The following is a 230,686-nucleotide window of genomic DNA, read 5'->3' as shown; positions in this document are numbered from 1 at the left end:
ATCATTGTCGGATCGTTCTTCTTCCCACCATTCGGGCTTATTATCATACCGTTCTTATCTGTATTTATTACGGAACTAATGCATAAAAAGGCGCCAAAAGACGCCCTTTTAGTCGGAATTGCAACTGTTGTCGGTTTTTTAAGTAGTACAGTAGCGAAAGCAATTCTCCAAATCATTATGATTATCATCTTTGTATGCTATATCATTTTTTAGCCATCCCTATTTTGGGATGGTTTTTTAATATGAAATACCTACTCGGCTTTTCTCGTATAAGCTTTTATTACGTAAACTCCATGTAAACTGAGCTGTATCACCAACTGTGATTTTCGATCCATCTGTTGGCAACATATCTTTTTCAGTTCGATATACACCTGTTACATCACCATCTACTAAATGCGTCGGACAAACAACAGTCCAACATAGTTTACTATTATTCAGCACTTCATAAGCAGCTAAATGATCTTCCGCAGCTGTTGTCATTTTTCTTTTCGATTCTTTTGATTGGAAACGATATATACTTGGGTTTGTTCGCGCTTGTAAAATACCAGCAGTTCCTATTGTAACAATTTTCTTTATGCCCTCTTCTTCCATTTGCTTTATAATAATCGGTACACTCTTCTCTAACGTCCCATTCCGATCGGTTCCAAGAGCACTAATTACAATATCACATCCTTTAATCGCTTCCTTTATATCATCTCCGCTTAATACATTTCCCTTAATAACTTGCAACCTTTCATGCTCTGTTTCCACTCTACTCAAATCACGAACTAATATCGTTACTTCATATGAATCTTGTAATGCCAATTTCATAATGTGTGATCCTACTCTACCTGTCGCTCCTAATATGCATACTTTCATATATTATCCCCTCTTCCATTCTTTCTCTCTATTTTTCCGCAAAACTTACAAATATACAACAAAAAAGCTCCCTCGTATATGTGAGGAAGCTCTGTTATCCATTTATCCCGCTATTTGCGGGCAGTAAATTCGGCGAATGCGAGGAAATTAGGTGGGAGATAACTGCCCGTAAATGCCCGATTGGTGTGGGCTAATAATCAGTGGGGATGGACAAAATCCCCACTGATTAAAGTTTCACTTTATTTCTTTTCTTTCGAATCAGAAGATTTTTCTGTTCCACTTGTTTCTTTATCTTTCTTTTCATCTTGCTGCGAAGTTGTGTCATCCTCTTTCTTTTTATCCTCATCTTTACTACAACCTACCATTAATAAAGAACTTGCAAGTGCCATAGCAGTTAATGACTTAACCCATTTGTTCATTTGCGTTTCCTCCCTTTGATAGAATATGTACAATCCCATATTACTCTTTTTTTTTAAAGGGAAGATTTAAAAACAGTAAAGATATTGTAAACTTTTGTAAATACTCTGATAACACAACTGGTTTTTCTCAATTCTTCTAATTGAGCCTTTCATTAGACATAAAAAAACTAAGACGCCTTTCATTCCGTCTTAGTTTTTCACGCAAACTTCTCACTTTCATTTTCATATAAATGTTTAATTTTATATTCCTTCTTCACAACATATTGCCAAACACTATAAGCATAACGATTCATTTTCACAAAACAATTTTCCAAGAAAGAACGAAACTCTGGGTTCGCAACTTCTACTGCCACTTGAGCAAACTTTAATGCTAATCGTTTCAAATGTGAAATATAACAAATAGCAATCCCAATATCCCCTGTATACTCATTATCTGTTTCCCTATCCATTTCAGTAAATTCCGGCCACATTTGTTTACAAGTTATATGTTGTATATTTTCTCCTTCTTGAAAATTCACTTGTTCATTATATGCTTGTAACATATACGGCAAATGATGCTGTAATATATCCTTTAATTCTTCATCTCGAACCTTGCTCGTGTATTCTCCAACTTTATATATAAGTGTGTAACTATATGTCATCAATTCTTTCATACAATCCATTAAAGCGCCTCCCTTCCTATTTCATCTCTATACTATAAATATGATGCGATAACATTTGATATTCTTGCTAGAAACCAATCCCATCTACTAATTTTCTCAAAATCTTCTTCAGAAAATCGTTTTGATTTATGAAAGTCTTCTTTTAATCGACTCCATACGTCAGCAACGACTGTCTTATCATATATGAAACAGTTAGATTCGTTATTTAAGTAAAAACTTCTATTATCAAAATTTGCTGTACCAATATCAACCATTTCCTCATCGATGATTGTTACTTTCCCATGAAAAAATCCATTTCGATATTGATAAATCTCCGCTCCAGCATCTAACATGTCTTTCAAATAAGGATAGGCAGCCTGTTTTAGCAATACTGCATCACTTTTAAATGGGACGAGGATTTTTACATGGACACCACGATTTAATGCATCTTTCAGCCCCTTCACCATTTCTTTACTCGGTACAAAATATGGTGTAGCGATAATTAAAGAATGTTTTGCCTTCTTTAAAAACGCTCCATACTCCTTCCATAAACCTTTTCCATTCGAAAATACGTATTGATATTTTACATTTCCTTGCACAGGTAACTCTTGGTGTATAGGAAACTTTTCTCCCGTATCTTCTTGCCAATCTTCCGCAAACTTCCGTTCCATATCAGTAGCTCCATTCCCTTCGATGCGTACATGATAATCACGCCACGGACCAAATTTAGGATCCTGTCCAAGATATTCCTTTCCAATATTGAAGCCACCAATGTACGAAACTTTCCCATCTATAGTAACAATGCGTCTATGATTACGTTGATGCAAAGAATAAAATAAGTTTTTTAATTTAGGTTTTTTACTAAATGTAAACTTCACGCCTTTTTCTTTTAATTGATTAATTATCTTTTTCTTAAGCTTATATCCGCCAATGCGGTCTACTGACAATTTCACATCTACTCCGCTAGATGCTTTTTTCTCTAATAACTGTAAGAACTTTTGGCTTACTTCATCTTTTCCTACAATATAAAAATGAATATACACATTCTTTTCTGCACGATTTATATCCTCAAATAAACTTTTATATAACTCATCACCGTTCGTATATACTTGAAAATCCCCTGATCGGATTTTTTCTAATTCATATCCACTAGCCATTTTCTTCCCCATTTCCACATCAACGTTCATCCATATGAATACACCTATAAAACAAATTATTACAATTAAAAAGCGCTTCATGGATACGTTCCTTTCTCTAACTACTGTTATTCCTATATCTTTCCTTTTTTAAAACATTATCATACAAAAAATATGTCATTGCATGATATACGTCCATATCAAACAGGAGCTCATCTGCATATTGTATGTTGTATCTTAAAATAAAAGGAGGAAATAACAATGGGCTTCGCACATGGTAATGGATTTGCGCTACTAGTCGTATTATTTATCCTCTTAATTATCGTCGGTGCTGCTTGCTTCTGCTAAGCAGTTATTGTAGTACGATATGGGGATGAAAAAACTATAAAAGCGGACACCTATTTTTAGGTGTCCGCTTTTCATTTCAAAAATCTCCTAACCTATTACAAAATAGTACCACTAGGAAAATATTTTACATCAAAAAGTTAGCAGTGTAGCTACCTTCTTACTCTCTGCCTTACGAATATGGCGCTGTTCTGCACGTAACACAGCAATTCGATGCAATTCTTTCTCCTCTTCTGTCTCAGGGATAACACGCGGTACAGGGACTGGATTATTCTCCTTGCTAAGCGCAACAAAAGTAACGAATGAAGTTGCTGCTACACGTTTTTTACCTGAAATTAAATCTTCTGCTACTACTTTCACAAATATCTCCATAGAAGTTCTTCCCGTCCAAATTACGAAAGATTCATAACTAACACAATCTGAAGAACGTACTGGATGTAAGAAATCTACCCAATCCATAGACGCTGTGACACATTCCATTCTCGAGTGTCTCGTTGCTGAAATTGAAGCAACCATATCCATCTCCGCCAATATCTTTCCACCAAATAGCGTGTTATGATCATTTAAATCCGTTGGAAATACTCGACTCGTTTTAAACACCCTTGATTCATTAGCTGTTTTACCCTTTACTTCAGTCATTGTTATCACCCCTTTAATTATTTATCCCTAATATCCCAATATACACTACACCTCATGAACTACACGTTTAATATTAACAATTTTTAGAACTTTTAGTCCACAAAAAAGAACCGATTTTATCAATCGGCTCCTCTAAATACATATTGTTCTTTCGGCTGTTCAACTTTATTCCATTTCGTTACCTCTAAAACAGGAATATTTGCATGGAACGGCTGATAAAATTCAGTTGAAATTTCTCCCTCTACCTGAATCCAATCATCATTTTTCCACTCTACACCTTCCGGTTTTTTAACTAACATACCATATACACCCGAATCCGCTACACAATGTATAATACCGAAACGGAATAAGAAATATTGTTCCTTTTTAGAAGAATCATCTCGGAAAACAAATCCTTTATAAGACAGAGTTTTACCAGTAAATTCACCAGGATAATTATAAATTGTCTCCATACCCTTTAAGAAATCTTCATCTTTTAAAGTGATATTATCTTTCGTAACAAACTCTTTCTTCCCTTTTTCCATTACACCACGATATCCTTCTTTCCCGTAATAAATACTCGTATCCGGTCTTAAGAATTGTCTTGTCATAAATGGATCTTTACTTTCTGCTTGCGCTACTGGAAAATGGAATCCCTTCGCCTTAACAATATCGGAATCTAATGTTGCAATTGGGAAAAACAATCCTGTAATGATTGGAAAACAGAATAACGTGTAAGAAAACACCTTTTTCCACCATGTATTCTCATCTTTCGAATGATCATGCCCACAATGACTATGATCACAACTACAATCATGTTTCTCTTTTTCCTTTTGGTGCTCTTTTTGGAAAACGATAATAATTTGTACAATCGTTAAGAAACCTAAAATAATAGCAGCAGTTTTTGATAAATAGGCGTACTTCATATTTATATACTTCGTAATGTTACCGGAAATATGAAGCTGTCCAATTAAAATTGTAAAGCCTAATAATATATATGCTCGAAACATAACCTACCACCCCATCGCATAAATGAGTAGTGAGCTTGCATAAACAACAAGTGTAACTGTAACCGTCACAACAATTACAAATTTTGTTTTAAATGTCGCAAGCATCATAAACATATTTTTAATATCCACCATCGGTCCATATACGAGAAACGCGACAAGTGACGCTGTTGAAAATGTACTTTGGAACGAAGAAGCAATAAATGCATCTGCCTCTGAACAAAGTGATAAAATGAAAGCAAGTCCCATCATTACAGCTGATGAAGAAAACGGACCTTGTCCAATAGCAAGCAATGTTGAAGTTTGTACAAACGTTTGAACTGCAGCAGCAATTAACGCTCCTAACACTAAATATTTCCCCATTGAGAAAAATTCCTCAACAGCATGTGTACATACATCCCACATTTTTGTACGTAACGGACGCTTATGGTTCACTTCTGGGAAGTGATCATCTCTTAATTGATGTTCTTTAAACATAAATGATAATATAATTCCAACGATAATTGCTACGATAATCGCTACAATAGAACGATACCATACCATGTGCATACTACTTCCAAAAGCAACATATGTTGCAAATAATACAACTGGATTAATAATCGGTCCAGTTAACATAAATGCAATTCCTGCATAGGGTGGAACCCCTTTTCCGATTAATCGTCTTACAATCGGAACAATTCCACATTCACATCCAGGAAACATCATCCCTAAAAAAGTAGCTAATAAAACAGACAGAAATCGGTTTTTAGGCATCCATTTTGCCACCATATCTTCTGTCACAAACATTTGAATGAATCCTGAAATAAATACACCAATTAGCACAAAAGGAAGTGCTTCGATTAATATTGAGATAAAGATTGTATTCATTTGCAGGAATGCTTTCGGTAATTGAAACAATTCCATGATGTATTTCCTCCAACTTTTCATTAACAATATGTAATTTTAACCCCATTTCATTATTTGAACAAGAGTTATATGGAATTCATAACCTTCATACACATTACATTTCACAAGTTATATTCTGTTCCAAAATTGAGATTTCATAGCAAAAAAAGCTGCGCTAGCACAGTTTTATAACTATGCTAGCGCAGCTTTCCTATCATTAAAAGTAACGTTTCTTCCAAAAAACAAATGCTAAAGTGAAAGATAATGTTACACATATTATAAGTACAATTACAAAACCATGTGCTTCCCCTTCAAACGGAACCTTTACATTCATTCCAAAGAAACTAGAAACCATCGTTGGTAATGATAAAATGATTGTAATAGAAGTCAACAGTTTCATAACACTATTTAAATTGTTAGAAATAACCGAACTAAATGTATTCATCATTCCACTTAAAATGTGACTATATATTTCCGCCATTTCAATAGCCTGCTTATTTTCAATTAATACATCTTCTAGTAAATCTTGATCGTCTTCATACATTTTCAAAAATGTACTGTTTCGCATTAATTTTTGAATTACAATTTTATTTGCCTTTAATGATGTTGTAAAATAAACTAAACTTTTTTCAAGGCCGAGCAATGTGAAAATTTCTTTATTTTTCATCGACTTATTTAATTGGTGCTCTAAATCGATTGTTTTTCGATTAATTTGCTTTAAGTATCTTAAATAATAAGTAGAAATCGTATATAAGAGCTGAAGTGCAAAGCGTGTCTTTTTAAACGTATAAAATTCTTTAATACGTTGATTAATAAAACGTTCAAAAATTGGGTTTTCTTCTAAACAAATTGTCACAAAGCAATCTGGCATTACAATCATACCTATTGGAATCGTGTCATAAATCGAATTTCCTTCTTCATCATGTCTAACTGTTGGAATATCCACGATTATTAAAGTATTATTGTCTTCCTTTTCAATACGAGAGCGTTCTTCATCATCTAAAGGGTCTTTAATGAAATCTAAGTCTACATTTAAAGTTTGTACTAGATATTGAATTTCTTCTTCCGTTGGATGAAGTACATTAATCCAGCAACCCTTTTGCATTTCCTCAACCTCTTGTAGTTTTCCGTTTCGGTCTGTTAAATAAATATTTAACATACTATCACCCCGATTCTTTTTACATGTAGGAATCTACCTCTCTTACATAACAGTTTTTGAACCGCCATTCTCAGCATATGAAACATACGTTTAAATTTCAATAGAAAAATTATTTTGAAAACGTTTTTATAAGAAAAATATTCTAAATAAAGAAAAAGACAGAGTGCTCTCTGCCTTAAAAAGCTTATGTTGCCTTTATAACATATTTAGAAAGCATCCACAAGTTAAAGCCAACTGAAATCGTATAGCCAGCGTATGTTGAAATAATAAAACTTACATAATCAAAATACGGTAGCAATACAATATTTAAAACTATCTTCACAGTTATTCCAATTACTAATCCTAGCACTGTTTTCTGTTGTTGATTAATTCCTTGTAACATGGCAGCGGTTACTGTTAATAGTGAGAATAGTATACAAGCAGGAGCATAGTACTGCAAAATAATACTGCCCATCTCCGGATCATTTCCAGCACCAAATAAAAGAGTATACACTGGTTTTGCTAAAATCATCATTCCAATCGCCGCCGGTACAGTAATTCCTACCACTAATAAATTTGTCCTTGTAAAGTGTTTATACAGTAGCTTCTCATTTCCCGCTGTATAAGCTTTCGTCATCTCAGGTACAAGGGACATACTAAAAGCTGTTGCAACAGAAACCGGGATAAGTACAACCATCTGAACAAGGCCAATAATCGCATTAATCTTTTCTGCTTCTCCTTGCATATATCCTACTTGTATAAGTAGCTTATTAATTGTAAATGTATCAATCGTCTGATATAACGGAATCGCTAATCCAACTACAACGAAAGGAATAGAATATGTAAACAGTTCTCTATACAACGAAAAAAAAGTTTTCGTCGTTTGTGGTATACTGGCAATCTCTTTTTTCTTTAAATGTTTTCTCCTTCTTATATAATACGCACTTAAAACACTTAATCCACCTAGTGCTCCCATAAATGCTCCAAACGTTGAAATACCAACTGCCAACGAAACAGAAGCTTTTATAACATATAAAACGACAAAGCTTCCTATCAAAATAGTTAAGACCCGAAAAAATTGCTCTACAACTACACTGAGCGCAGAAGGTCCCATAGATTGAAAACCTTGAAAGAAACCACGTAACAAGCTCATTACAGGAACGAGTATTAACGCAAAACTTACAATTTGAATATTGTGTGTGACAGCTACCACACTATTACCCGACTGATCATTTCCATCAATCACAAGTTTAGCTAAATGTGGTGCTAACATATATAATGCTAAACAAGAAATAACGCCCATAATGACCATAAAAACGATACCACTCTTTAGCACTCTCTTAACAGTGTGATAATCATTGAGTTGATCATATTTTGAAACCATTTTTGAAACGGCAAGTGGCAATCCCATCGTTGCAATACTAAGCATAATTGTATAAGGACGGTATGCATACGTATATAATACGTACCCACTCGTACCCACCATTGCTGTAAATGGTATAACATATATAAACCCTAACATTTTAGATATCATCGTTGCCATCGTTAAAAATATCGTTCCACGTAAAAACGGTGATCCTTTCATCACATTCCCCCGCTACGCTTTATTATTACACATTATGGACAACTCCTTTTTTTTAGAACTGAAACAAATAAAAAAAGCCAATGAAAAATCATTGACTTTAACGCGCTGCTTTTTTCTTTTTTAAATACTTTAAACCGAAGTATAGAGCAACAAAGAGAACAGCTCCTATAATTATGTAATGTGTGTAATCAGATGCATACTCTTTAATGTGTCGCCAATTTCCACCAAGCTTTTCACCTAAGTAGATAAATAGTATTGACCATGGAATAATCGCAACTACTGTATATAGTGTAAATAGTTTTAACGGCATTTTAGCTAATCCTGCTGGAATAGAGATTGCATGACGTACTACTGGGATAAAGCGTGCAGAAAAGATTACTCCTGCTCCGTAACGCTTAAACCAACCTTCCGCTATGTCTAAATGGTGTTTATTAATAAGTAGATATTTCCCATATTTCTCTACAACCGGACGCCCTCCGTAATATCCAAGCCAGTATAAAAAGATTTGCGCTAAAGTACCACCAATAGTTCCGGCGATAACTGCACCGACAAAACTAATTTTACCATCCGCTACTAAAAATCCAGCATACGAAAGTACAATTTCACTCGGGATAATTTCAATCATTAAAGCTAGCGCTACTCCAAAGTAACCTAGGCTTGCAAAAAATTGCAATAACTGATCTATTATGCTTGCTAACATTTTATTTTCTATCTCCTTTTTTCTTCACATACCATCCCATTATTACATAAAGGTCGCATTCTGCCAATATCTTCATTTCAACAATATCATCGGCATAAGCATTATTAATCTATTAATGTTTCTTTTTGAGGTTCTTTCATGTAGGCAAACATTTCTTTAATTTGCTCTTCTGTATTTCTAGCAATCGATAAATTAGGTAATTCATTCTCATCAAAAAACTCCACATCTTCTGTTTCAATACTAGTTTTCTTTTCGCCACCAATAATCTTACAGCCAATAAAAATTTTATATACATGTGTTGCTGAAGGCGATGGTTGATGTTTTTCTTTATCAAATATAGCGAGTAGCTTAAAATCATCTACTTCATAGCCCGTCTCCTCTAAAACTTCTTTTGCTGCTACTTCTGTTGGCGTATAACCAACATCAGCCCATCCACCTGGCAATGCCCATTTCCTATCACTTTTTTCTTTCACAAATAATAACTTTTCATTTTGAAAAACGACTGCTCTTATATCAACTTTAGGTGTTTGATAGCCTGTCTCACTTGCAAATAACTTCTCTACTACTTCCCAATCTGTCTTTGTGTAATGTGACATCATCGAGATGGAAATATCCCGTAATTGTTGGAAACGCTCTATATCATACACATCCTTAGAATACGTTAAACCCGCTTGAGCTATAGATTGTATTTGTTTTACCCAATCAATCCACTTGACCGTCATGTTTCCACATCTCCATTCTTTATTAAGTAAATATTACGTCAATTCAATTGATACATCTTTATTATACAAAAAAAGAGATTGATAATGTTCCAATCTCTTTCAAAATTAATCCAATTCATGTAAGTGGTCTTGTATATACTTCCTTCTTTTATTTATATATTCATCAATCATATCAGCTTCTTGATCAAATGTTTCTAATTTTTCTTTCATATATGGATCTTGTAGTAAATATGGACGAATCGATTCACACAAACCTTCTACTTTCGGCATCATAAACGAAATGGTAAATTGTTCTTCTAATATTTCTTCCAAAATACTTCGGTATTGTTTTCTAAATACAGGTATATCTAACAATCTTGCACTTAACGTATTATAACCTTGAATACGAATATATTCATGATTAAGTGGTCTCCCTTGTACATCTCGCCCCCAAGTCGCATCATAATCCCACGGTATCACTTCAAATAAATTTGTCTCATCGTTATGATATAGTGCATAGTTATGAACGAAACCATCAAAGTTTTGCGTAAAAATAACTCCAGCTAACCATCGTAAATATTTATCTACATGTAGAAACTTCCCGATTTCTTTTTCATAATCTGCCCTCGACAAAGTATTCGCTTGAAATACAAATTCACTCAGTTGTTCTTCACTATTTTTATTCGAATATTTAAATTCATAACCCGCAAAGAGCTCTGTCTTAACATCTTTATCTCGCTCACTCATTAACGAAAAATTCGCATCATCATCTATCGCATAATAAATAGAACCACTCGGTAACCCTCTATTTTTCAAAAAGTTTTCATCAACTGATTCTAACTGTAAATACACACCTTGAATTTGACCATTAATTTTTATAAATACATGTTGTGATTTTGGCGAAAGTACACCAATATCATGAAAAAAATCTAAAGATAATTTATTTCGTATGAGAGACGGATCCATAAACTCAGAATTCAAATGAAACTCTTTCGCGCCTTGAAATTTTTTCGGTTTATAAAACATAACATGATAAGATTTTTTCTCAAATTCACGAATATGAGCACCACGGTAGACAATATCAATGTCATACTTCTTTTTTCCATATGTTAACTTTGCTGGTACTGGACTATCTGACCAAATGTCTTTTTTCAATTCCACTAAGTACATTGGATGAACAAAAAAATCATATGAAGGCAGCATGTTTTCTCATCCCTTCTCAGTTCTCTTCATTCAATGTATGCACCACGCCTTGTCCATACATCCGCTACCATCCATTTATATAAAATTACACTCCTGTCCTGTTCAGAAAGACACCGTATCTCATATCATGTTAAGGAAAAAGAATACCTTTTCAATTTAATACACGATAAGGAGGATTTCTATGAAACGTGATATTAGAAAAGCTGTTGAAGAAATCAAAAGTGCAGGGATGGAGGATTTCTTACACCAAGATCCAAGTACTTTTGAGTGCGATGATGATAAATTCTCTCATCATAGATGTACAACAGGGTGTAAATGTACAACAGGACGTAAATGTACAACAGGGCGTAAATGTCCAAGAACAAGATGTACTCGCGTAAAACATTGTACTTTCGTTACAAAATGTACGCATGTAAAAAAATGGACTTTCGTTACAAAATGTACTCGTGTACGCGTTCAAAAATGGACTTTCGTTACAAAAGTTACTCGTAAAAAAGAATGCGTTTTAGTTACAAAACGTACTCGCAGAAAACATTGTACTTTCGTTACAAAATGCATACGCTTTGAAAAGAAATTTTTCTGGACAAAACGAAGTTTCTGTAAAAAATGCGAATTCTTCCCTCACGGACACGGTCGCTCTTGCGATGATGACTGTGATCATGGTAAAGACTGTCACGATGACGGGCACAAATGGAATGATTGCAAAGGTAGCAGACACAAGTCTTCTTCTTGCAAGAATAAAAAATTCGATCACTTCTGGTATAAAAAACGTAATTGCTAGTTTTTTATGTCCACCAAAAAAAGGTCGCTTTGCGACCTTTTTTACGTTTACTGAAAATGACTTATATCTGCAAATTGTTTTACTTTACCACGGTTTTCATCAAATTCAATCACACTAAGACTCGCGCTATGCATAAATGGCTCTTCCCATACATGTTCGATTTCAAAACCTGCAAAATGCCCTACGAGTAATTTCGCTGCTGCAGCATGAGTAACTATTAAAATGTTTTCTCCTTTATGCTTTTCTAAAAGAAAGTGTATCCCTTCAATTACTCTTTTATGAACGGCCGCAAAGTTTTCCCCTGATGTTGACTGAAAAAGATGTGGTTCATTCCAAAATAAATGTACTTCTTCTGGATATTGCATTTCCAAATCAGCAATTGTTTGCCCTTCCCATATCCCCATATTTATTTCATAGAAACGTTCATCTTCTATAATTGGAAGATCCCGTTCCCCTTTAATCAATTCAGCAGTATGAAGCGTTCTTTCGCTTGGACTACTATATATGGCATGGAGTGGTAAATCCTTCATACGCTCCCCTAATTGTTTCGCTTGTATCATACCATTCTCTGTTAATGCTGAATTTTTCCGTCCTTGCATCCGCCCTGCTACATTCCATTCTGTCTCACCGTGCCTTGTTACATATACCGTTGTCTTCATTTCACATGCCCCCTTACCATTTTGGCCGCGATTCCCACGGCTCTACTCTCCCTACAATCCATTCTGTGCATTTACTTTCAATTCCTTTTATAACTCCGTCAGCAATCTCTTCATGAGTAAGCCATCTTGCATATGTATCTTCTAAAATAAACCCTAATATAATTCTATAATAGCTACATAATGCCCCACCTATTTTTTGCGACTTCGTACGCGATGCACTACTACCTAATATATGAAATAAACTGTACTTTTTCGATGACAATTCAACCTCATTACAAATGAGTCGTAATGCATGCTTAGCACTCGAATGTACCCATGCAACAACTAATGTAATTGGACCATTCTGTTCAATTGTATTTGTAATAGATCGCTTTAGATCATCGTCATTTTGATAATCTAAAGAAAGGCACGTAATATTTCCCGGCACAGAACTCCCTTGCTTAACATTTTCCAATTTCGTACTATCTCGTCCAATAATAGAAACATGAAACCCTTGATTACAAAGCCACAAAGAAACTTTCTTTAGCATTCCTGTTCCACCAATTACAAGTGCATGCAACTTCTTCCCCCCTTAGTAAAATGTCATATGAGGTTTCTCATCTCTATAATAATTTAGACGGTCTTGTAACGTCCCTGAATGAAACTCAAATTTATGACCATCAGGATCAACAAAATATATAGACTCACAATCTCTCACATCACGCTCTCTTCCTTGTAAAATATGAACTTTATTTTCTTCTAATCGCTGCAGTAAGCGTTCAAAGTCTTCTTGTTCAACAGAAAATGCGAGGTGCGTATAAGATTGATGAATCTCCTTTCTTGGAATATGTGCCTCTTCATTAAGCGCTATCCATACTCCACATATATTAAAATATGCAAGTTTTCTCCCCTTGACTAATAATTCTCCTTCCAATACTTTCTCGTAAAATGTAATAGAGTTTTCTAAATTGGACACTGAAAAACAAAGATGATTGATTCCCTTTAACAACTCTAATTCCTCCTATACAAATAAAAGATGAGCGAAAATTCGCTCATCTTTTATTATACTATTTCTTTGTAATATATGCCCATTTATAACTGAAGTCTCCACCAAACGTATGGTTAGCAATACCATTTACATACGTCTTCTCTAAGTAAGCTGTACTTTGTTGGTACGTAGGAGAGATTGCAGCATCTTGACCAATTAAGATTTTTTCAGCTTCTGCAAGTGCTTTCCAGCGTGCTGCGTCATCTTTTAGTAGTTCTCCTTTTGATTTTGCTACTAAATCATCGTACTTCGGATTTGAATAATCCATTTCATTAAATGAGCTTCCAGTAACGAACATATCAATATATGTCATTGGGTCTGGATAATCTGGACTCCATGCAGATAATGAGAATTCATATTCAAATTTCTTTTCTAAATCTAACTTCTGCTTATATGGTTGTTGCTTCAAATTCACTTTAATACCAGGTAAGTTTTTCTCTAATTCTTCTTTAATAAAGTCGCCCACTTTTTTACGACTACCGTTATCATCATTTAGTAATTCTACTGTAATTGTATCTTGACCAAGTTCTTTCTTCGCTTCTTCCCACAGTTTTTTTGCTTTCGCAGCATTATCTTTACTGTCACGGAAATTTTTATTTACAGTACGGAAGTCTTTTCCATCTGGTCCTGTCGTAAACTTTTCAGGTACTAAGAAATACGCTGGCAATGATCCATCATTCAAAATTACATCCGCAATTCCTTTTTTATCGTACGCTAAATCAATCGCCTCACGAACCTTTTGATTTTTAAACGTTGCATTTTTTTGATTAAAACGTAGGAAATACATACGTGGGTCTAGCTTCGTTTTAAATTCATCTGGTTTATTCTTTTTATATTTGTCTACAAACTCAGAACTTAAAATGACACGGTCTGCTTGATCACTATCATATAAATTTACCCCAGTACTTGTCTCTTTTACTATACCCACATTAATTTCTTGTAATTTTACAGCATCTTTATCCCAATAATTTGGGTTTTTCTTTAACTGGTAACTTTGTTCATGTTTCCATTCACTCATTGTAAATGGTCCATTGTACAATAATTTATCTGCTTCTAATCCGTATTTATCCCCTTGTCCTTTTACATACTTTTCATTTAATGGGAAGAATGTAGGGAACGAAGTAAGCTCAAGGAAATAAGGTGCTGGTTGCTCTAATTCTACTACCAACGTTTTATCATCCTTCGCTTTAACACCTAATTGATCCGACGGTACTTCTCCTTTATTTACTTTCTGTGCATTTTTCACATCAAATAAAATAAATGCATATTCTGCTGCTATTGCTTTATCTAATGTACGTTGCCATGCATATACAAAATCTTGTGCTCGAACTGGATCACCATTTGACCATTTTGCATCACGTAATTCAAATGTATATGTCTTTTTATCTTCACTAATCTTCACGTCTTTGGCCATACCTGGAGTTGGTTTATTATCTTTATCTAGACGATATAATCCTTCCATTGCATTTACAAATACACGGAAAGATACAGAATCTGTTGATTTAGATGTATCCATTGAAGGAATTTCAGCTGTTTCTAGCAAATTTAAAACTTGTTTATCTGCCATTCCCTTACTTGATTCTTTCTTCGTTGTCGAAGCCTTCTCCCCATTCCCACATCCCGCAACCAGTACACTAGTCGATAACGCAAGTGCAGCAATTGTTATTGTCTTTCTCTTCATTCTTCCTTCCCCCAATCTATATGTATAAGTTAAAACTTGTATAATATATTTTATTATACAAAAAATTCTGATTATTTTAAATATTTATTTTCATAAAAAGAAAAAAAGCGGTCAGAAATTGCTTTCCCTCCGCTTTGTTGAATAGCATTTACTTGTAAGCCATCCTCTATATCAAATGGATTTTGAACTTTAAATATTTCCTCCATTATCTTCAAAAACTCTTCTTCATTTTTAGATTCACCGTTAATCGTAAGTGAATATGGTTCCACTTCTCCCAATTTATAATCAACAATAAATTGAATTGTAACTTTTTGTTTTGGCATCCCTGGGCTGTATCCTTGAAATTCTACTAATTCCATACCTTCCGAACCACGATAATATATCCACCCTGAATTTTGAAAATAGCTTTCAAACGATTCACCAATCGAAAAGAACGGATATTCATAAAGCGAACTTGTACGTACTTTTTGTATAATATCTCGATCAGTCGGAAAAAAGAAATGACTGAAAAAAATACTAGCAACTGCTAAAATAGTAACGATTGTTGCTCCCATTTTACTCGTTCCACCACTATCACGGATGAGATAATTTTCAACCGATTCATCTTTAATTCCCCGTGCTTTTATTCGATATATACGCCTTTCTGCAAATTGATAAAATAATCCATTTGCAAAAATCCCCATCCCAAATAGAATGAAAACGAGTAATAAAAACGTGAGAGGTACCATATTAATAATTGGCAATGCTACGTTGAACCCCATATAATAAGAAAATGCATCACATGCTACTAATAACAGTATGAATAAAGCAGCAGGTAAGTAATACTTACGATATCCAAGCCAACCTACATTGAAAATAGCAGCCAGACCATTCCAGCTCCACCTAGCAATTCGCTTATTCTCAAGCTCCCATTTTCTTTTGTAATATGGATATTGTCTCCCTACATATACTTCTAATTCTTTGTCTATTAGCGAGCTTTCTTCACCTTGTTCATTATGCAAGTTTCGTTGACAATTTGCACAATTCAGCTGATCATTAATACAAGGTCGCCCACAATTTATACATTTCAAAACAATCCCTCTTTCCATCCATACTTCATTGTGAACTACCCACCACTTAGTATCTCTTACGAGCTTACCCCGAAGTGGGGGCTTCTCGGTTCATCGTTACTTTTGATAGCTAACGCATTTGTCTTAGGACAGCCGAGCTAACTCCCTCGTTCCAAAGGTTGTTTCTTACGATTTATTTAAAATACCTTCATGTTTCAATAACCACTCTTTCCTCCATAAACCACCCGCATACCCAACAAGTTTTCCACTCTTTCCTATTACACGATGGCATGGAACGATAATTGAAATTGGATTCCGGCTATTTGCCCCTCCTATCGCTCGTACAGCTTTCGTATTCCCAACCTTCTCCGCAATATCTAAATATGAAGCACTTACGCCATACGGAACAGTGTAAAGTGCATCCCATACATTCTTTTGGAATGGTGTTCCTTCAGCAGACAATGGAACTGTAAACTCTTTTCTTTTTCCTTCAAAGTATTCATCCAATTCATTTATACATTGTTCAACAAATTCATTTTTATGTTCTTCTTTTCTTTCTTCAACAAATATAACAGACGTAATTCCTTCTTCGTTCGCTGTAATTTCTAACAAACCTAATTCACTATCATAATAAGCCTGGTACATATGTCATCCTCCAATTCATTACATATTATTTATTGTAACACGAATAGACGAAATTTTTCGTATAAGCGTTTTATTAGGGAAACAAAAAAGAGGATGATACAATGTAAGAAAATTCAATCAAGGGGGATATTTGATGGAGTTTCAACTCTTTTCACCTTATACAATTAAGGACGTTACGCTAAAAAACCGTATCATTATGTCACCTATGTGCATGTATTCATCAGAAAATGAGGATGGCCAAGTAACTAATTTTCATCTCGTCCATTATGGAACCAGGGCTGCTGGCCAAGTAGGTTTAGTTATGATTGAAGCAACAGCTGTGTTACCTGAAGGACGAATTTCTAACAAAGACTTAGGCATTTGGGATGATACTCTAATTGAAGGCTTACATAAAACGACAACATTTATACATAATAACGGTGCAAAAGCAGCCATTCAACTCGCTCACGCCGGAAGAAAGGCTGAATTAGAAACAGATGCTTTCGCTCCCTCAGCAATTCCGTTTAACGATAGAATGAAAATACCAGTAGAAATGAATAAACAGCAAATTAAAGAAACTGTTTCTGCTTTTCAAAAAGCAGCTTTACGCTCTAAACGGGCGGGGGTTGACGTTATTGAATTACATGGTGCTCACGGTTATCTTATTAATGAATTTCTTTCTCCGCTTTCCAATAAGCGGACTGATGAATACGGGGGCTCACCTGAAAATCGCTATCGTTTCTTACGCGAAATCATCGATGCTGTAAATGAAGTTTGGAACGGACCGTTATTTGTTCGTATTTCAGCAAATGATTATCATCCTGACGGGTTAACGGTTCAAGATTATGTGCAGTATACAGGATGGATGAAAGAACAAGGGGTAGATTTAATCGATTGTAGTTCTGGTGCTATTGTACCCGCACATATTGATGTGTATCCTGGTTACCAAGTACAATATGCTAAACATATTAAGGAGCATGTTGACATCGCGACTGGTGCGGTAGGATTAATTACAACCGGATCACAAGCAGAGCAAATTTTAAATAATAACGAAGCAGATTTAATTTTTATCGGACGCGAGTTACTTCGTAATCCATACTTCCCAAGAATAGCTGCCAATGAACTTGGCTTTGAATTAAAAGAACCATATCAGTACCGACGAGCACCCGGGAAAATTAAAACTAATAAATAAAACCGAGAAATTATTCTTCTCGGTTTTACTTATTTTATTTCTATAATATCGTTTGAACTATAAATATGAATACCAGATTCTTCACGTAGCGCTGTTATATACATTCCTTTCGCCACATCTTTAGCTGAAATTGGTTTATATTTTTTAAAAGCCCCTTTAAATATAAACGGAAGAATACGAGATAATTTCTCAGCCATTCTTTCCCCAAAACGATATTCTTGTCGATTTCCAACTAATAATGACGGCCTGAAAATATGTATGCCACCAATAACTAGCTTTTTCAGCTCCTCTTCCATTTTCCCCTTCACTTGCGAGTAAAAGAAAAATGATTTAGGTTTTGCTCCCATTGATGAAATAACAAGAAAATTTTGCACGCCTTGTTTTTCAGCTAAGCAGGCAGCTCGTAATGTATATTCATAATCTACTTTTTTAAAATTCGACTTCGACTTCGCTTTTTTTATCGTTGTTCCTAAGCAACTAAAAACATCATCTACTGCAAAAAATTCTTTGTATTCCTCTAATACTGAAAAATCCACCTGTTTCTGTTGCAATTTCTCGTGCTGTAATTGTAATGGTTCCCTTACAAAAATAGTAACCGAATCGTAGTAATCTGAGTCAAGTAATAGTCGCGTTATTTCTTGTCCAACTAACCCACTTGCGCCAAGTACTAACGCTGTTCGCTTATTCATATATGTGTATACCTCTTTATTTACTATTCTCTCCTATAGCTAATCGTCGCTAACAGGAGTTTCCGTTCTCCCATTTTACCATAAGTAAAGCACTATGCGTACGCATAGTGCTTTACTTACTCTTTTTTCTCTTCTTTTTCTTCCGCTGGCAATTTTGTAATTGTTGTAGCATCCCCTAAATTACTTATTAGTCTTCTTAAAAAAATTAAAACAAAAGATAATGGCAAAACAACCGCAAGTATTAATAAGATAGCTTCCATGAAGTAACCCAAGCGCTCATCCCCTTTTTTCTGCTCCCTCCCAATATATGAAAGTAACATTGTCACATATGCACTAATCATAAAAATTAATACCTTTCTTTTTGACAGATTTATTACAAAATCAAATCGTAATGATTATTATTTATTGCAACTTTCATAAAGATGTATTATACTAGGTTCGCAAACTAAAACGTAATTATTCCGTTTTGTATTAAAACGATATTTTCTTCTTATATTTGGAGAAAATATAATTGTAAAAAAGAAAAGAGGAGAATTATATGCCTAAAAAATTAGCTCTATTTTCATTTATACTTATTTTCACACTCATCTTTGCTGGATGTTCTAACAACAAAGATAGTGCAGCGAAAAAAGATGGGAAACTTTCTGTTTATACAACCATTTTCCCACTCGCTGACTTTGCAAAAAAAATCGGTGGTGATTATGTAAATGTAGAAACAATTTACCCACCTGGTGCGGATTCTCATACATTTGAACCAAGTCAAAAGCAGACTGTACAAGTGGCGAAAGCCGATTTATTTGTTTATAACGGCGCAGAATTAGAACCATTTGCCGAAAAAATGGAAAAATCATTAAAAAAAGAAAACGTAAAAATTGTAAATGCATCTAAAGATATCGAACTTCGTGCTTCATCTGAAGAAGAGCAGCACGATCATGGAGACGGTCATAAAGAAGATGAACATCATCACGATAAAGACCCACACGTTTGGATAGACCCTACTCTTGCGATGAAACAAGCAGAAAAAGTTAAAAATGCACTTGTAGAATTACAGCCTGAACATAAAAAAGAGTTCGAAAAAAACTTTGCAGCACTACAAACAAAATTTACTGATTTGGATGATCAATTTAAAGCAGTTGTTGCAAATGCAAAAACGAAAGAAATATTAGTTTCACACGCAGCTTACGGCTACTGGGAACAACGATACGGTTTGAAACAAATTCCAATCGCTGGAATTTCAGCATCTGAGGAACCATCTCAAAAACAGCTTGCTGACATTACAAAAACAGTAAAAGAGCACGGTCTACAATATATTTTATTTGAAACATTCTCTACTCCAAAAGTAGCATCAGTTATTCAAAAAGAAACAGGTACAAAAATTTTACGCTTAAATCACCTTGCTACTATTTCTGAGGATGATGCAAAGAACAATAAAGATTACTTCACATTAATGGAAGAAAACGTAAATACTTTAAAAGAAGCAACAAACTAATCAACTATATTTTCTAGGCAGCTGAATATGTCATTCAGCTGCCTTTTTATGTATTTATCCTTGACTTGATCGAAATAACAAGTAGAATTATCCATATTAGCTTGTAAGCTATACTAATTTAGAAGGTGAGTTGGAACTATGAATCTTCACATTTGTGAAGTAACAGCAAATAATTGGCGTTCAGTTGCTGCTTTAGACGTAGCAAAAGACCAGCAGCAGTTTATTGAAAGCAATGCGTTTTCTTTAGCGGAATCATTATATGAAGAAAACGGAACGTCAGTAGCCTTATATGACAAAGAAACACTCGTTGGATACGCAATGTACGGTTGGTATTCCCAAAAACATGAAAGCGTATGGTTAGATCGTTTTATGATTGACCAACAATTTCAAGGAAAAGGATACGCAAAACGTTTCCTTCGCTTACTAATTCAATTCTTGCAAGAAAAATTCGAATGTAAAATAATTTATTTAAGTTTACATCCTGACAACAAACACGCAATGGGACTATATGAGTCATTTGGCTTCCGTTTAAATGGGGATATTGATGACGAAGGTCCAGTTGTAGGTGTTGTAATGGAATTACTTATAGATGAAAATACAAGCCTGTGAAAACAGGCTTTTTATTATGCATTTATCAATGTTATGTTTTCTATTTTTAGTTTCTTTCCCTTATATACTTCATTTTTGTAATCTAGTATTATCTCATTAAAATGCTCATAAAAAATAAGCCTGCGATTTACGCAGACTTATTTCACACATTCTTCAAAATGTTCTTGGAACCATTCTTTATTAATATCTCTTCCGATGAAAACTACTTCGCTTACTCGCTCTTCGCCCTCTTGCCACTCTCTATCGTACGAAGCAGCAAATAACGTATGCACACCTTGGAAAACAATACGTTTATCTACTCCATCAATAGATAAAATTCCTTTGTAGCGATATAAATGCTCCCCTAGTTCCTGAACGACAGCTGACATCCACTCATTCAATTTTTGTAAATCTAACGGACGTTCTTCACGTAGTACAAACGACTTTACACCTTCTAGATGTTTATGTTCTGTATGAGGGTAAATTTGCAGCGTATCTTTCGTTTTAAACGTTTGAATTTGTAATAACGATGGAATATCTACCTCACAGTTAGTCGCCTCGATTAACTTTGCAGTCGGGTTAATTCCTTGAAGTTCATGCAAGAGATTTTCTTTCTCATTTTCTTCAATTAAATCTAATTTATTAACTAACACAACATCAGCAAAGGCAATTTGTTCTTTTGCTTCTAGTCCCTTTTCAAAATGTTTATGTATATGATAGCTATCTACAACTGTTACAACACCGTTAATTTGATATGCAGATTGAATAACTGGATCTAAAAAGAAAGTTTGAATAATCGGACCTGGATTTGCAAGACCTGTTGTTTCAATTACTAATCCATCAAAGTCCATTTTCCCTTCTGCTTTCACATCCAGTAATTGTTTTAAGGCAACAAGTAAATCTTCACGCACAGTACAGCATAAACAACCGTTTGTCATTTCCATAATTTCTTCTTCAACATTCATAATTAATTGATTATCGATACCAATTTGCCCTATTTCATTTACAATCACTGCTAATTTCTTGCCGTGATCCTCTGATAAAATTCGATTTAATAATGTCGTTTTCCCTGATCCAAGAAAACCAGTTAATATTGTTACTGGAATCATCCCTTACATCTCCTTATAGCTCTATGTTTCTACATTATAGCATATAGAAAAAATCGTTTTTGTAGCAAAACATATTTATTGTATGTACGACCCTGTAACTATATAATAATACGTAGTAAGAAAGCCTTTTCAAAAATATTATTCATTCATATAGGGGGTACTTATAGTGGAACGAGTTCAAATGGCCGAAACGCTAGAATTTTCTCGTATTATTCAAGGTTTTTGGCGTTTAGCAGAATGGAATATGCCAAAGCAAGAGTTACTTTCTTTTATTGAAGACTGTATGGATTTGGGGATTACTACTTTCGATCACGCTGATATTTATGGCGGATATACGTGTGAAGGATTGTTTGGAGAAGCGTTACAATTAAAGCCTTCCTTACGCGAAAATATGCAAATCATCACTAAATGTGGAATCGCTCCCCCATCACCTAAATTTCCAGAGCGATATGTTGCTCACTACAATACGAGTGCTGAACATATCATAAAGAGCGCGGAGGATTCATTACAAAACTTACATACAGATTATATTGATGTATTGCTCATCCATCGTCCAGATCCATTTATGGATCCAACTGAAGTGGCAGAAGCGTTCTCACGCTTAAAGCAAGAAGGCAAAGTTCGCCACTTCGGTGTATCTAACTTTTTACCTTCACAATTTAATATGTTAAGCTCATATTTAGATTTCCCGCTCATTACAAATCAAATTGAAGTATCTGCGATGCAAATGGAGCATTTTGAAAAAGGTACGATTGATTTATGCCAAGAAAAACGAATCAATCCAATGATTTGGTCACCTCTTGCTGGTGGTGAAATCTTTACTGGCCAATCAGAACGTGCCATACGTGTACGTGAAACTTTACAAAAAGTTGCTACTGAACTAGGTGTTACTAGCATCGATACTGTTATGTATGCATGGTTACTTGCTCATCCAGCTAACATGATGCCAATTGTTGGCTCTGGTAAATTAGATCGTGTGAAAACAGCCGCTCTTGCTACAAAAGTTAACTTAGACCGCCAACAATGGTTTACAATTTTCGAAAGCTCTAATGGACATCCTGTACCATAATAAACAAAAAGAAGAGCTGTTTCTTTACAGCTCTTCTTTTTCATATATATTTCTCGTCATTGCAAATACACACATATCCCTTAATCCATTTCCATCCACCGCAACACTCGCGCTTTCTAAAGTACCCTCTAATTTAAATCCTAATTTCTCAGGTATCGCTCTACTCTTCTTATTTAGAGAATCACAACGAATTTCTACGCGGTTTGCTTTCAATTCAGTGAAAGCATAATCTGTTATACCTTTTGCAGCCTCTACCATATAGCCCTTTCCACTAAACCTTGAATCAATCCAATACCCGATTTCAAATTGAGGTATATCCCAATTAATACGATGTAATCCGGCAGATGCAATAAATTCACCTGTTTCGTTCGAAAAAACTAGTAGTCTCAAATCTTCACGCTGCAAAAATTGAATATGCGATTTTCTAATACTCTCTTCTATTTCTTCCTCTGTTTTCTCTTTTTGTGCAAAGACCATCCAAGGTTTTAATTCTTGTATTGAAGCTTGAATTGCGTCATATACAACTTTACCATCACCTGGTTTTGGCATTCGAATAAAAAGCCTGTCAGTATAAAATTCAGAAGGAAAATCGAATAATAACGGATTCACTGTAAACACTCCCTATAATTCTTTTATATATAATAATATCCATCTCAAGTTATACAGTAAAGAAATTTCTGAATTTTAAACTTTTTAATCGTTCACTTCCATCGCCACACGCACTCCAGATTCAATCGCACCTTGAATCCATCCGTGATACAGCGTTGTATGATCACCAGCAAAATATATTCTCCCCTCAGGTTTTACAATGACTGGCTGTAATTCAGATTCTTGACCAGCTTGAAATAGTGCAAACCCTCCAAGCGCATATGGATCTAATGTCCAACTTTTTGATATTCCAGACATGAACTCATCATATACTTGACCGCCTAATATTGTTGCTAAATTTTGTAGTGTGTAATAGATACGATCCCCCTTTGATACCCCATCCCATAACAACGCATCATAAGACCATGTATAGCTTCCTAACATCATAGCAGGCCCTTTCTCTCCGATTCCATGGCTTGGATAATACGCATAACGTATAGGAAGATCTGTTATAATTCTCCCACCTAATTGCCCTTGTTCCTCCCAAAAACGACTTTTAAATTGAATTCCTATTTTTGTAGCTGGCATATAATGCAATTCGCGAATTGTTTTCCACTTCGCATGAGATATCGAATCAAATGGATCTACTTCTACAAATCGCATTGTTGAAAAAGGAATTGTAACAATAACTAAATCCCCTGTAATACTACTATATTCAAAAGTTTCCTCGTTCCGGTAATAGGCTGTTACACCATTGGCTTGTTGATGAAGCTTCATTAATTTTTGATTATATATAATATTTTCTTCTAATTGTGGTAAAAAAGACTTTGGTAATTTATCATTCCCACCTATTATTTCACAAAATCCACTTTCCTCTTGCATAATGTATAAAAATCGTAACGTCTCAACGAATGACCTTTCTAAAAAACCTTCTAAATCTAATAGAACACCTATCATCTCAATCGTTACTGGCGAAAAATACGTATTATATTGATAAGGATGATATTTTAAAAATTGACCTGTAGAATATTTCCCAAAGTCCTTTACTACAATATCCCAATTTTTCTCTGGGTTCTTTTTTATAAAATTTATAATGGGCTGTACCGCTAACATTAATAGTTCCTCAGACGTTTTCCCAACTTCATTCATTTCCACAGGATATCTTAAAATACTTGGATCTTTTTCGTATTGTTTTAATGTCGTTTTCTGACCATTTACGTAGATAATATCTGTCTCATTCCTATTAATAAAAGGGCTCACCTGTAGCCCAAACTTTCTTATATACGCCATCGTTAATGCATGCGAATACGGAATTCTCATCGCTCCAACATCTAAATATAATCCGGTATCTTCCATCCTAACTGTCTCTATGCGGCCACCTACACGGTTGTTCGCTTCAAAAACCTTCACTTCATGCCCTGCTGCTTTTAATAAAGATGCCGAAACTAATCCAGCCATACCAGCCCCTACTACAATGATTTGTTTCGGACGTGTCGTCTTCTTCAATCCCTTATTTATAACTTTTAACGTTTCATCCATCTCATTGTTAAACATTATATCTTTCTGCACAATCCCACCCCTTACTTCATGAAATACGAATTAGTGGTTTAGTGCATTTTATTCATAAATTCACTTAAACATAACACCACCACAATTTGAAAATTCACTAAAAATACATAAGGTGCAGCTCTCCCCCTTCCACATGCTTCATATGATAAACATACAGATAGTAACTGTATGGAAAGGGTGGATACACATGAAACGTACTTACGATTATCAGGCTACAAAAAAACATTTAGAATTAAAAAAACAGCAGTTATGTAAAAAACTCACTAGCGTTAAACTAACTGAAGAAGAACGCAAGCAAATACATTTAGAAATTGATAACTACGAATATATATTAAACTTAGTCGAAATGAATCATTATGAACGAGGGTTTTCTCATTAAAAGCGGATAAAAAATTATTCACTTTTCCTTTTGAGCATTTCATTACGCATTTTTCGTAAGTAAATATATAATAGGATGTACATTAAGATTGAGAGGTATATTCTATGATCAAATTAAGTGTATTAGACCAATCACCTATTTCAGATGGTAGCACAGCAGCCAAAGCTATTTCGCATACAGTTACGCTTGCACAAGAAGTTGAGAAACTCGGATTCACACGTTTTTGGGTATCCGAGCACCATAATTCAGTTAGCTTAGCTGGTTCAAGTCCAGAAATACTCATTTCACATATTGCCGCGAAAACTGACCGTATTAGAGTTGGTTCTGGTGGTGTTATGCTGCCACATTATAGTCCATATAAAGTTGCCGAGAATTTCCGCGTTTTAGAAGCACTTTATAAGGGCCGCATCGACCTTGGTGTCGGGAGAGCGCCTGGTGGTATGCCGATAGCAACTCGCGCACTTCAAGAAGGTAAAATGGTCTCACTTGATCAATATCCAGAACAAATTGCAGATGTTGCTATGTACTTACATGATCAAGTACCAGAAAACCATCATTATGCAAACTTAAAGGCTACTCCAGTTATCCCAACATCTCCTGAAATGTGGATGCTCGGTTCTAGCGGAGAAAGTGCAATGATTGCCGCAAAGCAAGGCGCTTCTTTTGCATTTGCACAGTTCATTAACGGATACGGTGGCCCTGAAGTAATGAAGGCTTACCAAGAACAATTCCAACCTTCCTATTTAGGTGATAAACCAAAATCAATCGTATCTATTTTTGTTATTTGCGGAGAAACAAATGAAGAAGCGGAGAAGATTGCATCAAGCCTTGATTTATCGATTTTACTATTAGAACAAGGAAAACGGACTACTGGTACTCCTTCTATTGAAACTGCTCAAAATTATTCGTATAGTGCTTATGATCTATTCCGCATAAAAGAAAATCGTCAACGTATGATTGTCGGTGATCCGTCTTCTGTGAAAGAAAAAATATTAAACTTAAGCAAAGCGTATAATACTGACGAATTTATGATTGTCACGATTACTCATCAATTTGAACATAAATTAAACTCTTATCGCCTATTGGCAGATGCTTTTAATTTATAATAACGAAAAGGAGATGCATCACATATGATGCATCTCCTTTTCTTACTACCAATCAATTGTTTTTGCTTCCTATATATTCAATAGCTTCTTTTAATAACTCATCAAAATTATGAGGATAATCATGATTTAAGTTAGGCACAACTTTATACTTATGTTCTATATTTTTATCCTTTAATAACGTTACAAATTGCTGTGTACCTTCAAAACAATCTTCATCTTGATCCCCACATATTATATATCCTTTTATGCTTTTATCATGCAATATTCCAATCATCTCTTCCCATTCTTCCATTTCCGGAAGCCACGGTGCCACAAAAATAAAACCGTTCACTTCTATTTCACCTTGTAACATGGAATGTAACGCTACTCTTGCCCCAGCAGAAAAGCCACCAATAATAATATTCCCAAATGTTTTATTCACTTTAATCTTATTGTAATGTCCTTTTAACTCTTCTCTGCCTCTTTCGATATTATCCCACACATATCCATCTGAAAATTGAATTTGGGAAGATTGAGGCAATGCTAGCATAAAACCTTGTTCCATTACAGAGTTCCAATATGGTTCTATTATTTGTATATTTTCTTGATCCCCATGCAGTGTTATTAGTAGATTTTCATTTTGTTTGCTGTATTTATATTTCACGTCTGCTTGTTCCGATTTCTTTGCTAATTCTTCTCTTTCTTTACATAATTGAACCATTCTATGAAACTCTTCAAATTTATGTAGTGGTTTTAAATCATCATCGGAAATTAAATACTCACTTCCGTACCAAAATCCATTTTCTATAATTGCTTTCTTCATTAAATGCAACGCTTCTTCTTCAAGTCCTGCTGCACTTGCTAATGCATATTTAAAATTATATATTTGTGCTTCATTACCCATTACATCTTTAGCATTATTCATTATATAAGAATACGCTTCAAAACTTCCTTTATTTGCATAACAATGTAACGTTTCATTTAATAACTTAATATAAGTCATATTATTTTCCATATAGGAATTCCCCCGTAACCTTTTATAATAATTGCTTCTCCAATCTTCCTATCATTCTAGGGTCACGGTATAAGTAGTTAAATTCTACAATTCAACTTAACAATACCTGATTCTCAAAATGATATTTAATAGTTAATGTATGTATACGCATAATACACCACTCCTTCCTATCCACTAGTTGTAGTATAAAGTTAAATAAACTGAAAAATCAATATTTTAATAAAAAAAGACAACAATAATATTATTGTTGTTGTTCTCATAACATCTGCCCACTATTCTTTTTTTTCTTATCTGGTTTACTTGAAACTAAATAATGCTTTTCTGAAATATATAAGTTTCTTTTTAATATACGATTTAAATATGGTCCTAGCTTCACTCCGCATATGAGGCGATCTTCGCTATCTTCAACAATTGGGAACATTTCTTTTTCTGTTACATATTGATCTACAGCCTTTTGTACGATATCAATTTCTTTAACTAGGTTTAAATTTTCTTCTGTATGTTCAAATACTTCAAGCGTTTCCTTCGTTATCAGAAAAAAATTTGTTGGAAATGCAGGTAAATAGGGCTTTAACAAATCATAATTTACTGTGTAATCATCATTTACTAAAACTGTATAAACGATATTAGCATTCGTTTCTAGAAACTTCGCCATCGCTTGTTCTAATTCATCTTTCGTAATTTCCCTATCTTCTTTTCCAGTTCTGAAAAAGCGAAACATTGTATCGCCTCCTTTTTACTATATTATAGCATAAAAGAAAACTGAAAAATTATAAAAAACTCTATTGAAAGAATTTTTCAATAGAGTTTTTCTTTAATCCATTTATGTTTATTTTAAGAATGCACTTAACATCCATACATGTTGTTCTAATGTCGTATGAATTGCTAATAGCATATCAGCCGATGTTTCATCATCAGCTTCATCAGCTACTTCCATACCTTCTTTTAATTCTTGAATAAGTGCAGAAAAATCGTTTACTAAAATTTGCACCATTTCTTCTGCAGACTCTTTGCTTGTCCCTTCGATTACAGTTGAAGTTGCTAAATACTCTTTCATTGTCGCTAACGGTTTTCCTTCTAACGCTAAAATACGCTCTGCTAACTCATCAATGTATGTTCCTGCTTCATTATAAAACTCTTCAAATTTCTCATGTAATGTAAAGAAGTGCGGTCCTGTCACATACCAATGATAATTATGCAGTTTGACATATAATACATTCCAGTTTGCTACCTGTTTGTTTAATACTTCAACAACATTCGTTTTCGTACTCATACAATCCACTCCTCTTATTATGTTACTATCTTTTAATGACCTAACTTCATTTTACCATACATTCCCTATTCTTTTGAATGAACAGCTTATATGTAACAAAGTTTTAACAACCTTAATATTTCCCTAATATCATATAATTCATGTATCCTTTCAACTACTTCATATGTCTAATTGTCCAAGCTCACACATATGCATAATAGTAAGTCAAGCTCATCATAGAAGAAAGAGGGATAACATGGACAATCAACAATGGCAAGTAGCAAAGAAAGTCGCTGCTACTTATATCGGAACTGTCGTTGGAGCTGGATTTGCTACTGGGCGAGAAATTGTTGAATTTTTCACAGTGAACGGATTGTACGGGACCATTGGCATATGTATAAGTGGATTTTTTTTTATTTGGCTCGGTACAAAGATGATGTTGCTCTCCTCACAAATCGGGGCATTTTCAGCGCAAGATTTCAACAAATATTTATTTGGAGATGTATTTGGAAATGTTATAAACACATTATTATTACTCGTATTATTTGGTGTAACGAGCGTTATGTTATCAGGAGCCGGGGCAGTATTTGAAGAACAACTTCGCCTCCCGAGACAACTTGGTATTTTTATCACAGTCATCGCCTGTCTCATTATTGGGAGCCGGGGATTACAAGGTGTCTTTGAAGTAAATACACTTGTCGTACCTATTATGATGATCTTTATTATCGGACTTGCTATTACAACCTTTATTCATGGTACAACTCCTATTATGGACACCGTTCCTACAGAAAGTTGGAATATGAAATGGATCACTAGTCCTATTACATATGTCGCATTAAATCTTTCTCTCGCCCAAAGTGTTCTCGTCCCATTGGCCGGTGAAGTAAAAGATCGAAAAGCTATTTTATGGGGGGGGATTTTAGGAGGTGCGGGGCTTTGCTTTATTTTATTATGTAGCCATTTAGCAATATTATCAGTTGAACAATTTTATCAATATAACATCCCAATGGCTGAAGTTGTAAGAAGGTTTAATGCAACTTTCCATTTTTTCTTTGTTCTTATCATTTTTGGTGAAGTATTCACAACATTAGTTGGGAATATATTCGGAATGACAAAACAAATGCAATCCATTACCGGATGGAAAAGTAATAACATTATTTACTTCATATTACTAATTAGTTATTGCTTTAGTTTCATTGGATATAGTGAATTACTTCATATTCTATACCCTATTATCGGTTGGGTGAGCATCATTTTACTACCGATTATTGCCTTTAAACAACTTCAAAAAACATAAAAAAACATCCGTGTATACGGATGTTTTTCATCTTCATTCACAGTCTTCACATACTTCCCAGTACGGCCCCATTTCTACTGCAAGATATGGCTTTAATTGCAAACGAATCATTCGACTTGGCATGCGTTCCAATACGAATTGAATGCCGTCTTCCTCTTCATCCAACTCAACTTTTGAAATAGCAATTCTTTGCATAGTAGTAATAGGGCTTCCATCTTTATATAAAGTGATTTTCACCTCATCATACTCATTAAAATACAATTCAACATTCATTTGCTTTTTTAACATTTCATCAACAATTTCATAATTATCATTTTGTTCCTGGATTATATATTTCCAGCCGCCTCTATCTAATTCTATCGGAGCAGCTTGGAATAATGTCATCAAATCCTCGTATAGCATAAGATAACCCCTCTCTTACTAAAAAACGATGAGTATTTTATATACCCTTTATCTCTATCACTATCCATGTTTATTGTACCATATATCACAAATCTTACCGCATTCATTTGCTTTATAAACACATACAAAACATATAGTATTTTCAGTTCACTCTCTATTCACTAGTATGTTCCCTTACTGATAACTTATCACTTTCCTTATTTCCTACACACTACTTATAACTCTTAAAAAACCACAAAAAAGAAGAGTAATTTATATCACTCTCCTCATAAGATTTTTCCTGTAGCTGCTAATGCTAACACTATAATTAAACTTGCAAATAATAGTGATACAATTAAACTAAAAATCGGTAATATTTTCTTTTCATTCTTCTTAAATAATAACCTTAAACTAAGAATGATATTTAATGGAACAAATATAAAATAAAAGTATTTAACGATTTGTAATGAGCTATTTGAAAGTGTTTTAAATACAAACACTTCAATTAAAAAAGCAACAAAGAATAAAATGCTTAACCAAAACGAGACATAGCTAAGCCAAGAATGTCTTTTCGTTCCCCAATACACTCCCATACTGATCTCCTTTAAACGTAGTCTATATTATATTAATTATACACCCGCTTAACAAATTCCTCTATTTTTCGACAAACATTAAATACATTGAACCTCTAATCCGTTTATCAGCTAAAAGACTGTCTCTAATAGCACTAATGCTATTTTGAGACAGCCTCCCCTTTTTATACTTTAAATCTTTCAATTAATACTTGTAACTCTTCAGCCATTTGAGATAGTGTACCAGCTGCAGAACCAATTTCTTCCATAGAAGCTAACTGCTCCTCAGCTGACGCTGCAACACTTTGTGTACTCGTCGCATTATTTTGTGCCGTCATAGCAATTTGACCAACCGAAATAGATACTTCATTTGCACCTTTTGACATCCCATTAGCTGTTTCAACCATCGTTTTAATTTGGTTAGCAATTTCATTTGTAGATTGTAAAATTTCAGTGAAATTTTGTTTTGTTTCATTTGCAATAACAAGTCCAGATTGCACTTCTTCATTTACATTATTCATAGATTTTACTGTCTTACTCATATCATCTTGTATTTCACAAATTAATTTACTAATTTCACTTGATGATACACTAGATTGTTCTGCTAATTTTCGTACTTCATCAGCAACAATTGCAAAGCCTCTTCCATGCTCACCAGCTCTTGCAGCCTCAATTGCTGCATTTAAAGCTAGAAGATTTGTCTGATCTGCAATATTTTGAATAACTTCTAAAATATCACCAATTTGCTTTGATTTGTTATTCAACAACTGAATAACAGCATCTGACTGTGAAACAGATTCCGCAATAGATTGCATTTGATTTACTGTTTTTCCAACTAGCTTTCCACCATCTTCTGCTTTTTCACGAGTGTGAGCAGAAGCAGTATTAATAGATGATGAGCTATTTGCTACATGCTGAATCCCTTCTGTTACATCAAACAGTAACATAGCACCATTTTCTACGCTTGCTGTTTGCGTCGTTGCCCCACTTGATATTTCATCCATTGCCATTGTAATTTGTTCCGTTGCTTCACTCGCTTGTCTTACACTCGCAGTTAGCTCTTCTGATGCCGCTGCTACATGCCCGGCCGAATCATTAATTCTTCCAATTAACGTTCTTAGTGAATCTGTCATTTCATTAAAACCTTTTGCAAGTTGACCGATTTCATCGTTTGAATGAATTTCAATTGTTTGCGTTAAATCTCCTTCACTTATTTCTTTAGAAGTGGCAACTAATCTCTTTAAAGGTTTTGTAATAGAAAGAGTTACGAAATAAATAAGTGCCCCTCCTACAACTAATGAAATAAGCATAACAATTAACATATTATAAAATACAGGCTGAACAGCTTCAATTACTTCATTTGAGTACATCGTTCCACCGATTTTCCAACCTGTTTTTAAGTTTGTAGCAAATACCATTTTCTTTTCACTACCATCATACGTGTATGAAAAAGTGCCTTGATTATCTTCGTAAATTCTCTTTGCCCAAGAATCAGCTGCTTTATCTCCTGGTTTTTCTTGAGGATGCGCAATTATTTTTTGTTTTCCATCTAAAATGAAAGTATATCCTTTTTTACCAATATTGATTAACTTTGTTGTTTTCAATAAATTCTCTAAACTTAAATCTACCGCAACAACACCATTTTTATCTTCTGTTTGTTTCGCAATCGTTACGACAATATGTCCATTTCCTTTCGCCTTATACGGTTCAGTGACCACGATTCCACCTTGTTTACTCACTGCATCTTTATACCAAGAACGAGTTGTTGGATCATAATCTGCTGCCATTTGTATATTTGGTTCTTGCACAAACTTCTTATCATTGCCGGCAACATATACTTGTTCAATATCTTTATTTAAATTAATATATTGAGATAACACCTTTCTTAATTCATCTTGATTATCTCCTTGATACATATCACTATGAATCACTCGTGCAAAGTTATTTACTTCGTTAAATTTCGCCTCAATCATTTGATTGATTAAATTATCTAATATTTTTATATTATCGTGAGCACTACTCGTAATTTGTGATTCAAAATTCTTTTTAGCCGTTTGATAAGACATTCCTCCAATAATAGAGACAGCTGCAATTAAAATTATCAAAAATGAAATTAATAGCTTTTTTGCTACTTTTATATCTCGAAACCACCTTAACAGTTTACTCATTATAAACCTCCTACATTTAAATATTAAGTTTTAAAGATAAATTACCAATTATAAATATATCCCATTCCCTATCCTCTATTTTTACAATTCGTTTTTGATAAACACCTTGTAAAGTTTAAACAAATATTTCCCCTTTGTCTATATATATGAATAATATTATTATAAAATTTACAAATACAAAAAACCAAAGGAATAGTCCTTTGGTTTTTTACATTTTTTTATGTTGTTTAGAAATCTTCTTCCACTTATCACGCTCAGCTCTTGCGAGAATAGCATCTTGTTTTCTCATAAAATACGCTAATTCTCTTTGCAACTTTTTATAGCTTTGCAAACGATTTATCGTCATTAGCCCGTTATCAATTGCTTTATGCACTGCGCATCCTGGTTCATTCTCATGTTTACAATCTCGAAAGCGGCAAGTATTTGCAAGATCTTCAATATCGGAAAATGTAGTTTGAATTGCCGTGCTTCCTTCCCAAAGCTGAAGTTCCCTCATACCAGGCGTATCAATTACTAAACCGCCACTCGGTAATTGGAACAATTCACGGTGAGTTGTCGTATGTCTTCCTTTACTATCTTCTTCACGTATATCTCCAGTTTTTGCTACATCTGTTCCTATTAATGCATTTAATAAAGTAGATTTCCCTGCACCTGAAGATCCAACTAAAGCAATTGTTTTTCCTGGTGAAACAAATTGTTGCAATAATTCTATTCCGACGTACACTAAGCTATCAACAACAAATATAGGAACACCGATTGCTACCGCTTCAGTTTCTGCAATTTTCTGTTCCACATCTTCACATAAACTACTCTTCGTTAAAACAATAACAGGCATTGCACCGCTCTCATAAGCCACCAGCAAATAACGTTCCATCCTTCTTACGTTGAAATCATGGTTAAGTGCATTCACTAAAAATAGATAATCTACATTTGTTGCGATAATTTGTTCTTCAGTTCTGTTACCAGCTTCTTGTCTTGAAAAAGAACTTCTTCTCGGAAAAATACGGTGAATAATTGCCTTTTTCTCATTTTCTATTTTCTTTATATACACCCAATCCCCAACTGCCGGATAATCTCCCTTCGTTAACGCTTCATGACGAAACTTCCCAGACAGTTCCGCTACATATTCACCATCATTACAAATAATCCGATATATATGCTTATGCTCAAGTAAAATACGCCCTACTTCATAGTTCTCTACAGCTTGTTCTTCAAAAAAAGAATCCCATCCGAAAGATTCTAAAATATTTTGATCCAAATTGATATCCTCCCTAGTTTGAACTTAGTGGAAGGATTGTGCGCTCACTTATAGAGTATCGCCCTTTCCGTCCACCTTTGTATTTAATTTATTATTCATTACAGTCATATTCGCCATAATACATCACTCCGATCTTATTTTAATTACTCTCATTATATGGAATATTGATTTAAAAAGCTACCTCATTTGACGTAATTTTCAAATAACTTTCTTTTTAACATTCTAATTTGTCCACGATGACTAATTTCATCTTCTATCACATGAAACCAAAGATAGTGCTGGTTATACGCTACACCGTTAGGCCACTTTCTTTCTGACATTAGCCATGTATCATCTACTTCACTCAAATACTTTAGCGACTCTTCTCGAACACTTTGCAAAAGTTGTACATAATACTGTATTTCATGACCATGAATCGTTCTCCCAACTTCCCCTAAATACAGTGCATCTTCCCATATTTCTAATTCTTCTTTTGTAAAGTCATGATTTTGAAATGAAATAAGCTGATGGGCTTTTTCTATAGCCGCTATATGCTTTAGTAACGCTCCGATGGAATTCCCTCCACTCGGCATAATTAAATCTAATTACTCAACTGATAGATCGTTTATTTCCTGTAATGTTACAGCCCTCGTATGTTCCAGCATGCTTACTAATTCCCCTATATTTTTTGTATAACCATCTACACTTCTTATTCGATAATCTATATTCATATCACGCACCCCTTTCTACATTCATATTAACGAATAACCGCTTCATACAATAGACTGAAATATATCAGATTTTTCTGTTATAATTAAATTGAATACGGAATAAACCTAAACAAACTTTCTCAATATGCTTATATGAAATATTAAAAGGAATCAATATCAAATTATCGAATCTTATTCACTAAAAGGAGTGGATTCGATGGAAATGTATCAATGGCTAACTGCTGTTCTAGTTGGTGGCGTTACTGGCTTCGTTTCCCATCTGATCAATAACCAAGGTAAGTTATTGCTTCCACGCCGTTTAAAAACGTTTTTCCACTTTGGGTTTTTAACCGATATATTTACAGGTAGCCTAGCTGCACTTCTTGGACTTGTTTTATTCGATGTCACCTTAATTAAAGAAATAATAAAAGTATCTATTGTAACCGCTATTTCAGGCCAAACCTTTTTACTTCATCAAGCTCTAGGTGGTGAACAGGCTAAAAATACGCAAATTGGGAAAGCTGACGAGAAAATTCAAGAAATTGACAAATTATTACGACGTTAATCTATACTTTCTTTAAAAATTATTGTTATAATGAAAAATAAATATTTTCTATCGCGTCGTTTGTCAGAAGAAAGGGTGTTTCGTATGACAAAAAAGAAAATAGAAGATTTCTTAACAAACACCGAAAAAGAGGAACTGCTAGAAAACTATAAATGTTTACGAGAAGCCCGCACAAAAAGCGAAGCTAACTATTTTGGTGAAGCAGTAGACCATCTATTAAATAAAGCTAAAAAACGAATTATTGATGATGCAGGAATACATGATGAAAATGCGGCAACTGTTCAATCAAAGAGAAAAGCACTGTTTTAGCTAAAACAGTGCTTTTTATTACGGCATTTTTCACATTACTTTCACATCTATTTCACAAATATAAGTATTCCTATATGTTAAACTAAGTATATCCTTTTCCAAGGAACTATATGCCGATATATAAATCCCTATCTCTTTAGGGATTTTTTGTTTTTTGGATTTCCCCGATTTATTTTTAAAGGCTTTATGATGCAATTCCTTTTTCACTATCTTCACTAAGCTTTTCACTTTTTCTAAACAAAAATAAAGCTCCTATATATAGTAACGCAGTAAAACTACCTACAAGTATAAAATTGTGAGATGCTGCAAATAACATTCCTGCTATTGCCGCTCCAATCATTTGGCCAATATACATAGAAGCATTAGCAAGAGCGGCTCCTGTTCCTCTTGCTATACTAGACATATTTTGTAAGCGCCCCATCATCAATACAAACAAAATTCCTGTCACAAAAAATAAAACAAAGAATAATAACTCCACAAATATAATGTTCTTTACATGAGGAAGTAATACATATAGCACAGCTGTAAATACAATTCCACCATAGAAAGAAAGGTTATAACCAATTTTATTTACGATTCTTGGGCCAAAAATATTCCCTGTTAAATTTCCTAACCCTAATACGAGCATAGCTGTTCCTATTTCATGGACTTGTAAGCCAAATTGAATGGAAAGCCATACACCAAAAAATGAAAATGCAGCAAAATTACCAGTTTGAAAAACAAAATATGCAAAATAAGAAAGTGAAACCTTTGAATCTGTAAGTAATTGTTTATAGCGCTTTAAGATGTTTGTTTTACTTCCACCTATATGAACCGGTTGTATTTCTGGTAATACTACATAAATAAGAACGACAAGTAGTGCTGATAATATACCAATGACGAAGAATGGTGTTGTATAATGTATCGTTGCTAAATATGCTCCAATTGGCAGGCCTAAGATTTGGGAGATTGATAACCCTGCTGTTGCAATTCCAATTGCTTTTACAATTTGCTTCTTCTCTATAAGGAGCGGAATAGATGCCCATACTTGTGGAGATACAAAAGCTGCACTTACACCTGCTAAAAATCTAAATGTTAGCATCCATAAAAAACTCGGTGCCATTCCACACAAAAATGTACTTAATGCAAAAAAACTCATTCCTAATACCATCACTTTTTTTCTGTTTAAGCCATCTGATATAGGACCAGCGATAAGCGCAAATCCAGCGTATCCTAAAGCATATGAACTCACCATCCATCCTGATAATTCAGTTGATACATGATACACCTGTTGTAATGTCGGCAAAAGTGGTGAAATTAAGAAAGTATCTGTACCAATCATAAACATTATCGTAAAGAATACAGCTAGCACTCTTTTCATTTAAACCTTCTCCTTTTATATAAAAAGAGGGCCCTATCCCTCTTTTCAACTAATCTTCTAAAATAGATTCAATCTCTTTCATAACTTTTTCATTCAATGAAACATCCACTGCTCTTACACTTTCTCTTATTTGCTCTGCCCGCTTCCCGCCAGGAATAACAGTATCAATTCCTTTTTTGTTTAATAACCACGCTAAAGCTAAATGCGATACTTCGAGATTCTTTTCTTTAGATAAGCCTTTTAACTTCTCAACTTTCTTAAAGTTACTCTTATATGTATTTTCTTCAAATAGATTTACACTTTGACGCCAATCCCCTTCATCCAATTTGAAATCTTCTGTATATTTCCCGCCTAGTATCCCAAAGGCAAGAGGCCCGTACGGAATAAATGAAATACCTGATTCTATACAATATGGCAAAAGTTCTTCCCCAGCAGCACGATCCAACATATTATACGGTGATTGTACAACATCTATATGTCCGTGCTGATTCGCTTCTTTTAGTTGCCCTACATTTACGTTAGATATTCCAATTGAACGAATTTTCCCTTCTTCTTTTAGGCGAGTAAGCTCTCCAATTGAATCTATGTAACTTGTTTCAGGATTTGTAAAATGTAAATAATATAAATCAATATAATCAGTTTGTAATCTTCTTAAGCTATTTTCCACAGCATTTCTTAAATAGCTTCGTTCATTATTAATATGAACCTCTCCATTTAATAACGGCTGAATTCCACCTTTTGTAGCAAGTACAAACTCGTGGCGTTTTCCTTTTAATACTTCTCCTACCAATTCCTCTGATCTACCGAAACCGTATGAATCTGCTGTATCAAAAAATGTAATCCCTTGCTGAATTGCTTCTTCTATTAATCTTTTTCCTTCTTCCTCATTCACATCAGCATATAAATTATGTCCTCCAACAGCGTTTGTTCCTAACCCCAACTTCGAAATATTTAGTCCTGCCTTTTGCAATTTTGTATACTTCATTTTTTATCCCCCTATATTTCTATTGTTCGATTATATTCGAACAATAGAAATATACCACTTTATATGTTATAGTGCAAATATATTAACTTATACAAGCAGGTGAAAAAATGCGTACTCTCTATCATCCAAATCGAGAAGAAATTCAATTCTCTTCTGTCTTATATGCACTTAGCGATCAAATTCGTTTACAAATTGTAACTATGCTACTAGAGAAAAATGAACAATCTTGTGGTGCGTTAAACATTCCAATTGCGAAATCAACTTTATCTCATCATTTCAAAGTTTTACGTGAATCTGGTGTTATGTTTACACGACTTGAGGGAACGCAACGTTTCATTTCAATTCGTGAAGAAGATTTAAATACTAGATTCCCTGGTTTATTAGATGTTGTAGTACATGCAACAGAACCGTACTAAAAAACATCTCATATGAATATGAGATGTTTTTTAGTTTTTGCTATTCTTTTAATAAATCTATTAATCCATTCCCTTCAGATGTACGTTCATACCCTAAAGGTACAGTCCTTTTTATAAGTTGCGCATATATTTCCGGCTCTGATAATTTTCTACCATACTCTCTCTCACACTGCTTTATGAGAAGCGCTAGCGCCCCAGCGACATGCGGCGTCGCCATTGAAGTACCACTTAATACCGCATATTTCCCCTCTGGATACGTAGACAGTATTTCATCACCCGGCGCTACTAAATCAATTTCTTGATTTGAATTACTAAAGCATGAAATTTTCTGCTCTAAATTAACAGCACCTACTTCAATTACTTCAGAATAAGCACCTGGAAAATCTAATTCTTCAGTATCATCGTTACAATCTCCATCATTTCCTGCAGCGCACACGACAAGTACGTCTTGTTTTACCGCGTTTTGAATAGCTTCATGTAACTCTGGTACATCTTGCGGACCACCAAGTGACATTGAAATAATTCTCACTTTCTCTTTATTCGGTCCTCTCCAATTTACAGCATAATGAATGGCCTCAATAATTTGCTCATAACTTCCAGAACCATCTCCAGCTAATACTTTTAAAACTAACATTTTAGAAAGTGGTGCGACTCCTAGTACACCCACTCCATTTTCAGTCGCTGCAATTGTCCCCGCTACATGAGTACCATGCCCATTATTATCAAGATAAATATTGGGATTTCCTTCATAATCTTTTGTGAAATTTCTCCCACCAATAATACGATCTTTTAAATCTACATGATTTACATCACAGCCTGTATCTAAAACAGCAACGACAATGTCTTTTCCTTTCGCGCTCTTTTCCCATACTTGCGGAGCATGAATCAATTGTACACCTGGTGGAATTTCATTTACTTGTTCAACCACTTTATTTACAGTAAACGGAATTAATTTAATGCCTTTTTGTTTATTCGCTGTACTACTATTCATCGTAATCCCTCCTGAAAATATATTATTTTCATTTCAGACCACTATTGAATGCGTTTAGATTTAACATTCGTTTTATTCGTTCCATTTCCCTTCCTCTCAAATGTTTCTCAATAAACAAAAGAAAAGGACCATTAATGGTCCTTTTCTTTTTCAGTTTTTCAATAGAATAATATAAAGTGAAACTATAATCAGTGGGTGGTGTTCATCCCCCACTGATTATTAGCCCTCACCAATCGGGCTTTTACGGGCAGTTGATCTCCCACCTAACTTCTTTGCTTCAGCCGAGTTTTGAGGTGGGAGTTTTACTGCCCACAAATAGCGGGATAAATTAAGACTAAATCTTACTCTTGTTCAAAAACTGCTCAATTTCTTTTATTACATGTTTTGCGCCTTCTATACTAACAGTAATGTTTCCATTTGCTAATGAAATATTTTGATCTGAAACATCACCTGTTATTTGACAAGCATTGTATGGTTGATATTTTTGTAAAATGACTTTGTCTTCTTCTACAAAAATTTCAAGTGGTGATTTGATTTGTATTCCTAATACATCCCGTAATTCTTTAGGAATAACTATCCGTCCCAATTCATCTACTTTTCGAATAATTCCTGTTGCTTTCATGTTACTCCCCCCTTACTCTCTATTATTTTTTTCACCTCGCTATTTTCATTTTATCACTATATATTTGGTAATGCCTTACTCTTTTTAGAAAATATAGTACAAAAGTTAAAAAAACACATTTAACGAATATTCAATCTTTCTTTCAATTGTTTTAAATAACGCGATCGTATAATTAAGAAGTATACAACTTGAATACCTACGAAAATACTTAATACAATTGTATTTTCTTTAAACAGTGAGTATTCAAACATTTGTCCTAACGCAGTTAATGCTACTGCCCCGTGTAATGTTGCAACTCCAACTGGAACGAAGAATAAAAGCGCTAAGCGGATTGTGACTACTTTCGATAATTCCCCTCTCGTCAATCCAACTTTTCGAATCATTTCAAATAAACGAGTATCGTCCTCCAAATCTGAAAATAAACGGAAGTAAAGGAAGCTTCCTGCACAAACGAAAAATACAATACCAATAAAGAAACCTACAAATAAAATGGGTCCTGCGATTTGTAGACTTTGATTTTGATCGTACTCTTCTGCACTAAACGTTGAATGTTCTTGATAAGGCTTAATCTGATTCGTAAGCTCTTTACCAACCTCAATTTCATCTTTCGCGGATTGTGTTTTATACATATAATCTTTTTCTTCTTTAAATCCATCTTGTAATGAATCATATTGATTTTTAGAGATTACATACACATTACCTCTTAGTATTTTACTTAATGAAGAAGTATTAACTTTTTTCACATTTAAAGGTTCATTCATATTTGGTAAAGTAATTTCTTTTCTTTCTTTCATCGGTGGTCCGGGTATTTCGACTGACAAAAATAAAGCCTCTTTATTTGATACAGTATTAAATGGTTCTCCTGTTAACTTTGCATATTCTTTATAATCTGATTCTTTTATAAAAATGGCGCTTCTTAACGACTGCTCCTCCGTTTTCTTCGATGAAATATTTATTTTTGAAGCTGCTATATTATGTTTCTTTAATCCTTCGTCAATGATTTTCAGATGCTGTGGCTCATTGCTATTACCTTGCTTAGACTGATAGTGAAACGCAATTGGTCTGTCCATAATTTCTTTCGTCATCGAAGCAAACCCAACCAATGTACCTATTGCTGAAAATGCTACTGTTGAAATAATCGTTACAATAAAGAACATTCTTGCGTTATCTCTCATACGGTATGCTAAATCTGACAAAGTAATAATATTTGTCTGTGTCCAATAGAAGCGTTTACTTTTTTTACATAGTCTAATAATAAAGACGCTCAACTGCTTGTACAGCAAATACGTACCAATAATGACTACCGTTGTAACAGGAATCATCATTATAAATACCATTGCACCATGTGACATAAGAGCTCCTGCATAACCAGCACTAAGCAATACTACTGCTAATATAGAAGAAATTATAGATGCCTTCGGTTCTGGCTTCGCCTCTGCTGATCCTCTAAACAATTTCATAATTTTATTTTTACGAACCATTCCTGCACTAAACAATGAAATGATCATAAATAATACGAAAAACATAATACTCGTTACAACAATCGCTTTCATCGGTATGTAATAGGATAAAGAGATATCTAGTTTTAATATCATCGGAGCTACAAATATTAATATTCCTGAAAACAACATACCTGAAAGAATCCCAAAAATTATTGCCCCTATTCCAATCATTATATTTTCAAAGAAGATAAGACGCTTTAATTGATATTTCGTCATACCTAACATCATTAAAATTCCTAGTTCACGCTTTCTCGTTTTTAAAAACATTCCCATTGAATATAAAATAAAGAAGAATGTAAATAAGTAAATAATAGACTGCGCAAAAGACATACTTACGAATACGTACTGTCCTAATTCTCCAGCACTTAATGCCGGATGAAACGCAAAAAATGAATACACAAAAAAGGCCATAATTGCAAATGCACTACTCAAAAAATAAGCTGAGTATGTTCGTCTATTTCGCGTTACATTTCGAAATGCGAGTTCTCTAATGTTCATACTACTTCTCCGCCCTTCTACTAACTATACTTTTATATTAGTAAAGTTCGGCAATACCTTCCATCGATTCAAATGACAAAAACCTTACATTATTGAAAGGTTTTAAACAATTGCTTATATAAAACAGTTTCATTATAATGACTACATTCATATTCATACACGCATCCTATTGTATATTCGTTAGTTTTGCGAAATAATAAAGGATAGAAGTATGTACCAATATACATATAAACTTATTTACCGCTTTAATATGAATAGGAGGAAAACATAATGACATTACAAGAACAAATTATGAAAGCATTACATGTTCAGCCTGTAATTGATCCGAAAGTAGAAATTCGTAAACGAATTGATTTCTTAAAAGCTTATTTAAAAACTACAGGTGCAAAAGGATTTGTACTTGGAATTAGCGGCGGACAAGACTCTACACTGGCAGGACGTTTAGCACAGCTTGCAGTCGAAGAAGTTCGTAATGAAGGTGGTAACGCAACATTTATCTCCGTACGTCTTCCGTACAAAGTACAAAAAGATGAAGATGATGCACAATTAGCATTACAATTTATTCAAGCTGATCAGTCTGTTGCTTTTGATATCGCTTCAACAGTTGATGCCTTCTCAAATCAATACGAAAACTTATTAGGTGAATCATTAACAGATTTCAATAAAGGAAACGTAAAAGCACGCATTCGCATGGTTACACAATACGCAATCGGCGGACAACAAGGGCTACTCGTTATCGGAACTGATCATGCTGCTGAAGCTGTAACAGGATTCTTTACAAAATTCGGAGATGGTGGTGCAGACCTATTACCATTAACAGGATTAACGAAACGCCAAGGACGTGCTCTATTACAAGAATTAGGTGCGGACGAGCGACTTTACTTAAAAATGCCAACAGCTGATTTATTAGATGAAAAACCAGGTCAAGCTGATGAAACAGAGCTAGGCATTACTTACGATCAATTAGATGACTATTTAGAAGGTAAATCCGTTCCAGCTGACGTTGCTGAAAAGATCGAGAAGCGTTACAAAGTGAGTGAACATAAAAGACAAGTACCAGCGTCAATGTTTGATGATTGGTGGAAATAGAACATAAAAAAGAAGCTAATCTCATTTAGCTTCTTTTTTATACGTTAACGATATACCCCTACTCTTTTCTCTAATAAATCTTGCAAGCAATCTTCATGTTGTTTACAAAATAACGGTGGCATTTTATCTAACGGGAAAAACTTCAACTCCAACGTTTCATCACCGTCTACTTTTTTGTTCCCTCCAATGATTGAAAACTTAAAGAATATTACAATTGCCTGTGCCTGATCTCCATTCGGATATGCTTGAAAATATTTCGTATACACACCAATGAGCTCATCAATTTCCACATCATATCCTGTTTCTTCTTTTATTTCTCGAATCGCAGTTTCTGCCGCAGATTCCCCGATTTCCATTGCACCGCCTGGAAATCCCCAAGCATTAAAGTCTCCTCTTTTTTGCAGAAGCACTTCACCAAATTCATTAAATACACAACCTCCTGCAAAATTCAAAATAACATAATCATGCCCTATTTTTTCACGTAATTCCTTTATATAATTCGCCATCTGCTTCTCCTTTTTATCCATCTTCCATTATTCTTTTTTATCTTTTTCAAGCAATTCAATAATCCGATCTAACTTCTGATTCATATTAATCACATGTTGTTTTTTCATAGTGTTGTTTTGCAATAATCTTTTAATGAACAGAGTAAATGATACAAAAAACAAAACGATAAGTCCGATTACTAGACAAAAATATATCAATGCAAATATATTATTTTCGAACAAATTCATTCAGCTATCACATCCTCTATTTCCAATTATTTTATCACATAATTCTAAATAGTTACTAAGATTATAACCAAACGCAAAAAGAGCACCTTTTAAAGATGCTCTTTTTCATTAATACGTAAATGTAATTGTCGCTAATGAATAACCTGTCATTGCACTATATGGCGCAACTTGATAAGATACACGCTTTGCACCTTTTGGCCAAGTTATTTCATTTAATACTTTCTTTATATCTTGCATCGTTCCATCCATTGACTGCTTATATCGTACTTCTACTTTTTCTGGCTTGGAAGCAAATTGTTGCTGTAATTTTTTCTTAAACTCATTGTAATTTTCCGCTCCGTATTGTGCAGATAAATACTTTAAATTTGTTTCTTTTAACATTTGTTCATATACAGCAGTTTTTGAACTACCGGCTTTTATTTTGCTTGTTAATTCGTTGAAGTAGCTTGTAGTTGCCGCTGGATATTCACTACGATCCCATTCATGGTCTTTGCTTAATTGTTCATCAGACATATTAAAATATGAATATGTTACGCGCCCAGCTTTATCAGGAACTGGATCATCGAATGTAGTATCAAGGTGGTACCACTTGTTATCAATGTTCACTAAATTCCATGCGTGAGCTTGTCCATTCCCTGTACCTGTTACAATATGATTTTGAATACCTGCTTCTTTTAGTAATTGATATGTTAACAATGTATATCCTTGGCAAACGGCAGAACGATTCGCTAACGCTTCATACGCTGTATATGCTTGATAAGACGTATCATATGATACTTGTTTCACAACATAATCATGAATAGCTTTCACTTTTTCATGTTCATCCATGCCTTGTTTAATGATAGAATTTACAATTGCTTTCGCCTGAGACTTTACATACTGTGTTTGCTCTTTTGATTCACGATACTTCACTTGTAATGTAAATGTATAATTCCCAGGCATCCCTTTTATAGAATATTTAGTAGACGCTACATTATATTTTACATACTCATCAGCATCTACAATTTTATTAAACTCGCCATACAATTGGTCCATAATATTTCTAGCATTTCTATCTTTTGTTTTATATGTGATTGTAATATTTTCTTCTCTATTATCAATCTGTTTTTTTAATTCTTTTCTGAAATCATTTAACAACTTTGCATCTGATTGTGTTGTCACTGTAGTCGGATTCGTAGCCGCATAAGATACAGCTGACGCCTGTAAGCCTCCCATTACTATAGTTGAACAAAGTGCGGCAGCTGTCACATACTTACTTGTCTTTCCCATCTTGTCACTCCTTACATTCTATAACTATACAAAAAGTATCGTATAGTTTCAGAGTATACAATACTTTTCAAAATAGGTCATATGAGATTATGCATATTTAACATTTTTAAAAGGGTTGTTCTTTTAGAAAAAGAACAACCCTTTTTTTAGCAAGTTTGCAACACACAGCATGTATTTTCAAAATGGCGATTTTTCAAGTCTTCATTTCCAATACAGAAATAAAGCATCCCTAAATCTCCCCACATCATATTACAATTTTTAGTATCTGAATCAATTTGGAATAAGAGCGTCATATGCTGTGGATCTATCCCCATATATTGTCCAGTCTCGTACAATACCTCACCTTGTACAGAGAATGGTTCTCCAAACATTTGATGATTATCATAGTTGTCTGGGATTAGCTCTTCAAGTAATTGCAAGAAACGATCTGAATCCGCCTCATCTTCAATGAAAAGCTCCGGTAATTTATACGTCAGTTCAAAAGTAATTGCACACTGGTTATATTTCGCTTGTATTTCATCTGCTCTACGTAATTGCTCTACAGGGATATCATAATAAAGTACACGTCCAGCTTCGGTTGGATTCACATCTTCTTCAAAGTAATTTTCAATACTAAAGAAATATAACATCCCTTTCTTAGGAAGATTATGATCCATACCAACGTTTTGTAAATCACTTAAATTAAATTGTGCGATAAAACGTAACGGATTCTCTTTGTATGTTGGATATTCAAATGTATTTGGCAAATCAGGAACTCCGCCCATTTTCGAACTGCCTATCGCAATTATTTCCTGTTGTTTTGGCACAACTTTTATACAAGGAAATACAGTATTAATAAGTTCCTGTTTCAAATGTGTTAGTTCATATTTATCAATTAATATTTCAATTTTCTGTTCCATAAATTCTCCTTACATTTACATACTTATTTGTATCATAGCACAAAGATTATACTTCATTCATTGTAAATTCAACAAGCCCTCCAAAAAACGGGCTTATCCCTCGTACGCGAACAAGTTTAAAAAAGCATAGTATACATTGTTCCTACAAACACGATAGTTCTTTATTTCTTCCAGTACATTTTCCCCTCGTTCATTTTTATTTTTAATTTAAGGAGGAATTCCACATGGGTTACGGATATAGTTGCGGCGGTTACGGCGGTGGTTACGGTTACGGCGGTAGTTGTGGTGGCGGTTGTGGTTATGGAGGTTTCGCTTTATTAATCGTTTTATTTATCCTTCTAATCATCATCGGAGCTAGCTGTTGGGGCGGCTTTGTAGGCTGCTAGTAAACTTAAAAACTATTGTAAAAAAGCACGTACAATACGTGCTTTTTTTCCATTTTCATTTTTTAGAAAGGAAGTATGTTCAATGAAAATTGATGGTGTTTTTGAAGGAGGCGGTGTACGCGGAATTGCTCATGTAGGGGCAATTTGCGCGTTAGCCGAAAAAGGATATGAATGGGAACGTTTAGCTGGAACATCAGCCGGCGCTATTATTGCAGCTCTTCTAGCAGCAGGATATTCTTGTTCCGAATTAAAGACGATTGTAACAGACATTGATTATGAAAAATTCACTAAAAAAACTTTTCTTGATAAAATCCCCTTTATTGGTAAAGGATTAAGCGCTTGGTCTACTCTAGGTATTTATTCAAATGTATTTCTCGAAGAATGGCTAGAAGACCTGCTTAGAAAAAAAGGAATTCATTTGTTTACAGACTTACCCGATTTGAATAAACTCAAAATTATTGCTTCAGATATAAGCAATGGTAAAATGGTTATTTTTCCCGATGACTTACCAAACTACGGATTTTTAAATTACCGCTTCTCTATCGCTAGAGCAGTAAGAATGAGTGGAACCATTCCTTTCTTCTTCGAACCAGTGAAATGGAGAACACCAAAATGGAAGCAGCCTTGTTATATGGTTGACGGCGGTATTTTAAGTAATTACCCAATTTGGATTTTCGATTCACCGACTTCTCCTCGCTGGCCTACCTTTGGATTTCATTTTGTAAAAGATGAGATTCAAGCTGATCCCGCCCACTATGACGAACCTATTTCCATGTTCAAAGGATTATTTAAAACGATGATGCAAGCTCATGATTTACGTCATTTAGATAAAGAATCAAAGGCTAGAACTATTACAATTCCGACAGGAAGCATTACCAGTACTAATTTTCAACTAACTAAAGAAGAGAAAGAATGGCTCTATAACTCTGGTTATAATGCAGCTAATAAGTTTTTACAATCCTGGAACTTCAGACAATATGTTGATGAATATAGAGACGGAAATCAGGATCGAAAAACAAATCGGTATTTCCGTCAACTTGACTCATAATTATATTATTTTCCCTGTCACACTTTAATAGTAAATAAGCCTAATAATATAGTACATTATTAGGCTTATTTACTTCTTATGTACTCTCCCATTATTTAAGGATAAGTTAACCCTTCTGCTTCTTTTGCGGTAATTACTATGTAACGATTTCCAGTTCTTAAACCTAGCAATTCTGCTTTTTCAATTGCATCCTGTTTTGTCTCCGCATAAGCAGCTAAATATTTATCTCCATCAATCATTTTGCAAATCACATATTGTTTCATGGTTTTCTCCTTTTACATTTTAATTAATTGCGCGATCTTTTTTATTCCAACTTCAATTTCTTCTACAGTTGCATAGGAATAAGAAAGACGTAAAAATTGGTTAGCACTTCTATCATACAAAGTGCCTGGGTTTAACAACACCTTTTCTTGTAAAGCTTTTTCAAATAAACTACGATTCGAAATTGGTAGATTTATATGTAGCCAAATGTAAAAGCTTCCTACTGGCTCATGCCAAGTTGCAATGCCACTACAATACTTTTCTAACATACTTATCATAAAATCTCTACGTTTTTTCAATTCACTTCTTACAAACTGTAAATGTTCATCATACAATCCATTTTCAAACCACTCCGCTGCAATCTGCTGGGATATAGAACTTGAACCATAATCAGTTTGCATTTTTATATCTGCTAATCTTTGAATAACTGATTCTGATCCAACAACCCACCCAATTCTTAAACCAGGACTAATGACTTTGGACATACTTCCAATATGTAGCACGATACCATTTTTATCATATGCCTTTAAAGGCTTTGAAACTGGTGCATCGAACCATAAATCTTGATATACCGCGTCCTCAATAATAGGTAATCCAATTTCATTACATATCTCCATCACTTCTTCCCTCTTCTTAGCGTTCATACTAAAATTGGTCGGATTATGAAAAGATGGGATTGTATATAAAATAGATGCGTTAAATTGTTTCTTATATTTTGTAATATAGGAAGTATTTATACCACTCTCATTCATTGGTATTCCAATCAAGCGCATTCCTGCTGATTGAAATACATTAAGCGAATATAAATATGATGGTTTTTCTAATAAAATTGACGCTCCTTTCGGAAGAAGCCCCATAGAAATAAGTTGCAGTGCTTGGATTGCTCCCGAAACAATTAAAATAGAGTCAGGAGATACATATACCCCATGCCCTTTTAAATATTCCGCAATTTTTTCTCTTAAATGGAGATTTCCTTTCGGTTCCTCATACCCAAGTGTAACATTTGATTGTAGAATTTTATTAATAATACCCTTCATCTTTTTCTCAGGCAAGAGACTCGGTGAAAGTTCACCTGTTCCTAATCGAATTACATTGGGAGTAAATTCAGCTTGATTAATCTCTTGTACAGCAGGAAGATTCGGATAATGAAGTCCTGTTTCTACATAAGACTGCCAGTTTGGAGGAGGGGCATATGTAGAAGTACTCTCACTATTATTTATAACAATTGTTCCCTTCCGGCCATTTCCCTCAACATACCCTTTTGCTACTAATTCATCGAAAGCCATTACAATTGTACTTCGATTCACTTCAAACGTATGCGCCAAATCTCTTTGTGAAGGTAATTTAGTTCCAATTGTCCATTCCCCATTAACAATTCTCTCTTTTATATAAGATTCTATTTGTTTATACAAAGGAACAGATGAAGACATATTAGGTTTCCAAACGAGCCTTTCCATTATCTCACCTCACATACTTTATGGTTGGTAACCTATCCAACCATATGGATGGATACAAATTTTCATTTCTTCTATACAATATAGACTATCATAATTAATCAAATTAAGTAGGAGGTAATATGATGAGTGAAGCAATTATTCACGGTATCATCCTTGCATTTGGTCTTATCATTCCATTAGGTGTCCAAAATGTTTTCGTCTTTAACCAAGGCGCTAGTCAACCAAATATTTGGCGAGCTGCTCCTGTAGTCTTGACTGCATCTATATGTGATACATTATTAATATTAATTGCTGTACAAGGTGTCTCCCTTGTCCTCTTAACTTTCTCTTGGTTAACAACCACCTTGTATATGATTGGATTTTTCTTTCTTATGTATATGGGCTGGGTTATTTGGAGAAGCGATCCTTCAAATGATGTAAAACAAGAAAAAAGCATGCCTTTAAAAAATCAAATTATTTTCGCCGCATCAGTTTCATTACTAAATCCACACGCAATTTTAGACACAATTGGTGTAATCGGAACAAACTCTATACAGTACATAGGAAGTGAGAAATGGGCTTTCACTTTTGCAACAATTATAGTTTCTTGGATCTGGTTTATTAGTTTAGCTTTTGCTGGAAAATTTCTAAAAGGATTTGACTCGACAGGAAAAACGATTATAGTATTAAATAAAATTTCAGGGCTAATCATATGGGGAGTCGCACTTTATATGTTAAAACAAGTTGTTTTTCCTAACTAATTAAAGAGAATTGCATGTTATGTAATTGGCATGCAATTCTCTTTCGCATTATGAAGTTGGTTCCGGTTTCTGTTTTAACATCATTTTATCTTTTGCTGGTTTAATCCAAATAATTGCTATGACAGCACCAATAGCAGCGAAGATGCTTGTTAAATAAAACACTTCATGGTCTGCCCCTTTCATAAAAAAAGAATACAGGGGTGGGCCAGCTGCTACACCGATAAATCGCATTGAACTATAAAATGACGTAACTGTCCCCCTCTGCTCTTTTTCAATCCCTTGTGTAATAAGAGCATCTAGACATGGTAACGCCATACCAATTCCTCCCCCCATAATAACGAGACAAAGAAGTAGCAAATAGATTCCTTTTAGAAATAAAGGTAAGAAGACAGATGCAGCAGCCAGTAAAAATCCAATATAGATACACTTTTTCATAATATCTTGTTTATCTCCGATTTTTTTACCAGCCATATATGAGCTAAGTGATAGTACAAGTAAAGGAATAGCGAGTACACACCCTTTCCATATACCATGAATATCGTACTTCGACTCCAGTATAGTTGACAGATAAAAAAGTATTCCGAATAAAATAAGCATAATAATTGCACCTAGTATAAAAATGGCAATTAACCATCTTCCCTTTTCTCGAAACGTAGAGATAATAGATTGAATAAATTCTTTAAGTGGCGGGACTTCTTCTTCTTGTTTCTTCGCCTTTACTAGTACCAGTAGTAAAACAATCGATATTACACATAAAACTGGAATCGCCCAAAATGGTAAGAACCATACAATAGCTGCAAGAGCTGATCCTAATATGGGACTCAATACTTTTCCAAATGTATTTGACGTCTCAATGATTCCTAAACCGGCACTAACCTGTTTTTCATCTTTGTATAAATCACCGACACATGGTATGACAACTGGCATAGCCCCAGCAGCACCTATCCCTTGAATTGCTCTTCCGATAAGAATCCAAACATAAGGGTTATCAACTTTCCATGATACCCATCCCGTTATCGCTCCTCCAATAGCTGCAATTAATAAACTTGGAACCATTACCATCTTTCGTCCCCATCTATCTGATAAATAACCAGCAATCGGTATAAGTATAATTGCAATGATAGAATAAATTGTAATTATCATGGATACTTGGAAAGATGAAATATGTAATTTCTTTTCAATGGTTGGCAGGATTGGAATAAGCATTGAATTACCTAGCGTCATAACAAGTGGAACTGATGCAAGTGCAATTAAACAACAGTTTTCTTTTTTTAACATGTTGATTTCGGAACCTTTCATCATATATTTCTTACCATATAATAGCCCTGCTGGAAATTATGTTTACATTCCACCAGGGCTATTTCATCTTTACTACTTTCCATTTACAACAAAAGAAATTGGGTAAAATATAGCATTACTCCTATTCTTTGAATCCTGTTCACAATATATCCATACCAATTAATTGAAAATAAAAAAGAAAGGAAGAATCCTTCCTTTCTCCTATAACCTTCTACATTTAGCGAGTATATCCGCCACCAAGCTGTTGTTCTGCCATCGCTACAAGGCGTTTTGTAATTTCACCGCCTACAGAACCGTTTGCACGTGAAGAAGTATCAGCCCCAAGCTGTACACCAAACTCTTGTGCAATTTCATATTTCATTTGATCTAGAGCTGCTTGTGCTCCATGTGATGCTAATTGATTAGCGTTACGATTTCTAGCCATTACCGATCACCTCCTTATATATATTAAACTGTATCAAATCCGAAATTAAATACATGGTAATTTTTGGTTATTGATAAAATAAAAAAAGAGTCTCCTAAACGAGACTCTTTCATCATTTCACCTTATGAACTTACTACTTCTAATTTTCTATTCGTTAATGCTTTCATTTCTTCTTTCAATATATCTTTCGCATTATGCCCAAACCATTCAAGCGAAGCAAAATGATCAGTATCTCTCACTTCCCGGATGATTTCATCATAGTTTACAATACCTTCAAATAATGGAACCATTCCTATACGACTTCCAGCAGCGGCATATACATTATTTGGTTCAAACACGTGTAAATACTCCGCTGATGATATATTCTTAAAATGGTAATGTTGTATCCACGGCTTTAATCGATGAAAACTATCTACAGGGTCTGCACCAGACTCCCATATATGAAGAAAATCAAGGTTTATTTTTAAATATGGATGATTTACTTCTTCTAACAATTTCAAAGTAGACGGCAAAGTATCCGTTAACGTATTTGGATGTGTTTCTAATAGTATATACATATTATGCGGAGCAAATAGATCACAAATCATGCGAATTCGCTCCACATACTCTTTTCTCTCTTGTTCCGAGAAATCCTCACTACCTTTTTGCCCGGCAAACGTACGAATTTTATTTGTATTGAACCAATTAGCTAGTGTTACCAGCTGTTCACATTTTTCCATCGTTTTTTGAAAATCCGCTAATAATGATATGTCCAAGTAATCACTTATCATCGTAACTTCTAAATTTTTATCCTTTAAATAATCTATTTCTCGTTCTGTCGTTTCACGCTCTTGCATATATAAATTTTGTGCATGGGTCCCCCACAACTCAATTCCTTCAAAACCGTTTTCGTATGCAAATTGAACAATATCAGTAAATGAAATTAGTTGATGGCGAAATGAAATTGTACATAGCGAATATTTCATTGGTTTGAACTCCCTTATCTTAAATTCAATGAACTTGTATTAGTTAAGAAAGACTGATTTGTTATCATTTCTTTCCATAACAGAAACTGTTTCTCTAGTTCATCCTTAATCTGCAGTTCAATTGTATTCATTTCATCAAGTTTTTCAACAATTGTTAATAACATATCTTTATTATTTGTCATTGCCATTTTAATAGCACGGTACTGTACATTTGTAAATCCTTGTACAATGTCTTCCACTCGATCACACCAATAATCAAATTCTTGCTCCGAATATTGTAAAGTTTCACGGAAGTATGCAAAGGCATGTTCATAGCTATATTTACGTATTGCCAATACGGGTATTTGCTTTACTGCCGTTACGAGCCCGGAAAGTGAATACCCATCCTCTTCATTTACCATTTTTATTATTAATTTTTTTAATTCCATTGTTAGTTCATTATCATCTTTTTTGAATGTTTCCATGAAATAACTTTCTACCATCTCTTGTGTTGGCTCCTGAATTCCTTCTATATCAATGAAATAGCCTCCACCAAATGGGTTGTCTTTAACAGAATGGAGCACTTTTTCTCTTTCCATATTCCCTTCCCAGCGAAAATCAGGATCAAGCATGAACCATTCCTCTTCTTTCTCTGTCTTCGATATCATTAAGTAATGCGGAAACGGTTTTTGATGAAACTTATTTTCTCTCTCAGGCAATAAAGACATATCAACCATTACAATTACGTAACGATTTTCCGGCTTATTTTCTACTAATTCTAAAAATGTTTCTACATTGCTACTTTTATCTTTTGAATGATCGTACCATTCGTTCACTTTAATGCCATACAATTTTTCATACCAAAGTAAGTAGTTATCATGATTAATGTTTTCGGAATGATAAGAAATAATCCCGCCTTCTGTTATATCAAAATCTCCATCCCATAATCCGAAATAAAATGGACGGAAATCTATATCGCTACGCCTTTTTATAATTTCACAAAAACAACTCACTAAACAGTGAACTTTAATTGAAGTCATACTCTCATCCACTTTCCTAAAAGGTTAGTTATTCACATTTATTTCGTGTAACGGCTGTAACTCTTCCATAAAGTCAAGCAAAGATCCTACAGTAAGAAACGCCTTTGGGTCTATCTCATCCTCTGGAACGCATAGCTTTAAATCCATTTCTATGTATACTATAAGCTGTAACATCATTACCGAATCTATATATAAATCTTGATTTAAACGCATCGTTTCTTCTAAATGCGTTACATTGTTCAGTTCCATTTTTTCTCTCATAATACTTAAAACTGCTTCTTTTAACATTTCACGACTCATGTTGTTATCTCTCCCATCTCTAATAACTTCCGACTTACTTTCCCTGTTTTATTTTTCGGAATCTCTGCTACATTTTCAATTTCATGTGGCACTTTATAAGACGGTAAATGCTGTATGCACCATTCTCGTATTTGTACTGGTTCAATACGAGCGACTACTTTCGCTTTTACTATTTCTCCCATCACAGGATGCTTGCCCCGGTATACAATCGCCTCCTGAATACCTTCTAATCGAAGTATCGTTTCTTCCACTTCTATAGGAAATACCTTTAGACCGGACACATTAATAACATCATCTATTCGCCCCTTGAAATGAAGGCCTTGCTCAGATCTATAACCTAAATCTTTTGTATAAATCTCCTTTTCAGCAATTTTCACTACGATTTCTTCTGGTTTATCTTCATTTGAACCTATGTTAATACTTACATGAGGAAGTGGTTTTCCTAAATCCAAATGTGTTTCCATAGCATGACATATACTAATGCAACCAGCTTCAGAACAGCCGTACTGCTGCATCATGTATTTCGTCATGCCCTTTAACTTATAAAATAGCGTTTCTGGCAAAGGTGATCCTGATGTCATAATTTTATGAAACTGAAAAGTCCCTTGTGGAAAACTCCCCATAATATGTAACAGAAGTGGTACTGCGTATATGATATGTTTTTCGGTATTACGAACTATATTTAATGCGAATTTAGGGTTTTTATTTGTAATGATTATAGGCTTACTACCTCTCGTAATTGCTGATAACGTGCCACAAATTAATCCGTATGAATGTGAAACTGGAGCCATTACAATTGGCACTTCGTCTTCTTCACATTTTAAAGCTTCATTGTAAGCAGCAATTTCTGTTTCAATTTCCGTCCATGCTCTACGAATCAGTTTTGGCTCTCCTGTTGTACCTGAACTATACTGCAATAAAGACGGTTCTTCTTGTAATAGATTTGGAACTTCTAATTTTGTAAAGTCGTTACTTTCTCCGTATAAAAGTGCAGTACACTTTGCGCGCTTTGCCATTTCAATAGCTGTATCCTTTGGCGTATCTTCATGAATAAGTAGTACAGATGCTCTTTTTTCTTTTAGGAAAAACACAAGCGTAATAATATCGAATGGATTTTTCAGACAAAGTGCAAATCTATTTCCTTCTGCTTCTTGAAATTGTTCCACTCCCTCGTAACCTTGTAATCTCAATTCAAAATCATATTTGCTAAATTCTTGTTTATTAACGATTAGCATGATTTCCCCCTGTAACAACTGATTTTTGTATTGTAAGTTGCTTTGCTCTATACAATGGATTTGGAACTTCATGAACAAGCGATTCCACATCCATATATAAACGACGCTTCGTTAATTGCTCTGCATGAAATGTAGGTGCATATAATTGTAATGCTTCAAAACGTTCTTTCAAATGCGAAAATCTTTCAAAATGATCTTCTATTTCTTCAACAAGAATGATCCAAAATTGTTCCTCTTTCAACTGATACTCATCTGCCAGCACGAAAGCCAGTTCACCTAGATTGAATAGGAAAAGCGCATCTAAAACCATTTCTTGTAAACATTCAATACGGTCCATTTCAAAGAAATCATTCATTTGACCATTCGCATATGTTTTATGCATTTTAGTAAAGTCTGGACATTTTTCGAGTTCTTTCAAAAATGGACGATAAAACTCCAGTCCTTCATGAAAATCTTTTAGTGCAATACGGACTGGTATTCCCTCTTCATGAACTAAAATCATGTTTTGTCCATGTGATTCTAATGCGACTCCATGCTCTACAACGAGGTGTACAACTGGGATAATTGCTTTTTGAATAAGCAATTGTAACCAGCTTTCTACTCCATATCTCTTTAACCACAAATCAATAGTTGGTGTCCCATTTTTTCCCTTGGCATATAAACCGTTAAATGGGATTGCCTCTTCTTTCTTATCTAAATATTTGTGAACGCTTTCGCGCCAAATACATCCTAATGAGCCATACGTAGCTTTTTTATTCGCATCGTAAGTAACACTCGAAAATTCATTTAACAAAATTAAACGCGATTCATCCCTTAAATAAGGGTCATGATTTACTATATCTTTTAACCAATTCGATATAGCAGGTGCACTCACAACCGAATGTGGTTTTAATGTACGGATAGTTGAAGTATTGAGTAAATTCATTGATAACTTTACATATGGTTTCTCTCGATTCGTAACATTTCTTAATGTCCGCATCGACTGCTGCGCGCAATAATCATCTTCTGATTTCCCTAAATAAATAATATATTTACCCTGTATATGGTCAGTATAATTCGGAATAATAAAGTTCTCCCACTGCCAAGGATGAACAGGTATAAACATGTACTTCTTCGAATCACAGTCCATTGTTCGAATACGATCCATATACTCTTCGATTTTCTTTTCACCAATTTCTTCTTTAAAGGTACAGTTATAACTCTCTTCACTTTCATATCCTACAGTCGTATATTTCTCATGAACTGCAATCCATATAATTTTCATTGGTTGCATAAATTCAAATCCATATTGAAAATTATCACGATATTGAAACCCGATGCGTGCTTTATAACTAGGATGATACGGGTGTCCATCTATTAAATGACTTTCAAGCTCATCATAAGATTTCGCAAGATAGTCTTCTTCACAACTTCGCTCATATTGTGCAATCGTATCTTTAAAGATTGTTTGTTCTAATTCTTGAATAAAAGAATCCAATTTCGTTCGATCCACTTGAACAATCCGAAAAATCTCCTGTAAAAATTGTGAAACTGATTGTATTTCTTCTTCCTCATCTTGAACTCTCATTATTAATGAGTCATGTAAACAAATACGCCCAAATGTCATACGTTCTTGCCCATAGCATTGGTACATTACATTTTGATCCTTTTCATCAAGACCTTGTATAATAAAAAGTATTTGCTCTCCCTTTTGTATACGAATCGGCGTAATGATTTCTTCATAAATTAACGATTCTACTAATTGCCGGAATACTCTTCTTCTTACTGAAATGTACTCTTTTGATTGGAGTGCCTTCAATATTTTTATGTGATAAACTTCTTCTTTCATAAATCCCTCCGCTATAATACGGAATATCAAATTCCATTATTTGTATTACGTGAAATTTTAGCACTACTTATGAACGAACAGCCACTTCTCTAACGAGTGGATTATCTACTTGTACATAAATTGCTTGCTCTAAAGGATTTGTCAGTTCATCAACATCGAAAAATCTCGTTAGCAAATTTGCTTTACATGCCAATTTATTTTCTTCCAACAATTCACTTAAAAATGTAGAAGGTTCGCGGTTATATGGAAGGAAAGCTTCAAGTACAGACCTTAATTCCGAAAGAAGAATTTCCTCCTTTATTAATCCTGCTGTACCAAAACCGTTAATTAGTCCAAACATATGGTTAAAAATTAAATAGTAACGAAATCTTTCATCTACAATGTAATCGTCATATAAATTCCCAGTACGTTCGCCAATACCCGCTAGTTCATTATCTAGCACTGACTTCATTGAATTGCAGAAATAAAAACCTTGATTATCACGGAAGTAAAACTTAACTGGATAACCATCTTTCAATTGAACAACACTATTTTGTTGATGCGCTTCTAATGCAACGCCATAACGTAAATACATCCATACCATCGGCTTTAAAGAGATATTCATATATCGTCTAAACCACTCTAAACTTACTTCTTCACAGCTTCTACCTTCTAAATCCGCTAAGCGATGGATAATATTTGCTAAACGAGTTCTTTCACCCGGAATTGCATCTTGTACTAATCCAGCGATAAGCGTTGCATCATTTTCATTTTCACTATAAAATGTGTTTTCTCGAATAATCACTTCAAATCCAGACTCTTGTGCCCCGTATTTTAAAGTAATAAATGCCGGATCACATATAAAATCAAATCCCGGAAACTTTTCTAGCACCTCTCCAATTTTAGTATTCAATATTTCCTTACCTTCAAGTCCACTCTCAAGTTCCTTCAATTTATTAATACGCATTGAATTCGTGACCTTTACAGGGAATGAAAACTTGAACATATACTTCGAATGAGGATGATATAGAGTTCTAAGTGATGATGTCGCCATATAACACTTACCTACTGGACCGATATATTCAAGTACACCTTGATTCATCCAATTTTGCACATAAGATTGATGTAATAGCCATTCTGCTTGTAGCGGATGGATTGGAATTAATGAATATTCATCTTCTTGACAGTACTCCTCAATAAATTCTTGCCCTACCTTTTCATCGTTCTTTAATTCCTTTTTTATCATCGCCGTTGTAGAATCTTGTAACAATGACTTTTCACTTACTATACTTTTATGTGCCCGAAAATAGTGAAGTTGGCACTCCCCTTTTAATTCAGGAGAATACATTGAACTTTTCCAATCCAATATACCTTGTCTACTCTTTGGTGTAGGATGAGTTAAATGTCCAAATAATAAAGATTGCTCCGCCTCTATAAAAGTCGTATGGAAACCATATAATTCAGCTGTATCCTGCTCCCTTCCTTGTATAAACTTCTCAATATTTTGACAACTACAGATAACTCGAAGCATAAGTTCATCAGGATTCGTACCTTCTCCATAGTTAATAGACATTTCCTTTATTAAAAACATAATAACCGTAATATAATCTGCTTTAATAACATTTTTATTTTCGCCAATTTGGTAATAAAATTGTTCTCCAAATAGATGACGGTCCGTTGACGATCTATATATAACTTCCCCATACAAAGTAACGTTTTGTGCCGATAAAGGGCAGCATAAATAAGTGGGGGTAGCGTCTCTTTGAAATGAATGGCAGAAAATATTTTCTATCCTTTTATCCTCCGTAATCCATTCTCCACTTCCTGTTTCTCTTAAATAACAATTTAAAAAGCTTTGTATTGTTGCATGTTCCGCGATTTGTTTCGCATGCTGCATACTGCTCCTCCTCTTTTAGACGAACACTATCATTTTTTTGTGAAACTTCTGACAGTTGAATTTTATTATCAACTATGATTTTAATTGATAATGATAATCATTTCAAGGTATATTTCAGAATTTTTTTATCTAGCTAAACTTTTCACCTTTTCAAAACATTCAATCCGTCAACAAAAAAATACACCAATATAATAATTGATGTATTTTTTCATTCTCGTAAATTAAGTTTACATAATAACATTATCGTTTTCTAGATTGATAGTGATTTGTATAAACAATCCATATCTCGCCAAGCATATGCTATTTCTTCTACATTTAGTCTTTCTAAAAGTTTCGTGTCAATTTTTTCCGGATTATATTTTTCATAAAACTTTTTAGAAGGGTTATTAGCAACAACCCAAACTAAAAGAGATTGCATATTATCTTTTTTACATTCCGATAGCAATGCTTGAAATAATCTTTGTCCTATCTTCATTCCTTGATATTTTTGTAAAATGTATATTGCATATAATTCCCCATCACAATTATATGTACCTGTTCTTTCAACTCCCCCATCGATAAATCCAATTATTTTACCATTTAACGTTTCTGCTACAAACCTAAATTGATGCCCGTCTTCTTTTTGAAATATACTTTCCCATAGCTTTTCTCGTTGGTCATACGTTATATTGTCTAAAATTCCATTAGAGAATATCCCCTTATACGTTGTTTTCCAACTATCCACATGCACTTTTGCAATTGCCGAAATATCATCTTTTATTGCCCTTCTAATATGTATCTCCACCATACTCATCCCCCTTAGAAAATAATTATAGCAAAATGTTTTGTATGCATTAAAAAAAGAGTGAATTTTCATCACTCTTTTTATCTACTTTCAACTTCTACTGAAACAACATGATCGATTTCTTTTAAAGAACTATATAATTCAGTTGTATATAAATCTTCTGGAGCTAAAATGACCATTTCCAATTGCTGAGATGCCCCATTATCAATATCTTTAATTTTCACTCGTTTCACTTGCATATTTAAATTTTTAATTTGCTTAAAAATCCCGTCTAACTCTCGATGTTTGTTTACGGTAATTTTTATAGATAAGTCCTTTTGTCTTAATGAATAAGGGCCTGCAATTTTCACAATTTGCGGAAGTACGTTAATCGCTAATATAATTAAAATCATAGCAACCGTCGCTTGTATATAAAACCCTGCACCAATCGCAATACCTAGTGCTGAAGCGGCCCATACCATAGAAGCTGTCGTTAATCCTGAAATAACGTCATTATTTCTTCGTAAAATTACCCCTGCTCCAAGAAAACCAATCCCACTAACAATTTGAGCGGCGAGACGCATTGGATCCATGTTTGTATGACCCGGTACAGAATAAACATTCACTGATTCAATTGAAACCATTGTAATTAAACAACTCGCTACGGAAATAACCATACTTGTTTTCACACCAAGCGGTTTATTCTTTAGCTGCCTATCTATTCCGATGAATAATCCTAAAAAGAGTGCTAAACCTAATTTGAATAAAAATTCATATGACATAATTCCTTCTGCTACTAAGAATATAGACAAATGTACATTCTTAGAGTATTCCTGCTTCTGCGTGTCCTGTCTCGCCACTAACTCGCTACTACAGTTTGCTGTAACACTCCACAGGCGTAAATTCCGATGTAGCCCACCGTACATATATACAATCTATTTACGTTAGTATTGTATATTTTTTTGCTTGTAAAAGGTTGATTGACGCGTTCAAATCTCTACCTATTACATTTCCACAGTCACATTCATATACTCGTTCGGATAGTTTTAAGTCTACTTTCTTTTGACCACAACATGAGCATAACTTCGACGAGGGATAGAACCTGTCTACTTGACGTAGTTCAATTCCATATTCCTCACATTTCGCCAATAACCATGTTTGAAATGTATAAAAGCATTGCTTCGCAACTGCTTTAGATAGATGTTTGTTCTTCATCATACCTTTCACATTCAAATCTTCTACTGTAATAAATGTTGGCTTGGTTTTCACCACATCATTTACAATAGACTTTACATACGCTAATCGAATATTTGTTAGCCTGGCATGTAGTTTTTGCACTCTAAGAATATTTTTATCTATATTCGCTCTTTTGTTAGTAACAGATTTTTCACCTCTCTTTTTTATATTTTCAAATTTACGCGATAAAGAACGTTGCTCACGTCTTAACCGTTTTTCTATCTTTTTTACTCTTATTGTTTTGTTGATGTTTTCATGAACGATACCGTCGCTACGTATAGCGAAATCCTTCACCCCTAAATCAATACCTAAACCTGTTTGCTTGAAAGTTGGCTTCGTTTCTGTTTCTTCCAATTCGCAAAGCACAGATACAAAATATCTTCCTGCTCTTTTACCTATCGTTCCACTTTTTACAATCGCATTTTTGGGAATATACCCATATTCTTTTAACCTTACCCAACCAATTGTGGGGATTTTTACTCTATGCCTTTCTACTGTCCAATCTGTTTTGTTGTTTTTAGGAAAATAGCACTTCACATCTTGCTTCTTCTTTTTCTTATATCGTGGAAATTTAGATAAACCCTTAAAAAATCGCTTAAAAGCTTTATCCCCGTTCATAATCGCTTGTTTTACAGCTTTACTTGATACTTCTTTTATCCACTGGTCACATTCTTTTGTATAGACATTGTTCAACCATTTTGAAAAGTCATACCCACTTAAAAACTTTCCTTCGGCTTCATACAACTCTTTGTTTTTAGAGATATACAGGTTGTAAACATATCTGCACACACCAATAGTCTGATTTATTCGAGGTATTTGTTCTTTTGTCGGATGGATTTCTATTAGATATGCTCTTTTCATAAATCTTTATCCTCCGGTATTTTCTTCTTGAATCCCCATATAGTCTTTATACTGTTTATCTGTATAAAATCTTCTTCCTTTAGGGTTTCGGTAAGCAGTCAATACACCCTCGTTATCCTTCTCTGTAAAGTTCTTACAGACACATTAATTATTTCAGCGAATTCTTTTGATTTATATTGTTTCATAGGTAGAATGTAACATATTTATCTGCATTTGCGCATGTTTTATACAACTGTATTGATCTCCTTACTTCCTAATGTTTCCCTTCGAATATTTCACTATAACTCTTTTATGATATCAATTCCAGTCTTTTCTATTCATTTAACGACAAAAGCCGAAAAAACATTTTTTATTATAATGTTTTTTCGGCTTTTTCTATAGATTTTTTATCGTGATTAAGATGCTTCTTTATTTTTGTTCTTTAATTTTAATTTGTGCATCTTTATAAAATGCTAATTTATTATCATTATACTCTTTTGTATGTTTATTAAATTGTTCTTTCGCCTTTTGCGCTTCCACATTTAACTCATTAACAGTTTTAACGTTTTCACCAATTTCTTTTAACTTCGTTTCTTTTACTTTTAATTTTTCATACAGTTCTTTTTCAGTCGCTAACGCCTTCGTGTAATTCTCATTCATCTTTTGGAAGGCATCATAACGATTTTTATACGATTCTTCTACTACTTTTGCTTGTTTTTGCAATTTCTTATCTTCAAGCTTCTCTATATTGCTTTGAACCGATTTCGTTTCCTTCTGAGCTTTTTCTAACAGTTCTCTCTCGTTTTTCAATACTTTTTCACGCTCATCTACATTTGTAGTAGCTTGCTCAATCTTCTTCGTAACTGCTTCATTATGTTCTTTACCTTCTTGTAAAATTTGAGAATATAGTTCTTGCCCTTGCTTTTCTAATTGCTCTAATTTTTTCGTATCCTCAACTAAAGATTTTTCTTGTGTCGCTGCTGCTTCAAAAGCCGTATGTAAATTTTCTTCTGGCTTTTCACCGAAACAACCTGATAATAATCCTACTGATAATGCTCCAACAACTGCTACTTTTCCATACTTCAACTTCAATTCCTCCAATTACATACGGTTATCATGCCAGAAGTTCACTGGGAAGTGACTCTCTTCATGATATGCTTCAAATTCATAACCTTTTTCTTTTAGACCCTTTAAAATTGCTGGCACAGCAGCAACTGATTGCGGGTGAATGTCATGCATTAAAATGACTTCTTGCGGTTTTGTTGCACCAGCTAATACATTTTGAGCGATTTGCGCTGCTGCTGCATCAACTGGTACTTTATTATATTTCCAGTCTAAAGAATCAATTGTCCAGTCCCACACTTTTAAACCATCCTCAACTACTTTATTTCGGAGACCTTCATTTAAACCAGGCATCGATCCGTATGGAGGACGTGTTAATTTAGGGGCTTTCCCAATAATGTTTGCGATTAAGCCTTGATCTTCTTTCATTTCATTAACATATTCGCCATTTTTATATAACTTCGCAAAATTGTGTGTCATACTATGCATTCCAACATAATGACCCTCTGCATTTTCACGTTTTACTAAATCAGGAAACGCTTTTACATTCGCTCCTATTAAAAAGAATGTCGCCTTCGCATCATGCTGTTTTAACATATTTAATAATTCAGCCGTATATTTCCCTGGCCCATCATCAAATGTAAGATAAGCAACTTTTCTTTCCATTCCGTTAAAACGACTTGGCGCCGTTTTATTCATTTCAACTTTCGATTGTTCACTTGCAAGCTGCACTATATTTTCTTGCTTCGCAACAGCTTTTGCTGGTGAAGTAATAGATTGAAACATGAAATACCCAATAGCTACTATTGCAATCGCTATTAAAACAACTGCAACTCGTTTAATTTTAAAAGCCTTTTCCATTCTATCGAATTCCTCTCCCTATTAATCTCATATATAAATCACCCAATATAATTATACATCTATTTATTTTTATTACACTATATAAACTTTATATAAATTATAGTGGGAGTTTTATCAAAATTGTTGTTCCTACACTTTCTCTACTTGTAATACTAAGCGTACCACCATGAAGCTCCACCATTTTTTTTACAATAGCTAATCCAATGCCTGCGCCTTCAATATGGTTATTAATCTGATAAAATGACTGCTCTATAAATGGTAGATGCTCTTTAGCAATTCCAATACCTTGATCTGTCACCTTAATCACGGCTTGTCCTTCACTTTTGGTCGCTTCAATGTAAACTGTACTTTTTTCATTTGAATATTTAATAGCATTATGAATAATATTTAGAAAAACTTGTTTTAGTCTATTTCGATCTCCTACTAGTTCTACTCGTTCTAAATTAGCAACTAGATGAATCTGTTTCTCTTCTGATTTAGGAGTCAATTGCCAAATCGTCTCTTCTAGTATATCGTACAATTGCACTTTTTGTTTATATAAATTAAAATGATTTGACTGCAATCTTGAAAAATCTAGTAACTCTTCTACTAAATGAATCAATCGGTCTGTTTCACCTGAAATAATTCCCATACCTACCTTTACTTCTTCATCTGTTAAATGATCTACTGTTTTTAACGTCTCACTCCACCCTTTAATTCCTGTTAAAGGTGTTCGTATTTCATGAGAAATAGAGGCAATAAATTCATTTTTCATTTGCTCAGCCTTTTCTATTTTATCGGCCATATAATTTAAACTATGCGCTAACTCACCTAATTCACCAGGATAATCCTCTTTAATTTGCTCCTTTAATGTACCTTCCGCAATTTGCGAAGAAGCATGAATAATAGATTCGATAGGTTTCACAAACGAATTCGCCAATCGTCTACTGATTAAGAATACGATACCTGAAATGACAATTCCAACTGAAATAGTAAACAAAATAATTTCAATAATCTTTGCATTTACATGTGTTAAAACAGTCGTATATTTTAAAACACCGATAGTTTGCCCTTGATGAATAAGTGGACTAAATACTTCTAATTGTTTCACGTTATCTTTCGTAGTAATAACTTGGTGATACATTTCCCCCTCTAGTAAAGAATAAGGAATACTCACTTTACCTTCAACCTTTTGCCCACTTGACGATTGTATAATTGTACCGTGACGATCAATCAATTGTAATTCCGTTCCTTCTAATTGGAAACTCTCAATTATTTCTCCGCTATATTCTTGCAAACGAATAAAATATAGTGAATTGTATTCCGAGAAAAAACGTGTACTGGTCTTTGCATGAGATTCAACATATTGCACAATGCCGTTATAATAATATCGATAAATAGAAACTGAAAATGCTACTTCAAATAATACAAGCATTAGTGTAATGACCGTCATAAAATATAAAGTCACTTTCCGTCTCATCTTATAGTTTCCTTCCACACATATCCTTTTCCCCACACAGTATGGATAAACTCTGGTTCTGACGGATTACATTCTATCTTTTGACGTAATCGTCTCATATTTACATCGACTACTTTCGTCTCGCCTACGTAATTGGTTCCCCAAATCATATTTAGAATTTCATCACGCGAGACTGGCTTTGAAGCCTGATTCATTAAATACTGTAATATCATGTACTCTGTAGGGGTTAAATCAACTAATTGTCCACCTTTATATAATCTTTCTTCTATAATATTTAACGAAAACGGACCAGACGTGATTGTATTCGTTTTTTCTGCATGTACTTCTATTCTTCTTAATAAAGATTGTATACGTGCAGTTAACTCTACTGGACTAAACGGCTTTGCGATATAATCATCTGCACCAATTCCTAACCCTTGTACTTTATCTTCATCTTGTACACGTGCGGTTAACATAAGAATACCCATTTTTTTATTTTCTTCTCGGATAGCTTTACAAACTTGAAAACCATCAATCCCTGGTAACATAACATCAAGTAACGCTACATCAACAATATGTTCACTTAAAATCTGTAACGCTTCTTCTCCATTACTAGCTTCTAATACATAAAATCCAGCACGTTTCAAATTTAAGACAATAAAGCTACGGATTGGTATTTCATCTTCTAAAACTAAAATTGTTGACATAATTCCCACCTCCCTACTCTTGTTGATAATCCGCTAGCGGTTTTATATATGCTTTTACCTTTTCAAATTTTGATTGCTTCGGTACTGCATATACATGAGAAGCCGTTTTAACTGCTGCCTCGTATCCTTTTATTTTGAACCATTCTTTCCGCTTAAAAATATGGACTTCAAGCCATGTTTCATTTGTAGTTGCATCTATAAATTTTTGAACATCCGGTGCTTCTTGCTGAACTGGGACAGTTATTTTTCCAATTAGCGCTTGAGGGATTTTGACAAAATAACCTTTCTCTATATTGACATATCTTTCTTCTATCAGTTTAATTCCCTCTTCACTCCACTGTATATAACGCTCAAACATCGTGCTCTCTCCGTACGATACCTCCTCCCAACCTTTTGGACGCACAGTACGAACAAATTCAATAATGCCGTCTTCATTAACGTCTTTACTTTCCACAACATAATCATTGAATAAATCTTCTTTCCCGTCTATAGGTAGCCCCTCATAATGATCCTTATCAAATTTTGCTACATATGTTATACCTGAATGAGCCCCAACTCCTGCATCAATTACAACTGCCTTTGACTTGTTAGAAATACGTCCCATTTGTATTCGTTGAATACTATTTATATATGGATCAAATGTAACTTCAGACATAGTGTTAAACTGTTCAATGAACTCAACTTTCAATTGCTCATCTTTTTTATAAGTAACAAGGCTTATATCATTAAGGCCATTTTTATTTAAATCCTCTATAAATAACTTCGTATATTGCCGATTATAAATCTCCTTCATATCATCATTTTCTTCCGAAAAGACATACATTACATGTTCTAAAGATTCACGACTTACAGAGATTCCAATTAATAACTCTCGCTTCCCGTTCCCTGTAAAATCACCGACTTTAACGATATCTATATTCTCACCATCAAATGTATGAGTGGACTTTAATTTCCAGCCATTGCTGCTTTCCGCATAAATCGCTAAATATATACTCCGATCTTCATTCGGTACTTTATAAAATACGATCGCTTCTTTCTTATTATCTTGTTTAAAATCCATTGACCAAATCATCTGTTTATCTTTATTAGACATTGGAGTAAGCAACCGATAATTAAGTGGCAAATCTTTATCTATTTGCTCTTTTAATTCATTAATCCACTTTTCATTTGCAGGAGCTCCCATTAAACTTGTTGGAGCTTCAGACATTTTACATCCAGTCAATATAAAAATGATTCCCAAAATGCTTATCCATTTCTGCATATGATATCTTTCCTTACTACAAATTTTAAGTATTTTTTATACTATGTGCCTCTCCAATATTCTCATACATATGAGTATAGTTTTTCTAATATAAAAAATCGTTACAGAAAAGTTACAACTATATTTCCATAAAAAAAGATTGGCAAAGGCCAATCTTTTTTACTATTCATTTCGAGTTGGTTTTGGTGTAACACCTAAATGCTCATTTAACTTAGTCGAAATATCTTTCACATTTTTTTCGTTTGGAATGTAATAATAAATACCACCAATACGTTTATCCGTTCCTTCTATTTGCATCTTTTCCATTTGCAAATCTGATCCTGCCATATTTTTCGTAATAGCAAGCATATCATCAAACGTTAAGTTTGTTTTCATGTTGTTATCCACTGCATCAAGTAAAGAGCCCATTTTACTAATTGATTGAACAGACATTGCTTTTTTCGCAATTGCTTCAATTACAAGTTGTTGCCTTTGACCACGCATTGCGTCACTGTCAATTTTACGCGTTCTAGCAAGTGCAAGGGCTTGTTCACCATTTAAATGTTGGTAACCTTTTTCTAAATGGATCATACCTGCTTGGTCTTTACTATCTTGTTCTGTGAAAGTAACCGGTACATCAATATCAATACCACCAATTGAATCTACAATTTGTACAAATGACTCAAAGTTAAACTTCACATAATAATCAACTGGAACATTTAAAAATCTTTCCACTGTATCTCTTGTACTTTCAACACCGCCAAATACGTGTGCGTGTGTAATTTTATCTAATTTCTTTCTAGATGGAATATAAACGCGTGAATCACGCGGAATACTTACTAATTTAACGGATTTATCATCTTTATTAATTGTCGCTAATAAAAGTGCATCTGTCCGAACTGCTTCGCCGTATTGGCTTTTTCTCATTTCACTTCCGTCTACACCCATGATTAAAATCGAAATATTATCCTTTAAAGGTTCCACTTCTTTGTCCCTTTTTGATGACTTATCAATTTTTGCATATGCATCACTTACAACCGCTTTTGCTTTGTTATATATAAACGATCCATATCCTACTCCTCCAAAAATAAGTAGGAAAAATGGAATTAAAATGAACCATTTTATTGACTTTCGTTTAGAACGTTTTTTATTGCTTCTCGTATTTTGTTCTAATTCAGAGCTCATACCCATTCGCCTCTCTTTCTCTTTCCCTAGTATAATGTAAGTCTATTAATCTTCATATTGAATTTCCTTTCAATTACCTTACATTTTTGTAAGGTTACTTCATGAATCCAACATGTATTCCATTTCACATTATACTCTTGTGCTTATTTTTGGCAAGTCACTATTTATCAACTTAAAAAATCCAACACTTCGGAATATTCGAATTTACATATTTATTATTCTGTTATTTGCAGGTAGTAAGATTTTCACCTCACAATTTAGCAAGAATAAAGAGTCAAGTTTGTGCCGTACCATCTTGATTGGTGATGACTAATAATCAGTGAGGGATAAATCCCCCACTGATTAAAGTTTCACTTTATTATTTCTCATTTGGTGTGTATATCATTTGCTTCCCATTATTATTAATTAAAGCTGACTTTGCTTTTATTTTCGTTTTTTCTATTTCTACATCTTTATTTGAGAAATTCACAATGATTTTAATATCTTTTCCATATGAAGTAGATTGTACTAGCTTATCTTCTGACAAATATGCAAAGTTCGTCATTTCTTCTTTTACTGCCTTTTCATGAACTTCATTCCAAACTTTCAGATGCTGCGTAATTTCTTGTTTATGCTTATTCCACTCTACTTCATCTAAATGGTACAACGGAGGCACATTATACAATAACTCATATAACATTCGGTTTCCTACCTCATCTTTTACTTTCAAACTTCCCCATTCCCAGTGGTGCGTTGTAATAACCGAATCATTGTATACTAGTTTATATAATGGCACCGAATATACTGGATTTAAATATACTTGCTTATATTCTTCTTTTAACGGTACTTGTTTTGCATATTTTTCTGGAACATTTTGATTTGGTGACCAATATCCACCGACATAATACGGGCTTGTTTTATTTTTTCTCATATCTTCATCGTCCCACTTAATAACTGGTGTTTCAATTCCATGAGCAAATGCAATCGTACTACTTGCAAAATCATTTCCGCCCTCAGAGCCAACTACCATACCTTTTTCTTGTGCAATATAATCCATTCGTTTTAATCTTGCTTGTAAATCTTGTTCTTGTGTCGTTAAATGTTTTGTTGAATAATCATCATAAATTTCGCCCGTCGCGTCACAATCAATAAACCATGAATTATATTTAGGGCCATTTTGTAATATATCGTTCATTCGTTCTTTTACACTAGGAAGTGATAATGTCGGATTTAATTTTCGGCCTCTCCCTAAAAACCCTTGCACTTTCTCACCATTTTTCTTCGTTACAGTGGCTTCTTCATATAACGATGGGTCATTAAAAGAAGCTGTGTTCCAATTTTTATCACCTTTTTCGTGAATAGAATGGTAAGAATCATACGGACCAACTAAATATCCTATTTTCTTAGCTTCTGTCACGAAATTAGGCTGCATAAATCCTTGTTCCCAGTTCGGTAGACCAATCCACGCTTTGTCTATCCCTACTTTTTTCATTTCCTTTATTATATCCGTTCCATCTGCTTTACCCCATTTACTTACTTCTTCAACTGCATCACCGAGTACTGACTTTAATAAATGTTTATTTAAGCTATACAGCTCTGTCTTCGATAAGTGATCTACACCTTTCTTTAATAACACACTAGCTTCCTGATTAACTTTCGGGAAAATATCCTCTTTATACAATTCCTTCATAGATAATACTTCGTTTGTATAGCGTAAAATAACATTTTTTTGGTACTTATCAATGAAATCTTGTTTACTTACTTGCTCAAACACACTCAGTTCTCCAGGCTCCGAACTATTCTTTTGAATAAGCCCTTTTATATGACTAAACACCGGGCTATTTATTTGCTCTCTTAGCTTCGGCCAATTCACGTTACTTTCTGATAAACCATTTTGATTCCAAAAGTAAAAATGAGCTGCCCCGTAAAGTTTTTCGATTTCTTTATTTTTTCTTGCCTTTTCTTGTAATGTTTTAAATTCACCTTTTTGAGCAATATTATCCTTATACAGTTTAGCGATACTTACTGCATCATTATTTGTCACATATAATTGAAATCCATATGTTTTATTTTTATTTATACTCGGGAATTCATGTGTAAAATCAAACCCTATTTTCGGATCTGAATGAAATTTCAATTCATTATTAAACATATTGTTCGCAATATATACGATCGAATATTTAGAACCATTTAATGCAAAAAACTTCATAGAAAATGATTCAGCAAATGAATATGCATCATCCTTTAAAAACTTCTTCCAATTCTCATCATTACTCGGAATTTGCTTACCTTCCCATAACGGAAGTGTATAATTTTCAGCTTGCACTTTTGGCCATGTAAAACTTTCTGCACCAGTCGATTCCACTTCAATATTTAAGTGGTCTTTTTTCTTTTCTAAATTTACTTTTACTTTTTGATCCGGATATTCCCATGATGTATGATCCTTGTCTTTTTTCAAATTAGATACCTTCATTTTTGGTAACGGTTGTGATGCCTGTTCTTTTACACCATCATGTTCTACAGTTAACGTAAAAGTCTCAGGATTTACATCGTAAGTAAAATCTTTATACGTCGCTTTCTTTATTTTAGACTCTTGTAAAGCATCATTACCTTTTACATCACACCCGACTAAAGTCGAAAGTGACAATGTTGTAAGAAGACATATCGCTATCATTTTTTTCATCTTCTGCACCTCCACCAATGAATATACAGGAGGTTTGTTACAGGAATATGGCAAAAAAATAATAGAGCTAGCATAATGCTAGCTCTATTATGAGCAAAAAAAATTTACGTATTACTGTAATCTGTTTAAAGAAAATATGTAATACAGTGGGACTTTAATCCTTGTTTTTTTATTCTCACTAATAATTAGATCAAGCAAATCTAAATTCCATCAAGCTTTCCTTAACTGAAAAAGTAACTATATATAATATATCCTAAAACTAGCACTAAAATTAATATCCCTGTACCTTTCCAATTCATACCACCTGTCATATCAGCGGGGCTACCTGATTCCGCCCTGTTGAGTCCATCATTCAAAGAACCGGTAGGATTATTTTTCAATTCACTTTGTCTCATGCGTTCTCTTTTTTCTTCTGGTGACTCTTTTGAACTCATATAATCACCTCTAAAATTAATGTTCATTCCGAAAAATCCCCTTTAAAATAGATTCTCCATAACTTAAAGAAAGCTAGCGATGCTAGCTTTCTTTATAATCCAATATGTTCTTCCTTATTTACAGTAATCCCTTTATGATCAATTTCAAGCTCACATACTTTCATAGCTGCAAATACTCTCGCTAATTGGTCAGCTATTTCTTTACGCTTCTCGTACGGAGTTAAAATAAAAATGGATGGTCCCGCACCACTAAGCGCTGTGCCATATGCTCCGAATTCTTTTGCACATTTACGAATTGATGGTAATAACGGTACAAGTTCTAAACGATATGGCTCGTGGAAATGATCTCTTTCCATCATTTCACCTACAACTTCCCACTTCTTTTGACATAACGCAGCTACTAATACGTTACTTATCGCACTAGCCTTAACCGCTTCATGAAACGGAAACATCTCTGGTAATACAGATCGACTTTCATCCGTATTTAGCTCTTCATTCGGAATAAGAGAAATTACGCCTAATTCCTTACTTTCAATCCTTACAACCGAAACATTTTTTCCATCAAGTGCTCCGATTACAGTTCCACCTAAAATAGAAGCAGCGACATTATCTGGATGTCCTTCAAAGTTTGTAGCAATTTGAACCTTTTGATCAGTTGTTAAATATAAATTTCCAAGTTGATTCGCAAGCTCTATTCCTGCTACAATCGCTGATGCGCTACTTCCTAGCCCTCTTGTCAGCGGAATATTACTAGTAACTTCTATTATATGGGGTGATAAAGAAGGACATACTTTACATGCCGTGCTAACAATTAAATTTTTATCGTCTTTTGGAATTGAATCGTCAAAAGAATGTATCACTTGCCACTTATCAGCTTCTTCCTTTACACTTACTTCTAAATATAATGACAAAGCTATTCCAACAGAATCAAATCCTGGTCCAACATTCGCTGTACTAGCAGGAACACGAACTCTTAATGGTATCACGACATAATCACCCCTTTAATATGATCTTTAATTTGTTCTATATCATTTGACACACTTGCAATATCAAATTTATTAGAAGAAATTGCGATATCAGGATCTTTTAAACCATTTCCAGTTAAAACTGCAACAACTGTTTCGCCTTTTTTGATTTTTCCAGATTGAACATGTTTAATTACACCCGCTAATGAAGCATTTGATCCTGGCTCTGCGAAAACTCCTTCAGTTTTTGCTAACAATCTATACGCATGTAAAATCTCCTCATCTGACACCATATCTATTTCACCATTAGACTGTTCGGCAGCCTCTACTGCATACGACCAACTTGCCGGATTACCGATGCGAATCGCTGTTGCAATCGTTTCAGGTGCCTCAATGACATGTCCTTTTACAATTGCCGCCGCTCCTTCCGCTTCAAAGCCGTGAATTCTGGGCTTCTTATAGCCTTTTTCTTTCTCGTATTCACAGAACCCTTTCCAATATGCTGTAATATTCCCAGCATTTCCAACAGGGATAGCTAGAACATCTGGTGCGTTTTGCAACTGGTCACAAATTTCAAATGCCGCTGTTTTTTGCCCTTCAATTCGGTAAGGATTTACTGAGTTTACTAATGTAATCGGCTCTTCTGCAGCAATATTTCTTACAGCCTTAAGTGCATCATCGAAATTCCCTTCTATTGAAATGATCTCCGCTCCATAAGCAACTGCTTGCGCTAATTTCCCATGCGCAATCTTTCCTTCTGGTATTACGATAATACATTTCATTCCGAGGCGTGCCGCATATGCGGCAGCTGATGCCGATGTATTACCTGTAGATGCACAAATAATTGCCTCTGCCCCTTCTTCTTTCGCCTTTGCAACTGCCATTACCATGCCACGGTCTTTAAAAGAACCTGTTGGATTCGCTCCTTCATATTTCCCGTATAACTGAATTCCTAATTGCTTTGATATATTTAATAATGGAATCAGAGGTGTATTCCCTTCCATTAAGCTGACATCAGGTGTGTTTTCATTCACTGGTAAATAAGAAGCATACTGTTTTAATAGTCCTTTATACATATTGTTTTTCCTCCTCAATAATGTAGTAACTGTTTATTTCACTTGCGACATCTTCTATCGCCCCTAAAACTTGTTCGAATTGATATTTTGAAGTTCGATGCGTCACAACAACGACTTCTGCAAGTTCGCGATTTAAAGGTAATTGAATAACTTCTTTTAAACTTACAGAATAATTAACGAAACATTCCGTTACTTCTCGCAACATCCCTGGCTCATCTCGTAATGAAATACGTAAGAAATATTTCGAAACTACTTCTTCATCTCCTTGTAATTCGTAAGGCTCTGGTTCTTTTAACGCACTTTTATTTTTCGGAACTTGATTCATATTTTTAACGATTGAAATAATATCACTTACTACAGCAGAACCAGTTGGTAACTTCCCAGCTCCAGGTCCGTAAAACATCACTTCCCCTACTGCTTGACCGTGAACATACACCGCATTGAATTCATTATTTACATTCGATAACGGATGATGCCTTGGTAATAAAGTCGGTTCTACACTTAAATGAATGGCTGATCCTTGTTTCTCTGCTTTACCAATTAATTTCATTGTAAATCCTAATTTTTCGGCCATCTCTAAATCTTCTTTTTCAACCTTTCGAATACCTCTAACTTGAACATCATCTAAAGAAACATTCATCGAAAAACCTAAGTTTGCAAGAATTGCTACCTTTCTCGCAGCGTCTAGTCCATCTACATCCGCTGTCGGATCTGATTCTGCAAACCCTAATTTTTGCGCTTCCTGTAAAGCCTCTTCATACGACCATCCATTTTGACTCATCTTTGTTAACATATAATTTGTTGTTCCATTTACGATTCCCATTATTTTTTCAATTCGATCTGAAGCTAGCCCGTCTGATAATCCTCTTAATATTGGAATCCCACCGGCTACACTCGCTTCGTAACATAGGTCACATTCATTTTTATTTGCCAGTTGCAAAAGCTCCGCACCGTATACGGCCATTAAATCTTTATTTGCTGTTACAACATGTTTTTTATTTTGTAAAGCCGTAACAATATGCTGTTTTGCTTCTTCAATTCCGCCCATTACCTCTACTACAATATCAATATTTGAATCATTTAGAACTTCATCTACATTACTTGTTACTACGATTCCATCAATGCAAACATCACGTTCCTTTTCCAAATCACGTACAACGACTGTCTTTACCTTTACTTCATATCCTGTATCAAGAGCGATCTTTCGATAATGTTCTTTCAAAATATGGACAACACCACTTCCGACAGTACCTAATCCTAATACCCCAACATTAATAACGTTATTCATTTTCTAATCTCCTCCTAAATAGTTTAATTGTTACACCTGTGAATCACCTTACTCTGCTTTTTAATCATGCAGGTGGTGGTTATTTCCGTACGTACTAATCGTTTCATGTTACCGCACCTCCTTTCAAAGTAATAAAGTGAAACTTTAATCAGTGGGGATTTTGTCCATTCCTCACTGATTATTAGTTGAACCAATCGGGCTTTTACGGACAGTTGATCTCCCGTCTTACTCCCTCGCATCCGCCAAATTTTGAGATGGGAATCTTACTGACCGTTAATGCGGGATAAAAAAACACACTCATCCCTAGGAAAGGGACGAATGTGTTTTCGTGGTTCCACCCTTGTTCCAACCTAGACTTACTTTCTTCTAGATTGCTCAAGTTCAGATAACGGCTGATACCGTCAATAATTACTAGATTACTCGTTCACTATTGAAGTTCAAAGGTGGTAAGATCATTTCTCGTGTTAGGAAGCTCACAGCCTTGGCCTCCCTCTCTGTAAACCGTAAAAATGTTCTCATGTCCTTATCGTTACTTTTTCGCTCATGTTTATTTGTTAACTCATTATACTCGCATAAAAAACAAAATCAATGCTATTTTTTTAATTATTTTAAATTTTCAATCTTAAAAACTATAAAAAACACACTCATCCCTAGGAAAGGGACGAATGTGTTTTCGTGGTTCCACCCTTGTTCCAACCTAGACTTACTTTCCTCTAGATTGCTCAAGTTCAGATAACGGCTGATACCGTCAATAATTACTAGATTACTCGTTCACTATTGAAGTTCAAAGGTGGTAAGATCATTTCTCGTGTTAGGAAGCTCACAGCCTTGTCTTCCCTCTCTGTAAACCGTAAAAATCATCTCATGTCCTTATCGTTACTTTTTCGTTCATGTCTATTTGTTAACTCATTATAGTTATCAACTTTTTAAAAAGCAAGCCTATTTTTCTTCACAATTTTTAAGAATATGAATAATTATATTTTAAAATAATAAATTATCTAATACAGATGTATTCTCTTGCACATATATTCATCACATACAAATTAACAATATTCATAGTTAAAGTCTCACTCTAAAACGTTTAGAGTTTCATACTTCAACACTATATTTAAAAAATAATTTTTAATATAATCTTTCCCTATAACTTTCTTCTAAAGAACGTGCAACTTCCTCTTCTGAAGCATTCACTTTCGCATGCTCCATTAACATTTTCGGTGCTGAAGGTAGCTCTGTTTTATTTAACCATGACTCTGGATCCCACATTTTTGAACGAATAAAAGCTTTTGCACAATGAATATAGCATTCTTCTATTTCAACAACAATTCCAAGTAACGGATTGCGTCCATTCGCCTGCATTTCTTTCAAAATTTCTTCATCGTTCGTAATATATGCTTTACCGTTTATTCGGAGTGTTTCCCCAAGACCCGGAATAAAAAAGATTAACCCTACGTGCGAATTTGAAATTATATTTAAAATAGAGTCTATACGACGATTACCCGGTCTTTCTGGGATGATAATTTTATTTTCATTTAATACATATACAAATCCAGGTGCGTCTCCCCTCGGCGAAGCATCACACTCTCCGAATTTATTTGCAGTAGATAATACTAGAAAAGGCGATTTAGACAGGAAATCTACACAATGGTGATCAAGTGATGAAATAACTTTTTTCAAAGCCCGTTCACTTGGTTGCCCCAATATTTGTCGTAATTCTTCCTCAGTTGAAATTATTGATTTTATTTCCTTATTCTCTATCTTCACTAATAATCACTCCTTTTTCTTTATTTTCCCAAAATTCGATACAAATATTGTATAATAAAATTTGCAGAAAGGGGAATTAAAATGACAGAGTGGTTAACAATATTTGATCCTGAAAGAAATACACTTGGAAAGAAATTACGTGATGACGTGCATCGTGACGGTGATTGGCACGAAACATTTCATTGCTGGTTTGTAGAAAAAGATGCTGAGGATATGTTCTTATATTTCCAATTACGCTCTAATAATAAAAAAGAAGCTCCGGGTATATGGGATATTACATCCGCCGGACATATTATGCATGATGAAGATGTACTAATTGGCGGTCTACGTGAAATTGAGGAAGAACTGGGTCTTTCCTTCCAAACGAATGATTTAACATACAAAGGAATCTATAAAATAGATTATGAAATTTCAAGCCTTACTGATCGTGAGTTTTGTCATATGTATTTCCACAATGTAATAAAACCACTTCCATTTGCACCAGGTGAAGAAGTAGACGATGTGATGAAAGTACATGCGACTTCTTTTCTAGAACTATTAAGAAGAGAGATTTCATCTTTAACGACTAATTCTGTTTTAAACAATAATCCGATAACGATAACATTTGAAGATATTTATCCTTATGATCTTGAATACTATGAATTTGTTGTAGTGCAAGGACAAGAATCGCTAAACAAAAATAGTTTATAAAAAAATAGGACTCCCAGCTTACTTTATTCGGGAGTCTTATTTTTTTATTGCTCAAGTATCTTTAATTTTTTCTCTACTCGTATAAATAATCGTATAATTAATAACAGCATAACAATCATAATCGCAATCATTGTATGTGGATATCTAAACAGTATACTAATCACACTTCCAATTAATATCATGATGAATCCATTTTGTTTCATCACTTCTGCACTATACTTGTTACCTGCATCCCATAATTTCTTATTTTTCATAGATCGTTTCGTACGGTAACCATATGCTGCGTTAATATCCGTCGGTGGATTTTTTTGAAGAATAAGTGCCGCAAGTATAAATATAATACCAATCAATATGCTCATTCCTACGTTTACTAGTGCATCCATCAATTATATCCCCCCCTAACTTACACCTTCATTATACTATACAACTCTTAAAATTCCAATTATTAACATTTTTATTTTCTCTCTTTAGATGTCTGGAACATACTTGGAAGTGTTACAAAACGTGCCCCTTTCGTTTTTAACTGCGGAATGATTTTGTCTAGTGCATCGACAGATTCTTGCAAATGTCCACCTGGAGTCGAATGTTGAAGTATGACACTTCCTGGAAATGAATTCCCTAGCACATTATTTGTAATCGTATCAGCACTTACCCCTTTCCAATCAACTGTATCAACACTCCACTGTACAATCATAAAATTTTGCTCTGTCGCCCACTTCAATTGATTTTCAAGTATTTCACCGTATGGTGGACGTATAAACTTCGGTGCATAACCAGCTAAATGATTTAATATTTCTTCCGTTTTTATAATTTGATTACGGTATTCAGCCTCATTTACTTTCGCTAAATTCGGATGACTATACGTATGGTTACCAATTACATGCCCTTCATTCGCGATACGCTTTACTACATTCGGAAACTTTTCTGCATTTTCACCAAGTAAGAAAAAAGTAGCTTTTACATTATATTGTTTTAACTTATCTAAAATTTTTGGCGTAAATACTAAATCTGGTCCATCATCAAATGTAAGAGCTACTTCCGCTTTATTGTATGGTCCTGAAAATGCATACGCATATTTTTCAACCCATGAAAAAGGTGTCCATGACCCCCGATTCTCTTCCTTCACTTTGACTTGATCATTTTGCGGAACATTTAATACATACGGCACTGCGTCTATATAGTTTCCATAATAAAATGAATGATATGGCATATAAGCATACGAAACATTTCGTTCTAGTCCCCAATGAAATGGAACGAACATTTCTGGTGCGTAAAAATAATACATGATAAAAAACCTCCCTAAAATTTCATATGTGATTCATCTGTACTTTGTTAGAGAAATTCTTATTCATGAACAAAAATAAGACTGTCCGTAATTAGGACAGTCTTACTGCTTTATACAATTAATAAAGTGAAACTTTAATCAGTGGGGGTTTTACTGCCCGTTTATGCGGGATAAATCGATGTACTATCTTTCGGCAAAACTTTCACATGTTTTAAATAGCTTGTCACTTTGTCATCATCATCTTGCGGGTATTGATATCCATATGTGTTAGCAATTTCGTTCGCAACTTCCCTAAATAAATCACCCATTACAAAGAATGACTCCCATATATTTTCATATTCTGCATTTGAAAATGTCTTTCTAAATTGCTCCCACGTATCTTTTTCAAAATATTGCTCGAAATGCTTACCAAACTTTCCGGTATTCACTGTAAAATTTGTTTTCATGCCAATATGCCATTCTATCATTACGATTAACATATCTCGCATTGGGCCTTCAAGCATTCCTTTCGCATAAGAAAGTTCCTCGCGCCACAATCCTTTTCCTACATTTGTACTGCACCACCAAAATTCATTACAGCAATCCAAAAACTCTTTTTCTGTAGGATTTTTTATAACGTAATCTTTATCACTTGCTGGCGGAAATTCTCCAATACAATTGTCTTTATCCAGTAGTAATTTACTTAAACTATCCTGTCCAATAAATTTATTTATTAAATCAACTGGAACTAGCATTAAATCAATTCGATTCCCATCCATGAACTGCATTAAATACGGAAATTTCCCGTCTTTATCAGCTGGAAGTAACGACATTTCTTCCGGCATTTGCACAATCATTATTTCTCCAAATCTATTAATCCAACTATGATTACACGTAAAAGATTGTATATCTTTTACAACATAAATAATATCATAGTCTTGAAAACAATCTTTTTTCACATTTGGATTCACACGTGACCCATTCATGATGACAGCTCGAATTCTTTCATCCTCTTTTGCTGTATTTATAATTAAGTCTAACATTTCTTTTTCAGTTCTCATCTTCTTATAGCCTCCAATTTTTTAATATATAATATAAAGCTATGTAAATTGGAGGTCCACGAGCTAAATTCGTTGTACAAGATACACGTTATAATTTTTGAAACTTCTTTTTCATCCCTTTTTCCTCCTTACATTACTCTGTTACGACTGCCATTACAAACCCATCGTACCCTTTACTTCCTACAGTTTGAAGCGCAGTAGCACTTACACGTGGCTCAGTAGCTATTAATTCATAGAATCGGCGTATCCCTTGCACACGAGGGTCGCTGCTAGTATTGTCAATAACTTCTCCTTCACGTACTACATTATCCCCAATAATTACAGTACCCGGTCGTGATAGTTTCAGTGCCCATTCAAAATAAGCAGGGTTATTTTGTTTATCAGCATCTATGAAAATAAAATCAAATGGTTCATACTTCTCATTTTCTATTTGTCTTAAAGAATCTAACGCTAATCCTAATCGTATTTCAATTTTATCATTCAAATTGGCACGCTCAATATTGCTACGTGCAATTTCAGCATGCTTTTCACTTGCTTCTAATGTAACAATTCGCCCTCCAGATGGCAATGCTCTTGCAAGCCATATAGTGCTATATCCGCCTAGAGTGCCAATCTCTAAAATGTTACGCGCTCCTTGAATTTGTACTAATAGTTGTAAAAACTTCCCTTGAGTTGGCGATACATCATGTGCCGGCAAATTAGCTGAAGCATTTGCTTGAAGAACTTCTTCTAATGTAGAGTCTTTCGGTATTAATACATCACTCATATATTGATCAACAGCCGTCCATTTCTCAATCGTACTCATGGAAATACCATCCCCTTCAAGTTTTTCATGCTTTTCTACCATTCACTTCACATTATACCGACAATTCTGCTTTACATACAAAAAAATAAAAAGGGACACCCATTCCATTACAGAATAGATGTCCCTTCTTTGTTTATAAATTTATCCCTTACGGATTAGTAGACCAAAGTCCTGCTGATTTAATAAATGTACGTTTATTTAATTTCAGCTGCGCTACGATAAACTCTGCAATATCTTCTGCTTGCATTACTTTATCAGGATTTCCATCAGTTAATCCTAAATCTACAGCCATGTCAGTTGCTACTGTACTTGGTGTTAAAGCTGTTACACGAATGTTATGTTTACGAACTTCCATCGCTAACGATTCTGTTAAGCCAAGAACACCAAATTTAGAAGCACTATATGCACTTGTTACTGGTGCACCTTTTTGTCCTGCTGTAGATGAAATATTAATAATATCACCAGATTGTTGTTCAATCATACTTGGTAAAGCTGCACGAGTTGCATAGTATACACCCATTAAGTTTACTTGAATGATTTTTTCCCAATCAGCAACGTCTAATTCTAAAAACTTACCGAATTTAGAAATACCCGCGTTATTAATTAAAATATCGATAGATCCTAAACCATTTTTTAATGTTTCAATTGCAGTAGTTACCTCTTCATATGAAGATACGTCAGCAGTCGCAATAACAGCTTTTACGCCTTCTGCTTCTACTTCTTTCGCAACTGCTTTTAAGTTTTCTTCTGAACGAGCTAAAAGACCAACATTTACGCCTTCTTTCGCTAATGCGATCGCTACAGCGCGACCAATCCCTCTACCTGCTCCTGTAATTAAAGCATTTTTTCCTTGTAATAATTCTGCCAAGTGTAACACTCCTTAATCTTCTCAGTTGTTTATTATATTAAAAGTGTATCTATGTTTATGTAAAAAGGCAATGATGCACTTTTATGTGCGTAGGTTACTTATAGGTAACTATAGTAATGGTAAATGCATTTTTCTTCATGATTTGGAATACGCACAATAAATTCTGTACCATTTCCCTCTACACTCTCAACTTTTATTTTTCCTTGATGAAGGTCGAGTACTTTTTTTACAATTGCTAGACCTAATCCACTTCCTCCATAAGCACGGTTTCGTGAAGAATCCGCTTTATAAAAACGTTCAAAAATATGTTGTTTCTGTTCTTCGGATATACCAATTCCCGTATCATGAATACTTACTTCCAGGAATTCCTTATGTTCTTTTAAATGAATTGTAATCGTGCCACCATTTGGTGTGAATTTAATACTGTTATGAATTAAATTAATCCATACTTGGCTCATACTTTCTTTGTCTGCAGTAACACACACTTTATCCATATCAAGATCTAGCTCAAGTCCTTTTTCATCCCAAAGAGGCTCACTATTTAACACAATTTGTTTCAACTGTTGATCTAATCGATAAGTAGCTCTTTCTGGTGAATACTCCTCTGACTCTAAAAGTGTTAGCTTCAATAAATTTTGACTCAATTTAGATAATCGCGTTGTTTCAGTTTCAATAATAGTAAGATAATGTTTTCTTTTTTCAACTGGTAGATTATCATCTTGTAGCGCTCGAGCAAATCCCTTAATAGATGTTAATGGCGACTGTATTTCATGAGAAACATTCGATACAAATTCTTGTCTCATTTTCTCCATTGCATTAAGTTCATCCGTCATATCGTTAATACTTTTTACAAGCACACCAATTTCGCCATCATACTTTTCTTCATTCCGTATTTTTACAGAGAAGTCCCCTTTTGCAATTTTTTGTATCGGTTCAATGATCGTCCAAATCATCGCCTCTCGCTTCGGTCTCATTAAAATTCCGATTAATGTCCAAATAAGAACGATAAAAACAAAGCCGACCATATCACTAATTAGAAAAGTAATAAAAGGCGATACGTTTATTTCAAAAGCTTTCATTACACTAGACGATACAAAAAAGGCTATTGACCAAATTATAGTAAGAAAAGTAAAGAGCGCTACTATCGCCCCCATTACTTTTAACATCTTCATCTTACTCATTCTTTCTCTTTTTCTCATTTACTTACCTCTAAGCGATACCCTAAGCCCCTTATCGTCCTTATACTAAACTTCGATAACTCTTCTTGAAACTTTTCACGCAACCGATTAATATGAACGTCTAGCGTGCGTTCATTCCCTTCAAAATCATATCCCCATACGTCTTCTATTAATTGCTCTCTTGAACAAGTTCTCCCCGCTTTAGATCCTAATGTAAAGAGCAACTCAAATTCTTTTAGCGGCAGCGTCACCGTTTGTTCTCCAACGTTAACTTCAAATGTTTTACGATTTAACAGTACATTCCCAACTTGAATAGATTGCGATACTGTAATTTGGTAACGTTTCAATAATGCCTTCACTCTCACAACTAATTCTAAAGGATCAAATGGTTTTACAAGATAATCATCTGTTCCGAGGTGAAATCCTTTTACTTTTTGAGATGTTTCACCTTTAGCAGTCAGCATAAGAATTGGGATATCATAGTATTTTCTTAATTCATAACATAAATCAAACCCATCCATATTTGGCATCATAATATCAATAATCGACATATCAACTTTCACTTCTTCTATTTTTCGAAGAGCATCTAATCCATCAACGGCCTCATATGTTTGAAAACCTTCTCGTTCCAAAAATACAGAAACAAGTTCTCTAATGTGCGGATCATCATCTACAATTAAAATTTTGGGTATCAAGGAATCATATCCTTTCTGCTTAACATACTTTTTAGCACTCTAAAATCAACAATCAGTGAAGTGCCCCTTCACTGATTGTTTTCATTCTATAATGCTCCTTCTTTAATTTTCAATTGTTGCATTGCAAATTCACGGTACATGTCATGTGTCCGTAATAACTCATCATGTGAGCCACTTCCTGTAAGATTCCCTTTTTCAATAAAGATAATTTTATCTGCATCTACAACAGTAGAAAGTCTATGCGCAATAACTAAAGTTGTTCTACCTTTCATTAAGTTATTTAACGCCTTCTGAACAACCGATTCCGATTTACTATCAAGACTTGACGTCGCTTCATCTAACATAAGGATTTGCGGGTTTCGTAGTAACGCTCGAGCAATCGCAATTCGTTGTCTTTGCCCTCCAGAAAGCTTCACACCACGCTCTCCAACTTCTGTTGCGTATCCACTTGGTAAATCATGAATAAACGCATCAACATACGCCATCGCTGCTACTTTTTCAATTTCTTCATCCGTCACTTCACCCTCAACACCGTAGCAAATATTATCACGAATCGTTCCATCAATTAACGGACTATCTTGTGAAACGTAACCAATTTGACGTCGCCATGATTGTAATGAATATGCTGTAATTGGTTCTTTCCCTAATTTTATGAAACCACTAGTCGGCTCATAAAAACGTTCTAACAGCGAGAATAAAGTTGTTTTTCCACTACCACTTGGTCCTACAATCGCTGTTACTTTTCCAGATTCAATCGTGAAGTCGATATTTTTCAACACTTTCTCTTCTTCGTTATACTCAAAATGTACATTTTCAATAACGATCGACTGCTTCGCATTTGTAACATTCATACCTGTCTCATGATCTTCTACTTCATATTCTAAAATCGTATTAATTCTTTCGGTTGCACCAATTGCTTTTTGGAACTGAGTAAAGAACATTGATAACTGACTCATTGGCATAATAATTTGAACCAAATACAAAATAAATGCTACAAGTTCACCTGTTGTTAATGCACCACTAGAAACTCGCATTCCACCATACCCTACGATAATAACAAGCAATGCCATTAAAACAAACGACATAACAGGTGAAATTAATGCTTGCACTTTTCCTTCTTTCAAACCAAATTGCAATAATTTTTGGATACCTGTATTACCTGTTTCATATTCTTTTTTTTCCGTATTTGAAGATTTTACTAAACGAATTTCTGATAGTACTTGTGTTAATACACTAGTAAAAGAAGCCGTTTCATCTTGAAGTGCTTTTGAAATCTTATACATTTTCCGTCCAAGTGGAACTAAAATTAGTACCGATAATGGAATAACCGTTAAAAGTAAAATTGTCATTTTCCAGTCTAAAACAAATAATACAATTAATGACCCAATAATTGAGATACCGCCTGTTAATAAGTTTGACAAATGCTCAGAAATTAATGTTTTAACAACACCTGTATCATTTGTCATACGACTAATTGTATCTCCCGTTCTGTTTTGATCATAATAAGACACTGGTAAAATAAGTACCTTTTTCCACAATCGTTCCCTAAGTCCAGCCACAATTTTTTGTCCAATATAATTCAGTAAATAAATAGACAATCCCGCAGCAATTGTTTGAATAATAAAGAATGCAATTAATCCAACAATTTGTCCCATACTAATTGAAGAAAGTGAAAAATTATCAACTAAACCTTTTGTCAGCATTGGAATAAACAAACTCGCTCCAGTAGAAAGTAAGCTCATTATTAATGCAAAAATAAGAATGCCTTTCGGTGGATTTGTATCTTGAATGAGACGTAAAAACTGCCTCCAATTCCCTTTTTTCTTTTCTGTATTCCTAACTTCCATTGTCGTTCATCTCCTCGTTATAAACAAAACTATTCTTTCTAAAACTAGAATACGCTATAAATGTAAACTGAATGTAAACACACTTTTTTCTAATTTTACAAAATATACATATAAACTCATCTTTACAACAAGTATAAATATCTGATATTATTACCTGGTACTTATTATTATTCTATGTAAATTATAGACTACGCATAGAAAATATATAACTAATTTTATCAATTAGCTAATTTAAAACACTATATAAATCTCCAGCATTGAAAGGAGTATCCTTTTTGCAAACAAATACACATTCCGAAAAGGAAACAATCATTTTTATTCATGGATTAGTTGGAAATCGCCGCGCCTTCAAAAAAGAGCATAAACGATTTTCTGCCTCCTACAACATTATAACTTATGATTTATTAGGTCACGGCGACGATAAAGGAGAAGCTATCGACTTTTCAATACAGCGCCTCGTAGATCAATTATTGAACTTGTATGAAAAAGAGGGAATTAAAAAGGCTCATATTTGTGCTCTAAGCTATGGCTGTTATATCTCTACGACATTTGCACAAATGCATCCAGGAAAAGTATTGAGTATTTGTCATATTGGTGGACATTATAATAACCCTTCCCGTTTATATAATGTTTTTCAGAAATTTTGGGAAAAACGTGGTGATGAATATTCATCTTGGCTTTCTCAGTATGCTAGTACTATTTTTCCAAGTGGAATACTAAGGGCAAATCCGTTCGCTGTTATTTCACGAAATATTTATTACCGTTTCGGATTACAATTACACTCGTCCATTATTGCTGAGTCATTACGACACCGCTTAGAATTCGACTTAAAATCTAAATTAAAAGCACTTCCCCATCCTATATTATGGGTGATGGGAGAACATGATCATCTCTATAAATCTTGTCTCTTTGATTTGAAGTCCATTCTTCCGAACGTTTTATATAAAGAAATTCCATTAGCAGGTCATGCAGCAAACTTATTCCGTCCAAACTATTTTCATGATTTATATGCTAAGTTTTTGCATGGAAAATTGACATAAAGTGAAACTTTAATCAGCGGGGATTTGTCCATCCCCGCTGATTATTATCCCGCAAATAGCAGGATAAATACTACTATACTGTTAGTTTATCCAACTATGAAAAAGGCTTCCCAAGTTTCCCTGGAAAGCCTTTTCTCTATACGAAAAGTATATAAAATACTTTTTCTTAGTATGCTTTTGTGTAACCTAATAGGTGCTTACTCCAGTAAGAGTTGCTTACAGAGCTAATGCGTACACCAGTTGCGTCAGTTTCTGCACTGATGAACTGTCCATTACCTAAGTAAACGCCCATGTGAGAAGGACCTGATTTATAAGTATTTTGGAAGTATACTAAATCACCTGGTTGTGGACTGTTAGTCTTTGTTTTAGAGCTCCAGTATCCAGCAACTGTTTGACGAGCGCCTTTATGACCAGTTTGATTTAATACGTAGTGAATGAATCCACTGCAGTCAAAACCAGCAGGTGTTGTACCAGCAGTTCTGTATGGTGAACCATTTAAAGATCTAGCGAATCCAGCGATTGAAGATGTATCTCCACCTGTTGGTGCTGTTGGTTTTTGTACTTGGTTCGTACCTTGGTTCGTACCTTGGTTACCACCAGTAACTACATTGTTCACTCCGCCTTTTACAAACTTAACAAAGTCTGCACTTACGTAACCAGTGCGGCCATTATGGTTAATTTTATACCAACCATTTTCAGCGCCAGTAACGTTTAATACTGTACCGTTTGTTACCCCACCAATTACAGGGTTATATGTAGCTGGACCTGTACGTACTTTTAAAGCACCTGTGTTAACAACATATGATCCACCAGTTTGAACTGTAGTAGTATTGTTGTTGTTGTTTGTAGTTGGTTGCTGAGTTTCGTTAGATACAGCTGAACCACCTTTTGTTACGAAGTCTTTACTTACGTATCCAGTTCCACCATTGAAGTTAATTTTAAACCAATCTTGAACTTCACCTACAACTTGAACTGTTTTTCCTTTATTTACAGAACCTAAAACAGTATGAGATGCACTTGGGCCTGTACGTACGTTTAATGAAGAAACGTTTACTGTGTAAGTACCTGTTCCTTGCTGAACAGTAGTAGTAGTTCCTTTGTTGCCACCAGTTGTTACGAAGTCCCCACTTACATAACCTGTTTGACCGTTTACACTAACTTTGAACCAACCGTTTTCTTGTCCAATTACTTGAAGTACTTGACCTGATTTCACTTTAGAAATAACGTTATGTCCTGTACCAGCACCTGAACGTACATTTAATACATCAGCTGTTACTGTGTATTTTAATTCAGAAGTTGTTTCTACCGTTTTTGTTTCAGTTACAGTCGTTTGAGTTTGAGTTTGTCCATTGATTTCTTTTAGCGCATCATTTGAAACTTGTGCATGAGCAGAATCCATTCCAGGAACTGCTACACCTACTACAGATGCTGCTGCTAAACCTGCGATTACTTTTTTCATAAGTTGTCTTTACTTCCTTTCCCTACTATCCTCTTGAGAAAACTATAAACTTAGTACTTTACAATATTATCAAAGTAAAATATTCATCCAGTTCCATTTTTTAGCAAGAGTTTTATTTTTCACACATCATTTATTTTAAACGATTGAAGTGAATTTAGTGTGAACTTCATGTGAACTTTATCATTAAACAGTGTGTTTTTGCAATGCTTTTTTCAAATTTCTTATGTATTTCATTGAAAATTCGACATTCCATTCATTATCTTAATATATATTTTTCTTTTGCTATCCACTTTAAAAAACTCTATTAATCTAATACAATGCAAAGAATGTATTTTCTAGTAAAGTCCCTTCCATGAAGCATACTCTTATCATGACAAAAAAATGCTTTTTTTATCAATAGTATAATATTTTCAGAAAACTATTTTTGATATTATCCATCGTTTTTAAAAGATTTGACGATTTGTAAGATTTAACTCCAAAAATTCTGTTCTAATTTGACGAAAATACACATTCCACTATCTATTTTTCACTATCTATGGAATTTTCAGGATATTTGTATTATCATATATAAAGTAGGATTTTAATCCATATAAATTTTATTCACCCCACACTGAAACCAATCTAACTTTTACAGGTCGGTCATTGAATTTTGATATGGAAGCCTTACTGCCCGCAAATAGTGAGATAAAAAAAGGAGATATATTTATGAAAAACATAATAGATGATCCTATAAATAAAAATATAGAACTGTACTATGCTTTTTTTCAATTCGTTTCAATTATAACATTACAAAAAGTATCAACTATTGAAACACGTAAAAACAAATTAAAAAATCAGATGAAAAATTCCTACAAAAAAAATCCTTACTACTTATAAAAGGTGAACAGATTATATCTCTGTTCACCTTTTATTTTTTATTTTATTTGTAAATTTTCACACGAGTTTCTAATGGCTGATATTCTTTATCTCCTGCCGAAACTACCGGTTTACCAAATGGCATTTGCGCAGTTAACTTCCAGTTTTCAGGTACATCCCATTCTTTTTTTACTTCCTCATCAATCAACGGATTATAATGCTGTAGTGTAGCACCAAAACCTTCAATCTCTAATGCTGTCCAAATGGCAAATTGCAACATTCCAGAAGATTGCTGAGACCATGTAGGAAAATTATCTTTATATAGTGCAAAGTTCTCTTGCAAACTTTCTACTACTTTACTATCTTCGAAATACAAAACTGTTCCATAGCCACTTTTAAATGCATTCATTTTCTCTTCAGTAGGTGCAAAATTATTTTCAGGCACAATTTTTCGTAACGTTTCTTTCGTAACATTCCATAATTTGTCGTGTTGTTCACCTAGTAATACAACAACTCTTGCACTTTGAGAATTAAAAGCCGAAGGTGTATGTTTCACAGCATGATAAATCACTTCTTGAATTCTTTCATCAGAAACTACTTGCTCTTTACTAATCGCGTAAATAGATCTTCTGTCTTCAATTGCTGAGTAAAAATCTTTTGCCATTACAATTCCCTCCAATTTTCATTTGAGGCAGTATCATATGTACGAAGCATATAATGCCTCTCGAACTTATTATTAATAAGTTCTTAACTTAATAATATCAACAAACAAAAACAAACTCAAATGATATCACTTGAGTTTTCACTTCCTATACGTCAAAGAATAAAAAAACAGTTTATTGTCACCAAAATCAAGGTTCAATAAACTGTCTGTCTTATTTTTATAACAATCTAAATTACTTCTTTCTTCACCTAATTAAGCAATTGAAATGCATAGGACATTAATTTATTTGTTTCTGTAAAACGTTTTGTTTTACTTTTTGTCCCCATAACAACTGTAATAATGCGATTATCACCTTGTTTTGCAGTACCTGTAAAACAATACCCTGCGCTATCTGTAAATCCTGTTTTTAATCCGTCTATTCCTTCTATATATAAAGCTTTATTATTTTTGTTTAACATCTCATTTGTGCTTGTAACATTAACATTATTAAATGCTAACTGACTTTGACGTAAGTGAGTCACTTCTAATATCTCTGGATAGTCTTTTATAAGATGATACGCTAATTTTGCTACGTCAGCTGCTGTCATTTTTGTTTCACTTCCGTCGGGCTCCTGCAATCCGGAAGCATTCGCGAATTTAGCTTTATCTGACATTTCTAACTGCTTTGCTTTTTCATTCATAAGTTGAACAAAGTTTTTTTCTGTCTTAGCTACATGTTCCGCTAAAGCGACAGCCGAATTATTAGCCGATTCAATCATTAACGCATGATATAAGTCCTTAACAGTTAATGTATCATTTGCTTGCATCGGGATTTTTGCACCCTCTGTTTGTGCCGACTTTGCACTTATTTTCACTGGATCTTCCCAGTGGACTTTCCCATTATGTATACTCTCTAAAACGAGATATGCTGTCATCATTTTTGACATACTAGCAGGGGCAACAGCTTCATTTTCATTATTTTGATAAATAACTTCTCCATTACTCGCATCGATAATAATAGCTGCTTTTGCATCAATTTCTGGTGGTATATATTTTGGTGGAACTACTTTTTCAGATAGCCCTGTTTTAGGTAGCTCTGCCACTTGTAAAGGCTGAGTATCTACATTTGTTTCACTCTTTTGAACTCCTTGGAAAAAGAACCAACATATACCCAGAATTACTACTAACAGGATTGTTAATCTTCCCCATTTTAACCGCTTCATTCTAAAACTCCTTTAACAAACCTTTTATACACTCATGTTTAACCATAACAACAATTACTTTATATCGTCAAGGTAAAAAGCATATTTATTCATCTATAACAATTATAATTTCAACCTCGTTCTCTTTTTCATATGTGTTACACTAAAAACAACGAAATATAAGAATATTCAATTACTTTTAAACACAAAAACACTATATAATAGAAAGGATTTATACAAATGATACTTCCAAAAGCATTAAAATATGGCGATACAATTGGCATCTACTCTCCCTCTTCACCAGTAACCTATACTTCTCCAAAGAGATTTGAGCGCGCAAAATTATACTTAGAACAGAAAGGTTTTCATATATTAGAAGGTTCACTAACAGGTCAATATGATTATTATCGCTCCGGGAGCATTAAAGAGCGTGCTGAGGAATTAAATGACTTGATTAGAAACCCTAACGTCTCTTGTATCATGTCGACAATTGGGGGACTGAATTCAAATTCATTATTACCTTATATTGATTATGAGACTTTTCAAAAGAATCCTAAATTAATGATTGGCTATTCAGACACAATAGCATTATTACTAGGTATTTATGCAAAAACAGGAATTCCTACATTTTATGGTCCAGCACTTGTTCCTTCTTTTGGTGAATTTGAGCCTTTCGTAGATTGCACGTACAAATATTTTGCGGATACTTTATTAACTGATCAACACCTTCCTTACAACATAAACCAGCCGTTATTTTGGTCAGATGAATTTATTAATTGGGAAGAAAAAACGAAAGAAAAAGATCTTCGACCGAACAATTGGATTTCAGTAATGGGCGGAAAAACTACTGGACGTATTATTGGTGGGAATTTAAATACTATACAAGGTATTTGGGGTAGCCCCTATATGCCACTTATTCAAGATGGTGACATTCTCTTTATTGAAGATAGCTCAAAAGATGCAGCTACTATCGAAAGAAGTTTTTCATTACTTAAAATTAACGGCGTTTTTGATAAAGTTTCAGGTATCATCCTTGGAAAACATGAGCAATTTGATGATTGTGGTACAAATAGAAAACCTTACGAAATATTATTAGAAGTATTACAAAATCAAAAACTTCCTTTTCTAGCCGATTTTGACTGTTGTCATACTCATCCAATGATTACTTTGCCAATAGGTATTCAAGTAGAGATGGATGCAACAAATAAAACGATACAAATTATAGAACAGTGGAAAATCTAACTCTACTAGCTCTATTATTTTCAGCTCTAAAGCTACGCATTGCCTTCTATTGTTTTACATTAGAAGACATGATACTATATATTTTGGAATGTGAAGAAATAAACAAAAATCATTTCAATATGCCTTTTATATATAATAAGAAGCTATTGATTATATACATCGAGTTTACATACGTGTATATAAAGTAAAAGAGAGTGAATATATGAAACCAACTATTAAAAACTATGTATTTTTACATGTGGCCTTCTTGATATATTCTATCATTATGGTTTACATGAAATGGGCATCTCAATTCCCTGTTGCATCAATTTCATTTTTTATTGCTTACTTCGGACTTGTTGTACTTTTATTCGGATATGCAATTCTATGGCAACAAGTCATTAAGAACTTTGAAATTTCTAGAGCATATTCACACCGTGGGATTATCATACTATGGTCAATGCTTTGGTCAGTATTCCTGTTTGGAGATACGATACAGTGGAATCACATACTTGGCGCAGCTATTATTATCGTCGGAATTGTGGTGGTGACAAAAGATGAATAGTTATATGTTATTATTGATATTTGGGATAATTTTAGCCAATTACTCACAAATATTATTAAAAAAGGCTACTTTACAACAATACGATTCTAGAATAAAAGAATATGTGAATCCTTATGTTATCATCGGCTACTTTTTATTTGTAATTAATGCCGGATTAAATGTGATCGCCTTAAAGGGCATGGCATTAAAGCAAGCATCTGCATTAGAATCATTAAGTTATATCATCATTTTAATTTTCAGTTGGTACTTCCTAGGGGAGAAAATCACGAAACGAAAAATCATTGGCAACATTATTATTGTCATTGGTGTAATCATCTATTGTATTCAATAACAAAAAGATCCGTTTATGATAAACGGATCTTTTTGTTATTGCCCTAAATTTTGAACCTTATCTTTCAAATCACGAACTTGTTCTATCGTCTGCATAAGCTCAGAGTTTTTAAACTGCTCTACATTCATTTTTCCTTCCTCTATCTTTGTCATAGATGTATCAATTAATGTATTTAACTTTTCATTATAACCGACGATTTGCTGGTGAAGATCCTTCGCTACATCTGGTGGTGTTAATTCATTAAAAGCTGGTATATCTTGTTTAATTTCAGTAAGTTTCGTTTCTAGTTCTTTCCGGGCTTCCCCATCATTAACGGCCTTTTCTGCTAATGCTGGCGCTTCATTTGCAAATGCACTTATTTCATTTACATAGTCTGTCGCTTTTTGAGCGTAATCTATGGAGTTCTTCCCTTCCTCTACTAGCGAACATCCCATCAAACCAATTGAAACTACAATTGAAAGTAACATTGTTTTTGTAAACTTCATTTTTACCTCCTAAATAATTTCCATACTTTTATTCATTTATAAACACTTTATTTTCTTCTTATACACTTTATCACATCATATCTTATTTTTTTAATCTTCCTCTTATACATTCTAGAAAAATCATTATTATCCTGTTCAACATGTACCTCGAAACTATCTTCATTTAAATATAAAAACAGACATACTTATTTTAAGTACGTCTGTTTTCCAGGTACGTATAGCTCTCACTAATTAAAGTTTCTCTTTATCCTCTCACATGCCCTATTACTGTTATAATATCTATGTCTATATGTACACTAATAATATCTTCTATAATGTCCGTATATCCTTGACCTAAAGGTGTTCCGTAATGTAATAAAATTTCTTTTTTTTCATAAACTGACTTCGGTACTGTAAAAATAAATTTCCTCATATTCCGCTCATCAGCAGGCTCCAGTATTAAAACAATGCCATCCTCTTCAAACATATAATCACGCCTTCCAACAATCCATTCACTATGGCTCAAGTATTGCCTTGAAAGGATAGGTTTTAAACACCCTTTCTAACAATATATAACCATTTCATGATCAAATAGCTTATACGGCTTATATGATTTCACCACAAATACAAAAAAACACAAACCTTGAACTACCAAGAATTTGTGTTTTTTTGCATTTCATTCCTATATACCTTTATCAAGCTCATATAACCTACGATATTTCTCATTTTCTTTCAGTAGCTGTTCGTGACTACCTTGCATAGCGATTTGGCCACTATCAAGGAAAATAACTTCATCTACATGTTCAATTCCTACAAGATGATGTGTAATCCAAATAACAGTCTTTTCTTCTGTTGCAGAAAACATTGTTTCTATTAAGGCTAATTCCGTTTTAGGGTCTAAACCGATAGTTGGTTCATCAAGCACAATAATCGATGCTTCTTGCATAAGAGTTCTTGCAAATGCTACCCTTTGCCTTTCTCCGCCAGAAAACCTCTTTCCCATTTCATGCATTTTTGTTTGTAATCCATCAGGAAGAGAAGCAATGTGCGGCGCTAGCTGTGCTTTCTCTAAAGCTTTCCATATCTCTTCATCATTAGCCTCTGGTTTACCGATCCGCACATTATTTCCAATTGTCGTATCGAATAAATGTGGTTTTTGGTTTAATACAGAAATATATTTTGACAAAAAATCCGTATGAGCTTGTTCACCATTCAATATAACTTGCCCACTCACCGGACGTAGCGCACCAGTTAACAGTTTTAGTAAAGTAGATTTTCCTGTTCCACTTCTACCTAAAATAGCAATTTTCTTTCCTGCCTTTATTTGCAATGATACATCTTTTAATACAGGTTCATTACTATCCGGGTAATTATACGACACATTACTCAGTTCAATATCTACATGTTTTGATACAACGTATTCCTTATTTACAGGTAACTCCTTACCACCATCCAAAGTGCTCTCACTTTCTACGCCATTAAGCCGATGAGCAGATTCTACATAAGATGGAATTCGATCGATAGCATCTGATATAGGGATAAGCGCATTTGTCACAGATAATGTCATTAATACGAAAGCTGCGATAACTGTAGGTGCAATCTGTTCACTTGCCGCTGCATTTCCAGTCCATATAATCATTGAAATGACTACAATACCTACTGTTAAGTGAATGAGACTGTCTCGAATATGGTACCAGCGTTTCACTCTCTTTTCTGTCTTTAACAACTGGACATTTTGCGCTACATACTCATTAATAAATTCATCTTTTCTACCACTCGCCTGCCAATCAGATAACCCAAATACAGCATCTGTCAATTGTTGATACAAACGATTTCTTCCTCGCTTCAAAGCAACATGATGTCGTTTCATCAAAAGTAGTGATACGAATGGGAGAAGAAAAACAATAACAGCTAACATACAAGCTGCGATAAGTGCAAATACTAAGTCAAATGCACCTATAACAATTACGAAAATGCTATATACAACTAACGCTAATATACTAGGGAATATTGTACGTAAATATAGATTCTGTAAATGTTCTATATCATCAGACAATACACCTAGTACATCACCAGTTTGAAATCGAGAGCGTAAAAATAACGCCTGTGGTTCTACAATTCTATATAGTTTTGTTCTCATTTTTTCTAAAATTCGTAGAACGACGTCATGCCCTACTAAACGCTCTAAATAATGAAAGACAGCTTGCCCTATACTAAACGCACGCGTTGCAACTATAGGAACATATACAGCCATTACATTTTCTGGTCTGAGAGCAGATTTAGAAATTAAATAACCTGAAATGAAAAGTAGCATCGCACCTGAACTAACTCCAAGAAGCCCGAGGAAAATAGTCAACGTCATTCTACCTTTATTTTGCTGTATATAAGGTTTAATCCAATTACTCATCGCTCTCCCCTCTCTTCCCTATGAAAATGTAATGTCTCATTCTTTAAAAGTTCTTCATATGTTCCACTTTCTTTAGTTTCCCCTTTATTTAAAATAAGAATATGATCCATTTGCTTCATCCAATGCAGACGATGCGTTGCAAGAAATACTAACTTACCTTCAAACAGACGTAACATCGATTGCTTTATTTCAAATTCAGTTTCAATATCAAGATGTGCTGTAGGTTCATCTAATAAAATGATTGGCTTTTTACTTAAAAGTGCACGTGCCATAGCGACACGTTGTTCTTGTCCGCCACTAAGCATACGTCCACCTTCTCCAATTCTTTCGTACATCCCATGTGGTAATGATGCAACGAGCGAACGAAGACCAACTTCATTAATAACTCTCTCAACTTCTTCATCAATTGTATTCTTTTCATAGAAACAAATATTATCTTTTAATGAAAGCGGAAAAATATAAGGTTGCTGCGGAATATAAGCAATATTTTTTTGCCAATCTTCTCGAGTAGATTCACCAATTTCCACACCATTTACTAACATCTTCCCACCCGAAGGCGGTAGAAATCCTGCTAACACATCGATTAACGTTGATTTCCCTGCCCCACTTTCACCAATAATGCCTATAGCACCGTTACCTTGCCAAGTAAAATCAATTCCCTCTAATATAGCCTTTTCAGATTCATCATTATTTACTTTTACATCTTGTAATTTCAAACTACTAGAAGAATTCCATACTATATCTACATTTGAATCTTTCTTTTCTATTTCTTTTTGTTTCTGTAAAATTTCTTCTATTTGCTCCATTGCAAGTTGTCCATCTAATGTAGCATGATAATTCGCTCCAACTTGCTTAATCGGCAGAAAATATTCCGGCGCTAAAATTAAAATCGTAAGAGCTGGCAACAGTATAATTGTCCCATCTATTAACCGTATCCCTAATCCAACTGCTACAAATGCAATTGATAAACTCGTAAAGAAATCTAATGCAAAAGAAGAAAGAAAAGCAACTCGCAAAGTACGCATCGTTGCTTTTCTATATCGTTTACTTACTTTTTCAATCTTTCCTTCGTGCTGTTTACTTTTCCCTAAATACTTTAATGTTTCTAATCCTTTTAACGTATCTACAAAATGATTAGAAAGTACACGATATGTCTCATATTGGCTATCCGCCATTTTCTGCGCTGCTAATCCTAGAAGGATCATAAATATGATCACAATTGGAATCGTTACAACTAAAATGATTCCAGACTTAATGTCCAGTGTAAAAACATATAGAACAATTAGCCCTGGAACGATACTACTTCTAATCATTTTAGGAATTGTCAATTCAATATATGTTTTAAATTTCTCAATACCTTCTATCGATAAAGTAACCAGATGACCAGTCCCATTCGTTTGGACAAATCTCGGCCCTAACGTAAAATATGCTTCTATTAACTGTTTACGTAATGCAAATCCTGTTTTTTCAGCGAAACGCTCAACCAATATTTGCGATGTTCGCACTAACATTTGGCGTGCTGCAAACGTGATCCCAAAATAAACAGTTTCATTTAGCACAGCTTGCACTGTTTCTCCATGAAATAAAAATGTGATTGCTCGTGCTAAAAATACTGTCTGCGCAATGATACTACACGCCTCTAAAATGCTAATAAGACTTAAAGTTACATATAAAACTCGGCTACCAGGATACGACGGAAGTCCTCTTTTTCTTTTCATTAGTACTCCAAATCTTTGTCTGACTTAACAGGTTGTCTAAATACATAGAAACTCCATATTTGACTACCGATAACAAACGGTAAAATAGCAAGAGAAAAATAGCTCATCAATTTTAATGCATAAGGTCCTGATGCCGCATTATAAATTGTCAAATCATTTACCGCTCCTAATGAGCTAATCATGACACGCGGGAACATACCGATGAACACACTTGCACTTAACAAAATGATTGTTAAACTCGTCATAAAGAAAGCCCAACCATCTCTTCTTCTTTTATTTAATAAAGTAGAAACAAATAGCGCTACAAAAGCTCCAATTGGAACCATTAGCCACTCTGAACCATGTGCGGTGAAAATATCTGTTTTCCATAACCCTACAGCTGCAAAAACAAGAAGTGTTATTAATGCAAAAGGTGCAATCTTTGTCGCGGCAATACGTGCGCGTTCTCGTAATTTTCCTGTTGTACGTATAGTAAGGAATTGCAAACCATGAACAATACATAGAAGAAGAAACATAACTCCCCCAAGTAACGCAAATGGGTGAAGTAATTTCATAAATCCGCCTACCATATTTTTACTTCCATCAATTGGTACACCTGTCATAAAGTTTGCGATTGCAACTCCCCAAAGTATAGGAGGTAGCAAACTTCCAATAAACATGCCCCAATCCCAGAAACTCTTCCATTTATGATTTTCTATTTTCGCACGGAATTTAAAGGAAACACCTCTTATAATTAATGCAAGAAGCATAAACACAAATGGAATATAAAACCCACTAAATAAAGTTGCATACCAGTGCGGGAATGCCGCAAACATAGCGCCACCAGCACAAACAAGCCATACTTCATTTGCGTGCCAAAACGGCCCAATTGTATTTAAATATATACGTTTTTCCAAATCGTTTTCCCCTAAAAACCTTGAAACGATTCCTACACCAAAATCGAAACCTTCAAGTACAAAGAAGCCAACGAATAAGGTTGAGATAATTAGAAACCACAACTCATTAAGAGATAACATACTCTTCCTCCTTATCAAATGGATCATGGCTTTGATAATCCTTTTTCGTTTTCTTATTCGCATGTCCTTTAATGATACGAACGAATAAGTAAACAGTAATTCCTCCAACAATTAAATATAGTGATGTGAATGAAACAAGAGAGAATAATACTTCTCCAAATGAAACGTTTGGAGATACAGCATCTTCTGTTTTCATAACACCGAAGACAACCCAAGGCTGACGTCCCATTTCAGTCATAATCCAACCTACTGTATTACCGATAAACGGTAGTGCAATTGCATATACCATTATTTTTAAATACCAAGGGTTTTCAGTTAAGCGATCTTTTCTTGATAAGAACCAGCCGTACATTCCTAAAAGAAGCATGAATGTTCCACTCATTACCATCGCTCTAAAACTCCAGAACATAGTATGTACTGGCGGAATATAATCTCCAGGTCCATATTTTTCTTCATATTGTTTTTGAATTTGATTCATCCCTTCAACTTGACCGCTAAATTTATCGTATGACAATAGACTTAGCATATAAGGGATTTGAATTTCAAACGAATTTTCTTTCTTCTCTGTATCAATTTTTGCAAATACTGTAAATGGAGCTGGATCCTCACTCGTATTCCATAATGCTTCAGCTGCTGCCATTTTCATCGGATGTGTCTTAATTAAATTTTGTGCTTGTGCATGACCGAAAAATAATACCAATGCAGTTGTAATTGTTCCAACAACGATAGAAACTCGGAACGATTTTTTAAACACCGCAGTTTCTTGACCTTTTGATATTTTCCATGCACTTACACCTGCAATAAAGAATGCACCAGTTGCAATTGCCGCTGTGATTGTATGTGGGAATTGCACCCATAATTGTGGATTTTGAATAATCGCCCAAAAATCATTCATCTGTGCACGTCCATCTGCTGCCATTTCATATCCTACTGGGGCATGCATAAATGCACTTGCAGTTAAAATCCAAAATGCTGATAACATTGTTCCTATTGAGAGGAGCCAAATACATAAAAGGTGAACTCGCTTCGGAAGTTTATCCTCACCGAATACCCATAAACCTAGGAATGTAGACTCAATGAAAAATGCTAATAAACCTTCAATTGCAAGTGATGGTCCGAAAACATCACCAACAAAACGTGAATACGTTGACCAGTTCATACCAAACTGAAATTCTTGTAAAATACCTGTTACAACACCTACCGCGAAGTTAACAAGGAATATTTGTGTCCAAAACTTTGTCATCTTCTTATAAATTTCTTGTCCCTTTACCACATACAACGTTTGCATTAACGCAATGATAAAAGCTAAACCTATAGACAGCGGAACGAAAAAGTAATGAAAAATCGTTGTTGATGCAAATTGTATTCGTGCCAATTCGAGCGTTTCCATGCTTAAATCACTTCCTTCATAATTTTTTATCGATTGAATTGAATGAACAATTCAATCATTTGGAAATACAAAAAGATAAATTCGTTTATGTACTTTCTGAAAATATAGATTGTCAGTTTTTTAGATAATTACAAAAGAACTTTCTTCATACGATTTACCTTTTCACTATTTCAGTAGTGTTTTATTCGTTAATCGAATTGTATAATATACTTACATAATAAATTCAGGTGATTTTTGACGTATTATTGACAGGATTTTGTCTGAAATATGTCTTTTGTAATTTTTTTGAATTAGATTTCTCACATTTTAAAAACGTACTTTTCAAACATACAACACACTCTTATATCAATTGTTATTATGTTTTTCTCTTCATACGCTTGACTTTCCCTTTGAAAAATGTCCTCGAACCAAACCTAAAAACACGTTAGATTTTTGTCAAGAGAAAAATGTATTTCCAAAATTCAAATCAACAATATTGTTATTCACAAATAGAAAAAAACTCCCCTTTCTCTAGACATAAAATTCGTTTTTTTGTCATTTTTCAAACTGACTAAATAAAAAAGTACCGAGAATAGATTATACTCCCGGTACTTTTTTCATTATTTCGTTGTATATTTTCTAACAGCCGGCATAATTTCAGTAGCAATTAATTCAATATTTTTCTCAATCTTATCAAATGGTACACCGCCAAAATCAATCTGTGCCATAAAACGTTGCTGTCCAAATAATTCATATTGATAAAGCATTTTTTCAATAATTTGTTGCGGGCTACCAATCATTAACGCATCACGGTAATCTACTGCGTTAGTAAATTGTTGTTTTGGATACCCACCACCGCGTAGCGCAAGCATACCAGCATTAATATGAGGATAATATTCACTAAGTGCATCTTGTGAATTTTCTGCTGTATAAAATAAACTTGTTGTCGCAATTGGTAATGTTGCTGGATCAAAACCACTTTGCTCAGCTGCTTCACGATATGCATCAACCGAAACTTTAAAATTAACAGCTGGGCCACCAAGTGTCGTAAGCATCATTGGTACACCTGCGCGTCCTGCCTTAATTGCACTAGCAGGTGGCCCTCCAACAGCACGCCAAATTGGCATATTGTTATTTTTAGCTCTCGGTATAATTGCCGCATGTTCAAGTGGCGTTCTAAACTGCCCTTTCCATGTTACACTTTCTTCTTTATTTATTTTTAATAAAAGATCCATCTTCTCTTCAAATAGTTCTTCATAATAATTTACATCGTAACCAAGTAAACTATATCCCCCAATACGAGATCCACGACCAGCAACGATTTCAGCACGACCATTAGAAATTAAATCAATTGTGGCAAAATCCTCATATACACGAACCGGATCTGACGTGCTTAATACTGTTGCAGAACTCGCGATTTTAATGTTTTTCGTAGCTTGTGCAATAGCTCCTAAAATAACTGTATGAGCTTGCGTTGTAAAATGCGCTTGATGACTTTCACCGACAGCAAACACATCAATTCCAGCTTCATCTGCTAACTTAGCTGTTTCAATTAGTTCATGAATTCTTTTTTCTGCACTTATTTTCGAACCATCATGCGGATTTAAAATATGATCTCCAATTGAATATAATCCAAATTCAATTCCCTTACTTGTATCAATACGGTATTTTTCCATAGTTGCTCTCTCCCTTTTAATAAAGCGGTATTAATTTCTCTTCAATCTCTTTTCTTCTCTCTTCTAAAAATGGTGGTAAATCCAGCTCTTTTCCTAATTCTTCAACTGTTGAATCTACTGTAAATCCTGGGCCATCCGTCGCAATCTCAAATAAAATGCCATTTGACTCACGGAAATATAAACTTTTAAAATAAAAGCGATCGATAATCCCTGTTGATTGGAACCCTTTATCTTTCACCGCTTCATTCCAATAACTCAGCTCTTCATCATTTTTCACACGAATAGCTAAATGATGAATACTTCCTTTTCCTGGTCTTTCACTCTCTCCATCTTGCTGTTTCACCAAAATTTCTCCAAAAGATTGACCATCAATAGATTGATAAATCCCCTCATCGTCTGAACAAGATACTTCTTTATAACTAAACAAACCTGTTAATGTTTTTGATAATTTATTTAAACTGCGCACTGTCATTTCAACTGTTCCCATGCCTAAAATACGATGATTCTGCTCTACAGAAGATTCATCCCATGCAGTCCAATATTCAGGCACCTCTTCATCTTTATTATTTAACAGCACTAACCGTAGACCATCTGGATCTTCAAGGTGCAGTGCGTCTCTTCCGGCGTAAGTTGTAATTTCCCCATGCGCCACCTGGAGTGACTCAAAACGTCTCTTCCAAAATGTAAGACTTTCTATTGAAGGTACGAGCAAGCCTATTTGTGTTATTGCATTTGTACCACGGATTGTTCTACCTACATTCGGCATTTCAAAAAATGATAATTCAGTTCCGGCACTCCCTGTTAAATCACCATAAAACAAATGATACATAAATGGATTATCTTGATTGACTGTCTTTTTCACCCGGCGTAATCCTAAAACATCTCGATAAAAATTATTATTCGTTTTCGCATTTTTAGTCACCATAGAAATGTGGTGATGTCCTGGAATTGTATACATAAAACTTCCTCCTCTTTATCACTTGATTAGTCAATTGATTAAGTAAAAAAAATTACTCATTCGGTAATTCTTTTTTTTCACTATGCTTATGAACTTTTGACATCAACTCGTATAGTATTTTCTGCTCTTCTTCATTTAATACATCATCAAAAAATGATGATTGAAATGCAAGTTGCTCTGGCAATGCTCTTTCTAAAGCCGCTTCCCCTTGCTCTGTAAGACTAATTGTTTTCGTTTTCCAATCTTGTTTTCGTATAATATATCCTTCTTTTTCAAGACGTGTTAACATTCGAGAAATACCGCCTTGTGTAACGGTAACCTTTTCTGCTAACTCCATTTGTGTTAATGGCTGATAAGTCCGTATTTGCAAAAGCACATCAAATTGGGCTGTTGTTAAATCAAAACGTTTTAAAAACTCATTTGACATTTGATTACTTTGGTTCGTAAATCGTATTAAACGTAGCCATATTAACGATCCTATCGTATTTTCACGCATGTTTCATCACTTCCTAGCGTTGATCTTACTATCACTTTACCACTCAAGTGATAGTAATGCAAGTAGAAATATGTTAAAAATACCTCCCAAAATCATTATTCTTAACTTTCCATTTCATTCATTGCTATATTTAAAGCTGCCACAGCTTTTGGCCAACCAACGTAAAAAGCCATATGTGTTATTAATGCAACTAATTCATTCTCCATTATCCCATTTTGTTTAGCTAGCTTCAGATGAAATGGTAATTGTTCTGTATTACCAAGACTGACTAGTGCCGACAATGTACATAAGCTTCTTTCTCTTAATGTTAAAGCGGCATCCCGCCACACTTCCTCAAATAATATCTCTTCACTATAATGAGAAAATACAGGTGCTACTTCTCTCATTTTCTTTGGAATATAGAATTCAATTGGTTCATTCATCATTTTGCTCCCTTCATTTTTACCAATTGTGCCATCCCTTGACCAAATGACCAGTTTTCAGCAGCTATCTCATGTAATGTAATAAAAATGTCAGTAACTTTCACATTAGAACATGCTGAAATTTCAAAGGATATAGATTGATACAAACCTTTTTTCTGTTGCACTGTTCTTCCAGGTCCACATGTAATAGAAACATGAATCATATTCTCAGTTCTCATTTCTCCTCTTTCCAACAAATAATATGGATTATACAAAAATTGATTTCGTTGATAAGGTATAAATATTTGAAAATAATCATTTTCAGGGATGTTAAAATGTTCAATTAATGAAAGATGGATACATTCACCTATCTTTTTCAACTCTTCTTTATTTAATATATCTTCATGATAATAAACGTTCACAAAAGGCATACATTTTCATTCCTTTTTCTTAATTTAGCATTCAACAACATATCCTCGTGAAATATGTAAAATCTCATAAATAGTAACATCGTCCATTACATCTATTTCAGGCTTTTCCTTATAAAAACTGAATTGACTATATCCCCACTTATCCGGATTATAAACTATTACATTTCCTAAACATTTTTCTATGTTTTGCACATTTTTATTTAATTGCGTCCCAATCAGCGATTTACTTTGAGAAATACTCCCTGCATATTCAACAGCATATCTACTTTTTCTAAAATCATTACTTAAATTAACAACTAATGGAACACCTATATTTATTTGTTGCCACCCAAACGATTGCAAAATATTATCGTAATACCCTTCAAAGATAAATTTATTCATCCCTTCATGACCATTCCAAATATATAAAGGTGCATAACAATTATGGAAATCCCCATCCTTACCTGCCTCAGCAATTAAATAAGCCTTAAAATTTAACCCTTGAAAACCATCCGTTTTATAACCATTCTTTTTCACCCTTGCTCTAATAGTCCCCATATCATAATCTTTTGGCAAAATGACCTTATATTGCATACCAATCATGTTCATCACTCCCTTTCGATCTTATATACATAATGATAAACCGTCGATCGGCTGACGTAAAATAGGTATAAATTATGTTTGATATCATTTATAATGATACCGTATAAGGGGCTGAAATGAATGGAAATAAATGATCTTATCATATTTAAAACTGTAGCTAACGAAGGTTCTATTAGTAAAGCTGCTAAAGAGCTAGGCTATGTACAACCAAATGTAACTGAGCGAATCAAAAAATTAGAACAAGAATTAGAAACACCTTTACTACATAGAGATAACAAAGGTGTTTCCCTGTTACCTTCTGGTGACATTTTATTAGACTACACGAATAAAATATTAGCTCTTTTAGAAGAAGCGAAAGATGAAATTAAAACAAGTGCGTCTTCTTATGTAATAGCGACGTCACAATCTATTTTGACTAATTATTTAAGTATGCGTATTAAAGAAAATTTCAGGAATTATCAAATATATATAGAAAGTAGTAGCCATTTACAAAAACTACTACAGCAACAAAAAGTTGATATGGTCATAGCTTATGAGGATTATCCCGATGCAGCGTTTAAAAAAGTATTCACCACTTCAATTTCTGTAGGCTTATTAAAAGCGAAAAAACAGTGTAACATTGACTTTTCAAAAGAACTTTTCTTTGTTAGTAACGATAAAAAGTGCCCTTTTAGAAATATGACAATACAATTTCTAAAAGAAAACAATCTATCTCAGCATCAACTTCAACAGTTAGATTCTTATTCGCTTATTGAAGAGTTTATTGTTGAGGGAAATGGGATAGCTTTTTTACCGATTAGAAATGATAAATTAGTTCCAGTTGAAAATGTCGCGGTTGAAAAACTACCCATTAACTTCTTTACAACTCGAGACTTAGATAAAGTGATTCCAGGTGAACTATTTAATTAATAAAGAGGCTACACTTGTCTTATTTTACGGGTAAATAGATATCCCTTTTCGAATCGCTAATATAACTTCATATACTATCGTACGGCTTAATAAAATAAAAAGGGATGTTACCTAGTTAATATGTTTAACTACTAGGACATCCCTTTTTATCTTGAAGACTTATTTTACACGTTCTGTTCCACCCCTGTACTCTTCTCCTTCTTACTTCTTTTAAAATCCTTCAACTTCTTAACCGTTCCAACTAATCCTTTTGGAAAAACTAATAACACTATAATGTATAATAAACCTAGAATAATCGTCCATCTTTCAAAAATCGGATATTCTGTGGCTAGTTCTGATAAATAATATTTTAGTGATTCAATAATACCGGCTCCCGCGATTGCTCCAATTAACGTTCCAACGCCACCAATCATTGTCATCAATAATGCATTTAATGTCATTTCAATTGAAAATACAGTTGTATTAACAAAGCGTAAAGTGATAACAAATAAACCACCGCTAATCGTAGCAACTACCCCCGCAACAATACTAGCAATAATTTTATAATGAAGAACTTTATATCCAAGTGCTTCAACGCGTTGTTCATTTTGTGAAATGGCCTTTAATACTTTTCCAATTGAAGACTTTGTGAAAAGACGTAACAAGATGAAAATGACGATTAGACATATAAATGTTATATAATAAAATGTAAAACGATCACGGAATATATCTGGTACACGAAATGTAAATCCATCTCCTCCATGAGTCAGTGAACGCCATTTTTCAGCAAGTACAAAAAACAGCTGGGAAATAGCGAGCGTTAACATTGCATAAAAATGACTTTTCAAACGTAATGAAAGCATACCAATTATATAACTAACGATGGCTGATACAATAATTGCGGCTGCTATTCCTATAAAAAAGTTCATTATAGACACCCCTTGCCGATCAAATAAGAGTGCCACACCATACGCCCCTATTCCAAAGAACATACAATGACCGAATGAAACAATACCCGTATATCCAAGGAGAACATCAAAACTCATAGCGAAAATAGCAAAGATGAAGATTTGAGTGAACAAAATTAACAAGCTCCGTGAATCATTTACGAATGGAAATACACTTAAACAAATGAGCATAAAAACTCCGAAGTATACTTTAATTCGACCCGATATGCTGTTCACCATGTCACCCCTTTTCACCAACAAGTCCCGTTGGCTTCACTATTAAGAAAAATAGTAACATTAACATATTAATTGCAAGTGATAGATCTGGTATAAAATAAGCTGTAAAAGCACCGGCTAATCCGACGATTAAAGAAGCGAGCGCTGAACCTTGTACGCTACCTAATCCTCCAATGATAACTACTATAAAGGCTAAAATTGCATACTGCATACCCATCTCAGCGAAAATAACTCCTGAATATGGTGCTAGTAGAAAACCACCTAACGCCGCCATCCCTGCTCCTAATAAAAAAACAAACGAGAATATCGCTTTTACGTTAATTCCGAGAGCTTGAACCATCTCTTTATCCATTACACCAGCGCGAATCATAAGTCCTATCGTTGTTTTTTTCAGCAGCAATAGTAAAGCGATGTAAATTAGTATCCCAACTAAAATAACGAATAGGCGATATTTTATTAAGATAACTCCTCCAAATGTAAAACTGCCTTGAAGCCATAACGGTAATTTTGCAGCGATTGGATTAGGACCCCAAAATATTTTGATGCACTCGCTAAGAACGAGCATTCCTCCGAGTGTAACGAGAAGCTGCCGAACATGGTTTCCATACACTGGTCTAATAAGAAATCTTTCTAAAATGAAACCAAGAAACATACCCATAGCGACTGCGCCAATTAGCGCTAATAAATAACTATCTGTCATATTAAATAACCAAACGCCTGTAAATGCTCCCCATGCAAATAAACCGCCATGCGCAAAATTTAGCACGCTCATTAAACCGAAAATAAGTGATAGACCAGACGCTAATAAAAAAATAAGCATCCCTGTCGAAACGCCGTTTACAAATAAGTTAATTAGCACATCCACGTTCTATCCCCCCGTATCAATGTTAAGAAATACCTAAATATTTATGACATGTTTCCTTATCCTCTCGCAGTTCCTCCATGAAACCGTTATGCACAATGCGCCCATTATCCATAATGTAAAAATAATCACCGATTTGACTAGCCATCATAAAATTTTGTTCAACAAGTAAAACAGTCGTTTTTTCCTTCATTTTCAAAATAGCTACCATTAATTTTTCTATCATAATTGGAGACAGCCCTTTACTCGGCTCATCAATAAGCAATAGTCCATCACTATTAATAAATGCTCTTGAAATAGCCAACATCTGCTTTTGTCCCCCGCTTAAGAGCCCACTTTTCTTATTCCAAAACTGCTTTAAATCGGGAAATAGTTCGAGCATCCAATCTATTTTCTCTTCAGATTCTTCCCCATTTTTTCCCCTAGCAAGTGAGAATGTCTCTTCTACTGTTAAATCATGAAAAATACCTTGATTTTCTGGTACATAACCTATACCTTTTCTTGAAATTAAATGTGTAGATAACCCATTTACTTTTGTGTTATCATAATAAACTTCTCCATTTGCTATCCGGTGAAACCCCATAACCGAGCGTAATGTTGTTGTTTTTCCAGCTCCATTTCTTCCAAACAATACTGTAATCGTTCCCTTCTCAACCGAAAGGGACACCCCTTGTAAAATATGAAACTGATCTAAATACGTCTCTATATTATTCACTTGTAGTAGTGCCACTATATAATCCCCCTAAATAAGCACTTTGTACTCGCTCGTCTTTCATCATTTCTTCCGGCAATCCTTCAGCCAATAACTCCCCATGAAATAAAACGATAAGATGATCTGATAAATCTAGCACCATATCCATTTTGTGTTCGATAAGTACGATTGTGCTCTCTGGATTCTTTTTAATATTTTCGATTACTTGTAATATAGCCGGAACTTCCTCAACAGAAATACCTGCTGTCGGCTCATCTAGTAGTAATACATCCGTTTTTAATGCTAATAACATAGCAAGCTCTAACTTTCTTTTTTCTCCGTGAGCTAAATCCTTAGCTAATACGTCCCCTTTCTCGTGAAGGAGTACTGTCTTCAAAAGACGTCTCGCTTCTCCAGTTTGCTGCTTTAACTTGGCTGCATTCGGAAAGAAACTGTAATAATCCTGAACAAACGATTGAACACTTAGACTCACATTTTCAAGTACTGTTAGCTCTGGAAAAATATTTGTCAGCTGAAAAGAACGACCAATCCCCAAGCGCGTTCGATCTGAAATTGATAATTTTGTAATATCCTGTCCTTTAAAATAAACTTCACCTTTCGTCGGAGAAATTTGCCCACTTAATAAATTGAATAGTGTTGTCTTTCCAGCACCATTCGGTCCAATTATTGAAATGAGCTTTCCTTTTTGCACCGTTAAATTAACATCCTTAATAACATGATGATCCCCAAAAGATACACAAAGATTTTTCGTCTCTAACAAATGTGTCATAAAATCCCTCCCACTGAAAGCCATGTTTATGAAAGAAACAAGTATAAAGAGGGTATTCCCTCTTTATACAAAAACAATAGAAAATTCAGTCTATTTATTCTGAATTGATGGTTCTGTCTCTTTCATCGTTAATTCTCTCTCTAACACTGGTACTGGATAATCAACACCATCTTGCTTTTTCAGCGTTATAGAATATAGAGTTTGTAATGCTTGATGATCCTTCTCTCTAAATTTCATCTTTCCTTTCGGTGTCTCAAATTCCATCCCTTCCATTTTCTTAATAAGTGTATCTACATCTGTATCGCCCTTCATTTTCTTTAAAGATTCGACGATAGAAATTGCCGCTGACATTCCTCCTGCTGTAAACAGATCTGGAACAGCACCATTAAAACGTTTTTTATGTTCTTCTACTAGCCAATCGTTCACCTTATTCTTTGGAAGTGAGTGATAATAAACAGAAAACCCTTGCATCCCTATTAGCGCATCCATCGTTTTTAATGCTGGTATATCAGGTGCACCAGTAGAAATTTTAATACCCTGCGCTTCCACATTCATATCTTTCAACTGTTTCCATGGTGAATTCGCACCTGCCCAAACGATAAATAAATAATCTGGTTTTGAGCTAATAATATTTTGAATATTTGCAGTGAAATCAGTTGAATTCGTATCCGCGTATTGCTCGTTTACAATATTCGCACCTAATTTCTTTGCTCCCGCTTTAAATGCTGCAATTCCTTCACGACCGAAAGCATTATCTGGAGCAAACGTCGCAATCTTTACATCTTTTTTAGCAATTGAGGCAGCCCCAGCAATCGCATCTTGCGAAGAGTTTCTACCTGTTCTAAAAATATATTTATTCCAGTTCTTCCCGGTAATACTATCAGCAACTGCTGGTTCTACAACCATAATCTTTTTATACTCTTCAGCTAGTGGTAAAACTGCTAATGTATCACTTGAACTAGATGATCCGACTAAAAAATCAACTTTCTCTTCTTCTAATAATTTCGTAGCTTTCTTAACCGCTACATCGGCTTTCGTTTCCGTATCTTCTACAACAAACTTAATCTTCTTCCCTTCCACTTTCCCAGTTCCACCAGTTGCATAATCTAACCCTAATTCAAACCCGTTCACTGTTTGTTTTCCATACGATTCTAATGGACCTGTTAACGAAGCAAGAACCCCTACCTTAATCGTTTTTTCATCTTCTGTACTTGTCTTCTTTCCCGAACAAGCTACTGTTACTAATAATGACCCTAAAACACAACCAGTAACCACCGTTCTTAGCCATTTACGTTTTTTCATCGACATTGTGATCCTCCCCATACTTTACTTTCTGATAGAATCAAACACGCCAAATTCCCCTGTCCGTAATCATGACTTTAAAATTGGTAATGGAAAACTCTTGTAGTAACCTCTACATTCGGCACAAATCTATAATCACCTTCCTATTAAATGGAAACGGACATACAATCAATATATATTCCGTTGTTCAAATGAAATTACTGTTTCATTACAGTAATCATCACGCAAAAAGCTGCAAATAATTAACTTAATTCATTAAGTCAATTATTTGCAGCTTACCTAAAAAAATGATTAGAAAAACCGATTAATTATTTTCGACTTTCTCTAACCCCTCAACCAATTGCTTCTTATCTAATCCTTCCCCTATTACTACCAAGTTTGTCGGGAAACCGAAGTCTTGTTCCAGTAAAGTCGGTACCCCGAACGAATATTGGAATAGATGCGGGTATTTATCTCCATGGAATTTCACAAATCCTTTTACGCGATAAATACTATCTGGTAAATTCGAAAGCCATTCGTATAATTTATCTTGATCAATCCATTTCGTAAATTGATACGTCATCGTTTGTATATGTAAATGCTGTTTGACATGTAGTGTCTCATGTTCTCCATCTCTCACAAATTCAGCTTCTTCTATATCTTTTAAAGATATATTACAATACTTTGTTTCAAACAATTTCGCATGATTATTTATTGCTTTTACGTCTTCAAGTACTTTGTTCTTATCTGAATCTGTTAATAAATCTGATTTATTAATAAGAATATGACTTCCATATTTCATTTGCTCATGTAATAGCTGTTGTACATTTGCACTTAATATACTTCGGTTTAACCATCTTACTGCATCTAATACGACTACTATAGATTTCACTTCAAGGAAAGGAGCTAAAATTGGTGATACACATGCATCTAACACTTCAATTGGATGTGCGACACCTGTTGTTTCTATATAAATTACATCTGGTCTTTCTTGTTGATATAAAGAATGTAATTGAATTTCAAGCTCTTCTTTTAACGTACAACAAATACATCCTTTCAGAAGTTCCCTTAACACATTCTCTTTTCCAATAATATCTGTATCTACCGAGTATTCACCGATTTCATTCATCAAAACTGCAACTTTTCGATTTTTCTTCTTTTCTGCTAATAATAAATTTTGCAGCAATGTTGATTTTCCGCTACCTAAAAAACCACCTAATATATGAATTTCTACTTTACTCATTCGACCGACCATCCATTTCTCTACTTCAAATTTCTTCAAAGCGTAATTATTACGATTTATATTTATCATTTTATTAAAAGAATACCTATTTTTGAGACTCCCACGACTAAAGTCGCAAGCCCGAATCCTTACGGATTAACGGGCGGGATTCTTGAATGACTAAGCGTTCGCAAGCCATTTCTGTTTTGAACAGCCTTCAAGATAAGGGCATCTCATTGCCCCTCCTAAACCAGACCATATAGGTGCTTAGGCTGATTGACTGTTACCATCAATCACAGTTGCGTAGCGAATATTCATCGCTCCAACGATATCACGATGTGTCTTAAACCCACATGGACACTTGTATTTTCTATCTCGAGCTTTATTCTTTTCAGCACATTTCGGACAACTTTGACTTGTATAAGCTGGATTCACATATTCAATCTGAATACCAGCTATCGTTGCTTTATAAGCAATAAATTGTGCCAAACGATAGAATGACCAAGTGTGTAGGTTCTTTTCGTTTTTACGGCTTGTTCTTGCCGTCTGTCTTATATTCGTTAGTTGTTCTAATCGAATGACAGAAATCTGATTAGCAATCGCAAAACCAATGATTTCACGACTTGTTTTGTGATCTTTTTCTTGCATCCATCTTTGTTCTTTATCATCAAATCGCCGAATGGCATTCACTTTTTTGTCTTTTCCTAACTTCTTACGAACACTCCGAAACTTACGCTTCCTATATTTATTTTGCCTACCATTCCCAAAGAAACGAACCTTGTCATCATCTGTGATTGCTACTGCAGGGACCTTGAGACCTAGGTCTATCCCTAAAACTTTCATTCCTGCTTTTTCATTTGTAGGAAGTGTGACAGATATTTGGGCCATCCACTTATTCGATTTCTTTGTGATACGAAGTGTACCTAACTTATGTTTTAACAAATCCAAATTGTGATTTTTTTTATCGATTAATAAAGCACGGACCTTTAAACGAGTGGACTTTCCCTTTACCTTAAACGGGATTGAAATATGAGTGGATTCAAATGAATAATTTTGATTGTTCCATACACAAACAGGTTTCTTTAGAATCGGAATGATTTTATAATTACTTTTCTTTACTTTTGTAGCAAACATACTTTTCGCATCTTTAATCGCTTGATTCTTCACTGCACTTGGGATATTTGCTTCAATATCTTTTGTGCTTTTTTTCGTACTTTTCTTTGCTTCCACCATTTCCGATACAAGTGTATTTATAACTTTGATATATTCTTGACTGCTTTGTTCCAAGAAACGGATTTGTTCTTTTGTTGGAATCAATTTCACTTTCACTGTTAGGGTCTGTGACATACGTTTCATCCCCTTGTTTTTTGATTTTCAACATATTTTCATTTGCTACATTTTTAGCTGTAGAAACAAAATAAGAACGTGTCCATAAACTTTGCAACGTTCTTCTATAATCATTTACCATAGTTACAATGTATCATTTATTTTCGAAAAATCACAACAAAAAGCCCCAATGAAACTACCTATACTTTGTATACTTAAAGTACCACGAACCTTACGATTTTTAGTGGTACTCCGTATCCAACCTCACTTTCATCACATGCCTAAAGGCGATGGGCTTTCTCGTTCGGAAAGGGCTGTAAACAAAACTACTAGATTATCGTTTCATTTTCCATTCACTTCATGAGCAACTCTAATTCCAGACTCGATTGCCCCTTGCATCCATCCATGTGTTAATGTCGTATGTTCTCCTGCAAAGTGCACTCTACCCGCTGGCGGCGTAATATATGGAAACAATTCAAGCTCTTGCCCTGGTTCAAAAGCTGTAAATGCTCCGCAAGAATACGGATTTTGACTCCAGCTAAAAGATTCTCCCGCAACATACTCACTATAAACCACATTTCCATATATTTGCGCTAAATTTTTCAACGCATAACGAATACGTTCTCTATTCGAGAGACTATCCCACGTTAACGCCTCATCTGCCCACGTATAACTCACTAAAACGATAGCCGCCCCTGGTGTATGAATGCCGTAGCTCGGATAATATGTAAAGCGGATAGGTAAATCTGTAATTGACTTACCACCATATTGTCCTGCTCTTTCCCAAAATCTACTTTTAAACTCTATCGCAATTTTAGTTGAAGCAATATAATTTAATTCACGAATTGCCCGCCTTTTATAATAAGAGAATAAATGATATGGCTGAACTTCTACAAATCGCAAAGCTGAAAATGGAATTGTGACAATAGCGATGTCACCAGTTACTATAAATGAATTTAACGTTTGTTCATGTGTTACTTGCATCATTACTTTATTATCTTCCTGTATAATTTTTTCTACTTTATACGGCATAAAAATATTATCCTTTAGCTCTGGTAAAAATGAATTTGGTAATTTATCCATTCCGCCCGTTATCTCATAATATTTCGTCGTTGAAGTGAAAAAGATCATTTCGCGTAATACTTCAATTAAAGACATTCCCATGTATGCTTCCATATCAAGAAGTACTCCGATCATATCTATTGCCCCATCTGAATAATACTCGGTTAAAAATGAACCGAGCGAATATGTTTTATACTTTTTTTCAACAATAATCCAGTTTTTATCCGGATCTTTCTTAATATAATTAAGTATCGGTTCCAATACCTCTAACATTAACCCTTCTGCTGTTTTCCCTCTTTCTTTATCTAAAACTGGATATCCAAGTACACTTGGATCCTTTTCAAACACATCCAATCTCGTTCTTTTGTTATTCGTATAAATTATATCTGAAGAAGTTTTATTAATAAAAAGGTTTAACGGTAGTTTAAATTTATGAATGTAGGCTAAAGTTAAATCATGAGTATCCGGAATACGCATAGGGCCTGCGTTAAAATATAACCCTGCGCTAAATGGTTCACGAATCGTATACACCCTGCCACCTATTCTGTTATTCGCTTCTATAATCGTTACCTCGTGTCCAGCCTCTTTTAATAAAGATGCTGCAACTAATCCAGACATCCCTGCACCGGCAATTGTAATCCGTTTGGGGTTATTTGTTTTGGCAAGCCCTTCATGAATAATTTTAAGCATTTCTTCCATCGATAATGGATTCCCCATGCCAATTCCCCTTTTATGAAGGATTTTACTGAATTATATTCGTTTAACAGGATTCCTATGTTTCATTCAAGTAATTGAGCGGATACATTTTCAATTACTTGAATATATTTTATAAAATGTAATAAAATAGATATGAAACTATAGAAGTAAGACGTATTATCTTACATAATAAAATTAATGAAATTGCGAGGAATTTTGAAATGAAAAAAGGTATTAACCGTGTTGTATTAGTAGGAACAGGAGCAGTTGGGTGTAGTTATGCTTACTGCATGATTAACCAAGCTGTAGCTGAAGAATTTGTTTTAGTTGATGTAAATGAAGCAAAAGCTGAAGGAGAAGCAATGGACTTAAGCCATGCCGTTCCTTTCGCACCAGCTCCAACAAAAGTTTGGAAAGGTAGTTATGAAGATTGTAAAGACGCAGATCTTGTTGTAATTACAGCTGGATTGCCACAAAAGCCAGGTGAAACACGTTTAGATTTAGTTGAGAAAAACGCTAAAATTTTCAAGAAAATTGTTCGTAGCATTATGGATAGCGGCTTTGACGGTATCTTCTTAATCGCAACAAACCCTGTAGATATTTTAACTTACGTAACTTGGAAAGAATCTGGATTACCGAAAGAACGCGTAATCGGTTCTGGTACAACTCTTGATTCTGCTCGTTTCCGCTATATGTTAGGTGAGTACTTCGATATTGGACCTCATAATATTCACGCTTATATTATCGGAGAGCATGGTGATACAGAACTTCCGGTGTGGAGTCACGTATCAATTGGTATTCAAAAACTACAAACGCTTCTTGAAAAAGACAACACATATAACCAAAAAGATTTAGATGATATTTTCGTAAACGTTCGTGATGCAGCTTATCACATTATTGAACGAAAAGGTGCTACATACTACGGCATCGGCATGTCACTTTTACGTGTTACGAAAGCAATCTTAAGCAATGAAAACAGCGTATTAACTGTATCAGCATATCTTGAAGGTCAATACGGCCAACAAGATGTTTATATCGGCGTACCTGCTGTTTTAAACCGCGGCGGTGTTCGTGAAATTTTAGAAGTTGAACTAAGTGAAGAGGAAGAATTAAAATTCGATCACTCTGTTCAAGTGTTGAAAGAAACAATGGCTCCTGTTCTTTAATCATATTTTTCAATCAAAAAAGCAATCCGATTTATATTGGATTGCTTTTTTATATTTTTATAGTTCCCCCTCAATTTAAACGGTAATATTATCTATAAAAAGGGGTGATTTCATGAATGATTCTTTGACGATTGCAATCCTCTTACTAGCTGTAGCATCCTTAATACTTTTCCTCTTCTTAATCATCAGAACGCTATTTCCAACTAAAAAATATGATAAGAATCTCGGATTGATTCTAATTATTTTAAGCTTGTTAGCAATACCGATAAGTATCTTCCTTGTAGGAGGATGGGCAGGTATGGGAGTTAGTGTAATCGCAGTCTTTATTTTTGCTGCTGTTATTATAGCTTTAATTGCAAATACCTTCATTAAACTACCTCCTCCAAAGAAAAAATAATAAATGACCGATGTTTTCATCAAGAGAAAACATCGGTCATTTTCTATCACTTATTATCTTTAATCGGTTCATCATTATTTACATCAAGTACATCTAATAAAAAGATAAAGATTGGAATCCCAATAATAAGCCCCCATATTCCGAGGAAATGCTCTGAAAAGATAAGAATCATAAATGTATAAAAAACAGGTAAATTCGTTTTTGCAGACATAAATTTTGGATTTAATAAATAACTTTCAAGAGCGTGGATTACTGTAATGAACACTAGTATGTAAACAACATACACAACCCCGCCGACGTTATAGGCAATGATACAAAGTGGAAACAAGGAAATAATAACACCAGCAACCGGAATCAAACCGAGTAGAAAGACCATGACAGCCAATACAAGAAGCTGTGGAAATCCTAAAATGACAAGTGCAATTACAGTGAGTACACAATTTACAACCGCAATTAAAAACTGTGCTTCAATCACTTTTCCGAACGATCTTGCAAACCTTTCACCGAAATATGCAATCTCCTCATAAAAAATTTTCAGCTTACTATCTTTAAATTTCGAAGTAAATGCTATAATGCGTTCTTTTTCTAATAGGAAAAATAAGCTTAAAATAAGAGAAAGTAGTATTTGTAAACTGACTTTTCCTATGTTTGCTATCGATTGATAAATGACATCTACACCTTGTTCGATATATTTCGATACTTCCATTCCATTAATTGTCGAAAGTGCATATTTAATTATCTCGTTATCAGGTGGGTTTTGAAAAAACAATTTAAATTGATAAATTAATTGTGAAATTTGTATCGTTAGTACAGGCAAATATTTATATAGTGTAGTTACAATAAACGTCACTAACACAATATATAAACCAGCAATAACCACTTTCCTATTTACTTTCAATTTTTTTGAAATAAACTTTTGAAATCGATCCATCAAAAACGTGAGAATAAACGTAATTAATATTAAATTAATCATACTTTTTAATCCATACAATACAAGCGCTAATATTATTAAAACGAGAAACCGTTGAAACCCTCTGCCTCGAAAGAAATTTTTCACTTCATTCATTAAGAATTAACCTCTCCCTTCAATGGATGGAAATCGGATATATTACATTTTATGAACTTCTATAGACAATCTTTCTTACTAATTGGAAAGAATCCTTTTTTTCTTTTTTATTGCCGGATTTTTTTATCTAATACTTTTCTAAAAACTACTTTATCAACTCTATATTTTAGGAGATCTTCTATTTTTAGATTGCTGTTCATACGCATATCCAATATTAAAAAGTTCTTTTTCACCAAACTGTTTCCCAACAAACACTACGCCTACCGGCTGACCATCAGAATCATACCCTGCCGGCACTGCTAATTCTGGATAACCAGCCACAGCTGATAGAAGAACTTCATCGTTATTAATCATCACAAGAGCATCCAAACCTTTTTCTACTAAATACCTATCTAGCTCTTTTCTTGCATTTTCTTGACTCGTTTGAACTACTTTTTCAAACTCACCTTTCGTTATAGCAGATTTTTCAGAGCCCTCAATTAATGTTTGTCCATATTTCATTCGTCTTTTACTATCTTTTTTATTAAACGCTGTAATCTCTTCTAACGATTTTACAGGCACATTTTTTTGCTTCGAAAGATAGTCGTTAACATTATGCTTGAACTCATATTCTAATGTTTGCAGATTATCTACACCCTCGCTGTTTAACTGAATATCATCAGTCAATATCGCACCTGCATCTTGAATGTCTTTTCTAATCTTTTCTGCTACTGCTTTTCTATTTTCATCTTGTTGATCTACAGAAAAAAGAATCCCTATCTTTTTCCCTTTTAATCCATCTATCGATAAATCATTCGTATAATTTATTCTATCTCTATCTTTCATTTTTTCTGTCATAGCATCTTTTTCATCATAACTTACCATTGTATTAAATAACGTTGCCGCGTCTTTTACCGTTCTTGCCATAGGCCCTGCAGTATCAAGCGTTTCAGCTAACGGAATAATTCCAGTTCTACTAATCATACCTAAAGATGGACGTAATCCAACTACTGATTGCTGGGATGCTGGTGCTACAATTGATCCAGTCGTTTCTGTGCCAATCGCAAGCGGTGCAAAATCTGCTGCAACTACTGTAGCAGATCCAGAACTTGATCCCGATGTATCAAACGTAATCGGACCGTATGGATTTAAATTTTGTCCTTTCTTCCCACTATATCCACTTGGCATTGTAAAAGATAAATAATTTGCCCATTCAGACATATTCGCTTTTCCTAAAACAAAAGCACCTTCTTCTTTCAACTTCTTCACGATCGTCGCATCTTCATCTGCAATCCAATCTTTTAATACATAAGTTCCTGCGCTTGTCGGCATCACTTTTTCCGTTTGTATATTATCTTTTACAATGACAGGAATGCCATATAAGTTCGATTTCTTATTTAACGCTCTCTCTTTATCTAACTTTCGTGCTGCTTCCATCGCATTAGGATTAATCTCTGTAACAGCATTTAATGATATTCCACTTTGGTCGTGTTCTTGTATTCTAAAAAGATAAATACTCGTTAATTCTTCATATGATAATTTCCCATCATCAACCATTTTTTGAAGCTCATCCACAGTCGCATTTACAACTTCTTTTTCTTTTATCTTTATATTATCTATGTCGATCCCCTTAAGCTGATTATGTATCGGTTTTAACACTCTGTCTTTATCATATACAATACGCTCAGGTTCCTTTGGAAAATAATTTTTATACACGTAATATCCTCCGGCACACGCCAATAGAACAATACCTCCGGAGATAGACAACGTTATCTTTACCCATTTTTTCATGTTGCTTCCTCCACTCTAAAAGTTGCTCATTTATATAAAAAAGAGAGTTACCTTTTACTTAACTCTCTCCAATCAAAATGCTAAATGAAAAAATGAAAGATTTCAATCTAATTACTTTTTTTTTGCATTTGCTTTGCTAACAATTCCTTCACCTGATTATATGTTAATCCTGAATTTTTATTTAAACGTTTCACTTCATCAACATCAGTACCTACCACTGTATATTTTTTCTCATCATTCATTTTTCTACTTCCTTTCTCACCGGATTATTTCTTATATTTCTTCCCTAAACTCTTATAAATTAACACAAATACAAATAAGGAAACTACACTAAATTCAATAACTAAAATGAGTTCTGTTGCGTAAGAGGAATAGATAGAAAAATGTCGAATTTATTATACTTGTTGAATTTGAGGACTTGGAGGATACATTTTGAAAAAATATGAGTTTAAAAATAACATTCCAACATTGGAAGAGTACAAATATTTGTGCGAGTCTGTGGGATGGACTAATTATATGAATTTTGAAGTGGTGGATACTTCACTGAAGCATTCTATTCACTGCATCACGGTCAAAGATAATGAAAAAATTGTGGGCATGGGGAGAATTGTTGGTGATGGATCTATCTATTTCTATATTCAAGATATAGTGGTTCATCCGGATTATCAGAAACATGGTATTGGGAAAGAAATAATGCATCTTTTGGTTGCATACTTAAATGAGAATGCCCCTGATAAGGCGTTTGTCGGTTTATTTGCATCACAAGGTAAAGAATCGTTCTATGAAAAATTTGATTTTAAAAATTACTCACCAAACATGACGGGGATGTTTACTGTCATTTCAAAAACATGATAGATTTTTAATTGTAGGGAAAACTTCGATTCATATGAAAGAAATTATTCTTGCAGTAACCTTTTCCACAATCGCATTTAAACATTACATACGAAAGGAGAGTACATATATAGCTATATATGTACTCTCCTTTCATTTATTTAACTCTGTATATATTAAATTTCTTAATAAAATTTCACTACATCTTCAGTAGGTAAGAATGTTCTTTCCCCTGGTTGTTCATTTGGCTCACCAAATGGCATTTGTCCTACTAAGCTCCACTCTGCTGGAATGTTCCAAGTTGCTTTCACTTCAGCATCTACGATTGGATTGTAATGTTGTAATGACGCTCCAATTCCTTCAGCCGATAATAGCATCCATACAGTATGTTGTAGCATTGCATTTCCTTGATGAGACCAGAATGGGAACTGATCTTTATACAATGGTGCATTTTCTTGCATTTTTTCTACTGTTGCTTGATCTTCAAAGAATAGAACTGTTCCTACACCTGCATGGAAGCCTTTTAGTCTTTCTACTGTTGCTTCAAAATTTTCTGCTGGCACGCGTGATCTAAGCGTTTCTTTTACGATATCCCAAAACTTTTCATGCTCTCCATCCATTAATACGACCATACGGCCACTTTGCATATTGAAAGAAGTTGGTGCATGTAAAGCTGTTTTTAATACTTCTTCAATTCTTTCCTTTGTAATTGTAGCGTTTTTTGTTACTTTACGAATTGAACGACGGTTCACGATTGCTTCTTTTAAGTTTGTTGTAGTTGCTGACATTTTAATTCCTCCAAATATATGTTTTATTATTTTTATTTAAACAAATCAATTTGAGTCTTTCATGCAAGACGAATTAGCAATATCCATCCGCCTTACATTGCATACCTTCAAATGAATTTGTTTTATCCTTTTCGATTTCTTTATCAATTACTCTTTCTAGCGTTTCTTTACTAGCAAGTCCTTGAATGACTTCATCTCCAATCATTACAGTTGGTACAGCCATAATATTTGCTTCATCATATGCATGTTGAATTGCTTCTTGATGTTGTTCTTTATATTTACGAGTTACTAAAGCATCTTTAAATTCTGCTTCAGGAAGCCCTACTTCTACCGCTAATTTCGTTAATACATCAATATCTTCAATGTTTTGCTCTTCTTGGAAAAACGCAGTAAATACGCGGTGATGATACTCATTTCCAAGTCCACGCTCTTTCGCGAATTGGCACCCTTCAAAAGCTAAATGTGTATATGGATGCGGAGAAACGCGGGGCAGACGCATTTCAACCCCTAATTTTTTTGCAGTAGGAAGAATGAAAGAATCCCATGAACCTAACTTATCTGGCTCGTTCCAAGGATCTATTTTAGAATATGGACTTGGACGCAATTCAAATGGCATCCATTCGATTTCTACATCTTTCTCTTTCGCTACTTCATCTAATGGGCCTTTTGCTAAAAAGCAAAACGGGCATATAAAATCTGAGTATACTCTCATTTTTACAGTCATATCTTTTACACCTTACCTTCTTTTTATTTTCAGATGTAACCAAAACAGTTACAATTTTAAGAAAAAAATATGCATTCTCTTTTAGAGACTTGCAATTATCATATTATGCATTCATTTTTTGTTGTAAAGATTCAAATAACTGCCCCATCGTAATATTTCTCAACACTTCTTCCATCGCAGATTGCGCCTGAACTAAAATAACCTCTAAAACAGCTTGAATATTCGCCCCAATTGGACAGTCTGGATTCGGTTTTTCATGAATGTGAAATAGTTTGTCTTCTTCCACTACATTCACTGCATGATACACATCTAACAATGTGATTTCATGTAAATCCTTTAATAATCCCGCGCCACCTGGTCCGCGATTTACGTAAACAAATCCAGATTGTTTCAAGTAAGACATTATTTTACGAATGACTACCGGATTTGTATTTACACTCTCGGCCATATAGTCTGAAGTGCAAACTGAAGATGGATTGTTTTTCAAAATAGATAAAATATGAACAGCTATAGAAAAGCGGCTACTAATTTTCATCGTGATCACCACCTCGATGTAATCATTATAGTTACAACCGGAATATAAGTCAATCCTTTTTACAAATTTTTTAAAGCAAATAAAAAAGTGCCCCATTACAATATATGAGACACCTCTTCTTATTCTGCAAACAAGTCTTGAAATTCTTCAATAAATAGCTGCACAGCGATTGAAGAATCCTTTAATGAAGGAACAGCTAAAGCAATTTCTCTCCATACTTGTGGTTCCAATTCTCTCGTTTGTATATTCTTTGGTAAACTCGTTAAAGATAACTCAGCCAAAATTGCGATTCCTAATCCTTCTTGAATCATATTTAAAGCTGTTGTAACTGTGGAAATTATATATTCAGCCCGAAGTGGTACGTTCGCTTGTTTAAACATATCGATAATGGGTGGTTCGTACCCACCCTTACATAATATGATCGGTTCATTCTCTAAATCACCTATTGTAATAGAATCGTTCTTACAAAGAGGATGATCCTCTCTTAAGACAACAACCATTTTCCCCTTCGTTAAGGGCACGATCTCCATATCTTTATTAGGCAAAATAACAATTCCTATATCAACAACCCTCGATACTAACCAATCTTCAACTTCTTTAATCGTGCCTTCACAAAGAACGACTTCTAAGTTCGGATACTTCTCCTTAAAAAGATTTATCATTTTGGGTAAGAAATGTGCAGAAGCACTCGGAAAACTCCCAATTCGAATCGTCCCAACTTCGTGCCCTTTCTCCATCGCTACTTCTTGTTCAATCTTCTCAACGCCGTTTAAGATTTCTCTAATATGTACAAGAATTCTATTTCCAACATCCGTAACGATTAGCCCTTTTCGTTTATCGCGTATAAGAATGGTAACTCCTAACTCTGACTCAATGCTTGAAATCGCATGACTTACAGCTGGCTGTGTCATATTTAACATCCCGGCAGCCTTCGTAAAACTCCCTAATTCAACCGTTTTAATTAAAACTTGAAGTTGTGTAATGGTCATAACTAATCACTTATACTCCTTATAAAAAAGATTCATTTTATTTATCATAGTCGATATCATATCATAGTGAAATGGAATACAACAAGGAGGGATTACAGTGACACAGCTTTCTCGAACTAAGACGGCCATAATCCTTACATTTCTCGTTATTATGTGGGGAATTAATTGGCCGTTATCAAAATTCGCTCTGCATTACACACCACCCGTACTCTTTGCAGGGATTAGAACATTAATAGGAGGATTTATCTTACTTACTTTCGCATTACCGAAATACAAACAATTAAATTTAAAGGAAACTTGGCATTTATACTTTATTTCATCTTTACTCAATATTATTTTGTTTTACGGACTACAAACTGTCGGACTTCAGTATATGCCCGCCGGACTCTTCTCCGCAATCGTATTTCTCCAACCTGTCTTACTCGGCATTTTCTCATGGATTTGGCTTGAAGAATCTATGTACGGCTTGAAAATTTTCGGACTTATTCTTGGATTTATTGGTGTTGGGGTTATTAGCTCTAGTAGTTTAACTGGACATATTTCTATTATCGGTGTACTACTTGCTTTAGGGTGCGCTATCGGCTGGGCACTCGGCACAGTATTTATTAAGAAAACTGGACACCGCGTTAATGCCATTTGGATGGTAACACTTCAGCTTATTATTGGCGGACTTTGCTTAATCGGATTTGGTTCAGAATTTGAGAGCTGGTCTAACATCGCTTGGAGTATACCATTTGTAAGTGTACTACTATTCATCTCGTTCTTTGTTATTGCAATGGGCTGGCTCGCTTACTTTACACTTGTAGGAGCTGGTGAGGCAAGTAAAGTTGGGGCTTATACGTTCCTTATCCCACTGATCGCTATTATTGTAAGTTCAATTTTCTTACATGAGGCCATTACAATTAGCTTATTCATCGGACTTTTATTTATTATCGTAAGCATTTGTTTTGTAAATATAAAGCCGAAAGCACTTGCTGTAAGGCAGCAAGTTGAAGTGAAATAAATAGATATGAGAAAGAGTCTACCACTTGTAGGCTCTTTCTTTTTTACCATTTTATCAGTACAGTCACTTAACATCTTAGCAAAAGGAAAATTTTTCTTTTTTATTGTATGATGATAATTAAGTAGAAAATATTATCTCTAATACATATGTATGGACTAACAATTCTAATCATAAGGGGGAATTATATGGTTTTACAGTATAAAGAATTTGGAGATTCAAGCTCTCCACTTATGGTTTTTATTCATGGGGGCGGAGTCAGTGGATGGATGTGGGACAAACAAATTAAACATTTTACTAACTTTCACTGCCTTGTTCCTGATTTACCCGAGCAAGGGGAAAATAGTAGTAAGGATCATTTTTCAATACACTTTAGTGCTGAAAAAATCATTGAATTAGTTGAAGAAAAAGGACAAGGTAAAACTGTTATAGTAATCGGTTTTTCGTTAGGTGCTCAAGTATTAATTGCAATGCTCAGCATGAAACCAAACTTAATTCAATACGCTATGATAAATAGCGCATTAGTTAAACTAATTCCTTTCGCTAAAACATTAATAAGATCCCTTGGCTTAACCTATCCACTTATAAAGAGTAAGACGTTTTCCAAAATACAAGCAAAATCAATGTGCATAGATGAAACACAATTTGATAACTATTATCATGAAAGTTGTCAAATAAGTAAAAATACATTTGTGAGGATATTAGAAGAAAATATGTCGTTTACAATACCAAAAGGTTTCGAGAATGCTAGTAGCAATATATTAGTGACTGTTGGAGAAAACGAAAAAAGAATCATGAAAGACTCGATGACTACAATCCTTGAAAGCAATCCTAATTGCACAGGTATTATCATTCCTAAAATCGGTCATGGAATCCCTTTAGCAAATCCCAAACTATTTAATACTTTAATTGAAAACTGGCTTAAGCATGATAACCTACCAGAAGAAGTAATGACAGTCAATTGAGTTCCTTATCTTAATAAACCATGTTGTATTTGTAGCTCTAACCCCCCTCGAAGCTGCTTAATCTCAAAATTTTATTAACAAAGGTCTCATTACTTTCAATGAGACCTTTCAATGTTCCCTACTTTTTACGACGTACTACAAAAACACACGTACCTATGGAAGATACAATCGCTAAAACTGATAAGACAATTGCTATTGTTTGCATATTACTTGTACTTTCATTTTTTTCCACACTAGATACTTCACCATGTTCTCCTGTTAATGATGTACCTTTTGCAATCGTAGTAAGTGAGTGGGGCTTTTCAGCTTTCTCATCGCCTGTCCATTCAACAATTTCTCCATCTTTATATTGTTGATATGCATTCCAAGCTATTTGTTGCTCTTTATCTGGATTTTTAGCAACGAAAGTAAATCGTTGGAACTGACCAGGTAAAATCCCTTCTCCTGTTGCTTCCCATATTACAGTTTTAACTTTTCCAGCTGCATCTTTTTGTTCTTCCACTTTCCACCCTGGCACTGGCTCGTACTGTTGAAACTCGACTCCAGACGGTATTTTCAGTGTGACTTTTGTTGTTGCCATATTCTTTTCAACAGGTACCTTTATTGTATAAGTCTCCCAAGAGCTAACGTCAGAAGTTGCTGGTTTCACAGTTACGTGAGCACTAACAGGTAACGAAAAAATCCCCATTGCAATTATTGTTGCGATCATTGTTGTTCCTAATTTTTTTATACGTTTCATTTTCTATAAACTCCTTTTCATTTATAACGTCTTTTTTATCTGCCACCTACAATAAATTTATAATCCGTATCGAAACTATCAAGAGATTTTGTTAATCCGTGAACTTGTATATTCCAGTTTCCTGTCATGTTAATATACATACCTTCCGCTTCATATTCTCCCGGTGACACTGCCGAAACTTTAAATGAACCTTTGCCCATATTCATATCTAAAGATTGAGTCGTCAATACAATTTGTTCCATATCAGTAACAGGCTGTCCATTCTCATCCTTCAAAGTAATATGAAATGTATTCTGTCCTACCTTATTAGGACTTACATGTAAAGTAAGTTCATATCCATTATCTAATTGTTTACCCTCTGTAAAAGGTCCCGTAGGAGGCATCGGCGGCGTTTGTACATTTGTCATAAAAGCTACGATTACGAAAACGATAATTCCAATGATAAACTCTACTTTCACCGTAGCTCCTAACCTTTGCTGCGCTCGCATTCTCCCTTTCACATAATGAATAATTCCCAATATCCCCATACACACGAATAAAAGTATCTTTGCTAATAAGGCCAATCCATACTTCGTATCAAATAGGGAATGGATCGTGGGAATAAAAAATGTACTGTTAAAAAGACCCGTTAATAAAATCACTATGACAGTACCTGTTGCCCATGGTGAAAAACGCTTAATCGCATCCCAATACATAGTCCACTTGTCATCCTCTTTACGTAAAAGAAGAACAATCGATGATAGCCCCCCCATCCATAACGAAGCTGCGAATAAATGTAGAAAGTCCATAACGACAGCAATTTCTTTAAACTTTAATCCATATGCATGACTATTGAAGGCTTTCATAACAAGTAACCCAATAAATAATACAATTGGAATGCTCCATACTTTAAACGACGAAAGCCTCTCACTCTTCACTGCAAAATATGTAACAATCATAAGCGTACTAATAAGAGCCATTTGAGTGATCCATACATAACCAAAAACAGACAGCTGTAATGTTTCTTTTAATAATATAGGATCGAATGCTTCTAACCATGAAACATCAGCATTTATTTTCGCCTGCAATGGTAGATTGAATAGTAAACTAATAAATATCCCAAATAATGCTATCCATATTATTCTCTTACTCCTTGATTGAACTGGAGTTGCATTCCCTTTATACATAATAAGATTAAAGAATAGAACTCCTAAAAATAGTGAGAAACTTGTATATAGAACCCCACGTTCCATGATCATATCGATTTGCGGAACATAGCCCATCTCTTCTACTTTTATATCATCTGTTCCCGCTTCTGCTAATCCAATACGGAATGGAATAACTCCTTGAATCGGATGTCCATCAGCTGAAATAGCTTTCCACTGAATAGAGTAGAGACCATTTTTGAGATTCTCTTTTAACCCAGCCTCTAATATTTTTTTGTTTTTCTTATCAATATGTGCATCTTTTAAATCTACTCTTTTACCTGAGGTGTCTCTTACGAACAATGTATTAAAACTTGAAACTTGTATGTCCTCATCGAATTCAATTTTCACAACAGATGGTGCTTTCTTTAACGTTTCATTTTCAGCAGGATTTGATTTCACAACATACGCATGAGCAGATGCACTTTTTGGTATCAATATGATAAACACGCACGCTATTAATAGCCATGCCCCTAACCTTCGTATTACTTTCACAATCATTTCACTTCTTTCTTCTTTCTCACTACACTTTCATTACTTTATACTTCCTAGTTTGATTTCCTGACGAAATATTAACCTGATTAAGTATTTTTTTATACAACATGACGCTTTCTTTCTCCCCACCTTTAAACTTCTAATATAATAGCAGCTACTTTAATTAAAACAACTTACATTTTTAAAGTCGATTGTTATTATATCATAAAATATATTTATGTAAGTTTCCTAAGAAGAAAAGTTCTCGTGAATCATTTGTGAAGAAAATGTGAAATACATAAATAAAAAGGTGTTACGTTATTACGTAACACCTTTTTATTTATAAATCGTGCCATTGGAGAAGGTATAGTATTCGTTGGTGTAAGTAATTCAATTCTATCACCATCCACTTCAAGAATGGCTACTTCTCCTTCCACACCTAGCACCTCACTTACGTAACGCTCTATTACTGTTCCTTACCAAACCTTTTCGTAAAAACGTATAACTATCTAGATCATGAACTACGATACCGCTATCCCAAACAAAATGAAACACTTCTTTAAGTCTCTCCATGATAGAGAACTCCCTTTATATCGCCACTTCTATATCATCGTTTTAATTATAATTAAAAGCTAACCTTTTCTATACAATATATCCTTTTATTTTTTATAGATATTTAAAGAATGCATTTATATGAAACGGCTATTCCTAAAGTATCATATTAGGAATAGCCTCAATAACCAATATCTTATCTATCTTAAAAATTAAATTTGACATTTTCAATTTCTGTATTCTCGATTACTAACCCTTCAATCTCAATATTTTCTAATTTTATTTCTTTATTTGAACTAATCGTGTCTAAGATACCTAAAAAATTCTCCGCTAATTTTTTTATAGTTTCCATTCTATACAAACTACTCGCATATTCAAATTCAAAAAACAACTCTTTTTTTCCTTTTTCTACAAATAAGGTTAAATCAAATTTCGAAATTTTATTTCTATATTGAACAGGCGTCATTTTCAAATTCCCCATTATACTTTCATTGATTTGAGATTCTTGAAAAGCTAACATTGTAGAAAATATAGGGTTTCTCCCTAAGTCTCTCTTAATTTTTAACTTATCAATAATCATATCAAACTGGTAATCTTGATTATCATACGCTTTAATTAACTGTTCTTTAATCTCTGACAAAAATTCCGTAAAGTTTTTTTTCTCAATAGGGAAACTTCTAATTGCAATAGTATTTGCAAATATACCAATGATATTTTTCAAATCAGAATGTGTCCGCCCTAAAATAGGCATTCCTACAATTATATCGTGCTGCGAGGAACATTTTGATAACAAAATACTATAAGCTGCAGACAAAATCATGTACAATGTCGTATCTGTTTCTAAACATAAATTGTCTAAACGTTGCTTTAATTCATTTCCTCCTTCAAAAATAAAACTATTTCCTTCAAAGCTTTGTATAATTGGTCTAGGAAAATCCGTAGGCATATCTAATACTGGAAGATCCCCTGAAAGTACATCTAACCAATATTTTTCTTGTATACTTGCAGCACTTGTCTTTAAAAACTCATTCTGCCAATAAACGAATTCTTTATATTGAATAGGGTTTTCCTGTAACAGTTTTCCTTGATATAATTCTGATAACTCCTGCAGTAAAATATTGACTGAATATCCATCTGAAATCAAATGGTGCATATCTGTTAAGAGCACATGTTTATGACTACTTAAGCGAATGATCTTAACTCTTACTAAAGGGGCTTTACTTAAGTCGAAAGGTTCAATAAATTCATCAATTATATTTTCCAGTTCGACATTCAGCTTACTTGATGGATTAGAACATAAATGTTCATCTAAAACAGAATAACTAATTTCTATATCCACTTCTCCCTGAATTCGTTGTTTGGGCACACCATCTACTACTTCAATAGATGTTTGAAATGCCTCATGTCTCTTTACAATCTCACAAAAAGCTTTTTCCAATTTATCCAGATTGATTTCACCTTCTAGTAAGGTTGCTCTTGGCATATTGTAACTAGTTCCAATCCCTTCCATCTGTTGTAGTGTATATATCCTTTTCTGAGCTGAAGAAAGGTCGTAATATTCGCACTTTTCTACAGGTTGTAATGACACATACTTACTTTCAGATCTTTTCTTTATATGCTTACTTATACCTCTTACTGTTGGTGCTTTAAACGCTTCTCTTAACGATATATCTACACTAAACTTTTTGTGAATTTCTGCCATTAAAAGCATTAACGACAATGAGTTTCCACCCATTTCAAAAAACGAGTCATTCATACTAATTTGCTTAACATTAAGAGTTTCTTCCCACATTTGTGCAACAGTTTTTTCAATTGGATCCTCAGGCAGTTCATAATTAGTTTTTATCAATAATTCATCCTTAATTTCTGGGAGTGCTTTAACATTTAGCTTACCATTTGGAGTCAAAGGAATTCTATCTAACTTAATAAAGATAGAGGGCATCATGTAGTAAGGAATCTTACTTGAAAGGTATTCCCTTATTCCCCACCCATTCTCATTCTCTTTCAACACAATATAAGCACATAGTATATTATTATTTTCTTTATCTTTTTTTGGAACAACAATTGCATCAAGTATCATATCGTGTTGCAACAGTACTGAATTTATTTCTTCTAACTCCACTCTATATCCTCGAATTTTTAATTGATTGTCAATTCTTCCGAGAAATTCTACTTCTTGATGGCATGTGAGCCTCCCTAAGTCTCCCGTTCTATAGAGTTTGATTTTTTCATGTCCCAAAGGTGAAACCGTAATAAACTTTTCGCTATTTAAATCAATTTGATTCAAATAACCTTCTGTCACTCCTACTCCCCCAATACAAATTTCACCAGCCATTCCAAGTGGAACAAGTTTTTGACCTCTATCCAAAATGAATATTTTCGTGTTATCTACTGGCTTTCCAATAACCGTTCCCTTGGATACAAGGTCAAAATCAGTAGCATTAAATTTGTGAAATAGAGCGCCAATAGTAGTTTCTGTAGGTCCATAGTGATTCATAATTACAGTTTGCGGATACACCCTATTAAACTTACTAATATCAGCCGACTTCACTTCTTCACCGCCCAATACGATTAACCTTAGCGCCATGCAATTCTCATAATCTTCAACCATACGATGGTTAACTAAATAATTAAATAGTGAAGGAGTCAGTTTTATATAACTTATCTTTTTCTCTTTCAAATATGTGATAAGGGTTTCTGGGAGCATATAATGTTCTTTTGGAACTAAATGTAACTCACCCCCATTTAATAAAGCTGTATACAAACTTGTATATCCTAAATCAAATGCAAAGGAAGATAATAGTAGTGTTTTATCCCTATACGTTATACTTGCTTCTCGTGTGAACCATGAAATATAATTTACCAAGCTTTGATTCTTAATCGGTACCCCTTTTGGGAGCCCAGTGGTACCAGATGTATAAATAATATATATTGGATTATCAACTGTACTTCTTTCCTCTATATTTGAAGGACATTCAAAAAATAAGCTCTTATCTTCCAATTCCATAACCTCACAAGTAAAATCATTAGAAGTTACTAAGTGAGACTGGGTCAAAAGAAGAATTGTATCACTGTCTTCAATCATGCTATTTATTCGTTCTAATGGAAACTCCGGATCAAGAGGTAAATAAATTGCCCCGCTTTTAATAATACTCCATAGTCCAATGATCATTTCAATAGAAGGCTCAGCTAATAAAGCGATTACTGTATCACTTCCTGCCCCCTTCTTAATCAAGTGTTTAGCTAATTGATTTGCTTTATCATTTAATTCCTTATAAGTTATTGTTCTCTGTCCAAACACTACAGCAGTACGATTCGGATGTTTTTCCACCAGTTCTTCAAATATACGTTTAATCGTTTTTTCTTCTGGATACAAAGTATCAGTATTATTAAAAACACCTATTCTATTTTTTTCTTTCATGGTTACTAGATCAATTTCCTCAATTGGAATAGTAATGTCCTCTATGATAGTATCAATAATTTTAACGAAATGTTCCGCCATTCGTTCTATCGTTTCTTTACGGAACAAACCTGTACTATATTCAAATATAAAACGAAGTTGTCCATCCTGCTCAGTTACTTTCAGCTCTAAATCAAATTTAGATGTACGATTCGTATACTCGTACGGTTTAATTTCAAAATCACCTATTTCCGCCCTTACTGCATCAACATTTTCAAAAGCAAACATCACATCAAACAGAGGATGACGATTCACATTTTTTCGCAATTGTAGCTTATCAACGAGCATCTCAAATGAATATTCCTGATGTTCGAGAGCTTGAAGTGTGTGGCTTGCAACTTCTTTCAAAAAATCCTCAAACCGTTTCTCTGAAGTAGGATAATTTCTGAGCGCAAGTGTATTAACAAACATACCTACCACATTTTCTAATTCAGAATTCAGTCTTCCTGCTACCGGGCTTCCAATTATAATGTCTTCTTGTCCGCTATATTTAAACAGTAGTATATTGAATGCCGAAAGTAATAATGAGTACAGAGTAGCTCCTTTTCGGCTTGAGATTTCATTTAATTTAGATGTATAATATGCATCCAAATTAAATTGAACTACATCACCTTCAAACATTGGCTCATCTAACCTTGGATAATCAGTTGGTAAATTGAGTAATGGTATTTCTTTTGAAAATATTTCAAGCCAGTACAGTTCTTTTAGTTTCCAGTTCCCGGATTCTATCATTTTGTTTTGCCAGTTTGAAAAATCTTTGTATTGAATTCTTACGTCTGGCAAATTATTTTTTTGATAAAGAGATGCAAACTCTCTAATTAAAATTCCCATTGATAAACCATCGGATATAATATGGTGCATATCATAAACAAGCAAATATTTCGATGATGGTAGCACCTCCACAATTGCTGCTCTGAACAAGGGCCCTTTCTCTAAATCAAATGGTCTAATAAATGTTTCAACAACACTCTCAAAATTTTGTTCATCTGCATACACGTGTTGCATATTCCATTCAGGATTCTGATGGATTTTTTGAACTATTTTCCCTTGTACTTGTTTAAATGATGTTCGCAAGCTTTCATGGCGATTAATTAAAGCTTGCAATGCCTTTTCTATCTGTACTATATTAACTTCCCCTTCAAGAAATACTGCTCCGGTAATATTATAGTTTGTAGATGCACCATTCAATTGACTAACAATATACATACTTTTTTGTGCTGGAGAGACTTCATAATACTCCTGTGGTGGTGCTAGACGAATCGCTTCATATGTTTCTTTTTTCCCCATCATTTCTTCAATGATTACAGCCAATTCCTTAATAGTAGGAAATGCAAATATATTTCCAAGTGGAAGTTCAACTTCAAATTCCCTATGAATTTCAGAAACAAGTGTTATTGCTTTTAATGATTGTCCCCCAATTTCAAAGAAATGATGATTAATGCCTACACCATCAGTTCCCAGTATCTTTCTCCAAATACTTACAAGTTTTTGTTGTATCGTATTATAAGGTTTTTGATACTCTTCATCAAACTGTACTTTAATCTCCATATTTTCTAGGGACTTCCGATCAATTTTTCCATTCGGACTGAGCGGAAGGCTTCCTAGTTGAATAAAATAAGAAGGAATCATATATTCAGGAAGTTTTTTCCGCAAAAAACCCCTTATACTGCATTGATTATTTGTACCATGTGAGGGGGAATCATAGAATGCAACAAGATACTTATCATTTGCTACTCCATTCTTCACGACAACTATAGAGTTTTTTATGTTATCACATTTGTTTAAAACAACTTCAATCTCTCCTATATCAATTCGATGCCCTCGTATTTTTGTTTGGTCATCCTTCCGCCCCAGAACCTCAATGTTACCATCGCAAAGTAATTTCCCCATATCTCCTGTTTTATAAAGCATTTTTCCATAATTATGATAATACGGATCTCGAATAAACTTATCCTTCGTCAACTTAGAATTGTTAATATAACCTCTAGCTAAAGGTATGCCACCTATGAATATTTCCCCCTTCACTCCAATCGGCAAAGGGTGCATGTTCTCATCAAGGATATAAATGCGCCTGTTAGCAAGTGGTTTTCCCACGGGAATAACTTTTAAGTCGGCACTTTTAGTTCCTTTTCCAGACACTTCATATAAAGTACTTGTCATCGCCGTTTCAGCAGGTCCATATGCATTTAACAAAATAATATCTTCTAAAGGTAACTGTTCCCACATCCCTACTTTCTCCGCTGGCATTTGTTCCCCACCAACTATGACGAGTCTGAGGTTACTATCTGGAATTATTTCTGGTCTTGTATACCATTCTTGTACAATTTCGCCCCAATAATTTGTAGGTAGATTAACAACTGAGAGTCCAAGTTCAACACATTTCTGAGAAAACTGATAAGGAGTCCATATATTCTTATCACGCAAAACAAGAGAACTTCCTGCAGCTAGTGTTGTAAAAATCTGTTCAAGTGAAATATCAAAACTTATCGAAGAAAACTGAAGAACACGATCCTCCGGTGTCAGCTCATAACGTTTGCAAATATCAATGGAGTGGCTTACAACTGCTTCATGAGACATCATTACACCTTTTGGTCGACCAGTAGAACCCGAAGTATAGATGATATATGCCAAATTCTGGGGTTCAATTCTAACACTCGGTTGGTTTTTTGGTTCTTCGAGCACTGAATCCCATTCTATATCAAGACAAACGGTATGCCCCTGATAATCTCTAATCTTCGACTGTAAATTATTTTGGGTGAGTAATATAGGTACTTGGGCATCTTTCAACATCAAATTTATTCTTTCGCCAGGATAATCCATATCTATAGGTAGAAAAGCTCCACCAGCTTTTAAAACAGCTAAAATTCCTACAATCATTTTAGGTGAACGTTCAACATACACTCCCACAGGTATTTCAGGCCCTACCCCTAATTTAATGAGCTTATGCGCTAACTGGTTTGAAAGTATATCTAATTCTGTGTAAGATAAACTTTCATTCCCCTGTATAACAGCAGGTTTGTTTAAATTTAATTTTACTTGATCAGTAAATAAATCCTGAAAACATTGATTCTTAGGATAATCCAATGAAGTAGAATTATTATCACTTAAAATATGTGTAAGTTCTTTTTCGGAAATCATTGAGATATTCTCTAACTTACCATCTTCGCTAACAAGCATTTCCCACAAAATATTGATTAAATGTGAAAGTATCTGATTTGCTTCTGTTTCATTTAAAAAGGAACTATTGAATAGTAGCTTCAATTGAAGCTTTGGTTGTAGATTACAATAAACAACCAAAGGATAATCCATTTGTTCATCTATACGTACTGATTTCACTTGTAATGAACCAATTCCGTCTTTCAATTTCACATCGAATGGATAGTTTTCAACAATTACAATACTCTCATACAAATCATATAAGGCAGAGCTTCTTGGCATATCAATCCAACTTCTTATATCAACGAGTGAGGTATATTCATATTGACGCATTTCAACCTGCTTCAGTTGTACATCTTTAAGCCATTTAATCAAATTTACATTTTTATTTATCTTTACCCTAAAAGGAAGAGTATTCATAAAGCAACCAATTATTGAATCCGAACCTTCTAACTCAGCCGGACGCCCTGATGAAGTTACCCCAAAAATAATATCTGTTTCTTGGGAGTAGCGATTTAAAAGAATTGCCCAAGCCCCCTGAATCATAGTATTTAGTGTAATCCGATTCTTTCTAGTAAAGTCTTGAATTATCTGCTGTTTGTCTTCAGATACTTCGTATACTACATCTCCAAAAGCAGATAACTGATTTGAATTTTTTGCAGGAAAAATATTATTGAATCGTATAGGTGTTTTAAATCCATCTAACTCGGTTCTCCAAAATTGTTCCGCTTTCTTCTTGTCTTGCCTACGTAACCAGTCGATATAATCTTTAAATGAATATACATGTCCAAATGTTATCTTTTCGTCAACACATAATGCTTCATAACACTGACCCAGTTCCTTAAAGAGGATGCTATTACACCAACCATCTAACTGAAGGTGATGATGCGTCCATACTACATCATAGGCATACTCTTCTTGCTTAATGACCAAAATTCTCATAAGTGGTGGTTTTGAAAGGTCGAATCCCTTCTTACGATCTTCCTCAATAAGTTGTTCTAACTTTTGCAATCCTTCAGATTTCGAAAAATTTGTCCAATCTAAAACTTGAAAAGGAATTTTTAGATCTTTATGAACAATCTGTACAGGTTCTTCTAGCCCTTCCCAATGATATGATGTTCTTAAACTTTCATGTCTATCTAAAAGTTTTTGCCAAGCCTTTTCAAATATCTCAATATCTAGTTTTGATTTTATTGAAAATATTGTTTGCTCCACAGTTACTGACGATTTTGGTGAATAGATATGATGAAAAACCATACTTTGTTGTACAGGTGAAAGCATGTATATATCTTCTATATTTTTATATACCTCAATCCATTCATCAATTTTCTTTTGATCTATGGAGACAAGTGGGAAATCTGAAGGCGTCAAATATGTACCTTCTTTTGTTTGACAGTGGTCAATTATATTCTTCAAATTGTTGACAAAGTCCTTTGCCAAGCCTTGAATGGTTTCAACCAAATGACTATTCGCACTATATTTCCATTCTACACATAATTTTTTATCAACGATCATACATTCAATTTCAAGCAAGTGACTTCTAATTCCATTCAAATCACGGGTTGGTCCTGTATTCACATCCGATATATTAAATAACTGCTGTTTTTTAATTGCTTGTTCGAACTGTCCTAAATAATTAAAGCTTATTTGTCCCCTTTTCCTAGACGAAATTTGCCCTCGCATCTCTTTCTCTGCTAAGTAATATAAAATTTCATAACCAATTCCACCATTTGGTATAGCACGATACCGCTCTTTTACTTGCTTCAATATTTCTGCTATGCCCTTCTCTTTTTCAATGTCGCCCATAACAATAGGATATACACAAGTAAACCATCCTACAGTTCTTGAAGTGTCGTACTCTTTTAACAAAGGATTCCTACCATGGCCCTCCAAATCAACTAGTGTTTCACCACTCCAATTTGCTAATGTACTAGAAAGTGCGGAAAGCAGAATATCATCAATTCTCATTTTAAATAATTGATACGTGTCATGCAGTAAATACTTTGTTTCTTTCTCCGTCAACATAAAAGAAAGTGTACGAGCAGAGTTTTCATCATTTCTCCCCCCTTCCATGTCAATAGGTATAGTATTTACAGAAGAAGGGACATTGTTCTTCCAAAAAGCAAGTTCATCTTTTAATTGATTGGAATAAGCATATTCATAGAGATGCTCAGACCATTTTTTAAAAGAGAGGCCTTTCACTGGAAGTTGAACAGAGCCACTATTTGTAAGCTGTTCATATATCATCTGTAGAGTGTCCAGCATAAGTCGCCATGAATATCCGTCTATTACAAGATGATGTACTGTTATAAACAACCTTCCTTTTTCCTGATCCCCAGAATCAAAATATGCAACTTTAATTAATGGCCCATCTGTAATGTTTAATTCATACTGCAATTTTGATAAAATTTCATGCATATGACTATTATTAAAATCATGTAATTCAAATAACACATTCTCATCGGACTCTGAATAAACTTGAATCCATTCTCCAGCCCTTTGATAATAACGGAGCCTAAAACTATCATGATAATTTGTAAGTATACGAAAACTTTCATGCAACAAATTCGGATTTATACCTGCTCGTGTTTCCAATAGCACAGATTGATTCCAATGATGATAATTTTCCAAATCTTGCTCAAAAAACCACTTTTGAATCGGTGTAAGAAGCACTTCTCCAGTCTCAGGTTCTTCTATTTGATCTTCACTATAGCTTTCTTTAATATCTGCAATACAATCCGCCAGTTCTGCTATCGTTTGGTTCTCAAACATCTGACTCACGGTAATCTCTATACCCTTTTGAAGCGCTTTACCTACTATTTGAATACTTAAAATTGAGTCTCCTCCCAACTCGAAGAAGTTATCATGTATACCAATCTCCCCCTGATGTAGACCCAACACTGCAGACCATACCTCTACTAGTTCTTCTTGAACTTTATTTTTTGGAGCAACGTAACCTTTATAAGTATGAATTTGAGGAGCCGGTAAGTTCCTTCGATCAAGCTTTCCTATGGAAGTTAAGGGCAGACTCTCTAGCTGAATATAGTATGACGGAAGCATATAATCTGGTAATTCTTTTGCTAAAAATCCCTTAAGTTCCTCCATGTTAACCTGAACATGGGAAACGATATATGCACAGATAACTTTTTTCCCATTATTAATTTCCCAATCAATTACAGCAACATCTTCAATGTAGTTCCTTTTTAATATTAAATTATGAATTTCTGAAAGTTCAATCCGATACCCTCTGATTTTCACCTGATGATCCTCTCTTCCAAGAAACTCGATTTCTCCGTTTGGAAGCCATCTTCCTAAGTCCCCTGTTTTATACATACGATCATTTGGATTAAAGGGATCATTCATAAACTTTTCATTTGTAAATTCTGGTAGATTCAAATACCCTCTTCCTACACCGTCTCCAGCAATATACAACTCACCAGGAACACCTATTGGACTAATATTTTTATCTTTATCTAATATATAACATCTAACATTTGAAATCGGCTGCCCTAAAGAGACGGTATTTTCTGAACATTCAACACTTAAAGCATCCACTGTCGTTTCTGCTGGACCATAATTATTATATAATTTATATCCTCTATCAATCAGTGCATCTTTTAATGATTCTTCTAGTCTTTCTCCACCTGAAATAACTGTGTGTAAACTCTGCAATTTGCGATCATGACATAATAATTCTTTTAATACAGTCGGTATGAAATTAATAATATGAATTTCATGTTGATCAACATAATCACAAAAATGCTCCTTATTTAAAATTAAATTCTTTTCGGCTATATGTAATGTCGCTCCATAAAGTAATGTACCGAAAAAATCCTCAATACTCGGATCAAACACATAATTTGTTAGTTGTAATAGATTTGTTTTTTCCGTTATATTAAATGTTTTTCCAAACCACTGAACAAGATTAACAACATTTCGATTTTCTATCATTACACCTTTAGGTTTTCCTGTAGTACCTGAAGTATACAAAACCGTAAATAAATCATTCGGACTAAGGTTTACTTTTGGTAGAAGAGTCTCACCCGAAATTTTTCTACTATTATCCAATATAAAAATACAATCATTGTTGAATTTTCCAATTACATAGTCGTTTTTATTAATTACATCCTTACTGGTCAATATGAACTTTGTTTGACTATCCTGTATCATATACATTTTCCTTGACTCTGGATATTCTGGATCAATTGGCAAGTATGCAGCTCCGACTTTTAAAATAGCAATTATCCCTATTAGCATTTCAATTGATGGATCCGTCATGATTCCAATAATCTCACCCTTTTTCACTCCTTTTCTAAGCAGTTCATTTGATAAGTTATTGGATATGTCATTTAATTCTTCATAAGTCATAGTCCTATTTTTATATACAATCGCTACATTATCCGGGGTTTTCATCGCTTGTTGCTCAAACAACTGACTAATCGTCAACTGATGTGAATATGTTTTACGAGTATTATTAAATTCCAAAAGGATTTGTTTTTTCTCTTCAATAGATACGATATCAATCTCTTCTATTTTTTTATGAGGATTTTTTATGACTGCTTCTGCAATTATAGTAAAATGCTGAGCTAAACGCTCAATTTTAGATGATTCATATAATTGTTCGTTGTAACTGAAACATATCTCAATATCTTTGTGCAAACTTATACTAATAGATAAGCCATAATTAGTCATTTCAAAGGTGGAATATGAGTTCAAAGCGATTCTATTTTTGTTTGTCAGTATCGTCTGATCTAAAGGGTAGTTTTCAAAAACAACAATAGTATCAAAAAGGTCGATTTCCGTATCCAATTCACTATATTTTTTTATATCTACTAAAGATGATGTCCCATACAATTCCCAATCCTGCAATGTCTTATTTAACTTTTTGATAAGTTCTATAGATGTTTCGCCAGAATCCTTTTTAACTCTTAATGGAACTGTATTTATAAATAGGCCTACCATTTCTTCAATCCCATTAAATGTTCCTGCTCTACCCGAAATAGTTGCGCCAAAAATAATGTCATCGATATTATGATTCTTTTGTAGCACAATTCCCCATAAACTATAAACAAGGGCGGCAAGAGTAACTTCATTTCCCTTCGCAAATCCTTCCAACTTATCCCTTGAAAATTGAATACGATACTGATGATCTTTTCGAATTGATTTATGTTTCTTTTTTGTTACTTCCAATCTATTTTGCGAGTTAAATCCTTTTAAATACTCTTGCCAAAATACTTTCTGCCCTTCTTTATCCTGTTTTTGAATATATTTAATAAAATCTTTATATTTTTTTTTAGTAGGCAGATTGTAAGTTTCTGATTCACTAAGGCATCGATATGCGTTTAGGAATTCTTTTAAAATAATTCCATTACTCCAGCCATCATATATAATATGATGATTACTTATAATCATTTCATGTCTTTCTTCTGCTAATATGCACAAAGTAACCCTGAATGGTATTTCTCGAAGATTAAACTTTTTTTCACGATCTTTAACTTTTATCTCTTCTAGTAAAATATTTTTTTCACTTTCACTCTTGTGTGTAAGATCAATTATTTTAATATGAGGGGTATGTTCTTTCAATACTATTTGAACAGGAGTTTTCACTTTTTCCCAACGAAATAGTGTACGTAACTGCTCATTTGTTTGGACAACCGCGTCCCAAGCTTTCGTAAACAATCCTGCATCAACTCTACCTAAAATCCCCAAACATATCTGTTCAAAATACTCATCACTTTGAGGATTTTTTAAGTAGTGAAATAACAACCCTTCCTGTATTGGTGTTAAACCAAGAATATCTTCCAAATTTTGTTTATCCAATTTTATCATCATTGAGCTCCTCCTTGAGACAATCAAATGAATCTAAATAATTATGCTTCTTCATATTTTCTATAATTTCTCCTCTTTCCATCTTGATAACTTTATCCGCGATATGAAAATACCTATCATCATGAGTAATAGCAATGATAGCTTTTCCTTTTTCCTTTAATTCAGCCAATAGTTCTGTATAGAAAAAATGTCTAAATTCAGGGTCTTGATCTGCCGCCCATTCATCAAATAGATAAATAGATTTATCCTCTAAATAGCTAATTAATAGTGCTAGTCTTTTTCGTTGTCCTGTTGAAAGTTTAGTTGTACTAAATTCTCCATTTTGAATTTGTACTTTTTCATCGATACGTAATATTTTCAAATATTTTTTTATTTCTTCTTCCTTTGAGCTATAGTCAATACCATAGACTTTTGTAAACAAATAAAAATCACTAAATATTGCGGAATATAGCTCTCTTAACTGTTCCTGATTTATTTCTTGATTGTTAACAAATATGTTTCCGCTATTTGCAGAATACAAACCTGTAATTAGTTTAGCAAGAGTTGATTTACCACTACCATTGCCACCGGTTATAAATACAACCTCTCCTGATTTAAGTTCAAAATTAATTGGCCCAACTTGAAAAGGTTCTCCATGTTCACTTTCGTATTGATATACTACCTCTTTAATCTCCATGTTTATTTTACTTTGAGGTATCAGAGTACTGTTTACGTCTGTCTTATTAGTTTCGGTTTTTAAATACCTTGAAAAATCATTTATTCTCTTCCAACTAATTTTCATTTGAATCGCATTAGGGATAGTATTGAGTATACTATGTAGAGGTCCTGTCATATAAAGAAAAACAAAAACATAGCTTCTTAAAAACTCACTCTGTACCCCTTTAAATAAAAGCGGAAATAAAAATGTAACAGCCCCAATTACCATAACAAACAGCAATTCACCAATAATAAAAACATTAGCAAACTTAAGACCACCTTGAATCCGCTTATCCTTATAATCCTCACAGCTCTCTTGCATCCCTTGTCCAAACTCTTCTCGTTTTGACTTTCCTATGCTTAACTCTTTATAACCGCCAATGAGATCGTTTATATATCTAAAAAAAGTGTTTTGGATGTTTCTTGTTTGTTCCCAAAGATTATTAGCTGATTTTCCAGCTACATAATACATACCTGCTGCAACCAAAATAACTGCAATAGAAACAAGCAGTCCATAAACATTAATTACTCCCAAATAAACCAAACAACATAAAAGTGTAATTGAATCAGTCAAACCAGTAATTATGGTGGCAGCATAATTACTGATAGCTTCTGTATCATTATTTAAGGTGGTTTGAATTCTTTCTGACTCTATTTTTTCAATTTTTTCATAAGGATTTTTTAATATATCGTTAATTAACTGGGTCCTTTTTTCATAAATCAGATTATTTGTAATGGTAATCAACTGCGTCCGTACCAATTTTTGCGCTAATACATAAGTAATAATTCCTAGCAAAAAATATAAAAACAAACTATTGTTGCTTGAATAATTACTTCTAGTTAAAGCTTCATTAATAATAAAAATAATCATCGCATTTCCAAAACCACTGGTTACACTCAACACAAAAATCGGAAAAAAATTTTTCTTATTATGCAAAGGAAAAACAGTTATTAAAGATAAATATAGGCAGAACAGTACAATACTAATTAAAGTAGCCCATACCGCAAAACTCATACTGATAGGTAACCAAACATTAACAAAATCCCAAGAAAGTCTCCCGAAAAATACAAATGGAATTTTATAAAGGGCATACCCAGCTAAGAACGCAAACAGAAACGTTATAAAGGGAATACAAATACTTTTAAATTTATTTTTTTCCAACTTCCTTTTTTTCTTATACACCTGAATCATAACTATGAAAATGAAGTATAGAGTAATAATTGAAAAAGGAACCATAAACAAAAGTACAGTAACAGAAAAGGCATCAATACTCTTATACGTATCTTTACCGTTTGTCACCACACTCTCCCCCACAAGTGTGTCCATAATAGCCTGGCCAATATTTTGAGTGTAATCGGAGTTCATGTTAGCCATCACCGCAACTCCTAACTTCTCTTGAGGATGAAATACAACGAAAGAGGAGAAATTCGGATTACTTCCTGCATGTGATATTTCACCAGGACCATTTTGAAAAACTTGCCACCCTCCGGCATAAGAAGAGCCATCCTCAGATGGTGGAACTGATCTGTTTGGTATATGTGTACTATAAATTGCCTTTTGGTGATCATCACTTAGTCCATATATCCCAAGCTGCATACGAAGCCACTTTTCCATGTCTTCATTATTTGAGATAAAATAACCTGCGGGTGTATTTCCTCGATAAATAGGTGCATTAAACTCTATAGGCTTTAAAAAACCTATTTTATATCCCTTTGACATATCATATTTAGCGACATCTTTTCTAAACAAAAAAGTATTATCCATATTAAATTGGTTTAATATATTATTCTGAACGTATTGTTCAAAAGATTGATTGGTAACTTTTTGTATAACTAATCCTAGAATATCGTAGTTAATACTGGCATAATTGAATTGCTCTCCTGGATATGTCTCCAATTTTTGATTTAATATTTCTCTAACTGTATTTTCCAACGCATCATTGTCATTTGAGATAGGTATGTCCCCAATGGTATGAAAAGGGATCCCACTCGTATGATATAAAAGCTGTTCAAGAGTTATTTCAACATTTTTATTAAGTTGTTGTCCTTTATAATTACCTTCATATATCATTTGAAACCACTGCAAATATTTGCTAACAGGGTCCTTTAAATCAATTAACCCCTTTTGAACAAGTTGATATATTGCGAGAGCTGTAAACGCCTTACTATTCGAACCGATTTCAAATAATGTTTTTTCCGTTACACGTTGCTTTGTCTCAAGATTTGAATAGCCAAAACTTTTTTTATATACAGCTTGATCACCTTTGACTACTATCACTGACATTCCAGGAATTTTGGCTTCTTGCATTTGTTTTTTTATAAGCGAGTCTAGTTGTTCTTTATCGTTTTCCGTAAACATTCTATCATTCTCTGCATTTGCTATTTGAATCCCAAATAGCATCTGTACATTTAATAATATTACAAGGGTAATCAAAACAATTTTTACTCTCATCATGATTGAATGACTCCTCTCTAATATCATATATTAAATATATTTTCAAGATCTTCACTCGAGAGGTTTGCCGTTTCAAAATCAGATGGGGTGAATTCAGCATGTTTTCTCTGACAACAATGTTGAATCAAATCTCTCAATTGATTCATATACTCCATGAAAAATTGCGATATTGTTTCTTGTTTAAATTTGTTTTTGCTATACGTAATCGACAAATTCAACTTTTTATCTACTGTATACGCAACGATATCTAGCAAACAATCCATCTCATTTTTATTGCTGTTATCTTGACCGGAATTTTCATACGCAAATTCAAAAATTCCATTGGAAAATGTAGCATTAAAATCACCTAAATAGTTAAAACGAACATACTTTCGAGATTCGGAACTTAATTCCTTCGAAATATACTTTAAAACTCCATAATTTAGACCTTTACTTGGAACGCTACGCAATTGCTCTTTTAATTGTTTAATTTGTTGTGATATATCTACATCCTCAAATTGTAACCGAATTGGAAATAGGCTCGTAAACCATCCAATAGTTCGCGATACATCAATTTCATCATTTAATTCTTCACGCCCATGCCCTTCAATTTCAATAATCACATCATTTGTTTTAATATACTTAGCCATTACCAATGATAGCGCTATAATCATTAGTTCATTACCTTTTGTTCGATAAGCTTCATTTGCTTTTTGTAACAGCTGCATAGTTTCTTCTTCTGTTAACTTCTTAATCATTTTCTCGCAAAATTCCATACGATCCAATCCTAAATCAAAATCATTAAATGAATTCTCTTCATATTGATATACATGCTCCCAGTATCGCTTTTCTGATTCTGGAATTTTTTTACTCATTCTCTTTAACTCAATTGCCCAATCCTGTACCGAATTATCTTTTGGCGGCAAAGAAGTTTTCTGCTTATTTTCTATCTGTTTATATAATTGATTTATATCTTCAAAAATAATTCGCCAAGATATACCATCAACAGCTAAATGATGAGCTGTCATTAATAGTCTTTTACCAAAATCGCCCAAATCAAATATACAAACTTTAAGAAGAATTTCATTTTCAATATTAAAGCTCGATTTCAATATTTCTCCAATACTAGCAATACGAATACTTTGCTCTGTTTTTGATAATTCAGATAAATCTAATGATTCTATTTTTATTTTTTTATTGTAATTATTTTGATTATAAAATAATTCCTTCGTTTCCATCCGGTAATTCAAGCGAAAAGCGTCGTGATGACAAACTAATGAGCTAAATGCCGATTCAAGTATCCCAACCTCAACGTCATCCTTTACTTTGACTAACACTGACTGTGTATAATGGTTTATATTGTTCAAATCTTGCGAAAAAAACCATGAGATAGATGGTATCGTTTCAATACTACCAACACATTGTTGATTACTCTTCTGCTCTTTTGTGCTAGTCATTTCTAAATATAAAATCATATCTTCAATAACTGGATTAGCCAAAATATCCTTTGTTTTTATTTTAATCCCTTTCTCACGTATCTTAGAAGAAATTTGAATTGCTTTAATGGAATCCCCGCCTAGATGATAGAAGTTGTCTCTTATACTTACTTTTTCAACATTTAATACTTCACGTATAATACCTACTAAATCACTTTCTATCTCACCTTCAGTTTTTTTCTCTATTTTAACTTCAGGTTTCGGCAAGGCCTCTCTATCCAGCTTTCCGTTAAACGTCAACGGTATTTCTTTCAACACAATAAAATACGAAGGAATCATATAAACTGGTAAGATCTCTTTTAAGAATCTAAATAGTTCGGATGTCTTCACCTTAGCATTCTCAGTATAGTAGGCACAAAGATAGCGGTTTCCATCATAATCCTCTTGATCAATCACTACCACTTCCTTAATGCTCGGATATTTTTGCAAGTTTATTTCGATTTCTTTTAGTTCTATGCGGAACCCACGAACTTTTACTTGATCATCTTTCCTTCCCAAATACTCAATCTTATCTCCTTCAATAAATCTAGCTAAATCACCCGATTTATACATCTGCTCTTTTTCCGAATATGGATTTACAATAAATCTCTCTCTTGTTAAATCCTGATTGTTAAAATATCCTCTTGCAACACCTTCCCCAGAAATATAAATTTCTCCAACAACTCCCATTGGTACTGGGCGAAGATCGGAGTCCAACACATATATTTTCATATTTTGTGCAGGTACACCAATAGGAACAGATACCCCTTTATCTTTTTCAATATCGAATTGATGAATCATACATCCTACAACTGTTTCTGTGGGCCCATATTCATTATATATTTTTGTTTCTCTACCTAATTTTTTCTGTATGTTTGCGGCAAGGTCTACTGTTAAATTTTCTCCACCAACAATAATTTTTTTAATTGAACACCCAACAAAGTCTGAATCTTTCAATAAAAACAGGTGAGATGGAGTTAATTTAATAATACTTGCTTTTTTTTCTTTAAATATCCTATATAATACATATTCGTTTGCATCAGCAGGATAAATAATAATCTGATTACCACTAATTAATGGGGTAAATATAGTTGTAACAGTAAGATCAAAAGCAAGAGATGAATACAATGGGAAAACTTCATTTTCACTTGCGCCTACATATACTTGATTTGCCCAGGAAATATAATTAACCAATCCTTTCTGTTCAATCATTGTACCTTTAGGGTTTCCCGTAGAACCCGATGTATATATGATGTAAGCAAGGTCAGTCGGCTCACTTCTATTTTTAATATTAGAAGTATCTCCCATATAAATATGAGCTGCACTTATATGGATAACCTCAACCGCATACAAAGAAAGATCCCATTGATGCGAAATATCAAAATTAGTGAACAGAATATTGATATCTGAATCTTGCAGCATATAATTGACCCGTTCAGATGGATATTGTGGATCAATAGGTAAATATACCGCTCCTGCTTTTAAAATTCCTAAAATTCCAATAATTGTTTCTAGAGAATGCGTAGTTGATATTCCTATTACTGTACCTTTTGTTACATTTTTCTTTAATATATACCTCGCTAATTGATTAGATCTATCATTCAATTCACGATACGTAAGTTCCTTATCTTCCAGGCAAATCGCAACTCTATCTGGTGTCCTTTCTACTTGTTCTTCAAAAAGCTGATGGATTGTCTTGTCCTTTGGATACTCCCTATTCGTTGCATTAAATTCATATATCAATTTATTCCACATATCTTCTGGTAAAATTTCTAATTCCATCAACTTTTTATTAGGCGACTCCAACATCTGATTCAGTAAATGACTGATTCCAAGATACATTTGTTCAATTTGCTTTTCTGTATACATATGATCCTTATAATCTATATCTAGATTAAATCCTCCTAATCTAGACCATTCTCGAATAATCAATTGAATTGAATAAATCTGATTCCTATTGTAAAATTCTTCATTTTCTATTGGTGTACCATTAATTTCAGTAGGAAGTTTTGTATTGTAATAGTTAATACATGTATCAAATAAATCACCGTATCCCTTTTTCTTTAATTCCAAATCTTTCACCAATACATCATATGGATATTTTTGATGATAATAACAGCGAACCAATTCACGATTAATGCCTTTTATAAAATCTAAGACTGTCATTTCACTATCAACAGTATGACGAAATGGCATAGTACTTGTTAACATCCCCACAATATTTTTTTCATTTTTCCCCGCTCGATTAAGTACAGGCATTCCAATAATTAAATCATCCTGCCCATTTACTTTATTTAAGTAAATATAATATAGGGCAACAAAGAATGCGTACACAGAAACATTTATGTCAGTAGCAAATTGTTTAATTTCATCCGATTGATTATTTGTTAAAGAATATGTTTTTCTATTTGCCTTTGCACAATCTACTTCGTTCTTCCGCTTCACAATTGGGAGCTTACTAAACTTCTCATTCCAAAAATTTTTATCCTTCATAAATCTTTTTGAAGTTAAATAGGATTCTTCCTTCTCAAGGCAATACATATAGGTACTATTAAGCTGATCTGTTATTTTTTCACCTTTCAAAATTTGAGTGTATGCATTACAAATCTGTTCAGTTAAAAGATTCATAGACCAACCATCAGAAATTATATGATGGACCTTAACGAAATATCCCCCTTCTTTAGTATCTTGTAACTTGAACAAAGCAAAATCAAATAAGTCTTGTTCATTGATATCGAAAGGTTTTGCAGCTTCCTGCTGAACCCAGGCATCTAAATCCTTCTGACTATTAAAAATAGTATATCGAACTTGATATTTATGATATTTCTCCACATATTGATGAACCTTCTCATCCGATTCTACAAATCGATGCCTGATTCCATCATTTTTTTTTATAAAATAATTAATTGCTTTCTCAAGACAATCAAAATCCACTTCTCCTTGTATCTTTACTGTTCCCCCAATATTATGCAATGGCTGATGAGGATTAATTTTCTCCATATACCAAATCCTTTGTTGAGGATGAGTTAGTGAAAAATATTCTCTATACTTCAAATTATCACCCCTTTATATTTAATGTTTTTCGAAATAATTAACTTTTTGACCATATCTAATCATTTTTTCCGTCATTTCATCCGTAATATTATTCCATACAAAACCCGTTTTTCTTAACAGCATATTCGTTTTATCTCCCATTATATGGAATAATGTTTGTTCGACATCATTAAATGTTTTCAATTCATCTCCTATACAATGCAGCTGTAAATTATATATATCTGATGCATATTGATTAAATTGCTTTTCATCAAAGATATAATCTATAAATTTATCAATTGAAGTTTCTTTTACATCTATGTCTAATCCATACGTTGTTAAAAGAGCTGATAAGCTTACATAGTTAGGATTGAAAATGTGATGAGTCTCATTCATTAATTCTTTTTTATTAAACAACTTAATAATTGCCTGACTAACATCATTCACACATGCAAAATCTATATCTCTTTCCATTTCTGGAACCAATCCAATTCTTATATATGATTTCATCATTGAGTATAATGCATTCTGCTCTATGTTTTCTTGAAACCTTCCTGTTTTAGAATCAAAACCAATGTTTCCCACTCGAAAAACATTTACATTTATTCCCTTATCCCTCGTTTCCAGTACAATCTTTTCAGCTTCTAACTTTGTCTTTGGATAAGGATTTTCAATAATTTGCCCTAAATCATTATCATACTCCGTATACAATATATCTTCGTTATTCTTTACTACACCAGAAGCTACAGCCAATGTAGAAATATGATTCACATCTTTCTTTACTCCCTTAAGCGAAAAATCAATTACATTTCTCGTAGCTAGAACGTTTGCTTCATAGGATTTTTCATATTTCCCATAATGACTAACACTGCCTGCTGAATGTATAATACATTGGATTGTTTCACTCAAATATTGATAGTTCGGCAAATCTAAGCCCATATATTTTTTTGTCAGGTCGCCACTATATACAAAAATTCTTTTCTTATACTTATCATAAAAAGGTGTTCCAAAATAAGAGCAAACTTTTTCTTTAATGCGATTTTCTGCTTTTATACAATTGTCACTTCTTACAATCAAATGTACATTGCAATCTAATTCAGTTAATAAATCATGTAATAAGTAAACGCCCAAATATCCCGTGCTTCCTGTCAATAGAACTTCCTTATAACCGGTTTGGCAAGAAAGGTTGATTTCGTAATACTTTTTGTTTCTATCATCATATAAACTTCGTATCGCTATGTCTCCTCTTATCTTCTCCTCCATCAACCGATGCCTTTCTCCTCTAGCAATCAGATAAGTTGCTAATGCATCTGGAATGGTCTTCTCCTTTTTATATGTCATATGCTGCGCTAGATCAGAGACTCTAGGGTATTCAAATAAATGATTAATAGAAATATCAAAATCCTTCTGTAAGCTCGAAACAACATTGATAGCCGTTAGTGAGCTACCTCCTAATTCAAAGAAATCATCATGGATACTAACTTGTTTTACTCCCGTAACTCTCTTATATGATTCTATAATTTTCCGCTGTTTATCATCTTTCGGAACAACATTCTTCTTTAGCTCTTCTACATAGTCACTTTGCGATAAAGGGGAACTCTCTTCCATTTCAATATCCTTAGAAAGGCTAAAGAACTGCCGTTCAAAAGGATACGTAGGGAGTGGAACACGATATCTTCTTTCTTGCGAAAAATACTTGGACCAGTTAATCTTCACGCCATGAATATGCAACTTACCAATATTTTGAAGCAAGTAATTGTCATCAAAAATTTTTTCTTTAGGATGCCTTACAGTATTAATAATTGGGCATTTTGATTCTCCTTGAGTATGTTGTCTAACAAAACTACTTAATGTTCTACCTGGTCCAACCTCCACAAAAATACTTTCCGTACCCGATAGTAGATGCTTAATGCCCTCAGAAAATTCCACTACATGTCGCAGATGATTCACCCAATAATCTGCACTTTTTGCTTGTTCTTCCGTAATCCATTCTCCTGTCAAATTGGATACAAATGGTATTTTAATATCCTGGAAATTAATTTCTTTTAACTTCTTTCCATAGGTATCTAAAATTGAGTCCATCATGGATGAATGAAAGGCATGGGAAGTTGTAAGTTTTTTAAACTGAAAACCTTTCCTAATCAATTCCCCCTCAAAAGTAAAGATTGCCTCATCAGAACCTGAGATTACGCATGATATTGGACTATTCACCGCGGCAATAGATACATCTTGATTCATTAGTGGTAAAATTTCATTTTTCGAAGCCATTACACTTATCATGCTTCCTTTAGGTAATTGCTGCATTAAGGTCGCCCGCTCATACACCAACTGTAGCGCTTGCTTTAATGAGAACACTCCCGCCAAACAAGCCGCCACATATTCCCCTATACTATGTCCAATCATGCCGTCCGGATAGACGCCCCATTCCATTAATGTTTTTGCTAATGAATATTCAAAAATAAATATTGCAGGCTGTGTATTAGATGTTTGATTTATATCATCTCTCATTCTAGCTTCCAGGTCCTTTGGATATAAGACTTCCTTCCAATCAATCCCACTAATCTCTTCTAAAATCTCACAACAAAGATTCACTTCATCTCGAAATCTCTTCTCTTCTTTATATAAATCCAATCCCATATTTACATATTGCGCACCCTGCCCGGGAAACATGAAAATTATTTGCTTGCTACCGCCATCACAAATGTTAGTTTGAACCTTACCAGAATTTTGAATAAAAAATTCTCGCTTCGCTTCCTCTATATCCGAAACCACTAATGCTCTTCGATATTTTAAATTTTTCCTTCCATTTAAAAGTGTATAAGCTACATCAGCCAAATTCACATTATTGTTATGATTTAAATATTCAGCTAACTTTTTAGTTTGCTCTTCAAGAGATTTTTTCGTTTGTGCAGAAAAAGAAAGTAATTGATATCTCCTACTCCGCTCAGAAGCTTCTCTTTGGGGAGGTTCCTCAAGTACAACATGGGCATTTGTTCCTCCCATACCAAATGAACTTACTCCTGCTCTTAAAGGAAACTCTTGGTTCTTCCATTCTGCCAATGTATCCTGTACATAAAATGGACTATTACCAAAATTAATTTTTTCATTTGCTTTCTCGTAGTTAATGCTTGGTGGAATCATGCGATTCTCCAAAGCAACTACAGTTTTTATCAAACCTGCTATACCTGCAGCGTTATCAAGATGACCAATATTCCCTTTAACCGATCCAATACCACAAAAATTATTCTTCTCTGTATTAAATGCCAACTTCAAGGCTTCAACCTCAATCGGGTCACCTAGCATTGTTCCAGTACCATGAGCCTCTACATATGATATACTTTCAGATTCTACCTCGGCCATGTGATGAGCTGCTCTAATAACAGCAGCTTGTCCTTCTACACTTGGCGCATTAAAACTAACCTTATCAGCGCCATCATTATTTATTGCGGATCCTTTCACAACAGCATGGATGAAATCTCCATCAGCAATCGCATCCTCCATACGCTTCAAAACAACAATTCCCGCTCCATTTCCATTGACCGTTCCCCTAGCATTATCATCAAAAGGTCTACAGTGTCCATCTGGTGAAAGAATCATGCCATCCTTGTATAAATACCCTCTTTTCTCAGGTAATGTAAGTGAAACCCCTCCAGCCAAAGCAATGTCACAATCTCCACTTAATAGAGCTTGACATGCCAAGTGCACAGCAACCAATGAAGAGGAACATGCAGTTTGAACTGTATAACTAGGACCTTTCAAATTTAATTTATGTGATAATCTGGTGCCGAAAAATTGAGAACCATTTAAAAATTCTGCTTCTTTTATAAAATCTTTCGCTCCATCATATACCGCTTCTAACCAATATAAGTTTGTAGATGCTCCAATATAAGTACCAATTAAACCATTAAAGGTATCCGAAAAGTAAGCACTACTCTCTAATGCTTCCCAAGCACACTCGTGCAAAATTTTCAGCTGTGGATCCATTACCTCTAATTCCCTAGGGGAGTAATTAAATAATTTATTGTCGAACCATTCTGTTCCTGTAATAGCCCCACCAGCCTTTATATAATTGGGATTCTGGATCGTTTCTAGATCAATTCCTCCTTTCTGTAACTCCTTATCTGTGAAGAAAGTTACCGATTCTACACCATTCTTCAAATTTTCCCAGAATTCATTTATAGTATCTCCACCAGGAAATCTGCAAGACATTCCAATAATAGCAATCTCTATACCATTTCTTATCGGTTCCTGTGCACTATCATTCATTCGAATCCCTCTTTCTTTGACGTCTTTGTTTTAACCTATTTTTCGATTCCTTTATTACCTGAACTCTATTTGAGTTCATTTTTTCCTGTACCCTGCTCTCAGCGGTCATCTTTAATTGCTGGGATAGAGAATAAATTGTAGGATATCTAAATAGCATCATTACAGTTATGTCGATGTTCAAATCATTTTTCAACCGTTCATTTACTTGAATAATATTCAGTGAATTCCCACCAAGTTCGAAGAAATGATCATAAATACCGACCTGATTTACCCCAAGTACCTGTTTCCAGATCTCCGCTATCATTTTTTCTAGATTCGTTCCAGGTGCTATATAAGTAGTACCTAACGATATATAATTCTCATTATCCCTTTCTTGCAAGGCTCTTACGTCGACTTTGTCGTTATTCGTTAAAGGCATACTCTCTAATTGCACAAAATGTGACGGAATCATATATTCAGGTAACTTATTCCTCAAATACTCCCTTAATTCTGTACTGGTAACCTCTTGGTTTGCAATTAGATACGCACACAAATAGCTTTCATTACTTTGATTTTGTTTCGCAACAACAATTGCATTATCAATATATTTATGATTTAAAATGTGGTTTTTTATTTCATCTGGCTCTACTCGGACTCCCTTCACCTTTACCTGATGGTCAATCCTTCCAATATACTCAATGTCCCCATTAGGGAGCCACCTTGTAAGGTCTCCCGTTTTATACATTTTCTCACCTGGAATAAATGGATTGGACATAAATTTTTCATCTGTCAAATCTGACTTATTGATATATCCCCTTCCTACACCTGCCCCAGCAATATATAACTCCCCAGTCACACCAATAGGTACAGGATAATAATCTTGATTTAAAATATATGCCCTATAGTTACTTAGAGGCTTACCTATTGGTATGCTCGAACCCTCTTCATTTTCATGACAAATATAGTATGTTGAAAAAATCGTCGTCTCGGTTGGACCATACAGATTAATAATCATCTCAGCATTAACAGTACTCTTTAATTGATCATAAAGACTCTTTGTAAAGACCTCACCGGCTACAAGAACATAGTTAAGAGGTTGACTTATGACAATATTATCTATTAAAACTTTCAAATGGGTAGGTACAGCGCCCAAGACATTAATTTTGTTTTTCTCAATAAAGTTCCACATATTTCTTGGCTCAGCGATTAGCTCTTCCTCAGGAATATATAACCTACCCCCAGAGAGAATCGGGAGAAGGATTTGTTGAACAGAAACATCGAATGTGATTTTTGCTAGCAATAAATGATTCATTTCTTGATTAAATTTTAATTTCCGAATGAGTCCTATCAACTGATTCACAATATTCTTGTGTTCGACCATAACCCCTTTAGGGTTACCGGTTGTTCCAGAGGTATAAATTACATATGCCAAATCGTCGGGCTGGTTTATGTTTTCAAGATGACAAACATCTTCTTTACAGTTTATTTCATCATCCAACCTAATTACTTCCTGTTCAAAAGTAAAGCGTTCCTTCATATTATTTCGGGCCAGAACCAACTGACAATCACTGTCTCTCAAAAAATATTTTATCCTGCTTATTGGAAGAGTGGGATCAATCGGTAAAAATGCCCCTCCTGCTTTTAGCACACTGAGAACTCCTATGACCATTTCTAAGGAAGGCTCTGCAATAAGTCCAACAACGCTATTTCTTTGCACTCCCTTTTTTCTTAAAGTGCGGGCCAGTTGATTTGCCCTTGCATCCAGCTCAGAGTACGTTAGTGTCATTTCTTTATATACGATGGCATTTTCTGATGGACCTTCTTTCACTTTCTGCTCAAATATCTCATGCACCGTCATTTGATACGAATATTCATCCGTCGTATTATTAAATTCATAAAGAACGGTTTTCATCTCTGATTCAGACATCATCTGGATATCTTGTAATGGTATATCCATCTTTTCGGTAATCTCATCAAGTAGATAAATAAAATGTTCTGCTAATCTTTGTACTGTATCCTTCTTGAATATATCCTTACGATACTTCCACTTAAAATGCATATCTTCATTAATTTCTAATACATGAATGAACATATCAAATTGAGTCATACTACTTTCAAATTGGAATTTTCGGAAAGTTAATTCCCCTTTATCCTTAAAGAAATACTCATCATTATCCAAAGAAAACATAATATCAAATATTGGATTTCTCCCTGTATTTCGATAAGCATCTACTTGATTTACTAACAATTCAAACGGATATTCCTCATGATCAATGGCTTTTATTGTATTATCCTTCACTTCATCCAGAAAGTTCAGAAATGTTTTTTTACGACATGGGAAATTTCTTATTACTACCGTATTCACAAACATACCAATAGTCCGTTCCAAACCTGGACGAGATCGGCCAGCTGTAGGGGTACCAATCGTAATATCTTCTTGACCCGTATATTTTAAAAATAATACATTTAAAGCAGCAAGTAGCACCGTATATAGGGTTGTCCCATTCTCCTTCGCTATCTTTTTCAAACGCTTTGTCAAATCGTATCCCGCCATAATTGGTACATAATCACTATCATAAAGTTGCACCGGGTGTCGTGGATAATCTGTATTTAACTCCAGTAATGGAGGTTCATCTTTAAATATGTTTAGCCAATACTTTTCTTTACTCTTAAAATCATCAGTCTGAAAAAATTCTGCCTGCCATACTGCATAGTCTCTATATTGTAATTTAATCGGAGGCAAATCTTTATTTAAATAACTATCATAAAATTCCTCCATAATTATGTCCATCGATATACCATCAAAGACAATATGGTGAGCATCAGTTAACAGCAAATGCTTATTTTCTCTGATTTTAATAACTTTGATTCTAAATAGAGGAGGTTGTCCCAGATTAAAAGGTGTAGCAAACCCATGTACATACTCCATTAATTCTTCTTCCGATGCTTCAACGATATCAACAATAACCTTTAATTTAGGATGTACATACTGCACCACTTGTCCATTGATGAATGAAAACGATGTACGTAAAGATTCATGACGATCAACAAGATGTTGGAAAGCTCTCACCAACATATCATATTCGAGATCACCCTCTATGATTGTCCCAGACGGTAAATTATAAGCTACTGAATCACGATTAAGTTGCCACATAATAAATAGCCTTTTTTGCTGTGATGAAACAGGATAGTATTCTCTTGCTTCAACAGGTAATATAATTGAACTTTTATGTTGTTCCCCATCCAGTATTAGAGTTGTAAATTCTTTTATAGTTGGCTTTTTAAACATTTCACTTAAGTGTATATTCACGTCAAATTCTTGGTTAACTTTCAATATAATCGAAGCAGCATTTAAAGAATGCCCACCTAACTCAAAAAAATTATCATACACTCCTATCTTTTGAATATTAAGAACATCTCTCCATATATGTGCAACCTTTTTTTCCAATTCACCTTCTGGTGCAACATAGTCGAAGTCTGATACTGGATCCAAGTTGGACACTGGCAATGCTTTACGATCAATTTTCCCGTTTTGATTGAGTGGCATTTTTTTCAGTTGAGTGAAGTAGGTTGGCACCATGAAATTCGGCAAACTTTTAATAAGGAAATTTCTTAATTCTGAGTTTGTTATATTCACATTGGCAACAAAATAAGCACTTAATACTTTCGTACCGAAAGTATCTTCGATTGCAACAACAACAACCTCATCTACATCTGGATGCTTCATAAGACCAGTCTCTATCTCCCCAACTTCTACCCGAAACCCCCTTATTTTCGTAAGATTATCTTTCCTTCCAATAAATTCAATATTCCCATCAGGCATCCACCTTGCCATATCTCCTGTTTTATAAACTTTTTTTTCGGTAATTTTCGGAAACTCTACAAATTTTTCTCTCGTTAAATCTGGAGCATTATAATACCCACGTGCCAATCCAACCCCAGCAATACACAGTTCTCCTGTTATACCAATAGGTACAAGATTCATCTCTTGATCAACAATGTATATTTCGACATTATTAAGAGGCTTCCCGATTGGAATCACCTTCAATTGTTCTATCTCTTGATTACTAATTCTATAGAAAGCGGCTAAATCCGTGCATTCCGTGGGACCATACGTATTTATAATTTCACCCTTGAAATTTATTGATTTAACTAAAGGTTTGAGTTTTTTACAATTTATCGATTCACCACCTAAAAAAATACGCTTCAACGTGATTAACCTGCTAAAATTAGTTCTCTCATTATAATCAACCAATGGATAAAAACCACTTGGGGTACAATTAACGCTCGTGATTTTATGAATATTTATATAATCAGACATTTTATTGTAATCATACATACCTGACTCAAACAGGTGCAATCGCCCCCCTTTTATCAATGGAGCAAATAAATTTTTATGCGCTGTATCGAAACTAATTGGGGCAATTAATAATACATTATCGGTTGGATTCATATCAAATTCATTGGTATACCAATTGAGCAAATTCATAAATGAATTTCTTTTCACCATAACTCCTTTAGGGTCACCAGTGCTTCCAGATGTATAAAGAACATACATTAAGCTCTCTAATGGGATTTTCAATTCTAAATTACCACTCATTTCTATAGGTGTACCGTCTCCCAAAGTTGTATCTATATCAACAAATCTAGTGTTTTCAATTATAAAATTAAATTCATTATTGCTGCACTTCAAAATGATATCTACATTAGAATTACTTAAAAGATAATTAATTCGTTCATTTGGATAGTTTGGATCAATGGGTAAATATGCAGCTCCTGCCTTTAAAACACCTAATATACCAATTGGAAGTTCGAGCGATCTATCTAACATAATTCCTATTACAGAATCTTTTTTAGCTCCTAATTCAACTAATTTATGTGCTATATGATTTGCTCTTATATTTAATTCCTCGTAAGTTAAATTTTGATTTTGGTAAAAGACTGCTAGCTTATGTGGACTTTTAGCTACTTGAAATTCAAACAAGTCAACAACAGATTGATCCTTAGGAAAACCTGTTTTTGTGTTGTTAAACTCATTTAGAATACGATTTCTCTCATTGGATAAAATATCAATTTCAGAGAGCCTTATACTCGGATTAGCTACTACTGCTTTTAACAAATGAGTCAATTGATTTATAACTCTTTCAATCAAGTCTCCTACACTTTCTTTACAAGTGATACAACACTCTAGTTTATCTCCATGCCATGTAAAATTAAAGACGGTATCTGCATTTGTATAATGATTAGAAATATTATGTTGAATATTTTCAAACTGTATGACTGTACGAGGATTCAGTTTATTAGAATTTGCATTCTCATCTCCTAAAAGTTTTGCTAATCGCTTATGCGATACTTTCTGATTTTTATTTGCCTCTGTAATGTTTTGTTGTACTTTTAATAGAAGCTCTTTAAATGTCATATTACTATGGACATTACTTCTTATAATCAAAAGATGATCATAATATGCTGTGCCAGATTTTGATTGAATTACTGGCGTTCCAATAGAAATATCTTTACTATCCGTGTATATTGAGAGCAAATATTTCACACTAGCAATCAAAATGATAAGCATTCCATATTCAGAATGATTACTTATTTCACTAATTTTATGTGATATGTTTTCTGATAATCTATATGTAAATATTTTTTCTTCCTGATTTTTCACACCAACTTTTTTATTAAAATTTACAAAACTACTCATTTCTAAATCCGTTGATAGTTGATCCAACCAAAACTTCTCCTCTTTAGTTAACAAATCTGCATTATAAACATCATTGCTCATAATAATCTCCTCTCCCAACCAATGTTGAATTAATAAGATTTATAATATCAATGTAATTTTCATTAATAAAAAAGTGATCTCCTGGATAGCCATAAACAACAGTATCTCTCGAAGTAAACTCACACCATTTTTTCATGTATTCCTCAGTAACATCATCCAGCTTACCGTACATTGCAGTAATACACGTATTTAACTTGTACAATTCATTACTGAATTTATATTCTTCTATCAATTTAAAGTCAGATCTTAAAATTGGGATAAATATATCCATTAACTGCTGATTATTAAGAATTTCTTTTGGAGTACCATTTAAATTTAATATCACATCTTTAAATTCTTTTTCTGGTAAGTTAGATACTTTTTGTTCTCTAATAAAATTTGGGGGCTTTACACCTGATAGAAAAATATGCACAGGAGCATTAAGATTTCTACTTTCTATTTCCTTACAAAGTTCATAAGCGATAAGCCCGCCCATACTGTGACCAAAAAACGCGTAATCGCAATTACCTACAACTCTATATATACATTCGAATATATCATTAATCGCGTGATTCATATCATCATAACAATCTTCTTGAAATCTTTTACCCCTTCCTGCGTATTGAATTGGTTTCAATTCAATACTAGGATGTAAGTAATTTTTCCACTTACTATATATCGAACCGGATCCACCAGCATAAGGAAAACAAAAAAGCATCGTGTTATTCATATACTCTCCTTTCCTATGAATCAAAATTATTTACTAAATTTTAAAAGGCTCTATAGAACTTAATTAGCCACCTAACATCTCCCAATTTTTTTTATTAATCTAGCTCCCATTTATATTTTAGGGTGCAATCAGGAATTATCTTTGGTAAACCATTAAATTTCCATACAGCCTATGTAGCACAACATGTATAATGATCTATTTCCCTTTCACTTTATTCCAAAATGGTATCCGTCCTTGTATATCATCTATTACAGAAGAGAATCCTGGTGCAGTGGAAAAAAAGAACCCTGTACAATGATGCGCTTTTTGATATTCTTCATCTTTCATTAAAATAAGATGAGCCTTCTTTATGTTAAAGTGTGGAACAGCAGGGAACAAGTGATGTACCAAATGGTATGAGTTTCTATGAGGATGAATGAGAAAACGCTCAAAAAAATTCCCAAAAGAATTTCTTGATGCAAATATCTCATTTTCCGATTCTAGTCCTGCATGTTCGGCCATTTCAGCCCAATATTTTAACATTTGAAAAGTTGTTAAAAACGGAACTACCCAAAATAAAATCAACTCTTGCCAGAAACCGAAAACAATTGAACAAATAATGATAGCGCCCCAATATAGAGTCCTGATTATTTGATCAAATCTAGGTTCCTCTTTTGCATATGCTGTTACTTTAATCATTCCAATCAAATAATTCGGCACATGTACTAAGAACAAAGGCTTTAAGCAATGCTGAATAAAAAATTTCATTTTATTTTTAGTCGGTTTATCTAACCCAACAATTTGATATCTTTGCTTATCAGGGTCTATCTCACTCCATAAATACCTGTGGTGATTCATGTGACTCTTACAATATGCTTTATAAGAAATCATTATCGGATAAGCAGCAAAGAAACATGCAACCCACTTATTTAATTTACGATTTTTAAAAAGCATACGATGACTTGACTCATGCATCATAATATCAAGGCCACGCATACGGCTACCAATGATAACAATACTAATCAAATACATCCACATAGTAGGGATAAAATAATTCAATGCAATTACTAAGGACACAATACCCCAATCCAATCCTATGGCAAAAAAATTATACCAATTGTTGGTTTTTTGTAATTCGCGAATTTCCAAGTTGATTTCTTTCGAAAAACGATGCTTCTCTAACTCTTTCTTTTGACTTTCCCCTAAATCGGTAGTTCCTCTAATCATATTATTAACTCCTTTATATAGAAATTAATGCTGTTGATTTATATCAGGAATCCTTCATTTAAATCCTTAACAAACACCCTTAGGCTCTCAAAATTTATACTCTAATTAATCATTTAAAGCGAACAATCCAACAGTTTTTATAAGCATATTAACTCTTAGTTAAATATTCATATCCTTTTTTATTTTGTAGGTATCAAAAAACATCCATGAATCTCAAAAACTAAATCTTTTTTTCAGAAATTAATTTATCAATCCCACTTTTAATAGGAACTACATTTCGTTCCACATTAGACATAATATGGAATTGCATCTTAGACTTTGCATTTACAGATGAATGAACCCTCACACCTGGATCAAATCCAAATACAAAATATTTGAGAATCTCATCATTTTCCATTGAAATCCAAACACCATATCCATAATGTAAACTATTATTTTTCACATAAGGAGTTAACAACTGATTAGTGTACTCTTTATTTAGGAGTTTCCCATTAAATAATCCATTCCAAAATTCTCCTAAATCTAAAACTGTTGTAAAAGCCCCTCCATCTGGCCCACCAACTATAGGGACCGAATAGATATTAGTTCTCCAAGTGTTATCATCTTTATTATCTATATATCCAAGTGCAGTTCGTTCCGGCAGTTGATCCATCCGGAAATATCCTGAATCTGACATGCCACAAACCTGAAATATATTCTCTTTTACATATTCTGCAAACTTCATCCCTGTCAATTTTTCTACAATCAACCCAAGTAAAATATAACCTGCATTACTATAAGAAAATTTACTTCCAGGATTAAACTTCATATGATAATTTTGAAACATAGGCAGAAAATCTGCAGGAGATTTAATAGAATACATTGGGGTATCCTTCCATAAATCTTCAAAATCATCCATTTCTTCTTCATCAAAATAATCTGGTATGCCCGAAGTATGAGTTAATAAATGATGAATTGTAATACCTTCATAAAAATTTGGGAATGAGTCTTCTAAACACTCTTTCAAACAAGTATCAAAAGTTAAAACACCCTTTTCAACTAATTGACATATTGCAACTGCAGTAAAAATTTTACACCCAGAAGCCATACCAAACCGAGTACGTGATGTATTAAAAATTTGTTCACTTCTATTCGCATATCCAAATCCATCTTCAAAGATCTTTTTTTTATTTTGAATTAAAATCGCACCTGAGAATGGTAATTTATCATCATAATTCTTTATAAATTCTTTTATTTCTCCAGAAATTATCACTTACCCAATCCCCTTTTATTTTTCTGATTTTTCCAACTATTAAACAGGGTTAATTGTAACTTCATTTAATTTTCAAAGCAATCTAAAATACATAACAAAACTTGAGAAACTTTTTTAATAATTGAATTGACTTCAAAAAAAAAATAAAACATAAGTTTGTTCATTTCTTCAAAATAGCTATACAATAACACTTAATATAATTCACATGATTTCTCAACAAATCTTATATCGCTCTCTATAACTTAATGGTAGTTGATAAATAATAAAATTAATTATACATTTAAATTCTCTTGAGACTATTATTTATATTGTTAGTGAGGTCATTATGAAAAAAATTGATAGTTACTTAGAAATTATTGCAGTTAAATTAGGAATTTTACTACCCTACAAAGACATAGAGCTGAAACTCACAGAATTACCTAAAAATGAAAGGGAAAGAATTTTAAGATTTCATAAATTAGAAGATCAACAAAGAACATTATTAGCTCATCTATGCATCAGAAAACGTTTGCAAAGATTATTGCTCATACCTGCAGATACTATCTCTATTAAAAGAGATCGAACAGGCCGCCCTTTTTTAAATAAATATCATGGTTGGAAGGGGGATTTTAATTTATCTCATTCTGAAGAATGGATTATATGTGGACTTGCTTCAACTGGACGAATTGGTGTAGACATTGAAAAAATTCAACCTATAGATCTTTCCGTAACCGAACTATGCTTTACTCAAGAAGAAATTGACTATTTTCAGTATATTCCTCACGATAGACAGTTATCGTTTTTCTTTGATATTTGGACTCTAAAAGAATCATTTGTTAAAGCAATTGGAAAAGGACTTCTATATCCATTAGATAGTTTTGGCTTCAATATGGACGATTGGTCCCAAAATAAAATAACCTTACGGAACACTAATTCCGATTTTAGTCAATTCTATTTCTGCCTAAATCGGTTAGAGCAAAATTACACTATCGCGGTTTGTTATACAGGTTGGGAACAGATAAACAATTCATCTATAAAGATACTAGATTATTCTGAGTTCCTATAATTATTTTACGTTTTTTCTAGAGCAATGATACACCCATCGTTATAAAAAACTGAAAATACAGAAAAATAACAACTTATAATAATCACTTTAATTATTATAAGCTCAATCTTTTTTAAGTTCATATTTTATTACGTTTTATCTTCTGTATCCAAAAATATTTTAAGCTTCAATCATCGTATAACAATTTAAAAATCACCTATATTGGAGGATTATTAGAATGAGTATTTTAAAGTCATATTGCTCAAGTGAATATAGTACGTTAAAAAAAGTTGTACTATGCGAACCATTATATATGAATATTTCTAGCGGTATAAACAAGACCCAAAAATATTTTATCAATTTAGGCTTTAATGTAGATCTAGCGAGAGAACAATACTCAAAATTTATTGATATACTTAAAGAAAATAGAATACACACTTTAATGCTACCTCCTGACTTACGCTTTCCCGAACAAGTTTTCACGAGAGATATCGGTTTTACTGTAGGGGAAACTGTTTTCATTTCTAACATGAAAAATGAAGTTCGTAAAGGAGAAGAGCAAATTTTCAAGAAAATATTATTAGAAAAAGATATTACTTATATAGATTGTATTAATAGTCATATAGAAGGCGGCGACGTCATTATCGATCAAGATATTGTATATATTGGTGTAAGCAATCGAACGTTATTTAACTCTGTAATAAAACTTGAACAGTTGCTCACACACTATAAAATAATTCCTGTTCCTTTTTCCAAAGATTTTTTACATTTAGATTGTGTTTTTAATATCATTTCACAGGAAGAAGCTTTAATATATCCACATGCATTTAGTAATAGTACATTAAAAATGTTATCAGATCGTTATAATTTAATAGAAGTATCTAAAAAAGAGCAATTTACTTTAGCAACCAATGTATTATCTTTAGGCAATAAAAAGATGATTAGTTTACCCATTAATACTACAACAAATAAAGAGCTGAGACTTAGAGGTTATGAGGTTATTGAAATCGACTTTGGAGAAATTATAAAATCTGGCGGATCTTTTCGCTGCTGCACTCTTCCTCTACAAAGGGGATGATTAAAAAACTAAAAATTAAAAGCTCACATTATAAAGGTGTTACGTTATTACGTAACACCTTTTCTCAAGGATAAACTTCCTTTACTTCTCTTCCGGATAATCACAGTACTCAATGATTGTTCCCTCTGTATCCGCTGGGTTAAGATAAATTAATCGTCTACCATGTTTATTAATTCGAAACGTATGTTCTAACGTTCGAATCCCTTGTTCCTTTAATTCTTCTAAAGCTACATCTAAATCGTCTACACGATACGCAACATGATGGACACCTTTCCCTTTTTGCTTTATAAATCGTGCTATTGGAGAAGTCGAATTATTCGTTGGCGCAAGTAATTCGATTCTATCACCATCAACTTCAAGAATAGCTACTTCGCTTTCAACACCAGGTGCTTCACTTACGTATCGATCTATTAAAGTTCCTGATAAAACCTTTTCATAAAACTGTATCGTACTATCTATATCACGAACTGCGATCCCGATATGGTCAATTGTTTTTTTCATTTTATTTCCCCTATTACTTTATTTTTTCTATTCTTATCAATAGTAACAAAAAAAGTTATAGAATCAAATTCTATAACTTTTTTCATTTAACTTATTTTCTTATTCGCACTAGCTGCTGGGCGAACTCCATTTTTCATTTTCACAACGCTAATGCCGTATCCAATTAATCCACCAATTACTGCTGGTAACACCCAGCCTAATCCAACCTCATGCATTGGAAGTAACTTAGTAAGAATATCGCTCACTACTGCTAATTTCACACCAGCAGCACTTAATCCATCAAACATACTTACAATAAATGTTACTAATAAACTTCCCTGATACACTTCAGCTCTTCCATTGAACAATGGGTGAAGGAACGTTAGGAAAATTAATACGATTGCTAATGGATAAATCGCTGTTAATACAGGAACTGAAATTGAGATTAATTGTGTTAAACCTACATTTGCAACAACTGCACTGAAAACTGATAACATAATTGCAATCGTTTTATATGGAATACTTGGGAATAGCTTATGGAAAAATGAAGAACACGCTGAGACAAGTCCAACACTAGTTGTTAAACACGCTGCTATAACCATTATACCTAATATAACTCCGCCATATGAACCAAAATAATAGCTTGAAACTTTTGCTAACACTGCACCACCGTTATCTAAGTGACCAAGTTTTGCAACACTTGAAGCTCCCATAAATGAAAGTGCTGAATAAATTATTGCTAAAATAGATGCAGCGATCAATGTTGCTTTTGCACAAACAATCATAATTTCTTTTTTTGTTTTTGCGCCCTTTTCTTTAATAGCATTGATAATGATAATACCAAATACGAATGATGCTAACGTATCCATTGTTAAGTATCCTTCTTGGAACCCTTTAAAGAACGCATGTGATGTATAAGCCTCTGCAGGTGCTTGCATTTCTCCCATTGGATGAATAAAAGCAAAGACTACCAAAATTCCAATAAACGTTAATTTAATTGGCGTCAAGATTTTTCCAACAATATCGACAATTTTCGCAGGATTTAGCGAAAAAAAACAAGTGATGCTAAAGAATACAATTGTAAAAAGAATTAGCGCTGTAGAACTTAAGCCTTCTGGCACGAAAGGTTTAATACCAATTTCATAAGAAACGCTTCCTGTTCTCGGAATAGCGAATAACGGACCGATTGCTAAGTATAAAACTGTCGTAAATACAATTCCGAATACTGGATGCACTCGGCTTGCTAATGACTGTAAATCTTCTTTACCTGAAATCCCAAATGCTAATACACCTAGTAATGGTAAACCTACTCCTGTTACTAAAAATCCAGCGTTAGCAATCCATACATTCTCACCAGCTGATTGACCAAGCATTGCTGGGAATATTAAATTCCCTGCTCCAAAAAATAGTGCAAATAACATTAATCCGATAACTACTATGAACGAAAACGGTACTTTATTCGCCATAATATAACCCCCATTCAAAATCCCTTATTTCATTTCCAATTTTAACTAATTGAATTTTCTGAATATTTAATTTAAGTATCAACTATTCTTGAACTCATTATAGTTTGTTATATAATATTTTGCAATACTATTTTCAAACTTTTCATTCATTTTATGAATATACATTTTTTAACATGGAAACTAGACTAAAAAACCAACATGGTCATCCATGTTGGTTTTACATTTACTATCATTAATTAAAATTTCGCCGCTACTTTCTTAACGTTATCTAAACCTTCTTCAACAATTTGCTGTGAGCGATCTGGATATTGATTGTGTCCTTCAATTACAACTGTCTCTGGATTTGCAATTCCCCAGAACCCAAGTACGTTTGTAACGTAATTAACAGCCATTTCCATAGGAGCCATTTGTTCAGAAGAGTAATCTGAACCACGAGCACCTAAAACAACTACTTTCTTATCACCAACTAAACCTTCTGGACCGTTCGCTGTATATTTAAACGTTTTTCCCGCTTGAGAAAGATATGAAATATACGTGATTAATGGTGCTGGTACTGTAAAGTTCCATAATGGGAATGCAAATACTACTTTTTCAGCTTCTAAAAACTGGTTTAAGTACTTATCCACTGTAGCAACTGCCTTCTCTTCTTCAGCTGTTATCTCCATTCCTTGACTACGTTTATATCCACCTGAAATAGCGATATTTCCGTAATACGGAAGATCTAATGCGAATAAATCTAACTCCGTAATTTCTGTATTCGGATTTGCTTCCTTATAAGCACTTACAAATGTTTCATACATTTTTGAACTAATTGCTTGCTCCGCTGGACGATCGTTTGCTTTTACAAATAATACTTTTGACATTGTTTTATTCCCCTCTACTTTTGTATTTTCTTCTTTTTTACCAAACAATGAGCTAAATAATCCCATTTTCTTCACCTAAACTTTCTTATCATATTCATTATTCATCATCATAAAAATTCTTATTCTAATAAAAAGTTCCAATTGATACCTTAACCTAAGTAAATTAAAACTTTTTGTTATTTAATTACCTTATGTAAGTGATTGTAATATACCCACTTACTTTAGTCAAGTAACTTTTTAAAAAGAAAAAAATCTCGAATTAAAAACATTTAACACAGATATTTCCTCAGTCAAAATGATTAATTCAAAAACACATAAGGGAAATACCTTGTATAATACAACTAGAGAGGGAAATTCATCTATAGAGAGGATTAATTAATGAGTACTTTAGAAAAGATTCAAACATTTATCATTCTTGCAGCTGTTACATTCGGGGTTATATTAGGACAATTTAATATGATACATATGTATTCGGAAAAATTTATTGTTCCCTTCTTATTTTTCATGCTTTATGGATTATTCCTCAGCATCCCATTAAAGGAAATAAAAAATGGATTCCGCAACTTAAAATTCGCTGGAACAAGCCTAGGTATTAACTTTATATGGACACCTTTTCTTGCTTGGGGATTAGGCGCGTTATTTCTTTCAGATCACCCAGCACTTTGGGTCGGCTTTATTATGTTAATGGTTACTCCGTGTACAGACTGGTATTTAATTTTCACAGAGATTGCAAAAGGTAACGTCGCATTATCTACATCAATTCTACCAGTAAATTTAATTTTACAAGTACTACTACTTCCAATTTATTTATTTTTATTTGCTGGTGTCATGAAAACTGTAGCGGTTTCTGTTTTAGTAGAAAGTATTGTTATCGTAATCGTCTTACCATTTGTACTTGCACACGCTACAAAATTCATTATGCATAAAATGAAAAAAGCTGAAACACTGGAGAATAAACTCATTCCATTTTTCAGCTCTGCTCAAATTGTATTTTTAAGTTTAGCAATAGTAGCGATGTTTGCCTCACAAGGTAAGTACTTATTACAAAATATGAATGTTGTTTTATTGTTACTTATACCAGTATTACTGTTCTTCATAATTAACTTTATACTAGGACAGTTTGTAGGACGTATAATGCATTTATCCTATGAAGACACTGTAAGCCTAAGCTTAACAACATTAGCGAGAAACTCGCCTGTTGCACTCGCAATTGCTGTGACTGCTTTTCCAGACGAGCCTCTTATCGCGCTTGCATTAGTGATTGGACCGTTAATAGAACTACCAGTACTAGCGTGTGTGTCACAAGTGTTATTACTTATTAAGAAAAAACAGCAATACACATAAAAAAACGTCCTACTTTGGGACGTTTTTTTATTGTCGAGAAAGTATAGAAGTAACGATACTTATCGGCTCTAAGGATTTTATACGTTATAGAAAATTAGCTTGTCGTTACGTTAACAAAGTCTTTCTAATTAAAAATTATAGGGAAAGTAAATATAACGAAAGCTGCCCAAAGTCCGTAAATTGGCAAATACTTCGTAACGGCATCTTGGATAGCTGTCGGTCCTGATTTGTTTTGTAGAAAACGCATATAGGAAAACATAATCCAAATTAGATTTGCCCAGATCAGTATGTTTACTCCTAAGACAGCAAGTCTATTAGGTGTAATCCCATAAGAAGAAAGTCTGAATACGATGGCTGACAAAGCTACAGTGTCAATAATAAGCGCAAGAACAATTAAGGCAAAATTGATATAATCTGAAATGTTCTTTTTCTCTTCTGATTCACTCTCAACAATGGAAAATATGGTAACAGCCAATACACCAAGGAGTATTCCGTTGAAGGCCATTAGGAAATTGCGGTCCAAGAACGGATTTTTCCCGACCCATATAACCGTTATAAGATAAATCAACAATGTGATCAAGACGAGAGGACTAAAAATTTTAGATATGTATGGTGTAATATTCTTAGCAAGTTTAAGATTCATTGATGCCAAGTATGCAGCCACAATAGCGAGAGCGGCAGCACCAAATAAAATAACATTACTAAAATAGAAGTCTTCTATATTCAAGTCAACAAACCTAAATAACTGCATGGTTAATGCTGCTAGTACCATTCCGCTCACTGCCATGCTGGCGTAGAGAATACAATATTCCAAATTAAATTTAATATAAGCTAATCTCGTACTTCCTTTTGAATATTCATTTCCTGTAAACGCAAGCCCTACTAAGACCCATAAGAATATAGGAAGATGTAAATAAGCAAGGATACTGCTGTCTTTATAAGTTAATGGCAACATATTAAGATACAACCCGGAAATTAGGAACAACGCTACAAGGGAATAAATAATACTTTTTTTCGGAGTATTATTGTAAACAAAATAAGCAGCAATAAAGGGAATTACACCAAAAGCCAAGTTAATTGGAGCAATTGCTCCCTGTTCGACAAAATGGAAGATTACCCTGGTGCTTAGCCCTGCCAGAATAGCTAAAATGCCCATGAATAAGAAACCTTTTTGAAACAATGAAGGTTTTTCTGTATTTGCCGTCTCCTTGAAATGCAATCTTTCATACCAAGCACCAAGAACCTGAGAATCAGGGTTTTCATCCCATGCTTGTGAGAATGACTTTTTAAAAGCTTTCGGGTCTTTTCTATACATTCTCTCCAACTCATGAGGGTTATCCATATTTTCAATAATCAAATTGTTAATGTCCATAGTTATACCTCCTCTAATTTTAAAAATAACGTTGTTACCTTTTCCATAAAAAGCACCACACTTATTTATTATGATTTTGATTTTAATATAAAATTTATCGTTTTGCAATAAATTTTTATTACTTTAGATAATGTTTTTGTTGTATATTTTTATTCCAAGCAAAAACAAAAAGCATTCCTCATTCAAAGAAATGCTCTATAACTTTTTATAAACATCGGTGTAAGCTACTTTCAGCTGTTCTCTTCATTGCTTGTTTTTATTTTCTAATTTCTTATTTTTCCTTTATATAAAAGAAATGATCAAAATGATATAAACGTCCAATTTAATAACACCTTTTCAAACAATTATTTCAAATAAATTTTAGTGCTAGTATACAAAACTCTGTAATTATAAAATAAAAAAGCATGACATAAAATAATCTGTACCCTTTGTAAAGGACATTTTGAAAAAAGTTAGGCGACATCAAGGAGATGATTTCTGTATCCTGGTCTTACCCCAGTCAAGTAGACAGTAATAGATTAGGTGTCTTTTCATTAAGCAGCCTTAGTTCCAAATTCAATAGGACTAAGGTTGTTTAATCTTTTTTGAAATCTTTTGTTATTGTAATAGCTCATATATCTTTTAGTAGCCTTAAAAACTTCTGCTTTTTCATGAAACGTATGTCTATAAAAGCATTCTGCCTTAAAGTGACTAAAAAAGCTCTCTATACATGCATTATCATAACAATTTCCCTTCCTAGACATACTCACAGTTATTTTGTGCTTTTTAAGTAATTGGTTATATTTTTTTGATGTATACTGATAACCTCGGTCGCTATGTAATACTGTTTCGTGGACTTTTCTTTTTCTTAAGGCTTTATTAACTGTGTCTGTAACTAATTTTAAATTGTTGTATTCGCTCATTTGGTAGGCCACAACTTCGTTATTGTAAAGGTCTAGTATCACGGAAAGATATATGCGCTTTTTGTTAAAGGTAAGATAGGTTATATCTGTAACCCATTTTTGATTTGGTCTTGTAGTTGAAAACTCTCTGTTTAACAGATTTTCCGACACGACGCATTGTTCTTTTAAACCAAAATGCCTCCACTTTTTCTTTCGAATCTTAGCTTGTATCCCCATTTTTCTCATTAAACGATATACTCTTTTGTGATTTACCTGTAAACCATAATACTTTGTAAGCCATATACAAATTCTTCGGTAACCATAGCTACCATTTATATCTGGATCTCGTTCGCATTCTATTATTTTAGACATGATAAATTGGTCCTCTTTCATCTTTTCAGAGGGATCGTTGATTCTTTTTTTCCACTTATAATACCCACTTCTTGAAACACCTGCAATTTCACAAAGCAATACAATTGAAAAGTTCTGTTTTAAGGTATGAATGACCTCGTATTCTACTGACTTGATTTTTTTGACCTCATCTCCTTTTTCGTAGCTAATAGCTTTTTTAAGTATGCGTTTTCCGCTTCTAATCGTTGTATTCTAGCATCTTGATTTATTTCATTTGTTTGTCTAGATCTTCCACGTTTTTCTTGTAGGCCCAGAATCCCTTCATTTTTATATTTTTTAATCCATCTATCTATAACTGAATATGTAACTCCTAATTCCTTTCCAATTAATTTACTTCCAATTCCTCTATGTAAGTACAATTCAATAGCTTTCATTTTAAAATCGATTGAAAAAGTTCTTCTAATTTTCCCCATAAAAAAATCCCCTCCATAATAAACAGTAAAGTAACTTTCTTTCAACTGTCTACTATAAGGGGATCATATCATCCAACAGGAGTCATCTTTTTTAAATTCCATTGATATCTATAGTGATTATAGTACGTCATATATTTCTTAATCTCTTGTTTCAACTCAGTAAAAGACTCGCAAGGTTTTATATGTGCTTCATCTTTCAGATGACCAAAAAATGATTCCTGTGGAGCGTTATCCCAACAGTTTCCTCTTCTTGACATAGATTGTCCGAGCTTTAGCTTTTTGACTAATTTTTGGTAGGTAGGGCTTGTGTAGTGGGCTCCTTGATCTGAATGAATATATGCACCGTTAGTCAATCGAATCCTCTTATTCCGTTTTAGTTTATGAAGAGTTGTTGTTACGAGGTCTAATGTCATCTGTTCTGAAACATGGTAAGCTAAAATTTCATTGGTTGAGCTATCTAAAATTGTAGATAAATAAGCTCTTTTATTCTTACCGTAAACTAAATAAGTGATATCTGTAAGAAGTGTTTTTCCTGGGGTGTTTTGTTTAAATTCTCGATTTAATTGATTCGGCACTACTCGATGTTCTTTTGAAGCTTTCAGCATTCTTTTATAAGGGTTTGCTTTCCGAATCGGACAGACAATCTCATATTTCTTCATGATTCTACGGATACGCTTTAAATTGTAGACAACTTGAAAATGACCCGCCAATGTCATTTTTATTTGACGAGCCCCTTTCTTTCGATTTCTAAATCGAAGTGCTTTTAATATGATTTCTTTCACGATTTCATCTTGATCGTTCTTTTGTTTCCGTTGTTCTTGAGATGAAATGGAAAAATAATTATAGTATCCCGAACGGGATACACCAGCTACTTTACACAAGTAACTCACCATATTTCTTAAGTTATATTTTATGATGACAGAACGAATCAGGATATATTTCTGACTAGGTGATAACGTTATTTCCTTTTCATCCTCCCTTCCATAAGTTTGATCTTTTTTAACAATTCATTTTCTGCCTTTAGTAAGTTCCGTTCGGCTTCTAAACGAGCATACTTCTCTTCTAACGTAAGCTCTCTCTCAAGAGTTCTTCCCGCGTTTTCGGTGCGTGTATCTCGTAAACCAAATACACCATTTTTTCTGTAAGCAGCACGCCATCTACTTCCTGATGACATAATTCGTTTCATTCCAATCATATCTATATCAAAACCACATTCTTCAAAAATATTTCGGGGTAGTTTTCCTTTCGCATTCTCCTCAATAAAAATACGCTTAAATTCATCTGTATAAGTGATACCTTTCTGACTTACAGATTTTATATATGGGTTATTTGATAGAATTTGAATGTCTCTTTCTGTAAATAGCTTTTTTGTCATTTTAAACCTTCTCCGATTCCAATTTTCTCTCATTATACAAGAAATACCCTATAGAATAGACTTTTTTTCAGTGTCTATTCTATAGGGTACATTTTAAAATTGTCATGCTTTTTCTTTTCTATCTATATTTTCAAACCTAATACAGCACATTTTACTCGGGAAAGAGCTTTTTCATTTGTTAAAACCACTTAATTCTCAAACACAAAATTAATCTTATTATCTTTCCACTCTAACTTCGCATCAAACGTTTTCTCGCCTTTTTTAAAGCCTTTAATTAAATCGGTCTTCTCACCTTTTAATAGTTTCGTCATGTTTTTTTGCGAAATAGCTTTGCTTAAAATCTTCTTCGAGATGGTAAAGTCACATTGTGTTGTATTGTAGTTAGAACAACCGTAAAACGTCGACTTATCAATAACATCGCCATCGCATTTTTTACAGTTCCCGACCTTTTTACCTGTTGTAAATTTCGATCCTTTTCGCTCAATCGATTCAACATGTAATCCGGTGAAATCCCATTTCTCGGACATTTCTACCGCGTCTTCAATAATTTTAGCTGATAGTTTTTTCGTTTGCTCCATAAATGTCGCTGGTGAAGCTGTACCTTCTCCAATTTCCGCAAGGCGTTGCTCCCATTTTGCTGTCATTTCTGGTGAAGCCAGTATTTTATCACCGATTGCTGTAATTAATACTTTCCCTTTATCGGTTGCGTACACTTGGTTTTTCTGTACATCTATATATTTACGGTCTTTCAGCATTGTAATAATACCAGCACGAGTGGCCTCAGTACCTAAACCTTCTGTTTTCTTCAATACTTTCTCAAGCTCTTCATTTTCTAAATACTTACCGGCCGTTTTCATTAACGTAATGAGTTGTCCTTCTGTATAACGTTTCGGTGGCTGTGTTTTTCCTTCTTTCACTTTCACCTTTACAACTTTTCCTTGTTCACCTTCAGCTACAATTGGAAGAATCGTTTCGTCATCTTTATCGTCTTGGAAAATAACTTTACGCCAACCTTCTTGAATTTGCTGTTTTCCTTTCGAAATGAACGCAGCACGTTCGTCTACAAGAGTTGTAATCGTTGTGTAATCAAAGATTGCTACTTCATAATGCGCCGCAATCAGCCTTCTTACGATCATATCGTAAATTTTCTTTTCATCACCTGATAGTTTGCTTGGATTTGTAACTTGCTCTGTCGGTATAATTGCGTAGTGATCTGTAACTTTCTTTTCATTCACATAACGCTTATTATTCATAATCGATTCAATTGGTGCTGGCAATAAACCTTTATATTCATCAAACTGACTTAACTTCTGTAAAATATCAGGGAACGTCGCTGCTTCTCCTTGTGTAACATAGTTAGAATCCGAACGAGGGTAAGAGACAATCCCTTTTTGATATAGTGCTTGCGTTATATCAAGTGTCTTTTTTGGTGAAAATTTAAAGGCTTTATTCGCTGTCGCTTGCAGTGCTGATAAATTAAATAAAAACGGCGGCTGAAACTCTTTACGCTCCGTTTTCATTTCTTTTACTACAGCCGGTTTGTTTTGACAAAACGCTGCAATTTTATTTGCCAAATCAGGGTCATTTAAGCGGGACTCATTATCTTTCTCCCATTTCCCCTCATATTTCTTTCCTTCTATATTAAAGGTTGCGAACACTTCCCAAAACGGCTCTGACTTAAAGTTCTCTATTTCTTTTTCACGCTTTACAATGAGTGCTAATGTTGGTGTTTGTACACGACCAGCGGAAAACACATCATTCATTCCTTTTTTCTTTAGCAAAATACTAAAGACACGCGATGCATTCATACCAACGACCCAGTCAGCGCAAGATCTTGTATATGCTTCGTAATACGTATTAATCGTATCTGCTTCATCTAGTAAGTTTTTAAATCCTTGATAAATAGCTTGCTTCGTTAAAGATGAAATCCAAAGACGCTTCATTGGCTTTTGCACGTTGCAAAGATTAATAATATTTCTTACAATCAGTTCCCCTTCACGCCCAGCATCGCCCGCGTGAATAATTTCTGTTACCTGTGGATTATGTAACAGCTGTTTCACAACGTTAAATTGCTTATACTTTGACTTTGTTACCTCAAATTGAAAACGCTCTGGAATCATCGGTAATGTATTAAGTGACCATTTCTTCCACTCAGCGTGATAATGTTCTGGATTACATAACTGCGTCAAATGACCAATTGCCCATGTACAGTACGCTCCATTTGGAAATAACTCATTCGCTTCTACTTCTAAATATCCATCTTTCCGGCGATATTTAAACTGTGAAACAAGAGCCAAACCTTGATCTGGTTTCTCGGCAATAATTAATTTCATTTTATAACTCCCTATCTGTATTCCAGTGTTACTTTCATTGTCTATATGTTTAGAAGCGATGATAATACAACAATCTTATTTATCATTCGCGGTTTGTCTCACAAATGGGAGACCTATAATATTATACGCTTATTCTTTATGGCTTCACAATAGAAACTCATTATATAACACTTTCTTTCGCTTGCTCATAGACAAAAAAGACGCTCAAAAATCGAGCGTCTTTTCCATTCACTACTACTTGCTTACATATATTCTCTCAAAATAAAAATACAACAATTCCTTATGAAGCATCGTCTACTAAGATAACCATCATTATTTGAGAATTATATTGAACTTACTTTTTTAAATTGTGCAGATAATTTGCAGATATATATTAGCATAAGTACTCTCCATTTGAACATATGATGAAGTGAATGATAGGACAGGGAGGTATCATGATGTTTGCTTATACGTTAACTGCCTTAACACTTTGTTGTATCTCGATTATTATTACATCATATATTTCTAAACGTAAGGGTACCCTAATGGAGTATATGGTATTTATTATGTCTTTTAGTATGAGTATCGGTTTAAGTATCGGTTTTTATTTAGGTATTCTCTTTAAAGGAGAATTACTATATTCTACTTTGCTTGCTATTTTGATTAGTGGGTTTATCGGTTTTTTAGTCGGTCTACGTTTTCACCTGTATACCGCCTTAGAAGGAATGTTCTCTGGATTAATGGCAAGTATGATGGGAGCAATGATTACAGAAATGTTAAACGCTCAACAAGCTCATAGTATACTGTTTATTAGTCTTTTACTTACTATAACGATAACTATGTCATGTATGATTCAGCTTTTATCAGAAACCTTTTCTACTTATATCCATCGTCGGTTTCTATTATTACTTTCGATCAGCGTAGTAATTGTTCTTACTGTATTCGTAACATTCCCAGACCATATCCCACCGCTCCCCTCCGAACATGAACAACATATACATAAACACTAGCAGCTATAATCGATAATTTTATTTTTTAACAGATGAAAATAAAAAATACTTTTGAATCGTCAGCCCCAAATGAAAAGTGGTTTACGGATGCGACTTACTTATTATTTGGGAGTATTTGTAGATAATAACTATAGTTTAGCTTCTGGCATGGGATCAGGATTAATAATTATACAGAAAACTAATAAATAATAGCTTTGCATTATATAATAAGAGGTCACAGACTTACAATGCTGTGACCTCTCTTTTTCAAATTACTTCATGTCGTAATCTTCACCATCAATTATTTTTCTACTTTTCTACACTTAATGAACCTTCTAAATCTACATGATTGATAGTATATTTTTTCATTTCATAGATATTCAATTCTCTTAGTTTGATGAGGTATACAATACCCCCATCTTGAAATAAAAAATTCTTACTTAACTAATATATGGTTTTGGATCCATAGCATTGCTCTTCTGTGCATTCCATTCACCTTTATGGATTTCAAAATGTAAGTGTTGTCCTTCAGATTGTCCTGTATTCCCCATTATGCCAAGTTGTTGTCCTTGCTTCACTTTTTGACCTGCAGAAACAGAACGACTCTTTAAATGAGCGTATACAGTCATATATGTTTGTCCGTTAATATTGTGAGAAATAAACACAACATTACCGTAGCTTGTGGAATAATATGAGCGAGTGACTACACCTTCTGCGGCAACAACAACTGGCACTGTTCCTGAAGCAGCAATATCTAATCCGTGATGCATTTGCCCACCACGTTTCTCAAATCCAGAAGTATATCTTCCTACAGCTGGTTGAATAAAGTCATTCGTTTTAATTTCATTAGTTGTATTTACCTCTTGGGATTGTCGCTGCTCCTCTGCATCAGTCTCACTTGTTTTTGATAGAAATTCACTTGATACATAACCGTTTTTACCGTTGTAATTAATTCTCCCCCATCCATTTTGTTCAAATAGAACTTGTACTTTTATTCCTTTTGATAAAGCACCGATTACACCATGATTTGTACCAGCACCGCTTCTTACATTTAACACGCTTACGTTAACATAGTAGTCACCAACTGTTGCTCCAGTAGATGGATTACTTGTTTCAGGTTTTGATGGTGTACCCCCTTTAACGAATTTTACATATTCACTGCTTACATAACCAGTTCTTCCATTATGATTAATTTTCAACCAGCCATTTTCAACGCCAGTTACTTGCAATGTTTGTCCGTTTAATACACCACCAATTACACTATGGTAAGTAGCAGGACCTGTACGCACACGTAAAGAAGTAGCGTCTACAATGTATGTACCGTCAGTTTGAACCGTAACATTATTTTGTTGTTCATTTGTTTGGCCTACATTTGCATTAGAGCCACTCTTTGAAATGTAATCTTTACTAATATAAGCAGTTTGTCCACTATAGTTAATTTTGACCCAGTCTTGAACTTCACCAGTTACTTGAACAACTTGTCCTTTATGTATAGAGCCTAAAATCGTATGGGAAGTACTTGGACCTGTACGAACGCGGAGGGAGGATACGTTAACTTTGTAATTCCCACTCGCTACTTGAACTTTTCCATTGTTATTATCACTTCCATTTGAGCTATCGTCTATTACAAATTGACTGCTTACATAACCTACTTTTCCATTATGGTTAATTTTCAACCAACCGTTATCTTCTCCAATAACTTGTAAAACTTTCCCTTCATACACGCGCCCCATTATTGCACTAGACGTATTTGGCTGTGTGCGAACACGTAATATATTAGCAGTTACAGTTTTACTACGACTCGTACTTACATTCGTCTTCGCTGATACACCTTTTTCCGAAACAAATTCACCACTTACGTAGCCAATTTTTCCGTTATGATTAATTTTCAGCCAACCGTTATCTTCTCCAATAACTTGTAAAACTTTCCCTTCATACACGCGCCCCATTATTGCACTAGACGTATTTGGCTGTGTGCGAACACGTAGAACATTCGTGTTTACTGTTACTGGATTTTCATATGTTACTGCATCAGTAGATTGCTCATTTTTTTTGTCTTTTGGCATTATAGAAGTTTGCGCTTGAGCATTACCAATAAATGTACTTCCTGCAACAGAAACTACTGCCACACTAGCTAAAATTCTTTTCATAGGTATTAAACACCTTCCCATAAATACATTTAAGTATCATCATATCTTTAGTTTATTATTTTTTATATCAAATGCTTTTCTACTCATGTTGTACTCTTCTTTTCTATCAACCTCTATTTCTAGATATTCAACGGAGGTATTATTCCATTCTTTCGTAACGAAGAAGGCAATTAAGAAAAAAGGAATCGTAAATCCCAGTTTGTAAACTGTAATGTAAATAAATACTTGATCTGGATTCGTTGCACCAAGCATTAATAATGCTGTCAAAATTGGACCGATGCACGGTGAGACCAATGAAAGCATCCCCGTTCCTAGTACAATCCATATCTTTTAATCTGCTGCATTCATTTTGCTTCTTTTCACCGAACACTACACTGTGTAGTTTAAATTCTCAAAAAAAAGCTACAAACACTCACCCATAATTAATACTGCAAAAATAAAAAATAGCCCTGCTGTTTCATTAACTTTTCATATGTATAACTGAATATTCCATTTAACAGAAGATGGATCTACAATCTGCTGCATCCGTAAGTTAATCGCAGTTTTCGTAAAAGATACGGTTACAAGCTCATTTGAAGCTTTTTCCATCCCAATAAAATTAAGCAAAGCACTTCAAAATCCAAAAGATGAATTCATATTATGTACTGATCAGCTAACGATTCTTGAAATGTGCTATAACGTCGTAGCATTAATTTTTACTGCTCTTCTTTAATTATGACACCTTCTAAATACCAAATATTTACTATGTTTTTTTCAAACGGTCAAAAACAGTAATTTAGGCCCTCTTCATTTAACTTATAATTTTACTTGAACATACCCATCCTCCCTTCACACTACGGATTGTAGTATAAAATAAAAGAAAGGTCAAATATAAGTATCTATCCTTTTTGAACTACAATACATTAAATTTATCACTGTAATTTTCTCAACTTCTAATCAAAAACGAGTATGCTTTTTAAAATATCTAAATAGCAAAAATCCCATTTTTAATCTTGTAAACTCTTACTACACGGTATTTCTCTCTCTTATTGTCTAAACTTTTATAAAAATAATATTCCCAATTCACAACATTACATATAAAAGCAGCTATCCATAAGATAACTGCTTTATTTTATTATAAACTACTTGAATTTTACTTTATTCTGGCTTATTAGGAATGTTAGGGTTTGGAACATAATCAGATTTGTAATCTGTATATTTTACTTCTGTTACCATCCCCGCTGAAGCATGGTGTAAATCATGACAGTGGAACATCCAATCACCCGGATTGTCTGCTACAAAGGCTACTTCATATTCTTCTCCTGGTTTTAAGTTCAAAGTGTCTTTAACAATTGGAGAACCTTCTACCGGTTTTCCGTCTTTACTTAACACCTGGAAGAAATGACCGTGTAAATGCATCGGATGATCGTCCGCTTTAGAGCGATTTACTAATTTTACTCTTACTAAATCACCCTTTTTCACTGGAATTGGATCAATATCCGGAAATATTTTTCCGTTAATTGTATATACCATTTCCTTTCCATTCATTTGCGTATTCAAGTCCATATTATATGTGGCAGTATACTGCTGGTCTAACGTGAAACTACCTAATTTTTTCGCACCATATTTCGTCATATCTAATTTTGGTAGTTTTTCTTTTTCGTTTGCTTTATCTTTCATCTCTTTACTACCTTCATATTCAATAACAGCTTTCATTCCTTTTGCACCCTTATTTTTCGAATGGTCTTCAACGTACCATCTCCCAGGATTGTTAGCTGTAAATTCAACATCATAACGTTCACCCGGTGCAATTGAAATTACTTTGTCTTTTATAACTTTTGGATCATTAATTGGTTGACCATCTGTTGCAATTACTTTTAAATCATGACCGTGAACGTGTATATCATGTGATAGATAACCCGCATTAACGAGTCGAAGACGAACTTTATCCCCCTTATTCACTTTTAATGGCTCTACTAAATCTCCGCTTTTACCATTGATTGTGAATATGTCATACATACTCATATCATGACCTTCCATCTTCATATTTCCATGGTCCATTCCTGCCATATTGCCGGCATCTTTTTTATCACTGCCCATATCCATACCGGAATGATCCATGCCTTTCATATCATCATTCTTTTTCGTATTTTCATTATCCTTACTAGATTTATTACCGTCTGCTTTTTCTGTTTTCCCTTTTGTCATTTCTTTTAACTGCTTATTAATTTCTTCTTTATCTGTTACCCATTCATCTAACATTAATGTGTAATCTTTATCATACTTTTCACTTGTATCCTCTACAATAAGAGCACCATACAAACCTCTATCTAGTTGATTTACAGAATCTTGATGTGAATGATACCAATACGTTCCTGGTACGTTCGCTTCAAATTCATAGGTGAAACTTTTTCCTGATTCAACCGCATCTTGTGTCACACCCGGAATTCCATCCATGTTATTTGGGACTGGATATCCATGCCAATGAATAGATACTGGTGCAGATAATTCATTTTTTAATGTCACTTTAACCTTTTCACCTTTTTTCACCCTGATTTCTGGTCCAGGAGATGAACCATTAAATGTCCAGACCGGAACAATAACACCGCTACTTAGCTTTTGCTTTTCTTCTTTCGCTACTAAAGTAACTTCTGGTCCTTTTATAACTTTCAATGGTTTTGTAGCAGTTTCAGTCTGTTCTGCTTTTTTATCATTCATATTTTTATGATCATTTGTTGTATTTGTGGTCGCAGAACATGCAGCAATTAAAGATATTACGGAGATTGTAACTGCTGTTAATACAAATCTCTTCATGGAAAATCCCTCCTTTTTCTTTTTCAAGATTATTATAGAAGACAATTTTCAAGAAAATATGGAGATATAAAATGAGCAAAATAAAAAGACGCCCAAAATTGAGCGTCTCTTCTAATTATTATTTCGTAACAACTTCATCTTCTTTTACATTTACATTATTTTCACTCATAAATTCTTCAATCTCTTCAACTTCTCTAATGATATCTTTTGACAAGTTTTCATAGCCATCTTTTGTTACAAGAATATCATCTTCAATACGAATTCCAATTGATTCTTCTTCAATATATAGACCAGGTTCAATTGTTATAACCATACCTTCTTCTAATACTCTATCTTTGTATGTTCCTACATCGTGAGTATCTAAACCAAGGAAATGGCTGACACCATGATAGTAATATTTAGATAGTTCCTCGTCTTCTTGAATTAAAGCAATTGCTTTACACTCTTTTGCTAGTACTTTTTTTGTATGCTCATTTAATGCAGCAAACTTTACTCCTGGCTTAATAATCTCAGTTGTTTCTTTCAATGCTTTTAACACGATATTATATATTTGTTTTTGGCGACTAGAGAATGTTCCACTCGCTGGGAATGTGTAACTAATATCAGCGTTGTAGTAATCTTTCTGAGCACCTAAATCGAGCAGTACTAAATCACCATTTTGAATTTGTGCATCATTATCTTCATAATGAAGGACTGTAGCATTTTTACCGCTCGCTAAAATTGTATTAAACGCATGATGTTTAATTCCAGATGATTTAAGCGTAAAATCAAAATGAGCTTCTAATTCATATTCCATCGCATCTGCTTTTGCATGCTTCAGCACGTTATAAATACCCTCTTTAGTTACAGCAATCGCTTCTTTAATGATTTCAATTTCTTCTTCTGTTTTAAACACTCGTAATTCACAAGCGATCGGGTATACGTTACCAATTGTTATGTGTGGGTACTGTTCTCTTACATGTTTAGCAAACGCTAACGTTTTCGTCTCAGTACCCGTCCACTCACGACGCTCTAAATCTAAATACAGATGCTTCACATTTTCTGTGAAAAGTGTATTTGCCATTGTCTTCTCAAAGCTTTCTATATATACAACTTTTTTTATGCCTGAAATTTGTTCTGCATCTTCTTTAGAAACTGTTTTACCGTCCCATTTTTCCATTACTGGATCTGACTTTTCAATGAAAAGAGTTTCTTCCACACTATTTCCAAACTTTTTCAACATGAAAATAACATTTGGCTCATCGATTCCCGTTAAATAGTAAAAATTTCGATTCGGCACAAATTTATAATGTGCATCGGCTGACATATGAGGTGCTTGCCCAGCAAATAAAATAGTAATAGATTCATCCGGTAATGTGTTTACTAATCGTTCTCTATTTTGAGCAAAAAATGTTGATTTCATAATAATCCCCCTAGCGTTCTATGTATAATTTTGAAACTGATTATCCAATATAATTCATTCTATTATTGTTATAATTTTTCGTCAATTAATAGTGCTCATAGAGAAAAGAGAATCTTCATTACTAGGGCCCCTTCCACTCTAAATTATGCATACCACTCCACAATTTCTTGACATTTATTCCATATACTTAAAATCTCATATATATGGAAAGGAGTCTACAAAAGTGAAACATTATGTAGCAACAGGGTTAGCAATTACTTCTTTATTAATAATTACAGGATGTTCTAGCAATGCTGAAACAGCACCAGCTAAAAAAGAAACCGTGCAATCTCAACCCAAAAATACAGAAACAGCAAATACGATTCCGCAAAACTTCTATAAAGAAATTACATCTGGAAAAATCGAGCACATTCATGGAATTGGCTATGCAGGAAATATGCCTGGGATTTCTATCGCAACGCACAGTGGTATAAAAGTTTATCAAGATGGCAAATGGTTTGAAACTACTACACAGTTACACGATTATATGGGCTTTCAGGCAACAAAAAATGGATTTTTTGCTAGCGGGCATCCTGAACCAGGAGCAAACTTAAAAAACCCTTTAGGATTAATGAAAAGTTCTGATGGCGGTAATACCCTTGAAAAGCTAGCGTTTTATGGAGAATCTGATTTTCATAACCTTGCTGTCGGATATAATACGGAAGCAATTTATTTATACAATGAGCGTCCTAATTCTAAATTAGAACAAGGTTTTTATTTCAGTACGGACAACGGACAAGAATGGAAAAATAGTAAGTTAAACGGTCTTTCAAGTACAATCCATTCCTTTTCCGCACATCCAGATCAATCTAGTGTAGTCGCGGTAAGTGCTAAAGACGGTGTATATTTGTCTACAGATTACGGGAATACTTTTAAATTATTCTCTAAATCTCTTGAATCGACAGCAGTTACATTTAGCGATGAAGATGTCATTTATGCCCCTATTAATAAGGAAAACAAACAAATGATAACGAAGAAATCAATTGCTACAAATGAAGAAACAAACTTACAAATTCCATCTTTAGATTCTAAAGATACAATTATGTACATATCACAAAACCCTCAAAATTCAGCTGAAATAGTATTTGCTACAATGAAAGCAAATGTGTTCCTTTCTACAGATGAGGGGAAAACTTGGAAGCAGATTACTAAAGAGGGAACATTCCAATTTAATTAGAAAGGTGAATATAACGTGTTTTCAACAATTAGCGAGTGGAGTTATCAACTCATGTCTCCTTTAATGGATGTCGCGAATGCTACGAAATCAGTACCTCTATTATTTGCGTTTTTATTAGGCGTAGTAGGTACCCTGGCTCCTTGCCAATTAACAGGAAACATTAGCGCTATTACACTTTATGGGAATCAATCTTTACAAAAGGGACATGCATGGAAACATATATTGTTATTCATTTTAGGAAAAATAGGAGCTTTTACGACACTTGGACTATTAGTATGGTTCTTAGGAAAAGAGATTCAGCAAATATTAACTTTGTATTTCCCATGGTTACGAAAAATAATTGGACCTTTATTAATTTTAATGGGGTTAATGTTGGCAGGTATTATAAAAGGAAGAAGTTTCTTCTCGATCAAATTTATACGAAAACAAAATGAGGTTGGCTCATTTTTACTTGGATTCTTTTTTTCCTTAGCCTTCTGTCCGACTATGTTCGTTCTATTTTTCGGAACGTTAATCCCTTTATCTTTCTCATCTAATTATGGATACTTGTTTCCGACATTCTTTTCGATAGGAACTGCTCTACCTATCGTTGTACTAATGTTCATCATCTCCTATCTTGGATTAAATGGGACTTTACTGAAAAAGAGCCGAAAAATAGGAAAAAACATTCAACTTATAGCAGGGGTACTACTCATTTTAATTGGACTTTATGATATATCCTTATATTGGGTATAAATAAAAAAGGTAAGCTCAAGTGACTTGAACTTACCTTTTTTGCAAATTATTTTTAACTCTTCTGCATCCCCCTCTGCTTCATCTCCCATTTTTTATACAGTAGTACTGCCCCAAATAAGAATACCCCCGCAATGAATGAGCCTACAGGTAACATTTTTATCATTTCATCAGGAAATACGAGCGGCAATAACGGAAATGCATATGCTGCTGGAATACGTACTCCAACGATTTTTAATAAAATTAGCATTAATATCATATTTAATAAAGTGACTACAATCCATGAATCAATTGCAAAATACAATAAAGTTCCAACAGTTGCTGATGTAGTTAATACTAATATTTGTTTAAATGCCATTTTTTCATTGTACATCGGTTTTTGAAGTGATTCATACACTACGACTAGAATTGGCGGAATAACCGCTAATTGTTCATAACCAGTTATCCAACATAAACTGATCCATACAAAATTTAAAAATAGAAATACAACCATATATTTATATTGGATTTTAACTTTTCTCTCAATACCGTTATTCAATTTAAAAATAAGAACACCAATCATTAAAATAAATGTCAAAACGAAGACTGAGATAACAAATGACCATTCCGTCGCATTTGTTACTAATGGTAATAAACCTGTCGCAATAGATGGTGCTAAATTGGATTGAATAACACGTAAAAACAACATCATTAATATAAGTGTTAAGCAAACTTTTCCCATATAGGAAATATCCATTTGATTCACTGCAAAACCAATAACAGCTGTTATTGACGGCGCAATAAAGATTTTTTCTGGTTGTCTTAGCCATCCCGGCTCACGATATGCCCATAAAGCTATTGCCATCGCAGCTATTTCCGGCAAAATTACTTCTGGATCATCTAATAGTACACCAGCTGTAACCATCGCTAATATAAATAGAATTGCAATGCTATATGATATGATTGTTTCTTTCCTTGAAATTACTGAATTCATTATTACATACTCCTTTTTGCTTATTACTCTCATAAAGTAAAACAATACTCTACATACCCTACTTAGGTATTGTATATTAACATCTTTTCTATTTCAAGTATTTGTAGTTTTTTCATTCTTTATCACCCCATACACTTACAAAACAAGGAATGTTTATAGGCATTGACACTTATTAAAAGATAGGTTAAAATAACTATAAATTAGTAAGTAACTAATGTAATTAAATTTAACTAGAGGTGAAAACAAATGAAAAACATTTTATTCCGTATTAACGAATTATCAAAAAAAGAAAGAACATCTGGATTAACAGTTGATGAAAAACAAGAACAACAAATGTTGCGTCAAAACTATACAAAAACATTTCGCGGGAGCTTAGATTCCATTTTATTAAACACAAAAATCGTTGATCAAAATGGTCTTAACGTTACACCAGTTGCATTACAAGATGCTCAAATCCGTTTAAAATTAAGCAAATGAAATCAAAGCTAAAAAAACAATCGTATAAAACATAAAAAGAGCTGAAATTCCTATATAGAAATTCCAGCTCTTTTTATTGTCTTTTCTAATTTAGTAAACGAGCGATACATCGCAATTCTCCACGATACAATCATCGCAAAAGCGAGTAAGAAAAACATCCCGCTTAATTGCGCCAAATCAATCGATTGACTTAAATATGATTTAAGTCCTACTCGTACAGCTAATAATCCAACTAAAATAAATATGAACGCTTTTGACGGTTTCATATATATATCTTCGCCTCTTATTTCAAACTTCGATGTTTTAATAAGAAATATAGAGAAAATAAGTCCTATACTAATTGCCTCTACTATTTCTAAAGATGTTAATCGAAACTCTGGTAAGAAGTACATCATTGCACCCGTACTCATAAAAATTGGTGGTAATATAATTTTCTTTTTCACTATCGGTTTTTCCGCTGACTTAAAGCGAAGAAACATTACACCAACAGCCATACAAACTGCTACTATACTTGATAAAAGTGCTAAACTCATACTCTCCACCCCTATCTATTTAAATGACTTTTTGAGCAAAATCATAAACCAAACGAGCCCAACACTTATAATGACATGACCTAATCCAGCCATATGGCTTAAACCATTAAAGTCAGTTCCGTTTACTTGTAGAAGACCTCTAAATACCATTGTAGCAATAGTAAAAATTAATCCTACATTATAAAAAACAAACCACGCACGAAAACTTTTTGTTTCATGGACATTAAATACTTTAAATAGAGCTAAAGCGATCAAAAAGAATACGAAGCCGAGCACTAATACGTGTGTATGCACTAATTGCAACATAGTGGATCCTTTAATTCCTTGCGCTTTCGTATACTCTCTAGCAAATACACCTGATAATAAACCAATAATTAAGTAAATGAATGCTGCATTATATAATTTCTTCATCATATTCCTCCTGCTGTAAACTTTCCATATTCGATGCAATCATTTTACGCAAAGTTTATGAACGGAATATGAACGGAATATTACATTCTATTTTTGAAAATAAAAAGGCCATTCCACAACTATTCATTGTGGAATGGCCTTTTAACTTATTTTAAATCTTCAATTGAGAAAGCACCTGGCAGTAACTGTTCCACAGTCACTTCTTTTTCATCACCTTTTACATTCGTTAGTAAAACTGGCATTTTCGGATTACAAAACTCAGCAATCACTTGTCTACAAGCACCACATGGTGAAATAGGTCCGTCAGTTTCTCCTGTAATGACTAAGTAACTAAAGTCGCGCTCACCTTCTGATACTGCTTTAAAGATCGCTGTTCTTTCTGCACAGTTACATAAACCGTAAGAAGCGTTTTCTATATTACAACCAGTATAGATTTTACCTTCTTTCGTAACTAATGCTGCACCAACAGGAAATTTAGAATACGGAATATATGCTTTTGACAACATCTTATTTGCTTCTTCGATATATTTTTTCTTATCCATATTATTTCCTCCTCAAAGTAAATGTAATATTGATTAGTCAGTAATAACTGTATGAACTAATTTAGGAGCCACTGCTGTTTCAGCGATAGAAATGTTCTCATAGATTTTTGCTTTTACATCTTCTACATTTTCGCGATTTGCATAGATCGTTACGAACGGCTCGCCTTCTTTTACTGCATCGCCAACTTTTTTACATAACATTAATCCTACCGCTAAATCGATTTCATCTTCTTTTGTCGCACGACCTGCACCTAATAACATAGCTGCGATACCGATTTCATCTGCAACAATGTTTGAAATCACACCTGAAGTTTTTGCAGGTACATCAATTACATACTTCGCTTGTGGCATTTTTTCTGGATTGTCTACAATCGAGCTGTCTCCGCCTTGGTTGCTTAAGAACTCTTTAAATTTCTCAGTTGCTTTTCCATTTTTCATCACTTCAATTAGCATTTCACGAGCTTCTTCTAATGTATTTGCTTTTTTCGCAAGTACGACCATTTGGCTTCCTAATACAAGTACTAATTCTGTTAAATCTTCTGGACCTTCGCCTTTTAAAGTATCAATTGCTTCCTTCACTTCTAGAGCGTTACCAATCGCAAAACCAAGAGGTTGTGACATATCTGAAATTACTGCCATCGTTTGACGTCCAACATTATTTCCGATACGTACCATTGCATGAGCTAATTCTTTTGCATCTTCTTCGGTTTTCATAAATGCACCAGCACCTGTTTTTACATCAAGTACGATTGCATCAGCACCAGCTGCAATTTTTTTACTCATAATTGAACTTGCAATTAGAGGAATTGAATTTACTGTTCCTGTTACATCACGTAATGCATAAATCTTTTTATCAGCAGGTGTTAAGTTTCCTGTTTGTCCGATAACAGCCACTTTGTCACGGTTTACAATATCAATGAACTGTTCTTTCGTAATTTCAACGTGGAATCCTTCTACCGCTTCTAATTTATCAATTGTCCCGCCCGTATGTCCTAAACCACGACCAGACATTTTTGCTACTGGTACATCTAAAGCAGCGACTAATGGTCCTAATACTAATGTTGTTGTATCACCAACACCGCCAGTTGAATGCTTATCTACTTTAATGCCTTCAATTGCTGATAAGTCGATTGTTTCTCCAGACTCAACCATTGCCATCGTTAAATCTGCACGTTCACGATCCGTCATATCTTTAAAGAAAATTGCCATTGCAAGTGCACTCGCTTGATAGTCAGGAATACTTCCGTCTGTATAACCGTTAATAAAGAAATTAATTTCTTCAGTCGTTAATTCTTTTCCATCACGTTTTTTCGCAATAATATCTACCATTCTCATTGTAATCACCATTCCTTTTTATATTATATGAATCTGTTAAAATAATAAGCCAACGATTGTTGCTGATAAGAAACTTACTAATGTTGCACCGAAAAGTAATTTCAAACCGAATCTTGCGACTACATTCCCTTGTTTTTCATTTAAGCTCTTAACTGCCCCTGCAATAATCCCGATTGAAGAGAAGTTTGCAAATGAAACTAAGAATACAGATATAATCGCTGTCGTTCTATCTGAGAAATTAAAGTTTCCTTTTGCTAAATCTGTCATAGCGACAAATTCATTTGATACTAATTTTGTTGCCATAATATTTCCAGCATTAACTGCTTCATGCCAAGGTACACCCATAATAAATGCAAATGGTGCAAATACATAGCCAAGAATTTCTTGGAATGAGATACCGATTACACCTTTAAATACTGCATTAATGAATGCGATAAGAGCAACGAAACCAATTAACATAGCTGCCACTGTAATCGCAACTTTAAATCCATCTATAATGTATTCCCCTAATACTTCAAAGAATGTCTTTTTCTCTTCTTCTTGTACTTCTAACATATCCTCTTCTTCAGTAACTTCGTACGGGTTAATGATAGAAGCAATGATGAAACCACCGAATAAGTTAAGCACTAAAGCGGTTACAACATATTGCGGTTTTAATAACACCATATATGATCCAACGATAGACATAGATACTGTAGACATTGCAGATGCACATAATGTATACATTCTTTTCTCTGGCAATAATCCTAGTTGTTTCTTAACTGAAATAAACACTTCAGATTGTCCTAAAATCGCAGAAGCTACCGCGTTATATGATTCGAGTTTCCCCATCCCATTTACTTTACTTAATACTAGACCGATAGATTTCACAATAATAGGTAATACTTTAATGTGTTGCAAAATACCTATTAAAGCTGATATAAATACGATTGGCATTAATACACTTAAAAAGAATGAAAACTCTTTTTGATTTACTAATCCACCAAATACGAAATTCACACCATCAGCGGCATATTTTAATAATTCTCCAAAACCATCTGCTATTCCGCTAATTAATATATTCCCTACGCTTGTATTTAATAATAAAAACCCCAAAATGAATTGTAATATAACCATCGTTATGATTGGGCGATATTTGACTTTCTTTCTATCATTACTAGCAAGCCAAGCGATACCTAAAATCAATACGAGGCCTAAAACACCGATTAAGTATTTCATAAGCCGTCTCCTCCCATTCGTATCCGCTTACATTTTTTTCAATTGTTAAAGCAATAGATACACTTTACTTTAAACGTGTATCTATTGCTTTTCACACTTTATTAATTAGTAGTTATCTGTAGCACCTTTTGCATCATTTAATACGATTGCAACACTAGCACTTGCTCCAACGCGAGAAGCTCCAGCCTCTACCATTTTGTCTGCATCTTCACGTGTACGAACGCCGCCAGATGCTTTCACGCCAACGTTTGGTCCAACTGTTTTACGCATTAATGCGATATCTTCTGCAGTTGCTCCGCCAGTTGAGAATCCAGTTGAAGTTTTTACGAAATCAGCGCCAGCTTTTACTGATAATTCACAAGCACGAACTTTTTCTTCATCTGTTAGAAGGCAAGTTTCAATGATTACTTTTACAAGAGCTTTTCCTTTTGCTGCTTGTACTACTTCATAAATGTCTTTTTCAACGAACTCATTGTCGCCATCTTTTAAAGCACCTACGTTGATTACCATATCAACTTCAGTTGCACCTTTTGCGATAGCATCTTTTGTTTCGAATGCTTTTGTTTCAGTAGTGCTTGCTCCTAATGGGAAACCGATTACAGTACAAACGTCTACATCATGTCCAGCTAATTCTTCAGCAGCTAGCTTTACCCATGTAGGATTAATACAAACTGAAGCAAATTTGTATTGCTTTGCCTCTTCGATTACTTTCATAACATCTTCTTTTGTAGAATTTGGTTTTAAAATTGTATGATCAATTAACTTTGCAATGTTCATTATCTTCACTCCTCATATCTTTTAACAACTTCATTCTAACCCTTAGTTGAACAAATGTAAATACACTTTTGAAATTTTGTTCATTCTTTTTTAGAAGGGAATTTCTAGTAATACATTGAAAGTAGTATAAGCTTGTAAATAAAGGATGTGAACCACTTGTTTAAGTCAAAATTCTTTATATTCACATTGCTAGTATGCACCTCACTATCCATATTTATTTTTTATAAAAGGGATGTTATTTTCCAAGAAGGAAACCCAGTTCCATTTGCTTTAGCTATGTCTAAGATGGTTATTCAAGATAAAGAAATGGTGGAAGTAGAACCGATAGATAATCAATGCCCCTACTTAGTAAAGCGCGGAAAAATGGAACCTTTTATCGATATGATGGAGCAAGATGGATGGAGTTTTGTAGATAGAGATATTATGGCTAACTCACTAATTTTTGAAAAAGAAGATCAATCAAAGAGCGTTCCTTACAAATACTTTACAAGGTACTACACATTGATTTATTCATACTAAAAATAAAAGGCTTTCTCAAAATTAATATTTTGAGAAAGCCTTTTATTTCTAATCTTTTTGATAATGTAACAATTCTTTTGCTGTATGCTGATCTATAATTAGTACATTTGCATACCCGCCACGTAACGCACCGTCAATTGCTTTTATTTTTCTATTACCACCTGCAACTAAAATAGAACGTTTCTTTAATTTAAGTTCCTCTAACTCAATTCCAATTGTACGCTTATTAATTTCTTCGCTACTAATATTTCCGTCTCCATCAAAGAAACGTGAACAAATGTCACCGACAGCTTGTTCTTTCAAAATGTTCGTTTCATCCTTATCTAAATATCCTAATCGGAATAATAACGCTTCATCACGCACTGTTCCAACAGTGAAAATTGCAATATTCGCTTGTTTTCCCATTTCAATAATGTGATGAATATGTCGATCCTGCTCCACTAATTCTTTTGTCACCGCATTATCAAATATAACTGGAAGAGGTAGATTTCTTGGCGTCGTTTGAAAAGCATCTGCAAATAACGAGATCGTTTCATTCGCATATGTATTTACACTTGAGTGACTAATGCCACCTTTTAACTGGACAACCTCTACACCTTTCACATGTTGCGGTACGATTTTTCTAGCGATTTCATACATCGTCATTCCCCAGCTTACACCAACGATATCACCAGTTTTCACTGTCTTTTCCATATACTCAGCTGCATATTTACTAATATACTCAGTAATCGTTGCATATTCTGGCACTGGAGAAAATACAACATGCGCCTCTAACAAGTTGTACTTTTCTTTAAGTAAGTTCCCGACGTTATCTAAATCAGCAAATGGATCCGCTATACTAATTTGAACAAATCCTTTTTCTTTCGCGTACTTTAATAATCTAGAGATTGTCGGTCTTGAAATATTTAATTTGTTAGCAATTTCTTGCTGACTATAATCTGATTGATAATATAATCTTGCAACTTCAACGCTTAACTGTTGTTTATCTTTTTCCATAGTAACTTATTACAAACCCTTTCCTGTATTTCCCTTTCGTTACAAGCATTATACAGCTTTATGCAAGAAATTTCGACTCCCTTATTTATCAACCTAAACTTCTACCCCATCTAGTATTTACAATGAAACTTTATTTTTTAGCTTCATACACTCGATACAGATGATCTTGAAGCATGTAAATCAATTTATATTTAATTCATTCTTTTTTGCTTTTTCTGTAGTAACGATAACAAAGCCGTTCAATAACAAACATTAGATATCATTTATGGAACTTCCTTACTGTACGGTAAAATCAAGTTTTTTAACATAGAAATTCCTTAGCGTGCGAAATTCGCATTTTGATGGTGATCCCATTCCCATCAACTTAAGAATGGAAACAAAGTGAACTTTCGTTTAAATAAACTAAAAAACCCTTAAAACACTTTTTCTCCTTAAAAATGAGCATGCCAAATAAAATTAGATAGGTATTATTTTTAAAAAAAGATAAACAAGTTATCAAGCATGTAGGCAACACCGAAGGAAGTTCATGAAAGACCTAACCTTAGCTTGATAGGCATGTGGCGATACCACATCAAGCTAAGAAAAGCTATTCCCCCCAAAACGCAAATTTTGTATTTATTATATCCCTGCATTCTTATTAAATAAAAATGAGAATGCAGGGATACTCGATTTGTAATATTACCGCAACGATAGTGGTGATTATTATGAATATTAAAAACACTAATCTAATTCTAAGGTTATTTCCGTTTTTTTGATTGGATTTTGAGAAATTGTAGGTTAAATTCTTTTAAACAATATAAACCAAATCCAAATACTGTATTCTACGCTCTATTTTTTTACTTTTCTAAAACAATTGCTGCTATTTCATTAGCATATTTTTTAGAGTCAAATTCATCATAGTTACTTAGTACCGCAACAGACAAATATTTTTCTGGAAACCGCATGAAGTGCGAACGATAACCTGCCCAACCTCCTGAATGTTCCAGGTATCGACAGTTAAAACTTTCTGCAACTCTCAACCCAAAAGCATAATCTTCATTGTCAATAATCATTTCTCCAGTTGGAGAAATTTTCGGACCTATTTCGCTCATTCTTTTAACAAGGCCTTTTCCACCAACGATACCTGTTGTTAAATTCTCTCCCCATTTTACCAGGTCTTCAACTGTTGTATGAACTGCCCCATCCCCTGTATGTTCCCAAGGACTTTCATAGATTTTATATGTTCCTTGTTCATTCTTCGAATATCCGCTAGCAATTGATATAGTAGTTGGGTAGTAATCCACAATTGTTGTGGCCCTCATATTTAAAGGGTCAAAAATACGCTCCTTTTTAAACTGACGTAGAGACTTGCCACTTACTTTCTCTATCACTTGTGATAATAAAAAATATCCTGTATTGCTATACTCAAATTTTGTTCCAACTGGGAACCTTGCAATTTGATGATTTTTAAGGTGTTCTAGCGATTCTTCCACAGTTAATGTATCAGTATATTTAATATTTGCTGCTTCAGCCAATTCCATATAATCAACTAGTCCGCCAGTGTGATGAATTAGGTGTCTCAATGTTATAGGTTCAGCATATGCTCCTATAGACGGAACAAACTTTACAATTGAATCATCTAAACTTAATTTCCCCTCTTGTTCTAAGAGCAATATAGAAAATGCTGTAAATTGTTTAGAAACTGAAGCAATATTAAAAATGATTTTAGTATTTATCGGTAGATTTCCCTCTATAGAAGCTAAGCCAACTGCACCTTTATAAGTTATTCCGCTATCGAAACTAGCAATATATGCAAAGCCAGGAGCTTTTGATGAAAACTTTTTTAATAATTGTTTAATCGATGTATGCGTCTTTTCATTATATGTATTATTCACCTCAATCACATACCCTTCCCTTTAAATGATTAGAAATATATTAACCTGTTATCTTTCTCATATTCATTCCAATTGAACTCCGTATCGGATTATGAAATCCAGCAATAGGATGACCATCTTCAGGCTGGTTGCGCAGACCTACTTGTATACTTCAGTTTTAGATTATCTTTTGCATCATTCCAATATAATTTCAATTTTAGAATTATATTACTTCAACTCAAAACGACATATTTTAATTTGACTACAATAAAGCACCCTCACACTAATTTCTTTAGTTTCTAAATTCTTCTCTTTATAGAGAACTTGAATTTAGTGAGTGCTATTATCCTCGACTTTACGGAAGTAACTCTTTCAATTCCAAAACCACTCATGGCAACGTAATAGATATTTTCGAAATGGGGTCAATAACATCTATTTTACTTTCAGAATTAGGAACGATGTGCTAGCGAATATGAAAACTATTTACCAGTCCTCTGTGAAGATAGGTTTTAATAAAATATTCATCTCCCTTATACCTTGTTCCAATTTCGGTTATAGTCTACAACTTTTATAGTCATCGTCCATAGTGTTTTACTTTTTCGATATAAAAATCCGAATACCCATTTTAAACAACTAAATTATATTAGACTATATTCACAAAAAAGCAGGGGGTTTCCAACTCTTTATTTTTCATTGTAGTTTCAAATGTAGTATTGGGTAGTGATGCCCTGTATTATCTGTAAGTTCCCCATTGACTTCAGCTAACTAGTTCCAGTGAGAGTGTCAAGAAAGTAATCCTATATCTTTTGCCTTTTGTACGGCTTCTTCTCGATTTTTAACTCCTAGCTTCTCATAGAGATTGGAGGCGTAATTTCTTACCGTTCCGTTTGACAAGTAAAGTTTCGAAGCTATTGTTTTATAACGGCTTCCTTGTGATAATAGTTCCAAAATCTCTAATTCTCGTTTCGTTAATCCATACTCTTTTCCATCTGATTTTGATTCAAATGATCCTATTTCTTCATTTTCTTCCCACATTCTATGGAACAAGTCATGATTAATCATCGTGCCTCCTCGATAGACTAGACGAATTGATTCAGCTAGTTCACGCGAATCTATGGATTTCAATAAATATCCATCCGCACCATTTCGTATGATTTCTTTTGCCCTTTCTGTATTCTGAAAGGTTGACAGAATGAGTACACGAATGCCCGGCCATTTTTCCTTAATCATTTTAGTCGCATGAATCCCATCCAGATTTGGCATCTCTAAATCCATTAATACTACATCTGGTTTTAGTCTCTCACACAATTCCAAAGCCCGTTCTCCATCTTCAGCCATTCCCACTACTTGTAAATCCTCCTGTCCATCCAAAATTGTATGAAGACTTTCTCGGATAAAAGAATGATCATCGACAATACACAGGCGGATTTGTTCATTAGACAGTTGTACTTGTTTCGGTAAAACACATGAAATTAACGTCCCTTCCCCCTTTTTGGAATAAACAATGACTCTTCCTTGTGACTGACTCACACGCTCTTTCATTGCAGTTAATCCAAAGCCATCCTTCCACTCTTCTACCCCACAGCCATTATCCTGTACATCCAATCTTATCTGTTGTGGTTCAAAGTGAAGTGACACAATGATTTCTGTGGAATGCCCATGGCGAACAGCATTTGTTAGTGATTCCTGCAAGCTCCTATATAGTGTCATTTTTGATTGTTTGGAGGCCATATACTCTTCTCCTATTATTCGAGTACGTACATTTACTTTTGCATGTTTCTTAAATTCCTCTGTCAATTGTTGTAATGTGACAGCTAAGGGAATCGATTCTTGTGATAAATCCAATTGATGTAAATACAGTCTTACTTCCTCCATACTGTTACGGGCCAATTGTAATAATGAATCGAGCTGTTGCTCTCCTTCTTTAGACTTTAATTCCATACGTAATGTTTCCATCCCCATAATAATTGAGGTATAGGAATGCCCCATCGTATCGTGTAAGTCTTTTGAGAGCCTATCACGTTCCTCGAGTAATGTAATCCGCTCAACTTGGGATACGTATTGTTCCAATACATGTTTCTGGTTCCGAATAGTTTCACTTTGACGGTAATTAGTAGCCAGTAAACGAAAGAAAGACCCCATAGCAAAAGCTAAACTGATTTGTAGGATGATTCCCCATAAATCTGTTACTTTGGAAAATATCGCAATGAGCAATGGGAATAAAATAATTGTGATAGGACCCGACCAACGGTAAGATTTATGAGCACTATTTGCCGCAATCATAAAAGTTGGCATTAAAAAAGCAAGATATGCTGACGGAAATAATAAAGTTAAATAGAAACACATTCCGCCAAATAATATTATTTCAGTAAACAAATAATAGCGATAACTAAACATTAAACAAATCCAAGGTACTGAAAATGAAACTATTTCCCAAAGAATAATGATCCAAAGTGGTACTGTCAAATAATCTTGTTGTTGGATAGTCATCGATATCAATGATAGCCAAATAATAAAACGTATACAAAGTAAGGCCCAATCATACCAAAACCATATTTTCAAAGTATTAAACAAATTATCACTCCTTTATAGCTTTAAACATGGAACGCGTGTACATTCCAATAATTCGAACTAAGCCGTTTCCAATAAGATTATGTATCCAGATGAGAATGAAACCAACAATCATGACAAAAATTGCTGTCTCCCATGAATTCACAGCAATGCCCAATAAGTATATATTAAAATATCGAAAAAGTAAGGGTGTAACGATACATACTAGCGGCATTACATACAGTAAAACAGCACATATAAGACTTATTATTCCGATAAAAAATTTCTGCATGAGCCAAAAAATAGCTCTCCAGTTGCTATTATTAAGGATTGTATCTCTCGCTTTAATCCATTTATCTCCCTCCTCTTTTTTTCTTGGTTCGAATAATTCTATCGATACATCTGTATAAACCTTTGTTTGAATACGTTCATACTGAACAAACGTGTGAGTTGTTTGTAGCACCCAAACCAACAAGGGAATACCCAAAAAGATAATCGTCATTACTAATGCAAATGTAATGCTGACCAGATAGAAACAAAAGTAAAAGAATCCGGATACAAAGGTAAATAACAAGAAATAAAAATCTTGCAAAGTTTTTTGAGCTGATGCTTTCGTCATTAAAATCTCTCCTCCTCATTCATTGTTAATGCGTTAAAAGCTACTTTTTGATTCTAAGTATTTTTCTGTCACATACGGTAGTGTCAAAGTGTCATTGTTTGTATGACATAACTATCAATAAAGCCTTAGCCCACTCAATTTTTGTTATCTTTTATAAATATGACAAAAATTTCCAACCGAATAAAGGAGCGTACAAAAATGAAACAAGCAATTAACAAACTGGAGATCGTTGCAATTCTTCTTTCTTCTTCAACCATGATTTCTGCATGTTCCCAACAATCGTTAGAAGCAGGAAAATCAATACCATCAGCATCCACGAATAATATCCAAATGACGAAAGGTCCTAATAATAAAAAAGAAATAGAATCTTTTGCCTGATACTTACTGATTCGTTTTACAAAACCAACATCTCTAGCAAGATCCCGTAAGGTATTTAAAGATAAAAAACTTTGAATCTCTTGAGCAAATAGTTGTAATTCGTCAGACATAGAAACAGACATAAAAAACACCATCCTTTCCTATGATTCTACAGAAAGAACAGCGTATTTTTCATTTTAGGGGGCATTCCTTTTTATTAACTTGATAGCGATAGGGTACCGCCACATATCCATCAAATTAAGCACTTGCTTTACCCCCAAATGTAAAAAAACGCTATCCTTTTCTATGATTCTAGAGAAAGAATAACGTTTTTTTATATTACGGAGAATTTTGTTTTATTAGCTTAATAGCATTTACCACCTTAATTAAAAATTTTAAAAGGAAGTTGGTTTTTTAAACCAGAAAGGTATATTTTTAACTATAAAAACTATAACAAAATTTACTTGACGTTCCTTTTTGCCTACTTGTTAAATTCAGAAAGTAAAATGTTTTTAAAAGGATCAGAACGACTAGTTTTATGGCCATTCAAATTGATGGCCAATGTATGCTTGCCTCCAAGTGTGCCTCCAGAAAAAGTAGAAAACCCTGGAACACCGCCTGCGTGTCCCCATATCGAGACACCGTTTTGAAGTTTAGTTTCATAGATTCCAAGACCATATCCATCGATTTCTTCTGTTCCTGTAGGAACTGTAGTAAGCATTTGTTTTAGTTGCTGTTCCTTCAGTAATTTGCCACTGAGTAAGTAAGAGAAAAATTTGTTTAAATCGTCAGCAGTAGAAATCATATCTCCATCCGAGCTACCTGGGTTAGAATAAGTAACGTCTTTTAGCTCACTTTCTCCATCATATCTTTCATATCCACGGGCATGCTTGGTGCCTGGAATAACCGTTGAATTGCCAGGTAGGAATGTATTCGACAATTCAAGCGGTTCAATAATTCGATTTTCAACCTCTTCCGCATAGCTGTTTCCAGTTACTTTTTCAATAAGGATACCCAGTAATACGTATCCTGTGTTTGAATAAGACCAGCCCTTTCCTGGAGCAAAGTCTGGGGGAAGAGAAATCCCCATCTTTACGAATTCTTCAGCTGTATACGATTTTTTTGTATCTTTAATATCAAAGTCTGTTGACTTTATGTAGTCAGCGATACCACTTGTATGATTCAATATCTGCCGGATAGTAATCTGGTTACTATCATATCCGTTTCCTTGAATGACACCAGGCAACCATTTTTCAATGGAGTCGTCTAGATTCAAGCTGTTCTCTCCAGCTAATTGAAGTAGCACTGTTGCAATGAATGTCTTCGTCGTACTGCCAATGCGAAAGCGAAAATCTGTTTTCATCGGCTTCTTGGTTCTCAGATCCGCTATGCCAGCGGTATAACTCCACGTTTTTCCACCCTTATAAATTTTAGCAAGTATTCCAGGGTATCCAAGTTGTAGTGTATCCCGTATTGCTTGCTTTACAGAAGTACGATCTCGTTGGGTACTTGTTTGTAACGAACTAGATACATTTTGAGTGGGCTCTGCTTTTACAATTGAGGTTGGTGTTGTATATAACAGAGAACTTCCAGTCATTAAAAGGACTAAACCTGTAGATGTAATCTGGCAATGCTTTTTCATAAAGATATTCCTCTCCTCTATTCATATTTTATCGGTAGTTATTTGCTGTTTTATACTAGTCACACAGCTTTCATCTTAACCAAAGACAAATGGACAAGAGTGGATTTGCAATTATCTTACTCAGTATTATTTTCACAAATGCTATTGTGTCCTAACAAACGGTAAATTTCTCTTTTTCCACTTGTATGTTAACCCTAGAAACTACTTCTTTTCCTTAAAATACTCTTGTTACTGGTTTGTTTTTCATAAATAGGTCATACCTGTTTCCCCTTTCACGCCTCTTTATATTTTTGTCATGCACAATGAAAATCTCCCCTCCTCATTTATTGTTAATACTTTAAAAACTGCTCTTTGATTCTAAGTTTTTTTTGTCACATACGGTAGTGTCAAAATGTCATGGTTTCAATGACATAGCTATTAATACAGCCGTATCCCACTCAATTTTTGTTGTTCTTTATAAATATGACAAAAGTTCACTATCGACTATGACTCGCCGCTTGCTACACTCTTTTCATACGCTAACGAGCCGCTAACTCGTTGCGCTAACAAAAAAATTCCAACCAAATAAGGAGCGTACAAAAATGAAACAAGCAATTAACAAATTGGGGATCGTTGCAATTCTTCTTTCTTCTTCAACCATGATTTCTGCGTGTTCCCAACAATCGTTAGAAGCAGGAAAATCAAAACCATCGGCATCCGCGACTAATATCCAAATGACGAAAGGGCCTAATAATAAAAAAGAAATAGAATCTTTTGCTGATCCGTTATTTGAAGAAAAAATGAAGAAGCACAATGTGAACGGTTCTAGTTTTGTCGTCGTTCATGATGGAAAGGTCGTTGTCAATAAAGGGTATGGATATGCCGATAAAGAAAAGAAAATCCCCGTCACTAAGGATACGGTCTTTCAAATCGCTTCAGTCTCGAAAACTTTTACTGCTTTGGCTGTGATGCAGCAAGTCGATAAAGGAAAGCTTAAACTAGATCAAGACGTACAAAAATATCTTGGTGGATTACAAATACCTAATCAAACAGGGAAACCTCTTACCTTGTTTGATATGCTCACTTATACTAGTGGGGTAGATTTTCCCGACCTCACAAATATAACTGGACCTGAATATATTAATAATAGTATACCAATGAATGAATTTTTCTCTAAACATATGCCAACTGTGGTACGACCACCAGGTGAAGTTTATACGTATGACAACGTCTCATTTGCGCTCGCAGGGTTTGCAGTAGAGAATGTTACTAACAGCCCTTTCTCCAAATATATGGAAAAGAATATTTTCAAACCATTAGATATGAAATCTACAAGTATGAGCTTTACGCCTGAACTTCTAGAAAGAATGGCTACACATTATGGTCCCACTGGCGAACCGATCCCAACAAGTGGGAGCGGTTTAAGGGATACACCACAAGGAGGCATTTTATCTACTGCAGAAGACATGTCAAAATACATGATTATGCAACTACAGAAAGGAAAGTTTAAAGACAAAGAAATTGTAAGTAAAAAAAGCATAGATATGATGCATGCCTATCAAGTTTTTGATGATAAGACCAACCCTGTTGCGACAATTGGATTTGAAACGCCTTTTAATAAATTTGCTAACGGTCAACACGTTGTAATGAAAGGGGGAAGTATGCCCGGACATCAATCACTGATGATTTTAGTGCCTGAACAAAAAACAGCATTCTTCATGTCTTACAATAATGATTCCTTGATGAGTATAGACGTATATGAAGCTCTCATGGATCACTATTTCCCTGCTAAGAAGAATGAAGTAAAAACAAGTTATCTCCCGTTAGAGGAAAAAGAAGCTCATAAATACTTGGGCTTATTCCAAAATACGCGTTTCGCTGCAATTCGCACTCATTTTACTTATGAAAATGGGAATTTAGTCATGGAGGGTGGAATAACTGGAAAACAAGTTCTCAAAATGATTCATCCGTTGTTATTTGAAGATTCGGAAGGCAACAAAGTTGCTTTCAAAAAGAATTCAGCTGGAGAAATCACATATTTTCACTACGATTCTCCTAAAAGCCTTGATTTTGTAGCAGATGCCCAGAGAATTAACAACAAACCACCTTTTGATGACGTTCCACAAAAGAGTAACTATAGAAGTCACATTGATAATCTTCATGCCCTAAATATTATGGGTGCTAAAACAGGTAATCTATTCAATCCGATGGAAACCATGACACAAGGAGAGTTTGCGGATACGTTGTTACTTGCTCATGGATGGAACGGTTTTCCAGACGACTCAAAAGAGGCAAGGGAAAAAATTATGAATGGAATTCCAGAGTATAACCGTGCTACTCCGATTACCCGACAGGTCGCAGCAACCATGATTCAAAACGTAAAGCAAATTCAAGACTTGAAAACGATTCAACCTGACAAAGCTATTAAAGTTAAATTACTGGATGCCGCAGATGACTGGGCAGTCCAATCGATTCAGGCACTTGCCTCCCAAGGAATTCTAGACCCTGATACTTCCATTAATGCTGACGGATCCTTTATGTTTCGTCCGAAAGACCTGTTACTGCGTCAAGAAGCAAGTGCTCTGCTGGATTTAGCTTTTAACTATTATGTACTGCCTATCAAACGACAGTAGATATTCATCCTAAATTGAATCAAAAAAATTGGATGATGGTATCTCATCAGCATCAGGTAAAAAATAACAAGACATTCAACTTTATAAGAGCTTTATGGAAACGGTAACGATTTGAAGCATAACCTGACACACTTGAAGTTTTTGCATTTAAAGAAGGAACCTATCAGGAAGTATGATAGGTTCCTTCTTTGTTATATAAATAATTTTAACTTTGATATAAGGGGTTAATAATGCCAATTATCCGAGAAAAAGATCAACTTCCCTACCTTAAAATCATTATAAAATTGTGAAATGGTAGCTTTAGAATAAATGAAAAGAGAAATAACCACCATTGATTATTTCTCTTTTCATATACATATTTATTTTTGGAAAAATAACCTAACTCCAAATACTAATAATACTGCGCCCGTAATACCCTCTATTGTACGATTCACTCTTTCTTTTCTTAAAAAAGTTCTTAATTGACGTATTAGTGAGATATAAAGTAAATACCATATTGCTGTCAAAGTCGTAAATGTGACTCCTAACAAAAGAAATTGTAGGAAATGACTTTGATTGCTCACAATAAATTGGGGTAAAAAACTAAGGAAAAACACAGCAGTTTTTGGATTTAAGATTGCCGTGGTAAATCCTTGTCTAAAACTTTTAATCGTTCCAATATCCTTAGAGTTCATTCCCACTGAACCTGACATATCTTCTTTTTTATGTAAGGCACTTTTAATTGACTTTACAGCTAAGTAAATTAAATAAAAAGCCCCAGCATATTTTATAAATGTAAATAACATCGCAAATTTCATTAGGATGGCAGAAAGTCCTAGTGTAGCCATTATTGTATGAATCATCATTCCAGATACCGTTCCTAAGACGGTCTTTATCCCACCATTTTTACCATGCGAGATAGTGTTTTTTGTAACTAAGGCAAAACCGGGACCAGGCATTATTATGATTAGGATTGCTGTAAGGATAAATAACAAATAATTTTCCATGTTCTAGTATTTCCTTTCCAATTTTTAGTTTTTCCTATAGTATAGCTTTTTTACTTAAAATATTAAATATAAAAAGCGTGATCAGGAGTTTATCAAGGTTATTAGTATCAATTTGATCAAACATTATCCTAAAGTTACATTGATAAAACACACGGCAAACTTATGGGTAAAATTACAAGCTCGGCTCTCACAAAAAACGGGATAAAAAAATAAACAGTGGAACTAGTCCGCTATTTATTTCGCCACGCCTTCATGTAATTTTTCTGTATAATCTTTTACATCCTTCCAGCTATCTTTCGCTGTATTTAAATCTTCTTTTATAAAGGTAAATTCTTCGGGACTGATTCCTTTTACGTTTTGTAGTAAATTATTATATTTCGCACCTACCGTATACCACTGATTTGATATGTTTTGCAGTGCTGTAATTGCTGCATCAATTGTTTCTGTCATATTAGTTGTTTTATTTTTTGCATCTGTCAAAATTGCCACTTCTGCTTGCGATCCAGAAATTCTATTCTTTAAACTGGCTATTTCTCGTTCTGCATTTGCAATATCTTTTTTCGCAATCGCAATCATCGGTCCCCCCGCAAGACAAGTTATTAATGCTACGCAAAGTACACCACCAGCAATCACCATATCGTTACTCTTTTTGATCGAATCGTTATATGTATTTATTTGTTGCTCTAGAGCTGGAATACCAGCATTCGTACTTGCCAAAATCGCTGTTAATTGATTTGTATCCTCTTTAAAACTATTTGTGTCTTTCGCCATTCTATCGCGAAAAGCTTTCAAATTCCCTAATAATACATCTACCTCATTTTGATTCTTTAAAATGTCCGCATACAACTTTTCTAAATCCGCTTTTAACTTTACGCTATCTTTTTGATCAATCGCTAATAGCATGTCACTATAGTACGCTTGAAAAGTATTGTTGTAATCAATAATATTTTGATCCGTTTTCATAATTTGAGGCTTCATATTATTTAACCAATATGCCGCATTAATTTTTGCATCTTTTTGATGCTGAATCATATTCCCTCTTAAATTACCATTAATTGAACTTATTTTACTCAAATCAGTCTCTTGTTGATTTTGAATTAATTTTGCATATGAATCCATCGCAAATATACTTGATGTCGTTTGCGCCATTACATCTTGGAATCCTGCTGGTCCGAGAGAATAATTTTTTGCACTCTCTTGCAATGTTTTTACGTTTTGTTCCGCTGCAAAAGGATGTAAAGGAAGCACATTACTCGTTGCCACTCCAGCAATCATTATCGTTAAAAGGCATTTTTTATAGAAATTATTACGCATACTTATCACCTATTCTTTTTATGAGGATATGAAACGTTAGAGGTAAAAGAACTCCTGCTCACTACTGAACAGGAGCTCTCTATTTTATAATAATCAATTATCTATACATAATGTTGTAACAGTTTAATCGCTATTATGCTTTTTTCGTATCTACTACTTTAATATCTTCAGCATAAATCTTTTCTGCATAGTCTTTAATGTTTTTCCAGCTATCTTTAGCTATATTCAGGTCTTCCTTAATGAAAACAAGGTCGTTTGGACTAATAGAGTCTACATTTTGAAGTAATGAATTATATTTCGATCCCATTGTATACCATTGGTTTGAAATATTTTGCAACGCTGTAATTGCTGTATCAATTGTGTTTGTTAAATACTCAGTTTGTGTTTTAATGTTCGTTAGTCCTGCCACTTCTAATTGGGCAGTTGTAACTTGTCCTGTTATCTTTTGAATTTCTGCCTGTGCATTATCAAGCTCTTTCTTCGCTAATACGATTCCAGCTGTTCCACCACCTACAGCTGCTGCACCACCTGCAATTAACGCGACTCCTAGCGGCGTTCCTGCACCTGTAGCAATAACTACTGCACCACCAATAATTGCAATTGGCCCTAGAGCTGTCGCAACTGATGAACCGATAATAATTGCATTATATTTACTAATCGCTTCATTGTACGTTGTAATTTGATTTTGCAGAAGCGGGATTCCTGCATCTTGACTAGCTAATATAGATGTAATTTGATTTGCATCACCTTTGAAGTTTTGCGTATCGGACGTCATTTTGTTTCGGAATTTTTTCAAGTCTTCTACTAACTGATCTACTTGCGCTTTATTTTCATTAATACTACTTGATAATCTAGTTAAACCTTTCGTAAGAGTCGCTTTATCTTTTGCATCTACCGCAGCGACTAAAGTATCATAATAGTTTTGGAATTTCGTATTGTAATTAATAATATTTTGATTCGTTGAAATAAGCTGTGGTTTTAATACATCTAACCATTGCTTCGCATTTCCTCTAGCTGTATCCTGGTGCTGAATCACTTTCCCTTTTAAAGCCGCATCAACAGACGATACATTACCAAAGTTAACATTACCTTGTTTAATAATTGTTAAAGCGTACAGATCCATTACTAAAGCGTTTGAACCTGTTCTTTCCATTGCATCTTTCAGGCCTTCTGGTCCTAATGAATATTCTTCGTAGTCATTATAAGCTTTTGCTACAGCATGAACTGGAGCTTGTTTCACTGTACTTTCAGCTGCATACGTATGGGCCGGCATAATATTCCCTGCTGCAAATACTGCCATAAGTGCTGATAGAGCCATTACTTTATAAGGTTTTTTTGTCATTTTTCTTCTCTCCCTATATCGCTAATTATTTTTCTGTTTAATGTACTTCAACGTTTGTAACGTAATCTTCAAATTGATTTGTTTGCTTATTCATTTCATCACTTACTTTTTTAAGTTGATTGAAATGTTTTTGAAGTAAACTACTGTCTGTATACGTGCCTTCTTCAATATTTGTTTGAATTTGGATCATATTATTATTTAAAACTTTCCAATCCGTTAATAACGTTTCTAAAGTTGTAATTTGGCGATCAATTAGTTCTGTAAAGCTACTTACTTGATCTTCAACAAATGTAATTTGAGTCGCCTCTAATTCAGTTTGTGATAACTTCTGAATAAGCGGTAATAACTCTTTTTGCTTTTGTTGAATACGAAGAGCTGCTTCCCTCGTTTGACTATCTGCAGCATTTACAATTTCATTACTTAAAGTACCGATAGAAACAAAGTCGATTGTTTTCGTTTGTGCAGTTTGATTTGTAATTGTAAATACTTGTTTACCGATATTAATAGAACCTTTAATAATTTCTTGTGGTCTATTCAAAATAGTAGTTAGTTCAGCTTGAATTTCCCCTTGAATTCTTTTTATGTCTTCTCTTAATTTCACAATATCTCCACTTGATCCTTGCAGTGTTTTTATTGCTTCATCAGCTTTAATTGATAAGTTATTACTATCTTTGTCTAATACCGTTTTAAATCGATTTAACTCTAATAAATCTTGCTCCATACTCTCTTGAATGCTTTGGACTTGCAATTGTAATTTTCCATATGCGTTTGTAAAATCTGCTTTTGCCTGTTCATCTTCATTTACTTTTCCTGCTAGTTCATAGAGCTTACTATAATAGCTATTAAATCTAGTGCTGTATCTCATCATCTCTTGATTTAAGTCGATTAGCTTCGGATTATATTCATCAATCCACTCTCGTACATTCGCCTTTGCAAATTTTTGATGATTCGTCAAACTACTCATCGCATTTACCTTAATGTCTGGTTGTTGTAAAATAACTAATCCGTATGCTTGGATAAGTGGTGACTGTGACCCTAACATTCTAATTGAATTTGATAATGTATTTGGAGCAATTACATTTTGCACGTTTAATACTTTCACCTTTGGTTGCCCCTCTTCAGCGTAAGCGCTTACAGGAATGAAGCAACTCGTAGATACTGCTGTAACCAATAACCCTGTAATTAAAGTTTTTTTCACTTTAACCCCTCCTATGTATTAGCAACTATTACTATCGCATTTTATTATTCTATTTTCTTGCACATTATTTGAGATGGTTAAAAATAGAGAACGTTCTCACCGTGAGTCATGTACGAAACACCTCTCTCAAACTTTATTTCTACAGTACTTACTTATTGTTATAAAACATTTCATAACTTTTCACATGTGCTTAGTATGAATAATATTGTATAAAATTTCTGTTTCATCGCAATTTCCATATTCACACAGTGAATATATTACATGAAAATATTATTCATTTTAAGATAAATAACGCACGTAAATATGAAATTCCGTTTTGTTTTTATTAAAGTTTTGTACTGTAAGGTCATTTAAACACAGCTATTCATCTATCGTAAAGAAGTATTTTAATTCCCTTTATTTTCAAGACCTCATGTCCTTATTCCAAAATAAAATCCACTTAACTCCCTCCATTAAAATATCCATATATCACAACAAAAAACACTGTTTACTCATAAGTGATTATATTATAGTAATATAACTTTAAGGCCTATATGCAATTATGCATAGCATATACACAAAAAGGATAGCTTCACTTTCGTGAAGCTATCCTTAAAAAATCTTATTACTTTTTCAAATGATATGGAACTGTCGTAATAACAACATTTCTTTTATAGAGTAAATACGCACGAATGAGTAAACTAGACTGATTATGAAGAATGTTATGCCAACCTTTTTTCGGAATAAACTGTGGTATAACGACCGTAACTCGGTAATTTGATTCACTCGCCTTATATTGTACTGTATCAATAAATTTTGTTAGCGGCTGAATAATACTTCTATAATGAGAATGTAATGTAACAAGCCTTACTTCAGGTTGCCACTTCTCCCATTTCTCTTCAAATTTCTTTTCCTCTTCTCTGTCAAAAGCAACATACACAGCGATAACTTGATCTGCAGAAAGAGCTTTAGCATAGTTCAGTGAATTTTCTACTACATGAGTCATACCAGCTACAGGAACGACAATTACATTCCCTTCAATCGGAACAAGTGGTTCACAAGTTTTTAAACTTAATTGATCCCCCACTGCATCATAATGCTTCTTTATTCGATGGAACAAGAAGATAATGGCAGGTAAGAAAATAAGGATCGACCAAACTTGTGCGAATTTAGTTAAAAAGAACATACTCATTACGATAAAACTAATGACTGCACCAATTAAATTGACCGTTAATCTTAAAGCCCATCCTTCAGGCTTTTCACGAAGCCATTTTAGTACCATTCCAGTTTGAGAAAGTGTAAACGGAATAAATACCCCTACTGCATATAGCGGAATCAAGTGTTCTGTTTTCCCCTGAAAAGCTACAATTAAAATAATCGAAGAAATCCCAAGTATAATAATACCGTTTGAATAACCTAGGCGGTCTCCTCTAATCGTAAACATTCTCGGTATGAACTTATCTTTTGCAAGATTAACCGCTAATAGTGGAAATGCAGAATAACCTGTGTTAGCCGCAAGAATTAATATTAAAGCTGTTGTACCTTGTATGAAATAGTACATGAAATTACGTCCAAAAGTTTGTTCAGCAATTTGTGAAACGACTGTTACTTCCTTACTTGGATTAATTCCGTAATAATAAGCTAAAAAGACAATTCCAGAAAATAAAACTGCAAGTAATGCACCCATTGCAAGCAATGTTTTCGCTGCATTGTTAGGTGCAGGATCTTTAAAGTTTGGAATTGCGTTAGATATCGCCTCAACACCCGTTAAAGCAGAGCTTCCTGAAGCAAATGCTCGTAACAGTAAGAACAAACTAATTCCCGCAACTGGTGTTCCAATTGGCGAATGCAGCGTGGGTGAAACGTGACCAGTCAAAATATTATATATTCCTACACCAATTAATATAAATAATGCTACAACGAATAAATAAACCGGATATGCTAAAACGGAAGCTGATTCCGTTACGCCTCTTAAATTTAAGATGGTAATCAATATGACAAATATAATCGCAATGATTACATTATGTGCATGTAAGCTAGGAAAAGCAGATGTGAGCGCATCTGTACCCGCAGATACACTTACTGCAACCGTTAAAATGTAATCAACTAATAAAGATCCTCCTGCTATTAAGCCTGGATTCATCCCTAAATTCTCTTTTGATACAACATATGCTCCGCCGCCATGAGGGTAAGCAAAAATAATTTGTCGATAAGATAAAATAAGAGCTGTCAATAATACTAATACCCCAATTGCAATCGGAATGGAATACCAATAAGCTACCGCTCCAAGGCCTGCTAGTGCAATTAATATTTGCTCTGGTCCGTATGCAACCGATGACAATGCGTCAGAAGATAAAATGGCTAGCGCCTTCGTTTTATTAAGCTTTTGCTCTCCTAACTCAGTTGATTTTAACGGCCTTCCAATTAAAAACCTTTTGATAGATGAAACCACTGCTGTCCACTCTCCAATAATTTTGCACGAATTTTTCTGCTAATTACAGCGGATAAACTATTTCTTCAGAAAACAAAAAATGTCTACAAGCCATAACGAAATAGACTTGTAGACATTATTTTTTTTGTCGCACAAGCTCCACCTTCCTTCTCAATATAACGCTTACGAGGTTAGCTGTCGGATTCGGGCCTATGAGTAGCCCTACCTTTTTCAAGGATTCACCCCATTGGATTATGTACTAATCCATAAGAACGGGTCCCCCGCACCATGCGGCTTCAGCGATTTAGAAAATTGAAACTGTGGATTATAATACTCCTTTATTTTCAAAAAGTAAACAAAAATTTTAAAAAAGAAAAAAATTAAAACGATTGCGCATAATCCACCGAAAAATATACATAATGAATACTAAAAATCCACAAAGGAGACCCGTATGTCTAAAGAAAAGAAGCCACTTTTTTCCGATTCATATTTAGATGCAGTAGCAAATGAAATTAATCAGCTATATGGTAAACGTGAAAGAGAACGAAATACGACAGATAAACCGAAAAGAAACGAATAAATTGTCAAAAAGAAACAAAAAAAGGATAGCAACATTTATATTTTGCTATCCTTTACTCTTTTTCATACCATTTCTTTAGTAAAAATCATTTTTTCATATACCTTTAAATTTTGATACACAACACTTAATAAAGGCACATCTATAGACATTTCCTCTGCTAATTTCAATAAGTATCCTTGTAAATGCTTCCCTTCAATGAGCGAACCTTTTTCCATATCCCGTTGCATCGATGACTTCATATCATACGAAATTTTATCAATCGTTTTCATATGTTCCTGGGCGATATTGTCCTTAACTGGAGCCCCCATAGATTTCATGATTTGCACTGATTCTTCAAATAAGTTCCTAATAAATTCTCGGCCTCCATCACTCTCACGAATCGGTCCTATCGGCGCACGCATTAATGTTGTCACACCTGACATTACGGTGATAAATAAATATTTATGCCACATATCTTGCACAATATTTTCACTTAAAACAAAACTAGCTTTTGTATCTGCAAATGTTTTAGAAATAAGCTTTATTCTCTCTGAATCTTGAGGCTTAATTTCCCCAAATACAAGTCTGTTGGCAACACTAGTTTGTACAATTTCTCCTTGATCGTTTAACGTCGTCTCGATAAAGCATAAACCGCCAATTACTTTTTCCACGCCGAATTCCTTTTGTAATAGTGTTAAATGAGCGATACCATTTAACACTGGAATTATTACTGTATTCTCTCCTACAAATGGTTTCAAATCTGTTATTGCCTCGTTTAGGTGATACGCTTTTGTTGAGAATAAAATCACATCAAATGGAGTCGTTCTATCTTCTTTCGTTACCAATTTCGGTTGAAATGAAAAATCTCCATTAACACTACGAATAACAAGGCCTTTTTCTTCTAATTGCTGTTTTCTTTTGCTGCGAATGAGAAATGTAACATCTTCTCCCTTTTCTACTAATCGGCCACCGAAAAATCCGCCAACGCCCCCAGCTCCTAATACTAAAATACGCATACAACATCCCCCTTTTTCTAACACAATTATACTAATTTTAGTATACATAACATTATACATGTCCCTTGTTAAATAAGCTGAATTTTCATTCTCAATCTAATGAACAAGAGAGGTTATTTTCAAGAAAAATTGGGCATGTTGTTTCTATAGCTTATACGGAAAGGAAACAATGTAAATGGAGGCAATACAAACAATCGAGGAAAAAGATGTAACAACAGCTATATTTCAATTTATATCCCGTTTTCGTTTAAAACTGGATATGAACAAAATATGTTCCCTTTCTTACAAAAAAATGATTTTCGACCTTTTCGACTCGATCATCTTGAAGATGAAAATACATATTACGGGAAATTTCAAGTTTCACATCAAAATATGGAAGCATACTATCTTTCCTTTACAAATAAAATTCTCTTTCCTCATTCAGAACATCAAAAAGGATTACAGCGCTATTCTAAAGACCTTAATTTAAATGGACATTTAACAACTAACCTTATTTCCGTTCCATTCAAGATACATTCTATTGATGTAACACTTTGTCCTTATGAGCTTGGGTTCTTAACAATTCGGACAGAAATAAAAACCGCTCCTAACATGACATTATCAGAAGCGATTGAATTTGCGGCTCGCTTCCGTGTACTTGAAACTAAAAGTGATACGACTGAGACTATTTGTATTGAATGTGATGGAAAAAAATATTCACAAGTAGAAAAACTTATATTCGGTGATTTATTTCATGGTTTAACAGACTTCTTTGAGAACAAGAGATTGCGGAGTTCTTACTTTCAAACATTCCCTTTCTTTGAAGACCAGCGAATGTATGTACAAACTCTATTATCCATAAACAAAGAGTCAGACCTTCATATAATCGATGTATATCGAGCTTCCAGTCTTTCCGGATTATCAGATGATGGTAAACCATATATTAGTGCAAATAATGTTCCTTATATTCACGATTATTTAACAAAACATTCTTATCAAAGATGGGCTCCTAACCGTTACTTTATTATGGAAGAACATATTTTCACATGTATTACGAACGAAGATGATAATAAAATAGCTAAACTTGCTAGCCAAATGTACGGGGAGTTTTATTACGCTTTATTATTAAATTTATTTCATAAAGTTGTTTTATTAAAGATGGCAAACGCCTATGCTGAATTAAATATTGAACAAGATACAAATGAGATTGAGAAATTAATTTATTCAATAAATTCGTTTACAGCTAATTATTTTTCTTTAGAATTAGTATCCCAATCACAAAGTGAAGATATTTTCTTTCGTCTAAGAAAACTTTTTAACATTGAAGTACTGTACACGAACGCGAAACAAAATCTCGATAGTTTATTTAAATATCAAGAAAATGTTGCTTCAAAAAAAGATAGCCTCTTATTATTAATTTTAACGCTCTATTCTGTTGTAGGCCAAATGTTAGGGTTTACTATGATTGATCTTTTAAGAAACACCGATTCAAACAAAATATCATCGCCTTTTGAATTTTTCGCTCTATTAATAGCGATTAGCGGTATAGTCATTTCCCTCATTTTAGGTGCACAAGGTTTATACCAATGGGCTATACAGCATAAAAGAAGAAAAGCATGGGTAAAACAAACTGTATTATCTGCTGTTAAAGAGAAAAAAGATACGAAGTAAATAAAAAACAGATGGCAGCACGATGCTACCATCTGTTTTTTTATTAGGCTAATTTTGCTTACTTACCTGCTTCGATTTTTTCTAATGTAGCAGCTACTTGCTCTTCTGTTAATTCGTGTTGCACGATATAACGATTACGTGGGTGTACACGACATTCATGAGAACATGCACGTAAATGTTTTGCTTCACTTTCTTCAGAACATAAAATTTTCTTGTTACATTCAGGGTTTGCACAGTTTACATAGCGCTCACAAGGTTCACCTGTAAAATGATCTTTACCAACGATAACGTGCTCTTTTTGGTTTACTGGTACAGCGATACGCTCATCAAATACGTAACATTGACCATCCCAAAGTTCACCTTGTACTTCTGGATCTTTTCCGTACGTTACAATTCCGCCATGAAGCTGGCTTACATCTTCATAACCTTCACGAACTAACCAACCTGAGAATTTCTCACAACGAATTCCCCCTGTACAGTACGTTAAAATCTTTTTACCTTCAAGTGTTTCTTTATTTTCTCTAATCCAATCTGGTAATTCACGGAATGATTCAATATCTGGTTTAATCGCACCTTTGAAGTGTCCTAAATCAAATTCATAATCATTTCGTGCATCAATGATAACTGTATCTTCTTGTTTCATTGCCTCATAAAAATCTTTTGGTTCTAAATACTTCCCTGTAATTTCTTTCGGGTTAATGTCGTCTTCTAGACGAAGTGTAACTAACTCTGAACGAGGACGTACGTGCATTTTCTTGAATGCATGTTCATCTGCCTCATCAATTTTAAATACGATTCCAGCAAAACGTGGATCATTATTCATCGCTTCCACGTATTTTTCTGTTTGTTCAACAGTTCCAGAACAAGTTCCGTTAATTCCTTCTGTCGCTACAAGAATTCTTCCTTTTAACTCAAGTGATTTACAAAATTCTAAATGCTGTTCAGCAAATTCTTCTGGGTTTTCAATTGTTGTGTACATGTAATATAGTAATACTCTATATGGTTTTGTAGTTGCCAATGTATTTCTACCACCTATCTAAATTTTAAAATCATGTATAAGTTAACGTTCATATCAAAACATATATAATAAGAAAATATATACAAAATTATACGTAGCCTATTTTCTTCTATTTACAATTTTTTCTATAAGTTAACAGAAATAAAAACAAGATTACAGAACAAAACACTACGGTTAGGTTGTAATCCCAATATATTATATATCATACAATTTCATTTCCATCAATTAATATGCTGTAATATAGGCTGTATGTTCACATAAAATTCAAAAACAACCCTATAATTTATTATCTTCTCCCTTATTCAGCAACCATAAACTCCCAAAATATTTTTGCATCGTCACACCATTCATTGCACACAGTCATATAATTTGCATTAAGGAAACTTTTATGTTCAAATGAAATTGCCACATCATATATCCAAATGTATTGAAATAATGAGTAAGAATAAAGTGAAACTTTAATCAAGTTAAGATTTCAAAGGGGAATACTACTATGAATAAAGATATAACAAAAGATGAACAAGTCCCTTCTCAAAGTACAACAGTTCAATCAGCCCATTTAGCGTTAAGTGGACAAACAAAAGGCTTTAAAAGACTGTTACCATTCTTAGGACCTGCTTTTATCGCATCAGTTGCTTATATTGATCCTGGGAACTTCGCTACAAATATCGCAGCTGGATCACAATATGGGTATTTATTGCTTTGGGTAATACTCGCTTCTAATTTAATGGCTGTATTAATTCAAACTTTATCAGCTAAATTAGGAATCGCTACTGGGAGAAATCTTCCTGAAGTAGCTCGCGAAAACTTCCCCAAACCAGTTTCCATCGGTTTATGGATACAAGGGGAACTCGTTATTATGGCTACAGATTTAGCTGAATTTATCGGGGCAGCACTTGGCTTATACTTACTATTTGGAATTCCGATGTTACCAGCTGCTTTAATTACAGCAGTTGGATCATTTATTATTCTTGAATTTCAACGCAGAGGCTTTCGTCCATTAGAAGCTATCATAACAGGTATGATTTTTATCGTTGTTATCGCTTTTGGTATCCAAGTCTTTTACGCAAAACCGGAATTAAGCCCTCTACTCTCAGGACTTTTCACTCCAAAATTCCAAGGTGTAGATAGCATCCTTTTAGCAGCTGGAATTTTAGGTGCGACAGTAATGCCACACGCGATATATTTACATTCGGCCTTAACGCAGCGCCGTGTAGTCGGAACAAATGATGAACAAAAGAAAAAGATTTTCCGCTTCGAATTCATCGATATTATTATTGCAATGGTTATCGCTGGAGCAATTAATGCAAGTATGTTAATTGTAGCAGCTGCACTATTCTTTAAAAACGGCTTGCACGTTGAAGACCTTGATGTTGCTTTTAACCAGTTCAGTAATTTAGTCGGTCCTGTATCGGCTGCATTATTTGGGATTGGACTTTTATCAGCAGGTTTATCTAGTTCTTCTGTTGGTACGATGTCTGGTGATATTATTATGCAAGGATTCATTCGAATGCATATTCCGTTATACTTACGCCGATTTATAACAATGATTCCGCCTCTCGTTATTATCGCTTTAGGTGTAAATCCAACTTACGCTCTCGTTATGAGTCAAGTTGTCTTATCTTTCGGTATTGCCTTTGCATTAGTACCACTTATTATGTTTACAAGTAATAAGAAGATTATGGGCGCACTCGTCAACCATCGCATTACAACATTTATCGCGTGGTTAATCGCTGCACTTATTATCGTTTTAAATATTTTCTTACTGTATCAAACATTTGTAGGTTAATAAAAAAGGGTATTCCAAATTTGATTTGGAATACCCTTTTTGTATGAAATGATTTCCTTCTACTTACCACTTATGTATGTCCCTCTTTCTGGCATTATCGCACCTTTTTCAGTTCGAAAATAAAGTGGCAAGCCTTCCGTGAAAAACATACTCACCTTGGATGGATCCTGCCTTTGATGATGGATATGTAAATGTGGTTCACTTGAACTTCCTGAGTTACCGACTTGGGCAAGAAATTCTCCTTCATTTACATGTTCGCCTTCCCTCACTTTAATTGATCCTTTCTTTAAATGGGCAAGAAACAAAAATGTACCTGTTTCATCCAGTCGTAAATAAATATGATTTCCCGCCATCGATTGAAAATCATCCGATCCCGGAACTAAATCTATTTCATCATTTTTAATTGATACAACTGTCCCAGAAGCTGGTGCCATTACTTTCGCTCCATATATTCCATAATCCTCTAACTTACTACTTTTCACTTCAGCAGGTGGAATGAGAATATCGTATGCCCATCGTTCATTTGGTTTTATAACGTGATAGTTCGTTTCTAATTTATCGCCGCCCCAACCTATCAATGCTCGTTCATTCAAAGGAAAACGAACGACTACTTTAGGACTCATAGACTGTACATCTACTGGGTATGCAATTCTCCCAATGTTAGCGAACCACCCCACGGGCCAAGCTCCAATGGTAGAAAACAGAACTATTAATAGTAGCGTTCCATCTATCCGCTTTCTAAAAATGCCTTTCCAAACAAACATTACTGCTGAGCCTATTAAGAGAAAAACTGAAATTACACTAAAAGCCTGTATAATCCACCACACAAAGACTGATGTAACGCCATTACCTAAATAAACTAAACTCCAACTTATAATTAAAAAAGCAACTATAATCGCTAATAAAAATCTCTTCCACATGCTGTATCCCTACTCTCCTATCTTTGTTCCCCATGATACGAAGTAAAAATTACGACATATGAAAGAAATACTTACGACTTTCTTACAATTCTTTATAATGCGGTAAAACGATAGTGAAAACCGTTTCTTTATCGTTACTACGTACAGTGATATCTCCTTTATGAAGTTCCGCTATACTTCTCGCAATTGCAAGCCCCATTCCTTTTCCACCCGTATGAGAGCTACGTGATTTTTCACCACGATAAAACTTTTCAAAAACGTAAGGAAGGTTCTCATTCGGAATGCATTGTCCAAAATTTTTAATTTCTATTTCAACATTCATATCTCTTTTAGAAACTTGAATTAAAAGCTCCTTTCCGTCTTTCCCGTACATAATACTATTACTAATTACATTTTCGAATAGCCTCACCATAACCGCTACATCCATTTCCACATGTAACACCTTATCACCTTTAATACAAAATCTCATATCAGCATCATCTAGTTGTGGTACAAAATCAATCATGATTTGTTCAATGAACGCTTTCATATTTATTACACTTTTATGTAATTCGATCTCTCTATAATTTATTTGACAATATTCTAATAAACCATCTACTTGATTTTTTAATTCATAACTTTTTCGCTTTAATATACTTACATACTGTTCACATTCTTCTCTATTTGAATGAAGCTGATTTCCTAACAGGTCCGCGTAACCTATTAGGGATGTTACAGGTGTTCGTAGGTCATGAGAAATATTACTAATCATTTCATTTTTCATTTCTTGCGATTTTTTTTCATTCTCGATAGACTCTTTTAAACTTTTGGCCATTCTATTAACATTCGCTGCTAATTCACCAATCTCGTCATTTTTTGAAATAAGTATATGTATTTCAAAATTACCATTACTTATTTCCTTCAGACTCTTGTTAATTTCAGATAATCTTTTCATCATTGTTTTTGTCATGAATGCAAAGTATATTGTAGTAAAAATTAAAAAAACTATTAAATATAAAAATGAATATTTTTCCTCTAACGCAGTAACATGACTATATATATTTCCAATTACAATTTGAAACGCTATTATACTTACAGTTGCTAACAAAATGCTACATATGAATGCGATAAAAAACTTAGCTCTCATGCCTTGTAATGATTTAATCTTCAATTTTATATCCGACTCCCCAAACATTTTGAATAAACTTCGGCTCTTTTGGATTCTCTTCAATTTTATTTCTTAATCTTGCAATATGAACCATTACTGTATTATTACTTTCATAGGCCCTTTCTTTCCAAACGCTTTCATATATTTCTTCAATAGTAAACACACGATTCATTGCAGCGGCCATTAAGTACAAAATATCATATTCAGTTTTCGTAAGATTGATTGTTTCTCCATATAACATCACTGTTCTCGACACTTCATCTATTTCTAAACCTCTAATGTTTATTTTCTTTTCTATTACTTGAACAGCATTTTGATTGAAGTATGTATACCTTCTTAATTGAGCTTTCACTCTTGCTATAAATTCAATTGTACTGAACGGTTTCACAATATAATCATCTGCCCCAGTACTAAATCCAACGACTTTATCTACGTCCGATGATTTCGCGCTTAAAAACATAATTGGTAAACTATATTTCTCTCTTATCCTTCTACACAATTCAATCCCATCCATTTGAGGCATCATAACATCAAGGATAGCAAGTTGAACATCATTATTATTCAATACCTCTAACGCCTCTTCTCCGTTGTCAGCACTAAAAACAGTAAAACCTTCTTGTTTTAAATTTTCATTAACGAATCGAATAATATCTCGATCATCATCTACAATTAAAATTGAGTTTTTCTCCATATACAAACCTCTTTTTGAAATATATTCCACAATCAATTTTATCACAAATCAAAACCATACTTCCCTCTTGAATAATCTTTATTTTCAGATTAAATTATATAATAACAAATACATTCTAGTTTCATAAGAAATGGAGTGAAAATATGTTTCCTATATTAAAAACCAACCGACTCATTTTACGAGAACTTACCGAAGAAGATGCACCGAGTATACTACAATGCTTTTCTAATACTGATGTCCTGCGCCATTATGGCCAAAAACCATTGCAAAATTTGGATCAAGTAAAACAAATCCTTACTAATTTTAAGTTGGGGTACAACGCAAGAAGCGGCATTAAATGGGGAATCGAATTAAAAGACAAGAAAGGGCTCATTGGAACAATTGGTTTTCATGATTGGTCTTCCGAACATAAACGAGCAAATATAAGTTATGCCTTTTTGCCTGAACACTGGGGAAATGGATATGCGACTGAAGCGGTTTCTGAAGTTATATCATACGGTTTCCACACACTTCATTTAAAACGTATCGGAGCAATTGTCTTTCTTGAAAATGAGGCTTCAAATAAAGTGCTATTAAAATTAGGATTTGAAAAAGAAGGCGTTCTAAAAAATTATATGTATCAAGATGATATCCCATATGATACGAATTATTATTCTTTATTAAAATGAGTTTAATAGAAATTATACGTAAAAACTCGTTTCAGCATAATGAATCAAGATAGTGGATTTTTAACGAAAGATGGGAAACCGAGCGTTTTTCATTTCTTAGATCATCATACGACTGATGCGAAGTACAATAAATTATATAATCTAAACAAAGGGCATGAGCATATTCTTACTCATGTCCCTTTTTTACGTTCTTTTTCTGTTTTCGCAATGCTTTTGGAATGTATACACAGAAAGGTTCGCTTTCCATGTAATCTCCCGTCATTGCATATGCTTTAGAACGAGATCCTCCACAAACATATCGAAACCCACAAACTAAACTTTTTATAAGTTTTCAATATCATTACCTCTTTTCTAAAACCATAAAGAACGTACTATCCGGTAGCACAACCGCATTCCCAGACTCATCTTTAAAATCGATTTTCTCGCTAAGATGTTGTGTATATCCATCCTGTAAATAGTTCATAGCTTGAACGATGTTTACTTTATCTCCAAAGATACCCTTTACGAAATCCTGATAGTCGTTTGGCGTAAAGATTCCAAACTGCTCTTGCACCTCGTGAACGAAGGAATCCTCACCCCATGTATACGTATATAAGAACTCCATCGCATCGTTAACAGGCATTTTGACTGTATTGTCTGCAAGTACCTCATACTGGATTATACGCCCCTTAAATTCACGGACATACTGCTCTAAGAACTTCATTCCACCTGCATCTTTAAAATGAATCACACGCATTAACATTTTATCTTCAGTCATGATGCCATCACGAATGATAATACGACCTCCTGGCTTTATCACCTCGTAAGCACTCTGTAACCCCTTTTTGATTACTTCATGATTGAATTTCTTACCTTCATACTCAATATAAGAGAACAGCTCATGAAGGATAGAAGAATACACAATCGTATCAACCGATTCTTTATCAAACGAGCTACCTAAGTTGATAGCATCCCCTTTAATGACGTCCCAAGAACGACTTTCGTCCTGTTTCTTCTTTTTCAACGTATCAATCACATTTTCGGAAATATCGATACCGTAGATTCGTTTATCCTCGGTCTCTTCTTCAATCATGTCTAGCATAACACCACCACCGGATCCGACATCTACAATCGTATCTCCCTTTATATAATCAAGAATAATTCGTTTATCATCAGCCGAACTATTCATATGCTCCAAGTACACTTCTTCGTTATGGAATCTATCATATGCATCCTTTCGTAACCCGAAGAAATCAAAGAGCAGTACATTTGCCCGAGCATGCATCATATCTATCTTTTCTGCCTCTACACAGAAGATGATTAACGCTTCACCTACAGCAGAAAACTGAAACGACACATACGCAGTCTTCATATCTTCATCGACTTTAACCTCAAAAGAAACATGTGTTGTATTCGGCTTCTCGTTCTCACGGTACTCCCGTAGATACTTCTCAATAACCCGCTTACGATACACGTTGTCCTTCTTCTCGCCTTTGAAATCATAGTGCAACTGCTGCATCAATTTCTCGAAATGGATATGCTGAACCTTTCTAGTGCCTATCTCGTTCTTTAACATAACAAAAACTGTCCAAATATCCTCGAAGCTAAGGGCATGCATAGACGGTTCTACATACCACAAATCCTTATCAGATAAAAATGTTTGAACGTCTCTCTTCTCGCTCCCCATAATTATATCTTTTTCAAATACTGACTCCTTATGTTTTGGCGTGAGTCTATGTACACGAGAAGTAAATGGCTCCACATAACCATCAAATAGCCCATCAATTGTAATCTTCACATCGTTCTTTACTTCGCTCCACAAAGATTTTGATACACCTTCAATAATACATTGATTAAGATAGTATAGAATCTCCTTTAACCTAACGTCTCCGTATTCTTCTTTATATGTGTCAATTAAATCAATATGAGAGTTCAAACGAGCCTCTCCGCGGATATACTGCCCGATTAATCCATGTGTTCTAATTAAATCTCGAACAAACAAATACTCAGTAGAGTTTAAGTTTGTCTCTATATGTTCGATAAACTGAATATCACTAAAGATATCAGCAGAACCCTCGTTATGTACCAATAGATTGATTCCGTTCTTCTTCCATTTCTCTCGCTGTTTTAAAGAGCCTACCTTTGCAAGCTCACTATACGTTAGTACTTTTTCAATAATGCGATACGCTTCTTCATCTAAAGACAATCCATCTAACACTTGCAGCGTACGGTGTACATAGTACAACACCGCATCTGTTTTTAATTCACCAAGTACTTGTACATTCTCATAGTTTTGATGTATCTCCTCTGCCTCGATTAGATGCTTTAACCACGTAGGGAGATCATCAGAAAACCCTTCAATGTATTTATTTAGAACTTCAATGTTTTTCAACTTATTTACCCCCATATATAATCAATATCTGTAGTAAGGTCTGGGACACCCTCTCCAAAAAGATCATCACCTTATGTCCCCCTGAGTGCTACTACTTGCTTTTTACCATCTACATCTCTTTCAAATACAAATGTATCAAACCCAGTCTTTTTATCATGTAAAAGAGAGTTATCAATTTCGTTACTAACATGCCAAGTTTGTAACACATTCTTTTGTTCATCTCTTATTTTAACTTCATCAGGAATTTCGGCGGAATAAACATCAGGACTCAGCGGATCACTTCATAAACATATGTTGTAACAGAATCAACTGAAAATGGAAACGGCAAGCGGGTGCACTCCACTTGCCGTTTTTTCATAGCTTAGTATGTATTTGAATTTCTTTTGCTTTCTCTTTTTCACCCTTCACGCGTACAATTAAATCATATGATCCGGATTTTGGCGCTTCAAAAGAAAGCAAACCTTCCTTTTGAGAAGTGACTTCTTCTTCATAAATAACCTTATCATCTTTTGTAACTTGCAATAAAATCGTACCTTCTTCAACGGCTGCTTCATAAGGAATTTCCACATTTCCTTTTTCAGCTTTAAGCGTTTGCACATCGTAATACCCTTGCAGGGAACCAATTTTTAAAGTCGTTTCGCCATTTTTTTGAACCTTTGTAACTTGTGTTGCTGTATTGCACGCGCTTAACAATACGACAAGAGTGAGAATCATAAATAAACGTAATGATTTCATAGAAATCCTCCTTTTTTATGTATATGAATTAAGATTCATTCTTTAACTATTTCAAAAACACCAACACCTTAAAAGAATCACTGCTTTTCTTCAATTTCTTTTTTAAATAATTTTTGAAACTCTAATTCTGTTTCATTAATAAAACCAAGATGTAACACACTAGAGATATCTTCATGATTCAAAAAGAAATTATACTCCGAAGAAATATTACCATGAGGGAAATAACAACATACATAATCCCATGTTTTCTTTGTTTCAGAATCCATCTGTCTTCTTCCATAAACCATTAATGGATGTTCCCAATCTTTAAACATTACAACAGAACCTATTGGAAGTAATTCTAACTCTAAATTTTGTCCCATCTTATTTCCCACCTCTTAAAATAGCTTTTTTTACAATAAAATACATAATAGAGAATAGTAAACAAGCTCCAATTGTACCGAAAGTTGCAATTGAAATTTTCCCTGCTAATGATTCATTTGGATCTAATGCATTAGGTAAAACTGTCCCAAAAATTGCAATGCAAGCTAATATAACCATAAAATATTTTAAAATTTTCACTTTCTTATTCATACTAATTTTCCCCTTTATTCTTTAATAGCAAATTCTCCACCAAATCCCCATAAACCTACACCAGGACCAACTGGTACATGGAATTTCACTCCGCTTTTTCCAGCTTCTAAAGATCCCCCGACTGTCCCAAGTGACGCCGATCCTCCAATTTGTAATTTTTTATCAGAAAATGGCAGTGGGATTTTTATAGCACTCTCATATTTTACTAGAGTAGCTTCAGCTCCTATATGTAAATTCCCATTTTCTACATGAGCACCTAACTCTGCAGTAGCAAGTGCTACTTTAGCTTCAGCTCCCACATTAGATCCTTTAATATTCTCTAGTTCTATTCCAGCTTGAGCTACCGTAAAACCAGCCATAGGTCCAAAAGTTTGTTCCCTCTTGTTTTTATCTTTCACATCAAATTTATCATAAGTACGAGAACTTACAAATGGCTCAGCTTCAACTGTAAGCCCCTTAATAAATAGACCACCAGTTCCCTTTTCATCTACAAGTGATTTTTCATATTTTTCACCATTAATTACATAACCAATTCCTTTTACAACTACTCCAGCTCCCGCTTCAACTGCTGACTTTGAATTCATCAAAAGCGAATCATTTTTAGAGTTTTTAGACGAGTATTCCATATCAGCTTTTTCAAATTTCTCTGCTATACGAAGTAATTCATCTTCTATTTGCTTTATAATATTAAGAAAAGATTCATGTGCTTTATTCATTCTAGGTAGATCATTATAAAAACTTAAACTCGAAGCACCAATCCATCTCATTTGAAGATTTAATAATTCCCCTTGAATTTTCAAATGACGATCTGATTCTATATTACTAGCATATTTAAAATTCTTTGCAATTCTCCTCAATTCTTCCGGTCTAACTTGTATATTCCCCATGAATATCCCCCTATCCCAATAACGCATTCAAAAAATTTCATAACACAAATTTTTAATCCTAATCATTAAAAACCCTACTTTTTCTTACTTTAATTGTTTCTAAAATGTAGAAAAGAACCCCTAAACCAAATATCTTTTCAGCATTAGAAACATTATTACCTAATTTAATAATAGGTACATTTAATCCGAATCTTTCGCTCCATTCCAAAGGCATATATCCTCTTTTACAGTTTATTAATATCCGATTATCCATTGTACGAAAAGAAGTTTCGAAAAAATCAAATTCAACTTCTACTTCAGAAAGTTTTATCTCTTTTTCATTCATTAAAGAACCACGTACCATTCCAAATCCTTGTATCATATTTTCTTTAAACATACCTACACAATTATAATTTGAGTCATAAATAGCCCAATCATAGTTTTCAACTTCACTATGAAAATATGCAAGAATTTCCCCATCCCTTGCTTCCAACCCAATAACTTGCTTGTTTTTTAAAAAAGGTAATTTTGAAGAAATTATATCAGTTGAAATCATAGTTGTTCCTACTATATAGGCCCCATCGGGAGTATATAAACCGTAATGTTTATTATTTTGAGGTAATTCTAGTAAAACATAAGTATCAATATCCCAAAACTTCAAATCATTTTTAGCTATATTCTCTTTTAATAAGTTCCCTTTTCTTAATTGCCAAAATCCAATTCCCCCAAAAACAAACGAAGCTATAACCATAAATATTATTTCTCCCCAATTAACATCACCCCAACTATTATACAGACAATATAATCCAAAGAGAAAAATCCCTGTCCCAATTAAACACTTAAACCGTCCCCTTTTTTTATAATACTCAAATAATTCCACACAAACACCTCTATCAATTCATCTTAATACCCCAAATTACCTTTTAAGTATACCAAGGACAAAATATATAATCTAATATTTTTTTCATATAATTAAAAATAAACGTAGTTACAGAAAGAGAATGCTTGTATGCTGATCTGTACTGCATTCTCTTATTCCATGTATGCTATATTTCTATTCTTCTTTTTCCGATATTACACCCCTACAAAGAATAGAAACTACATTCAATTTTTAAACAAATCGAAAAAACTTTCCGTTTTTGTTTTTGATTTTTTGCAACTTCTTATGAATGCGTAACTACAATTTTGCATTTATCTTCTTTATATGCTGGGAACACCACCAAAGGATTTCCCTGCCCTCTCTAAAAAAAACTTACTTTTAAAAAGTAAGGTTTTTTGTATTTATTCATTAGCGATATAAGCATTCTTATAAGTATAAACACCACCAAATTGATGTTTTTCAATTCCTTTTACATAATCCTTTTGTACATAAGCTGAGCCAATATGATACAGCGGTGCCACAGCAGCGTCTTCTAATAAGACCTGCTCAGCTTCTACCAACGCTTCCCATCGTTTCTCCGGATCTAGTACAAAATCATTTTTCGCTTTCTTTATTAATTCATCGTAACGAGAATTAGAGTAACTCATTTTATTATTCGGATTACCCGTCGTAAATAGTTCTAAATAACTAATTGGGTCTTTATAGTCCGGCCCCCAATTTGACATAGATATTTCGTAATCTCCTGTTTGTTCTAACTGTAATTTTTGCTTAAATGGCTGTTGTTTAATTTGTATCGTTAATCCTTGCAAATTCTTCTCTAAGTCACCTTTTATATATTCCACCATACGTTTTGCGTTATCTTGTTCAAACGTTAAAAACTCGAGTTTTATTTGTTCTACTCCAAGTTCTTTTTTCGCTTCTTCCCAAATCTTTTTCGCATTTTGCAAATCATATGGAGAAAGATCTCCGTTTTCTTTTCTAAAATCTTTACCAGTCTCTTCATTTATATGCCCAGCTGGTACAAGCCCACTTGCAGGTTTTGCTCCGTTATTAATAAAGTGAGCGACGAAATCATCTTTATTTAACGCTAATGAAATAGATTGACGTACCTTTTTATTTGCTAACGCTTTATTTTTTTCATTAAAACGAAGCATAGCAATCCCAGGATCGCTCGACATATGTAATTCCTTACTGCCTTTATACTTGTCTACAAATTGAGAATTAATAGGCACTCGATCCAAATCACCAGCTTCGTATAAATTAACAACCGTCATTGTATCTTTTACAATTTGAAAGTTTATTTCGTCTAATTTCACTTTCTTTTGATCCCAATATGTATCATTTTTCTTCAATTGAAATCCCTGTTCATGCTTCCATGTCTCTAACACGAATGGACCATTATATATGAGATTATTAGGTTCAAGCCCGTAATTTTCCCCTTGTTCTTTCAAAAATGATTCATGCTGTGGTAAGTATATAGGTAGGGCTAGTAACTGTAAGAAATATGGGATCGGCTGTTCTAATTCTACTTCTAACTTATAATCATCTATTACTTTTACGCCAAGTTCATTGAGAGGAATTGTTCCCTTGTTTATTTCTTTCGCATTTTTTATATAAAACAGCATGTATGCATATTGAGACGCTGTTTCAGCACTTACCGCTTTTCTCCACGCAAACATAAAATCATTTGCTGTTACTGAGTCTCCATTTGACCACTTTGCATCTTTACGCAAATCAAATGTATATTTTTTACCATCTTCACTTCTTTTAAACGATTTTGCTACTGCTGGAATAGGCTGATCTTGATCATCTAATACATACAACCCTTCAAATATGTTTTGCATAACGTGCGCTGATGTACCATCCATCGTTTTCGCAGTATCAAGAGAAGGAATTTCTTCTGATACCGTTACATTTAATACTTGTTTTTTTGCCTCTGTGTCACTTTTATTCGCTTTATTATTACAAGCTGTTAATAATAAAGTTGTAACAAGTGCCATTACCATTAAATGGCTCTTTTTTCGCTTCATGAGTTGTTCTCCTTAAGTATAAAATATTATAAAACGTTATATTTTGTTACTCCCATTATAATAAACCATTATTCATTATTAGTGGTTAATTATTCTCATTTTATTTAGCGACATATCAGCGATATTTTATGTCTATTTCGTATAGGTGTTAGCAAGTTCGTTTGCAAAATTGTTAACGCTTTTTATATTTCTTCTATTACATACACTTTCACAAACACATCATACTTAGCTGCTAACTCTTCCAGTTTTCCCCGCTGTATTTTGTGACTGTAAAGAAATTCATGACTGGCATCTTCCCGTTATATTTCTGCTTATATATTTGTGTGAACTCTTCATACTTTTTTAACTTCTCTTCATTCACTTTCATTTTCTGTGACCGATCTACTTCGACTCCATGAAGTATCCCTTCTTCGTCACGAAATTTCACATCAGGAATATAAAAAATACGTAATAACATTGAAATCATCATTCCAGATGAAATAAAGAAAGAACACGAAAAAAGAATAAAAGAGAATGGAGATAGCTCATCCTCAAAAATAAAAATAAAAGCCGTAATTAACGACTTTTATTTTTTGGCACCAAACTATTCTTTTGTTAAAAAATTATTAATTCACTTTAATATATTCATACCACCACTTACCACCTGGTCGAGTATCCATCCACCAAGTGATTTTATCTAGTTCTGAATTAGGCAATACCTCAGTTTGGATATAAGCAAGACCTGTTAATGGATTAACAACAACTTTTCCCTTTGTTCCTCGTTCAACCATAGCTTGAATCGCTTCATTTAGATAGTTTGTCCCGAATTCACCAGACTTAACATATTGATATCCACCATTAGAACCGCCGTTTCCTCCACCATCCCCAACAGTTTGTCCCGTTAGAGCATATACGATAGAATTTGCGATTTTATCAACATTCCATTTAGCCATGTCGAATTCGTTATCGATGAATCCTAATTCGATAAGAATAGCTGGTGCTTTAGTTCCATTCAATACGGCTAAATCAGTACGTTGTTTCGCACCACGATCACGCCATCCAATATCTTTTGCCAGTTGAGCTGAGATTTTAGCCGCCAGGTCTTTCTGATCATAATACAGAACTTCCACACCCTGCCCATTCCCATCACTTGCATTAAGATGAAAAGAAACAACCAAATCCACATTATGGGAATTACTATTACGAACGATATTATTTAAATTTTGCGCTTGAGTGCTTCCTACTTCGTCTGTATCATCATAGACTGTGTGTCCTAAAGCTCTTAACTTAGCTGCCACCGCATCTTTCACCTGACGATCCATAATATGCTCTTTTCGATTTCCGGAATTAGCCCCTTGTACAATACTGTTGTGCCCTCCGTGTAAACTATAACGTGTCATTATTCAACATCTCCCTTCTTATTATCATATTCAGAACTTGTCTTATTGCTCTTGCCACCTAAAATTTCAACTGCATTCGTTAGTGCTGAAGGTAGTGGAATCCCCATTCGCCCTGCATTTTCTAAAAGTGAAAGTAACTCATTTCCGATAAAAAATTGTCGCTTCACCAATAGCACTATTACCTCCAAGTGCTGTACCTAATTGGGTTTCCACTCCACTCAAAAGAAAAAGCACCACCTTTTTGGCGATGCCTTTGAAGCCAACTTTACTTTTTAACCTGCACACAGGACGTTCAATGCTCCGTAAAAAGCACCTGTATCTACACTGTTTATTGTTCCCAGTGTAACCGTATTCCCTTAATCATTTGTACCTCCGAAAACAGTAATGATATCTGCGTCATCGGTCATGTTTGCATATCTTGTACAAATTGGCCGGTCGTGTCCTTCCCACACTGCTATACGAAACCCCGAAATACCATAGTAATTATATTATTAGCATTACTAATCACTTTCCAATAAGGAATGTCTGCATAATTTAGTGATGTAATACTATCCTATCTCCTTATACAGCCCATATTGTAGCAGAAATACCAATAGAAAGATGCGACATTCTTTTGAATATTTATTCGTTCAAGAAAAAAAGCTATCCTTTTAAAAAAGGATAGCTTTTCCTTAATAAAATCAAAACTAATTGTTGCCTCAATTGTATGAAGGAAATGTTCTTTCGGAACTAACTCTTCTACAGAAACAGATACACGTTCGTCACAATGATTTTTAAAGCACCAGCCTAAGAAATCTCTCTTTTTTTATCAGTGTTAACACATGAAAAGAAGTTCAGAAGAAATCGTTACTAAAATATTAATTTGTCTTTGAAATTCCGACTAAATTACAAAAAAAACAGGACATCCTTATGTTTATTTATTATGTTGAATATCTTCCTGACCACAAAAATGATGTTGAATGGTATAAAAAGGCAGGTATCTTCATATTTAACTTACTGCGCCTTTCCCCTTATTCGCTATTGTTATTGAAATTAAGGAAAATATAATTAGCGTTATGGAGATAACACCATAAGCTGCACCTTCAAACCCTCTCACTTCAAAAAAACCTTTATAAAACAGATACAATGCAGCGAATGTCCCTACAATACCTGGAACATTTTTTATTACCCTAGAATCTGTCTGTTTTCTAAAAAAAACAGTTAACAATATTACAATTGCACCTACAAATACACCCAATCCAATCGGAGCAAAATCATCATTTCATCATTCTCCTTAATTAACCTTATTTCGATTAATTTACCACGTAATATAAAAAAAGGGGGGTACTTATACCTATTCTTTGCCCATTTTCATTACAACCACGAAACAACTTCTTTTTATGTGTCAACACTGACGAAAAAAAGGGAAAGGCACAAAAATAGACTGTGGAGAAGACTTTCTCCACAGCCTGAAATACCTATCTTTGTAAACCTCGTTTATAACGACTTGCTTCAAATATAATACGCTCTTCATCTAATGTTTTACATTCACCATTCCAAACGACACGTTTACCATTAATAATTACATCGCTTATATCTTTTCCACTAGCTGCATACACAAGATGTGATAACACTTCATCTGCCGGTTGTAAATGTGGCTTATTAGATGGATCAATCGTAATAAAATCAGCACACTTACCAACCTCAAGTGATCCCGTTTGTTTCATACCAATTACTTCAGCTGCTCCTTTCGTCGCAAGTGAAAGAGCTGTTTCAACTGGTAATGCTGTTGCATCTTGATGAATACCTTTTTGTAATAAAGTCGCTATACGCATTTCTTCAAACATATCTAAATTGTTGTTAGACGCCACACTATCTGTTGCAATTCCTACTTTTATTCCTGCTTCTAGCATCGCTTTTACATTCGCTATACCAGAACCTAGTTTTAAATTACTATTTGGGTTATGAGCTACTCGAACATCATGTTCTGCTAAAAATGCACGCTCATTTTCATTTAATACTACACCGTGCGCAATAACTGTTGGGCGTTTAAACAATCCGCAACTTGCTGCATATTCTACTGGACGCTTCCCATACTGTGCTTCAATATCACGTACTTCACGCTCTGTTTCAGAAAGATGAATATGAACCATCGTTTGATTTTCTACTGCAATACGAGCACACTCTTCTAACAGTTCTGTTGAACATGTATATGGACTATGCGGTGCAACCATCGTAGTTAACATACCACTTTCGTTATAGTAACGCTTCACATATTTCTCAGCTTCTTCAATTGCTTTCTTTTCATCGTCTTTCGTTCCGAAGCTAAATAAAGTTCTTGAAACAGCAGCACGCATTCCACTCCTTGATACCGTTTCCATAATTGCATCTTGGTCTACTCCAATAGGATTAAACATATCAGAGAATGATGTTGTACCACTTTTCACCATTTCAAGTAATCCTAATTCCGTGCTAGCGACCGCAAGCTCTGGCGTAAACTGACTTTCAAGTGGCCAAATTCTCGTCTCAAGCCATGGCTGCAATAACATATCATCTCCGATACCTCTCAAAAGGCTCATAACAACATGTGTATGTGTATTGACAAGCCCTGGTAAAACCCACTTTCCTTTCATGTCAATTACTTCATCTACTTCAAAATCGTTAGCGAATTCTCCGCTATTTACATCTATAATTTGATCATTTTCTACAATGATATATCCATTTTCTATCACTTCATTTTGTTCATTCATCGTTGCAATTGTAGCGTTTACATAAGTTGTTTTCAAAAGTATTTCCCCTTTCAACTCTATGAAGTTCCCTTTAATTAGTTACCACCATTATAGTAACTTATTGAAGATTAAGAGTCAAAAGATAATTTTAATTTTTTCGTTGTCTTTTCCTTCAAAATGCTATATTGTTTTTCATTTGTATCTGCAAATGCTTCTTCACGGCTCGACTTCATGTCCATATAGTTTAATGTTTCATGAAATTGGGTCCTAGTAAAATCATACCTTTTCCCATCTACTTTATTGTAGAAATGCCATACTTCACCTATCTTCGTCTTTATTATCTCTCCCCCGCACAATTCTTGGACAATAAGGGCCGTTACACCACATTGTCCCTTTGCTGGGCTTTCGCTCGTCCACTTAGAACTCGTTTCTATTGACCAAGATTTTCTTAATGCTTCATATAGTTGTTTAATCTTTATGCTATCCATATTCAGCATCTCCTGACATTAGCAATTTCACACATCATATTATAAAAGCGGTAAAAGGCAATTTTTAAAAATCATTACTATTTGTAACACCGTTCAATATATTGAACGGTGTTACAAATGATTTAATTCACCTTTGCTCCATAACATCTCGCAACTGCAACCGCCTGCGCTATATCTAATTTCACGTTTTTTAAATCAAAAGCTTTAAAATCAACTCTATCAACTACAGCTCCTCTTAAATCCGCCCCACTAAGTTTCACCTTACCTAATTGTGCGCCCGTTAAATCCGCTTCACGCAAATCTGCTTTTTCTAAATTACATTCATATAGGTCAGCTTCAATTAAACGAATACCCTTTAACATTTGTTTACTTAAGTTTGCAAACCTTAAATTCGTATATGACCAATCGCCTGATATAATTGTTATTCCGTCTAAATTCGCCTCTTCGAAATCCGAACCAGTCATTTTACATTCTTCAAACTTAGATACAAATAAATTCGCACCAAAAAACCTACAATTAGCAAACGTAGTTCCTTGATGGATAGAAGCATTAAAAAGAGTACCAGTAAAATCACATTCTATGAAATTACAATTTTTAGTAAAAACTTCTGATGCATCTATCCCTCTAAAACGGCATTTTATAAAGGTACAATTTTTCAATTCCTCGTCTTTTATCCAGACATCTTGAAAATCTATTTCTACATATTCTTTATTTACAAATTCACTCATAATCAATCCTCCAATTTTTCAAAAAACCTCACTTCAGCATGAAGTGAGGTTTCTTCTTATACAATATGCTCATCTAACCATGAAATCAAATCTTGAAATACATCTTCTCTATTCACTTCATGGAACATTTCATGTCTACCATTTTCATATAAACGAAGTGTTACATCTTTCACACCACATTTTTTATAGTTTTCGTATACTTCTTTTACACCTTTCCCCATATCCCCAACAGGATCACGATCACCAGAGAATATATGCATTGGAAGATTTTTTGGTGTCTTCTTGTATTCTTCTATTTTATTTACTTCTAGAACTCCATGAAACAATTCTCGGTAAAAACTAGTCGTGCAAATGAATCCACATAACGGATCCGCAATATACTTATCAACTTGATGAATATCTGAAGATAACCAATCAAATTTCGTACGATTTGGCTTAAAGTGTGAGTTGAAGTTTCCGAAAGATAAGAAGTTCAGCATCGGACTTTTCGTTTTCTTTCCGCGAAGTTTCATCTCAATTGTCGCTACTTTATGACCGATACTTCCTAAAAGCCCTGGATTTCCACCAGTTCCTGAAATAAGGAATCCATCATATAATTCACCTTTAAGTTGTACAGCACGTCTTGATAAAAAAGAACCCATACTATGTCCAAGTAAAAATAACGGGCATGTCTGCTCTTCTTTTATCATTTCCGAAACAAAGATAACATCAGACACAGCCTGATTCCAACCTACATTTGGTTCAAAATGACCATAGTCTTCTT

Annotated in this window: 201 protein-coding genes, 9 pseudogenes, 1 riboswitch and 2 other annotated features (2 of these 213 cut by a window edge); of the genes and pseudogenes, 42 read left to right on the top strand and 168 right to left on the bottom strand. The window is 34.1% G+C overall.

What is annotated here, in order from left to right; genetic code table 11:
• Window positions 1–213, top strand: partial view of a DUF456 domain-containing protein gene (locus MKY70_RS10565; RefSeq protein ID WP_000217328.1) — the end only. 270 nt of this gene lie to the left of the window's left edge; only the last 213 of its 483 coding nucleotides appear in the window; its start codon lies off the left edge, out of view; it ends in the stop codon at window positions 211–213.
• Window positions 214–237: 24 nt separating this feature from the next.
• Here MKY70_RS10565 and MKY70_RS10560 read toward each other — a convergent pair whose 3' ends face one another.
• The 4 genes from MKY70_RS10560 to cls all read right to left on the bottom strand — a co-directional run bounded on the left by MKY70_RS10560 (window position 238) and on the right by cls (window position 3,156).
• Entirely contained in the window at window positions 238–858 is a 621-nt protein-coding gene (locus MKY70_RS10560; protein ID WP_113734621.1) for an NAD(P)-dependent oxidoreductase, read from the bottom strand.
• A gap of 239 nt (window positions 859–1,097) precedes the next feature.
• Entirely contained in the window at window positions 1,098–1,277 is a 180-nt protein-coding gene (locus tag MKY70_RS10555) for a hypothetical protein (RefSeq protein ID WP_002086048.1), read from the bottom strand.
• 197 nt (window positions 1,278–1,474) lie between these two features.
• Window positions 1,475–1,939: a spore coat protein gene (locus MKY70_RS10550; protein WP_002012450.1), complete on the bottom strand. Its 465-nt coding sequence runs from the start codon at window positions 1,937–1,939 to the stop codon at window positions 1,475–1,477.
• 32 nt (window positions 1,940–1,971) lie between these two features.
• Window positions 1,972–3,156 carry a cardiolipin synthase gene (gene cls / locus MKY70_RS10545; protein WP_002086049.1) on the bottom strand — a complete coding sequence of 395 codons (1,185 nt, stop codon included), beginning with the start codon at window positions 3,154–3,156 and terminating at the stop codon, window positions 1,972–1,974.
• Window positions 3,157–3,315: 159 nt separating this feature from the next.
• On the opposite strand from cls, the gene MKY70_RS10540 reads away from it, so the two are divergent.
• On the top strand, window positions 3,316–3,402 hold the full coding sequence (locus MKY70_RS10540; protein ID WP_000505094.1) for a YjcZ family sporulation protein: 87 nt from the start codon (window positions 3,316–3,318) through the stop codon (window positions 3,400–3,402).
• Between the two features lie 129 nt (window positions 3,403–3,531).
• Here the strand turns inward: MKY70_RS10540 and MKY70_RS10535 are convergent, their stop codons facing one another.
• The 8 genes from MKY70_RS10535 to cotH all read right to left on the bottom strand — a co-directional run bounded on the left by MKY70_RS10535 (window position 3,532) and on the right by cotH (window position 11,236).
• On the bottom strand, window positions 3,532–4,038 hold the full coding sequence (locus tag MKY70_RS10535) for an acyl-CoA thioesterase (protein ID WP_002012448.1): 507 nt from the start codon (window positions 4,036–4,038) through the stop codon (window positions 3,532–3,534).
• A gap of 119 nt (window positions 4,039–4,157) precedes the next feature.
• The gene (locus tag MKY70_RS10530; protein ID WP_044444221.1) at window positions 4,158–5,027 is read right to left on the bottom strand and encodes a TIGR03943 family putative permease subunit; all 870 of its coding nucleotides are present in this window, start codon (window positions 5,025–5,027) and stop codon (window positions 4,158–4,160) included.
• Between the two features lie 3 nt (window positions 5,028–5,030).
• Window positions 5,031–5,927 (bottom strand): permease, encoded by an 897-nt coding sequence (locus tag MKY70_RS10525; protein ID WP_000418719.1) that lies wholly within the window; start codon window positions 5,925–5,927, stop codon window positions 5,031–5,033.
• Between the two features lie 199 nt (window positions 5,928–6,126).
• On the bottom strand, window positions 6,127–7,068 hold the full coding sequence (locus MKY70_RS10520) for a magnesium transporter CorA family protein (RefSeq protein WP_000932392.1): 942 nt from the start codon (window positions 7,066–7,068) through the stop codon (window positions 6,127–6,129).
• Window positions 7,069–7,252: 184 nt separating this feature from the next.
• On the bottom strand, window positions 7,253–8,632 hold the full coding sequence (locus MKY70_RS10515; RefSeq protein WP_341074503.1) for a putative polysaccharide biosynthesis protein: 1,380 nt from the start codon (window positions 8,630–8,632) through the stop codon (window positions 7,253–7,255).
• A 97-nt stretch (window positions 8,633–8,729) separates the two neighbouring features.
• Window positions 8,730–9,332 carry a DedA family protein gene (locus MKY70_RS10510; RefSeq protein WP_000881203.1) on the bottom strand — a complete coding sequence of 201 codons (603 nt, stop codon included), beginning with the start codon at window positions 9,330–9,332 and terminating at the stop codon, window positions 8,730–8,732.
• A gap of 104 nt (window positions 9,333–9,436) precedes the next feature.
• Window positions 9,437–10,054 (bottom strand): NUDIX hydrolase N-terminal domain-containing protein, encoded by a 618-nt coding sequence (locus MKY70_RS10505; protein WP_088032633.1) that lies wholly within the window; start codon window positions 10,052–10,054, stop codon window positions 9,437–9,439.
• Between the two features lie 105 nt (window positions 10,055–10,159).
• Entirely contained in the window at window positions 10,160–11,236 is a 1,077-nt protein-coding gene (gene cotH, locus MKY70_RS10500) for a spore coat protein CotH (protein ID WP_341024151.1), read from the bottom strand.
• A 181-nt stretch (window positions 11,237–11,417) separates the two neighbouring features.
• Here cotH and exsB point away from each other — a divergent pair, with 181 nt between their 5' ends.
• Entirely contained in the window at window positions 11,418–12,017 is a 600-nt protein-coding gene (exsB, locus tag MKY70_RS10495) for an exosporium protein ExsB (RefSeq protein WP_341024149.1), read from the top strand.
• Between the two features lie 47 nt (window positions 12,018–12,064).
• On the opposite strand, the gene MKY70_RS10490 is transcribed toward exsB, so the two are convergent.
• The 6 genes from MKY70_RS10490 to MKY70_RS10465 form a co-directional block, all read right to left on the bottom strand.
• Window positions 12,065–12,676: a phosphoserine phosphatase 1 gene (locus MKY70_RS10490; RefSeq protein ID WP_002012438.1), complete on the bottom strand. Its 612-nt coding sequence runs from the start codon at window positions 12,674–12,676 to the stop codon at window positions 12,065–12,067.
• Window positions 12,677–12,689: 13 nt separating this feature from the next.
• The gene (locus tag MKY70_RS10485; RefSeq protein WP_341024148.1) at window positions 12,690–13,235 is read right to left on the bottom strand and encodes a short-chain dehydrogenase; all 546 of its coding nucleotides are present in this window, start codon (window positions 13,233–13,235) and stop codon (window positions 12,690–12,692) included.
• Between the two features lie 12 nt (window positions 13,236–13,247).
• Window positions 13,248–13,664 carry a FosBx1 family fosfomycin resistance bacillithiol transferase gene (gene fosB / locus MKY70_RS10480; RefSeq protein ID WP_193653188.1) on the bottom strand — a complete coding sequence of 139 codons (417 nt, stop codon included), beginning with the start codon at window positions 13,662–13,664 and terminating at the stop codon, window positions 13,248–13,250.
• Between the two features lie 58 nt (window positions 13,665–13,722).
• Window positions 13,723–15,384 carry a peptide ABC transporter substrate-binding protein gene (locus MKY70_RS10475; RefSeq protein ID WP_002141398.1) on the bottom strand — a complete coding sequence of 554 codons (1,662 nt, stop codon included), beginning with the start codon at window positions 15,382–15,384 and terminating at the stop codon, window positions 13,723–13,725.
• Between the two features lie 71 nt (window positions 15,385–15,455).
• Complete coding sequence (locus MKY70_RS10470) at window positions 15,456–16,454, bottom strand: DUF2628 domain-containing protein (RefSeq protein WP_088032626.1); 999 nt, start codon at window positions 16,452–16,454, stop codon at window positions 15,456–15,458.
• A gap of 165 nt (window positions 16,455–16,619) precedes the next feature.
• Window positions 16,620–17,078, bottom strand: coding sequence for a methylated-DNA--[protein]-cysteine S-methyltransferase (locus MKY70_RS10465; protein WP_002186074.1), 459 nt, complete (start codon window positions 17,076–17,078; stop codon window positions 16,620–16,622).
• Between the two features lie 133 nt (window positions 17,079–17,211).
• On the opposite strand from MKY70_RS10465, the gene namA reads away from it, so the two are divergent.
• A complete protein-coding gene (namA, locus tag MKY70_RS10460; protein ID WP_341024144.1) occupies window positions 17,212–18,249 on the top strand; it encodes an NADPH dehydrogenase NamA in 1,038 nt (345 codons plus the stop codon).
• Window positions 18,250–18,278: 29 nt separating this feature from the next.
• Here namA and MKY70_RS10455 read toward each other — a convergent pair whose 3' ends face one another.
• Both MKY70_RS10455 and MKY70_RS10450 read right to left on the bottom strand, forming a co-directional pair.
• Window positions 18,279–18,938 carry an oxidoreductase gene (locus MKY70_RS10455; protein WP_002031464.1) on the bottom strand — a complete coding sequence of 220 codons (660 nt, stop codon included), beginning with the start codon at window positions 18,936–18,938 and terminating at the stop codon, window positions 18,279–18,281.
• A gap of 116 nt (window positions 18,939–19,054) precedes the next feature.
• Window positions 19,055–19,279 carry a hypothetical protein gene (locus MKY70_RS10450; RefSeq protein ID WP_201051932.1) on the bottom strand — a complete coding sequence of 75 codons (225 nt, stop codon included), beginning with the start codon at window positions 19,277–19,279 and terminating at the stop codon, window positions 19,055–19,057.
• Between the two features lie 197 nt (window positions 19,280–19,476).
• Between MKY70_RS10450 and MKY70_RS10445 the strand changes: the two genes are divergently transcribed.
• Together MKY70_RS10445 and MKY70_RS10440 are read left to right on the top strand one after the other, a co-directional pair.
• Window positions 19,477–20,427, top strand: coding sequence for a metal ABC transporter substrate-binding protein (locus tag MKY70_RS10445; RefSeq protein ID WP_341024141.1), 951 nt, complete (start codon window positions 19,477–19,479; stop codon window positions 20,425–20,427).
• Window positions 20,428–20,565: 138 nt separating this feature from the next.
• The gene (locus MKY70_RS10440) at window positions 20,566–21,036 is read left to right on the top strand and encodes a GNAT family N-acetyltransferase (RefSeq protein WP_044444227.1); all 471 of its coding nucleotides are present in this window, start codon (window positions 20,566–20,568) and stop codon (window positions 21,034–21,036) included.
• Between the two features lie 137 nt (window positions 21,037–21,173).
• Here the strand turns inward: MKY70_RS10440 and MKY70_RS10435 are convergent, their stop codons facing one another.
• Window positions 21,174–22,124, bottom strand: coding sequence for a CobW family GTP-binding protein (locus MKY70_RS10435; RefSeq protein WP_341024139.1), 951 nt, complete (start codon window positions 22,122–22,124; stop codon window positions 21,174–21,176).
• Between the two features lie 166 nt (window positions 22,125–22,290).
• On the opposite strand from MKY70_RS10435, the gene MKY70_RS10430 reads away from it, so the two are divergent.
• On the top strand, window positions 22,291–23,193 hold the full coding sequence (locus tag MKY70_RS10430) for an aldo/keto reductase (RefSeq protein WP_201066968.1): 903 nt from the start codon (window positions 22,291–22,293) through the stop codon (window positions 23,191–23,193).
• A gap of 24 nt (window positions 23,194–23,217) precedes the next feature.
• Here the strand turns inward: MKY70_RS10430 and MKY70_RS10425 are convergent, their stop codons facing one another.
• Window positions 23,218–23,802 carry a GNAT family N-acetyltransferase gene (locus MKY70_RS10425; RefSeq protein WP_341024137.1) on the bottom strand — a complete coding sequence of 195 codons (585 nt, stop codon included), beginning with the start codon at window positions 23,800–23,802 and terminating at the stop codon, window positions 23,218–23,220.
• An 84-nt stretch (window positions 23,803–23,886) separates the two neighbouring features.
• Window positions 23,887–25,350: a flavin monoamine oxidase family protein gene (locus tag MKY70_RS10420; RefSeq protein WP_088032616.1), complete on the bottom strand. Its 1,464-nt coding sequence runs from the start codon at window positions 25,348–25,350 to the stop codon at window positions 23,887–23,889.
• A gap of 187 nt (window positions 25,351–25,537) precedes the next feature.
• On the opposite strand from MKY70_RS10420, the gene MKY70_RS10415 reads away from it, so the two are divergent.
• Both MKY70_RS10415 and MKY70_RS10410 read left to right on the top strand, forming a co-directional pair.
• The gene (locus MKY70_RS10415; RefSeq protein WP_002012420.1) at window positions 25,538–25,729 is read left to right on the top strand and encodes a DUF3896 family protein; all 192 of its coding nucleotides are present in this window, start codon (window positions 25,538–25,540) and stop codon (window positions 25,727–25,729) included.
• Window positions 25,730–25,833: 104 nt separating this feature from the next.
• The gene (locus MKY70_RS10410; protein ID WP_088032614.1) at window positions 25,834–26,835 is read left to right on the top strand and encodes an LLM class flavin-dependent oxidoreductase; all 1,002 of its coding nucleotides are present in this window, start codon (window positions 25,834–25,836) and stop codon (window positions 26,833–26,835) included.
• 52 nt (window positions 26,836–26,887) lie between these two features.
• On the opposite strand, the gene MKY70_RS10405 is transcribed toward MKY70_RS10410, so the two are convergent.
• From MKY70_RS10405 to MKY70_RS10395, 3 genes are all read right to left on the bottom strand, one after another.
• Window positions 26,888–27,829 carry an alpha/beta hydrolase gene (locus MKY70_RS10405; protein ID WP_002189348.1) on the bottom strand — a complete coding sequence of 314 codons (942 nt, stop codon included), beginning with the start codon at window positions 27,827–27,829 and terminating at the stop codon, window positions 26,888–26,890.
• 256 nt (window positions 27,830–28,085) lie between these two features.
• Entirely contained in the window at window positions 28,086–28,550 is a 465-nt protein-coding gene (locus MKY70_RS10400) for a DUF3939 domain-containing protein (protein ID WP_000488199.1), read from the bottom strand.
• A 108-nt stretch (window positions 28,551–28,658) separates the two neighbouring features.
• A complete protein-coding gene (locus MKY70_RS10395; RefSeq protein ID WP_002012416.1) occupies window positions 28,659–29,102 on the bottom strand; it encodes a Dps family protein in 444 nt (147 codons plus the stop codon).
• 235 nt (window positions 29,103–29,337) lie between these two features.
• Between MKY70_RS10395 and MKY70_RS10390 the strand changes: the two genes are divergently transcribed.
• The gene (locus tag MKY70_RS10390) at window positions 29,338–30,378 is read left to right on the top strand and encodes a YkvI family membrane protein (RefSeq protein ID WP_060752116.1); all 1,041 of its coding nucleotides are present in this window, start codon (window positions 29,338–29,340) and stop codon (window positions 30,376–30,378) included.
• A gap of 33 nt (window positions 30,379–30,411) precedes the next feature.
• Here MKY70_RS10390 and MKY70_RS10385 read toward each other — a convergent pair whose 3' ends face one another.
• The 5 genes and pseudogenes from MKY70_RS10385 to MKY70_RS10365 form a co-directional block, all read right to left on the bottom strand.
• On the bottom strand, window positions 30,412–30,780 hold the full coding sequence (locus tag MKY70_RS10385; RefSeq protein ID WP_002086098.1) for a DUF3979 family protein: 369 nt from the start codon (window positions 30,778–30,780) through the stop codon (window positions 30,412–30,414).
• 266 nt (window positions 30,781–31,046) lie between these two features.
• Window positions 31,047–31,352 carry a hypothetical protein gene (locus MKY70_RS10380; protein WP_002064965.1) on the bottom strand — a complete coding sequence of 102 codons (306 nt, stop codon included), beginning with the start codon at window positions 31,350–31,352 and terminating at the stop codon, window positions 31,047–31,049.
• A gap of 164 nt (window positions 31,353–31,516) precedes the next feature.
• Window positions 31,517–33,499 (bottom strand): methyl-accepting chemotaxis protein, encoded by a 1,983-nt coding sequence (locus MKY70_RS10375; protein ID WP_341074502.1) that lies wholly within the window; start codon window positions 33,497–33,499, stop codon window positions 31,517–31,519.
• Between the two features lie 208 nt (window positions 33,500–33,707).
• Complete coding sequence (gene rsgA / locus MKY70_RS10370; protein ID WP_088032610.1) at window positions 33,708–34,757, bottom strand: ribosome small subunit-dependent GTPase A; 1,050 nt, start codon at window positions 34,755–34,757, stop codon at window positions 33,708–33,710.
• A 182-nt stretch (window positions 34,758–34,939) separates the two neighbouring features.
• A pseudogene (locus tag MKY70_RS10365) lies at window positions 34,940–35,467 on the bottom strand (DinB family protein).
• A 196-nt stretch (window positions 35,468–35,663) separates the two neighbouring features.
• Between MKY70_RS10365 and MKY70_RS10360 the strand changes: the two are divergent.
• Complete coding sequence (locus tag MKY70_RS10360) at window positions 35,664–36,011, top strand: DUF4257 domain-containing protein (protein WP_002202297.1); 348 nt, start codon at window positions 35,664–35,666, stop codon at window positions 36,009–36,011.
• An 84-nt stretch (window positions 36,012–36,095) separates the two neighbouring features.
• Window positions 36,096–36,320 carry a hypothetical protein gene (locus MKY70_RS10355; protein ID WP_140152372.1) on the top strand — a complete coding sequence of 75 codons (225 nt, stop codon included), beginning with the start codon at window positions 36,096–36,098 and terminating at the stop codon, window positions 36,318–36,320.
• A gap of 184 nt (window positions 36,321–36,504) precedes the next feature.
• Here MKY70_RS10355 and MKY70_RS10350 read toward each other — a convergent pair whose 3' ends face one another.
• Both MKY70_RS10350 and MKY70_RS10345 read right to left on the bottom strand, forming a co-directional pair.
• A complete protein-coding gene (locus MKY70_RS10350) occupies window positions 36,505–37,680 on the bottom strand; it encodes an MFS transporter (RefSeq protein WP_088032604.1) in 1,176 nt (391 codons plus the stop codon).
• 49 nt (window positions 37,681–37,729) lie between these two features.
• Entirely contained in the window at window positions 37,730–38,665 is a 936-nt protein-coding gene (locus MKY70_RS10345) for an aldo/keto reductase (RefSeq protein WP_341024132.1), read from the bottom strand.
• Between the two features lie 107 nt (window positions 38,666–38,772).
• Between MKY70_RS10345 and MKY70_RS10340 the strand changes: the two genes are divergently transcribed.
• Entirely contained in the window at window positions 38,773–39,081 is a 309-nt protein-coding gene (locus tag MKY70_RS10340) for an ArsR/SmtB family transcription factor (protein ID WP_002012403.1), read from the top strand.
• 40 nt (window positions 39,082–39,121) lie between these two features.
• Here MKY70_RS10340 and MKY70_RS10335 read toward each other — a convergent pair whose 3' ends face one another.
• The 3 genes from MKY70_RS10335 to MKY70_RS10325 all read right to left on the bottom strand — a co-directional run bounded on the left by MKY70_RS10335 (window position 39,122) and on the right by MKY70_RS10325 (window position 42,694).
• Complete coding sequence (locus MKY70_RS10335; protein WP_088032601.1) at window positions 39,122–40,072, bottom strand: serine protease; 951 nt, start codon at window positions 40,070–40,072, stop codon at window positions 39,122–39,124.
• 334 nt (window positions 40,073–40,406) lie between these two features.
• On the bottom strand, window positions 40,407–40,694 hold the full coding sequence (locus MKY70_RS10330; RefSeq protein WP_002012401.1) for an AbrB/MazE/SpoVT family DNA-binding domain-containing protein: 288 nt from the start codon (window positions 40,692–40,694) through the stop codon (window positions 40,407–40,409).
• Window positions 40,695–40,813: 119 nt separating this feature from the next.
• The gene (locus tag MKY70_RS10325; protein ID WP_002012400.1) at window positions 40,814–42,694 is read right to left on the bottom strand and encodes an FtsX-like permease family protein; all 1,881 of its coding nucleotides are present in this window, start codon (window positions 42,692–42,694) and stop codon (window positions 40,814–40,816) included.
• Window positions 42,695–42,964: 270 nt separating this feature from the next.
• Here MKY70_RS10325 and nadE point away from each other — a divergent pair, with 270 nt between their 5' ends.
• Window positions 42,965–43,783, top strand: coding sequence for an ammonia-dependent NAD(+) synthetase (gene nadE / locus MKY70_RS10320; protein ID WP_060752123.1), 819 nt, complete (start codon window positions 42,965–42,967; stop codon window positions 43,781–43,783).
• Window positions 43,784–43,827: 44 nt separating this feature from the next.
• Here nadE and MKY70_RS10315 read toward each other — a convergent pair whose 3' ends face one another.
• The 4 genes from MKY70_RS10315 to MKY70_RS10300 form a co-directional block, all read right to left on the bottom strand.
• Window positions 43,828–44,289 carry an NUDIX hydrolase gene (locus tag MKY70_RS10315; protein WP_060752124.1) on the bottom strand — a complete coding sequence of 154 codons (462 nt, stop codon included), beginning with the start codon at window positions 44,287–44,289 and terminating at the stop codon, window positions 43,828–43,830.
• Between the two features lie 27 nt (window positions 44,290–44,316).
• Window positions 44,317–44,517: a DUF4083 domain-containing protein gene (locus MKY70_RS10310; RefSeq protein WP_002141377.1), complete on the bottom strand. Its 201-nt coding sequence runs from the start codon at window positions 44,515–44,517 to the stop codon at window positions 44,317–44,319.
• Between the two features lie 108 nt (window positions 44,518–44,625).
• The gene (locus MKY70_RS10305; protein WP_088032600.1) at window positions 44,626–45,786 is read right to left on the bottom strand and encodes a transglutaminase domain-containing protein; all 1,161 of its coding nucleotides are present in this window, start codon (window positions 45,784–45,786) and stop codon (window positions 44,626–44,628) included.
• A 146-nt stretch (window positions 45,787–45,932) separates the two neighbouring features.
• Window positions 45,933–46,685, bottom strand: coding sequence for a YwqG family protein (locus MKY70_RS10300; protein ID WP_341024128.1), 753 nt, complete (start codon window positions 46,683–46,685; stop codon window positions 45,933–45,935).
• Between the two features lie 224 nt (window positions 46,686–46,909).
• On the opposite strand from MKY70_RS10300, the gene MKY70_RS10295 reads away from it, so the two are divergent.
• Both MKY70_RS10295 and MKY70_RS10290 read left to right on the top strand, forming a co-directional pair.
• Window positions 46,910–47,071 (top strand): YjcZ family sporulation protein, encoded by a 162-nt coding sequence (locus MKY70_RS10295; RefSeq protein WP_002012392.1) that lies wholly within the window; start codon window positions 46,910–46,912, stop codon window positions 47,069–47,071.
• A gap of 82 nt (window positions 47,072–47,153) precedes the next feature.
• Complete coding sequence (locus MKY70_RS10290; RefSeq protein ID WP_088032598.1) at window positions 47,154–48,119, top strand: patatin-like phospholipase family protein; 966 nt, start codon at window positions 47,154–47,156, stop codon at window positions 48,117–48,119.
• 95 nt (window positions 48,120–48,214) lie between these two features.
• Here MKY70_RS10290 and MKY70_RS10285 read toward each other — a convergent pair whose 3' ends face one another.
• On the bottom strand, window positions 48,215–48,382 hold the full coding sequence (locus MKY70_RS10285; RefSeq protein WP_341024126.1) for a DUF3933 family protein: 168 nt from the start codon (window positions 48,380–48,382) through the stop codon (window positions 48,215–48,217).
• 12 nt (window positions 48,383–48,394) lie between these two features.
• Window positions 48,395–49,837: an aminotransferase-like domain-containing protein gene (locus MKY70_RS10280; RefSeq protein ID WP_341024125.1), complete on the bottom strand. Its 1,443-nt coding sequence runs from the start codon at window positions 49,835–49,837 to the stop codon at window positions 48,395–48,397.
• A gap of 122 nt (window positions 49,838–49,959) precedes the next feature.
• On the opposite strand from MKY70_RS10280, the gene MKY70_RS10275 reads away from it, so the two are divergent.
• Window positions 49,960–50,577, top strand: a complete 618-nt coding sequence (locus tag MKY70_RS10275) for a LysE/ArgO family amino acid transporter (protein ID WP_002031419.1) — start codon at window positions 49,960–49,962, stop codon at window positions 50,575–50,577.
• A 48-nt stretch (window positions 50,578–50,625) separates the two neighbouring features.
• On the opposite strand, the gene MKY70_RS10270 is transcribed toward MKY70_RS10275, so the two are convergent.
• The 24 genes and pseudogenes from MKY70_RS10270 to MKY70_RS10155 form a co-directional block, all read right to left on the bottom strand.
• A complete protein-coding gene (locus tag MKY70_RS10270) occupies window positions 50,626–51,876 on the bottom strand; it encodes an MFS transporter (protein WP_078184742.1) in 1,251 nt (416 codons plus the stop codon).
• 217 nt (window positions 51,877–52,093) lie between these two features.
• Window positions 52,094–52,300, bottom strand: coding sequence for an alpha/beta-type small acid-soluble spore protein (locus tag MKY70_RS10265; protein WP_000113539.1), 207 nt, complete (start codon window positions 52,298–52,300; stop codon window positions 52,094–52,096).
• Window positions 52,301–52,422: 122 nt separating this feature from the next.
• On the bottom strand, window positions 52,423–53,265 hold the full coding sequence (locus MKY70_RS10260; RefSeq protein ID WP_002126948.1) for a sugar phosphate isomerase/epimerase family protein: 843 nt from the start codon (window positions 53,263–53,265) through the stop codon (window positions 52,423–52,425).
• A gap of 14 nt (window positions 53,266–53,279) precedes the next feature.
• Window positions 53,280–54,284 (bottom strand): DUF6005 family protein, encoded by a 1,005-nt coding sequence (locus tag MKY70_RS10255; protein ID WP_140152371.1) that lies wholly within the window; start codon window positions 54,282–54,284, stop codon window positions 53,280–53,282.
• 24 nt (window positions 54,285–54,308) lie between these two features.
• The gene (gene asbD, locus MKY70_RS10250; RefSeq protein WP_063217768.1) at window positions 54,309–54,584 is read right to left on the bottom strand and encodes a petrobactin biosynthesis protein AsbD; all 276 of its coding nucleotides are present in this window, start codon (window positions 54,582–54,584) and stop codon (window positions 54,309–54,311) included.
• Window positions 54,581–55,819: an AMP-binding protein gene (locus tag MKY70_RS10245; RefSeq protein WP_088032595.1), complete on the bottom strand. Its 1,239-nt coding sequence runs from the start codon at window positions 55,817–55,819 to the stop codon at window positions 54,581–54,583. Before MKY70_RS10245 ends, asbD begins: the two co-directional genes overlap by 4 nt.
• Window positions 55,806–57,647, bottom strand: coding sequence for an IucA/IucC family protein (locus MKY70_RS10240; protein ID WP_341024122.1), 1,842 nt, complete (start codon window positions 57,645–57,647; stop codon window positions 55,806–55,808). Before MKY70_RS10240 ends, MKY70_RS10245 begins: the two co-directional genes overlap by 14 nt.
• A gap of 67 nt (window positions 57,648–57,714) precedes the next feature.
• Window positions 57,715–59,523 carry an IucA/IucC family protein gene (locus MKY70_RS10235; protein WP_341024121.1) on the bottom strand — a complete coding sequence of 603 codons (1,809 nt, stop codon included), beginning with the start codon at window positions 59,521–59,523 and terminating at the stop codon, window positions 57,715–57,717.
• 250 nt (window positions 59,524–59,773) lie between these two features.
• Window positions 59,774–60,310 (bottom strand): GNAT family N-acetyltransferase, encoded by a 537-nt coding sequence (locus MKY70_RS10230; protein WP_088032589.1) that lies wholly within the window; start codon window positions 60,308–60,310, stop codon window positions 59,774–59,776.
• Window positions 60,311–60,387: 77 nt separating this feature from the next.
• The gene (locus MKY70_RS10225) at window positions 60,388–61,068 is read right to left on the bottom strand and encodes an MgtC/SapB family protein (protein WP_002012374.1); all 681 of its coding nucleotides are present in this window, start codon (window positions 61,066–61,068) and stop codon (window positions 60,388–60,390) included.
• A 157-nt stretch (window positions 61,069–61,225) separates the two neighbouring features.
• Window positions 61,226–62,383: an RNA-guided endonuclease InsQ/TnpB family protein gene (locus tag MKY70_RS10220; RefSeq protein WP_002189317.1), complete on the bottom strand. Its 1,158-nt coding sequence runs from the start codon at window positions 62,381–62,383 to the stop codon at window positions 61,226–61,228.
• 32 nt (window positions 62,384–62,415) lie between these two features.
• Window positions 62,416–62,568: pseudogene (locus MKY70_RS10215) on the bottom strand (MerR family transcriptional regulator); the annotation flags it as partial.
• Window positions 62,569–62,791: 223 nt separating this feature from the next.
• Window positions 62,792–63,448 carry a YkyA family protein gene (locus MKY70_RS10210; protein ID WP_088032588.1) on the bottom strand — a complete coding sequence of 219 codons (657 nt, stop codon included), beginning with the start codon at window positions 63,446–63,448 and terminating at the stop codon, window positions 62,792–62,794.
• A 15-nt stretch (window positions 63,449–63,463) separates the two neighbouring features.
• Window positions 63,464–64,285 (bottom strand): peptidoglycan-N-acetylglucosamine deacetylase, encoded by an 822-nt coding sequence (locus MKY70_RS10205; RefSeq protein WP_088032587.1) that lies wholly within the window; start codon window positions 64,283–64,285, stop codon window positions 63,464–63,466.
• 97 nt (window positions 64,286–64,382) lie between these two features.
• The gene (locus tag MKY70_RS10200; protein WP_088032586.1) at window positions 64,383–65,744 is read right to left on the bottom strand and encodes a sensor histidine kinase; all 1,362 of its coding nucleotides are present in this window, start codon (window positions 65,742–65,744) and stop codon (window positions 64,383–64,385) included.
• Window positions 65,741–66,430, bottom strand: a complete 690-nt coding sequence (locus tag MKY70_RS10195) for a response regulator transcription factor (protein ID WP_341024118.1) — start codon at window positions 66,428–66,430, stop codon at window positions 65,741–65,743. Before MKY70_RS10195 ends, MKY70_RS10200 begins: the two co-directional genes overlap by 4 nt.
• A 13-nt stretch (window positions 66,431–66,443) precedes the next feature.
• Window positions 66,444–67,691, bottom strand: coding sequence for a hypothetical protein (locus MKY70_RS10190; protein WP_113734650.1), 1,248 nt, complete (start codon window positions 67,689–67,691; stop codon window positions 66,444–66,446).
• A gap of 162 nt (window positions 67,692–67,853) precedes the next feature.
• The gene (locus tag MKY70_RS10185; RefSeq protein WP_113734682.1) at window positions 67,854–68,855 is read right to left on the bottom strand and encodes an LCP family protein; all 1,002 of its coding nucleotides are present in this window, start codon (window positions 68,853–68,855) and stop codon (window positions 67,854–67,856) included.
• Between the two features lie 358 nt (window positions 68,856–69,213).
• Entirely contained in the window at window positions 69,214–71,517 is a 2,304-nt protein-coding gene (locus MKY70_RS10180; protein WP_088032582.1) for a glycoside hydrolase, read from the bottom strand.
• 221 nt (window positions 71,518–71,738) lie between these two features.
• Window positions 71,739–71,951 carry a DUF6366 family protein gene (locus tag MKY70_RS10175; protein ID WP_002031378.1) on the bottom strand — a complete coding sequence of 71 codons (213 nt, stop codon included), beginning with the start codon at window positions 71,949–71,951 and terminating at the stop codon, window positions 71,739–71,741.
• 92 nt (window positions 71,952–72,043) lie between these two features.
• The gene (gene thrB, locus MKY70_RS10170) at window positions 72,044–72,937 is read right to left on the bottom strand and encodes a homoserine kinase (RefSeq protein ID WP_002189304.1); all 894 of its coding nucleotides are present in this window, start codon (window positions 72,935–72,937) and stop codon (window positions 72,044–72,046) included.
• Window positions 72,934–73,992 carry a threonine synthase gene (thrC, locus tag MKY70_RS10165; RefSeq protein ID WP_002189302.1) on the bottom strand — a complete coding sequence of 353 codons (1,059 nt, stop codon included), beginning with the start codon at window positions 73,990–73,992 and terminating at the stop codon, window positions 72,934–72,936. Before thrC ends, thrB begins: the two co-directional genes overlap by 4 nt.
• Entirely contained in the window at window positions 73,985–75,280 is a 1,296-nt protein-coding gene (locus tag MKY70_RS10160) for a homoserine dehydrogenase (RefSeq protein ID WP_341024115.1), read from the bottom strand. Before MKY70_RS10160 ends, thrC begins: the two co-directional genes overlap by 8 nt.
• A gap of 307 nt (window positions 75,281–75,587) precedes the next feature.
• Window positions 75,588–75,819 (bottom strand) — a binding site (T-box leader).
• Between the two features lie 115 nt (window positions 75,820–75,934).
• Window positions 75,935–76,166, bottom strand: a binding site (T-box leader).
• Between the two features lie 236 nt (window positions 76,167–76,402).
• On the bottom strand, window positions 76,403–77,041 hold the full coding sequence (locus MKY70_RS10155) for a pyridoxamine 5'-phosphate oxidase family protein (RefSeq protein ID WP_002012360.1): 639 nt from the start codon (window positions 77,039–77,041) through the stop codon (window positions 76,403–76,405).
• Window positions 77,042–77,122: 81 nt separating this feature from the next.
• Between MKY70_RS10155 and MKY70_RS10150 the strand changes: the two genes are divergently transcribed.
• The gene (locus tag MKY70_RS10150) at window positions 77,123–77,731 is read left to right on the top strand and encodes an NUDIX hydrolase (RefSeq protein WP_341024114.1); all 609 of its coding nucleotides are present in this window, start codon (window positions 77,123–77,125) and stop codon (window positions 77,729–77,731) included.
• 44 nt (window positions 77,732–77,775) lie between these two features.
• On the opposite strand, the gene MKY70_RS10145 is transcribed toward MKY70_RS10150, so the two are convergent.
• From MKY70_RS10145 to MKY70_RS10110, 8 genes are all read right to left on the bottom strand, one after another.
• Window positions 77,776–78,114 carry an SdpI family protein gene (locus tag MKY70_RS10145; protein WP_002086147.1) on the bottom strand — a complete coding sequence of 113 codons (339 nt, stop codon included), beginning with the start codon at window positions 78,112–78,114 and terminating at the stop codon, window positions 77,776–77,778.
• A 71-nt stretch (window positions 78,115–78,185) separates the two neighbouring features.
• On the bottom strand, window positions 78,186–79,016 hold the full coding sequence (locus MKY70_RS10140; protein ID WP_088032575.1) for a peptidoglycan-N-acetylglucosamine deacetylase: 831 nt from the start codon (window positions 79,014–79,016) through the stop codon (window positions 78,186–78,188).
• Window positions 79,017–79,177: 161 nt separating this feature from the next.
• Window positions 79,178–80,056 carry an aminoglycoside 6-adenylyltransferase gene (locus tag MKY70_RS10135; protein WP_088032573.1) on the bottom strand — a complete coding sequence of 293 codons (879 nt, stop codon included), beginning with the start codon at window positions 80,054–80,056 and terminating at the stop codon, window positions 79,178–79,180.
• A gap of 133 nt (window positions 80,057–80,189) precedes the next feature.
• On the bottom strand, window positions 80,190–80,861 hold the full coding sequence (locus tag MKY70_RS10130; RefSeq protein ID WP_341024112.1) for an O-methyltransferase: 672 nt from the start codon (window positions 80,859–80,861) through the stop codon (window positions 80,190–80,192).
• 148 nt (window positions 80,862–81,009) lie between these two features.
• Window positions 81,010–81,729: a 3-ketoacyl-ACP reductase gene (locus tag MKY70_RS10125; RefSeq protein WP_000818985.1), complete on the bottom strand. Its 720-nt coding sequence runs from the start codon at window positions 81,727–81,729 to the stop codon at window positions 81,010–81,012.
• Window positions 81,730–81,827: 98 nt separating this feature from the next.
• Window positions 81,828–82,928: an envelope stress sensor histidine kinase HitS gene (hitS, locus tag MKY70_RS10120; protein ID WP_340803360.1), complete on the bottom strand. Its 1,101-nt coding sequence runs from the start codon at window positions 82,926–82,928 to the stop codon at window positions 81,828–81,830.
• Window positions 82,925–83,602, bottom strand: coding sequence for an envelope stress response regulator transcription factor HitR (gene hitR, locus MKY70_RS10115; protein WP_002189289.1), 678 nt, complete (start codon window positions 83,600–83,602; stop codon window positions 82,925–82,927). The genes hitS and hitR overlap by 4 nt, the downstream gene beginning before the upstream one ends.
• Before the next feature lie 86 nt (window positions 83,603–83,688).
• On the bottom strand, window positions 83,689–85,449 hold the full coding sequence (locus tag MKY70_RS10110) for an ABC transporter ATP-binding protein (RefSeq protein WP_341024109.1): 1,761 nt from the start codon (window positions 85,447–85,449) through the stop codon (window positions 83,689–83,691).
• 275 nt (window positions 85,450–85,724) lie between these two features.
• Between MKY70_RS10110 and MKY70_RS10105 the strand changes: the two genes are divergently transcribed.
• Entirely contained in the window at window positions 85,725–86,489 is a 765-nt protein-coding gene (locus MKY70_RS10105; RefSeq protein ID WP_341024107.1) for an alpha/beta fold hydrolase, read from the top strand.
• Between the two features lie 166 nt (window positions 86,490–86,655).
• Here the strand turns inward: MKY70_RS10105 and entFM are convergent, their stop codons facing one another.
• Complete coding sequence (entFM, locus tag MKY70_RS10100; protein WP_002012346.1) at window positions 86,656–87,948, bottom strand: enterotoxin EntFM; 1,293 nt, start codon at window positions 87,946–87,948, stop codon at window positions 86,656–86,658.
• A gap of 705 nt (window positions 87,949–88,653) precedes the next feature.
• Here entFM and MKY70_RS10095 point away from each other — a divergent pair.
• Window positions 88,654–88,824 (top strand): hypothetical protein, encoded by a 171-nt coding sequence (locus MKY70_RS10095; RefSeq protein WP_002086168.1) that lies wholly within the window; start codon window positions 88,654–88,656, stop codon window positions 88,822–88,824.
• Window positions 88,825–88,867: 43 nt separating this feature from the next.
• Here the strand turns inward: MKY70_RS10095 and MKY70_RS10090 are convergent, their stop codons facing one another.
• Complete coding sequence (locus tag MKY70_RS10090) at window positions 88,868–89,467, bottom strand: nitroreductase family protein (RefSeq protein WP_002141347.1); 600 nt, start codon at window positions 89,465–89,467, stop codon at window positions 88,868–88,870.
• Window positions 89,468–89,715: 248 nt separating this feature from the next.
• Window positions 89,716–90,669, bottom strand: coding sequence for a D-alanyl-D-alanine carboxypeptidase family protein (locus MKY70_RS10085; protein ID WP_002086170.1), 954 nt, complete (start codon window positions 90,667–90,669; stop codon window positions 89,716–89,718).
• Window positions 90,670–90,888: 219 nt separating this feature from the next.
• Here MKY70_RS10085 and MKY70_RS10080 point away from each other — a divergent pair, with 219 nt between their 5' ends.
• The 3 genes from MKY70_RS10080 to MKY70_RS10070 all read left to right on the top strand — a co-directional run bounded on the left by MKY70_RS10080 (window position 90,889) and on the right by MKY70_RS10070 (window position 92,765).
• Complete coding sequence (locus MKY70_RS10080) at window positions 90,889–91,890, top strand: S66 family peptidase (protein WP_341074501.1); 1,002 nt, start codon at window positions 90,889–90,891, stop codon at window positions 91,888–91,890.
• Between the two features lie 202 nt (window positions 91,891–92,092).
• Window positions 92,093–92,434, top strand: a complete 342-nt coding sequence (locus tag MKY70_RS10075; protein WP_088032567.1) for an EamA family transporter — start codon at window positions 92,093–92,095, stop codon at window positions 92,432–92,434.
• On the top strand, window positions 92,427–92,765 hold the full coding sequence (locus MKY70_RS10070; protein ID WP_002135751.1) for an EamA family transporter: 339 nt from the start codon (window positions 92,427–92,429) through the stop codon (window positions 92,763–92,765). Before MKY70_RS10075 ends, MKY70_RS10070 begins: the two co-directional genes overlap by 8 nt.
• 35 nt (window positions 92,766–92,800) lie before the next feature.
• On the opposite strand, the gene MKY70_RS10065 is transcribed toward MKY70_RS10070, so the two are convergent.
• From MKY70_RS10065 to MKY70_RS10010, 12 genes are all read right to left on the bottom strand, one after another.
• Window positions 92,801–93,250, bottom strand: coding sequence for a DUF6376 family protein (locus MKY70_RS10065; protein ID WP_002012340.1), 450 nt, complete (start codon window positions 93,248–93,250; stop codon window positions 92,801–92,803).
• Between the two features lie 244 nt (window positions 93,251–93,494).
• On the bottom strand, window positions 93,495–93,716 hold the full coding sequence (locus MKY70_RS10060; protein WP_002031341.1) for a hypothetical protein: 222 nt from the start codon (window positions 93,714–93,716) through the stop codon (window positions 93,495–93,497).
• Between the two features lie 195 nt (window positions 93,717–93,911).
• A complete protein-coding gene (gene cydC / locus MKY70_RS10055; RefSeq protein WP_113708737.1) occupies window positions 93,912–95,636 on the bottom strand; it encodes a thiol reductant ABC exporter subunit CydC in 1,725 nt (574 codons plus the stop codon).
• On the bottom strand, window positions 95,633–97,354 hold the full coding sequence (gene cydD, locus MKY70_RS10050) for a thiol reductant ABC exporter subunit CydD (protein ID WP_088032561.1): 1,722 nt from the start codon (window positions 97,352–97,354) through the stop codon (window positions 95,633–95,635). The genes cydC and cydD overlap by 4 nt, the downstream gene beginning before the upstream one ends.
• Entirely contained in the window at window positions 97,354–98,370 is a 1,017-nt protein-coding gene (cydB, locus tag MKY70_RS10045; RefSeq protein ID WP_341024100.1) for a cytochrome d ubiquinol oxidase subunit II, read from the bottom strand. Before cydB ends, cydD begins: the two co-directional genes overlap by 1 nt.
• Complete coding sequence (cydA, locus tag MKY70_RS10040; protein ID WP_002012335.1) at window positions 98,357–99,760, bottom strand: cytochrome ubiquinol oxidase subunit I; 1,404 nt, start codon at window positions 99,758–99,760, stop codon at window positions 98,357–98,359. Before cydA ends, cydB begins: the two co-directional genes overlap by 14 nt.
• Before the next feature lie 599 nt (window positions 99,761–100,359).
• Window positions 100,360–101,415, bottom strand: a complete 1,056-nt coding sequence (locus tag MKY70_RS10035; RefSeq protein ID WP_341024099.1) for an LLM class flavin-dependent oxidoreductase — start codon at window positions 101,413–101,415, stop codon at window positions 100,360–100,362.
• 16 nt (window positions 101,416–101,431) lie between these two features.
• Window positions 101,432–102,373 carry a ring-cleaving dioxygenase gene (locus MKY70_RS10030; protein WP_341024098.1) on the bottom strand — a complete coding sequence of 314 codons (942 nt, stop codon included), beginning with the start codon at window positions 102,371–102,373 and terminating at the stop codon, window positions 101,432–101,434.
• Window positions 102,374–102,425: 52 nt separating this feature from the next.
• Window positions 102,426–102,869: a MarR family winged helix-turn-helix transcriptional regulator gene (locus tag MKY70_RS10025; RefSeq protein WP_002012331.1), complete on the bottom strand. Its 444-nt coding sequence runs from the start codon at window positions 102,867–102,869 to the stop codon at window positions 102,426–102,428.
• Between the two features lie 101 nt (window positions 102,870–102,970).
• Complete coding sequence (locus tag MKY70_RS10020; protein WP_258397503.1) at window positions 102,971–103,294, bottom strand: carboxymuconolactone decarboxylase family protein; 324 nt, start codon at window positions 103,292–103,294, stop codon at window positions 102,971–102,973.
• Window positions 103,291–103,701, bottom strand: coding sequence for a tautomerase family protein (locus MKY70_RS10015; RefSeq protein ID WP_060752044.1), 411 nt, complete (start codon window positions 103,699–103,701; stop codon window positions 103,291–103,293). The genes MKY70_RS10020 and MKY70_RS10015 overlap by 4 nt, the downstream gene beginning before the upstream one ends.
• A gap of 24 nt (window positions 103,702–103,725) precedes the next feature.
• Window positions 103,726–104,283, bottom strand: a complete 558-nt coding sequence (locus tag MKY70_RS10010; RefSeq protein ID WP_215576987.1) for a DUF4865 family protein — start codon at window positions 104,281–104,283, stop codon at window positions 103,726–103,728.
• Between the two features lie 120 nt (window positions 104,284–104,403).
• On the opposite strand from MKY70_RS10010, the gene MKY70_RS10005 reads away from it, so the two are divergent.
• Window positions 104,404–105,192, top strand: coding sequence for a LysR family transcriptional regulator (locus MKY70_RS10005; RefSeq protein WP_215576986.1), 789 nt, complete (start codon window positions 104,404–104,406; stop codon window positions 105,190–105,192).
• Window positions 105,193–105,356: 164 nt separating this feature from the next.
• Here the strand turns inward: MKY70_RS10005 and MKY70_RS10000 are convergent, their stop codons facing one another.
• The 8 genes from MKY70_RS10000 to MKY70_RS09965 form a co-directional block, all read right to left on the bottom strand.
• A complete protein-coding gene (locus MKY70_RS10000) occupies window positions 105,357–106,310 on the bottom strand; it encodes a branched-chain amino acid ABC transporter permease (RefSeq protein WP_044444555.1) in 954 nt (317 codons plus the stop codon).
• A 49-nt stretch (window positions 106,311–106,359) separates the two neighbouring features.
• Window positions 106,360–107,220: a branched-chain amino acid ABC transporter permease gene (locus tag MKY70_RS09995; protein ID WP_341024094.1), complete on the bottom strand. Its 861-nt coding sequence runs from the start codon at window positions 107,218–107,220 to the stop codon at window positions 106,360–106,362.
• 22 nt (window positions 107,221–107,242) lie between these two features.
• Window positions 107,243–107,947 carry a branched-chain amino acid ABC transporter ATP-binding protein gene (locus tag MKY70_RS09990; protein ID WP_044444542.1) on the bottom strand — a complete coding sequence of 235 codons (705 nt, stop codon included), beginning with the start codon at window positions 107,945–107,947 and terminating at the stop codon, window positions 107,243–107,245.
• Window positions 107,925–108,698: an ABC transporter ATP-binding protein gene (locus tag MKY70_RS09985; RefSeq protein WP_341024091.1), complete on the bottom strand. Its 774-nt coding sequence runs from the start codon at window positions 108,696–108,698 to the stop codon at window positions 107,925–107,927. Before MKY70_RS09985 ends, MKY70_RS09990 begins: the two co-directional genes overlap by 23 nt.
• Window positions 108,699–108,788: 90 nt before the next feature.
• Window positions 108,789–110,006, bottom strand: a complete 1,218-nt coding sequence (locus MKY70_RS09980; RefSeq protein WP_341024089.1) for a substrate-binding domain-containing protein — start codon at window positions 110,004–110,006, stop codon at window positions 108,789–108,791.
• A gap of 298 nt (window positions 110,007–110,304) precedes the next feature.
• A complete protein-coding gene (locus tag MKY70_RS09975; protein ID WP_341024087.1) occupies window positions 110,305–111,222 on the bottom strand; it encodes a CobW family GTP-binding protein in 918 nt (305 codons plus the stop codon).
• Between the two features lie 246 nt (window positions 111,223–111,468).
• On the bottom strand, window positions 111,469–112,548 hold the full coding sequence (locus MKY70_RS09970; RefSeq protein WP_341024084.1) for a transposase: 1,080 nt from the start codon (window positions 112,546–112,548) through the stop codon (window positions 111,469–111,471).
• A 321-nt stretch (window positions 112,549–112,869) separates the two neighbouring features.
• The gene (locus MKY70_RS09965; protein ID WP_088032549.1) at window positions 112,870–114,306 is read right to left on the bottom strand and encodes a flavin monoamine oxidase family protein; all 1,437 of its coding nucleotides are present in this window, start codon (window positions 114,304–114,306) and stop codon (window positions 112,870–112,872) included.
• Window positions 114,307–114,506: 200 nt separating this feature from the next.
• Between MKY70_RS09965 and MKY70_RS09960 the strand changes: the two genes are divergently transcribed.
• Together MKY70_RS09960 and MKY70_RS09955 are read left to right on the top strand one after the other, a co-directional pair.
• Window positions 114,507–115,451 (top strand): L-lactate dehydrogenase, encoded by a 945-nt coding sequence (locus tag MKY70_RS09960; protein WP_341024081.1) that lies wholly within the window; start codon window positions 114,507–114,509, stop codon window positions 115,449–115,451.
• Between the two features lie 112 nt (window positions 115,452–115,563).
• Complete coding sequence (locus MKY70_RS09955; RefSeq protein WP_002086206.1) at window positions 115,564–115,848, top strand: YesK family protein; 285 nt, start codon at window positions 115,564–115,566, stop codon at window positions 115,846–115,848.
• Window positions 115,849–115,894: 46 nt separating this feature from the next.
• Here MKY70_RS09955 and MKY70_RS09950 read toward each other — a convergent pair whose 3' ends face one another.
• The 3 genes from MKY70_RS09950 to MKY70_RS09940 form a co-directional block, all read right to left on the bottom strand.
• The gene (locus tag MKY70_RS09950; protein WP_088032547.1) at window positions 115,895–116,914 is read right to left on the bottom strand and encodes an AI-2E family transporter; all 1,020 of its coding nucleotides are present in this window, start codon (window positions 116,912–116,914) and stop codon (window positions 115,895–115,897) included.
• A gap of 159 nt (window positions 116,915–117,073) precedes the next feature.
• Window positions 117,074–118,684 (bottom strand): amidase family protein, encoded by a 1,611-nt coding sequence (locus MKY70_RS09945; RefSeq protein ID WP_088032544.1) that lies wholly within the window; start codon window positions 118,682–118,684, stop codon window positions 117,074–117,076.
• Window positions 118,685–118,791: 107 nt separating this feature from the next.
• A complete protein-coding gene (locus MKY70_RS09940) occupies window positions 118,792–118,926 on the bottom strand; it encodes a hypothetical protein (RefSeq protein ID WP_002012306.1) in 135 nt (44 codons plus the stop codon).
• Window positions 118,927–119,116: 190 nt separating this feature from the next.
• Here MKY70_RS09940 and MKY70_RS09935 point away from each other — a divergent pair, with 190 nt between their 5' ends.
• Window positions 119,117–119,536, top strand: coding sequence for a GNAT family N-acetyltransferase (locus MKY70_RS09935; RefSeq protein ID WP_088032542.1), 420 nt, complete (start codon window positions 119,117–119,119; stop codon window positions 119,534–119,536).
• Window positions 119,537–119,700: 164 nt separating this feature from the next.
• On the opposite strand, the gene MKY70_RS09930 is transcribed toward MKY70_RS09935, so the two are convergent.
• The 4 genes from MKY70_RS09930 to MKY70_RS09915 all read right to left on the bottom strand — a co-directional run bounded on the left by MKY70_RS09930 (window position 119,701) and on the right by MKY70_RS09915 (window position 122,551).
• Window positions 119,701–120,303, bottom strand: a complete 603-nt coding sequence (locus MKY70_RS09930; RefSeq protein ID WP_002135720.1) for a nitroreductase family protein — start codon at window positions 120,301–120,303, stop codon at window positions 119,701–119,703.
• Between the two features lie 73 nt (window positions 120,304–120,376).
• The gene (locus tag MKY70_RS09925) at window positions 120,377–121,027 is read right to left on the bottom strand and encodes a DsbA family oxidoreductase (protein WP_088032540.1); all 651 of its coding nucleotides are present in this window, start codon (window positions 121,025–121,027) and stop codon (window positions 120,377–120,379) included.
• A gap of 103 nt (window positions 121,028–121,130) precedes the next feature.
• On the bottom strand, window positions 121,131–121,562 hold the full coding sequence (locus tag MKY70_RS09920) for an Rrf2 family transcriptional regulator (RefSeq protein ID WP_002064865.1): 432 nt from the start codon (window positions 121,560–121,562) through the stop codon (window positions 121,131–121,133).
• Between the two features lie 119 nt (window positions 121,563–121,681).
• Window positions 121,682–122,551, bottom strand: coding sequence for a LysR family transcriptional regulator (locus MKY70_RS09915; protein WP_002012297.1), 870 nt, complete (start codon window positions 122,549–122,551; stop codon window positions 121,682–121,684).
• 97 nt (window positions 122,552–122,648) lie between these two features.
• Between MKY70_RS09915 and MKY70_RS09910 the strand changes: the two genes are divergently transcribed.
• Window positions 122,649–123,554, top strand: a complete 906-nt coding sequence (locus tag MKY70_RS09910; RefSeq protein WP_002086216.1) for a DMT family transporter — start codon at window positions 122,649–122,651, stop codon at window positions 123,552–123,554.
• 185 nt (window positions 123,555–123,739) lie between these two features.
• Window positions 123,740–124,516 (top strand): alpha/beta fold hydrolase, encoded by a 777-nt coding sequence (locus MKY70_RS09905; protein WP_088032538.1) that lies wholly within the window; start codon window positions 123,740–123,742, stop codon window positions 124,514–124,516.
• 118 nt (window positions 124,517–124,634) lie between these two features.
• On the opposite strand, the gene MKY70_RS09900 is transcribed toward MKY70_RS09905, so the two are convergent.
• The 11 genes and pseudogenes from MKY70_RS09900 to MKY70_RS09845 form a co-directional block, all read right to left on the bottom strand.
• Window positions 124,635–125,255: a YcnI family copper-binding membrane protein gene (locus tag MKY70_RS09900; RefSeq protein ID WP_088032536.1), complete on the bottom strand. Its 621-nt coding sequence runs from the start codon at window positions 125,253–125,255 to the stop codon at window positions 124,635–124,637.
• A 35-nt stretch (window positions 125,256–125,290) separates the two neighbouring features.
• Window positions 125,291–126,940, bottom strand: coding sequence for a copper resistance CopC/CopD family protein (locus tag MKY70_RS09895; protein WP_088032534.1), 1,650 nt, complete (start codon window positions 126,938–126,940; stop codon window positions 125,291–125,293).
• Window positions 126,941–127,245: 305 nt separating this feature from the next.
• Window positions 127,246–127,486: pseudogene (locus MKY70_RS30815) on the bottom strand (glyoxalase); the annotation flags it as partial.
• Between the two features lie 184 nt (window positions 127,487–127,670).
• Window positions 127,671–139,910 (bottom strand): amino acid adenylation domain-containing protein, encoded by a 12,240-nt coding sequence (locus MKY70_RS09880; protein WP_341074500.1) that lies wholly within the window; start codon window positions 139,908–139,910, stop codon window positions 127,671–127,673.
• Entirely contained in the window at window positions 139,894–143,061 is a 3,168-nt protein-coding gene (locus MKY70_RS09875) for a cyclic peptide export ABC transporter (protein WP_113769350.1), read from the bottom strand. The genes MKY70_RS09880 and MKY70_RS09875 overlap by 17 nt, the downstream gene beginning before the upstream one ends.
• 23 nt (window positions 143,062–143,084) lie before the next feature.
• Window positions 143,085–147,569: an amino acid adenylation domain-containing protein gene (locus MKY70_RS09870; RefSeq protein ID WP_341024073.1), complete on the bottom strand. Its 4,485-nt coding sequence runs from the start codon at window positions 147,567–147,569 to the stop codon at window positions 143,085–143,087.
• 18 nt (window positions 147,570–147,587) lie between these two features.
• The gene (locus tag MKY70_RS09865; protein ID WP_341024070.1) at window positions 147,588–151,814 is read right to left on the bottom strand and encodes a type I polyketide synthase; all 4,227 of its coding nucleotides are present in this window, start codon (window positions 151,812–151,814) and stop codon (window positions 147,588–147,590) included.
• On the bottom strand, window positions 151,807–157,575 hold the full coding sequence (locus MKY70_RS09860; protein WP_341024068.1) for an amino acid adenylation domain-containing protein: 5,769 nt from the start codon (window positions 157,573–157,575) through the stop codon (window positions 151,807–151,809). The genes MKY70_RS09865 and MKY70_RS09860 overlap by 8 nt, the downstream gene beginning before the upstream one ends.
• Window positions 157,565–158,284 (bottom strand): thioesterase II family protein, encoded by a 720-nt coding sequence (locus tag MKY70_RS09855; protein ID WP_002141321.1) that lies wholly within the window; start codon window positions 158,282–158,284, stop codon window positions 157,565–157,567. The genes MKY70_RS09860 and MKY70_RS09855 overlap by 11 nt, the downstream gene beginning before the upstream one ends.
• Window positions 158,285–158,479: 195 nt before the next feature.
• Window positions 158,480–159,490, bottom strand: a complete 1,011-nt coding sequence (locus tag MKY70_RS09850) for a fatty acid desaturase family protein (RefSeq protein ID WP_341024066.1) — start codon at window positions 159,488–159,490, stop codon at window positions 158,480–158,482.
• A 220-nt stretch (window positions 159,491–159,710) separates the two neighbouring features.
• On the bottom strand, window positions 159,711–160,742 hold the full coding sequence (locus MKY70_RS09845; RefSeq protein ID WP_002189229.1) for a serine hydrolase domain-containing protein: 1,032 nt from the start codon (window positions 160,740–160,742) through the stop codon (window positions 159,711–159,713).
• Window positions 160,743–161,067: 325 nt separating this feature from the next.
• Between MKY70_RS09845 and MKY70_RS09840 the strand changes: the two genes are divergently transcribed.
• Both MKY70_RS09840 and MKY70_RS09835 read left to right on the top strand, forming a co-directional pair.
• On the top strand, window positions 161,068–161,787 hold the full coding sequence (locus MKY70_RS09840; RefSeq protein WP_088032524.1) for a 4'-phosphopantetheinyl transferase family protein: 720 nt from the start codon (window positions 161,068–161,070) through the stop codon (window positions 161,785–161,787).
• A gap of 217 nt (window positions 161,788–162,004) precedes the next feature.
• A complete protein-coding gene (locus MKY70_RS09835) occupies window positions 162,005–162,844 on the top strand; it encodes a dimethylarginine dimethylaminohydrolase family protein (RefSeq protein ID WP_341024063.1) in 840 nt (279 codons plus the stop codon).
• An 81-nt stretch (window positions 162,845–162,925) separates the two neighbouring features.
• Here the strand turns inward: MKY70_RS09835 and MKY70_RS09830 are convergent, their stop codons facing one another.
• The 3 genes from MKY70_RS09830 to MKY70_RS09820 all read right to left on the bottom strand — a co-directional run bounded on the left by MKY70_RS09830 (window position 162,926) and on the right by MKY70_RS09820 (window position 165,719).
• Window positions 162,926–163,345, bottom strand: coding sequence for a VOC family protein (locus tag MKY70_RS09830; protein WP_341024061.1), 420 nt, complete (start codon window positions 163,343–163,345; stop codon window positions 162,926–162,928).
• A gap of 86 nt (window positions 163,346–163,431) precedes the next feature.
• Window positions 163,432–164,790, bottom strand: coding sequence for a branched-chain amino acid transport system II carrier protein (gene brnQ, locus MKY70_RS09825; RefSeq protein WP_002141315.1), 1,359 nt, complete (start codon window positions 164,788–164,790; stop codon window positions 163,432–163,434).
• A gap of 236 nt (window positions 164,791–165,026) precedes the next feature.
• Window positions 165,027–165,719 (bottom strand): FMN-dependent NADH-azoreductase, encoded by a 693-nt coding sequence (locus MKY70_RS09820; protein ID WP_002165961.1) that lies wholly within the window; start codon window positions 165,717–165,719, stop codon window positions 165,027–165,029.
• A gap of 312 nt (window positions 165,720–166,031) precedes the next feature.
• Here MKY70_RS09820 and MKY70_RS09815 point away from each other — a divergent pair, with 312 nt between their 5' ends.
• Window positions 166,032–166,997 (top strand): arsenic resistance protein, encoded by a 966-nt coding sequence (locus MKY70_RS09815; RefSeq protein WP_341024060.1) that lies wholly within the window; start codon window positions 166,032–166,034, stop codon window positions 166,995–166,997.
• A gap of 124 nt (window positions 166,998–167,121) precedes the next feature.
• Here the strand turns inward: MKY70_RS09815 and MKY70_RS09810 are convergent, their stop codons facing one another.
• The 5 genes from MKY70_RS09810 to topB all read right to left on the bottom strand — a co-directional run bounded on the left by MKY70_RS09810 (window position 167,122) and on the right by topB (window position 173,782).
• On the bottom strand, window positions 167,122–168,369 hold the full coding sequence (locus tag MKY70_RS09810) for a DUF4153 domain-containing protein (RefSeq protein ID WP_341024058.1): 1,248 nt from the start codon (window positions 168,367–168,369) through the stop codon (window positions 167,122–167,124).
• 533 nt (window positions 168,370–168,902) lie between these two features.
• Complete coding sequence (locus MKY70_RS09805) at window positions 168,903–169,778, bottom strand: IS3 family transposase (RefSeq protein ID WP_229194014.1); 876 nt, start codon at window positions 169,776–169,778, stop codon at window positions 168,903–168,905.
• Window positions 169,766–170,074, bottom strand: coding sequence for a helix-turn-helix domain-containing protein (locus tag MKY70_RS09800; RefSeq protein WP_088031135.1), 309 nt, complete (start codon window positions 170,072–170,074; stop codon window positions 169,766–169,768). Before MKY70_RS09800 ends, MKY70_RS09805 begins: the two co-directional genes overlap by 13 nt.
• 68 nt (window positions 170,075–170,142) lie before the next feature.
• A protein-coding gene (locus MKY70_RS09795) for an IS3 family transposase (protein ID WP_341074499.1) occupies window positions 170,143–171,449 on the bottom strand; the annotation gives its coding sequence in 2 pieces (ribosomal slippage) (window positions 170,143–171,068 and window positions 171,068–171,449; 1,308 coding nt in all).
• A gap of 188 nt (window positions 171,450–171,637) precedes the next feature.
• Window positions 171,638–173,782 carry a DNA topoisomerase III gene (gene topB, locus MKY70_RS09790; RefSeq protein WP_002012275.1) on the bottom strand — a complete coding sequence of 715 codons (2,145 nt, stop codon included), beginning with the start codon at window positions 173,780–173,782 and terminating at the stop codon, window positions 171,638–171,640.
• A 413-nt stretch (window positions 173,783–174,195) separates the two neighbouring features.
• On the opposite strand from topB, the gene MKY70_RS09785 reads away from it, so the two are divergent.
• A complete protein-coding gene (locus MKY70_RS09785) occupies window positions 174,196–174,771 on the top strand; it encodes a hypothetical protein (RefSeq protein ID WP_341024053.1) in 576 nt (191 codons plus the stop codon).
• A 419-nt stretch (window positions 174,772–175,190) separates the two neighbouring features.
• Here MKY70_RS09785 and MKY70_RS09780 read toward each other — a convergent pair whose 3' ends face one another.
• From MKY70_RS09780 to MKY70_RS09765, 4 genes are all read right to left on the bottom strand, one after another.
• Window positions 175,191–176,900: an SH3 domain-containing protein gene (locus tag MKY70_RS09780; RefSeq protein WP_341074498.1), complete on the bottom strand. Its 1,710-nt coding sequence runs from the start codon at window positions 176,898–176,900 to the stop codon at window positions 175,191–175,193.
• Window positions 176,901–176,939: 39 nt separating this feature from the next.
• On the bottom strand, window positions 176,940–177,167 hold the full coding sequence (locus MKY70_RS30810; RefSeq protein ID WP_445662172.1) for a hypothetical protein: 228 nt from the start codon (window positions 177,165–177,167) through the stop codon (window positions 176,940–176,942).
• 870 nt (window positions 177,168–178,037) lie between these two features.
• Window positions 178,038–179,693 carry a multicopper oxidase family protein gene (locus tag MKY70_RS09770; RefSeq protein ID WP_113735348.1) on the bottom strand — a complete coding sequence of 552 codons (1,656 nt, stop codon included), beginning with the start codon at window positions 179,691–179,693 and terminating at the stop codon, window positions 178,038–178,040.
• A gap of 118 nt (window positions 179,694–179,811) precedes the next feature.
• On the bottom strand, window positions 179,812–181,095 hold the full coding sequence (locus MKY70_RS09765) for an aminopeptidase P family protein (protein WP_341024051.1): 1,284 nt from the start codon (window positions 181,093–181,095) through the stop codon (window positions 179,812–179,814).
• A 223-nt stretch (window positions 181,096–181,318) separates the two neighbouring features.
• On the opposite strand from MKY70_RS09765, the gene MKY70_RS09760 reads away from it, so the two are divergent.
• Entirely contained in the window at window positions 181,319–182,311 is a 993-nt protein-coding gene (locus MKY70_RS09760) for a F510_1955 family glycosylhydrolase (protein ID WP_088032508.1), read from the top strand.
• Between the two features lie 15 nt (window positions 182,312–182,326).
• Window positions 182,327–183,046, top strand: coding sequence for an urease accessory protein UreH domain-containing protein (locus MKY70_RS09755; protein ID WP_254904957.1), 720 nt, complete (start codon window positions 182,327–182,329; stop codon window positions 183,044–183,046).
• Between the two features lie 52 nt (window positions 183,047–183,098).
• Here MKY70_RS09755 and MKY70_RS09750 read toward each other — a convergent pair whose 3' ends face one another.
• A complete protein-coding gene (locus tag MKY70_RS09750; protein WP_140152370.1) occupies window positions 183,099–184,016 on the bottom strand; it encodes an HPP family protein in 918 nt (305 codons plus the stop codon).
• Window positions 184,017–184,262: 246 nt separating this feature from the next.
• Here MKY70_RS09750 and MKY70_RS09745 point away from each other — a divergent pair, with 246 nt between their 5' ends.
• Complete coding sequence (locus MKY70_RS09745; protein ID WP_002035023.1) at window positions 184,263–184,493, top strand: DUF896 domain-containing protein; 231 nt, start codon at window positions 184,263–184,265, stop codon at window positions 184,491–184,493.
• Window positions 184,494–184,543: 50 nt separating this feature from the next.
• On the opposite strand, the gene MKY70_RS09740 is transcribed toward MKY70_RS09745, so the two are convergent.
• From MKY70_RS09740 to deoC, 6 genes are all read right to left on the bottom strand, one after another.
• Entirely contained in the window at window positions 184,544–185,026 is a 483-nt protein-coding gene (locus tag MKY70_RS09740; RefSeq protein WP_088032502.1) for a CcdC family protein, read from the bottom strand.
• A 15-nt stretch (window positions 185,027–185,041) separates the two neighbouring features.
• Window positions 185,042–185,437 carry a DUF2871 domain-containing protein gene (locus tag MKY70_RS09735; RefSeq protein WP_088032500.1) on the bottom strand — a complete coding sequence of 132 codons (396 nt, stop codon included), beginning with the start codon at window positions 185,435–185,437 and terminating at the stop codon, window positions 185,042–185,044.
• A gap of 146 nt (window positions 185,438–185,583) precedes the next feature.
• A complete protein-coding gene (locus tag MKY70_RS09730) occupies window positions 185,584–185,979 on the bottom strand; it encodes a cytidine deaminase (protein ID WP_002158324.1) in 396 nt (131 codons plus the stop codon).
• Between the two features lie 33 nt (window positions 185,980–186,012).
• Entirely contained in the window at window positions 186,013–187,314 is a 1,302-nt protein-coding gene (locus MKY70_RS09725) for a pyrimidine-nucleoside phosphorylase (RefSeq protein ID WP_088032498.1), read from the bottom strand.
• 36 nt (window positions 187,315–187,350) lie between these two features.
• Window positions 187,351–188,532: a NupC/NupG family nucleoside CNT transporter gene (locus tag MKY70_RS09720; protein ID WP_000876193.1), complete on the bottom strand. Its 1,182-nt coding sequence runs from the start codon at window positions 188,530–188,532 to the stop codon at window positions 187,351–187,353.
• A 105-nt stretch (window positions 188,533–188,637) separates the two neighbouring features.
• Entirely contained in the window at window positions 188,638–189,309 is a 672-nt protein-coding gene (deoC, locus tag MKY70_RS09715) for a deoxyribose-phosphate aldolase (protein WP_002012110.1), read from the bottom strand.
• A 156-nt stretch (window positions 189,310–189,465) separates the two neighbouring features.
• On the opposite strand from deoC, the gene MKY70_RS09710 reads away from it, so the two are divergent.
• Complete coding sequence (locus tag MKY70_RS09710) at window positions 189,466–189,828, top strand: hypothetical protein (RefSeq protein WP_044440505.1); 363 nt, start codon at window positions 189,466–189,468, stop codon at window positions 189,826–189,828.
• Window positions 189,829–189,876: 48 nt separating this feature from the next.
• On the opposite strand, the gene MKY70_RS09705 is transcribed toward MKY70_RS09710, so the two are convergent.
• The 6 genes and pseudogenes from MKY70_RS09705 to MKY70_RS09680 form a co-directional block, all read right to left on the bottom strand.
• On the bottom strand, window positions 189,877–190,824 hold the full coding sequence (locus MKY70_RS09705) for a sugar-binding transcriptional regulator (RefSeq protein WP_088032496.1): 948 nt from the start codon (window positions 190,822–190,824) through the stop codon (window positions 189,877–189,879).
• 836 nt (window positions 190,825–191,660) lie between these two features.
• Window positions 191,661–192,698 (bottom strand): serine hydrolase domain-containing protein, encoded by a 1,038-nt coding sequence (locus tag MKY70_RS09700; protein WP_341026372.1) that lies wholly within the window; start codon window positions 192,696–192,698, stop codon window positions 191,661–191,663.
• A 762-nt stretch (window positions 192,699–193,460) separates the two neighbouring features.
• Window positions 193,461–195,251, bottom strand: coding sequence for a hybrid sensor histidine kinase/response regulator transcription factor (locus tag MKY70_RS09695; RefSeq protein ID WP_341024047.1), 1,791 nt, complete (start codon window positions 195,249–195,251; stop codon window positions 193,461–193,463).
• Window positions 195,252–195,255: 4 nt separating this feature from the next.
• Window positions 195,256–195,846, bottom strand: coding sequence for a sensor domain-containing protein (locus tag MKY70_RS09690; RefSeq protein ID WP_088032494.1), 591 nt, complete (start codon window positions 195,844–195,846; stop codon window positions 195,256–195,258).
• Between the two features lie 356 nt (window positions 195,847–196,202).
• Window positions 196,203–196,346, bottom strand: a pseudogene (locus tag MKY70_RS09685) (IS4 family transposase); the annotation flags it as partial.
• 338 nt (window positions 196,347–196,684) lie between these two features.
• On the bottom strand, window positions 196,685–197,845 hold the full coding sequence (locus MKY70_RS09680) for a serine hydrolase domain-containing protein (protein ID WP_088032492.1): 1,161 nt from the start codon (window positions 197,843–197,845) through the stop codon (window positions 196,685–196,687).
• A 581-nt stretch (window positions 197,846–198,426) separates the two neighbouring features.
• On the opposite strand from MKY70_RS09680, the gene MKY70_RS09675 reads away from it, so the two are divergent.
• Window positions 198,427–200,457, top strand: coding sequence for a serine hydrolase (locus MKY70_RS09675; RefSeq protein ID WP_088032491.1), 2,031 nt, complete (start codon window positions 198,427–198,429; stop codon window positions 200,455–200,457).
• 359 nt (window positions 200,458–200,816) lie between these two features.
• Here the strand turns inward: MKY70_RS09675 and MKY70_RS09670 are convergent, their stop codons facing one another.
• The 5 genes from MKY70_RS09670 to MKY70_RS09650 all read right to left on the bottom strand — a co-directional run bounded on the left by MKY70_RS09670 (window position 200,817) and on the right by MKY70_RS09650 (window position 207,728).
• Window positions 200,817–201,443 carry a LysE family translocator gene (locus MKY70_RS09670; protein WP_088032490.1) on the bottom strand — a complete coding sequence of 209 codons (627 nt, stop codon included), beginning with the start codon at window positions 201,441–201,443 and terminating at the stop codon, window positions 200,817–200,819.
• 234 nt (window positions 201,444–201,677) lie between these two features.
• Window positions 201,678–202,757 (bottom strand): non-hemolytic enterotoxin subunit C, encoded by a 1,080-nt coding sequence (gene nheC, locus MKY70_RS09665; RefSeq protein WP_088032489.1) that lies wholly within the window; start codon window positions 202,755–202,757, stop codon window positions 201,678–201,680.
• 133 nt (window positions 202,758–202,890) lie between these two features.
• Window positions 202,891–204,099 (bottom strand): non-hemolytic enterotoxin NHE subunit B, encoded by a 1,209-nt coding sequence (gene nheB, locus MKY70_RS09660; protein ID WP_000162968.1) that lies wholly within the window; start codon window positions 204,097–204,099, stop codon window positions 202,891–202,893.
• 37 nt (window positions 204,100–204,136) lie between these two features.
• Window positions 204,137–205,297: a non-hemolytic enterotoxin NHE subunit A gene (gene nheA, locus MKY70_RS09655; protein ID WP_088032488.1), complete on the bottom strand. Its 1,161-nt coding sequence runs from the start codon at window positions 205,295–205,297 to the stop codon at window positions 204,137–204,139.
• Between the two features lie 604 nt (window positions 205,298–205,901).
• Entirely contained in the window at window positions 205,902–207,728 is a 1,827-nt protein-coding gene (locus tag MKY70_RS09650; RefSeq protein ID WP_044440488.1) for an APC family permease, read from the bottom strand.
• A gap of 144 nt (window positions 207,729–207,872) precedes the next feature.
• A riboswitch (cyclic di-AMP (ydaO/yuaA leader) is annotated at window positions 207,873–208,019 on the bottom strand.
• Between the two features lie 139 nt (window positions 208,020–208,158).
• Here MKY70_RS09650 and MKY70_RS09645 point away from each other — a divergent pair.
• Entirely contained in the window at window positions 208,159–208,287 is a 129-nt protein-coding gene (locus MKY70_RS09645; protein ID WP_002086273.1) for a hypothetical protein, read from the top strand.
• Window positions 208,288–208,349: 62 nt separating this feature from the next.
• On the opposite strand, the gene panE is transcribed toward MKY70_RS09645, so the two are convergent.
• The gene (gene panE, locus MKY70_RS09640) at window positions 208,350–209,282 is read right to left on the bottom strand and encodes a 2-dehydropantoate 2-reductase (RefSeq protein ID WP_088032486.1); all 933 of its coding nucleotides are present in this window, start codon (window positions 209,280–209,282) and stop codon (window positions 208,350–208,352) included.
• Between the two features lie 175 nt (window positions 209,283–209,457).
• On the opposite strand from panE, the pseudogene MKY70_RS09635 reads away from it, so the two are divergent.
• Window positions 209,458–210,932, top strand: a pseudogene (locus tag MKY70_RS09635) (hypothetical protein).
• A 58-nt stretch (window positions 210,933–210,990) separates the two neighbouring features.
• Here MKY70_RS09635 and trhO read toward each other — a convergent pair.
• Complete coding sequence (trhO, locus tag MKY70_RS09630; protein WP_002086277.1) at window positions 210,991–211,950, bottom strand: oxygen-dependent tRNA uridine(34) hydroxylase TrhO; 960 nt, start codon at window positions 211,948–211,950, stop codon at window positions 210,991–210,993.
• Window positions 211,951–212,248: 298 nt separating this feature from the next.
• Window positions 212,249–212,416 (bottom strand): hypothetical protein, encoded by a 168-nt coding sequence (locus MKY70_RS09625; RefSeq protein ID WP_341074497.1) that lies wholly within the window; start codon window positions 212,414–212,416, stop codon window positions 212,249–212,251.
• Between the two features lie 27 nt (window positions 212,417–212,443).
• On the opposite strand from MKY70_RS09625, the gene MKY70_RS09620 reads away from it, so the two are divergent.
• On the top strand, window positions 212,444–213,739 hold the full coding sequence (locus tag MKY70_RS09620) for an Nramp family divalent metal transporter (protein WP_001030684.1): 1,296 nt from the start codon (window positions 212,444–212,446) through the stop codon (window positions 213,737–213,739).
• Between the two features lie 59 nt (window positions 213,740–213,798).
• On the opposite strand, the gene MKY70_RS09615 is transcribed toward MKY70_RS09620, so the two are convergent.
• The 3 genes from MKY70_RS09615 to MKY70_RS09605 form a co-directional block, all read right to left on the bottom strand.
• Window positions 213,799–214,659, bottom strand: a complete 861-nt coding sequence (locus MKY70_RS09615) for a M23 family metallopeptidase (protein ID WP_341024043.1) — start codon at window positions 214,657–214,659, stop codon at window positions 213,799–213,801.
• A gap of 82 nt (window positions 214,660–214,741) precedes the next feature.
• The gene (locus MKY70_RS09610) at window positions 214,742–215,809 is read right to left on the bottom strand and encodes a sensor histidine kinase (protein WP_341024041.1); all 1,068 of its coding nucleotides are present in this window, start codon (window positions 215,807–215,809) and stop codon (window positions 214,742–214,744) included.
• Window positions 215,799–216,497, bottom strand: a complete 699-nt coding sequence (locus tag MKY70_RS09605; RefSeq protein ID WP_341024040.1) for a response regulator transcription factor — start codon at window positions 216,495–216,497, stop codon at window positions 215,799–215,801. Before MKY70_RS09605 ends, MKY70_RS09610 begins: the two co-directional genes overlap by 11 nt.
• 143 nt (window positions 216,498–216,640) lie before the next feature.
• Here MKY70_RS09605 and MKY70_RS09600 point away from each other — a divergent pair, with 143 nt between their 5' ends.
• Window positions 216,641–217,165, top strand: coding sequence for a GNAT family N-acetyltransferase (locus MKY70_RS09600; protein WP_002031168.1), 525 nt, complete (start codon window positions 216,641–216,643; stop codon window positions 217,163–217,165).
• Between the two features lie 166 nt (window positions 217,166–217,331).
• On the opposite strand, the pseudogene MKY70_RS09595 reads toward MKY70_RS09600, so the two are convergent.
• The 17 genes and pseudogenes from MKY70_RS09595 to MKY70_RS09520 form a co-directional block, all read right to left on the bottom strand.
• Window positions 217,332–217,478: pseudogene (locus tag MKY70_RS09595) on the bottom strand (radical SAM/SPASM domain-containing protein); the annotation flags it as partial.
• A 27-nt stretch (window positions 217,479–217,505) separates the two neighbouring features.
• Window positions 217,506–219,551 carry a class I SAM-dependent methyltransferase gene (locus tag MKY70_RS09590; protein ID WP_088032484.1) on the bottom strand — a complete coding sequence of 682 codons (2,046 nt, stop codon included), beginning with the start codon at window positions 219,549–219,551 and terminating at the stop codon, window positions 217,506–217,508.
• A 339-nt stretch (window positions 219,552–219,890) separates the two neighbouring features.
• Entirely contained in the window at window positions 219,891–220,271 is a 381-nt protein-coding gene (locus MKY70_RS09585; protein WP_002031172.1) for a BA_1872 family lipoprotein, read from the bottom strand.
• 77 nt (window positions 220,272–220,348) lie between these two features.
• Window positions 220,349–220,633 carry a DUF4176 domain-containing protein gene (locus MKY70_RS09580; RefSeq protein ID WP_000531358.1) on the bottom strand — a complete coding sequence of 95 codons (285 nt, stop codon included), beginning with the start codon at window positions 220,631–220,633 and terminating at the stop codon, window positions 220,349–220,351.
• Between the two features lies 1 nt (window position 220,634).
• On the bottom strand, window positions 220,635–220,844 hold the full coding sequence (locus MKY70_RS09575; RefSeq protein ID WP_001036914.1) for a hypothetical protein: 210 nt from the start codon (window positions 220,842–220,844) through the stop codon (window positions 220,635–220,637).
• Between the two features lie 14 nt (window positions 220,845–220,858).
• Complete coding sequence (locus MKY70_RS09570; RefSeq protein WP_002158349.1) at window positions 220,859–221,731, bottom strand: WXG100 family type VII secretion target; 873 nt, start codon at window positions 221,729–221,731, stop codon at window positions 220,859–220,861.
• 58 nt (window positions 221,732–221,789) lie between these two features.
• The gene (locus MKY70_RS09565) at window positions 221,790–222,590 is read right to left on the bottom strand and encodes a hypothetical protein (RefSeq protein ID WP_002031175.1); all 801 of its coding nucleotides are present in this window, start codon (window positions 222,588–222,590) and stop codon (window positions 221,790–221,792) included.
• Window positions 222,591–222,991: 401 nt separating this feature from the next.
• A complete protein-coding gene (locus tag MKY70_RS09560; RefSeq protein ID WP_341024039.1) occupies window positions 222,992–224,620 on the bottom strand; it encodes a peptide ABC transporter substrate-binding protein in 1,629 nt (542 codons plus the stop codon).
• A 182-nt stretch (window positions 224,621–224,802) separates the two neighbouring features.
• Window positions 224,803–225,056: pseudogene (locus tag MKY70_RS09555) on the bottom strand (replication-relaxation family protein); the annotation flags it as partial.
• 169 nt (window positions 225,057–225,225) lie between these two features.
• Complete coding sequence (locus tag MKY70_RS30805; protein WP_369811979.1) at window positions 225,226–225,390, bottom strand: N-acetylmuramoyl-L-alanine amidase C-terminal domain-containing protein; 165 nt, start codon at window positions 225,388–225,390, stop codon at window positions 225,226–225,228.
• Window positions 225,391–225,489: 99 nt separating this feature from the next.
• Window positions 225,490–225,999 (bottom strand): annotated as a pseudogene (locus MKY70_RS09550) (N-acetylmuramoyl-L-alanine amidase); the annotation flags it as partial.
• Window positions 225,999–226,275, bottom strand: a pseudogene (locus MKY70_RS09545) (phage holin family protein); the annotation flags it as partial. The pseudogenes MKY70_RS09545 and MKY70_RS09550, both read right to left, overlap by 1 nt.
• Window positions 226,276–226,987: 712 nt before the next feature.
• Window positions 226,988–227,236, bottom strand: coding sequence for a hypothetical protein (locus tag MKY70_RS09540; protein ID WP_088032478.1), 249 nt, complete (start codon window positions 227,234–227,236; stop codon window positions 226,988–226,990).
• A 220-nt stretch (window positions 227,237–227,456) separates the two neighbouring features.
• Window positions 227,457–228,782, bottom strand: coding sequence for a bifunctional S-methyl-5'-thioadenosine deaminase/S-adenosylhomocysteine deaminase (locus MKY70_RS09535; protein ID WP_012260737.1), 1,326 nt, complete (start codon window positions 228,780–228,782; stop codon window positions 227,457–227,459).
• Between the two features lie 53 nt (window positions 228,783–228,835).
• Window positions 228,836–229,195 (bottom strand): YunG family protein, encoded by a 360-nt coding sequence (locus tag MKY70_RS09530; protein ID WP_002031187.1) that lies wholly within the window; start codon window positions 229,193–229,195, stop codon window positions 228,836–228,838.
• 122 nt (window positions 229,196–229,317) lie between these two features.
• Entirely contained in the window at window positions 229,318–229,923 is a 606-nt protein-coding gene (locus tag MKY70_RS09525; protein WP_002031189.1) for a pentapeptide repeat-containing protein, read from the bottom strand.
• A gap of 56 nt (window positions 229,924–229,979) precedes the next feature.
• Window positions 229,980–230,686, bottom strand: the 3' portion of a protein-coding gene (locus MKY70_RS09520; RefSeq protein ID WP_341024036.1) for an alpha/beta hydrolase. Its footprint extends 217 nt past the window's final position; only the last 707 of its 924 coding nucleotides appear in the window; its start codon lies off the right edge, out of view; it ends in the stop codon at window positions 229,980–229,982.

The sequence above is a fragment of the Bacillus sp. FSL R9-9492 genome, assembly GCF_038007365.1.
GTDB classification, from domain to species: domain Bacteria; phylum Bacillota; class Bacilli; order Bacillales; family Bacillaceae_G; genus Bacillus_A; species Bacillus_A mycoides.
This window is presented reverse-complemented; position numbering and strand designations above follow the sequence as displayed.

Coding starts and splice junctions, on each gene's coding strand:
- MKY70_RS10560 (WP_113734621.1), bottom strand. CDS start 858: ATGAAAGTATGCATATTAGGAGCGACAGGTAGAGTAGGATCACACATT.
- MKY70_RS10555 (WP_002086048.1), bottom strand. CDS start 1,277: ATGAACAAATGGGTTAAGTCATTAACTGCTATGGCACTTGCAAGTTCT.
- MKY70_RS10550 (WP_002012450.1), bottom strand. CDS start 1,939: ATGGATTGTATGAAAGAATTGATGACATATAGTTACACACTTATATAT.
- cls (WP_002086049.1), bottom strand. CDS start 3,156: ATGAAGCGCTTTTTAATTGTAATAATTTGTTTTATAGGTGTATTCATA.
- MKY70_RS10540 (WP_000505094.1), top strand. CDS start 3,316: ATGGGCTTCGCACATGGTAATGGATTTGCGCTACTAGTCGTATTATTT.
- MKY70_RS10535 (WP_002012448.1), bottom strand. CDS start 4,038: ATGACTGAAGTAAAGGGTAAAACAGCTAATGAATCAAGGGTGTTTAAA.
- MKY70_RS10530 (WP_044444221.1), bottom strand. CDS start 5,027: ATGTTTCGAGCATATATATTATTAGGCTTTACAATTTTAATTGGACAG.
- MKY70_RS10525 (WP_000418719.1), bottom strand. CDS start 5,927: ATGGAATTGTTTCAATTACCGAAAGCATTCCTGCAAATGAATACAATC.
- MKY70_RS10520 (WP_000932392.1), bottom strand. CDS start 7,068: ATGTTAAATATTTATTTAACAGACCGAAACGGAAAACTACAAGAGGTT.
- MKY70_RS10515 (WP_341074503.1), bottom strand. CDS start 8,632: ATGAAAGGATCACCGTTTTTACGTGGAACGATATTTTTAACGATGGCA.
- MKY70_RS10510 (WP_000881203.1), bottom strand. CDS start 9,332: ATGTTAGCAAGCATAATAGATCAGTTATTGCAATTTTTTGCAAGCCTA.
- MKY70_RS10505 (WP_088032633.1), bottom strand. CDS start 10,054: ATGACGGTCAAGTGGATTGATTGGGTAAAACAAATACAATCTATAGCT.
- cotH (WP_341024151.1), bottom strand. CDS start 11,236: ATGCTGCCTTCATATGATTTTTTTGTTCATCCAATGTACTTAGTGGAA.
- exsB (WP_341024149.1), top strand. CDS start 11,418: ATGAAACGTGATATTAGAAAAGCTGTTGAAGAAATCAAAAGTGCAGGG.
- MKY70_RS10490 (WP_002012438.1), bottom strand. CDS start 12,676: ATGAAGACAACGGTATATGTAACAAGGCACGGTGAGACAGAATGGAAT.
- MKY70_RS10475 (WP_002141398.1), bottom strand. CDS start 15,384: ATGAAGAGAAAGACAATAACAATTGCTGCACTTGCGTTATCGACTAGT.
- MKY70_RS10465 (WP_002186074.1), bottom strand. CDS start 17,078: ATGTACCAGGCTTATTATGATAGTGAATTAGGTTTGTTAGAAATTACA.
- namA (WP_341024144.1), top strand. CDS start 17,212: ATGGAGTTTCAACTCTTTTCACCTTATACAATTAAGGACGTTACGCTA.
- MKY70_RS10455 (WP_002031464.1), bottom strand. CDS start 18,938: ATGAATAAGCGAACAGCGTTAGTACTTGGCGCAAGTGGGTTAGTTGGA.
- MKY70_RS10450 (WP_201051932.1), bottom strand. CDS start 19,279: ATGATTAGTGCATATGTGACAATGTTACTTTCATATATTGGGAGGGAG.
- MKY70_RS10445 (WP_341024141.1), top strand. CDS start 19,477: ATGCCTAAAAAATTAGCTCTATTTTCATTTATACTTATTTTCACACTC.
- MKY70_RS10440 (WP_044444227.1), top strand. CDS start 20,566: ATGAATCTTCACATTTGTGAAGTAACAGCAAATAATTGGCGTTCAGTT.
- MKY70_RS10435 (WP_341024139.1), bottom strand. CDS start 22,124: ATGATTCCAGTAACAATATTAACTGGTTTTCTTGGATCAGGGAAAACG.
- MKY70_RS10415 (WP_002012420.1), top strand. CDS start 25,538: ATGAAACGTACTTACGATTATCAGGCTACAAAAAAACATTTAGAATTA.
- MKY70_RS10410 (WP_088032614.1), top strand. CDS start 25,834: ATGATCAAATTAAGTGTATTAGACCAATCACCTATTTCAGATGGTAGC.
- MKY70_RS10405 (WP_002189348.1), bottom strand. CDS start 27,829: ATGGAAAATAATATGACTTATATTAAGTTATTAAATGAAACGTTACAT.
- MKY70_RS10400 (WP_000488199.1), bottom strand. CDS start 28,550: ATGTTTCGCTTTTTCAGAACTGGAAAAGAAGATAGGGAAATTACGAAA.
- MKY70_RS10395 (WP_002012416.1), bottom strand. CDS start 29,102: ATGAGTACGAAAACGAATGTTGTTGAAGTATTAAACAAACAGGTAGCA.
- MKY70_RS10390 (WP_060752116.1), top strand. CDS start 29,338: ATGGACAATCAACAATGGCAAGTAGCAAAGAAAGTCGCTGCTACTTAT.
- MKY70_RS10385 (WP_002086098.1), bottom strand. CDS start 30,780: ATGCTATACGAGGATTTGATGACATTATTCCAAGCTGCTCCGATAGAA.
- MKY70_RS10380 (WP_002064965.1), bottom strand. CDS start 31,352: ATGGGAGTGTATTGGGGAACGAAAAGACATTCTTGGCTTAGCTATGTC.
- MKY70_RS10375 (WP_341074502.1), bottom strand. CDS start 33,499: ATGAGTAAACTGTTAAGGTGGTTTCGAGATATAAAAGTAGCAAAAAAG.
- MKY70_RS10360 (WP_002202297.1), top strand. CDS start 35,664: ATGGAAATGTATCAATGGCTAACTGCTGTTCTAGTTGGTGGCGTTACT.
- MKY70_RS10355 (WP_140152372.1), top strand. CDS start 36,096: ATGACAAAAAAGAAAATAGAAGATTTCTTAACAAACACCGAAAAAGAG.
- MKY70_RS10350 (WP_088032604.1), bottom strand. CDS start 37,680: ATGAAAAGAGTGCTAGCTGTATTCTTTACGATAATGTTTATGATTGGT.
- MKY70_RS10345 (WP_341024132.1), bottom strand. CDS start 38,665: ATGAAGTATACAAAATTGCAAAAGGCAGGACTAAATATTTCGAAGTTG.
- MKY70_RS10340 (WP_002012403.1), top strand. CDS start 38,773: ATGCGTACTCTCTATCATCCAAATCGAGAAGAAATTCAATTCTCTTCT.
- MKY70_RS10335 (WP_088032601.1), bottom strand. CDS start 40,072: ATGAATAGTAGTACAGCGAATAAACAAAAAGGCATTAAATTAATTCCG.
- MKY70_RS10330 (WP_002012401.1), bottom strand. CDS start 40,694: ATGAAAGCAACAGGAATTATTCGAAAAGTAGATGAATTGGGACGGATA.
- MKY70_RS10325 (WP_002012400.1), bottom strand. CDS start 42,694: ATGAACATTAGAGAACTCGCATTTCGAAATGTAACGCGAAATAGACGA.
- nadE (WP_060752123.1), top strand. CDS start 42,965: ATGACATTACAAGAACAAATTATGAAAGCATTACATGTTCAGCCTGTA.
- MKY70_RS10315 (WP_060752124.1), bottom strand. CDS start 44,289: ATGGCGAATTATATAAAGGAATTACGTGAAAAAATAGGGCATGATTAT.
- MKY70_RS10310 (WP_002141377.1), bottom strand. CDS start 44,517: ATGAATTTGTTCGAAAATAATATATTTGCATTGATATATTTTTGTCTA.
- MKY70_RS10305 (WP_088032600.1), bottom strand. CDS start 45,786: ATGGGAAAGACAAGTAAGTATGTGACAGCTGCCGCACTTTGTTCAACT.
- MKY70_RS10300 (WP_341024128.1), bottom strand. CDS start 46,685: ATGGAACAGAAAATTGAAATATTAATTGATAAATATGAACTAACACAT.
- MKY70_RS10295 (WP_002012392.1), top strand. CDS start 46,910: ATGGGTTACGGATATAGTTGCGGCGGTTACGGCGGTGGTTACGGTTAC.
- MKY70_RS10290 (WP_088032598.1), top strand. CDS start 47,154: ATGAAAATTGATGGTGTTTTTGAAGGAGGCGGTGTACGCGGAATTGCT.
- MKY70_RS10285 (WP_341024126.1), bottom strand. CDS start 48,382: ATGAAACAATATGTGATTTGCAAAATGATTGATGGAGATAAATATTTA.
- MKY70_RS10280 (WP_341024125.1), bottom strand. CDS start 49,837: ATGGAAAGGCTCGTTTGGAAACCTAATATGTCTTCATCTGTTCCTTTG.
- MKY70_RS10275 (WP_002031419.1), top strand. CDS start 49,960: ATGAGTGAAGCAATTATTCACGGTATCATCCTTGCATTTGGTCTTATC.
- MKY70_RS10270 (WP_078184742.1), bottom strand. CDS start 51,876: ATGAAAGGTTCCGAAATCAACATGTTAAAAAAAGAAAACTGTTGTTTA.
- MKY70_RS10265 (WP_000113539.1), bottom strand. CDS start 52,300: ATGGCTAGAAATCGTAACGCTAATCAATTAGCATCACATGGAGCACAA.
- MKY70_RS10260 (WP_002126948.1), bottom strand. CDS start 53,265: ATGAAATATTCGCTATGTACAATTTCATTTCGCCATCAACTAATTTCA.
- MKY70_RS10255 (WP_140152371.1), bottom strand. CDS start 54,284: ATGACTTCAATTAAAGTTCACTGTTTAGTGAGTTGTTTTTGTGAAATT.
- asbD (WP_063217768.1), bottom strand. CDS start 54,584: ATGAGTCGTGAAATGTTAAAAGAAGCAGTTTTAAGTATTATGAGAGAA.
- MKY70_RS10245 (WP_088032595.1), bottom strand. CDS start 55,819: ATGCTAATCGTTAATAAACAAGAATTTAGCAAATATGATTTTGAATTG.
- MKY70_RS10240 (WP_341024122.1), bottom strand. CDS start 57,647: ATGAAAGAAGAAGTTTATCACATAAAAATATTGAAGGCACTCCAATCA.
- MKY70_RS10235 (WP_341024121.1), bottom strand. CDS start 59,523: ATGCAGCATGCGAAACAAATCGCGGAACATGCAACAATACAAAGCTTT.
- MKY70_RS10230 (WP_088032589.1), bottom strand. CDS start 60,310: ATGGTGGAGATACATATTAGAAGGGCAATAAAAGATGATATTTCGGCA.
- MKY70_RS10225 (WP_002012374.1), bottom strand. CDS start 61,068: ATGTCATATGAATTTTTATTCAAATTAGGTTTAGCACTCTTTTTAGGA.
- MKY70_RS10220 (WP_002189317.1), bottom strand. CDS start 62,383: ATGAAAAGAGCATATCTAATAGAAATCCATCCGACAAAAGAACAAATA.
- MKY70_RS10205 (WP_088032587.1), bottom strand. CDS start 64,285: ATGGAAAAGGCTTTTAAAATTAAACGAGTTGCAGTTGTTTTAATAGCG.
- MKY70_RS10200 (WP_088032586.1), bottom strand. CDS start 65,744: ATGAGACGGAAAGTGACTTTATATTTTATGACGGTCATTACACTAATG.
- MKY70_RS10195 (WP_341024118.1), bottom strand. CDS start 66,430: ATGTCAACAATTTTAGTTTTAGAAGATGAAATACCAATCCGTAGCTTT.
- MKY70_RS10190 (WP_113734650.1), bottom strand. CDS start 67,691: ATGCAGAAATGGATAAGCATTTTGGGAATCATTTTTATATTGACTGGA.
- MKY70_RS10185 (WP_113734682.1), bottom strand. CDS start 68,855: ATGAGCTCTGAATTAGAACAAAATACGAGAAGCAATAAAAAACGTTCT.
- MKY70_RS10180 (WP_088032582.1), bottom strand. CDS start 71,517: ATGAAAAAAATGATAGCGATATGTCTTCTTACAACATTGTCACTTTCG.
- MKY70_RS10175 (WP_002031378.1), bottom strand. CDS start 71,951: ATGAGTTCAAAAGAGTCACCAGAAGAAAAAAGAGAACGCATGAGACAA.
- thrC (WP_002189302.1), bottom strand. CDS start 73,992: ATGTATAAAGGACTATTAAAACAGTATGCTTCTTATTTACCAGTGAAT.
- MKY70_RS10160 (WP_341024115.1), bottom strand. CDS start 75,280: ATGAATAACGTTATTAATGTTGGGGTATTAGGATTAGGTACTGTCGGA.
- MKY70_RS10150 (WP_341024114.1), top strand. CDS start 77,123: ATGACAGAGTGGTTAACAATATTTGATCCTGAAAGAAATACACTTGGA.
- MKY70_RS10145 (WP_002086147.1), bottom strand. CDS start 78,114: ATGGATGCACTAGTAAACGTAGGAATGAGCATATTGATTGGTATTATA.
- MKY70_RS10140 (WP_088032575.1), bottom strand. CDS start 79,016: ATGTATTATTTTTACGCACCAGAAATGTTCGTTCCATTTCATTGGGGA.
- MKY70_RS10135 (WP_088032573.1), bottom strand. CDS start 80,056: ATGAGAACTGAAAAAGAAATGTTAGACTTAATTATAAATACAGCAAAA.
- MKY70_RS10130 (WP_341024112.1), bottom strand. CDS start 80,861: ATGAGTACGATTGAGAAATGGACGGCTGTTGATCAATATATGAGTGAT.
- hitS (WP_340803360.1), bottom strand. CDS start 82,928: ATGAGAAAAAGAGAAAGAATGAGTAAGATGAAGATGTTAAAAGTAATG.
- MKY70_RS10110 (WP_341024109.1), bottom strand. CDS start 85,449: ATGGAAGTTAGGAATACAGAAAAGAAAAAAGGGAATTGGAGGCAGTTT.
- entFM (WP_002012346.1), bottom strand. CDS start 87,948: ATGAAAAAAGTAATCGCAGGTTTAGCAGCAGCATCTGTAGTAGGTGTA.
- MKY70_RS10095 (WP_002086168.1), top strand. CDS start 88,654: ATGAAAAACATAATAGATGATCCTATAAATAAAAATATAGAACTGTAC.
- MKY70_RS10090 (WP_002141347.1), bottom strand. CDS start 89,467: ATGGCAAAAGATTTTTACTCAGCAATTGAAGACAGAAGATCTATTTAC.
- MKY70_RS10085 (WP_002086170.1), bottom strand. CDS start 90,669: ATGAAGCGGTTAAAATGGGGAAGATTAACAATCCTGTTAGTAGTAATT.
- MKY70_RS10080 (WP_341074501.1), top strand. CDS start 90,889: ATGATACTTCCAAAAGCATTAAAATATGGCGATACAATTGGCATCTAC.
- MKY70_RS10075 (WP_088032567.1), top strand. CDS start 92,093: ATGAAACCAACTATTAAAAACTATGTATTTTTACATGTGGCCTTCTTG.
- MKY70_RS10070 (WP_002135751.1), top strand. CDS start 92,427: ATGAATAGTTATATGTTATTATTGATATTTGGGATAATTTTAGCCAAT.
- MKY70_RS10065 (WP_002012340.1), bottom strand. CDS start 93,250: ATGAAGTTTACAAAAACAATGTTACTTTCAATTGTAGTTTCAATTGGT.
- MKY70_RS10060 (WP_002031341.1), bottom strand. CDS start 93,716: ATGTTTGAAGAGGATGGCATTGTTTTAATACTGGAGCCTGCTGATGAG.
- cydC (WP_113708737.1), bottom strand. CDS start 95,636: ATGAGTAATTGGATTAAACCTTATATACAGCAAAATAAAGGTAGAATG.
- cydD (WP_088032561.1), bottom strand. CDS start 97,354: ATGAAAAGAAAAAGAGGACTTCCGTCGTATCCTGGTAGCCGAGTTTTA.
- cydB (WP_341024100.1), bottom strand. CDS start 98,370: ATGTTATCTCTTAATGAGTTGTGGTTTCTAATTATCTCAACCTTATTC.
- cydA (WP_002012335.1), bottom strand. CDS start 99,760: ATGGAAACGCTCGAATTGGCACGAATACAATTTGCATCAACAACGATT.
- MKY70_RS10035 (WP_341024099.1), bottom strand. CDS start 101,415: ATGGAAAAATACCGTATTGATACAAGTAAGGGAATTGAATTTGGATTA.
- MKY70_RS10030 (WP_341024098.1), bottom strand. CDS start 102,373: ATGTATACAATTCCAGGACATCACCACATTTCTATGGTGACTAAAAAT.
- MKY70_RS10025 (WP_002012331.1), bottom strand. CDS start 102,869: ATGCGTGAAAATACGATAGGATCGTTAATATGGCTACGTTTAATACGA.
- MKY70_RS10020 (WP_258397503.1), bottom strand. CDS start 103,294: ATGATGAATGAACCAATTGAATTCTATATTCCAAAGAAAATGAGAGAA.
- MKY70_RS10015 (WP_060752044.1), bottom strand. CDS start 103,701: ATGCCTTTTGTGAACGTTTATTATCATGAAGATATATTAAATAAAGAA.
- MKY70_RS10010 (WP_215576987.1), bottom strand. CDS start 104,283: ATGATTGGTATGCAATATAAGGTCATTTTGCCAAAAGATTATGATATG.
- MKY70_RS10005 (WP_215576986.1), top strand. CDS start 104,404: ATGGAAATAAATGATCTTATCATATTTAAAACTGTAGCTAACGAAGGT.
- MKY70_RS10000 (WP_044444555.1), bottom strand. CDS start 106,310: ATGCTCATTTGTTTAAGTGTATTTCCATTCGTAAATGATTCACGGAGC.
- MKY70_RS09985 (WP_341024091.1), bottom strand. CDS start 108,698: ATGACACATTTGTTAGAGACGAAAAATCTTTGTGTATCTTTTGGGGAT.
- MKY70_RS09980 (WP_341024089.1), bottom strand. CDS start 110,006: ATGTCGATGAAAAAACGTAAATGGCTAAGAACGGTGGTTACTGGTTGT.
- MKY70_RS09975 (WP_341024087.1), bottom strand. CDS start 111,222: ATGAGTAAAGTAGAAATTCATATATTAGGTGGTTTTTTAGGTAGCGGA.
- MKY70_RS09970 (WP_341024084.1), bottom strand. CDS start 112,548: ATGTCACAGACCCTAACAGTGAAAGTGAAATTGATTCCAACAAAAGAA.
- MKY70_RS09965 (WP_088032549.1), bottom strand. CDS start 114,306: ATGGGGAATCCATTATCGATGGAAGAAATGCTTAAAATTATTCATGAA.
- MKY70_RS09960 (WP_341024081.1), top strand. CDS start 114,507: ATGAAAAAAGGTATTAACCGTGTTGTATTAGTAGGAACAGGAGCAGTT.
- MKY70_RS09955 (WP_002086206.1), top strand. CDS start 115,564: ATGAATGATTCTTTGACGATTGCAATCCTCTTACTAGCTGTAGCATCC.
- MKY70_RS09950 (WP_088032547.1), bottom strand. CDS start 116,914: ATGAATGAAGTGAAAAATTTCTTTCGAGGCAGAGGGTTTCAACGGTTT.
- MKY70_RS09945 (WP_088032544.1), bottom strand. CDS start 118,684: ATGAAAAAATGGGTAAAGATAACGTTGTCTATCTCCGGAGGTATTGTT.
- MKY70_RS09940 (WP_002012306.1), bottom strand. CDS start 118,926: ATGAATGATGAGAAAAAATATACAGTGGTAGGTACTGATGTTGATGAA.
- MKY70_RS09930 (WP_002135720.1), bottom strand. CDS start 120,303: ATGTCAGCAACTACAACAAACTTAAAAGAAGCAATCGTGAACCGTCGT.
- MKY70_RS09925 (WP_088032540.1), bottom strand. CDS start 121,027: ATGACTGTAAAAATGAGAGTATACTCAGATTTTATATGCCCGTTTTGC.
- MKY70_RS09920 (WP_002064865.1), bottom strand. CDS start 121,562: ATGAAAATTAGTAGCCGCTTTTCTATAGCTGTTCATATTTTATCTATT.
- MKY70_RS09915 (WP_002012297.1), bottom strand. CDS start 122,551: ATGACCATTACACAACTTCAAGTTTTAATTAAAACGGTTGAATTAGGG.
- MKY70_RS09905 (WP_088032538.1), top strand. CDS start 123,740: ATGGTTTTACAGTATAAAGAATTTGGAGATTCAAGCTCTCCACTTATG.
- MKY70_RS09900 (WP_088032536.1), bottom strand. CDS start 125,255: ATGAAACGTATAAAAAAATTAGGAACAACAATGATCGCAACAATAATT.
- MKY70_RS09895 (WP_088032534.1), bottom strand. CDS start 126,940: ATGATTGTGAAAGTAATACGAAGGTTAGGGGCATGGCTATTAATAGCG.
- MKY70_RS09880 (WP_341074500.1), bottom strand. CDS start 139,910: ATGATAAAATTGGATAAACAAAATTTGGAAGATATTCTTGGTTTAACA.
- MKY70_RS09875 (WP_113769350.1), bottom strand. CDS start 143,061: ATGATGAGAGTAAAAATTGTTTTGATTACCCTTGTAATATTATTAAAT.
- MKY70_RS09865 (WP_341024070.1), bottom strand. CDS start 151,814: ATGAATGATAGTGCACAGGAACCGATAAGAAATGGTATAGAGATTGCT.
- MKY70_RS09860 (WP_341024068.1), bottom strand. CDS start 157,575: ATGAGCAATGATGTTTATAATGCAGATTTGTTAACTAAAGAGGAGAAG.
- MKY70_RS09855 (WP_002141321.1), bottom strand. CDS start 158,284: ATGAATAACACGATGCTTTTTTGTTTTCCTTATGCTGGTGGATCCGGT.
- MKY70_RS09850 (WP_341024066.1), bottom strand. CDS start 159,490: ATGATTAGAGGAACTACCGATTTAGGGGAAAGTCAAAAGAAAGAGTTA.
- MKY70_RS09840 (WP_088032524.1), top strand. CDS start 161,068: ATGAAAAAAATTGATAGTTACTTAGAAATTATTGCAGTTAAATTAGGA.
- MKY70_RS09835 (WP_341024063.1), top strand. CDS start 162,005: ATGAGTATTTTAAAGTCATATTGCTCAAGTGAATATAGTACGTTAAAA.
- MKY70_RS09830 (WP_341024061.1), bottom strand. CDS start 163,345: ATGAAAAAAACAATTGACCATATCGGGATCGCAGTTCGTGATATAGAT.
- brnQ (WP_002141315.1), bottom strand. CDS start 164,790: ATGGCGAATAAAGTACCGTTTTCGTTCATAGTAGTTATCGGATTAATG.
- MKY70_RS09820 (WP_002165961.1), bottom strand. CDS start 165,719: ATGGGATTATTTAGCTCATTGTTTGGTAAAAAAGAAGAAAATACAAAA.
- MKY70_RS09815 (WP_341024060.1), top strand. CDS start 166,032: ATGAGTACTTTAGAAAAGATTCAAACATTTATCATTCTTGCAGCTGTT.
- MKY70_RS09810 (WP_341024058.1), bottom strand. CDS start 168,369: ATGGACATTAACAATTTGATTATTGAAAATATGGATAACCCTCATGAG.
- MKY70_RS09800 (WP_088031135.1), bottom strand. CDS start 170,074: ATGGGGAAAATTAGAAGAACTTTTTCAATCGATTTTAAAATGAAAGCT.
- topB (WP_002012275.1), bottom strand. CDS start 173,782: ATGAAATTAATTATTGCCGAGAAACCAGATCAAGGTTTGGCTCTTGTT.
- MKY70_RS09785 (WP_341024053.1), top strand. CDS start 174,196: ATGATAGGACAGGGAGGTATCATGATGTTTGCTTATACGTTAACTGCC.
- MKY70_RS09780 (WP_341074498.1), bottom strand. CDS start 176,900: ATGAAAAGAATTTTAGCTAGTGTGGCAGTAGTTTCTGTTGCAGGAAGT.
- MKY70_RS09770 (WP_113735348.1), bottom strand. CDS start 179,693: ATGAAGAGATTTGTATTAACAGCAGTTACAATCTCCGTAATATCTTTA.
- MKY70_RS09765 (WP_341024051.1), bottom strand. CDS start 181,095: ATGAAATCAACATTTTTTGCTCAAAATAGAGAACGATTAGTAAACACA.
- MKY70_RS09750 (WP_140152370.1), bottom strand. CDS start 184,016: ATGAATTCAGTAATTTCAAGGAAAGAAACAATCATATCATATAGCATT.
- MKY70_RS09745 (WP_002035023.1), top strand. CDS start 184,263: ATGAAAAACATTTTATTCCGTATTAACGAATTATCAAAAAAAGAAAGA.
- MKY70_RS09740 (WP_088032502.1), bottom strand. CDS start 185,026: ATGAGTTTAGCACTTTTATCAAGTATAGTAGCAGTTTGTATGGCTGTT.
- MKY70_RS09735 (WP_088032500.1), bottom strand. CDS start 185,437: ATGAAGAAATTATATAATGCAGCATTCATTTACTTAATTATTGGTTTA.
- MKY70_RS09730 (WP_002158324.1), bottom strand. CDS start 185,979: ATGGATAAGAAAAAATATATCGAAGAAGCAAATAAGATGTTGTCAAAA.
- MKY70_RS09725 (WP_088032498.1), bottom strand. CDS start 187,314: ATGAGAATGGTAGATATTATTGCGAAAAAACGTGATGGAAAAGAATTA.
- MKY70_RS09720 (WP_000876193.1), bottom strand. CDS start 188,532: ATGAAATACTTAATCGGTGTTTTAGGCCTCGTATTGATTTTAGGTATC.
- deoC (WP_002012110.1), bottom strand. CDS start 189,309: ATGAACATTGCAAAGTTAATTGATCATACAATTTTAAAACCAAATTCT.
- MKY70_RS09705 (WP_088032496.1), bottom strand. CDS start 190,824: ATGGAAAAAGATAAACAACAGTTAAGCGTTGAAGTTGCAAGATTATAT.
- MKY70_RS09690 (WP_088032494.1), bottom strand. CDS start 195,846: ATGACGAAAGCATCAGCTCAAAAAACTTTGCAAGATTTTTATTTCTTG.
- MKY70_RS09680 (WP_088032492.1), bottom strand. CDS start 197,845: ATGAAAAAGCATTGCCAGATTACATCTACAGGTTTAGTCCTTTTAATG.
- MKY70_RS09675 (WP_088032491.1), top strand. CDS start 198,427: ATGAAACAAGCAATTAACAAATTGGGGATCGTTGCAATTCTTCTTTCT.
- MKY70_RS09670 (WP_088032490.1), bottom strand. CDS start 201,443: ATGGAAAATTATTTGTTATTTATCCTTACAGCAATCCTAATCATAATA.
- nheC (WP_088032489.1), bottom strand. CDS start 202,757: ATGCGTAATAATTTCTATAAAAAATGCCTTTTAACGATAATGATTGCT.
- nheB (WP_000162968.1), bottom strand. CDS start 204,099: ATGACAAAAAAACCTTATAAAGTAATGGCTCTATCAGCACTTATGGCA.
- MKY70_RS09645 (WP_002086273.1), top strand. CDS start 208,159: ATGTCTAAAGAAAAGAAGCCACTTTTTTCCGATTCATATTTAGATGCA.
- panE (WP_088032486.1), bottom strand. CDS start 209,282: ATGCGTATTTTAGTATTAGGAGCTGGGGGCGTTGGCGGATTTTTCGGT.
- MKY70_RS09620 (WP_001030684.1), top strand. CDS start 212,444: ATGAATAAAGATATAACAAAAGATGAACAAGTCCCTTCTCAAAGTACA.
- MKY70_RS09615 (WP_341024043.1), bottom strand. CDS start 214,659: ATGTGGAAGAGATTTTTATTAGCGATTATAGTTGCTTTTTTAATTATA.
- MKY70_RS09605 (WP_341024040.1), bottom strand. CDS start 216,497: ATGGAGAAAAACTCAATTTTAATTGTAGATGATGATCGAGATATTATT.
- MKY70_RS09600 (WP_002031168.1), top strand. CDS start 216,641: ATGTTTCCTATATTAAAAACCAACCGACTCATTTTACGAGAACTTACC.
- MKY70_RS09590 (WP_088032484.1), bottom strand. CDS start 219,551: ATGGGGGTAAATAAGTTGAAAAACATTGAAGTTCTAAATAAATACATT.
- MKY70_RS09585 (WP_002031172.1), bottom strand. CDS start 220,271: ATGAAATCATTACGTTTATTTATGATTCTCACTCTTGTCGTATTGTTA.
- MKY70_RS09580 (WP_000531358.1), bottom strand. CDS start 220,633: ATGGGACAAAATTTAGAGTTAGAATTACTTCCAATAGGTTCTGTTGTA.
- MKY70_RS09575 (WP_001036914.1), bottom strand. CDS start 220,844: ATGAATAAGAAAGTGAAAATTTTAAAATATTTTATGGTTATATTAGCT.
- MKY70_RS09570 (WP_002158349.1), bottom strand. CDS start 221,731: ATGGGGAATATACAAGTTAGACCGGAAGAATTGAGGAGAATTGCAAAG.
- MKY70_RS09560 (WP_341024039.1), bottom strand. CDS start 224,620: ATGAAGCGAAAAAAGAGCCATTTAATGGTAATGGCACTTGTTACAACT.
- MKY70_RS30805 (WP_369811979.1), bottom strand. CDS start 225,390: ATGGTTGAACGAGGAACAAAGGGAAAAGTTGTTGTTAATCCATTAACA.
- MKY70_RS09530 (WP_002031187.1), bottom strand. CDS start 229,195: ATGGATAGCATAAAGATTAAACAACTATATGAAGCATTAAGAAAATCT.
- MKY70_RS09525 (WP_002031189.1), bottom strand. CDS start 229,923: ATGAGTGAATTTGTAAATAAAGAATATGTAGAAATAGATTTTCAAGAT.